Origin of the sequence: Novosphingobium sp. ERW19, assembly GCF_012641315.1 — a bacterium.
GTDB lineage: Bacteria > Pseudomonadota > Alphaproteobacteria > Sphingomonadales > Sphingomonadaceae > Novosphingobium.
Genome location: NZ_JABAIC010000003.1, coordinates 1 through 222,087, shown reverse-complemented (window position 1 = coordinate 222,087; position 222,087 = coordinate 1). Strand labels below are relative to the sequence as shown.

Here is a 222,087-nt window from a genome sequence, read left to right as displayed (position 1 = left end):
GCCCAGATAACGGTGCAGCGCCAGTCCGGCAAAGGCAAAGCGGGACGGCTCGAAATTGCTTGTCAGCAGCTTTTGCAATGCGCGCGCTTCGCCTTGCGAGACCTTGTTCTGGACAGTCACATGGAGACGGGGGCGATGGCTGTCCTGCAACGTCAGCATTCCATGAAAGTGCTCGGCAATCGCATCGCGCAAGGCGCTCATGGCAGGGCTTTCGATCAGGAACGCGGTGCCTGTGCCAAGATCCATGACCTGCCGCACCTGCGCATTGATTGGCGGCGTGGCGCTTGCCATCCGGGACAGCAGATCGCGCGCCTCCGCCTCAACCTGCGGGGGCAGGGAATGGAACAACGTGACGTGCGCTGCGATCCAGTTGCGCTCTGCGGGAAAGTGGGCGCGGCGCAGACGGTCGAACCGGGCCTGCAAGTCTGGCGGCAGGGTAGCTGTCACCACCAGCGGAGCTGTTCGGGAAGAAGGCGAGACCACGTCGTCTGCCTGAGCAACATTCACAGTTATTTCAAGTGGATTGGAGAAGTGGGAACATTCGGCAAAGTCGAAACGGCGGCATGCGTCCGCTGCCCGGCACAGCCGGAATGTTCCCTGGATACTGGAGAAGCAAGCTCCTCCCGTGCCTCCGGTGTGTACACCTAAGCGATGTCACTTAAGAATGGAAGAACCCATGACTAACGCAAATCCTGCCGGAATGGCGCGGTATCACAGGTCGCCGCGTGCCTTCCGCAGGGCGAACCATTTGGCAACATTGGCATTATGCTGTTGCAAGGTGTCCGCAAAGACGTGACCGCCGGTCCCATCGGCAACCATGAATAAAGCATCCGTTTCGGCAGGATCCAGCACCGCAGCGATCGAATCGCGTCCAGGATTGGTGATCGGTCCCTTTGGCAGGCCTACCATCGTGTAGGTGTTGTACCCGTTCACCGCCTGGATTTCGGATTGGCGAATACGCCGGCCGAGCGGCTTGCCCTTCGTGATCGGGTAGATGATCGTCGGATCGGCCTGCAGCAACATGCCCTTGCGCAAACGGTTGGAGTAGAGCCCGGCAACCATGCGACGCTCTTCAGGCTTGCCGGTTTCCTTCTCGACGATCGAGGCGAGGATCAGGGCTTCCTGCGGCGTCTTGGCGACAGTCCGTGCAGTGCGCTTGGCCCAAAGCTCGGCCAGCGTCTTGTCCATTGCTGCTTGCATCCGCTTGAGCACTGCGGCGCGTGGTTCGCCCTTTTGCCAATCGTAGCTGTCCGGCAGGACCGAGCCTTCCTCGGGAGCGGAAATCTCGCCGGTCAGGTCCTTGTTGGCTGACAGGCGCTCTGTCACGAGGATCGACGGCATGCCTTCTGGAATGGTGATCAGGCGGCGGATGACCTTGTCACCCTTGAGGATTTCGAGAACCGTCGCTTCGCTGGCCCGCTTGGGTATCAGAAAAGAACCCGCCTTGATCTCAGTGCCGCCGCCGAGCAGCTTTGCCCGCAGCTTGAACAGCGTGGCCGAACCGATCGCGCCTTGTGCCTGCAGATCATCGGCCAGCAGGCTCAGTCCCTCGCCTTCGCCGACATCGAATTCGAGCTGCTTCTCGAGCGGGCCGGACGCGTACCAGCCGCCGACCAGCCACGCCGCAGCGGCCAGAAGGACGAAGGCTGCCGCAAACAGCGGCAGCCTTGATCGACGACGGCGGGCCATCGCTTGCGTCCTTAGTCTTCGATCGCCTTGACGATCACGCTGGCATTGGTGCCGCCAAAGCCGAACGAGTTGTTCAACGCCGCGCGGACCTTGCGCTGGCGGGCCTTGAGCGGCACGAGGTCAACGCCCTCGGTGCCTTCGTCAGGATTGTGCAGGTTGAGCGTAGGCGGAACGATCTGGTCGCGAATCGCAAGGATGCAGAAGATCGTCTCGACCGCGCCGGCGCCACCGAGCAGGTGGCCGATGGCCGACTTGGTGCTGCTCATCGAAGCACCCGCGAGGTCGTCACCCAGCACACGCTTGACTGCGGCGAGTTCGATGGTGTCGGCCATTGTCGAGGTGCCGTGGGCGTTGACGTAGTCGATGTCGCCCGGCTCCATGCCCGCCTTGCGCATAGCCATGCGCATGGCGAGTTCGGCGCCCTTCCCTTCCGGGTGCGGCGCAGTGACGTGATAGGCATCGCCCGACAGACCGTAACCGACGACTTCGGCGTAGATCTTTGCACCGCGCGCCTTGGCGTGCTCATATTCTTCAAGCACGACAACGCCAGCACCCTCGCCCATCACGAAGCCATCGCGGTCCTTGTCATAAGGACGGCTCGCCTCTTCCGGACGGTCATTGTAGCTGCAGTTGAGGGCGCGAGCCTGCGCAAAACCTGCCACGCCCAGCGGGTTGATGGTGCTTTCCGCGCCGCCTGCCAGCATCACGTCGGCATCGCCGTCCTTGATCATGCGCGCGGCATCGCCGATCGAGTGGGCGCCAGTCGAGCAAGCCGTGACAACAGCATGGTTCGGCCCCATCAGGCCATACTTGATCGAGACCTGGCCGGAGATCAGGTTGATCAGGCGGCCGTGGACGAAGTGCGGAGAAACACGGCCCGGCCCCTTCTCGTGCAGGACAATCGATTCGCTCTCGATGCCGGGAAGACCGCCGATGCCAGAGCCGATCGAGCAACCGGTGCGCATCTTGAGATCGTCGTCCATGTCGGCGAGACCGGCGTCTTCCAGCGCCTGACCGGCCGCATCGATGCCGAAGACGATGAAGGGATCGACCTGGCGCTGGATCTTGTGATCGACGCGCTTGCCGGCATCGAAGCCGTACTCGTGGTCAGCCGGCTTCACTTCGCAGGCGATCTTGCACTTCTGGTCGCTGGTGTCGAACTTGGTGATGAGCCCTGCCCCGCTCTTGCCGGCAAGCAGGTTCTTCCACACGGTTTCCACGTCCGCGCCCAGTGGGGTGACGAGGCCAAGTCCGGTTACGACGACACGACGCATTGAATTCTCCGGAAAATAAGCAAACAGGCCCAGCCCCTGAATTAGGGCTGAGCCTGCCGAAGTCCTCCCCTGCCCGACATCGAGTGCCTTGGCAGCCCTTCGACACGCTCAGGGCAATAGGGGGATGTGGGCGATCAGCCCTTGTTTTCGTCGATGTACTTGATCGCGTCCGAAACGGTCGAGATCTTCTCGGCCGCATCGTCGGGGATCTCGACGCCGAATTCTTCTTCGAACGCCATCACCAGCTCAACAATGTCGAGCGAGTCAGCGCCCAGATCGTCGATGAAGCTGGCTTCTTCGGTGACCTTGTCAGCCTCGACGCCGAGGTGCTCGACAACGATCTTCTTAACGCGGTCGGCGGTATCGCTCATGAAATGCCCCTTCGAAGGAAAGCGGTTGGTTATCTGTTTCGGTCTTCGCCCTAATCAACGCAAAGGGCGCTGGCAAGAGGCGCGCTGTGGATCACCTCAGCGCACGCCCTGTCCGTCTCAGCCTTTTGTCTGCTCGACGACGCGGATGTTGAGCTCGCGCAGCTGCTTGAGTGCGGCCGGAGAGGGCGCGCCCATCAGCAGATCCTCGGCACGCTGGTTCATCGGGAACAGCGTGATTTCGCGCAGGTTCTGCGCTCCGCAGATCAGCATGACAATGCGATCGACGCCTGCGGCCATCCCACCGTGCGGCGGCGCGCCATACTGGAAGGCGCGGTAGAGGCCGCCAAAACGCTCCTCGACGTCCGCCTTCGAAAGCCCAACGATCTCGAATGCCTTGACCATCGTTTCGGGCGACTGGTTGCGGATCGAGCCTGAGGCGATCTCGAAGCCGTTGCAAACGAGGTCGTACTGGAAGGCGTTGATCGTCAGTGGATCCTGCGTGTTCAGCGCCTCGATTCCGCCCTGTGGCATCGAGAACGGGTTGTGGCTGAACTCGACCTTCTTGTTTTCCTCGTCCCACTCATAGAACGGGAAGTCCACGATCCAGCACAGCTCGAAGCGGTCCTTGTCGATCAGGCCAAGCTGGTCGGCGACGCGGGTGCGGGCAGCGCCTGCAAGCTTGGCGGCCTGGCTCTCCTTGCCAGCGGCGAAGAAGCAGCCGTCATCCGGGCCGAGACCGAGCCTATCGAACAGCGCGGCCATCTTGTCGGCCCCGTGGTTCTTGGCAATCGGGCCGCCGAATTCGCCGCCCTTGCGAGTGACGTAGCCAAGCCCTGCATGGCCTTCGCTGCGCGCCCAGTCATTCATGTCGTCGAAGAACTTGCGGCTCTTGTCCGCGGTGCCCGGCGCCGGGATCAGGCGCACGACGCCGCCGGTGCCGACGATCTTCTCGAACAGACCGAAGCCCGACTGGGTGAACTCCTCCGAGACATCCGAGATGATGACCGGGTTACGCAGGTCGGGCTTGTCCGAGCCATACTTGAGCATGGCTTCGGCATAGGGGATGCGCGGGAAGCTGCCAGTCGGGGTAACCTTGCGGCCTTCGGCGAAGGCTTCAAATACGCCGCCGATGACCGGCTCCATCGTCTCCCAGACTTCTTCCTGGGTGACGAAGCTCATCTCGAGGTCGAGCTGGTAAAATTCGCCGGGCAGACGGTCTGCACGCGGGTCCTCGTCGCGGAAGCAGGGCGCGATCTGGAAGTAGCGATCAAACCCCGCTACCATCAGCAGCTGCTTGTACTGCTGCGGCGCCTGCGGCAACGCGTAGAACTTGCCGGGGTGGATGCGGCTCGGCACGAGGAAGTCGCGCGCGCCTTCGGGCGAGGACGCGGTGAGGATCGGCGTCGAATATTCGGTGAACCCTGCGCCTTCCATCCGGCGACGCATGTCAGAAATGACCTTGGTGCGGGTTACGATGTTGGCGTGCAGCGTCTCGCGGCGCAGGTCGAGGAAGCGATAGCGCAGGCGGATATCTTCCGGATATTCCTGCTCACCTGCCACCGGCATCGGCAGTTCCTCGGCAGCCGACAGCACGGTTGCGCCGCGCGCGAAAACTTCGATCTCGCCGGTCGGGAGGTTGGCATTGATGGTGCCTTCCGAGCGCGCCTTGACTTCGCCGTCGATCGTTACGACCGATTCCACACGCAGCGCTTCCAAGATCGGCAGCGCCGGGCTGTCGGCGTCCGCGACGATCTGGGTCATACCGTAATGATCGCGCAGGTCGACGAACAACACGCCACCGTGATCGCGCTTGCGGTGTACCCAGCCCGAAAGGCGGACGGTCTGCCCGACATCACCGCGCTTAAGGGCGCCGCAGGTATGGGAACGGTAAAGGTGCATCGAAACTCTTTCCAATCGGTCTGCAATCGGGCAGGGGGAATGGGCGGCTAACAGGCGATGGCCGCGCTTTTGTCAAGCCACGCCCCTACCAACGCCGACTAGGCCGACGAAGGAGGGCGGGCCAGCCGAAGCCCCCGGCAGGGAGCACCACCTGGTCGCCCTTATCGGCGCGCCATACAGAAAAGACCGATGAAGATACATCCCCTGATCACGACGACCGACGCTCTGGCCGACTTGTGCGAGCGTCTGGCAAAGGCCGATTTCATCACGGTCGACACCGAGTTCATGCGCGAGAACACCTATTGGCCGGAACTGTGCCTGGTGCAGATCGCCGATGACAAGGAAGCGGCGGCGATCGATCCGCTGGCCCCAGGCATCGACCTGTCCCCCCTGCTCGACCTGATGTGCGAGAACGAGGACGTGCTCAAGGTCTTCCACGCTGGCGGGCAGGACGTGGAGATCATCTACAACCTCACCGGCAAGACCCCTCACCCGATCTTCGATACCCAGATCGCGATGATGGCGGTCAGCCAGTCCGAACAGATCGGCTACTCCAACCTCGTCGAATCGTGGCTCGGCTTCTCTATCGACAAGGGCGCGCGCTTTACCGATTGGTCGCGTCGCCCGCTGACCGAACGCCAGATCGAATACGCCATCGGCGACGTTACCCACCTGTCGAAGATCTTCCCCAAGCTGCTCAAGCGTCTGATCAAGACGGGCCGTGGCGAATGGCTCGACATCGAGATGGAGAAGCTCGCCGATCCGGAAAATTACCGGACCGACATGGACACCGTCTGGCAGAAGATCCGCGCGCCCAGCCGCAATCCCGGCGTGCTCGGCCGCCTCAAGGCGCTTGCTGCCTGGCGCGAGCGTGAGGCGATGGACAAGAACATCCCGCGTGGGCGGATCATGCGCGATGAAACGCTGGCCGATATCGCCAGCCACCCGCCCAAGGAGCAGCAGGACCTTGCCAAGGTGCGCGGGCTGTCGACGGGATGGAAGGATAACGACATCGGCCGCCGCCTGATGCAGACGCTGGCTGACGCCAGGCCGCTGACCGATGCCGAGATGCCGCCCAAGGCACCGCGCGGTGCGCCGCTCGGCAAGGAAGGCGCGCTGGTCGCCGATCTGCTCAAGCTCCTGCTCAAGATCCGCAGCCGCGAGATCGACATCGCGGCGCGCCTTCTCGCGCGGACGGACGATCTCGAACTGCTGGCAGCCGGTCAGCGCAAGAACCTCCCGATCCTCGAAGGCTGGCGCTTCGAACAGTTCGGCCGCGACGCGCTTGAACTTGTAGAAGGCAAGCTGGCATTCGCCGTGGTCAACGGCCGGCTCAAGATGGCGCATATCGACGACATCGGCGGCACATCGGAGCAGCCCGAAGTCGTCGTCCACGTGGATGAATAGGTCAAGATGAGCACATACCTGCCCACGCTCAAGCAGTTGCAATACCTAGTGGCCCTGCACGAGCATGGGCATTTCGGGCGTGCGGCGGATTCGTGCTTCGTATCGCAATCGACGCTGTCAGCCGGCCTGCGCGAACTGGAATCGCTGCTGGGCGTCGTGCTGGTCGAACGCACCCGCCGCGTCGTGCGCTTCACGCCGCTGGGCAATCAGGTGGTCGCCAAGGCACATCGACTGCTGCGCGAAGCCGAGGAGCTTTCCGAACTGGTGCAGAGCCACGGCGCCCCGCTGGCGGGTGAATTGCGCATGAGCGTAATCCCGACGATCGCGCCGTTCCTGCTGCCGCGCATCCTGCCGCGCCTGCGCAAGGAGCGCCCTCAGCTCAAGCTGTTCCTGCGCGAGGAGCCGAGTGCCGCAGCGATCGAATCGCTCCACCATGGCCGGGCCGACTGCGTGCTGCTTGCCCTCCCCTATGCCACCGGCGAAGTGGAAAGCGAGTTCCTGTTCAAGGACGAGCTGCTTGTCGCCTTCCCGAAGGACGATCCGCGCGATCCTCCGGCAACTATCACCGCAGACCTGATCGACGAAAACCGCCTGCTCCTGCTCGAAGACGGCCACTGCCTGAAAGAGCATGCCCTGGCCGCCTGCAACCGCCCCGAAATGCGCGCCAGCGCCACGATGATCGGCACATCGCTGCACACGCTGGTGCAGATGGTCGACAACGGCCTCGGCCTCACCATGCTGCCACAGATGGCAATCGACGCTGGCATCCTGCACGATACCCAGATCGTCGCTCGCCCGCTGAAGGCTGACCACGCCTGGCGCGATATCGCCCTCGTCTGGCGCCGCAACAGCCCGCGCGCGGAGGAGTTCAGGATGCTGGCGCAGGAACTCCGGACCGATTGATCTCCTAGACCCCCGCCAGCACGACCCCCGCCAGCACGAGCCCCGCCAGCGCACAGACGCCTAGCGTAGTGATGATGCCCATGCGCAGACGGAAGATCATCACCGCGCTTGCAACCGTGATCACCAGCGCTTTCCAGTCAAGGGAGGCGATGTCAGGCAAGTCCAGCGTGATAGGCCCTGCGCTGATCGGCGCAATGCGTGCAAACAGCACGTGCAGGACGAACCACAGCGTGAGGTTCGCAATCACGCCCACCACCGCCGCAGTGATCGCCGCCAGCCCGCCCTTCAGACGCGGCGCGTTCTCCAGCCGATCCAGCCATGGGCTGAAAGCGAAAATCCACATGAAGCAGGGCACGAATGTGACCCACGTAGTCAGCACGGCCCCCAGAAATCCGGCAAGGTAGGGGCCGAATGGCTCCGGCGAGCGGAACGCGGCAAGGTAGCCCACGAACTGAGTGACCATGATGAGGGGCCCGGGCGTTGTCTCGGCAAGGCCCAGCCCATCGGCCATTTCGCCGGGCCGCAGCCAGCCAAACCCGTCGACCGCCTGCTGCGCCATATAGGAAAGCACGGCATAGGCCCCGCCGAAGGTAACGACTGCCAGTTGGGAGAAGAACACGCCGATCTTCCACAGCACGTGGTCGGCACCCAAAGTTGTCAGCACCAGAGCCAAGGGCAGTGCCCAGATCATCCCGCCCACGGCAATAGTGCGCATCGTTGCGCCCCAAGGGCGCGGACCGCTGGGCTCGACCGGCGCGCTGGCCTTGACCCCGAGCAGATCCGGCCGGCGCTTTGCAAGCACCATCCCGAACACCCCTGCTCCCAGAACGACCATAGGGAACGGCACGGCGAATGCTGCCAACCCAATGAAGGCCGCCATCGCAATGATCTTCTTGGTCGGCGTGCCAAGCGCGCGCCCGGCAATGCGCAAAAGCGCCTGCACGACAATCGCCAGGACGGCGGCCTTGATGCCGAGAAACAGGGCGGAGAACCAGCCCAGACCCGCAGCGGCCGCATAGAGCATCGACAGCGCGAGAATCACTACGGCCCCCGGCAGGACGAAGAGCAGTCCCATGGCCAGCCCGCCGCGAGTGCCGTGCAGTTTCCAGCCGATCCACGTGGCCAGCTGCTGCGCTTCCGGGCCAGGCAGAAGATGGCAGAAATTCAGCGCGTGGAGGAACTGGTCCTCGCTCACCCAGCGGCGTTCGTCCACCAGTTCGTGATGCATCAGGGCGATCTGCCCGGCCGGACCACCGAAACTGAGGCAGCCGATCCGCGCGCCCACGCGCACCAGCTCGGAGAAATCGGGTGTATTCAACAGATCTGCACGTTCACTCATGAGCGGCCCATTCACCTGCGGCCCGCAAAGCGGGCCGTACAGGCAACGCTTGGGCTTCTGCCATGGCAGAACGCCTGACCGGGAGGTTGCATCGCCCCGGACATCCAGTAGCGCTTAGTTAACTGTCATCATCCGGAACCGCAAGCGGCTCAATCCATGTGCTTGAGACCGACGCGCAGGTAGTCCCACCCCGTGACTACGGTCAGCACTGCAGCGCCCCACAGCGTGGTGAGGCCGACGGTATGCGGCACGTTCACCGTCAGGCTTCCTGCCGTCATGAGCCATTCGGGCAGGGCCTGCCCGAGGATCAGCGCGCCAAGCGAGACCATCTGGAACGTCGTCTTCCATTTGGCGAGGCGGCTGACCGGCACCGAGACCCGCAGCCCCCCGAGAAACTCGCGCAAACCGGACACCGCAATCTCGCGCAGCAGGATCACCAGTCCGGCGATCACGTGCATGTCGCCAACGTAGGGCCCGCGCAGCACGCCTTGCGCAGTCAGCACAAGGATCACCGCCGCCACCATGATCTTGTCGGCAATCGGATCGAGGAATACGCCAAGCTTGCTTACGGCCCCTTGGGCGCGGGCAAGATAGCCGTCGAAATAGTCGGTGATCCCCATCAGGCAATAGACGCCGAATGCAAGACCATAGCCAAGGCGCCACTCGGGCCACCACAGCAAGGCCGCCAGCAAAGGCACGGTCACGATCCGGGACAGGGTGAGCAGGTTGGGCAACGTCAGCATCGACGACAGGCATAGCCTGCATTCGCGCCAAACGGAATCGCAACATTCACCGCTTAGGGCAGCCACCGCAAAACCTCTTGCCCGCAATCCTCACCGGGCTAAGGGTGCGCTCAAGAAGAGATGTCGGCAAAGGGTTCATGACAACATCGACGCATCTGGTGCGCACGCGCCGCTTCCTGCCGCTGTTCGTCACCCAGTTGCTGGGGGCCTTCAACGACAATCTCTACAAGAACGCGATGGTCCTGTACGTCGTGTACAGCGTCTACAACTCGGAAGCCGCCGAAGCGCGCTTCTCGGCCATTGCTTCGGGCCTGTTCATCCTGCCGTTCTTTTTGCTGTCAGCACTCGCGGGTCAACTTGCCGACATGCGCGACAAGGCGAAGATCATCCGCATCGTCAAGGCCTGCGAAATCGCCATCATGCTTGTTGGCGGAACCGGTCTGGTACTCGCGTGGATGGGTGTCGAAGTCGAACAGATCGCCATTCCCCTGATGCTTGCAGCCCTGCTGGCGATGGGCGTGCACTCCACCTTCTTCGGCCCGATCAAGTACGCCATCCTGCCGCAGCATCTGCACGACGGCGAAGTGCTGGCGGGCACCGGACTGGTCGAAGCCGGCACCTATATCGCGATCCTTGCCGGCACGATTCTGGCGGGCTGGATCCCCGTCGAAGTGGCGGCAGGCGGCGTGGTCGTCACTGCATTGATCGGTTACTTCTCCGGTCGGCAGGTTCCCCCTGCCCCGCCGATGATCGAGGCGCAGAAGATCGATTTCAATGTGTTCACGTCGTCATGGCGGCTGATTGCCAACACAACGCGGCACCGGCAGGTGTTCATGGCGATCGTGGCGATCAGCTTCTTCTGGACCGTCGGCACGGTATTGTTCATCCAGTTTCCGCCGCTTGCCAAGAACGTGCTTTCCGCCAGCAAGGAAGTCGCCAGCCTGTTCCTGGTGATGTTCTCGATCGGCATTGCCATCGGCTCGATGTCGATCAACGCGCTGCTCAAGGGCACCGTCTCGGCGCGTTATTCGCCCGCGTCGGTGATCGTGATGGGCCTGTTCATCGCCGCCTTCCATCAGGTTTGCGATTACTGGCCCGCGCATCCCGGCATGCCGCTGATGGACGTGTCCACCTTCATCGCCCAACCCCTCGCCATCCCTCTGCTGCTATGCCTGCTCGGCATCGCCGTGGCCGGCGGGATGTTCGTCGTGCCGCTCTACGCTTTCCTGACGACCGTGGTCGACAAGTCGGAAACAGCCCGCACGATCGCTGCCAACAACATCGTTAATTCCGGGGCCATGGTGGCAGGCTCGCTGCTCGCGGTGGGCCTCAGCGCAGCAGGGGTTGCCATTGTCGATCAGTTGCTGCTTGGCGCCGCGATGTGTGTCGTCTCGGCTTGGCTGGGCTACCTGCTCTACCGCGCGGAACGAGCCGCCAAGGCAGCCTGATCAGGCGATAAACACCATGACTGCCAGGAAGCAGGCACAGTAGGCGATCAGGAAGTCGCGCAAGTCCTGCATGGATATGTGCCGCAGATTGACCGGCTCCGACCGTATATCTGTTTCGCGCAGCAGAGCCTCCGCCCGCTTCATCGCCGCCAGCACTTCCGGTTCATGGCGTGGCAGTTCGCGCAAGGCATGGCGGGGCAGTTGGGCGCGGAACGGGTGGCGTGCGGTGCCGTAGGCGGTGCTGGGCGACATGGTCATGACCGAACCTTAACGCTTTATTCACCTTTCGGTATCCCGCCATATCGCGCTTTTTGCAGGCGTGCCTGTTCGGGACAGTCTGGCGCAAGAAGAAAGTGGCCGCCCCATCAGGGACGGCCTCCGGTGATCGGCCTGCCGATCAAAACTGTTCTGGCAACAGATCAGATGTCGTCGCCAAGCGCACCCTTGACCTTGCCGGCCACCTGCTGCGCCTCACCCTTGCGCTCTTGCGCGACGCCTTCGCCATGAAGGCGGGCATTGTCGGTCGCCTTGCCCGCTGCCTGCTTGGTGTTACCAATGGCTTCGTTGGCGAGGCCCTTGGCCCGATCGGTCAGTTCACCCATCTTGGATCTCCTTGAATCTTCAGCGACGTTTCATCGCTTCCACGGAGATCAATACGCGCCGAATCCCCCTCGGTTCCGGCTCAAACCGCTCCTGCCATGCGCAGGATAAGGTTCCATTCGTCCGGCCGCACCGAGCCCACGGACAGTCGCGAAAGGCGGATCAGATCCATCTCCTGGAGTTCCGGCGTCGCCTTGATCTGCTTGAGGGTGACCGTTTGCGGCAGCTTCTCGACAGGCTTCACCTTGACCGCCGCCCACTTGCCTTCAGGGTCGGTCGGATCGGTCAGCCCGCCTTCGCTGATCACGATCACGCCAACCACTTCAACGCCAATGTTGGAATGATAGAAGAACGCCAGATCACCCGCCTGCATCGTGCGCAGGTTGCGCGCAGCCAGGTGATTGCGCACGCCGTCCCATGTCCCCTCGCCCTCGGCGATAAGGTCATCCCAGCCGTAGACGTCCGGTTCGGACTTCATCAGCCACAAGTTGCGGCCAGCGGTGTCGGCAATGTTGATTTTGGTCATGAAACCCCACGCGAATCCCGTTACAGGCGGTTTCCATAGCGACAATTTTCCGAACTGGAACACCATGCCCCTGCAAACCCTGCCGGTGATCTCGCTCAAGAGCGAGCCCGCAACGCTTTCCCGTGACCTCGGCGAATCCTTTCAGAGCTTCGGCTTTGCCATGGTTCGTGACCACGGTATCGATGCCGACCTGATCGCACGCGCCTGGGCGCTCACTGCCGAATTCTTTGCCCTGCCCGAAGATGAAAAGCGCAGCTACCACATCGATGGACTCGGCGGCGCACGCGGCTACACACCGTTCGGCACCGAGATCGCCAAGGGCGCCAAGCGCCACGACCTCAAGGAATTCTGGCACGTCGGTCGCGATCTGCCGGCGGACCATCCACTCGCTGCGATGTCGATGTTCCCAAACATCTGGCCAACCCGCCCCGCAGGCTTCCGCGAGACTTTCGAAGCGCTCTATGCCGAATTCGACCGCGTCGGCGCGCGCATTCTCTCGCGCATCGCGGTGTGGCTGGGGCTCGATGAGCACTGGTTCGATCCGGCGATCGAGGATGGCAACTCGGTCATGCGCCTGCTGCACTATCCGCCGCTGCCTGCCGATGCGGAGCCCGGTGCAATTCGCGCCGGCGCGCACGAGGATATCAACCTGATCACGCTGCTGCTGGGCGCCGAGGAAGCGGGTCTCGAACTGCTGACCAAGCAGGGCGAATGGATCGGCGTCTCGCCACCCGAAGGCGCGCTGGTCGTCAACATCGGCGACATGCTGCAGCGCCTGACCAACCACGTCCTACCCTCGACCACGCACCGCGTGCGCAACCCCGAAGGCGAGCGCGCCCGCCACAGTCGCTATTCCATGCCCTTCTTCCTGCACCTGCGCAGCGACTTCCCCTTCAAGACGCTGGACCAGTGCATCACGCCGCAGAACCCCGACCGCTACCCGGTCTCGATCACCGCTGATGACTACCTGCAGGAACGCCTGCGCGAGATCGGGCTGAAGAAGTGAAGGTGAGCGACGCCGCGCTTCATCCCTAAGCGCGGTGTCGCACTCTCATCCCGCAGGCCGCTCCACCGGGACGACGTTGTACTTCCGCACCTCGTCCTGGCTCAGGCAATAGCGCGTCGAAGGGTTCTCCTTGGTCGCCACTGCCTGCTGCTTGTACATCACCTCGGTCAGCAGCTTGCGGCTGATACCCATGCGGATCAGGAAATCGTTGTCCTCGCTGGCGAGAAGCGCACTCGCCTGCTCGATCTCTCCGATCAGCCGCGTCGTCTCCTCGGTGCCTTCGTCGACCGATATCTCGATCACGTCGCGGTCGCCGGTGTGCGTAAACATGTGGACCATGAACATGCCGCCGGGCTCCACAAAGCGGCGATCGCCCCCCATGAACACGAAATTGCAGGCAGAAAAACAGGTCCACCCCGCAGGAATGCGGGTGACCATGCCGGGGTAGGACCGAATCACCTTCCCCGCACGATTTCCGGCCGCAGCATCCCCCCCGCGCGATTTCAGCCAGACCTCCTCGATCCGCTCGTCCGCATCGATTGCCGCCTTCAGCCGTTCAGGCAGGCGCGAATCGATGATGCCATCGGCGATCAGCACCCGCTTGCCGCCCTTGTCGACGGGGGTCAGCGTCATCGCCCTGGCAACGCCCCAATCCGGCTTTTCAGGGCACGTAGGGTTCCGTGGGTCCATTGCGACCGGTTTTGCGGCCCCGGTGCCCAGCAGCAAGGCAAGAAACGGGAGAACCAGCCGCATCAGGCCGCCAGCGAGTAACGTGCCGAGCCCGGCGCGCGACACATGCGCTTGTTCGCGGTGGTCTCCTCACCGTTGACGATGATGACGTCGGTCACGGTGATGCACTGGCGTCCAACCGCTCCGTTCGAAGCTACCTCGTCATTACGCGCGGTGATTGTCGAAGTGCCCGAGACGTTCTCGCGCGTGTTCGACGTCCATGACGAGCTGCTGCCCACCTCCTCGCCACGTGTCGCTTCCACCGTTGCCTCGGCAGCCTGCTTCTGCTCCTCGGGATCGAGGCGGCAGGCGATCGCATTGGTGAGGGTGTCCGCAAACTCGGCGGAGGGAAAATAGCTGCCAATGCCAGCCGAACTGGCTGCACGGCCAATGCCCTGCCCGAGCAATCCCCCAAGGACAGACGACCCGGCACTCTTGCTCTTGCCCTTGGGGCAGCCGTCCGTGCTTTTCTGAGATGACGACGAACTGCGCGGGATGGACGGGATGCTGAAACCCCCGAACTGCGCCGAAGCCTGGCTTGCCACCAGGGCAATGGCGGCGAAAGTTGCCGTGATGCGGCAGGAGGTGGCGAAAGGCGTGGGGGCGCGACGCATGACAAGTCTTTCCAACAATGTAGCTTGTGCGGCCCTTTAGTTGATTGAACGCTAGCAAGGCTGTGATCTTCGTCAATCGCGGCGCGACGGGCTGATCACATCGCCGGCCTCGAAAGCCTGGTGCACCAACGCAAAAGGCCGCCCGAAGGCGGCCTTTCGAAGGAGGGATGGTGGAGCCTAGCGGGATCGAACCGCTGACCTCCTGCATGCCATGCAGGCGCTCTCCCAGCTGAGCTAAGGCCCCATTTCCCATCAGGTTCACCCTGGGAGGCGAACCGTTCCGGCGGTGTATCTCGCCGGGAGCCGCGCCTCTAAGGGAGGTTGTCTTGGCTGGCAAGACGAAAAAACCGTCCCGGGAAATTTTTTGGGGCCGGCCCGAAAACCGACCCCAAAAACATCAAACTTCGTCGTCGTCGCCGTCGTGGCCGGCAACGCCCAGATCATCGTCACCGCCGAGGTCAACGTCGTTGTCCGGCGAATCGCCGTCCTCGTCGATGTCGAGATCCTCGTCGGCCAGATCGACGTCAGGCGCGACGTCGGCCTTTTCCTTCTGGATCTCTTCGTACGGAATCGGCTGCTTCGACTTGAGCACCGGCTCGGCGGTCCAGGTGTACTTGCACTCGACGCAGGTGATCGGGTCAGCATTGCCCAGATCGTAGAAGCGGGTGCCGCACTTCGGACAGCTGTGCTTGGCGCCCCATTCCGGCTTGACCATGAAACTTCCTCAAGACTGGCCCGGCAGGACAGAACATCGCCGGGCGGAGAAACTGCACGCTTGATGGGTCCGCGCTCCCGCGGAATCAAGAGAGCGCGCGCCTTGCCATAGCGGCGCGCTGCTGTCAAAAGCCGCGCGCTTTATCGGCCCTCCCCGCTTCGAAAGTAGAGATTCCGTGTCCTCTCACGATCCGGCGCAGATGCGCCCCCGCCGCTTCACTGCCAACGGTCCCCTGAAGGGCCGCATCCGCGTGCCCGGCGACAAGTCGATCAGCCACCGCTCGATCATGCTCGGCGCGCTGGCCGTTGGCGAAACGCGCGTGACTGGCCTGCTCGAAGGCGAGGACGTCCTCTCCACCGCCGCAGCGATGCGCGCCATGGGCGCGACCATCGAGCGAGATGCCGATGGCATGTGGCACGTCCACGGCGTTGGCGTCGGCGGACTGCTGCAGCCGCGGGCAGCGCTCGACATGGGCAATTCCGGCACGTCGACGCGCCTGCTCATGGGCCTCGTCGCCAGCCATCCGATCACCGCGACTTTCGTGGGCGACGCATCGCTGTCCAAGCGCCCAATGGGCCGCGTGATCGATCCGCTCTCGACCATGGGCGCGGAATTCACGGCCAGCCCCGGCGGCCGCCTCCCGCTCACACTGCGCGGCATCTCGCCCGCCGTGCCGATCGAATACCGCCTCCCGGTCGCCTCGGCGCAGGTGAAGAGCGCCATCCTCCTTGCAGGGCTCAACACCCCCGGCGTGACCACCGTCATCGAACCAATCCCCACCCGCGACCATTCCGAGCGTATGCTGCGCGGTTTCGGCGCGGAGTTGACGGTCGACGTGGCAGATGACGGCACGCGCGTGATCAAGGTCCGCGGCGAGGCCGAGTTCAAGCCGCAGGACATCGTCGTCCCCGGCGATCCCTCCTCCGCCGCCTTCTTCGTCGTCGCCGCACTGCTGGTCGAAGGCTCTGACCTGATTGTCGAGAACGTCGGCCTCAACCCCACCCGCGCCGCGCTGTTCGACGTGCTGCGCCTGATGGGCGGCAGCATCGAGGAACTCGACCGCCGCGACGTTGGCGGCGAACCCGTGGCTGACCTGCGCGTGCGCCATTCGCTGCTCAACGGCATCGAGGTCGATCCCGCCGTGGTCCCGAGCATGGTCGACGAATTCCCGATCCTGTTCGTCGCCGCCGCGCTCGCCAAGGGCCGCACCGTCACCACCGGGCTCGAGGAACTGCGCGTCAAGGAGAGCGACCGCATCAGTGCCATGCGCGCCGCGCTGGAACTCGCCGGAGCCAAGGTCACCGAAACCGAGGAAGGGTTGATCATCGACGGCACCGGCGGCGATCCGCTCCCCGGCACGGCGGAAGGCGCCAGCGTCGTCACCCACCTCGATCACCGCATCGCCATGTCGATGGCCATTGCCGGCATCGCCAGCAAGCGCGGCGTCGAGGTTGACGACACCCGCCCCATCGCCACCAGCTTCCCGGTCTTCGAAAGCCTGCTCGAGGGCGCAACGCGTTGACCAGCCATGATCTGGCCAACATCATCGGCTTCTGCGGCACCGCCTGCATCATCTTCGCCTACGGCTACGCCACCCGGCAGGACCAGCCCAACCCCTTCGTCCAGCACGGCGTGAACCTGCTCGGCGCCGCGCTGCTGACGATCTCGCTGCTGTTCAACATGAACCCCGCCTCGTTCGTGCTGGAGTTCTTCTGGGCCGCAATTGCGATATGGGGGCTGGTGAAGGCCTTCCGCAACCGGAGTTCGAACCCGTGATCATCGCCGTCGACGGCCCGACCGCCTCGGGCAAGGGCACCATCGCCAAGGCGCTCGCCGCGCATTACGGCCTGCCTCACCTCGACACCGGCCTGCTCTATCGCGCCGTGGGCCGGCAGGTGTTCCTGAGCGGCGGCAACCCGGACGATCCCGCAGCAGCCCTCGCCGCCTGCGCCTTTCCGGAAAGCCTGCTGGCTGACCCCGAACTGCGCAGCGAAGAGACCGGTGGCTATGCCAGCCGCGTCTCTATCCACCCCGCCGTCCGCGCCGCGCTGCTCGAACGCCAGCAGGCCTTTGCGGGCCAACCCGGCGGCGCCGTCCTCGACGGCCGCGACATCGCCACCGTCATCGCCCCCCACGCCGACGCCAAGCTCTTCGTCACGGCCAGCGTAAGCGCACGCGCGATGCGCCGCTGGGTGGAAATGAAGCAGCTCGGCAAGGACGTCGAACGGGCCGAAATCGAAGCAGACCTTGCGACCCGCGACGAACGCGACCGCAACCGCGCCGAAGCTCCGCTACGCCAAGCCGAAGGCGCAGCGCTGCTCGATACCTCGAACCTGACCAAGGAAATGGCCGTGGCGACGGCGATTGCTCTGGTCGAAAAGCAGATCGCGGCGAAGGGCTAGGCCGCAGCCTTGCCTTCGCCGGTGGCGTCCACCACCGCAGTCTGGAAAACACAGGTTTCGCCGACACCTTTCAGCGCGATCATGTTCGGCGGGCCGAACGACGACCGATCGGTTGCCCGCAACCAGGTGCTTTCGGAAATGGCGATGCCATTGGCGGCGGCAGTGCCTTCGAGGCGCGCGGCAATGTTCACGGTGTCGCCCCAATAGTCATAGGCCATGCGGGTCGCCCCGATCACGCCGCCGACGACCGGTCCGGAATGGATGCCTGCTCTCAGCCCGACTTCGTCAACGCCGGCAACCCTGCGCAGCTCGTCGACGCCGCAAAGCACGGCACGGGCAAAGGCAATGGCCGCATCTGCACTGTTGCCACTCGGTACGTTGCCGCCTGCAATGGCGAGGTAGGCGTCTCCGACCGTCTTGACCTTCTCGACTCCATGCTCGCGCGCGCAGGCGTCGGCGTGGTTGAAGAAGCTGTTCAGCAGCTCCACCAGATGCCCCGGCGACACCCGCTTCGCCAGCTTCGAGAAGCCGACCATGTCGATGAAGATGACGCTCGCATCGGCATAGGAATCGGCCACCATCTGCCCGGTGCGGATGCGCTCGACTGCCGTCGGCGGCAGCATGTTGAGCACCAGCTCCTCGTTCCGCGCTCGTTCTGCATCCAGTGAATCCGCCAGCATGAATGCGGCCCTGCTCGTCCGGCCGACGGCAAGATTGATCGCGGCCATGACCAGCGCGCCGCTCAGATAGCTGAGGAGCGCATAGGCCAGTGCGGCGTCTGCCGCCTGTCCGGGAAGGACTTGCCCGAGCCAGCCGATCAGGTCGCAACCCAGCCACGCCAGGAACAATCGCGGACGGCCGGCCAGCGTTACCGCAGCAAATGCCGTGATGGCGAGGCGGTTGACCACGCCCACCGCATGAAGATCGTCGTGAATGTGCAGGAGGTGATCGAACAGCACGAAGTTGATCCGGGCCACGATCAACGAAATCGCCAGCAAGGCAGCGAAATCGACCATTGGGTGGCGGACATAGTCCCGCCAGAAGGTGGCGCCGATGTAGATGCCGGTCGTCATCAAGGCCACGCCCAGCCAGAATGCCAGACGGGCGTTTTCGACCGGGTCCAGATAGAGCGGATTGACCACCGAATAGGCGAGCATGACAGACATGAACAGTACCGCGTAGAGCCGCACGAACGGCGTGCGCAGCGTTCGCGCAGTCTCGTTGTAGCGGGCTTCCGTGGCCCGGTCGCCAAACGTGCTGAACACCCCCGGTTGCTCCATGGCGGTTCTCCTCGCAATGTTCTGTATCAGCCGATACTTAACAGGTTCTCCCCGCCCCGAGCCAAAGCCGCAAAGCGCCCCATTTTCCTTGCTTTTCCCGGCCCATGCGCCTAAGCGCCGCCCGTCCGTGAAGGCTTTCGCCCGATCGGATGCCTTCGGCAGCATTCGGCTCCGGGGGCGGTTCGGCCCTTTTTGGCCCACGGCCCGCATGGGGCGGTTCGTGGAGGAAAGACCGGCGGAAACAACCGCCTGGCCGGGATACTCGTTACAGGAAGCTTTGAATATGGCTACCAACCCGTCGCGCGACGATTTCGCCGCGCTGCTTGACGAATCGCTTGGCGGAGCCGCCAACGGTGGCTTTGAAGGCCGCGTCGTCAAGGGCACCATCACCGCCATCGAAAACGACAAGGCCGTCATCGACGTAGGTCTGAAGAGCGAGGGCCGCGTTGCCCTGCGCGAATTCGCCTCGCCCGGCCAGCCGCACGGCCTCAAGGTCGGTGACGAAGTCGAAGTCTATGTCGACCGCGTCGAGAACGCTGACGGCGAAGCAATGCTGTCGCGCGATCGCGCCCGCCGCGAAGCTGCGTGGGACAAGCTCGAAAACGAATTCGGCGAAGGCAAGCGCGTTGAAGGCGTGATCTTCGGCCGCGTGAAGGGCGGCTTCACCGTCGACCTCGACGGCGCCGTTGCCTTCCTCCCCGGCTCGCAGGTAGACATCCGCCCGGTCCGCGACGTGACCCCGCTGATGGACATGCCGCAGCCGTTCCAGATCCTCAAGATGGACCGCCGCCGCGGCAACATCGTCGTCTCGCGCCGTGCGGTGCTGGAAGAAACCCGCGCCGAACAGCGCTCGGGCCTGATCCAGAACCTCAAGGAAGGCCAGATCATCGACGGCGTCGTCAAGAACATCACCGATTACGGTGCGTTCGTGGACCTCGGCGGCATCGACGGCCTGCTCCATGTCACCGACATGAGCTACAAGCGCGTCAACCACCCGTCGGAAGTCATCGCCATCGGCGATACCGTCAAGGTGCAGATCATCCGCATCAACCAGGATACGCAGCGCATCAGCCTCGGCATGAAGCAGCTTGAAAGCGATCCGTGGGATGGCGTTGCCGCCAAGTACCCGGTTGGCGCCAAGCTCTCGGGCACCGTCACCAACATCACCGAATACGGTGCGTTCGTGGAACTCGAAGCCGGCATCGAAGGCCTCGTCCACGTTTCGGAAATGTCCTGGACCAAGAAGAACGTCCACCCCGGCAAGATCGTCTCGACCTCGCAGGAAGTCGACGTGCTGGTTCTGGAAGTCGACAGCGACAAGCGCCGCATCAGCCTCGGCCTCAAGCAGGCCCAGCAGAACCCATGGGAAGCCTTTGCAGAAAAGCACCCGGTCGGTTCGACCGTGGAAGGCGAAGTCAAGAACGCGACCGAATTCGGTCTGTTCATCGGCCTCGATGGCGACGTGGACGGCATGGTCCACATGTCGGACATCGCTTGGGGCATCTCGGGCGAAGACGCGCTGGCTCTGCACCGCAAGGGCGAGCAGGTCTCGGCCGTGGTTCTCGACGTTGACGTCGAGAAGGAACGCATCAGCCTCGGCATGAAGCAGCTTGAAAAGGGCGCTCCGGCTGCTGGTGGCGTTTCGGCTGCCGGTGCTGGCTCGCTGCGTCGCGGCGAAGTCGTCACCGTCACCGTTCTCGAAGTCCGCGATGGCGGCCTCGAAGTGCAGGCTGGCGAAGACGGCGCAACCGGCTTCATCAAGCGCTCGGACCTCGGCCGCGACCGCGACGAACAGCGTCCGGACCGCTTCCAGGTCGGCCAGAAGCTCGACGCCATGGTCACCGGCTTCGATCGTTCGAAGAAGCCGAACTTCTCGGTCAAGGCCCGTCAGCTGGCCGAAGAGAAGGAAGCCGTGGAACAGTACGGCTCGTCGGATGCCGGCGCTTCGCTGGGCGACATCCTCGGCGCCGCTCTGAAGGCGAAGCAGTAAGCTTCACCGCCTTCTGGCAACGAAAAGCAAGGCCCGTCCGGAGAAATCCGGGCGGGCTTTTGCTTTGTCCGATGTGCGGCGCTAAGCTCCCGGCATGACGCTACAGATCCACCAGTTCCCCTGCCTGTCCGACAACTACGGCTTCCTTGTCCACGATCCCGCCAGCGGCGAGACCACGTGCATCGATACGCCCGATGCCGAAGTCTACCTGCGCGAGGCCGAGGCCAAGGGCTGGCGCATCACCCAAATCTGGAACACCCACTGGCACCCGGATCATGCCGGCGGGAACGAGGCGATCAAGGCGGCAACAGGTTGCACAATCATCGCACCAGAAGACGACGCCGGAAAGATCGCCGCCGTCGACCGCACCGTGGGCCAGGGCGATACAGTTCAGCTTGGTAGCTTCACCGCGACCATCATCGACGTCGGTGGCCACACCATGGGCCACTGCGCCTACCACCTGCCCGCAGCATCGGTAGCCTTCGTCGGCGACGCCCTCTTCCCGCTCGGCTGCGGCCGGATGTTCGAAGGCACCCCGCCGCAGTTCTGGGCGAGCCTCCTGCGCCTCAAGGCCCTACCCGCCGAAACGACGCTCTACAGCGCCCACGAATACACCCAGTCCAACGCCCGATTCGCTCTCTTCGCAGATCCGGACAACAAGGCCCTCTCCGCCTATGCCCGGGGCGTCGATGAAAAGCGCGAGCGTGGCGAATGGACCGTACCCACCACGCTCGCCGCCGAACTCGCCGCCAACCCCTTCCTGCGCGCCGACGATGCCGACATGGCCGCGCGCTGGGGCGGATCGTCGCCGGAAGAGACATTTGCCGCCCTGCGCAAGGCCAAGGACACTTTCCGCTGACGCCGATCCTGCTAAAGCGTGAGTTGACTTGGGGGAACGCATGGCCGGCGAGAGAAAGATCATCCGCGTAACGTCGTTCGACGTGGCCGAAGCCGCAGGCGTAAGCCAGTCGACGGTCAGCCGCGCCCTTGCCGGCGACACCTCGATCAGCGAGCCCACCCGCCAGCGCGTGATGGAAGCCGCCCGCCGCCTGAACTACCAGGTCGACGAGAACGCCGCCCGCCTGCGCCGTGGCCGCACCGGCACGCTCGCCGTCGTGATGATCTGTCGCGAGGCGCAGGACCGCAAGGACATCAACCCCTTCTACTTCTCGCTGCTCGGTTCCACCTGCGCCGCCGCTTCAGCCAAGGGCTACGAAACGCTGGTCTCGTTTCAGGATGCGCCCGAAAACTTCTGGGGTCACTTCCAGGAGCGCCGCAAGGCCGACGGCATGATCGTGATCGGCACGACCACCAATACCAAGGCCTGGGACTATTTCCGCGACATGCCGGAAGGCACGCACTGGACCTGTTGGGGCTCGCCCGACAACGACATGCCGTGGGTGCGCAGCGACAACCTCTCGGGCGCAACGCTGGCCACGCGCCACCTCTTGGTGCGCGGCTACCGCCAGATCGTCTGCATCGGCTCGGCCACCTCACCCCAGCGCCAGTTCCAGGAACGCTACGAGGGTTACGCCGAAGCGATGCGATCAGCGGGACTCGAACCCGTCCTGCAACAAGTCGAAAGCGGCCTCGCCCGCGAAGAGCAGGGCCGCCGCGCCGCAATAGCCCTGGCCGAGAGCGGCACCCCGTTTGACGCGATCTTCGCCGTCTGCGACGACATGGCCTTGGGCGCGCTCAAGGAACTGACGGCGCGCGGGCTATCGATCCCGGACCAGATTGGCATCATCGGCTTTGACGGCATCCGTGCAGGCGCATGGTCCACGCCGCCCCTCACCTCTATCGAACCGGACTTCCAGATGGCCGGCACCCTGCTGGTCGAACAGTTGCTGGCGAAGATCAACGGGACCGAAGGCTCCGGGCGGCGCGTGCCGGTGAGGCTGGTGATCAGGGGATCGACGCGGCCCTAGCGCCCGCTGATGACGAGCCGATATCCCGCATCGTACGTGTCGGATGCACACAGGTCGCCATAGCGTTTGTGCCACGCACCTGACGTCAGATCGTCCTCAAGCATCTGCAGCCCCGACGCCAACGATTCTCCCAGCGCCCAGAATGACGAACTCCCCTTGCGATACCGGGCATCAAGATAGACCTCGGGTCGCCGCCAAAACGCGTAAAGGAACCCGTCGACGCAGTCATGCGGCACCGCCACCGGCGCGATGCTGACTGGCCCGAGCTGCTCCTCATAAAATGACATCTGCGGCATCTGCGCATCGTCGAGAGCCGCCAACTGCGGCAAGTATTCCGTCAACCATGGACGTTGTGCCGGATCGTACGTCAGTATGACCACCGGCCCGCGAGCCACGCGACGCATCTCGCGCAAGCCCTTGGCCTTCTCGGCCCAATGATGCACCGTCAGAACTGCCATCGCCGCATCGAATGCGCCATCGCCAAAGGGCAATGCTTCGGCACTCGCCTGAACCACGGGCACGGCATTTGAGGACCGCTTGGCAATCATTTCCGACGATGGTTCGACGGCGGTGACCTTCCGGTCGCATGGCTCATACGAACCCGTTCCAGCGCCGACATTCAGGACTGTCTCAGCACCCCCAAGAGCAGCGTGTATCAATCGCGCAATGCGGGGGTCGGGTCGACGCAAACGATCATAATCCACACCAATGGTGTCGTAGAGCGCCATGCCTTCCTCGTGTCCGAATATTCCTGCGGTCCTAACGCAAGAAGTGGAGAAACAAAAACCCCTCCCGGCTCGCACCGGAAGGGGTCTTCGTGTTCTTCAAACCCTGAAGCGGCGTCAGCCGATCAGTTCACCAGACCGGCAATTGCGCCATCCACCAGCGCCTTGTCGGCACCTGCGGAGTGGTTCTTCGCAATCAGGTCGCGTGCGGCGGCAGTCGCAGCTTCGGCGGCCTTGGCGCGCAAGTCGTCAACCGCAGCGCGCTCGGCAGCGGCGATCTTGTCCGACGCCATCTTCTCGCGGCGGGCGATGACGGCGGCGGTGTCGGCCTCGGCCTTGGCGACAATGGCTGCCGCTTCGGTCTTGGCGTGCTCGACCATGGCCGCCGCGTCCTTCTCGGCGTTGGCGATCTTGGCGGCGTATTCGGCGCGCAGCTTTTCGGCTTCGGCGCGCAGCACCTTGGCTTCATCGAGCTGCTTGCGGATCGCATCGATCTGCTTGTCCAGACCACCGACGATCGCGCCGGGGACCTTCTTCGAGACGAGGATCGCAAGGAAGATTGCCATCGACAGGGCGACCCATGCGCCCGGCCCGAGGCCGAGTGCCGAAGGTTCGACGTGGTGTTCGCCGCCAGCAGCTTCGTGCTCGACGACAGCGGTCGTCTCTACAGCGTTAGCCATTTGCGAGAACTCCCTTCACGGCGGCCTGCGCCTCGGCAGCAGGGATCGACAGGCCGGCGAGGCGGCTTGCGATGTCCTGCGCGGCTTCGGCAGCAACGCCTTCCACTTCACCCAACGCGGCAGCGCGGGCAGCGGCAATGCGGGCTTCGGCAGCCGTGACGGTCTCGTCGATGCGAGCCGAGGCGGTAGCGAGCTTGGCGTCGGTGGCCTTGGCCGCGTCCGCCTTGGCAGCGGCAATCACGGCCTGGGCTTCGGCGCGCTGCTTGTTCGCCTGGACGCGCCATGCCTCTTCCTCGGCATCGGCGGCGGCCCGTGCGGCTTCGGCAGCGGCAAGGTCGTCGGCGATCTGCTTGTCGCGGCCGTCCATCGTGGAGACGACCTTGGGCAGCATGCCCCGGCCGATCACGAAGAAGACAATGCCGAAGAACACCAGCAGCCAGAAGACCTGGCTGGAATAGGTGGTGGCAAGCTGTTCAATCTGAGGCATCGCGGGTGTCCGGGCGTCAGGCGGCCGGGGCGGACCCCGGCCAGCATTTCAACAATCAGTGAGCTTCGTGTGCCTTAGGCAACGAAGATCAGGATCATCGCGACGACGAACGAGAGCAGGCCCAGAAGTTCGGCGGCGGCGAAGCCGATGAACAGGCGGCCCTGCTGGCCGTCAGCGGCGCCGGGGTTGCGCAGCGCGCCTTCGAGGAACTTGGCAAACACGTTGCCCACGCCCAGCGAGGCGAGACCGGCGCCAACAGCGGCGAGACCAGCACCGAGCAGCTTTGCGCTTTCTGCGTCCATGTCAAAAACTCCTTTTATCAATTCCGTATGGGAAAATGTTGCGGGTATCAGTGAAGGTTCTCGGCGTCGTTCAGGTAGACGCAGGTGAGCAGGGCAAAGACGTATGCCTGAATGCCTGCCACCAGAAGTTCCAGCGCGCAGATGCCGATCATCAGCACGAAGCTGGGAACGGCGGCGAGGAAGAAGGTCCCCACCCCGGCATTGGTGCCGGAGATGACGAAGCCCGAGAGCACTTCGAGCAGCACGTGCCCGGCCATCATCGCCACGAAGAGACGCAGGCCAAGGCTGAACGGACGCACCATGAACGAGATCAGCTCGATCGGGAAAATGATCGGGATCATCGGAACGGGGGTGCCGTGCGGCACGAACAGGGAGAAGAAGTGGAAGCCGTGCTTGGCAAAACCGACGCCGAGCACGATGGCAAAGCTCATGATTGCGAGCACGCCGGTGACGGTGAAGTGGCTGGTTGCCGTGAACGGGTGCACGCCGACGAGGGCCAGCGGCAGAAGGCCGAGCATGTTGGCGAACAGGATGAAGCCGAACAGCGAGAACACGTAAGGCAGGTACTTGCGGCCAGCCTTGCCGATGTTGGCCTGAAGCAGATTGTCGACGAAGCCGGTCAGGCCTTCGACAGCCATCTGCCAGCGGCCAGGAACCAGCTCGCGCTTGGCACCACCGGCAACGAACGCGACCAGCACCACCGTAGTGATCGCCATCCACAGCGACGAGTTGGTGAACGCGATGTTGTAACCACCAATAGACCAGTGATCGGTCCCGAAAAGGGTCTCGATCGTGAACTGGTGAACCGGATCGACCTTGCCTTCGGCCACGCGCTTAACCCCGTATCACTCGAATACAACAACAGCGCCCTATTCGGGGCGCCGGCTCGAAATTCGGATGATGTTCCGGAATGCCACGACGACCCCCATGAACAGCATCACCAACAGGCCCCAGGGGCTCGTTCCGGCAAACTGGTCAATGACCCAGCCGATGAACGCGCCGCCCACGAGGCCGCCGATCAGTTCCGCCAGCACGCGGTTGCCCATGCGGTAATTCGCATCGGTTTCCCCACCTGCCTTTGGCCGGTTGCGCTCCTCTTCCCGCTCGCGAAGGGCTTTCAGCCGCTTGTCGAGCGCGTCGATCCGCGCATCCTCGCCGATTGGCTCCGTCCCGCCGGTTTCGTCATTCATGCTTGTTCCCCTGATCAGTCGCCCGACCGAAAGTGCAGCACAAACGACGGATGACCGCCGAGAGCGCCGCCCCCTTAGGCGGGGGGTATTCTTGAGTCAACCGTCACGAACCGTGTCTGATCCCCTGTCTGACCCAAGGTATCATCGCAAATGCGAACGCCCTCCCCCGCAAGTGCGAGGAAGGGCGCGAAAGTGGCTGAAACCGGCCAGCGATTCGTATGCGGAAATTTGCGTCAGGGGCAGCGCGAATCACGCAACGGCGCGCCTGCACCACGGGTCTGCCAGGAACCGTCGGGCGCCTGGTACTTCTCGCCCGGCTTGGTCTGGGCGATCAGCAGGCAGCCCGAGGTGAGTGCATATTCCTCCACCGTTGCCTTGTTGGCCTGGGCCTTCTCGGCGTAGACTGCCTTGCGCTTGATGTTGATGTCCTCGACCACCGCGCGCAGCGCCGGAGCGGGCGGGGTGACGTAGCCGAGATAGCCGTCCATCTTCTCGCCGACCTGGCCCGCAGCGCGCGCTGCAGCATAGGCCGGATCGCGGCTCTGCGCGAAGGCGGGCACCGCGATCGTGCCGAGCACCAGCCCGGTTGCAGCGAGCGTTGCGAAGGTCTTGCGCATCGAAACCTTGGTCATCGTCTTCGTCCTCAGAACGCCTCGGCACATCAGAAGATGTCCGGGTTGCTTTCGATCGTGTTGTTCGCATCCTGCGCGAGCCGGTACACGACCTCCTGCTTGATGTTGATGTTGAGCTCAATCACGATCGGCTTGTCCGGTGCCTTGACCGAAATGCAGCCGCCCAGTGCCAGGGCCCCCATCATTGGCAGCACCAACAGGTGGCGCGGCCTGAACTGAAATCCGTTTTTCCCCATGCCCCTATTGGTCGCAGGGTTCGCGGATCGGGTCAATTCCACCTTCCTCATGGCATTTTTCCGCTTTCTGCAGGCTGAATATTGGTGGGGCTTCCGGGCAGTACGATCACCGGAGCGCCGCCGGGACGGACGCCGTTCGCCGAGCGATAGAGCGGCCGCCCTTGCGCATCGACCAGGCCCAAGGTTCTGGGATCCTTGACGAAAGCGGGATCGTACATCGCCTTGAACGAGGTTATGATCTGGTAGAACGGTGCGCGGATGTTGACGTTGAACTGGATCGGCAGGTTGGCGACCTGCTTGGTGATGAAGTTCTGCTTCGTGCCCGCGCCCTGCTTGACCCCGCCGAACCGCACATTGGTGACGATCTCGCCCTCGAGATCGCCGCGCATGGCGATGGTCATGGTCTTGTAATCCAAGGATTTCAGAGCATCGAAGGCAAAGTTGGCCATCGCTCCCATGTTCTCGTAGGTGAGCGCGCCGATATATGAGACGTTGCCTCCCGGTGCGCGCGAGACGAGCGTTCCTTCCTCGATCCGGCCGCCGTTGGCGTCGAAAATCAGCGGGAACTGTCCGTCGAAAGTGCCTGTCGCGGCGAGATTTCCCAGCTCCATCTTCTCGATGAACTTGGCCGCGTCGATGCCGATGACGCTCAGCGTATAACGGCGCGCTTCGGCGAGGCCGAGGCGCAGGTCGGTCGGTTCGAGGATGAGCGTGCCGCCGAGGAACGGCCAGCGCGCGTCGTGCAGTCTAAGCACTTGATCCGGCAGCAGACTTATGTCGACGACGCCTTCAGTCACCTCGATGCCGGGATTGATCGAGGCGACGGTCAGCTTCTGGTGCGGGGCGGTGACCATGCCGAGCAGGTCGGTGAACACGAGCTTGCCCTTCAGGCCCTTCACGGGGCCGAATGCTGCTGCAAGATCAAGGTTTTCGGTGCCGAACGTGCCGGAACTTGTCACCCCGCGCGCCGTCCAGTCGATCACGCCGTCGCCGGTCACCTTGCCGTTGACGTTGGCGACGACGCCGAGCGCCAGGCGCGTGAGTTGCGCGGGTTGGAAGCCCTTGTCGAAAACGAGGTTGTCGACATTGATATCGGCGTGGCCGCGGGCAGTGGTGAGGTCGTGGCGGATGCTGACAGCGCCGACTTCGCGCAAGGTCTTTGCTTCGCGCAGCAAGGCGTTGGCAGTTATGCGATTATCCGCCAGCGTCAGCGTTGCGCCGGTGGAATGCAGCTTTTCGAAGCGGGCAGGGTCGAGACGATCGGTGAGGTCAAATTCGGTGCCGGAAAGTACAAGCTTTCCATCGACATAGCGCCATTCACCCGAGGCATTGGAGATGTCGAGCGGAACGGCGGCGAGCTTGGCTCCAACTCCCCCATAACTCCCCCCCAACTCTCCCCCAACTCTCGCGTCCAGATCGGCAACTGTGAGGTGCGTTGCGGTAGCAGGCGGACCCAGCGTGACGTCGACGGCAGTGGCCTTCAAGACACCCGGCCAGGCAAATCCAACAGCGCCAGTGCGCAGCGCAAGTTGGGTTTCACCCAACTTGCCGGTGAGATCGAGTCCGGGCGTGCCGGCAGCGACCTGCAGCCCCCTCGCCCCGTTGCGGACGATGGCGCTGCCGCCCGGCGGACAGAACTGCAGCGCGTTTCCGTCCACCGCCATCTGGCCGAGTTCCAACCGGTCGAAGCGGGCGGTGACGCAGTGGCGCCAGAGCGCGAGTTCGCCGCGCGCGCCGTAGGCACCGTTGACGGGGAGGACGAGGTTCTGAACGGAACCGCCCGGAATTGTGCCGGACACCTGGGTAGTGCCGGAAAAACCCAGCGATCCGTCAGCGATCTGGGCGATCATCATCTCGGGGATGGCCAGCGACCCACCGGCCGCGCGCCACGGCGCCATGGTCAGGCGGAACAGGGCCTGCCCCGCACGACCGCGCTCCATCCGTCCGACGATTCGCGGAAAGCCTGCACCGCCGGTGGCGAAACTGCCCGCCAGCAGGGGTGGACCGCCCTTGGTGCCGCTGGCCATTTGGAAGCGCGACAACGTGAGCAGCGTCTGCCCGGAGCCCCCGGTCAGGCGCGCCTGCGGGATCACCACCGACATCGCATCGCCATTGCGGCGCAGCGCGATTTCGCCACCGAGGCGGCTGCCACGTTCCTCGCGCTTGAGGCTGGCGCGCAATTGGGCGAGCATCGGTGCAAGGAGCGTGCCCGAGGCACTGCGCTCACCCGAGGCCAGGGCATTGTCGAGAGCCGCGCCCTGCCGCAGGCCCTGCCCGTCGATCGTGCCGCGAAATTCGGCCTTGCGGAAAGCCTCGCGGGTGCGGACCGAGCCTTCGAGCCCGAGCAGGCCGAAGCGGACGCCGCCGCTGCCGACTCCGCCGGCGTTGGCAGCGATCCGCCCGGTCAGGGCACTGTCGCGGTAAGCAAGGCGCGTATCGAGTGCCAGCGTTTCGGCATGGAGGCCGGGCACAGCCAGCTTGTTTCCGCGCACCGTGGCGGCACCGGCAAGTCCTGCAAAACCCTTGTCCGCCCGCACATCGAGATCGGCCACGAGCGGACCGCTGCTCGCACCGCTATCGCAGGCAATGCGGTCCAGGCGCAGCGGCCCGGCAAGCGATGGCCGCTCCTCGCGCACTGCGATCTTGCCGACGAAGCGGGCGCCGTCCGCCTTGCAGCCGCCACCCGAAAGTGACGGCGCAACCGCCGCCAGCGTCCCGGCAAAACCGTTCTGCAAGCCGCCCCGGCCTTCGACCGAGAGGCCGAATTTCCCCCCATCGGTGACGATCAGGCCGCGACCATCCTGAACCTGCAGGTCAAGCTTGGGCAGCGAGAAGGGCTGGTTGTCGGTCTTGGGCGCATAGATGACCTTGTCGAGCGAGCCGAAACTGACCCTGCCATCACGATAATGCCCATAGATGCGCGGCGCGACCAGCTTGACCGAACCAAGATAGGGCGCACCAAGGCCGTAGCGGATACCGACCTCCACACGCTCGATCGTGAGATCCGGACGGCGCGGATCGCCGACGACCACGTTGCGCAGGATCTGCTGACCGGGGCCGATGCTCTCGATCTCGTAAGTCGCAGGCAGCCCATAGGATTTGAGCTGGCCGACGATGATGCGGTCAGCAATTGAATTGCGCGCAAGCCACAGGCCGCCCAGGCCCGCCACGGCCAGGACAAGCACGGACACGCCGACGCGCCGCAGCCCTTTGCGCGAGCGCACGGGCTCTGGCGGCGTATCCGGTTCCGCCAATTCGAAACTATCTGCCATCTGCCCCCTTCTTGCGCACTCCCCCCGCTTGGGCAATGCACGGCAAGTACATCTCACGTGTACGAACTGTTTGTACCGATTGGCGAACACTTGAGCGCCGAAGTGGTGCCCGGATAGGATCAATGACGGATCAAACCGGACTCTTTCCTGAACAGAACGGCAATAGCGGCAGCAGGATGAGCTTCGACGGCGGCGATGCCAGTGGCCATCGTGCCCGTCTGCGCAAGCGCCTGATGAGCGGGGGGGACGATGCCCTCGCCGACCATGAGGTGATCGAATACCTGCTGATGGTGGCGCGGCCGAGGATCGACACGAAGCCGATCGCGCGGTCGCTGATCCAGCGCTTCGGGAGTCTGGCGGGCGTGCTCAACGCCGATCCGCAGGCGCTCGCGCTGCATCCCAACATGGGCGAAACCAGCGCGGCGGCGTTGCGGATCGTCGCGCTTGCCGCGCGCAGGCTGGCCAAGACGGTCGTGCGTGAACAGCCGGTGCTTTCAAACTGGCAGGCCCTGCTAGATTATCTGCACATCGACATGGCGCATCTCAACGTAGAGCGCGTGCGGGTGCTTTATCTCAACACCCAGAACATGCTGATCCTCGATCATCTGGTCGGAGACGGCACGCTCGACGAAAGCCCGATCTATACCCGCGAAGTGGTGAAGAAGGGGCTGGACGTGGGCGCGGCGGCGATGATCCTTGTCCACAATCACCCTTCGGGCAGCCCCAAACCCAGCCGCGCCGACATCCAGGTGACGCAGAAGATCATGGAGGCCGCGCGCCTGATGGGAATGACCGTGCACGATCACATCGTCATCGGGCGTGAAGGCTACACCTCGCTCAAGGCGCAGGGGGTGATCTAGGGCCTGATCTAGGGCCTGATCTGACGGATCAGATCGCCTTCTCGCCCGCCTTGCCGACCGATTCGATGTCGCGGCCGATGCCCTGGACGGTGTTGCAGGCCGCCAGGGCCAGTGAACAGCCAAGAGCGACGAGGACCAGAACCTTGCGAGCCATGTGCATTCTCCGTGCAATATGCGCGGACGCGGATATAGCGCGCCCGCCTCAGATGCAATCTTGCGCAAAGGCCACGGCGCCGGGTTCGGCAATCTTAACCATGACAGGGACGACGTGACAGGAATTGCGTGATCGGCCCGGTGTGGCAATCGTGCTCCTGAGGACGGTTGGGCGGGCAGGCATTGCAATACAGGCGGGAAATCGAAGGGCTGAGAGCGCTCGCCGTAATCCCGGTGGTGCTGTTCCACGGGACAACGTCGCCTGCACCTGTGGTTTGCTGCGCTGGCGGGTATCTGCGGTGCCTCGCCTTCGTCAACGCGCTCTGCCCGCAGCACTTGGCACGCGACAAGGCGGAAGGCTTTGCAATCAACCCCCTGCTTGCCCGCTACGCAGCAACGCACCCCGGCGTCAGATTCTTCGATCCGCGAGAGGTGCTGTGCGGGCCGCAGGCTTGCGACATCGTGCAAGACGGCAAGGCGCTGTACTTTGACAATACCCACCTGAACCCTCTGGGCGCAGACCGGGTGATCGTGCGGATGCTGGAGCGGATCGGGCCGATTTAGAGCCTCGCCCCTTGCGTTCCGGCCCCCTTGCCCCTAGCGGCCCCGGCAAAGCCTGCAGCGCCAAGATTCACGGAGTCGAACATGGTCCCCCGTTACGCCCGCCCCGCCATGACCGCGATCTGGGAGCCGGAAGCCCGCTATCGCATCTGGTTCGAGATCGAAGCGCACGCCACCGAGAAGCTCGGCGAACTGGGCGTGGTGCCGCCTTCGGGCGCCAAGGCGCTGTGGGACTGGTGGGCGACGAACCCCACCATCGACGTTGCCGCCATCGACGCGATCGAAGCCGTGACCAAGCACGACGTGATCGCCTTCCTCGACTGGGTAGCGCAGCAGGTCGGTCCCGAGGCGCGCTTCATGCACCAGGGCATGACCAGCTCGGACGTGCTCGACACGACGTTGAGCGTCCAGCTTGCGCGCGCTTCGGACCTGCTGCTGGCCGACCTCGACGCCCTGCTCGAAGCAATCAAGCGCCGCGCGTTCGAACACAAGTACACCCCGACCATCGGCCGCAGCCACGGCATCCACGCCGAGCCGACGACCTTCGGCAAGAAGCTCGCCGAAGCCTACGCCGAGTTCACGCGCTGCCGGGCGCGCCTTGTTGCGGCGCGCGCGGAAGTTGCGACTTGCGCGATTTCGGGCGCAGTCGGCACGTTCGCCAACATCGATCCCTCGGTCGAGGAATATGTCGCTGACAAGCTGGGCCTTGCGGTAGAGCCGGTCTCGACCCAGGTCATCCCGCGCGATCGCCATGCCATGTTCTTTGCGACGCTGGGCGTGATCGCTTCGTCGATCGAGCGTCTGGCCGTGGAAATCCGCCACCTGCAGCGCACCGAAGTGCTCGAGGCAGAGGAATACTTCTCGCCCGGCCAGAAGGGCTCGTCGGCGATGCCGCACAAGCGCAACCCGGTGCTGACCGAGAACCTGACCGGCCTTGCCCGCATGGTCCGCTCGGCCGTTACCCCGGCGCTGGAGAACGTGGCGCTGTGGCACGAGCGCGACATCTCGCACTCCTCGGTCGAGCGCTTCATCGGCCCGGACGCGACGATCACGCTCGATTTCGCGCTCGCCCGCCTGACCTCGGTGGTCGACAAGCTGGTGATCTATCCCGAGCGGATGCAGAAGAACCTCGACAAGATGGGCGGCCTTGTCCACTCGCAGCGCGTGCTGCTGGCGTTGACGCAGGCCGGGCTCGAGCGCGACGCCTCGTACCGCCTGGTGCAGCGCAACGCGATGAAGGTGTGGGAATCCGACGGCCAGCTTTCACTGATGGAACTGCTCAAGGCCGATCCGGAAGTTGCTGCCGTGCTGAGCGCCGAACAGATCGAGGAGAAGTTCAACCTCGATTACCACTTCAAGGCGATCGACACGATCTTCGCGCGGGTGTTCGGGCAAGCCTGAGCCGCCTTCCGGCGGGACTCGCCAAGAGCCTCGACCTGTCCTAATCATCGGGGCAGGACGGGTGGCTCATGGAGCGAAAGGCATGCGAATGCTGCGCACGGTTTTCTGGGTTCTCGTCGTGGCGGTCCTCGCCGCATTCACCGCCGCGAACTGGCAGCCGGTCGAGGTGCGCATCTGGGAGGGTCTCCTGCTGGAGACGCGCCTGCCCGCGCTGGTGATCCTTGCCTTCCTGCTTGGCCTGGTGCCGACCTGGCTGCTGTACCGGACGACGCGCTGGCGGCTGACGCGGCGCATAGCCAACCTCGAGACATCGCTGGGCGCCAAGGCCGCGCCTTCGCTGTCCTCGACCAATCTCGAAGCCGCGCGTGACGCGGACACATTCAAGAGCGAGACCCCGTGAGCAACCCGATCTACCTTGCCCTCGACCTGCCCCGGCTCGACGCCGCCATTGCGCTTGCCCAGAAGGTCAAGGGCCACGTCGGCGGGCTGAAGCTGGGCCTCGAATTCTTCTGCGCGCACGGCCATCACGGCGTGCACGAAGTGGCCAAGGTGGGTCTGCCGATCTTTCTCGACCTCAAGCTGCACGACATCCCGAACACCGTCGCGGGCGCGATGCAGTCAATCCATGTGCTGGAGCCGGCGATCGTGACGATCCATGCTGGCGGCGGCCGGGCGATGATGGAAGATGCGAAGGCAGCGGCGGGCGAGCATACCAAGGTTGTCGCCGTGACCGTGCTGACCAGCCTCGACGATGGCGACATGACGGCGATGGGCGTGGGCGGATCGGCCTATGACCAGGCGCTGCGGCTTGCCGATCTGGCACAGGAAGCAGGGCTCGATGGCATCGTCTGTTCGGGCCACGAAGTCGGCGCAATCCACAAGCGCTGGAAGAAGGGCTTCTTCGTAGTGCCGGGCCTGCGCCCTGCCGATGGCACTCTGGGCGACCAGAAGCGCGCCGTCACGCCGCGCGCCGCGCGCGATGCTGGGGCCAGCGTGCTGGTGATCGGCCGTCCGATCAGCCGCGCCGAAGACCCGGTCGCCGCCGCACGCGCGATCGAGGCGACACTCTGATCCCATGATTCGCTTCCGCTTGGCCAAGGCTGGGGACGTGCCGGCGCTGCGGACGCTGGTCGAGAAGGCCTATCGCGGCGACACCGCCAAGCGCGGTTGGACGCACGAGGCCGACCTGCTCGACGACGAGCGCACGAGCGACGCGGAACTGGCCGAGACCATCGCAGCGGAGACCTCTCGCGTGCTTCTCGCCGAAGTCGACGGTGTGCTGGCAGGCACGGTTACGATCACCGATGTCGGCCAGGCCCGCGCCTATCTGGGGATGCTGTGCGTCGATCCGGACCTGCAGGCCGAGGGTTTGGGCCGGGCGCTGATCGCCGATGCCGAGGACATGGCCACCGAGGCGTTCGGCGCGCGCCTCATGGAAATGACGGTGATCGACGCGCGGCTCGAACTGATCGCGTGGTACGAACGCCGCGGCTATGCCCGCAGCGGCGAAACGCGACCGTTCCCCAATGGCGAGGCCGTGCCGTTCCGCATGGTGGTGCTGGAAAAAGACCTTAGCTGAGCGGTCTATTCCGGCAGTGGTTCGGAACCGGCGCCCGAATCGCCATAATCGCTCGGCACTTCGACCTGTGCTTCGTTTGCAGCCTGCTCGGCCTCGGCAATATCGCGGTGCATTTCGGCATCCTGCTTCAGCGCCTTGCCAGCAGCACCGGCAAAGCTGCCATCGACACCGTCACTTGGCCAGCGGGAGGCAGTTGCGCCACCGGCAAGCTCGGGGTTGAACGGACGGTCCTTCAGCGTGGCATCGACCAGTTCGATCACGCGGTTGCGGATCATGTTGTGGGCCATGCCTGCCGCTGCGCCTTCGCCGGCGCCACCGCCCTCGCAGGTCACCTTGACCTTGGTCAGCTGTGGCTCAAGCTCGGTCAGATGCATGTGGCAGATGCGGTGGGCCATATCGCCCAAGGCATCATAAGTGACTTCAGAACCGCCATTGCCGGTGATGGTCGTCCGCAACCGGAAGAATGGGCCGTCACCGGACGACGCGATGCGGGCGGAGAGCAGCTTGTCGTATGCCTGCTTGCGGCTGAGCGGATATTCGTCAGGCTCGGCGGCGCAGCCAGCAAGCAGACTGGCCAGCGCAGCTCCAAGGATCAGTCCCGCACGCTTCATGTATTCCCCCCTCGTCCAACATTAACGGGACATAACCGCGAAGGATTAATCCCATGTTTCGCGTTTAAGCGGGCACCAGTTCAGGTGTGCGACAGTTGGACTGGGCAAGTCTTGCCGCAATCCATCAGGAGACAAGCCCCGTGAAGTTCTTCAAATCCGCTACCGTTCTTGCCGCATTGCCGCTGGTCGCGCTTGCCGGCGCAGGCCTTGCGCAGAGTGCGCAAGCGCAGACCGTTTCCGCAGGCCCGGTCGTGGCCGCTGGCAACACCCTGCTCAGCATTTCGGCAGAGGGCAAATCGGCCCGCACGCCCGACCTCGCCGTGTTCAATGCCGGCGTCACCACACAGGGCAAGACCGCAGGCGAAGCGCTGACCGAGAATGCGCAGCGCATGACCGCCGTCATCGCCGCTCTGAAGAAGGCCGGCATCGCCGAGCGCGACATCCAGACAAGCAACCTTTCGGTCAATCCAGTCTACGGCCAGCCCAAGCGCCTGCCGGACGGCTCCTTCGAACAGCAGGACCCGGTCATCATCGGCTATCAGGCGACCAACCAGGTTTCGGTCCGCCAGCGCAAGCTCGACCAGTACGGCAAGGTCATCGACACTCTCGTTTCGGCCGGCGCCAACCAGGTCAATGGCCCGACCTTCCAGATCGACAGCCCCGATGGTGCGCTCGACGAGGCGCGGCTTGAGGCTATGAAGAAGGCGCGCGCGCGTGCCGATCTCTATGCCCGGGCCGCTGGTCTGCGTGTGGTGCGCGTGCTGTCGATCAGCGAGAACGGTGGTTGGGCGCCGCCACAGCCGCCGATCATGTTCGCCCGCGCAGAAAAAGCCATGGTGCAAAGCACTTCGCCGGTGGCAGCAGGCGAACTTGAAATGACCGTGACAGTCAACGTCAGCTACGAACTGGCGCCCTGAGGCCTGATTGACATGGGCGGCGCGCCTCTCCTAACGCGCCGCTCATGCCTGGACCTTCCATCAAGATCTGCGGGGTGACCACCCGCGACGCGCTTTCCGCAACGATCGAGGCGCGGGCAAGCCATGTCGGGTTCAACTTCTTCCCACCGTCACCGCGCTTTCTGACGCTGGGCGATGCTCCGGCACTGGCCATGCAGGCAGAGGGACGACTGACTCGAGTCGGCGTGTTCGTCGATGCCGATGATGCAGCGCTGGGCAATGCCGTGGCCGCAGCCCGGCTCGACGCAATCCAACTGCATGGCAAGGAAGATCCGGCGCGGGCCGCAGCGATCCGCGCCCGTTTCGGCAAACCGGTGTGGAAGGTGATCTCGGTGGCGGGGCCGGGCGATGTGGCCAAGGCCGATGCCTATGCCGGTGTTGCCGATTTCATCCTGTTCGATGCCAAGACGCCCAAGGGCGCGGCGCTGCCCGGCGGACTTGGCCTTGCGTTCGATTGGGACTTGCTGCGCGCTTACAAGGGGCCGCTGCGCTGGGGCCTTGCCGGCGGTCTTTCGCCCACGAACGTGGCAGAGGCCGTGCGCGGAACCGGTACAACGCTGGTCGACGTTTCGTCAGGCGTCGAAAGCGCGCCGGGCGTCAAGGATGCCGACCGCATACGCACCTTCTGCTTCAACGCGCGGACAGCCTGATCCCGCTTCGCGCTCGGCGTGCTGACGGGGACAGATCAGGAAAGTGCATCTCCCCATATGAAAACGGGCGACCTCATGGAGGCCGCCCGCTTCATTTCGCTTGTTGCGAAGTTCGATCAGAACTTCACGCCAAGGCCGACGGCAACTGCGTCGACGTCGATCGTGCTGTCCTTCACGAAGAAGTGACGGTACTCGACCTTGCCATAGAGCTTGCCGAACGAGTGCTGGTAGCCAGCGCCGGCAGTCCAGGTGCCATCGCACAGGTCGCAGAATTCGGTGTTGTAACCGCCAACAGCGTAGAGCTTGCCAGCTTCGGCGATCTTCGCACCAACGCGGCCGTTGAAGCCGAACGAAACCTTGGTGCCTTCGGTCAGCAGCTTGTCAGCCGAAACTTCAGCGCCGACAAACGCTGTCGAACCGAGGTCGTAGTCGTAGCCAGCGGCCACGCCAGCGATCGCTTCGCTTTCACCGTCGCTCCATGCAACGCCGCCGCGTGCTTCGACGCGGGTTTCGTTGGCGAGAGCCGGGGTAGCAGCAACAAGCGAGGCTGCGAGAGAGATAAGAACCAGACGCATAGATTTTACTCCTGACTTTTTGGCCCCTTCTGTGAAGGTGGCGAGGCGTCAGGTAGGTCCGGTCCGGTTTGGTAGCAATGACGAAAATCACATGAAAACAAAACAGAGCAGAGTTGTGACATAGCTGCAACATTTGGCAGACTAACAAAACTCGTTACTTTTGAGATTTACTTGGCCATTATTATAACGCCAAAAGGCGACCCCTTTCGGAGCCGCCTTCACGACGTTGCCAGAGCGCTCTAGTCTGACCGAGATTGCTCGCACATGAACAAACCGTGCAGGTTGCCGCAATGCAGCATGGAGAGTTCCCGCCGCCCCTGCCCCAAAGGTGCAGGCATTGCAATTCTGGACTTTCCGCAAAGGCTCTGCCAAGCGCTGCGCCATGAACGCGCAGACTCCCAACAGCTTCCGCAACCAGCCCGACGAACGCGGCCACTTCGGCCAGTTCGGTGGCCGCTATGTCGCCGAAACGCTGATGCCGCTGATCCTCGATCTCGAGCAGGAATACCGCAAGGCCAAGGCCGACCCGGCGTTCCAGGCAGAGTTCGATGACCTGCTCGAACACTATGTCGGCCGCCCGAGCCCGCTCTATTTCGCGCCCCGCCTCACGGAGGAATTGGGTGGCGCGCAAGTGTGGTTCAAGCGCGATGAGCTGAACCACACCGGCGCGCACAAGATCAACAACTGCATCGGCCAGATTCTGCTCGCCATGCGCATGGGCAAGACGCGGATCATCGCCGAGACCGGCGCGGGCCAGCACGGCGTCGCCACCGCCACGGTCTGCGCGCGCTTCGGCCTGCCTTGCGTGATCTTCATGGGCGCGACCGACGTGGAGCGGCAGAAGCCCAACGTGTTCCGCATGAAGCTGCTGGGCGCCGAAGTCGTGCCGGTGACGGCGGGCGCGGGCACGCTCAAGGATGCGATGAACGAGGCGCTGCGCGACTGGGTGGCGAACGTCCACAACACGTTCTACATCATCGGCACCGCCGCCGGCCCGCATCCTTACCCAGAACTGGTCCGCGATTTCCAGAGTGTGATCGGCAAGGAAGCGCGCGCGCAGATGCTGGCCCGCACCGGCCGCCTGCCCGACCTGCTCGTCGCCGCGATTGGTGGTGGCAGCAACGCGATCGGCCTGTTCCACCCGTTTCTCGATGATGCCAGCGTGAGAATGCTCGGCGTGGAAGCGGCGGGCCACGGGCTGGACAAGGAACATGCCGCCAGCCTTGCCGGTGGACGCCCCGGCATCCTCCACGGCAACAAGACCTATCTGCTGCAGGACGAGGACGGCCAGATCACTGAAGGCCACTCGATCTCGGCGGGCCTCGACTATCCCGGCATCGGCCCTGAGCACTCGTGGCTCAAGGAAATCGGACGCGTGGACTATACCTCGGTGACCGACAAGGAAGCATTGAACGCCTTCCAGCTGCTCTGCCGCACCGAAGGCATCATCCCGGCGCTCGAACCGGCCCACGCCATCGCGGCGGTCAAGAAGGTCGCGCCGACAATGGGCAAGGACCAGATCATCCTCGCCAACCTCTGCGGCCGCGGCGACAAGGACATCTTTTCGGTTGCGGAGCATCTGGGGGTTTCGTTGTGATTTAGCCCTCCCCCCTTCAGGGGAGAGGGTTGGGAGAGGGGAAATTGCGCGACGCCCGCCTCACGGAATTCGCCCGCGAAAACCGCAAGGCCATGTCAGAACCGGAAACGCGAATCTGGCTTGCCTTGCGCGCTGGACGGTTCGAAGGGGTGAAATTCCGGCGGCAGAAGGTTATCGGCCAATACATTGCCGATTTCGCTGCCAACGAACCTCGCATCGTGGTGGAGATCGACGGCCACACGCATGACGTCGACGACCCTCGCGATGCGGAAAGAACGAAATATCTGAACGAGCGCGGCTACCATGTGGTCCGCTTCACGAACGGCGATGTTATGACGAACCTTGAAGGTGTGCTGCAGATGCTTGCCATGACGCTGAGCGAAGCGCGGGAAGCCCCTCTCCCAACCCTCTCCCCTGAAGGGGAGAGGGCTTGATGTCGCGCCTCACCTCCGCCTTCGCCAAGGGCCGCCCCGCCCTCGTCACTTTCGTCACGGGTGGCGATCCGACGCCTGACGCCACTGCTGCCATCCTTGACGCGCTCGTCGAAGGCGGGGCCGATGTGATCGAACTGGGCATGCCGTTCACCGATCCGATGGCCGATGGTCCGGCGATCCAGCTGGCGAACCTGCGTTCGCTCGGCGCTGGCACCAAGACGGCTGATATCCTGCGCATCGCTACCGAATTCCGCGCGCGCCACCCGGACGTGCCGCTGGTGCTGATGGGCTATGCCAATCCGATGACCATTCGCGGGGCCGACTGGTTCGCCGCCGAATGCGTCAAGGCGGGCGTCGATGGCGTGATCTGCGTCGACATTCCGCCCGAGGAAGACGCCGAGCTTGGCCCCGCCCTGCGCGATGCCGGCGTGTCACTGATCCGCCTCGCCACGCCGACAACCGACCATGCGCGGCTGCCTGCCGTGCTCGAAGGGTCTTCGGGCTTTCTCTACTACGTCTCGGTCGCCGGGATCACCGGCATGCAGCAGGCAGCGCAGGCCTCGATTGACGAGGCGGTGGCGCGGATCAAGGCTTCGGCGACGATCCCGGTTGCCGTCGGCTTCGGCGTGCGCACGCCCGAACAGGCCGGCGCCATTGCCAAGGTTGCCGATGGCGTTGTCGTCGGATCGGCCTTCATCGATCTCGTCGCCAAGCATGGCGCGGATGCGGCAGGACCGGTGAAGGAACTCACCGCTGCGCTTGCCGCCGCCGTCCACTCTGCCCGCAAGGAACTCGTATGAGCTGGCTCAACAAGGTCCGTAACGCCCTCCCCTTCACGCCGAAGCGGGACACGCCGGACAACCTGTGGATCAAGTGCCCTTCGTGCAGCGAAATGCTGTTCACCAAGGAGTACGAGGAAAACCTCTCGGTCTGCCCGCATTGCGACCACCATGGCCGCATCGGCGCGGACGCACGGTTCGACCAACTGCTGGACGCTGGCTACGAACTGCTGCCCGCGCCCAAGGTCAAGGAAGACCCTCTCAAGTTCCGCGACAGCAAGAAGTACGTCGACCGCATCAAGGCGGCCCGCGCAGCAAACCCGCATGCTGACGCGCTGACCAACGCTTTCGGCAAGATCGAGGGCCAGAAGGCCGTCGTCGGCGTGCAGGAGTTCGCGTTCATGGGCGGCTCGATGGGCATGGCCGTGGGCAATGCGTTCATCGCCGGGACCGAGCGTGCGATCAGGGAGAAGTGCCCTTACATCGCCGTGACGGCCGCTGGCGGCGCGCGCATGCAGGAGGGCATCCTCTCGCTCATGCAAATGCCCCGCTCGACCGTGGCGATCTCGCGCCTCCACGCGGCGGGTCTGCCCTATATCGTGGTGCTGACCGATCCGACCACCGGCGGGGTGACCGCGTCCTACGCGATGCTGGGTGACGTGCAGATTGCCGAGCCCGGTGCCCTGATCGGCTTTGCCGGACAGCGCGTGATCCAGGACACGATCCGCGAGAAGCTGCCCGAAGGCTTCCAGCGCGCCGAATACCTCCACGCGCATGGCATGGTGGACATGGTGACGCACCGTCGCGACCTGAAGGTCACGCTGGCGCAGGTGATCGACTACCTGATGGCGGGCAAGGCGGCGGCGTGAGTCTTCTCCCCTCCCGCAAGCGGGAGGGGTCGGGGGTGGGCCGTTTCAAAGCCCGCGCCTGCCTCTGCCCACCCCAAACCCCTCCCGCCTTCGGGAGGGGCTTCGCGTGAAGGACTTCGCGATCTCCGAGAACCCGGCTGTTCAGGCGCAGCTTGATCGCCTCGGCGCGCTGTCGCTGCCATCGGGGCGGCTCGGGCTCGATACCGTGCGCGAACTTTGCGCGCGACTGGGCAATCCGCAGGACCGTCTGCCGCCCGTGTTCCATGTTGCCGGGACCAACGGCAAGGGTTCGACCTGCAGCTACCTGCGCCATATTCTCGAGGCCGAGGGGCTGACGGTCCACTCCGCCACCAAGCCGCATCTGGTGCGCTATAACGAGCGCATCCGCATCGCCGGAAAGCTGATCGAGGATGACCTGCTCGCGGCGCTGCTCAAGGAAGTGCTGGACGCGGGCGAAGGGCTGGAACCGAGCTTCTTCGAGGTGACGACGGTCGCCACCTTCCTCGCTTATGCGCGAACACCCGCCGATGCCTGCGTGATCGAAACCGGGCTGGGCGGCAGGCTCGATGCCACCAACGTCATGCCGACGGCTGCGGTATGCGGGATTGCGACGCTGGGCTTTGACCACGAAGCGTTCCTGCTTGCACCCGAAGACGGCGTGCCAACTGACCCGCTAGCCCGGATCGCGTTCGAGAAGGCGAGCATCGCCAAGCCTGGCGTGCCGCTGGTGACGATGGCCTATCCGCAGGTTGCCGCCGATTCGGTGGCCGAGACGGCGGCGCGGATCGGTGCGCCGCTGGTCATGCGCGGGCGGGATTGGGAGGCCGAGATTGCCGGCTCCATCCTCTATCGCGATGCGCACGGCCAGTTGCCGCTGCCCCTGCCCGCGCTGCCCGGCACGCATCAGGCAGAGAACGCAGCACTGGCCGTGGCGATGATCCGGCACCAGAACGCGGTACGTGTCAGCCTGGGCGCGCTTGGCAAGGGCATCGTCGATGCGCGTTGGCCGGCGAGGTTGCAGCGCCTCGGCGCGGGTCCGTTGACCGCGCTTGCGGGCGGACGCACCGTCTGGCTGGACGGTGGACACAATCCCGATGCCGGGCGTGCCATCGCGCGCCACCTCGAAGGCCAGCCGCCGGTGCACCTGATCATGGGCATGCTGGCCAACAAGGACCCGTCGGCGATCCTCAGTCCGCTGGCGGACCGCGCCTTGTCGATCTCGGTCGTCCCTGCTCCCGGGCACGATGCGCACAAGCCTGCGGACTTTGCGCCGTTTACCAGCCTGCCGGTCGGCAGCTTTGCCACCGTGCCCGAAGCGCTGGCGGCGCTCCCGGCAGAAGGCGACGTGCTGATCGTCGGCTCGCTCTATCTCGCGGGCGAAGTGCTGCGGTTGAACGAGGAAGTGCCGGACTAGCCCTCTTCCTCCCCCGCCGTGCCCATCGCCGCATCGACAAGGCCGCTGCGGCTCATCCACCAGAACAGCGCGATGCCCGGCAGCGCCAGCACGGTGGTGAGCAGGTAGAAGTTCACGTAGCCCATGCTCTCGATCAGCGCACCGGCTGTGGTGCCCGTGGCGAAGCGGCCAACGATGCTCGCAGCAGCCGAAATCAGGGCATATTGCGCCGCCGTGTAGCGCAAGTCGCACAGCGCCGAGAAGTAGGCGACGACCACGACACCGCCATAGCCCGAAGCGATGTTCTCAAACCCGATCGCGCCCGCCATGCCCAAGTTGGAATGTCCCGCCGCAGCCAGCGCCGCGAACGACAGGTTCGACACCGCCATCAGCACCAGCGCCAGCAGGACCGAGCGCTTCAGCCCCATCTTCGCATAGGCCACGCCACCGATGAACACGCCGATCAGGTAGGCCCAGAAGCCGACGCCAACGTCCCACAGTGCGATCTCGTCATTGGTGAAGCCAAGGTCATCGAACAGCAGGCGGAAAGTGAGGTTCGCCAGCGTATCGCCGACCTTGTGAACAAGGATGAACAGCAGCACGAGCCATGCGCCGTGGCGGCGGAAGAACTCGCCGAACGGGCCGATGATCGACGCGAACACCTCGCCCACGCCCTTGCGCGCGGTCGGCTCACGGTGGCGTTCAGGCTCGCCGAGGAAGAGTGCAGTCAGCATCGCCGGCAAGGCGAACAGTGCACAGGCGAGATAGGCCGCGCTCCAGCCGGAACGCGCGGCCATGAACAGCGCCAGCGCGCCCGCACCCGCCGAGCCGATGCGCCAGCCGTACTGGCTCATGCCCGAGCCGGTGCCGAGCTGGTAGGGTTTCAGCGTCTCGATGCGGTAGGCGTCGATCACGATGTCGAACGTCGCGCCCGCGACGCCGACCAGCACTGCCGCCAGCACCGTGGCGCCAAGGTCAGCGCTCGGATCGACCAGCGCGAGATTGGCGACCGCGGCCATGACCAGCGACCCCGCCAGCAGCATCCACGAAACGCGTTGCCCCAAGCGCCCCAGCAGCGGCAGGTGCACGCCATCGACCAACCAGGCCCAGAAGATCTTGAGGTTGTAGACAAGGAACGCCAGCGTGAAGGCCGTCACCGTCTTTTTGTCGATCCCGTCCTGCGCCAACCGGGTCGTCAGCGTTGCCCCGATCATCGCATAGGGAAAGCCCGAGGACATGCCGAGGAAGAACGCGGCCAGCGATTCCTTCTCGAGATAGGGGCGCACCGAGTCCCACAGGTTCCGGTCACTGGCCTCGGTGCTCATCTATGCAGTCGCTCCCTCAAATGTTGCTGGCAACCTAGCGGCCAAATCCAACCGCGCCAGAGGTAGATGACTCGGGGTGACGGATAGCGCGTTCTCGCGTAAGGGCTGCGCCATGACTTTTCCCCCAAGAAACGGTGGCGATCGGCCGAAGCGGTTCAGCCCTCGGCCCGGTACCACCGAAAAGAAGCCTTTTTCGATGCGCAGCGGTGCGCCGCGCACCTCGCAACCGGTCGTGCCCGCCAAGCGCGCGCCCAATGCCGACGGCTCCGAGCGCGAGGGCGATCGGATTGCCAAGCTGCTCGCCCGCGCCGGCATTGCCAGCCGCCGCGAGGTGGAACGCATGATCGAGGAAGGCCGCGTCAAGATCGGTGACGAGGTCGTCACCACGCCGGCCACGCTGCTGACCAGCCTCAAGGGCGTGAGCGTCGACGGCAAGATGGTTGGCCCGATTGCCGCCCCGCGCCTGTTCCGCTTCCACAAGCCCGCAGGCCTGATCACTGCCGAGCGTGACCCTACGGGCCGCCCGACGATCTACACCGCCCTGCGCAACGCCATGCCCAAGGACGCCCCACGCGTCATGCCGGTCGGCCGCCTCGACGTGAACACCGAGGGTCTGTTGCTGATGACCAACGATGGCGAATTGAAGCGCGCGCTGGAACTGCCCTCAACCGGCATTCCACGCACCTACCGCGCCCGCACCTTCGGCGACATCACGCAGGCGCGGCTCGAGGAACTGATGGAGGGCATCGAGATCGACGGCGTCCGCTATGGTCCGATCAACGCCAACCTCGAACGCAGCGCCAATCGCAACAAGTGGATCGAATTGACCCTGACCGAGGGCAAGAACCGCGAAGTGCGCCGCGTGCTGGAACATCTTGGCCTCGAAGTCTCGCGCCTGTTGCGCACCAGCTATGGCCCGTTCGAACTGGCCGACCTGCAGCGCGGCTCGGTCGAGGAGATCCCGCAGGTCATGGTCGAACGTTTCCGCAAGACGCTGAAAACGAAATGAGGATCCCAAAGTGAGGATCATTGCCGGAGAATGGCGCGGCAGGCCTTTGCGCGCGCCCGAGGGGGACACCACCCGACCCACCGCCGACCGCACGCGCGAGACGCTATTCTCGATGCTCGCCAGCCGCCTTGGCAGCTTCGAGGACCTGACCGTGGCCGACCTGTTCGCAGGATCGGGCGCGCTTGGCCTCGAAGCGCTGTCGCGCGGGGCCGCTTCGGCAATCTTTGTCGAGCAGGATGCCGGCGCCATTCGCACAATCCGCGCCAACATTGCAGCGCTGCGCTGCGCCCCGCAGTGCGACGTGCGCGCCTCGTCCGTGCTCAGCCTCGGCCCGGTAAAGCAGCCGCTCGACCTCGTCATGCTCGACCCGCCCTATGGCACCGGCGCGGGCGCCGTCGCGATCGACCGGTTGACCCGGCTTGGCTGGATCGGCGAGGCGACGTGGATTTGCCTTGAGACCGCAGCCAAGGAAGTGCCTGACGTGCGGGTGTGCGAGGTCGACGCCGAGCGGAAGGTCGGCAAGGCGCTGATCACGCTGATGCGGTTGAAGTCCTAGGCAGACTGCTTCGGCGAGAACTGCACCCCCGCCAGCGTCATGGCCCCTGCCAGCGTCAGGAACAGGCCGACATAGGCCGTGCCGCCGATCCCGGCGAGCCATGCAGCTGCGAACGGGGCGAGCGCACCGCCGATGATGCCGCCCATGTTGAACGCCACCGAAATGCCGGTGTAGCGGACTTCGACCGGGTAGAGCGTCGGCAGCCAGGCGCCGAGCGGGCCGTAGGCCAGCCCCATGACGAACAGCGCGCTGGCCAGTGTTGCAAACACCACCGGCAGCGAGGCCGAGCCAAGGCCGGTGCCGAACACCATGCCCACGATGATCGTGAGCGCCGCGCCAGTGCCAAGGACGAGCCGTGCCGAGGCCTTGTCGGCCCAGTACCCGGCAACCAGAATGCCGAGCGCAAGGAAGGTGTTGGCGCCAAGCTGGATGCCGAGAAACTCCTGCTTGGCGTAGCCGAGTTTGGTCGTGGCGAAGGACAGCGCGAAAGTCGTCGCCAGATAGAAGATCGCAAAGCACGCAACGACGCCCGCGATCCCGGCCAGCACGGCGCCGAGATGATTGCGGAACAGCAGGCCGACCGGTACCTTGGGTGGCTCGGCCTTCTCGAGCGCTTCCTTGAACGCGGGCGTTTCGCCGATCTTCAACCGCACCCACAGCCCGAGGCCGACCAGCAGCGCGCTTGCCAGGAACGGCACGCGCCAGCCCCAGGCGGCGAAGTCGGCATCGGAAAGCCCCTTGCCGAGCAGCAGAAACAGCCCATTGGCACAAAGGAAACCCAGCGGCGCACCCAGTTGCGGCGCACTGCCGAAGCGAGCTTCCCAACCCTTCGGCGCATTCTCCACGGCGAGCAGCGACGCTCCGCCCCACTCTCCGCCGAGGCCGAAGCCCTGTCCAAAGCGCAGCAGGCAAAGCAACGCGGGCGCGACCCAGCCGACCATGGCGTACGTCGGCAGGAAGGCGATCAGGAAGGTGGATCCGCCCATCAGCATCAGCGAGGCGACCAACGTCGACTTGCGCCCGATCCGGTCGCCGAAGTGACCGAACGCAATCGCGCCCACGGGCCGTGCAAAGAACGCAAGGCCGAAGGTCATGAAAGACAGCAACGTCTGCGCTGCCTCTGATTCTGTGGGGAAAAACAATGGCCCAATGACGAGCGCGGCCGCTGTTGCGTAGATGTAGAAGTCGTAGAACTCCACCGCCGTGCCAACGAGGCTGGCAGTCAGCACGCGACCCTGCTGTCGAATCGGATTCATCGGCGCGCTTCTCCCCTCGTTCGCGGCGCGCGTTGTTCCGTCTCAAGCCTGCCGGGTCAACACCACAAGCGAAAAGGGGCGCCGGCAACCCGGCACCCCTTTCACGCGACGATCGTGGGAAGCGTTCAGATACCGCCGCGATTGCGGCAGCTGTCGGTGACGGTCTTGCTGCAGACCGGATACTTCTTGTTCATGGCCGAGGCGGGCGGCGGGGTCATGTTGCCGGGCGTGCTGGCGCTCATCCCGCCTGAGGGAGGGGTTGCGGGCTCTGCCGGCGTAGCTGGCGTTGCCCCCGTACCCATGCCGGGATTGGGCTGGGCGGGCGTAGCACCGGATGATGGCACGGCGTTCCCTGAAACCTGCGCCACGATCGAGGGCCAGACTTGCGTGCGCTGCTCCGGCGTCATGGCGTATATCTGCGCCTTCTGCTCGTCGGTCAGAGCCCACCAGCCCTTCTGCTGATCAGTGTCGAGGCTCCAGAAGTATTCCTGATAGGTGGACGGCCATGCTGCGTACTTGGTCTTTTGCTCGGCGGCCCAGGCGTCGATCTGAAGCTGCTGGTCAGGCGTGGGCGAGAAGGTGCCGGTCACCGTGGTGGCAGCGGTGGTGTCCGATGTGGTTGCCGTGGCGGTCGTGGAAGTCGACTGGGCCGCCACGAACGTGGGACTCGAAGCGATGGCAAGAGCAAGCGCGCTTGCGGCAAAAAGATTTCGCATGGAATTCTCCTGATTTTGTCTTTGTACCCGAAGTCTTGAGGCCAAGCCCTGCCCCGCTGGCCCGGTTCCCGGCGCTGCGACGGCTGCGCCCGGATTCAAGACGAAGCGAACATGCGCAGAATGGGCGGTTAGCGATTGCCGCGACAGCGTTTGGTCCCTATCTGTTCGCCTATGTCTTCCCCCCAACCTGTGAATCCCGGCAATGCCGAAGCGTGGCTCGATGGCCTGAACCCGCCCCAGCGCGAGGCGGTGACAACGACCGAAGGGCCGGTGCTGATGCTGGCGGGCGCGGGCACGGGCAAGACCGCCGCGCTCACCGCGCGCCTCGCCAATCTGCTGCGCCAGCGGCTCGCCTGGCCGAGCGAGATCCTCTGCGTCACCTTCACCAACAAGGCCGCGCGCGAGATGCGCGAGCGCGTGGGCAACCTGATCGGCCCGGCGGTGGAAGGGATGCCGTGGCTCGGCACGTTCCATTCGATCGCCGCCAAGATGCTGCGCCGCCATGCCGAACTTGTCGGCCTGCAGAGCAACTTCACGATCATCGACACCGACGACCAGTTGCGCCTGCTCAAGCAGCTGATCGTGGCCGAAGGCGTTGACGACAAGCGCTGGCCGGCCAAGCAGCTCGCCGGGCTGATCGACAAGTGGAAGAACCGCGGCCTCAATCCCGGCGATCTCGATGCGCTGGAGAACGAGGCCTATGCCAACGGCAAGGGCCAGCGCTTCTACGCTCTCTACCAGAACCGCCTGCGCGAACTGAACGCCTGCGACTTCGGCGACCTGTTGATGCACATGCTCAATATCTTCCGGCGCGAACGGGACGTGCTGGAATCATGGCAGCAGCGCTTCAAGTACGTGATGGTGGACGAATATCAGGACACCAACGCCGTGCAGTACCTGTGGCTGCGCCTGCTTGCCCAGAACCGCAAGAACATCTGCGTGGTGGGGGACGACGACCAGTCGATCTATTCGTGGCGCGGCGCGGAAGTCGCCAATATCCTGCGGTTCGAAAAGGATTTTCCGGGCGCGAAGGTGATCCGCCTCGAACAGAACTACCGCTCCACCCCGCATATCCTCGGTGCGGCATCGGGGCTGATTGCAGAAAACTCCGAACGCCTCGGTAAGACGCTGTGGACCGAGGTTGATGGCGGCGACAAGGTGCGCGTGATCGGCGTGTGGGACGCGCCGGAAGAAGCGCGGCGGATCGGCGAGGACATCGAACGGCTTGAGCGCGAGGGCGCGCCGCTCGATCGCGTCGCCATCCTCGTGCGCGCGCAGTTCCAGACGCGCACCATCGAAGACCGCTTCATCCAGATCGGCCTCGGCTACCGCATCGTCGGCGGTTTCCGCTTCTACGAACGCGCCGAAATCCGTGACGCGCTGGCGTATCTGCGCCAGATTGCCAGCCCGCAGGACGACCTTGCGTTCGAACGGATCTACAACACCCCCAAGCGCGGCCTTGGCGACAAGACGCTGGAAAAGCTCCACCGCCATGCCCGCGCGCGCGGCATCCCCCTCTCGCTGGCGGCGGTGGAGATCCTCGATACCGACGAGCTGCCAGCCCGCGCGCGCAACACGCTCGCCGCCCTGATGCGCGATTTCGCGCGCTGGCGCGATGCGGCCAAGCAACTGGTGCCCGCCGAACTCGCTCGCACGATCCTCGACGAAAGCGGCTACACCGCCGCGCTGCAGGCCGAGAAGACGGCTGAAGCCGCCGGACGCCTCGAAAACCTCACCGAACTCGCCCGCGCGATGGAAGAGTACGAGACGCTGGGGGACTTCCTCGAGCACGTCAGCCTGGTGATGGACAACGAGAACACCGCCGACGAGGACAAGGTCACGATCATGACCATCCACGCCGCCAAGGGGCTGGAATTCGACAACGTGTTCCTGCCGGGCTGGGAAGAAGGCGTGTTCCCCTCGCAGCGCTCGCTCGATGAAGGCGGGCTTGCATCGCTGGAGGAGGAACGCCGCCTCGCCTACGTGGCGATCACTCGCGCCCGGCGGCGCTGCACCATCCTCCACGCCGCCAATCGCCAGATCTACGGCCAGTGGACCAGCTCGATCCCCTCGCGCTTCATCGGCGAACTGCCCGCCGAGCATATCGAGGAGGAAACCACCCTCTCGGGCGGCGCATCGATGTGGCGCGCCAACTGGAGCGAGCGCGAAGATCCCTTCGCCCACGTCGCACAGGCCAACGCCAACCGCGCCGCCTCACGCGGCCCCGGTTGGCAACGCGCCGCAGCCCAGACCTTCAACCCCGCCCCCCGCCGCATCGCCGAACCCACCCGCAGCGCTGCCAGCTTCGCCGCCAAACCCCGCGGCGACATCGCCGTGGGCGCGCGCGTCTTCCACGAGAAGTTCGGATATGGCACCGTGGCCGAGCAGGAAGGCAACAAGCTGGAGATTGATTTCGAGAGCGCAGGGCGGAAGCGGGTGATTGATAGCTTTGTTAAGGTGGCTTGAGGGCGTTGGCTTTGTCGTTCGCTGTTGCTGGGCGACCGGATTCGCTTAGAAGCTGACAAACGCCAATGCGCAGCCTATGGCTTTACGGATGGCGATCGACTTGTGCACCGTGTCAGTTGGGTTATGGCTGGGGCTTGCCGCGCTTTTCTCTCTGATCGGAGGATGCATAGGCTACGCCAGTTGGGTTGCCGTGCAAAGAAAGTTCAAAAGTCCCTCCGTTCCAGCGGGTTTGAATTTCTCTGCCGGTTGTTTAGTGCCGATAGTCTTCGCAATAGCTGCGTTCTTCACGGCGAACGCGCTACTTCCTGACAATCCTTGTTACGGGGCATTCACGGCCGATGCTATCTTCATACCGCCGCTCGGCTTTTTTATTGTGTTTTGCAGCGCGGTAACAACGTTCTGGATTGCCGCATGGCGCCGGTAAGCGGGCAACGCGCAGCGTGACACTCAATCACTACCATCCCGCAAACTTACACTGATCTCCCCGCCGTCACCCCGTGCTTGACAGGGGGTTGGGCTGTTCTTCCTGCGCAGCGCCCAAAGAGAAAAGCCAAGGCCCGGATCAAGTCCGGGCCGACGATGAAATGGGCTGTTATTTTGCGCCGAGTGCTCTTGCTCTCTCCCCTTCAGGGGAGAGATACGCAGGCTTGGCGGCTTGCCGCCTAGCCGGAGTTGAGCGGGGCTTGGGCAGAACAGCCCCTCTCCCAACCCTCTCCCCTGAAGGGGAGAGGGCTAAAGCGCCGAAACCGCCAGAAATTCCGGAATCGGTCCGTTCCACTCACCCGGCTTCGACGGCGGTTCGGAGTGGTCGCGGTAGCTGGGTTGTTCGCGGCGGGGGGCGCGGTCCTGGCGGGCCTCTGCGCGCGGTTCGCGTTCCGCACGCGGCTTGCGTTCCTCGCGGGCGGGACGTTCGCGGCGGCTTTCGCGCTTGGGCTCTTCATCGCGGCGCTCGGTTTCGCGGGGCTTGCGCTCTTCCTTCTCGGCGATCTCGAGCTTGAACTCGGGGATCTTGGTCCCCTGCAGCTTCTCGACGTTGTCGATCGCCTCGGCATCTTCCGACGCCACCAGCGTGAACGCCCGGCCCGTCGCCCCGCCGCGACCGGTGCGGCCGATGCGGTGGACATAGTCGTCGGGGTGCCAGGGCGTGTCGAAGTTGAAGACGTGGCTCACGCCCTTCACGTCAAGCCCGCGTGCGGCGACGTCCGAGGCGCAGAGGATCGAGATGTCGCCGTCCTTGAACTTCTGCAACTCGGCGTTGCGCGCGCTCTGGTCCATGTCGCCGTGGATTTCCCCGGCGGCAAAGCCGTGGCGCTGCAAGGACTTGGCCAGTTCGCGCACCGTCGTCTTGCGATTGGCGAAAACGATCGCGGTAGTGACGTTGTCGGTCCGCAGCAGCTGGCGCAGCACTTCGCGCTTCTGGCGCGTGGTGCAGCGGACCTTGAACTGGGCGATGTTGGTGTTCGTAGCGGCAGGGCGCGCCACTTCGATCGACTTGGGGTTCGACAGGAACTTGTCGGCCAGCTTCTTGATCGGCGGCGGCATCGTTGCCGAAAACAGCAGCGTCTGGCGCGTGGTCGGCAGGCGCGAGCAGATCGTCTCGATATCGGGAATGAAGCCCATGTCGAGCATGCGGTCCGCCTCGTCGATCACCAGCATCTCGCAGCCCGTCAGCAGGATCTTGCCGCGCTCGAACAGGTCCATCAGGCGACCGGGCGTGGCGATCAGCACGTCGACGCCGTCCTGCAGCGCCTTGACCTGATCACCCATCTGCACGCCACCAATCAGCAGCGCCATCTTGAGATCGTGATTCTTGCCGTACTTCTCGAAGTTCTCGGCCACCTGCGCGGCGAGTTCGCGCGTCGGTTCGAGAATCAGCGAGCGCGGCATCAGCGCGCGGCGGCGGCCGTGGGCGAGAATGTCGATCATCGGCAGCACGAACCCGGCCGTCTTGCCGGTGCCGGTCTGGGCAATGCCGATGATGTCCTTCATCATCAGGACAGCGGGAATTGCCTGCGCCTGGATCGGAGTGGGCTCATCATAGCCGGCGTCGAGCACCGACTGGAGCAATTCATCCGAGAGGCCGAGATCGGCAAACTTCATGCAGGCAATTTTCCGAGAACTAGAGACGGCACGAACGCAATTGTGCCCGCTGGACAGCCTGCATCGCAAAATGCCGCCAGCACTGACAGCGCGCTAAGACGATATGGCCCGAAAAGTCAAGAATTCCGCGACGAGACGGGACCGTCAGTCATCTTCCAGTACGAGTTCGCGCATCTTGGTAATCGCACAGTTCGCTCCGGCCCGCGAATGGATCGTATCCCGGCCAGCGCAGAGCTGCCCATCCTCGTTCCGTTCGACATAAAAGCCCGAATAGAAATCGCGGGCGCGGCAGGATTTGTCGAGACTGGCACCGATCAGCTTTCGCCCGCGCGTGACCAGCAGGAGGCGATCCTGCGATTCGATCTGCACGCCGGCAATGCTGGTGATCGGCAGGCACTTGCTGGTCTTGCGCTCATAGAAACGCGGCGGTTGTGGCGCGGCCGGCATGGGCGTGTACATCTGGCCGGGCAGGCGCGGCGCAATACGAATGATCATGCGCTGTTCGATGCGCACCTGATTCCACGACTGGTCGCCCAAGCCGTCGGCAATGAAGCTGTTCAATGCGCCTGATCTGAAATCATCGTCGATCAGGGGCGATCCTGCAGGAATGGTGGCAGTCGCCCATTGCGCATCGCTGTCATCGACCACCACAGGTGCACCAACCGGTACGGCCAGCAGCATGCCCAATGAGGCCAAGAGATTGAATACACTGGGCATTTCGATGTTAAAACTCTTGAAGTCCCCTCAACGGCCCAGCGGCCCTGACCCCGCCCGATCCGCTCCTCACACCCCTAGCCTGCGGGGTTGAACCGTTGCTTAACCTGCCAGCAATGAAAAATGAATTGCCCTTGCCGCAGGGTCGCAATAGCCGATGCGCCAATGAGCGATACGTTTCTGGCAGAAGCGGCCCGCCTGCTCGGGCCAAAGGGGTTGACCACCGACCCTGACGACATGGCACCCTGGCTGACCGATTGGCGCGGCCGCTATACCGGCGCGGCGCGGGCAATCGCCTCGCCAGCCAATACCGCCGAGGTCGCCGCCCTCGTCAAGCTCTGCGCCAGGCATGGCGTGCCGATTGTGCCGCAAGGCGGCAACAGCGGCATGTCGGGCGGCGCCACACCGTTCGAGAGTGGCGCCGAGATCATACTCTCCTTGCGCCGCATGAACCGGATCACCGCGCTCGATGCCGCGGCGCGTTCTGCCACGTGCGAGGCGGGCGTCATTCTCCAGGTCCTGCACGAAGCGGCGGAGAAAGAAGGCCTGCGCTTCCCGCTGACGCTTGGCGGCAAGGGCTCCGCCACGATCGGCGGCCTCGTCTCGACCAACGCCGGCGGCACGCAAGTCCTGCGCCATGGCTCGATGCGGGCGCTGGTGCTGGGGGTCGAAGCCGTCATGGCCGATGGCAGCGTGCTCGACCTGTTGACCCCGCTCAAGAAGGACAACCGGGGTTTCGATCTCAAGCAGGTGCTGATCGGTTCGGAAGGAACGCTGGGCATCGTCACGGCTGCGACCTTGCGGCTCGCTCCGGCAATTGCCGGCAGGACGGTGATGTGGGCAGGCACGGCCTCGCTGCACGACGCGCGCAGCCTCCTGCTTCTGGCCGAGGACATGGCGCCGGGGCTGCTGGAAGGCTTCGAGGTCCTGCCCCAGCACAGCCTGGAGGCGGTTCAGGCCTATACTCCCGGCACGCGCGCGCCACTGGCGGAACCTCATGCCTGGCACGCCCTGATCGAACTGGTCGCAGGCGACGAGGGCACTGCCGCAAGGTTGCCCGAACTGGCCGAGCGCATCCTCGCCACGGCATTCGAACGCGATCTCATCGCCGATGCCACGATCGCCGCCAGCGAAGACCAGGCCGAGCGCATGTGGCTGATCCGTGAGACCATCTCGCCCGCCGAACGGGCGCTTGGCCCGGCGATGCAGCACGACATTTCCGTGCCGGTCGAAAAGATGCCTGCCTTTGTCGAGGCCGCCGTCCCGCGGCTCGAAGCCGACTGGCCCGGCACTCGCGCGGTCTGCTTCGGGCATCTCGGCGACGGCAACGTCCACTTCCACGTGATCGCCCCGTCGGGCAGCGATCGGGCCTCGTGGGAAGCGGGCGACGGCAAGGCCATCAGCGCGCAAGTCCACGACATGGTGGCGGCGTGGGGCGGCTCGATCTCGGCAGAACACGGCATCGGCAGGCTGAAGCGCGACGAACTGGCGCGCCTCGCCGATCCAGCGATGCTGGGCACGATGCGCGCAATCAAGCAGGCGCTTGACCCGCATGGCCTGCTAAACCCCGGAAAGCTTGTCTGACGCGGCTTGCGCGGCCTTCTGGCAGCCCCTAAGAACCGGCGTTCCCGCTAAGCCGCGGCCAGAGTGAATTTTGCCCGCGCGAATGTTTTGATTCTTGGAGAGATGCAAAATGGCCAGCGCGCCGCAAGCGAACCTGCCGATGTTCTACAACGACCTGATGCCGCTCAACAGCCGGGACCATGCAACGTGGAAGGCCAAGAACGCGGATGCAGCGCCCTGGCTGATCGGACAGCATGCCATCCCCCTGACGGCTGAGGAGTTTCCGCAGGCTGCGCGCCATTATCCGATCATCTTTGCATCGGGTGACAATCCGGTTCCGCTGGCGCTGATGGGCCTCAACGAAGGCGTGAACGTCTTTGTCGACGAAGAAGGCAAGGTCACCCAGCCGATCTACATTCCGGCTTACGTCCGCCGCTATCCGTTCCTGCTGGCCAAGCTGAACCCGAACAGCGAAGAACTTTCGCTGTGCTTCGATCCTTCTGCCGGCCTGCTTGGCGATTCGGTGGAAGGGCAGGAGCTCTTCACCGACGGCCAGCCTTCGGAAGCGACGCAGGCCGCACTCGGCTTCTGCGAACAGTTCGAACAGGCAGGCCAGCGCACGCAGGCCTTCATCGACGAGCTGAAGAAGAATGACCTGCTCATGGAAGGCGAAGTGGCCATCCAGCAGCAGGGCAACGAACAGCCCTTCATCTATCGCGGCTTCCAGATGGTAAATCAGGAAAAGCTGCGTGACGTGCGCGGTGACGTGCTGCGGGGCTGGGCACAGAGCGGCCTGCTGCCCCTGCTCTATGCGCACCTGTTCTCGCTCGAACTGATCAGCCAGATCTTCGGCGCCCAGGTTCAGCTGGGCAAGGGACCGATCCCGGCGATCCAGGTTCCGGCCGAGTAAGCCAGACACGATTTGACATGAGGCTTGAGTAATCAAGCCACAGGTCAACAGAAAAGCGCGGTGAGCCACTCGGTTCATCGCGTTTTTTCTTGGGGTGTTGCAAAAATCCCTCGAAAGCCCTTGCAGGGTCAATGCCCCTCACCTATCTTGTGATTGTTGCGTTGCGGCTCCCCTCATGGCCCAGCGTAACTGGTGCACTCACGTGCACCTCCTCCCTGAACCTTGGCCACCTGGAGCTTGCTCCAGGTGGTTTTTTCTTGGGTTACATGAGCTTGGCCACTCTGGCCGACGCGCTTCGGCTAATTCGGGCGCAGTCTACTCGGCAGCAGTGCGCCAGCGGCCGCGGTCGGACGCACGACCAAGGTCGGCCACGTCGACTGCGAGTCGGCGCACCAGGCCCACCAGCAATTCGATCGTGGCATCGAAGCCGGGGCCGGGTTCGGCCATTCGTGCATCGAGATAACAGGTGCGGTCGATCTCGAGCTGCATGCAGTGAAGCCCTTCGGCGCGCCGTGCGTGCCGCTCCAGCACATAACCCCCGGCATATGGCCGGTTGTGCGATACCCGTCGTGCCGCTTCGGTGAAGAAGCCGAATGCAGACGCCACCACGCCGCCGTCGCACGATGCGCCGAAGCGATCGCCAACGACGAATTCCGGCGCGCGCTCTCCGGGCGAACGCGCCGCCAGCGGCGGCATCGAATGAAGATCGATCAGCAGGGCAGCGCCCCAACGGTCACGGATTGTCTCGAGCGTGGTGGCGAGCGCTGTGTGATAGGGCTGGTGCACCGCGGCAATCCGCTCTGCCAGCTCGCTATGATCAAGCCTGCGCTTCCACAGCTCTCCCAGGCCCGGCAGACGACGCGGCACCAGCCCAAGCCCGCTGCGGGCGCGCCTGCCGAAACCGCTGGGCGCTGCCGAAGCATCTGCCGGCGGACCGCCGACCATCTCCCAGTCGACATCGTCGCTGGCGCGGTTGAGGTCGAGCATGGCCCGGGGTGCATGGGCGACGAGCAGTGCCGCACCGGTCTGGCGGGAGACCGCCTGCCCGAGCAGATCCGCGTAGCGATCCTCAAGCCGAGGCGCCGCAAATGCGGGATGACGCATCCGGTCAAGCAGCGACTTGGCATAGGCCCTTCCTGCATGCGGCACGGCAATGACCACCGGGATCGGCGAAGGATCGATAGTCGTCAGGCTATAGGCCGGCACACCGGGATTGCCCGGCACCGACCCGCCATGGACCGAAGCCGAATCGCCCTGGTGCTCACCCTCATGCTGCATCACGCAAAGGTGCAACCGATTCGCACGCAAGTCAAAGCAAGGTCCAAGAACGATTGCTCCACTTCCAGGACGGTGGGGAAAAAGCGGTTTGCGCGAAGCTTCGGACGGGAGATTGTTAACTCCATCTGCGTTATAAGCCATCGAACTGAAGCCCCACTATAAACAACAGGTTCGCCATGATCCGGATCCTGCTCGCCGAAGACGAAGAGGCGATGCGCACTTACCTTACCCGCGCGCTCGAAAACGCAGGTTACGCCGTGACGGCCGTGGACCGTGGCACCGCTGCGATCCCCCTGCTCGAAAGCGAGCACTTCGACCTTCTCCTGTCGGATATCGTCATGCCGGAAATGGACGGAATCGAACTGGCGCAGCGGTGCAGCGAGATCAGCCCTGCTACCAAGGTCATGTTCATCACCGGCTTTGCCGCGGTGACGCTCAAGGCAAATCGCGAAGCACCTCAGGCCCGGGTCCTGTCTAAGCCGTTCCACCTCAAGGATCTGGTGCTCGAAGTCGAGCGCGTGTTCGAGGATGCGCAGTTCGCCGGGAGCCGCTGAAGCCCGGCTGCAAATTTCCCCCTTGCCATGAATCGGGACGGGGGCTAATGGCGCGCTTCCCGACGCGATCAGCGGTTCGCCGCCAGCCCAGGGACAAGCAGATGGTGCGGGCGTATAGCTCAGTGGTAGAGCACTATGTTGACATCGTAGGGGTCGCAAGTTCAATCCTTGCTACGCCCACCATCGCATAAGAAACCCCGCCAATGGCGGGGTTTTTTGTTGATCGCTGCGGACCAAAATGGCGGGAGCGACCAGCGCCCCCGCCCTGTCGGTCTTACTTGCCCTGCCAGTTCGGCTTGCGCTTTTCGGCAAATGCGGCGGCACCTTCGCGGGCATCGCTCGAAGTGAACACCGGCGCGATGTAGGCCTGCTGCTTCTGCCACATTTCCGCCTCCGTCCATTCGTGCGAATCGCGGATAATGCCTTTCGACGCGATCAGCGCCAGCGGTCCGTTCTCGGCGACCTTCGCGGCCAGGGCCTTTGCCGCATCCAGCGACGGACCTTCGACGATCTGGTTGATGAAGCCGAGTTCATAGGCGCGCTGGGCAGTGATGAAGTCCCCCGTCAGCGCCAGTTCCATCGCGATGCGCGGCGGGATCTGGCGCGGCAGCTTGATCAGGCCACCGGCAGCAGCGGCAAGGCCGCGCTTGGCTTCGGGAATGCCGAACTTGGACGAAGCGCTCGCCACGATCAGGTCGCACGACAACGCCAGTTCCATGCCGCCCGCCAAGGCGTAGCCATCAACCGCCGCGATGATCGGCTTCTTTGGCGTCCATTCCGACAGCCCGCCAAAGCCGCGCCCCGGTATCGAGGGCGATTCCCCGCGCAGGAAGCCTTTGAGGTCCATGCCCGAACAGAACGTGCCGCCCGCACCGGTGAGGATCGCGCAGCGCAGGTCGGCCTCTGCATCCAGCCGATCCATCGCTGCCGAGATGCCCTCGGCCGCAGCCTTGTTCATCGCGTTCTTCGCATCGGGCCGGTTGATCGTGACGATCAGCACGTTGCCATCGACTTCTGTAAGGACTTCCGCCTCGCTCATCGCATCTCTCCAAAAGGGCTTGCACCCGGATTTAACCGGTCACTTAAATATCTGCATTGTCCATGAGCGGATGTCCAGCGCAAAGCCTGCAAAAATTGCGCGAATCGCCTACCTGCCTTGCGCGCAGGGAAGCCTCTGCTAAGGGAAGGCGCAATTTCTCTCCCCAGCTTGAAAGACAGGACGGACATGGCGAAGATCAAGGTGAAAAACCCGGTCGTCGAACTCGACGGCGATGAAATGACCCGGATCATCTGGGAATGGATCCGTGAACGCCTGATCCTTCCCTACCTCGACATCGACCTCAAGTACTACGACCTCTCGGTCCAGAAGCGTGATGAGACCGACGACCAGATCACCATCGATTCTGCCAACGCGATCAAGCAGTACGGCGTCGGCGTGAAGTGCGCCACGATCACCCCCGACGAGCAGCGCGTCGAGGAATTCAACCTCAAGTCGATGTGGAAGTCGCCCAACGGCACGATCCGCAACATTCTCGGCGGCGTGGTGTTCCGCGAGCCGATCGTGATTCAGAACGTGCCGCGCCTGGTCCCGGGCTGGACCGATCCGATCGTCGTCGGCCGTCACGCTTTTGGTGACCAGTATCGCGCCACGGACTTCGTCGTCCCCGGCCCCGGCAAGCTGCGCCTCGTCTGGGAAGGCGACAACGGCGAGACGATCGACCGCGAAGTGTTCAACTACCCCTCGGGCGGCGTCGCCATGGCGATGTACAACCTCGACGATTCGATCCGCGACTTCGCGCGCGCCTCGTTCAACTACGGCCTGTCGCTTGGCTGGCCGGTCTACCTGTCTACCAAGAACACGATCATGAAGGCCTATGACGGCCGCTTCAAGGACCTGTTCCAGGAAGTGTTCGACAGCGAAGGCTTCAAGGAAAAGTTTGCCGCCGCCGGCATCAGCTACGAACACCGCCTGATCGACGACATGGTCGCCTCGGCGCTCAAGTGGTCCGGCAAGTTCGTCTGGGCCTGCAAGAACTACGACGGTGACGTGCAGTCCGACACGGTTGCACAGGGCTTCGGTTCGCTCGGCCTGATGACCTCGGTCCTCATGTCGCCCGATGGCAAGACCATCGAGGCCGAAGCCGCCCACGGCACCGTGACCCGTCACTACCGCCAGCACCAGCAGGGCAAGCAGACCTCGACCAACCCGATCGCCTCGATCTTCGCCTGGACCCGTGGCCTCATGTACCGCGGCAAGTTCGACGAGACCCCGGAAGTCGTGAAGTTCGCCGAAACGCTCGAGCGCGTCTGCATCGAAACCGTCGAAAGCGGCAAGATGACCAAGGACCTCGCCCTGCTGATCGGCCCCGATCAGGCGTGGATGACCACCGAGAAGTTCTTCGAAGCCATCGTCGAGAACCTCGAAACCGAAATGAAGAACTGGGCGTAAGCGCAGGTTCCTTCATGGTAACAGCAAAGGGCTCCGGTTCACGCCGGGGCCCTTTTGCTTTGGCAACAGTTCGACATGCGGAAACGGATGACACCGCTGCCCCCCTCCCCTAACCTTGCGGAATGGCAGGCAATCTCGAACCGACGACCGCACTTTCCGACGCCCTCGTAATTCTCGGTGCGGCCGGCATCGTCATCCCAGCCTTCGCGCGCTTTCGCATCACCCCGATCATCGGATTCATCCTCGTCGGACTGGTGGTCGGTCCGTTCGGCCTCGGTGCGCTCGTGCCGCAGTATCCGTGGCTTTACCACATCACGATATCCGATCCCGCAGCAATCGCGCCCTTTGCCGAATTCGGCATCATCCTGCTGCTGTTCGAGATCGGCCTGGAACTCTCGTTCAACCGCCTGTGGGACATGCGTCGACTGGTCTTCGGTCTCGGCGCGATGGAGCTCGGCATCTCAGCCCTGCTCCTGTCCGCCGCCCTGCTTGCCACCGGCCTGCAAGTCAGCGGCGCATTCGGCCTTGGCCTTGCCCTCGCCCTGTCCTCGACAGCGCTGGTCCTGCCCATTGCCGGGACGCAAGGCCCGGTCGGTCGTGCTGCGCTGTCCATGCTGCTGTTCGAGGACATCGCCCTCGTCCCGATCATCTTCATCCTCGGCGCGATGGGCCCGGTCGCCGCCCATTCCGATGGCCCAACGCTAGGGGAGACGCTGCTCTATGGCGGCATCGTCGTCGCTGTCCTGCTGGTTGGCGGCCGGCTGTTGCTACCGCGTCTCTTCGCACAGGCCGCGCAGACCAAAAGCCCTGAACTTTTTCTCGCCGCGACCATGCTGGTGGTCATCGCCGCCGCACTCTCCACCTCGCTCGTCGGCCTCTCGCCGATCATGGGCGCGCTGCTCGCCGGCCTGCTTATTGCCGAAACCGAGTACCACACAGAAGTCGAAGCCATCACCAAGCCGTTCAAGGGCCTCGCGCTGGGGGTCTTCCTGATCACCATCGGCATGGGCATCGACTTGCGCGTGGTCTGGGCGCAAGTCGGCCCGCTGACGCTCGCCGTGGTCGGCGTCGTCGTCCTCAAGGCGCTGGTCACGATGTTCGCCTTGCGCTTCATGGGCAAGGAACGCGCCACCGCGCTCGAAGCAGGCATCCTCATGGCCAGCCCATCGGAAACCACGCTGATCGTGCTGACCACCGCCGCCGAAGCCGCCCTGATCGACCGTGAGACCGCGCAATTCTGGCAGATCGTCACAGCCATCGGCCTGACGATCACGCCCTTGCTGGCCAAGCTGGGCGAGACCTGGGGGCAACGCGTGGCGCGCGGCACCGCCGACGTCGGCCAGAACACCTTTGTCGAAGAACCCGAAGGCGAACGTGTCGTGGTGATGGGCTTCGGCCGCGTCGGCCGGCTCATCGCCGAGATGCTGACCGTTCACAAGGCAGCATGGCTGGGCATCGATTCGGACCCGGGCATCGTCAGGACTGCGCGCAAGGACGGCCTGCCTGTCCTCTTCGGCAACGTCGACAGCGAAGCCGCCATCGCCCGCCTCGGGCTGGACGATGCCAAGGCGATGATCCTCACCATGGACGAGCCAGTCCTGATCCTGCGCATGGTCAAGCGCCTCCGCAGCGCCCACCCCGATCTGCCGATCATCGTCCGCGCCCGCGACGCGGCCCATGCCGCCGCGCTCTACAAGGCCGGCGCCAGCCACGCCGTGCCCGAAACCCTCGAAAGCTCGCTGCAACTGTCGGAAGCCGTGCTGGTCGATCTCGGCTTCCCGATGGGCCCGGTCATCGCTTCGATCCACGAAAAGCGCGACGAATTCCGCCAGAAGATCAAGGAGGAAGGCGAACTGAACTCGCTGCCCAAGCTCAAGTCGGCCTCGCTCAGGGAACGCCCTGCCTGACGAGCCGCAACCGATCTCCTGCCCCTGCGTTTTTCAAAGGCAAGGAGAGCAAAAATGACCCACCGCAGCAACAAGCCCGATCTCAACCCGGCAACGCAGGACGATCAGCCGAACAAGGGCCCAATCACGAAGCCTCAGCAAACCGACGCCACGATGCGCGAAAAGGACCTAGCCCGCGGCTCTGAACCGGAAACGCGCGGTGCGAGTGGGCGCAGGCCGTAAGCGTCAGGCGGCGAGGACCGCCTTTGCCGCCGAAATCGCGTCCGCGGCCTTCGTCCCATCAGGCCCGCCGCCCTGTGCCATGTCCGGACGGCCACCGCCGCCCTTGCCGCCAAGCGCTTCCACGCCCGCGCGTACCAGATCGACCGCGCTGACCTTGCCGACCAGATCCTCGGTCACGGCAGCCGCGATGGAAGCCTTGCCTTCGTTGACCGCGACGATCACCGCCACGCCCGAACCTAGCCGCTGCTTGGCCTGATCGAGCAGCCCGCGCAGTTCCTTGGGGTCGAGCCCGTCGAGCACTTGCCCAGAGAACTTCACGCCGCCCACTTCCTCGTCGGCGTTCTCGGCCTTGGCTGCACCGCCGCCGAGCGCCAGCGCCTTCTTCGCCTCGGCCAGTTCGCGTTCGAGCTTCTTGCGCTCTTCCATCAGCGCCGAAACGCGCGCTTCGACGTCTTCGGGCGTCGTGCGCAGGATCGCTGCGGTGTGCTTGAGCGCCTCTTCGCGCGCCACGAACCACTGCCGCGCGCCCTCGCCGGTCAGCGCCTCGATGCGGCGCACGCCTGATGACACTGCACTTTCGCTGACGATGCGGAACACGCCGATATCGCCGAGCGCCCGCACGTGCGTACCGCCGCACAGTTCGACCGAATAGTGCTTGTCCGTCGCGCGGCCCATCGAGAGCACGCGCACTTCCTCGCCGTACTTCTCGCCGAACAGCGCCATCGCGCCCGCCTCGATCGCGTCGTCGGGGCTCATCAAGCGCGTCGTCACCGCCTCGTTGGCGCGGATTTCAGCGTTCACTTCCGCCTCGATCGCGGCAATGTCCTCAGGGGTCAGTGCCGTCGGCTGCGAGAAGTCGAAGCGCAGGCGGTCCGCCGCAACCAGCGAGCCCTTCTGCGTGACGTGCCCGCCCAGGCGGTTGCGCAGTGCCGCATGCAGCAGGTGCGTGGCCGAATGGTTGGCGCGGATCGCATCGCGGCGTTCGACATCGATGTCGAGCTTCACAACGTCACCTACCTTGATCGAACCCGCTTCAACCTTCGCGTTGTGCGCGTGCAAGCGGCCCAAGGGCTTGGCAGTGTCGCTCACCGCCAGCTTCAGGCCATCGGCGCCGGTGATCGTGCCGGCATCGCCGGTCTGGCCACCGCTTTCGCCGTAGAACGGCGTCTGATTGACGATCACGGTCACGTCATCGCCAGCGGCTGCGCTGCCGACTTCCTTGCCGTCCTTCACCAGCGCTACGACTTGCGCCTCGCCGGTCGTGGCGGTGTAGCCGGTAAACTCGGTTGCGCCGACGCGTTCGGCAATGTCGAACCACACTTCGCTGTCGGCGGCTTGGCCCGATCCCTTCCACGCCGCGCGCGCCGCCGCCTTCTGCTGCGCCATCGCCGCATCGAAGCCCTCGCGGTCCACGGCAATGCCGCGCGCGCGCAGGGCGTCTTCGGTCAGGTCATAGGGGAAGCCATAGGTGTCATAGAGCTTGAACGCGGTCTCGCCCGGCAGCGCGTCGCCCTCAACCAGCGCGGCAGTCGCTTCATCAAGCAGCTTGATGCCGTTAGACAGCGTGCGGCGGAACTGCACTTCCTCGCGCAGCAGGGTTTCCTCGATCAGCGGCTGCGCACGGCCAAGTTCGGGATAGGCAGCGCCCATCTCGGCGACCAGCGCGGGCACCAGGCGGTGCATCAGCGGGTCCTTCGCACCAAGCAGGTGGGCATGACGCATCGCGCGGCGCATGATCCGGCGCAGCACATAGCCGCGCCCCTCGTTCGACGGCAGCACGCCATCGGCCAGCAGGAAGCTGGTCGAGCGCAGGTGATCGGCGATCACGCGATGGCTGGCGCGCTGTTCGCCCTCGGCCTTGACTGCAGTCAGGCTTTCGGAGGCAGCGATCAGCGCCTTGAACGTGTCGGTGTCGTAATTGTCGTGTTCGCCCTGCAGCACGGCGGCAATGCGCTCGAGCCCCATGCCGGTATCGATGCTCGGCTTGGGCAGGCTGCCGGTGATCTCGCCCGCCGCCTGCTCGAACTGCATGAACACGAGGTTCCAGATCTCGATGAAGCGGTCGCCATCTTCATCCGGCGATCCCGGAGGGCCGCCCCAGATGTGGTCGCCGTGGTCGAAGAAGATTTCCGAGCAGGGACCGCACGGGCCATCATCGCCCATCGCCCAGAAGTTGTCCTTCGTTGCGATGCGGATGATGCGGTCTTCCGGCAGGCCCGCAATCTTCTTCCACAGCTCGAACGCCTCGTCGTCGGTGTGGTAGACAGTGGCGAGCAGCTTGTCCTTGGGCAGGCCCCATTCGCGCGTCAGCAGCGTCCACGCATGGGTGATCGCCTGTTCCTTGAAATAATCGCCGAACGAGAAATTGCCGAGCATCTCGAAGAAGGTGTGGTGCCGCGCGGTGTACCCCACATTGTCGAGATCGTTGTGCTTGCCGCCAGCGCGCACGCACTTCTGCGACGACGTCGCACGAGGCACCGCGCGCGTCTCGAGGCCGGTGAACACGTTCTTGAACGGCACCATCCCGGCGTTCGTGAACATCAGCGTCGGGTCGTTGTAGGGCACCAGCGGCGCGGACTGCACCACATCGTGCCCCTGCGAGCCGAAGTATTCGAGGAAGGAGCGGCGGATTTCGTTCGTCGAAGTCATGAAAGGCCGATTAGGCGAGCGTTCGGCGCGCTACAAGCACGTTTCATCCATCATTGTGATCGGACGTGGCGCTTACCAGCCATGCCGCAGCATTGAATGCCACCTGACCGTCCCGATGATGGGCCTCCACAAGGTCGACGAGCCGCCTTTCTATCTTTGCGCGCTCGGCATCAGGCAAGGTTCGCAAGGCCGCTGCGGCGGGCCCGATGCGGCGGAACAGCGCCATCGCTTCGGCTACGGCGTCGGGGCCGGTTCCAGCGATGTACCGGAAGTCTACCGGCTCGAACTCCACGGCCTGCCACCCTGCCATGCAGCGCAGCACGTGCTCGGGCAGGGCAAAGGCGAAAGGCCCAGGCGCAGTCGGCGAAGCTTGCGGAGAATCACCCTTCGGCAGGAGCGCAGCAACGGCCGCCGCCCAATCGTTCTCCGCAGCCTTGCGAAAGCACGAGAACACCATGCGTGCACCCGGAGCCGCCTGCGCGGCCAGATGGGCGAAGGCAGCTTGGGGATCGGAGAAAAACATCACGCCGTGGCGGGAGATGTACAGGTCGGGCCTCGATGCGGGCTGCCACTGCGAGGCATCGGCAAGTTCGAACGCGAGATTGGCCTGAACAGCGCGGGAGCGTGCCGTCTCGACCAGATCGCCCGAGATATCCACGCCGGTCACCCGTGCCTGCGGCCTCGCCGCGGCCACTGCAATCGACAGCTCCCCGGCACCGCAGCCGATATCGACCACGGTGGCGCCGGGCTCTCGAGCGATCGCAGCCAGCAATTTCGGTGTCAGGTCGGAAAAGCTGACATCGGTGCGACGCCATTCGCTGGCCCAGCTCCTGCCGACCGTGCCCTGCCAGTCACTTGCGCTGGTCATGCCTCACATCCCGAAATAGTCGCCGCCCTTCTCGCGAGCGCGCTGCCAAGCCGGCCGCGCGTGGATCGCCGCGACGAATGCCGCCAGCTTGGGGAAATGCTCACCCGCCCCTTGCATCACTGCGATTTCCGCCGGGAAGCTCATCATCACATCGGCCCCGGTCCAATCATCGCCGATGAAGTGGCCGGACGGGCGCATCATCTGCTCCATGTAGCCGAAGTGCGCCGCCAGTTGCTCGTCAATGCGCGGCTTCAGCGGTGCAGCAGCCTCACCAAGCCGCGAGGTGTAAAGCTGCAGGAGGACGGGAGTCATGGCCGAGCCTTCCGCAAAATGCATCAGCTCCAGATGACGGAGGGCATCGTCACTTCCGTCTGCGGGCAACCAGGTGCCCTTGCCATAGCGTTCACACAGCACCTGCACGATCGCGCCCGATTCCTCGATCACCCGGCCATCGATTTCGAGCAGGGGCGATTTGCCCAGCGGGTGCACGGCCTTCAGTTCGGGCGGAGCCAGGTTGGTCACGGCATCGCGCTGATAATGCCGAATCTCGTAATCGACGCCCAGCTCTTCCAGCAGCCAGAGCACCCGCTGCGAGCGGCTGTTGTTAAGGTGGTGAACGATGATGCTCATGGCGATTCTCCGTGCGGTTTAAGTGGAAGGTTAACTCGCAACCGCCGACACGCAAACAAAAAGCCCGCGCGATCCTGCCGGGGAACGCGCGGGCTCTTTGTCTGGCTGGCGGGCCCGGCTTGCGCCGGTGGGTGGAGGCTGCCCGCCGCCTTGAAGATCAGACGTCGTCGTCCGCGTCCGGACCGACCATCAGACCTTCGGCAACCTTGTCGGTGCGGCCGCGGATCGCAGCTTCCAACCGGTCGCAAAGTTCGGAATTCTCACGCAGGAAGTTCTTGGCGTTCTCACGCCCCTGGCCGATGCGGATCGAGTCATAGCTGAACCACGCGCCCGACTTCTCGACCAGCCCGGCCTTGACGCCCAGGTCGAGGATTTCGCCGATCTTCGAGATGCCTTCGCCATACATGATGTCGAATTCGACCTGCTTGAACGGCGGGGCAACCTTGTTCTTGACCACCTTCACGCGCGTGGCGTTGCCGACGATCTCGTCACGATCCTTGATCTGGCCGGTGCGGCGGATGTCGAGGCGGACCGACGCGTAGAACTTGAGCGCATTGCCGCCCGTCGTCGTCTCGGGGTTGCCATACATCACGCCGATCTTCATGCGCAGCTGGTTGATGAAAATCACCATGCAGCGCGAACGGCTGATCGAACCGGTCAGCTTGCGCAGCGACTGGCTCATCAGACGAGCCTGCAGGCCGACGTGACTGTCGCCCATTTCGCCTTCGATTTCCGCGCGAGGCACGAGCGCGGCCACCGAGTCCACCACCAGCACGTCGATCGCATTGGAGCGCACCAGCGTATCGGTGATTTCGAGCGCCTGCTCACCGGTATCCGGCTGCGACACGATCAGGTTGTCGATATCGACACCCAGCTTCTTGGCATAGACCGGATCGAGCGCATGCTCGGCATCGATGAATGCCGCCGTGCCGCCGGTCTTCTGGGCCTGGGCGATGACATGCAACGCCAGCGTGGTCTTGCCGGAGCTTTCCGGCCCGTAGACTTCGATCACGCGCCCGCGCGGCAGGCCACCAACGCCGAGTGCGATATCAAGTCCCAGCGACCCGGTGGAGATCGCCTCCACCTGCATCGCTTCCTTCGAGCCCAGCTTCATTGCCGAACCCTTGCCGAACGCACGGTCAATCTGCGCAAGGGCTGCGTCGAGCGCCTTCTGACGATCCATGTCCTTGATCTTACCTTCCTCGATGAGCTTGAGCTGAGCCGCCATGGCTTCGTTTCCCTTGCTAGAGTTGGCTGACATGAGCCGTCAACAAGGGTTATGTACCTGTTGTGTTCTCATAGAACAAGAGGGGAACGACGCATTCGCGCAGATTTGGCAACGACTGGCCGCAAATGCTTACCCGATCAGGCTTTTCTCGCAATATGTGATGCCGGCAGAAGCAGGCTTGGACGACGTTATCCACGACGCAGGTCTATTTCGCGCCAAATCGGAGGCGCTTTCTTGAATCATCGGCCGTCATCGAATCGCCACGAACCGGCTTGCGTGGGGCGCGACACTGCCCAGCGTCATTGCAAGAACAGATAATATCTATAAAGTTATAGCTTAAGCCATATCGAAAGTTATTAAGGCATGTCTCAATCCCGTAAGCCGCAGCTTGCGGCCGATGGCGGCGGCGGGGGCAGTTCCATCCCGGGCAGCCCGCCTTCTGGCGCCAGGCCGAAAAGCCCGCGCTTGGAAGTCATCAGCGCACGGGCGCTGTATTTTGGCAATGGCGATCCTGGGCCGGAAACCGCGTTAGCCCGCGCCATCTCCGGCCGGGTCCAGTTCCACCGCATTACCGACGATTACGTCGGCCATGTCGACGACAGCCGGGAGTACTACAACACGCTGTTCGTTACGGGCAGCGACCCGGTACGGATTCGCAAGCTCATTCGCATTTATCGGCCTGTGCTAAAAACCAAGGCCAAGATCGTGATCATCCGCGAGGTTCGCCCCGGTGTAAGGGCGCAACTGCTCAACGCCGGTTTCGACGACGTCTTCGATGGCGATATGTCAGCTGCCGAAGGCGCCGCCCGCGTACGTGCCGTGCTCGGCCGTATCGCGCAAAGCCGGCAAGCGAAGGTGATCGAGGAAGTGAGGGACCTGCATCTTCAGCACTTCACCCGGGAGCCACTGCTCGGCCGCGAGGCGCGAGTCCTGTCCATGCTCGTGGCCGCACGCGGATCGCCGGTGCGCAGCAACCAGCTTGCCATCAGCGGTCGTTCGACGCATCGGCCGATCAGCACGAAGTCGCTGCAAGTCCTGATTTCCGGCTTGCGCGCCAAACTGCATCCGAACCTGCGGATCGTCAGTCAGGGTCCGGCAGGATACTCCCTGCAGGAAATCTCTCCGGCCCGATCGTTGCTCGACAGTGCCTTGAGAAGGACTTGAGCAAGCGGCAGCCTCACCCGGGGGGGCCGCGTTCGGCACCCCGGATGTCCGCTCTGGCTTTGCGGATCAGACGACGCCGAAGGCCAGCATCGCGTCGGCTACCTTCTTGAAGCCGGCGATATTGGCTCCCTTCACGTAGTCGATATAGCCGCCGCCCTGATCGCCATAGGCAAGGCACGACTTGTGGATGCCTGACATGATGTCCTTGAGCATCTGCTGCAGTTCCTCCTCCTTCCACGAGCGGCGTTCGGAGTTCTGGCTCATTTCGAGGCCAGAGACAGCCACGCCGCCAGCGTTGGAGGCCTTGCCCGGAGCGTAGAGGATCTTGGCTGCCTTGAAGACATGCACGCCGTCGAGGTCGGTCGGCATGTTTGCCCCCTCGGCCACCGCTTTGCAGCCGTTGGCTATGAGCATGCGCGCATCATCGCCGAGCAGTTCGTTCTGGGTCGCGCAAGGCAGCGCGACATCGCAAGGCACGCCCCACGGCGTCTTGCCTGCCACGAAAGTCGCCTTCGGGAACGCCGTGACATATTCCTCGATCCGGCCGCGACGGTGGGTCTTGTGCGTCTTGACCCAGTCGATCTTCTCCTGGTCGATGCCGTCCGGGTCGTGAATGTAGCCCCCCGAATCCGACAGCGTCAGCACCTTGCCGCCCAGTTGCACGATCTTCTCGGCAGCATGCGTCGCCACGTTGCCGGAGCCCGAGATCACCGCTGTCTTGCCCGTAAGGTCCTCGCTCTTGGTCGCCAGCATGTTGGCAAGGAAGTAGACCGCGCCATAACCGGTCGCCTCGGTGCGGATCAGCGAGCCCCCCCACTCGAGTCCCTTGCCGGTCAGCACGCCGGTAAAGTTGTTGGTGATGCGCTTGTACTGGCCGAACATGAAGCCGATCTCGCGCCCGCCGACGCCGATGTCACCGGCAGGGACGTCGATGTCGGCCCCGATGTGGCGGTAGAGTTCGGTCATGAAGCTCTGGCAGAAGCGCATGATCTCGCGCACGCTCTTGCCCTTGGGATTGAAGTTCGAACCACCCTTGCCGCCGCCCATCGGCAACCCGGTCAGCGCGTTCTTGAAGGTCTGCTCGAACGCGAGGAACTTCAGCACCGATTCGGTGACCGAAGGATGGAAGCGGATGCCGCCCTTGTAGGGGCCGATCGCATTGTTGTTTTGCACGCGCCAACCGCGTTGCACGCGAACGTTGCCGTTGTCGTCCTCCCAGCAAACGCGGAACGAGACCACGCGATCCGGCTCGGCGATGCGGCGCAGGATCTGCTGCGAGTGATACTCCTCCTTGTCCTGCATGAACTCGAAGATGTCTTCGGCAACTTCCTGAACTGCCTGGACGAACTCCGGCTGATAGGGGTTGCGCTTCTTCACACCCTCCATGAAGGTCGGCAGGTCAACATGATCGGATACGGCCACGGTACTCTCCCCCAGATCGGAACCAGTCGGTTCTCGATGTGCATGCCTGAAGCGGCGGGTGCGGCCCGTGCCGCGCGTCATCGGAGTGGACCGATTCGCGCTGTCGTTGCCTGAAAGATTAGCGCGTTTTGTGCGGGGTGAAAGCGCCGATAGCACCACTCAACGTCCGGCGGGCAGCTTGTCGTCCTTCTTCTTGAACAGCTGGTCCAACGCCGACTTCACGGACTCACCTGCTGCTGCATCGTCCTTTGTCGGATCGGGCGTGTAGGACGGTCCCTCGCCTTCCGGCGATTGATCCATCTCTGATGCGGACGAACCATCGCTTGCGTCAGGGCTGGAGCCCGCAATCGAAGCCTCCGGAATCACCGGTTCGGTCGGAAGAAGCTTTGCCTCGACAGGACTCGCCGGGCCGATCAGTTTGGTTAGCCCGCTGATCTGCTCTCCCAGAACCTTGTCGACGGCCGCGGAAATGGTTTCGGTCTTGTAGCGCATGAAGCCACCGACAACGTATTCCCAGAGAATGCGTGTCGACTTTCCGCCACTGCCCTCCACCGCCTTGAAGGTGACGGTCATGGTCCCGTTCACCGCCTCGGACTGCAGCGGGCCCAGCCCGCCCACCAGCCTGAGCGCACGGTAAGGTTCGGCGTAGACGACGCGCATGTGCATGACGGATCCCGGCTTCTGCGTTGCCGGAGCGCCTTTGGGAACGGGCAGCTTCTCGCAGAAGCAGCCGTTGGCACTCGCGTCCATGGAAAGGTTGGCCGCCTCGCCCGAAAAAGTATGCTGCGGATTCCACCACAACGACGGGGTCGTGAAGGCCTTCCATGCCTCTGCCGGGCTGGCGGCGACTTCGCCAGTCACGCGGATCACGAAACCGGTGTCGGTCCGCGCCGTCACTTCAGCCCGGGCAGGCGCGGATGCAACAACGGCGAGGCCGCCAAGCCCCGCCGTCAGGAGATACAACAACTTGCCCATCACGTGCCTCCGCCCGCACCGGGACGGGCGGGTCACGCTCGGGTGTTAGCGCTTGCCGAGGATGGCCTCAATGGCTGCCGTCACGTCGTCCATGTCGGCCATGCCATCAACTCGGCTGACAATGCCCTGCGCTTCGTAGATCGGCAGGATCGGCGCAGTTTTGGCACGATATTCCGCCATGCGCGTGCGCACGGTTTCCTCGTTGTCGTCAGGGCGGCGCTTGAACTCATGCCCACCGCACTTGTCGCAGGTGCCGTCGACTGCCGGCTTCTCGAAGGTGTCGTGATAACCCTTGCCGCAGGTGGCGCAGGTGTAACGGCCGGTGATGCGCTCGACCAGCGCGTCCTCGTTGACGTCGAGCTCGATCACATGGTCAAGCTTCTTGCCGCGCGAGGCCAGCAGTTCACCCAACGATTCGGCCTGGGGTGCAGTACGGGGATAACCGTCGAAGATCGCGCCCTGCCCTTCGGGCATTGCATCCAGCTCATCACCGATCAGTGCCGACACGATCTCGTCAGAGACCAGCTCACCCGCTTCCATCACGGCCTTGGCCTTGAGACCGACCGGCGTCTGGGCCTTGACCGCGGCGCGCAGCATGTCGCCCGTGGAGAGCTGCTTCATGCTGTGGCGTTCAACCAGACGCTGGGCCTGCGTGCCCTTGCCCGCGCCTGGAGGCCCCAAAAGGATGATGTTCAAGGTACCGTCCCCCTCATGCGGCTGCTGCAATCAGCGCAGCCTGCCTTTCAGTTTCGCCTTCTTGATCAGGTCGCCATACTGGTGTGCCAGCAGGTGCGACTGGATCTGCGTGATGGTGTCGACCGTGACGTTGACCACGATCAGCAGACTGGTGCCGCCGAAGAACAGCGTCCCCATGCCCGTCTCCGCCATGATGAATTCCGGCACGACGCAGACCACGGTGATATATGCCGCACCAAGCACGGTGATGCGAGTTAGCACATAGTCCAAGTAGTTCTGGGTGTTCTTGCCCGGACGGATGCCCGGAATGAACCCGCCGTTCTTTTTGAGATTCTCGGCAGTCTCTTCTGGGTTGAACACAACTGCGGTGTAGAAGAACGCGAAGAAGATGATGCCCAGCGCATAGAGCAGCATGTAGAGCGGCTTGCCGTGCCCGAGGTACTGGTTCAGCGTCACGATCGCCTGGCCCATCGTCGTGTCGGGCGAGATCGAGTTTCCGGCAAACTGCGTGATCGTCAGCGGCAGCAGCAGCAGCGAGCTGGCGAAGATCGGAGGGATCACGCCTGCGGTGTTGAGCTTGAGCGGCAGGTGGCTGCGATCGGCATTCATCATGCCGCGCTGCGTCGCGCGCTTCGGGTACTGGATCAGCAGTCGCCGCGTCGCCCGCTCGAAGAAGCAGATGCCAAGCACCAGCGCGACCAGCATGATGAAAATGCCGACAATCAGGAATGGCGAGATCGAGCCGGTGCGGCCACCCTCGAACAGGTTGCCGAAGAACTTCGGCAGCTGCGCCACGATGCCGGCCATGATGATCAGCGAAACGCCGTTGCCAATGCCGCGCGAAGTGATCTGCTCACCCAGCCACAGCAGGAACATCGTGCCGCCGATCAGCGAGATGACCGCCCCGACACGGAACAGCACGCCGGGGTTGACCACGGCCTGCAGCCCGCTCGACGCGCCGTATGCTTCAAGCCCGGAGGCGAGCACCCAGCCCTGGATTGCGGTCAGCAGCACCGCGCCATAACGCGTGTACTGATTGAGCTTCTTGCGCCCGCTTTCACCTTCCTTCTTCATCGCGGCGAGTGCTGGATGCAGCGAGGCGGCAAGCTGGACCACGATCGAGGCCGTGATGTAGGGCATCACGCCCAATGCAATCAGGCTCATGCGCTCGAGCGAACCGCCAGAAAATGCGTTGAAGATGTCGAGAACGCCACCACGCGTCTGGTCGTAAAGCGTCTCCAGGATCAGCGGATTGACGCCGGGCAGCGGCACGAAGCTGAGGAACCGGAAGACGATGAGCGCGCCCACCGTGAACCAGATGCGCTTCTTGAGCTCGGTTGCCTTGGAGAAGTTGGCCAGGCTGAGGTTGCTGGCGATGTTGTCGGCGCGTGATGCCATTTCGGGGTTCTAAGCCTTGCTGCGAAACCGGGCCCTGGGCCAACCTGTTTCGGACGTCTTGAGCCAGCCCATATAGTGCGAGGCCCGCGAAAGTCGAACCCCTGCAATGCCGAAATCCCCGCCCGACTGGCGGGCGGGGACCGGAATTGGCTTACTTGGCCTTGTTGGCCGCAGCGCGAGCTGCCTTCTTCTCGGCTTCGCTCGGACCGGTTTCGATGACCGAGACCGAACCGCCAGCCTTCTCGACAGCCGCCACAGCGCCCTTCGAGGCACCAGCGACCGAGAACGCGACCTTGGTGGTCAGTTCACCCTTGCCGAGCAGACGGACGCCATCCTTGCCACCACGGGCCAGACCAGCAGCCTTGAGCGCGGCGTGATCAACGGTGCCCGAGACGTCGAGCTTGCCGGCATCGATCATCTTCTGGATCATGCCGAGGTTCACTTCGGCGTAGTCCCTGGCGAAGATGTTGTTGAAGCCGCGCTTCGGGATGCGCATGTGAAGCGGCATCTGACCGCCTTCGAAGCCGTTGATGCTGACGCCCGAACGTGCCTTGGCACCCTTCTGGCCGCGACCGGCAGTCTTGCCCTTGCCCGAGCCGATACCACGGCCGACGCGCATGCGGCCCTTGCGGGCGCCGTAGTTGTCGTTGAGTTCGTTCAGTTTCATGTTCTGCACTCGCTTTCGCTTTGAGACGCGCTTTGGAAAGGGCGCCGCCTAGCCGATCAGGCCGGGCTTGTCACCCCCTCACGGGACTGGGAGGCACCGTGCCACCGAGCCCCAAAGGAAAACCCCGGCACTCGGCCGGGGCGTCCTTTTTCCCGTCGGGGAGCAATGGTCAGTCGACCACGGCCACCATGTGGGGAAGCTTGGCAATGGCGCCACGCACTTCGGCCGTGTCTTCCAACTCGACCACGCGGTGCATCTTGCCCAGGCCCAGGCCGATCAGAATCTTCTTCTGGCTTTCCGGGCGACGGATCGGCGAACCGATCTGCTTGATCTTGATCGTTGCCATGACCGATTACTCCGTGATGGCTTCGGCAGCGGCTTCGGCTTCGACCTGCGAAGCGCCACCACGGCCGAGGAGATCGGCGACCTTCTTGCCACGACGCTGCGCAACCGACTTCGGCGAAGTCTGGTCGGTCAGCGCGTCGAAGGTTGCGCGGATCATGTTGTAGGGGTTCGAGGTGCCGACCGACTTGGTCACCACGTCGGCAACGCCAAGGCTTTCGAACACGGCGCGCATCGGGCCACCGGCGATGATGCCGGTACCGGCCGGAGCCGAACGCACGTTGACCTTGCCAGCGCCGAAGCGGCCCTTGCCGTCATGGTGCAGGGTGCGGCCTTCCTTGAGCGGCACGCGGACCATCGCGCGCTTTGCAGCGGCAGTAGCCTTGGTGATCGCCTCAGGCACTTCGCGAGCTTTGCCCTTGCCGAAGCCGACGCGGCCCTTGCCATCGCCGACCACGACCAGTGCTGCAAAGCCGAAGCGCTTGCCGCCCTTCACGGTCTTGGAGACGCGGTTGATGTGGACGAGCTTTTCGATCAGCTCCTCGCCACCTTCCTCGTCGTTGTTGCCACGACCGCGACGGTCGTCGCGACGGCCACGGCCACCACGCTCGCCACCACGGTCATTGCCGCCACGGCCGCGGCCACGACCGCGACCTTCGCGCTGCTCACCGCCGGTCGATTCGACCGCGGCTGCGCCTTCCAGGTTGGTTTCGTCAGCCATTGTCAGAACTCCAGCCCGCCTTCACGGGCGGCATCGGCCAGCGCCTTGACGCGGCCATGGAACAGGAACCCGCCGCGATCGAACACGACAGTGGTGATGCCGGCGGCCTTGGCCTTCTCGGCGATCTCGGTGCCAACCTTGGCGGCGGCATCGACATTCGCGCCGATCGACTTCTGGCCCTTCACCAAGGTCGAAGCGGCAGCAAGGGTCTTGCCTTCCGCGTCGTCGATGATCTGGGCGTAGATGTGACGGCCGGAGCGATGCACCGACAGACGAGGACGACCACCCGAGCGCGCCTTGAGCGCAGTGCGGACGCGACGGCGGCGGCGTGCGAAGAGAGACAGCTTTGCCATTACTTCTTCTTCCCTTCCTTGCGGAAGATAAACTCGCCGCGGTACTTGATGCCCTTGCCCTTGTACGGCTCGGGCTTGCGCCAGCGACGGATCTCGGCGGCAACCTGGCCGACCTTCTGCTTGTCGATGCCCGAGATTTCCACCGTGGTGTTGTCAGGGGTCTTGATCTCGATGCCTTCCGGCACCGCGAAGTCGACGTCGTGGCTGTAGCCAAGCTGCAGCTTCAGGTTCTTGCCCTGGGCGTTGGCGCGGTAGCCGACACCGGTGATCTCGAGGACCTTGGTGTAGCCCTGCGTCACGCCAGTGACGAGGTTGTCGACGAGCGTGCGCTGCATGCCCCAGAACGCACGAGCGCCCTTGGTGTCGTTTGCAGGCTTCACGAGGATCGTGTCGCCATCAACGGTGTAGCTGATCTCGTCGCGCAGCGTGAGCGTCAGGGTGCCCTTGGGGCCCTTCACGGTCAGCACGCCGTCCGCGATGTTCGCGGTGACGCCACTCGGGATCGCCACCGGCTTCTTGCCGATGCGGCTCATCAGAACACCTCCGCCAGCACTTCGCCACCGACGTTGGCAGCACGTGCTTCGGCATCCGAAAGCACGCCCTTCGGCGTCGAGACGATGGTGATGCCAAGACCGTTGCGGATCACCGGGAGTTCCTTGGAACCCGAGTAGACGCGGCGGCCAGGCTTGGAGACACGGGCAACATGCTTGATCGCAGGCTGGCCTTCGAAATACTTGAGCTCGATGCGCAGCTGCGGGTGGGCGCCGGTGGCGTCCTCCGAGAAACCGCGGATGTAGCCTTCACGCTGAAGGACTTCGAGTACGTGCGCACGCAGCTTGGAAGCGGGCGAAAGGACCGAATCCTTCTTCGCCTGCTGGCCGTTGCGGATGCGGGTGAGCATATCACCCAGGGGGTCGGTCATAGCCATCGGATGATCCTTACCAGCTCGACTTCGTCAGGCCGGGGATAAGGCCCTTGTTGCCCTTGTCCCGCAGCTCGATGCGGCAAAGGCCGAACTTGCGATAGTAGCCACGCGGGCGGCCGGTGGTTGCACAGCGGTTGCGCACCCGGGTCGGGTTCGCGTTGCGCGGCAGCTCGGCCATCTTCAGGCGAGCGATCAGGCGCTCGGTTTCGTCGAGCGATTCATCGTCGGCCTGGGCCTTGAGCGCAGCGTACTTGGCCGCGTACTTCTGAACGAGCTTCTTGCGCTTCTCGTTCTTGTTGATGGAACTCAGTTTCGCCATGGACTTAAGCTCTCTTCTTCAATTCTGGATCACGCGGCCTGCTGCTCTTCAGCAGCTTCCTGCGGGAACGGGAAACCGAACAGGCGAAGCAGCTCGCGAGCTTCCTCGTCCGTCTTCGCGGTCGTGGTGACGATGATGTCCATGCCACGCACCTTCTCGATCTGGTCGTAGCTGATCTCTGGGAAGATGATCTGCTCCTTCAGACCCATCGCGTAGTTGCCGCGACCGTCGAACGACTTCGGGTTCAGACCACGGAAGTCGCGGATGCGGGGCATTGCGATGGTGATGAGACGGTCGAGGAATTCGTACATGCGTTCACGGCGCAGGGTGACCTTGCAACCGATCGGCATGCCTTCACGCAGCTTGAACTGCGCGATCGACTTCTTCGCCTTGGTGATGACGGGCTTCTGACCGGCGATCAGCTCCATTTCGGCAGCTGCGGTCGTGACCTTCTTCTTGTCCTGGCTCGCTTCGCCCACGCCCATGTTGAGCGTGATCTTCTCGATGCGCGGGATCTCGAGCGCGTTCTTGTAGCCGAACTTTTCCTGCATCGCCTTGGCGATGTCGGCGTCGTACTTGCCCTTAAGACGCGGAGTGTACTTGTCAGCCATCGATGGCCTCCCCGGACTTGACGGCCACACGGACCTTCTTGCCGTCCTTGGTCTCGAAACGGACGCGGGTGGGCTTGCCATCCTTGTCTGCGACCGAAACCTTGGAGATGTGCAGCGGAGCCTCGAAGCGGTCGATGCCGCCCTGGGGGTTCTGCTGGCTCGGCTTGCGGTGACGGGCAGCGATGTTCACGCCCTGCACGACGACCTTCTCATCCTTCGGAAGGACCTGGAGCACGGTGCCGGTACGGCCCTTGTCCTTGCCCGAACGAATGACGACAGTGTCGCCCTTCTTGATCTTGGCGGCGGCCATTACAGCACCTCCGGAGCGAGCGAGATGATCTTCATAAAGCCCTTGCCGCGGAGTTCGCGAACCACTGGGCCGAAGATACGCGTGCCGATCGGCTCTTCGTTCTTGCCGACCAGAACGGCGGCATTGCTGTCGAAGCGGATGACCGAACCGTCGGTGCGGCGGACGTCCTTCTTCGTGCGAACGATGACGGCGCGGTGCACGTCGCCCTTCTTAACGCGGGCGCGCGGCTGCGCTTCCTTGACCGACACCACGATGATGTCGCCGACGCTTGCGAACCGACGCTTCGAGCCACCCAGCACCTTGATGCACTGGACGCGCTTTGCGCCGCTGTTGTCCGCCACGTCGAGATTGGATTGCATCTGGATCATTGATCCGGTTCCTTCTCACTGGCTTGCCGGAACCAGTCCGGCAGTTCCAAAACAGTAGCCGGGGCCGCTACACGACTTTAGCCGTGAAGCAACCCCAAACTTTGGCTGACGACCTATCAGACGTCCGCTTCGATGGCCGTGCCCTTGCCGGCCTGGACGCGGTCGATGACCTTCCACGTCTTCAGCTTCGAGATCGGCGCGGTCTCTTCGATGCGCACGGTCTCGCCGGTCTTGAAGGCATTCGCCTCGTCGTGGGCGTGATACTTCTTCGAGCGACGGATGATCTTCCCGTAGAGCGGGTGCTTCACCTTGCGCTCGACCTTCACGACCACGGTCTTGTCGGTCTTGTCGGACACCACGGTGCCGATCAGAATACGCTTGGGCATATTGGCTTCCTTACGCCTGGGCCGACTGAGAACGCTCAGTCTGCAGCGTCTTGATGCGCGCGATGTCGCGACGGACTTCCTTGATGCGCGCGGGGCGCTCAAGCTGGTTCGTCGCGCCCTGGAAACGCAGGTTGAACTGCTCGCGCTTGAGCTCGGCGAGTTCAGCGTTCAGCTGGTCGTCGCTCTTGGCGCGAAGGTCTTCGATCTTGGCCATCATTCGACTCCCAATCACTCGCCGCCAAGGTGCGAAGTGTCACCCAGGCGGGCAACGACCTTCGTCTTGATCGGCAGCTTCATCGCGGCGCGGCTGAATGCTTCGGCCGCAAGCGGACCGGGGACGCCGTCCAGTTCGAACAGGATGCGACCCGGCTTCACACGGGCTGCCCAGTATTCGATCGAACCCTTGCCCTTGCCCTGGCGGACTTCGGCGGGCTTCTTCGAAACCGGCACGTCCGGGAACACGCGGATCCACAGACGGCCCTGACGGCGGATGTGGCGCGTGATCGCACGACGGGCCGCTTCGATCTGGCGAGCGGTGACGCGCTCCGGCTCAAGGGCCTTGAGGCCGTAGGAGCCGAAGTTCAGGTCCGTACCACCCTTGGCGACGCCGTGGATGCGGCCCTTGAAGGCCTTACGGAACTTGGTCTTCTTCGGTTGCAACATGGTGCTTCTCTACCCTCTGGGCTCAGCGTGCCGGACGGACGCCGGAAGTCTGGGCTTCCATCATCAGTCGGTCCTGCGCCATCGGATCGTGACCGAGGATCTCACCCTTGAAGATCCAGGTCTTGATGCCGATCACGCCATAGGCGGTGTGGGCTTCGGCTTCCGCGTAGTCGATGTTCGCGCGCAGCGTGTGCAGCGGAACGCGACCTTCGCGGTACCATTCGACGCGGGCGATTTCCGCACCGCCGAGACGACCGCCGCAGGTGATCTTGATGCCTTCGGCACCAAGACGCAGGGCAGACTGCACGGCACGCTTCATCGCACGACGGAAGGCAACGCGGCGGACCAGCTGGTCGGCAACGCCCTGGGCGACGAGCTTGCTGTCGATTTCCGGCTTGCGGATCTCGACGATGTTCAGCTTCACGTCGCTGCCGGTCATCGTGGCAAGCTTCGAGCGAAGCTTCTCGATATCGGCGCCCTTCTTGCCGATGATGACGCCCGGACGAGCGGCATAGATCGACACGCGGCACAGCTTGGCAGGACGCTCGATCACCACCTTCGAGATCGCTGCCTGCGGCAGGTTCGTGACGATGAACTTGCGGATCTCAAGGTCTTCCTTGAGCATCTGCGCATAGTTGCGACCTTCCGCGTACCAGCGGCTGTCCCAGGTACGGTTGATCTGCAGGCGCAGACCGATGGGGTTCGACTTGTGACCCATGATCAGGCCTCCTCAACTTCGCGGACCACGATCCGCAGCCGCGAGAACGGCTTGAGGATGCGGGTCGACTTGCCGCGACCACGGGTGTGGAAGCGCTTCATCGTGATCGACTTGCCGACCGAGGCTTCCGCCACGACCAGAGCGTCGACGTCGAGGTTGTGGTTGTTTTCCGCGTTGGCGATCGCCGAAGCGAGCACCTTGCGGGCGTCAACAGCCATGGCCTTCTTCGAGAACGCGAGAATGTTCATCGCGTCTTCGGCCTTGTGACCGCGGATCAGCGCAGCCACGAGGTTCAGCTTCTGGGCCGAACCGCGGATCTGCGTGCCGACCGACAGCGCTTCCTTGTCGCCAACGCGACGGGGTGCCTTAGGCTTGCTCATCAGCGCTTGCCCTTCTTGTCAGCGGCGTGACCCGGGAAAGTGCGCGTGGGTGCGAACTCGCCGAGCTTGTGGCCGACCATCTCTTCCGAGACGGAAACCGGGATGAACTTGTGCCCGTTGTAGACGTTGAACGTCAGGCCAACGAACTGCGGAATGATGGTCGAACGACGCGACCAGGTCTTGATGGCGCCAGCGCGCGATCCTGCATCGTGAGCGGCTTCCGCCTTCTTCAGCAGATGCAGGTCGACGAAGGGGCCCTTCCAGACGGAACGTGCCATGTGGTCTTACCTCTTCTTCTTCGCGTGGCGCGAACGGATGATCATCTTGTCCGTCGACTTGTTGTGACGGGTGCGGGCGCCCTTGGTCGGCTTGCCCCACGGAGTCACAGGATGACGGCCACCCGAAGTACGGCCTTCACCACCACCGTGCGGGTGGTCGACCGGGTTCTTGGCAACGCCGCGGGTCAGCGGACGCTTGCCCAGCCAGCGGTTGCGGCCGGCCTTGGCAAGGTTCGTGTTGGCGTTGTCGGGGTTCGACACGGCACCGACGGTGCCCATGCAGTCACCACGCAGGTAGCGCTGCTCGCCCGAGTTCAGGCGAACGATGACCATGCCGCGGTCACGACCGACGAGCTGGACATAGGTGCCTGCCGAACGTGCGATCTGCGCGCCCTTGCCCGGCTTCATCTCCACGTTGTGGATGATGGTGCCGACCGGCATCTGCGACAGCAGCATGGCATTGCCAGGCTTCACGTCGGTCTTCTCGCCGGCAACAACGGTATCGCCAACGGCGAGACGCTGCGGAGCGATGATGTAGGTCTGCTCGCCGTCCTCATACTTGATGAGAGCGATGAACGCCGTGCGGTTCGGGTCATATTCCAGACGCTCGACGGTAGCCGGCATGTCCCACTTGCGACGCTTGAAGTCGATGTAGCGGTACTTCTGCTTGTGACCACCGGCGATGCCACGCGAAGTGACATGGCCCTTGTTGTTGCGGCCGCCGGTCTTGTTCTTGCCTTCGGTCAGCGCCTTGACCGGCTTGCCCTTCCACAGCGACGACTTGTCGACGAGGATCAGGCCGCGCCGGGCGGGGCTGGTCGGATTGTAGCTCTTGAGTGCCATGGTCTAGCCTCAGATCCCGCTGGTGACGTCGATCGACTGGCCAGCAGCCAGGGTCACGACAGCCTTCTTGACGTCGGAGCGCTTGTAGGGCTTGCCCTTCCAGCGCTTGGTCTTGCCCTTCTGGGTCAGGGTGTTCACCTTGGTGACCTTGACGTTGAAGAGAGCTTCGACCGCGGCCTTGATCTCCGGCTTGGTCGCCTTGTCGGCAACCTTGAAGACCACGGCGTTGTTTTCGCTGAGCAGCGTCGCCTTTTCCGTGATGTGGGGAGCCACGATCACGTCATAGTGACGCGTGTCGATTGCGTTAGCCATTGAAACGCGCCTCCAGCTTTTCGACAGCAGAGCGCGTCAGCACCAGCGTGTCATGCTTCAGGATGTCGTAGACGTTGGCGCCGATGGCAGGCAGCACGTTCACGCCGACGATGTTGCGGGCGGCCTTGGCGAAGTTGTCGTTCACGGCGTCACCGTCGATCACGAGAACCTTCTTGCCCCAGTTGGCCTTCGAAAGCTGGCCAACCAGCGCCTTGGTCTTGGCGTCGATGTCGAGCGAGTCGACCACGACGAGACCGGCCTTGGCCTTGCTCGAGAGAGCCATCTTGAGCCCGAGTGCACGGACCTTCTTGTTCAGCGAGATGTTGAACTCGCGAACGCGCGGACCGTGAGCCTTGCCACCGCCGATGAAGATCGGTGCCTTGCGGTCACCGTGACGAGCCGTACCGCCGCCCTTCTGGCGACCGAACTTCTTGCCGGTGCGGGCAACGTCCGAACGCTCGCGCGCCTTGCGGGCAATGCCGCGACGGTTTTCGAGCTGCCAGGTGACGACGCGATGCAGGATGTCAGCGCGCGGTTCGAGACCGAACACGTCATCCGACAGTTCCACTTCGCCCTTGCCGGCGGTGCCGTCGAGATTGAGGACCTGAACCTTCACGACTTAGCCCTCCTGACCTTCGGTGGCTTCGACGCCTGCGACTTCCGCCGGGGTGTCGGCAGCTGCCGAGTCATTGCTGTTTGCGGCCTGCTTGAGGCCTGCGGGATAGGGCGCTTCAGCGTGGCGCGAGACCTTCACGGCGTCACGCACGAGGAGCCAGGCGTTCTTCGAACCGGGCACCGAGCCCTTCACGAAGATCAGGCCACGCTCGTCGTCGGTGCGGACGACTTCGAGGTTCTGCTGGGTGCGCTGACGGTCGCCCATGTGACCGGCCATCTTCTTGTTCTTGAAGACGCGGCCCGGATCCTGGCGGTTACCGGTCGAACCGTGTGCACGGTGCGAGATCGAGACACCGTGGGTGGCGCGCATACCGCCGAAGCCCCAGCGCTTCATAGCGCCCTGGAAGCCCTTGCCCTGGGTGTTGCCGGTGATGTCGACATACTGGCCAGGGACGAAGTGCGAAGCGGCGATGGTCGAGCCGACGTCGAGCAGCGCATCTTCAGCAACGCGGAACTCGGCGACTTCCATCTTCAGCGGAACCTCTGCCTTGGCAAAGTGCTCGCGCTGCGGCTTGGCAACGTTCTTCTGCTTGGCTTCGCCTGCACCGAGCTGAACCGCGACGTAACCGTCACGATCTTCAGTGCGAACCGAAACCACCTGGCAATTTTCTAGCGACAGGACAGTAACCGGCACGTGCCGACCATCTTCCTGGAAAAGGCGGGTCATCCCCACCTTCTTCGCGATCACGCCGGTGCGCATGATCCATACTCCATAACAGAGGCATGCCGGGCCCATCCCGACATGCGTGTTCAGCCCGTATGTGAAGCGCGCCCCCGACCGGGCTGAATGCCACCGCCTGGACGGTAGCAATCGGGGGACGCTTGCCCGGCAAGGTCCGAAAAGGACGGTGCCGGAGGTATCCCATTGTCAACGGGGCTTTTGTTACCCCGGAAACTCTGGCCTTTCACCGGACCTTGGCCTTGGTGAAAGTCTGGGCCGGAACAGGTCCGGCCAGAAACCCTGGGTCGATGCGGACGACCCGGCCGGAGCGGTCACTGCCTGGGCAGCTCGCTCGATCAGCGGCCTCAGGCCAGCTTGATCTCGACGTTGACGCCGGCCGCGAGGTCCAGCTTCATCAGCGCGTCGACAGTGGCCGCATTGGGCTGCACGATGTCGAGCAGGCGCTTGTAGGTGCGAACTTCGAACTGCTCACGCGACTTCTTGTCGATGTGAGGACCGCGGTTCACGGTGAATTTCTCGATGCGCGTCGGGAGCGGAATGGGGCCCCGGATCAGCGCGCCGGTGCGGCGGGCGGTATCTGCAATTTCTCCAGTGGCCTGGTCGAGCACACGATGATCAAAGGCCTTGAGGCGAATGCGGATATTCTGGGCGTCCATGTCCGTTTACCGATGCGAAAGAGCAAAACAAAAAAGCCAGTCGACCTGCCCTCTACCCCACCCCTTTCACGAAGCTCGGGGAGAGCGGGCCGACTGCCTGGAAGCGATCAGTCAGTAAAAAACCGACCGGCGAGGAGAGCGAATCTCCCCGCCGGTGCGCGGCCTATATTACTTCGTGATCTTGCTGACAACCCCCGAACCGACGGTGCGGCCGCCTTCGCGAATTGCGAAGCGGAGACCTTCGTCCATGGCGATCGGAGCGATCAGCTTGACCGACAGGGTGACGTTGTCGCCCGGCATGACCATCTCGGTGCCCTCGGGGAGGATCACTTCGCCGGTCACGTCGGTGGTGCGGAAGTAGAACTGCGGGCGGTAGTTGGCGAAGAACGGCGTGTGACGGCCGCCTTCGTCCTTCGACAGCACGTAGACCTCAGCCGAGAACTCGGTGTGCGGCTTGACCGAACCGGGCTTGCAGAGGACCTGGCCGCGCTCGACGTCTTCACGCTTCACGCCGCGAACCAGTGCACCGATGTTGTCGCCGGCTTCACCCTGGTCGAGCAGCTTGCGGAACATTTCGACGCCGGTGACGGTGGTCTTGGTGGTGTCCTTGAGGCCGACGATTTCGACTTCTTCACCAACCTTGACGATGCCGGTTTCGACGCGGCCGGTCACAACCGTACCACGACCCGAGATCGAGAACACGTCTTCGACCGGCATCAGGAACGGCTTGTCGGTCGGGCGCGGCGGCTGCGGGATGTAGCTGTCGACAGCTTCCATCAGCGCGTTGATCGAATCGCGACCGATGTTGTCGTCACGACCTTCGAGAGCGGCCAGAGCCGAACCCTTGACGATCGGAATATCGTCGCCCGGGAAGTCGTACGACGACAGCAGTTCGCGAACTTCGAGTTCGACGAGCTCGAGGATTTCCTCGTCGTCGACCTGATCGACCTTGTTCATGTACACGACCAGAGCCGGCACGCCGACCTGACGGGCAAGCAGGATGTGCTCGCGGGTCTGCGGCATCGGGCCGTCAGCAGCGTTCACGACCAGGATCGCGCCGTCCATCTGGGCGGCACCGGTGATCATGTTCTTCACGTAGTCGGCGTGACCCGGGCAGTCGACGTGCGCGTAGTGACGGTTGGCGGTCTCGTACTCGACGTGTGCGGTCGAGATGGTGATGCCGCGCTCGCGCTCTTCCGGAGCCTTGTCGATGTTCGCGTAGTCGGTGAACGTTGCGCCACCGGTCTCTGCGAGAACCTTGGTGATGGCAGCGGTCAGCGTGGTCTTGCCGTGGTCGACGTGACCGATGGTGCCGATATTGCAGTGCGGCTTGGTCCGCTCAAACTTAGCCTTGGCCATTGTTCAAACCTTCTTTTCGTATGTGTGCAGATACTGCGGGAAATGGACGGCACCCGCTGAATCGAGCGCCGCCCCTAATGCTATCCGTGCTCTTATGCAAGCTTCGCCTTGAGCTCGGTCGCGACGTTCGCCGGGACTTCGTCGTAGTGGTCGAAGAACATCGAGTAGTTTGCACGGCCCTGGGTGAACGAGCGGAGCTGGTTCACGTAGCCGAACATGTTTGCCAGCGGGACCATGGCGGTAACAGCCTGGGCATTGCCGCGGCTGTCGGTGCCCTGGATCTGGCCACGACGCGAGTTGATGTCGCCGATCACGTCACCGAGGTATTCCTCAGGCGTGATCACCTCGACCTTCATGATCGGCTCGAGCAGCTTGATGCCGGCCTTCTGGGCGGCTTCGCGCATGGCACCGCGGGCGCAGATTTCGAAGGCCAGGGCCGACGAGTCGACGTCGTGGTACGCACCGTCATAAAGCAGGACTTCGAAGTCGATGATCGGGAAGCCGATCAGCGAGCCCGTCAGAGCGGTTTCACGGAAGCCCTTTTCGATCGCGGGGATATATTCCTTCGGAATGTTACCGCCCTTGATCTCGTCCTTGAAGACGAAGCCCGAACCACGCTCGCCCGGCGTCACCTTGACCTTGACGCGGCCGAACTGGCCGGTGCCGCCCGACTGCTTCTTGTGGGTGTGGTCGAGATCGATCGGCTTGGCGAGGTATTCGCGGTAGGCCACCTGCGGCGCACCGACGTTCGCCTCGACCTTGAACTCGCGCTTCATGCGGTCGACAAGGATTTCGAGGTGAAGTTCGCCCATCCCCTTGATGATCGTCTGGCCCGATTCGTGATCGGTCGAAACGCGGAACGAGGGGTCCTCTGCCGAGAGACGGTTGAGCGCGATGCCCATCTTCTCCTGGTCGGCCTTGGTCTTGGGTTCCACCGAGAGCTCGATGACCGGCTCGGGGAATTCCATGCGCTCAAGGATGATCGGGTGCTTTTCCGAGCAGAGCGTATCGCCCGTGGTCGTCTCCTTCAGACCCGCGATGGCAACGATGTCGCCGGCGTAGGCCGCATCGATGTCTTCACGGTTGTTGGAGTGCATCAGCAGCATGCGGCCGACCTTCTCCTTCTTGTCCTTCACCGAATTCAGGTAGCTGCCCTTGGTCAGCGTGCCCGAATAGATGCGGGTGAAGGTCAGCGAGCCGACGAACGGGTCGTTCATGATCTTGAACGCCAGCGCCGAGAACGGCGCGTCGTCCGCCGTCGGGCGGCTGTCGGGCTCTTCGGTGTCGGGGTTGATGCCCTGCACGTCCTCGATGTCGAGCGGCGAAGGCAGGTAGTCCACCACCGCGTCGAGCAGGCACTGGACGCCCTTGTTCTTGAACGCCGAGCCACACAGCACGGGCACGAAGGCCTGGCCGAGCGTACCCTTGCGGATCAGCTTCTTGAGCGTCGCCACGTCGGGCTCGTTGCCCTCGAGGTAGGCTTCCATCGCCTCGTCGTCCTGTTCGACGGCGAGTTCGACGAGCTTCGAGCGATAGTCGGCAGCTTCGTCGGCCATGTCGGCCGGGATGTCTTCGTAGAAGAACTCGGCGCCGAGCGATTCATCCTTCCAGATGATCGCGCGCTGCTCGACGAGATCAACGAGGCCCTTGAAGTCGCTTTCCGCGCCGATCGGCAGATACAGCACCGCAGGCGTTGCACCGAGGCGGTCGATGATCGTCTGGACGCAGTACTTGAAGTTCGCGCCGGTGCGGTCGAGCTTGTTGATGAAGCACATGCGGGGGACGTTGTACTTGTCCGCCTGGCGCCAGACGGTTTCCGACTGGGGCTCGACGCCGGCGACGCCGTCGAAGGCGGCGACGGCACCGTCGAGCACGCGCAGCGAGCGTTCGACTTCGATGGTGAAGTCAACGTGGCCGGGGGTGTCGATGATGTTGAGGCGGTGGTCCTGCCAGAAGCAGGTGGTGGCGGCCGACGTGATCGTGATGCCGCGCTCCTGCTCCTGCTCCATCCAGTCCATGGTAGCGGCGCCGTCATGGACTTCGCCGATCTTGTAGGACTTGCCGGTGTAGTAGAGGATGCGCTCGGTCGTCGTCGTCTTGCCGGCGTCGATGTGCGCCATGATGCCGAAATTGCGATAGCGCTCGAGCGGATGGCTGCGTGCCATGGTGCTATTCCTTGGGTCTATGGGGGAGCCGGGGAGGCTCCGCCCATATGGTTACGGATGTGACCGTTTAAAGACTTACCAACGGTAGTGGCTGAACGCGCGGTTGGCGTCGGCCATGCGGTGGGTGTCTTCACGCTTCTTGACGGCGTTGCCACGGTTGTTGGCCGCATCAAGCAGCTCGGCCGAAAGGCGCGCGGCCATCGTGGTTTCCGAACGGTTGCGTGCAGCCGTGATCAGCCAGCGGATGGCGAGAGCCTGGGCGCGCTCGGGGCGAACCTCGACCGGGACCTGGTAGGTCGCACCACCGACGCGGCGCGAGCGCACTTCGATCTGCGGACGGACATTGTTCAGCGCATCGTGGAAGAGCTGGACCGGGTCCGCCTTCGCACGCGTCTGCATGGTTTCGAGCGCACCGTAGACGATGCTTTCGGCAACCGACTTCTTACCATCGAGCATGAGGTTGTTCATGAACTTCGACAGAACCTGATCACCGAACTTCGGATCGGGCAGGATGACCCGCTTTTCCGGACGACGACGACGTGACATATTGTGTACTCCTTCGGAGTGAGCCTCCCGCATCCGCGGCAGGCTCTCGGCTCCGGCCCGCTCCCCCTCCCGGCCACCCAAAGCTTACCCAAGTGTGGGTAGCCGGGAGGGGGAGCGGTCCAGAGCCGGACCTGGCCTGATTACTTCGGACGCTTGGCGCCGTACTTCGAGCGGGACTGCTTGCGGTCCTTGACGCCCTGCGTATCGAGCACGCCGCGCAGGACGTGGTAGCGAACGCCGGGAAGGTCGCGAACGCGGCCGCCGCGGATGAGCACGACCGAGTGCTCCTGCAGGTTGTGGCCTTCACCCGGGATGTACGAAATGACTTCGCGGCTGTTGGTCAGGCGGATCTTGGCGACCTTGCGGAGAGCCGAGTTCGGCTTCTTAGGGGTGGTCGTGTAGACGCGGGTGCAGACGCCGCGCTTCTGCGGGTTCTGCTCCATCGCAGGGACCTTGGACTTGGCCTTCTGCGGTTCGCGGCCCTTGCGGACCAGCTGATTGATTGTGGGCATGAAGTACTCTTCACCTGTGATTGTGGCGCTTCGGCCGAAGGTGAAGAGATGCGGGCACCGCAAATGCGCAGACCGGGAAGGTGGCGGACAAGCCCCTCCCCCAAACGCAATCACGAACCGAAACGCTCCACCCGCAACTTTCGTCACCGGGTTACTTTGACGGATTACCTGAGAGACCCAGACGCACCGGCAATGTTCAGCTCAAGCCATAGGCGCGGACGAGCCCCACCTGTGGAAGGACGCGCCCTTAGGCGGGTTTGAGGGTGGGGTCAAGGGGTGGGCTTTCAATGAAATCGGTATGCGCAAGCAAGCCAGATTACACCTAATGAGAAGAACTCTGGGGGATTCTGTCATCGTAAAGAAGCTTACAAGCGGCTTCAAATGTTTGAACGCGGAAATTACGCATCACAGTTAGGCCAGCGCATCGTCCAACGGAGATAACTCATGCAGAGGCCGGGAAGCCAACCATACGTGCCATACTCTCCGCCGCTCATCTCGCCTCCCCGTTGCCAATTCTTGAGCGACAGCCTCAGAGAATCCAGAATTTACGACAATCTTTGCGACCGCCATCCAAAGAACCATCTCGCCAATGTGCCCATGCGCATGCAAGTCAGCTTCGGTAGAGAACGGCGCAGTAGACCATCTATCAGTGTATCGTTGATTAAAATCACTGATGAAACCTACAGCGTTATGAGCACCACGGTTCACAAGTTTCTGATCAACAGCGGACGAAATGATTAGACGACCATTTGACCATGACACATCTGACAAGTCCAAGATATCCGTGCATCGTGAGATAAGCTGGCGCCTTCGAGCAACTTCAGAAAAGGCTGCTCCTGCTCTCAGGGACTCTGGGACTGCCAGCCGCACAGCGTTTACAACTTCCTCAGTTGCAACTGACTTTCCGAAATGCCTTAGATATTTCTCCACAAAATCCACTGAAAATCCATAATTCTCAATCGAATGCCCCGAAGTCTTTAACCTAATGTCGGTTTGCGTCGGGCTGCACCAAGGCAACGGATCGTGAGTATGGATATCAACCATCTCCTCCCATTCACGATCGACAAAGCCAACCACCTTTTCCCGAATTGGTGATCCATTGGGCAATGTGGAGAGAAAATGATCGACTCGGGCCTTTGCGCCTAATCCAAACAAGGCTGGATCATCGATTAACTCTTGTGTGTCGACGGTTAACGTAGGGACCGCAGGCATCGAGAGTCTAAGACAATCAACCAGCTCCTTATCGTCCTTTCCCTCAACTAGCAGCGTCTTTGAAGTGCGAGCAAGGATGGCGATCCTATAACCACCCAGAGAATATCTGTTGCTCAAACACCTACCCCCTCATCCGAATCAGAATCTTCGCAATCCGCTTCAACCGTACGAGGCGAGAAAAATTGCACTCGCCCCTCATGATCTGCGCCAACTTCTGGGGAATGCGTACATGCAATGATCTGCCTGCCTTGGTGCTGCTTCTCAATATGCTTGAGAATGATCCTCTGCCAATCTACATGCAATGACAACTCAGGTTCATCAATCAAACAACATCCAGCTTTGAACTGAGAACGACTTGTTGAGTAAAGCATCGTGACGATCTGCCGCTCACCAGACGAAAGCGCAGTCACTCCGTAAGGTTTTCCCGACCTTGGCTCAATGTATACATTGTCTTCTCTCAGGCGAGGAACCATCCCTGTCGACCTACCTCCAACTTTAAATTCCTTTTCAGACAAAAAAACATTAACGGAGTCTTGGAAATCTTTAATGGGACTTAAAACACGCTCTCTTCCATTTTTCCTATCCACTAATGTTTTTCTATAAATTTCCAAAATATTACCATAGTTCTGATTAGAATCAGCATTTTTCTCAGCAATATTTACCAGCTGGAGATATGCAGACATCCTTGTTGGCCCCTGAACCCGACTATCGTCTAGCGCAACGAGATCTTTGATTTCATCGAGTAGCTTTGCCTGATCTTGAGATCCAGTACTAACACTTCCCTCCGCAATAGCCGAGAAAATTTCAACAAATGCAGTTTCAAACTGCTTCTGATCAATATTTCCTATGACTACTTGAGCACTACCCCATTCATCACTAAGTCCAGATACGACGTCCATTATTGAAGGATAACGGACTACTGGGACAAACGAACCAAACCACTGCCGGCAACGCAATGTTTTCCTAACATTTGACTCGATGGATGCAGTATCTCGTCTGTATATTCTTTTGTCATTTCTAGCTAGACGAAACGCTTCCACTTCTGCGTGATGCAAGACCTCATACTCTGGTTTAGATCTTTCATCGTAGGGGTTATAGTTACTTTCACGCATCCGCTCTAAAACGGAACGAAATGCTGGAAGGTATGTCGCCCGCTCACCGACAACAGATCTTACACTTTCCTTTTCAACTTCTGACAGCGCCATTGTTTCATTGTCAAATGATGTTTTTTGGTCATTTATAAATACAGATAGCTCGCCGTTGACTTTTTCAAGCCTAACGGATTTTCCTTCACTATTCTTAATCTCTATTCTTCGAAAACTTAAGTGCCGAAAGCGCTCAATGTCAGCTTCTGACAAGTTTGCGATGATATGTAGAAGAGTAGTCTTTCCAATCCCGTTTTTTCCGTAAATTATATTCATTCCGGGATGAAGATTAATTTCAAAGCTAAGACGGTTATGCAATCCTTCGACAGAAAGAAACGCTATCCATGGATCGGTTTGCGAAACTTCGTCCTGCATCCAAAATTCCTTTTAAGACTATCGTCAAAAAATTACTTGTCTAAATTAAGCTTGTGCGAGCCACATTTTTGCAAGCTCTGCGACAAATTCCACCAATCCAGTGTTAGCTCTCGCGCAAATTTTCCAGAGCGATGGTTCGCATAGCTCTATAAGACGATGCAGCGATAGTTTTCAACTGGTCGCTACGTTTATCACTACATCGTTATCGCAATGGCGCGCCTTCACTCACCTCGTTCTTCCCCTGCCACCTCTGCCACCTCTGCCACCTCTGCCAAGGCCAGCAGCCTTCGATTTCGGTTTCCAGTGAAAAGCTGAGGAAGGTGCGGATCAGGACGATTATGGCGAGGATGTCTGGGCGCTTCGTCAGGTGGGCTTGAACCGATTGAGGCCCCCGCCTTCGCGGTGGGGCGGGGGTGTGGGTCTGGCGCGGGGGATGGGTCGGTGATGTTGGCGCTTTTGTCGTGGGCGGGTTTTGGGTGCCCAGCCCTGGCCTCTTCTGGGACCTTGGTGCTTATGCCCACCCCCAACCCCTCCCGCCTGCGGGAGGGGAGACTTGTTGGGATGGCCTTCCGGTGGCGGGGTGGGGCGGGGTGCTCGGTTGATAGTGCCCCTCCACCATCCTGCGGATGGTCCCCCTCTCCGGGGCGGGGAGGAACTTGGGGTGCGGCTTGCTCCGACTCATGGGAGCGCGAGGGTTATGACCCTCGCATTTTTCCTTCTCTCCTGACCCTTCCTAGTTTTCGCTTTCCTACATTTAACCGTATAGGTTAATTGTGGGGGATGTATGAGATCCTTCGACAGGCTCAGGATGAGCGGAGTTCCGCGCTTGATGGTGAGGTTTCGACCCCTCCACCACCGCTTCGCGGCGGTCCCCCTCCCCGTTCCGGGGAGGATCGGGAGCGGAAACGGCGGACTTCTCGGGTTCGGCGGGTGGATGTGGTGGATGACTCGGCGCTGGCGTTTGTGCCGTTTGTGCATGTGGCGCCGCGGCGCAATTCGATCACGCCGGACAAGCAGCGGCGGTTCATTGCTACGCTGGCGGCTACGGGGATCGTGAGTCAGGCGGCGCTGAGCATCGGGGCTTCGGTGGAGGCGCTGTACAAGTTGCGGCATCGGGTGGGCGCGGAGGACTTTGCGCGGGCGTGGGATGCGGCGGTGGAGCGGGGCTATTCGCGGCTGGAGGACTGTGCGCTGGAGCGGGCGATTGCCGGGGAGGAGCGGCCGGTAGTCTCGCGCGGGAAGGTTGTCGCCACTTGGACGCATCACAATACCGGGCTGCTGATGTTCCTGCTGCGCGCGCGGCGGCCGGAGAAGTATGGGGCAGTGCGCGTGGGCGACCTGCGCGAGGGGCATCCGGTCTATGAGGCGCTGAAGGTGCGCTGGGAGGCCGAGCGTGCGGCGGCGGATGCGGCGCGGGCCGATGGGGCGCGGGCTTCGCTGCGGGCCAAGTTGCTGGGGATGCGGGAAGCGGTGTTGCGGGAGGGGGCGTTGCGCGGGGAGGTGCCGGGCGGCGCTGGCTTCTCCCCTGCTGGCGACAGCCTTCCTCCCGCTGACGGGGAGGAATGAGCGTTCAGTCTTCGGCGGCGGTGGGCGCGAGGATCTTGTCGGCGATGTCGTCCATGCGCTGGCACATCAGGGCGAGCGTGGCGTCCATCGCGGCAAGGCCGGCGGGGCTGAGGTGGACGAAGGTGCGGCGGCCATCGCGGCCATCGTCCTCGCGCTCTACCAGGCCGCGCGCCTCGAGGATGCGCAGCCAGCGCAGCGCCGTGGTCGGCGGGACATGGGCGCCGATGCAGGCGCTGGTGGTGGGCACGCGGCGGTTCTCGCGCCCGGCGACGTAGAGATCGAGCAGGATGTCCCAGGTGGGCTCGCCGAAGAGATCGGCGGGCAGGTGCTTGTGGCGGCGGCGGCGGGCGTTGTAGAACTCCCGCGCGGCGACGGTGTGGCGGGCAATGGTCGCCTCGTCGAGCGCCGGGGCGGCGGGCGCGGCGAAGGCGGGCGCTGCCGGAGCGGACGGGGCGCCGACGATGGCGAGGCTGGCCCGGCGGCCGACGGAATCGCGCCGGGGCGGCGCACTGCGCATGGAACGTACGGTCATGTCTGTGGCTCCCGTGAAATGGGATGAATGGTAAGGCGGCGATGCTGTGCGGTGGCCGGCGGCGAGCCGGGGTGCCTAGGGCGTCAGGTGAGGCGCCAGGCGTGGTAGCGGCCGATGCGGTCGGTCCGCTGGAGATGGGCGGTGGTGCCGAGGAGGAGCGCGGCGCTCTGTATCGCGATGGGCAGCTGGCTCATCGCGAAGTAGCCGTAGCGGACGAGCGAGAGGTCGACCATCTTGGCGAGGTGGGCGAGGATCACGATGACCTGTCCCGAGCAGGCCCAGAGCGGCCAGCCGCGGTTGGCGCGCAAGGCCACCCACAGCAGCCCGGCCAGCGCCCAGCTGTCGATGATCAGGTGCCCCGGGTCGATCGCGAAGAAGGCGGGATTGCCGAACAGCGCGTGGTTGGCGAGATCGAGCAGGATGGTCGCGATCAGGATGGTCGCGACCATGCGCTCCGGCTCCTCGCCCTTGCGAAAGGCAAAGACGAGGATGCCGACAAAGGCGATGCGAGCGGCCCAGATCATGAGCATTGCTTCAACCCCTGCCCGCTGCCGTAACCACCAGCGCCCGATTCACCAGCACTCGGCGCTCAGGCCGCATCGACCAGCGCGACCGGGTGGGCGGCATCGCCGAGCGAGCCCGTGGGCGGGCAATCGTCGACCAGGCCGGAGCCCATCTCACGGCCGACGTCGAGCAGCTTGCCATGGACGCGGGCGAGTTCGCCGCTGGCATCGAGCACCGCCTTCTGGCTGGCGGCGAGACGGAGCAGCGCATCCTGGCCGGTGAACGGACCGACCGGCGTCTCGCGGCGGGCGCGGACCATTGTGGCGAGCAGGTTGGCCTGGCGGATCAGCGCTTCGTCCAGCGCCGCCTCGGCATCGTGGAGATCGCGGGTGATGCGCAGGCCGTGGACGGCCGTGGCATTGCCGGAAGCAGCGGCGGCGGCGGCGCGGCCATTGGCCTGTGCACCATTGGCTTTCCCGAAAGGCATCGCGATCGTGTTGTCAGTAGCTTTCATCTTCACACCCTGTCCCGCCCCGTTGCCAGAACGGACCCCTTCATGTGGACGCCGACGCCCCCGCGCCGGAAATCCGGTTCATGGAAGGAGATGGTCGGTGAAGGACCTTGCCCTACCGGTCGAGCATGGTGGACAGTTGCATGAACATGCTCAGCCCGCCCAGCACGATCAGGATCAGGAACACCGTTATGCCGCCAATATAGCCCAGCCGCAGAAGGGTGCCATTCGGCCCGTCGAACATCTCCGGGAGGACATGATGATAGACCATCCCGTCAGCCTCGGCCGGCGCCTGGCGCCTGCGTTCGACCGGAGCATCGGCCCGACCCTCGATCCCGGGTGCATCATGCACCGGAAGCCTGGCCTCTGCTCCTGACGGTCCGACATCGATGTCATCCCGAGAGCTGTTTTCGACGGGAAGTGGCGGAAAACCTATATGGGAATCTTCATATACGGGTTGTTCGTATGTCTCTACCAGACGGCGATAGGCTTGGGCGACCTCACCGCGGGTGGCCACGCCGAGCTTGGCCCGGGCCAGCATGATGCGCTGATCGACGGTGTGGGGCGATATCCCCAACTGTCGCGAGATCTCCTTGGAGGTCATATGCTGAATCAACAGATCGAGAACCTCTCTCTGCTTTGCCGTCAGCTCGACCAGCGGATTTTCGCAAAGTTCGCCCGTCACAATCATTGCAGTGATGAATCCCGACTGTTCCCGGTCATCCAAAAAGGTAAACGCCCGGTGCAATCAATTCTGCACGAACGCCCCGGATTTGCCAAATATTCTTTCATTAACCGCACTATAAACGTGATCGACCAGTTAAAACCCGCTTAACATCCGACCGTGCCGGACTGGCACAGCCAAATGACTGTTCAGAGCGCGCACGGCGTGCAAAAATGGCGTGGGGAGTCCGAATCAGGACAGGACGGGCAAGAAAAATGCGCAGGCGTAACACGGGGCGAGTCGTTGCGACCGGACGAGCCATCCTTGCGCTTGCGTTTCTGCTCGCCCTGGTGCTGGACCCGACCGTGCCGGTGCGCGGCGAGTTCTACGGCTACAGCCTGCTTTCCGTCTACACGCTGTGGACGGCGGCGCTCATGGTCCTGGCCTGGCGAAGCTGGTGGTTCGATTTCCGCCTGGCCCCGGCCGCACAGGCAATCGACGTGGCGATCTTCATCGCGGCGGTCTATTTCACCGAAAGCCGCTACACCGAGTTCCAGAGTCCGTTCCTGGCATTGGCCGCGTTCCTGCTGGTCGTCGCCATGGTCAGATGGAACTGGCGGGCCACGGTCGTCACCGCCATCGTCCTGCTGGTCACGAACCTGGCGTTCGGGATGATCCTGTATTACTGGGGCGTCGACATCGATCCCTACCGCTTCGTGCGGCGCACGATCTACATGATCCTGCTTTCCTCGATGCTGATCTGGCTGAGCATGTCCCGCTCCACTGGGCGCATGGCCGTGCTGCCCGAACCGGCGGGCATTCCCGGCGAGCGGCGTGACCTCGTGTTCGATGGCGCTCTCAATCTGGTCATACAGTCGTTCGGGGCGCGCAACGCGGCATTCGCCTTCGCCAGCAGCGAGGAACCGTGGATCGACCTGCGCCGGATAGACGACGGGCAACCGGACAGGCAGCGCCTTTCGCCCGAAACCTTCGCCGAGGAACTGCTTGCCCCCCTGCCCGCCTCGCTCATCGACATGAAGCGGGGCCGGCAACTGGTCGAGGCTTCCGCCGACGACACCATTGAAGTCCGCGCAGAACAGCTGGATTCGCGCCTGGCCACCCTCCTCGGCGTCGAGAACGGGATGATCGCTTCGGTGCGCAGCGTGATGGGGTCAGGCCATCTCGTGGTGTGGAACGCCCACGCCCTGAGCTTTGACGATATCGGCCTGATGTCGGCGATAGCCCGCGAGTTCGGGCAGGCGCTGGACCGGGAGGAAATGGCCTCACTTGCGCGCACAGCCGCAGAAACCGGCGTCCGGCACGCTGTTGCGCGCGATCTGCACGACAGCGTGGCCCAGTTCCTGGCGGGCACGCTGTTCCGTCTCGAAGCGCTGCGCCGCTGGATCCGCGAAGGCAACGATCCCGAAGGCGAAATCGATTCGATCAAGAATGCGCTGCGCCGCGAACAGGGACAGCTGCGCCTGCTGATCGAAAGACTGAGGCGGGGCCAGGAAAGCGACCGACGGACCGATATCGCCGAGGAGCTGCGCGATCTTCTGGCCGAGGCGGGTGCGCATTGGCACATCTCGACCGAACTTGCCCTGACAAGTGACCCTCAGCCGATTTCGGTGCAGCTTTCGCACGAAATCCGCCAGCTCGTGCGCGAAGCAATTGCCAATGCGGCGCGCCATGGCAAGTGCAGCAAGGTGCTGGTCACCCTGAGCGAATGTGACAGCGAGCTGCGCCTGAGCATCACCGACGATGGCGTCGGCTTCCCCACGTTCGGCAATGCCGCGCGGCCACGCTCCATTTCGGAACGTGTCGAGGCACTGGGCGGAAGCTTCAGACTTGATTCCAGCAGAGGCGGCGCTCGTCTCGAAATTGCCTTACGATCCGGAGAACTTGCATGATTCCAGTCCTAGTGGCCGATGACCACGGCTTCATCCGCGCCGGCGTGGAAGCGGTGTTGCGCGGCACCCGGTTTTCGGTGGTGGCTGCCACCGCAAGTGGCGAGGAGACGCTGGATGCGATCAAGACCCACGATCCGGCCATCGTCCTGCTGGATATCAACATGCCCGGCATGAACGGGGTTCAGACGCTGGAAGTGTTGCGCGATCGCGGCGACAAGCGCCCGGTTGTGCTGCTGACTGCCGAGATCAATGATCGTCAGCTGATTTCGGTGATGCGTGCGGGGGTAGAGGGCATCGTTTCCAAGGACGGGGCGGAAGACGGCCTGGTCGGCGTGCTGGAGAAGGTCCATGGCGGCCAGAAGGCCATCGAGCCGATCTTCCTGCAGCGGGCCATCGATCTGTCGCTGCGCCCCGATGCGCAAGGGCCGCTGGCCAAGCTCAACCCGCGCGAGCGCAAGATCGCCGGACTTGTCGCACGTGGCCTGCGCAACCGCGACATCGGTGCGGAACTGGGCATCGGCGAAGGCACGGTGAAGGTCTACCTGCACACGATGTACCAGAAGCTGGGCATCGACAATCGCACCGAGCTCGCGCTGCTAGCGGTGAACGAGCAGGACAACTGAGCGTTCCTGCGGCTTCGCAAGAACAGCGGGACCCCGGGTCAAGCCCGGGGTGACGGCAGGTTTTGGGGCTGCGGGTAGGTGGTTTGATTGGCAGGAATGGGGTGCGGAGCGGAGATCCCTTTCATATCAGCAGTATTCCCGTCGCCCCGGGTCGAGCCCGGGGTGACGGTAGGGAGAATGGGGCGATCGCCCTTGTCCGCAATGGCGTCGCGTCCTGACTGGCTGCTTTTGCTCCCTCGACAACGCCGCGAAAGTCAGTAGCTCCGCGGCAAACCCAGCACGTGTTCGGACAGGAACGACAGGATGAGGTTCGTGCTGATCGGTGCGACCTGATAGAGGCGCGTTTCGCGCAACTTGCGTTCCACGTCGTATTCCTCGGCAAAGCCGAAGCCGCCGTGGGTCTGGACGCAGGCGTTGCCTGCCTCCCATGAGGCATCGGCGGCGAGCATCTTGGCCATGTTGGCCTCCGCGCCCATCGGCAGGCCAGCCTCGTACATCCGTGCCGCCTCGCGCACCATCAATTCGGCCGCGCGCATGTTCGCATAGGCCTTGGCGATCGGGAACGCGACGCCCTGGTTGGCGCCGATGGCGCGGCCGAACACCTGCCGCTCCTTGGCGTACTCGACCGAGCGGCGCGTGAACCACTTGGCATCGCCGACGCATTCGGCCGCGATCAGCACGCGTTCGGCGTTCATGCCCGAGAGGATGTAGCGGAAGCCCTTGCCCTCCTCGCCCAGCAGGTTCGCGGCCGGGATGCGCATATTGTCGAAGAACACCTCGGTCGTCGCGTGGTTCATCATCGTGCGGATCGGGCGGATCGTCAGCGACTTGCCGATCACCTCGCGCATGTCGACGATGAACACCGAAAGCCCGTCGGTCTTGCTGGCCACCTCCTCGCGCGCGGTGGTGCGGGCGAGCAGCAGCATGAGGTCGGAATGTTCGGCGCGGCTGGTCCAGATCTTCTGGCCGTTGACCACGTATGCGTCGCCCTCGCGCCGGGCGAAGGTGCGCAAGGATGTGGTGTCGGTGCCGCTGGTCGGCTCGGTCACGCCGAAGGCCTGCAGGCGCAACTCGCCGCTGGCGATCTTCGGCAGATACTGGCGCTTCTGCTCTTCCGAGCCGTGGCGCAGGATCGTGCCCATGATGTACATCTGCGCATGGCAGGCCCCGCCATTGCCGCCCTCGGACTGGATCGTCTCGAGGATCGCGGCGGCGGCGGACAGGCCAAGGCCCGATCCGCCGTATTCCTCGGGTATCAACACGGAAAGCCAGCCCGCCTGGGTCAGCGCATTGACGAATTCGGTGGGGTACTCGCGCTTCTCGTCGAGCTTGCGCCAGTATTCGCCCGGAAACTGCGCGCAGAGCTTGCGCACGCCTTCGCGGATCTCGCCGTGGTCCTCCGCATCGTAGGGGGAAAGGATCATCGCGCGGCCTCGAACACCGCGGCGATGCCCTGACCGCCGCCGATGCACATCGTCTCCAACCCATAGCGCTGCCCACGCCGCTGCAACTCGCGCGTCAGGTTGGCGAGGATGCGGCCGCCGGTCGCGCCGATGGGATGGCCGAGGCTGATGCCCGAGCCGTTGACGTTGAGCATGTCGTGGCGGCTGTCATCGTCCGACCAGCCCCAGCCCTTGAGGCAGGCGAGGACTTGCGGCGCGAAGGCCTCGTTCAGCTCGATCAGGTCGATGTCGCTCCACGACAGGCCGTTGCGGGCAAACAGGCGCTCGGTGGCGGGCACCGGGCCATAGCCCATGCGCGAGGGATCGCAGCCGGCGGCCGCCCAGGAGTGGAACCAGGCGATCGGCTCCAGCCCGAGCTCGTCGAGCTTGTCCTCGGCCACGACGAGGCAGGCGGCCGCCGCGTCGTTCTGCTGGCTGGCGTTGCCTGCGGTGACGACGCCCTTTTCAAGCGGCTTGAGCTTGGCCAGCGACTCCATCGTCGCATCGGCGCGATAGCCCTCGTCGTGCGCGAAGGTCACCGGATCGCCCTTCTTCTGCGGGATGCTGACCGGCACGAGTTCGTCGTCGAACAGGCCCTTGGCCCAGGCTGCGGCGGCGCGCTGGTGGCTGCGTGCGGCGTAGGCGTCACAGGCTTCGCGGCTGATCGCGAAGTCGCGGGCGAGGTTTTCCGCGGTTTCGATCATGCCGGAGATCACGCCATAGCGCTCGATCGGCTGGCTCATCACGCGGCCGCGCGTCAGCCGGTCATGCAGGGTCAGTGACCCCGCGCGCACGCCCTTGCGCACGTCGGTGGTATAGTGCTCGACGTTGGACATGGATTCCACGCCGCCCGCCACGACGACGTCAGAGACGCCGGTCTGCACCATCATCGCGGCATTGACGATGGCCTGCAGGCCGGAACCACAGCGCCGGTCGAGCTGATAGCCGGGCACTTCCTCGGGCAATCCGGCCAGCAGCCAGGACCAGTGCGAGATGCACGGCGCCTCGCCGTTGCCGTAGCCTTGCGCGAAGATCACGTCGTCGACGCGCGTGGGGTCTATCTTCGTCCGCTCCATCAGCGCGGTGAGGATGGTCGCGCCGAGTTGCCCGGCGGTAAGCGAGGACAGCGAGCCGCCGAACTTGCCGACAGCGGTGCGGATCGGGGCGACGATGGCGGCGCGGCGGAGAGTCATGCGGATTCCTTGTCTGAAGTGGCGACGACGCCCTTGTCGATCAGTGCGGCGATCTCGCCCGAGGACAGGCCCAGCCGCTGGCTGAGCACTTCCTCGCTGTTCTGGCCGAGGTAGGGCGCGGGCTGCGGATCGCCGGCTTCGCGGCCGGGGATGTTGGCGAAGCTGCGCGGCGCGGGATAGGCGAAGCCGCTGGGATTGGCGGGCGATGGTCCGAACAGCGGGTTGTTGGTGACGAGGTCGGGATCGCGCGCCATTTCGTGCATCGTGCGATAGCGTTCGAAGGTCGCTCCGGCCTTGGTCAGACGCTCGGCAAGCGCGGCATAGGTGAATTGCTCGGCCGCTTCCTGGAACATCGAGAACAGGCGGTGGCGGTGGACGAAGCGGTGATGATCGCTCAGCCCAAAACTCACGCCCAGTTCCGCTTCGACCGCGGCCAGATCGTCGGTCAGCCCGAACGCCTCGACAGTGGCCTTCCATTGCTTCGGCGTCAGCGCCGCAACCATGAAGCGCTTGCCGTCAGCGCTTTGGAAATCGCGCCCGAACGCGCCCCAGATGGCATTGCCGATGCGTTCGCGATCGTCCCCGCGATAGAGCATTTCCGCTGCCGCACCGGCGTTGAACGCCGTGCCGATGGCAACGTCGCCCAATGGCACGCGCAGTTCGCTGCCCTCACCCGTGGCATCGCGATGCCTGAGGCCCGCCAGCAGCGCGAAGGCGCAATAGGCGCCGGTGATGAAGTCCCAGGCGGGCAGGATCTGGTTGACCGGCGGCGCGCTGGCCGCATCCCAGTCCTCCGGCCCGGTCATCAGCGGATAGCCAGAGGCGGCGTTGACGGTGAAGTCCATCGCCTGCCGCCCGTCATGCCAACCCATGATCCGCACCGAGACGAGATCGCGCCGACCTGCCGCGATCCGCTCATGCGCCATGAAGCTTTCCAGCGGCAGGTTGGTGATCACCTGCCCCACCTTGCGCGCCAGCTCGACGGCCAGTTCGCGCCCCTCAGGCGTCTGCAGATCGAGCGCCACGCTCTTCTTCGCGCGGTTGAGGTTCTCCCACGACAGCGAGCGGCCCTCGCGCGTCATCATGTAGCGCTTGTAGTCCAGCCCGCCGCGCCGGTCGTCGATGCGGATCACCTCCGCGCCCATCTGCGCGCAGTAGAGGCCTGCGGTCGGCGAGGCGACGAACGACGAGACCTCGACGATCGATAGCCCGGAGAGCAGCTGGTACATGGTCTACCAGACGGTCCCTTCGCTGGCGAATTCGCGCAGCAGGTGCTTGGCGATCTGCAACTGCATGATCTGGCTTGTGCCTTCATAGATGCGCAGGATGCGGGCATCGCGGAAGAAGCGCTCGGCCGGATACTCGGCGAGGTAGCCCGCCCCGCCGAACACCTGAACGCAACGGTCGACCACGCGCCCGCAGGCCTCGGACGAGAATAGCTTGGCCGCAGCCGCCTTGCGCTGGATGTTCTCGCCACGGTCGGCGCGGGCGCAGGCATCGGCGACCATGCATTCGGCGGCGTAGAGGTCGGCCTCGCTGTCAGCCAGCATCGCCTGGATCAGCTGGAAATTGGCGATCGGCTCGCCGAACGCCTTGCGCTCGTTGGCATAGCGGATCGCCGTGTCGAGCGCGCGGCGCCCCATGCCCACGCCCATGCCCGCCACCGAAAGCCGCCCGTTATCAAGGCTCTGCATCGCGATCTGGAAGCCCCGCCCTTCCTCGCCACCGACCAGCGCCGAACCCGGAATGTAGACATCCTCCATGATCACGTCGGCGATGTGCGCGCCCGATTGGCCCATCTTCTTGTCGGGCTTGCCCACGGTGATCCCCGGCGTCGACATGTCGACGATGAAGGCCGAGACGTGGGCGTTCTTGGGCAGGGCCTCCTTCGAGGTGCGTGCCATGATCAGGCCGATCTTCGCCGAAGGGCTGTTGGTGATGTAGCGCTTGGTGCCGTTGAGGCGGTAGCCATTGCCGTCACGCACCGCGGTGGTCTGCATCGCGGCGCTGTCCGATCCCGAACCCGGCTCGGTCAGCCCGAAGCAGGCAATCTCGCCGCTGGCGATGCGCGGCAGCCATTCGGCCTTCTGCTCTGGCGTGCCGTAATTCTTGATCGCGCTGCCGGTCATGCCGATGTTGATCGACACGGTGGAGCGGTAGGCGGGCGAGGCATAGGCCATGTGCATCACGGTGGTGATGTACTGGCTGATGTTCATGCCGGCCCCGCCGAACTCCTCGGGGATGGTGATGCCGAACAGGCCCATCTCGCGCATTTCGTCGAGGATGTCGTCGGGAATTCGGTCATTGGCGATGACATCGTCTTCTGCCGGGATCAGCCGCTCGCGCACATAGCGGCGCAGCTGTTCGAGGAACTGCTCGAAGATGTCCGGGTCCATTCCGGGATTAGCCATGTCGAAAATTCCTCAAACAGGATCGTAGGGGAAGACGTGCGCCGAAACTTCGTCGGCACGTGCGAACGAGGGGCGGAACGCCGGGATCAGTTCCTCGGCAATGGCTGTGGGCGTCCAGCCCTCGAGCTTGACCATGGAGCGCACCGGGCGCGGCTTGTCGAACAGCAGGATCTCGTTCTTGCGCACCGAGAAGATCTGGTTGGTGACGTCCCTGGAAAGGTCCGAAGCGAGGTAGGCGACGAGCGGAGCGATCTTGTCGGCGCTCATCGTCTGCATCCGCTCCACCCGCAGCTTCTGTTCAGGCGTTTCCGCCGGGATCGAGGCGGTCATGCGGCTCCACGCGAATGGTGCGATGCAGTTTGACCGCACGCCCCAGCGCGCCATGTCGAGCGCGATTGACTGCGACATCGCCACCAGCCCCAGCTTCGCCGCCGAATAGTTGGCCTGGCCGATGTTGCCGATCAGGCCCGAGGTGGAGGTGAAGTGGATGAAACTGCCCGAGGACTGTTCGCGGAAGTAGGGCGTTGCCGCCTTCGAGACATTGAACGCGCCCGTGAGGTTCACATCGATGACGCTGGTCCAGTCCTCGTAGGACATCTTGTGCCAGATCGTGTCGCGCAGGATGCCGGCGTTGTTGACCACCGCGTCGATCCGCCCGAACCGCTGCACCGCATCCTCGACGATGCTTGCCGCGCCCACCGGATCGGCGACGCTGGCGAGATTGGCCCAGGCCTTGCCGCCTGCTGCGACGATATCGTTGACCGTGGTCTGCGCCGGGCCTGCATCGCCGCCGTCGCCGCCCTGCGCCACGCCCGGATCGTTGACGATCACCGCCGCACCTTCGCGAGCGCAGAGCAGCGCGATTTCGCGCCCGATCCCGCGCCCGGCGCCGGTCACGGCAACGACCTTTCCATCCAGCACGCCGGCCATCCGAATCTCCCAAGAGTGTCTTGTTGACACTCTTGTTAAGCGACCGGTTAAACCATTTCAACCGCTACCATCACCGTCGTTGGCAGCACCTTTGGAACAGGTCTTCACAATTACCCGCAATTGTGGTGTGGGAGTTCAACCAATCACCTTGTGATTGAACCAAGGGTGGCTGCCGATGCGCTTCAAGGGCCTCGATCTCAACCTGCTCGTCGTGTTCGACGCGCTGATGGAAACCCGCAGCGTAACCCGCGCGGCAGAGCGGATCGGCCTGACCCAGCCTGCGACAAGCGCCGCGCTGCGCCGCTTGCGCGACTACTTCCATGACGAGATCGTCGTCGCCGTGGGCAAGCGCATGCACCCCACGCCGTTCGCCGAGGGGCTCCACCCGCAGATCCAGCTAGCCCTGCGCGGGGTAGAGCGTGCGATCACCACGCCCACCGCGTTCGATCCGACGACCTCGACCCGCCGCTTTCGCATCGTCAGTTCCGACTATATAATGGTTGCCGTGCTGGTCCCCCTGATCGAGCGCTTTGCCGTGACGGCGCCGGGCGTGCGGGTGGAGATCATCCAGCCGACCGAACAGGCCGTGTCCGAACTGGAATCGGGCAAGGCCGACCTCCTTGTCACCCCCGAACCGTTCCTTGCCGCCTGGCATCCTCATGAAGTCCTGTTCGAGGAGGAGCAGGTGGTAGTCGGCTGGGCGGAGAACCCGGTGCTGCAGCGGGGCCTGACCGAGGATGACTTTTATGCCGCCGGTCACGTCACCGTGGCCTTCGGGGCCAATCGCACCGCCGCCTTTGCCGATTCCACGCTATCGCGCATGGGGCGCGAACGGCTGGTCGAAGTTACCGTATCCAGCTTTGCCTCGGCGCCGTGGTTCATCGAGGGCACGGCGCGTCTTGCCGTTCTGCACGAACGCCTCGTGCGCCAGATCGCCCGGCGCTTCAACCTGGTCTGGGCGCCGATGCCTTTCGCCTTCCCCAAGATGCACGAGATGATGCAATTCCATGAATCGCGCGCCGACGACGCCGGGCTCAGCTGGTTGCGCCAGCAGATGCGCGAGGTTGCCGCAGAGGCGGCTTGAGCGAAATGACGCCGCCAACCTTCCCCCTTGATGGGGGAAGGATACCGTAGCTTGCGGGCTTGCCCGCTAGCGGAGGTTGGACGGGGGTGAAATTGCGCCGAGTTCGCGGGCAACGACAAGCGCAACTCCCGCGCGGTTGCCCAGTACTTCGTTGTTCCAGAACCGCAGGACCCGGTATCCCTCTCTTGCGATCATTGCATCGCGACGCGCATCGTCTTTTCCACCGTGCTGACCACCATCGATCTCGACTACCAAACGTGCTTGGTGGCTTGCGAAATCACAGATTGCGTAAGCGAGCGGGACCTGTCGGCGAAAACGCCAGCCGCCGAATTGCTCCTTTAGCAGGCGCCACATCACCGCCTCGGCTTCGGTGGGTTCTCGCCGCATCTTTCGTGCGCGCTGAATTGCCAGAGGAGGTGGAGACTTCTTCACGTGCGAATTTCACCCCCATCCAACTCCGGCTAGGCAGCAAGCTGCCAAGCCTTCGTATCCTTCCCCCATCAAGGGGGAAGGCACAGCGGGTTTGCTACCGATCTGGTGGGACTGCCGTTGGGATATCATACCCCAGACAGCGGTGACTCGACTTGGAGCGTGCCACTTCTAGTGTGAAATCCGCCGCGATCGCTTGATCGTGCCGGAAAAGCTCAGCACGGCTTCCTCCTGCCCGTCCGCGCCGGTGCGCAGGATCGTGCCGCGGGCAAAGACGAGGCTGCCTCCGGCGCGGACGCATTGCCCACGCGCCGTCAACATCTCGCCCGCCTGTGCGCCGCTGACGAATTCGCAGTTCATCGTCACGGTCACGCCGCTGACTTCATCGCCATTCGAGGCCGCGACCATGAACAGCGAGAAGTCGGCAAAGGTCATCAGCGACCCACCGTGGACGATGCCGTGGCCGTTCAGGTTCTTGGCCTCGGGAATGAAGCCCGTGACGATTCCGCGCGCGTCCCTTTTGACGAAGAACGGACCGGTGCCGTCCTCGAACGGGTCCTTGCCCGACCATTTCCACCAGCCGGCCCAGGGACCGTCGTTGACCTGTTCGAAGTTGCCCTTGATGGGAGAGGTTTCCGCCGCGTTCATGGCCGCCTTCTTAAGCGGACGTCCGAACTCCTGTCGATAGCGATCAGGCGACTTCCTCGCGTTCGCGCGCCATCATGCGGGTGGCCAGCGTCCTTCCCGAGATCCATGCATTTTCCACGCGCGGGCCGAGCAGCCAATCACCACACACGCCGATTTTCGACTGTGCACTCCACAGTGCGCCAAGGTTGCTGCCAGTGGACATCGCATAGCGCCAGCGATGGGCCGAGGCGGTGACCGGTTCCGGCAGGGTTTGCTCCAGCGCTTCGCCCAGGGCGGCAAGCAAGGCGGCCGAGACGTTCTCCACGCTGTCGTCGATATGCTGGGTCGACCAGTGCGGGCTGGCCTGCACCACCCAGGTTTCCGGGCCCTTGCGGCCGGGCTTGGCGCCATTGCGTGCGGCCCAGCTGATCAGCCCTGCCTCGCGCACGGTGTCGTGCCTGCTCGGCAGACGTTCGGCAAAGGCGAACATGCCGGTCCAGCACGGCTGCGACCGGGCCGCGAGCGCGGTTGCCGCCAGCGAAAGGTCATGCAGCGCAACGATGGCCGAGGCTTGCTCGGGCGGGATCGACACGACCACGGCATCGAACGGCCCGGCCTGCATACGCTCTCCCGCCCCGGTCTCCCCGGTCAGGAACCAGCGGTCCTCGCGGCGGACAAGGCCGCGCACGTGCCAGCCGAACGTCACGTCGTGCTGGTCGGACATCTCCTTGATGACGGCGTTCATCGTCGGCACGCCGACCCAGGCGCCGGTTCCGGCGGCAGGCCAGGGCGCAGCGACGCCGCTGGCCGACCAGCGCGCGACTTGCGCCATGAACGCCGGATCGCGCACGGTGAAGTACTGCGCGCCATGGTCGAAATGGGCATCGCCGAGCGGCGTCGTCATGCGGCGCGTCGACATGCGTCCGCCGGGGCCGCGCCCCTTGTCGTAGAGCGCGACGGTGTGGCCCGAGCGAACGAGCTGGGAAGCGCAGGAAAGACCGGACATTCCTGCGCCAACAATGGCAACATGCATCTTCATCGGTGTTTTCGCGGGCTCAACCACGTCCCATCAACGCCAGAACTTCCTTGCGGCTACTGGCATCGTCGAGGAAGCAGCCGAGCATCCGGCTCGTCACCATCCCCACGCCATGCGTCCTGACCCCCCGTCCGGTCATGCAGCCATGCTGCGCCTCGATCACCACCGCGACCCCTTGCGGCTGGAGATTGTCCCAGATGCACTTGGCGACTTCCGCGGTCAGCCGCTCCTGCACCTGCAGCCGGCTGGCATAGCCGTGCAGCACGCGCGCCAGCTTGGAGATGCCGACGACGCGGTCCTTGGGCAGGTAGGCAATCGACGCCGTGCCGATGATCGGCGCCATGTGGTGTTCGCAGTGGCTCTGGAACGGGATGTCGCGCAGCAGCACGACTTCATCGTAGCCGCCCACTTCCTCGAAGGTGCGCGAAAGGTGCAGGCCCGGGTCCTCGGCATAGCCGCGGCAGTATTCGCGCCAGGCCCGCGCCACGCGCTTGGGCGTATCGAGCAGGCCTTCGCGCTCGGGCTCGTCGCCCGACCAGCGGATCAGCGTGCGGATCGCCTCTTCGACATCGGCGGGGACGACGATCTTGCCGTCCTCGCCGATCACGTCTGCCATGCCCGAAGAGGCGGCGAGGGAGGGTGAGAGGACGTTCATCGGTAAAGGCTCCGATCCGGCGCAAAAAAGGTTGCGGAATGATGTCCGGATGCGCCGCAGCCCCATCGGGAACAACACGGACCAAAGGGCACGGGCTGGAAACCGGCGGGAAAGAGCGTATATGTGCACCCATGTCCATAGCCGAGATGATCGCCTCCAGCCCGACGGCCGCCGTCATCAGCAATCCGCGTTTGCCGGACAACCCGATCATTGCCTGCAATGACGCGTTCGTCGAACTGACCGGATACCCGCGAGAGGAGATCATCGGCCGCAACTGCCGGTTCCTGCGTGGCACAGGCACGGAGGATGACAAGGCCCGCGTGCTGCGCGACGGCATTCACCGCAAGCAGCCGGTGATGGTCGAGATCATCAACTACAAGAAGGACGGCACCCGTTTCCGCAACGCGGTGATGGTTGCGCCGATCTTCGATGCCGAAGGTGAAGTGGAATACTTCCTCGGCTCCCAGGTCGAACTGCCCGAGGAACAGGGCGCGGCCAACGACCTGCGCCGCAATGGCGCCGCCGAACGCGTCGAACGCCTCAGCCGCCGCCAGAAGGAAATCCTGGTGCTGATGGCGGCGGGCAAGCTCAACAAGCAGATCGCCTATGAACTGGGCCTCAGCGAGCGCACCGTGAAGATGCACCGCTCCGCCGTGCTCAAGGGGCTGGACGTGAAGACCAGCGCCGATGCCATCCGCGTGGCGATCGAAGCCGGCTTCTGATTTTCGCCAGTTTTTCAGCGATTTACGCGTTTAGCGGTTCAGGGGCCTGACACCCTCGATCCGCAGTTCGCACCACACGCCCGCCGGATCGAAGTTCAGTTCCAGTCCTTCGATCCCCGGTTGCGGGACCAGCAGCCGCGAGCCGATGCCCGGACGCGCGGGGCTGGTCACAGGCGGACCACCCTTTTCTGCCCACAGCATGTACAGCGTGGAACCGGAGGGGCCGATGAACCAGCTCAGCTCGACATGGCCGCGCTCGCCCGATAGCGCGCCATACTTGACCGCGTTGGTGCACAACTCGTGCAGGGCCATGATCAGGGGGATGCAGCTTCCTGCGGGCAGCACGCAGGGTTCGCCGGTCATGCGGATGCGGTCGTCGTGCTCGAACGGGGCGACCGTATCGCGCACGAGTTGCGGCAGCCGTCCTTCCGCATCTGCGCCGATCTGCAAGAGGTCGCTCGCTGCTGCCAGCCCTTCGATACGCAGGCTGAATTCCTTGTAGAAATCCATCGGCGATGCCGCCTTGGGCCCGCGCGAGGCGAGCGCCTGGATCAGCGTCAGCATGTTGCGCACGCGGTGGCGCAGCTCGCGATTGTAGCGCTCCTGCTCGGCATTGACGACGGCGATCCGCCGCATCGCCCCGCGCAGCATGCTGCCGATCAGGACCGTCAGCCCGCCCGAGAACACGAACAGCACGAAGATCAGGCTGCGCACGACACCGACCTGCGAGAACCACGGGTCCCCACCAAACAGCCGCTGCGCAAGAAGGGACGCGAGCACCATGTAGGCCAGCGCGTAGCGCAGTTCGAGTGCGAGCGATGCAATCAGCAAAGTGGGCCAATAGGTGACGAACGGCCGCCCGAGCGCCCCCATGTCGAGCGAGGCCCGCAGTATCGTGGGGATGACAAGCAGCACCGCCATCCACGCCAGCGATTCCGCAGGGGTGCGATCAGGATCCACCAAAGCGCGCACGACACGCGCCTGACGTGTCTCGCCAATTGCCAAGTTTGCACCCCCATGTTCAATTGGCCCGGCTCTTTTCAGGCAGTTTGGTCCAATCCGGACCTTAATAGCGCCGCAAAAACTATAACTGCAAGATTATTCGAGCTTTTTCTGTTCCGCCAATCACATCAATCGACGTCAGCCAGGACGGCAAAGTCCACCTTAGTGGGTGCTGAAAGCCGCAAGACGTCGGCCAATGCGATGACCTCTGCAATCGCGGTCGCCTCCTCCACCGTCAGGCCGGAGAAATCGGGCAGGAACGCCCGGCAGGTCTGCAGGAGATTGGCGGGCGAACGCTCCAGCTCGGAACGGTAGGCTTCGAGCGTCCGGCAGCCATCGATCTCGCTCCACGCAATGCCGCTGGGCGACGGGCGTTCGTGATAGGCCCAGAGCGCGTGGATTGCGCGCTCAACCGCCATTTGCGCCTGTTCGACCACCAGCGCACCCGAGGCGCGAGCCTTGAGCCTTTGGCGATAGCGGCGCTGACGTTCGGCGTTCGAAAGTGGCATGGGCTTGATTCTACACGTTAACTCGCGCTCATCAAACTCCGTTACGTTACTTATGGCGCTAACCCAAGTTTGACCTGCATCAAGGCCGAGATTGTATGTGTTGCATATGATCTTGGACAGGCGCCGCATCGAAGGCCTGTTCGATTCGGCCAGAAGATCGCTTGGGAGACCAGATGCATGGAACACCATCAGACCCCGTCCGCCGCCGCCCGCGAACAGGCCTTGCGCCGCGCCATTCCCCTGTTCGACGGCGCCCCGGCCTCGCGCGGCTACGAGCTCAACGCGATGTGCTTTTCGTTCAACGAGAAAGCCAACCGCGATGCTTTCCTTGCTGATGAGGAAGGCTATTGCGCCCGCTTCCACCTGACGCCCGAGCAGCGCAAGGCCGTGGCAGACCGCGATGTGCTGGCCATGCTCGAGGCTGGCGGCAACGTCTATTACCTCGCCAAGCTTGCCGGGATCTTCGGCCTTGGCGTGCAGGACCTCGGCGCCCTGCAGACCGGCATGTCGGTCGATGCCTTCAAGGCCATGCTCGTCGAATGGGCCAAAAAAATCCCCTCCAAGGAGTGTGCATGATGGCACAGATCATCGGCGGCTATTTCACCAGCCACGTCCCCGGCATCGGCGGCGCGATCATGCGCGGCGATCAGGACACCCCCTACTGGAAGCCGTTCTTCCAGGGCTTCCCTCCGATCCGCGAGTGGTTGGCGCATGCGAAGCCCGACGTTGCCGTGGTCTTCTCCAACGACCATGGCCTGAACTTCTTCCTCGACAAGATGCCGACCTTCGCGGTGGGCGCCGCGCCCTCGTATGACAATGCCGACGAAGGCTGGGGCCTGCCGGTCTACAAGAGCTTCGAGGGCCATCCCGCGCTGTCGTGGCACCTGATCGACAGCCTGGTGCGCGACGAGTTCGACATCACGACCTGCCAGAAGATGCTGGTCGACCACGCCGTGTCTATCCCGTTCGAACTGGCCTATCCCGGTGTCGAGACATGGCCGCTCAAGCTCATCCCCATATCGATCAACACCGTGCAGTACCCGCTGCCCAGCCCGAAGCGCTGCCTTGCGCTGGGCCGTGCGGTCCACCGCGCCCTGCAATCGTGGGGCGGGGACGAGCGCGTGCTGATCTGTGGCACCGGCGGGCTTTCACACCAGCTGGACGGTCCGCGCGCCGGGTTCATGAACCCGGACTACGACCTGTTCTGCCTGGATAACCTCGCCAGCAACCCGGATGCACTGACCGGCCACACTGCCGAGGAAGTGGCCGAGCTTGCCGGCACGCAAGGTGTCGAAATCCTCAACTGGATCGCCGCGCGCGGCGCCATGGGCGATCAGGGGATGACCGAAGTCAGCCGCAACTACCACATCCCGATCAGCAATACTGCTGCTGCCAGCCTGCTGCTGGAACCGGCTTAGCCCCTGCGGCGGGGCTTGCGCGTGGTCTTCGCCGGAGCCTTGCGCTTCGGCGGAGGCGCGACCTTTGGCTGAATGTCGGGCCAGGCATCGACGATCGCCGCCTTCACCACCGTGCGTCCCTGCAGCGTCTGCGCCTCGTCATGGCTGGCGAGATAGGCTGCCACCACATCGCGCACCTGCCCCGCACTGACGTCGTCCGGCACCTTGGGCGGGCGCTCCATGCTGCGGAACCCGTCGAGCACGCCGATCACGTAGGACAGGCACATGGCCCTGTCGACCGGCGCCTTGGCCGAGCACGCCTCGTGCAACTGCGCGCCGCTCATCCACTCGGCGCGGGCAGGTGTGGCGAGCAGGGCGACAGGGGCAAGGACGAGAAGGTAGCGGATCAAGGTCAGGCAACTCCACGGCGATCACCCCGCCAAAACCCATGCGATGGTGTTTTGATCCGGTGCGCCGGTGGACCTTTCTGAGGTGCGGCGCGCAGCGCTGAAGGAGGGGTAAGGAACACTACCCCTCCACCACCGCCTACGGCGGCGGTCCCCCTCCCCATTTGCACCTGCGGTGAAAACGGGGAGGATCTGGGGCCGCTATCGCCCCATCGCCTTCATAAGCTGCCGTTCCAGACACGACCCCATTGCGGACGTTGGTACTTGCGCGCATCATCCATACCGTCACCCCGGGCTCGACCCGGGGTCCCGCTTTTTCGTCGCTCAAACCAACCAACAATCACATTATGAAGATCCAGCCAGTCGGGATTGCCGCGCTCGATCAGGTCGAACTTGAACTCCCTGCGCCAGCGCTTCAGGCGCTTCTCATGCGTGATGCAGTCTTCAATCCGGTCACCGCGCTCGGCCCAGACCAGCCGTTTTAAACCATACCGAGCGCAGAAGTCCGATCCTCTGTCGTTGCGGTGCTGATGGATGCGCGCAGCAATGTGTGAGGTCACGCCAACATACATGGCGCCTCGGTAACGGTCGGCCATGATATAGACCCAGCCACCGATCCTCTCCTTGTCCATGAGGTGAGCAGGAAGAAAGCGGGACCCCGGGTCAAGCCCGGGGTGACGGGAATAGTGCTGTTATGGAAGCGATTTCCACAATCCCCCCATTCCGGCCACTTGAGTCCAAGGTCGATAGCACCAAAATCCGCCGTCAGCGGGTGGTCCCCTCCCCGGTTGTGCTTGGCAAAGACGGGGAGGATCTTGGGATCAGAACTTGTTATCGCGGGGGAAGCCGTTGGGGGGCAGGCGGCCTGCGGCGCCGCGGGCGACCTTCCACGGCAGGAGGTCCTTCTCGACGCGGGTGCGGCCGCTCTCGCCGCCCATCGTCCATGACAGGCCGTCCTCCAGCTTCAGCGTGATGACGTCGGACATCTCGCCGTCCTTGTAGCGCTGCAGGGTCACGCCCTGCCCCTTGGCGAGGAGCGGCACTTCGGACAGGGCGAAGATCACCAGCTTGCGGTTTTCGCCGATCACCGCGACATGATCGTGCTCGGGCGCGATCTCGCGCACCACGGCGAGCTTCACGCCGGGCTTGGTGGAGACGACGCCGCGCCCCTTTCGCGTTTCGGCGAGCAGTTCGTCCATCTCGGCGGCAAAGCCACGCCCGGTGTTGGCGGCGAGGAGGAGCTGGCCCTTGGGCTTGTAGACCGTGACGCTGACGATCTGCGCATCGGGATCGATATCGACCATCGTGCGGATCGGTTCGCCAAAGCCGCGCGCGCCGGGCAGCTTGTCGGCGCCGACGGTGTAGAAGCGGCCATTGTCGACCGCGACGAGCAACTTGTCGGTGGTCTGGCAGTGGAACGCGAAGGCCGGGCCATCGCCTTCCTTGAACTTGAAATCGCCATCAAGCGGCACATGGCCCTTAGCCGCGCGGATCCAGCCCCTGGCGGAAAGGATCACCGTCACCGGCTCCTTCTCGATCATCGCGTCCATGCTGAATTCGCGCGTGGGTGCGGCTTCGGCGATGGTGGTGCGGCGGCGGCCGAGCGGGGTGTCCTCGGCATAGTCCTTGCGCAGGGTATTCAGATCGCGCTTCAGCCGCGTGCGCTGGCGGGCCGGGCTGTCGAGCAGCTTCTGCAGTTCCTCCTGCTCGGCCAGCAGTTCGTCGCGCTCCTTGCGCAGTTCCATTTCCTCGAGCTTGCGCAGGGAGCGCAGGCGCATGTTGAGGATCGCTTCGGCCTGGCGGTCGGTCAGTTCGAACTCGGCCATCATCACCGGTTTGGGCTCGTCCTCGGTGCGGATGATCTCGATGATCCGGTCAAGGTTGAGGTAGGCGATGATGTAGCCGCCGAGCAGCTCAAGGCGGCCCGCGATCTTGTCGAGCCGGTGCTGCGAGCGGCGCAACAGGATGTCGATCTGGCTGATCACCCATTCCTGCAGCACCAGCTTGAGACCCAGAACCCCCGGCGTGCGGTGCGAATCCAGCACGTTGAGGTTGAGGCCGAAGCGGTTTTCGAGGTCGGTCAGCTTGTAGAGCGATTCCTTGAGCAGGTCTGGGTCGACGTTGCGGCTCTTGGGGATCAGGACGAGGCGGATCTGCTCGTCGGACTCGTCGCGGATGTCCTCGAGGATCGGCAGCTTCTTGTCGGCGATGAGCTGGGCGATCTGTTCGATCAGCTTGCTCTTGGGCACCATGTAGGGGATTTCGGAGACGACCAGCTGCCACTGCCCGCCGCCGAGCTTCTCGATGCCGGTCTCTTCCCAGTTGCCCGCCTCGTCGCGGCCGGTGGAGAAGCGCCCGCGCACGCGGATCGCGCCGCGCCCGGTCTCGTAGGCGTGGGAGATGACAGCGGGACTGTCGACGATGACCCCACCGGTGGGCAGGTCAGGCCCGTGGAACACTTCCATCAGCTGGCTGTGTTCGGCATGGGGGTTGTCGATCAGCAGCAGCGCGGCGTCGATGATCTCGGCGACGTTGTGGCTGGGGATGTTGGTCGCCATGCCGACGGCGATGCCGCTGGAACCGTTGGCGAGCAGGTTCGGGAACAGGCCGGGGAAGATTTCCGGCTCCTCGTCCTCGCCGTTGTAGGTGGGGACGAAGTTGACGGTGCCTTCGTCGAGCCCGGCCATCAGCTGCATCGCGGTGCGCGTCAGCCGCGCTTCGGTGTAGCGGTAGGCGGCGGCGTTATCGCCATCGACATTGCCGAAGTTGCCCTGCCCCTCGACCAGCGGGTAACGCAGCGACCAGTCCTGCGCGAGGCGCACCATCGCGTCATAGACCGAGGCATCGCCGTGCGGGTGATACTTGCCGATCACGTCACCCACCACGCGGGCGGATTTCTTGAAGGCATCGTTGGGGTTGAGCTTCAACTGGCGCATCGCCCAGAGCAGGCGGCGGTGCACCGGCTTCAGCCCGTCGCGCAGGTCGGGCAGCGAGCGCGCGGTGATCGTGCTCAGCGCATAGACGAGGTAGCGCTCCGACAGCGCGGAATCGAACGGGGCATCGACAATTGCGTCGAAGGGATCGGGCTCGGTCGTTTCTGTCGCCATGGTTGGAACGTCCTAGCAACACGTTCGGCAGAGCGAAAGTCACGGAACAACCACAGTCCCCGGCTATTCTTGGGGGGAGCGGGCGAATCCCGCCCCCGATATTCCCCAAAGGAGAACCATATGAGCAAGCGCGTGCTGATCGTCGCGACCGACGGATTCGAACAGTCGGAACTCGAAGGCCCCAAGAAGGCACTGGAAGACGCCGGAATCGAAACCGTGGTCGCCAGTCTGAAAGCCGGGTCCATCACCGGCTGGAAGGACAAGAACTGGGGCGATGCCGTGGCTGTCAACATCACGCTCGACGAGGTGGATGCCAAGGAATACGACGCGCTGCTCCTGCCGGGCGGGCAGATGAACCCGGACATCCTGCGCATGGACGATCGCGCCATCGACATCGTCAACGACTTCGACGATCTGGGCAAGCCGATCGCCGCAATCTGCCACGCGCCGTGGCTGCTGGCCGAAGCCGATATCCTCGATGGCCGAACCGTCACCGGCTGGCCTTCGATCCGCACCGACCTTGCCAATGCCGGCGCGGACGTGGTGGACGAGGAAGTTGCTGTGGATGACAACCTGATCACCAGCCGCAAGCCCGATGACATCCCGGCGTTCTCGAGGGCGCTGATCGAGATGCTTGCCGAGGGCTGATACGACCACGCGCGGTTTCCGGGGGTTCACCCAGCCCTCGGGAACCGCTAGGGTCGTAACAGATGAAACAGCTTAGCCTTACAGAACAAGCAATCGTCGAGGGGATCGAAGGCGCAGGCATGCTGGCGCAGGTGGAGGCGTGGTGCGCGCTCAACACCGGCACCGGCAACCTTCCCGGCCTCGATGCTCAGTGGTACCTTCTGGCCGACGCCTTCTCCGCCCTGCCCGGAGCCATCCGCAAGGTCGATGCGGCTCCAGTCACGGCGATGGCCGCCGACGGGCGCGAGGTCGAGACTGCCAACGGCGCGCACTTCGTGCTGTCGGTCAGGCCGGATGCACAGCGGCGTTACCTGCTCACCGGCCACATGGACACGGTGTTCCCGCCTGCCCATGCGTTCCAGACGCTGCGCTGGCTTGATGCCGAAACACTGAACGGCCCGGGCGTGGCCGACATGAAGGGCGGGATCGCGGTGATCCTCGCTGCGCTGACGGCGTTCGAGCAAAGCCCTGCTGCGGCCGGTGTCGGCTATGACGTGCTGATCAACTCCGACGAGGAGACCGGCAGCCTGTCGTCCGCCCCGCTGATCGCGCAGCTGGCGCAGGGCAAGGCGGCGGCGCTGACCTATGAACCGTCCGCCCTGCCCGATGGCACCCTGGCCGGTGAGCGGCCGGGGAGCGGGAACTACAGCGCCGTCATCAAGGGACGTTCGGCCCACGCCGGGCGCAATCCGCAGGATGGGCGCAACGCGATCATCGCGGCGGCGGACATGGCTCTGAAGCTGAAAGGTCTGGAGCGGCCGGGGCTGTCGATCAACCCGGCGAGGATCGATGGCGGGAGCGCCAACAACGTCGTGCCCGACCATGCGATTTTGCGCTTCAATGTCCGGCCTCGGCTGCCGGGAGTTGCCGTGGAGTTCACTGAGAGTCTTCGTGAGTTGGTGCAGAGTCTCGAAGCGTTGCACGAGGTTGGCATCCACCTCCACGGTGGCGTCTCGCGGCCGCCGAAGCCGATGACGCAAGAGGCCGAGGCACTGTTCGGGCTGGTTCGTGAGTGCGGAGAATTGCTCGGCCAATCAATCCGTTGGCAAGCCTCGGGCGGAGTCTGTGACGGCAACAACATCGCCGCCTGCGGGGTTCCCGTGGTCGATACCATGGGCGTACGCGGCGGGGCGATCCATTCCGATCAGGAATACCTGATCGTGCCGTCCCTGGCCGAGCGCGCCGCCTTGTCCGCGCTCGTCCTGCATCGCCTTTCCGGGGGAAATCCATGACATTCCGTATCCGCGCGGCCCGCGCGAACGATCTGCAACCGCTCTACGAAATGGCCAAGCTGACCGGCGGCGGTTTCACCAACCTGCCGCCCGATCGCAAGGCGCTGACGGCAAAACTGTCCCGCGCGGCAGAAGCATACGGCAACACCGAGGAAGGCGATCCGAAGAACCCCAGGGACGAACTTTTCGTTCTGGTTCTGGAGGATACCTCCACCGGCGAAGTGCGCGGCACGGCGCAGATCTTCACCTCGGTCGGCCGCCAGTGGCCGTTCTATTCCTACCGCATGGCGACGCTGACCCAGCATTCCAAGGAGCTGAACCGCACCTTCCGCGCCGAGATGCTCAACCTTGTCACCGACCTTGAAGGATCGAGCGAAGTGGGCGGGCTGTTCCTGCATCCCTCGGAACGCGCAGGTGGCCTTGGCATGCTGCTCGCGCGCAGCCGCTACCTGTTCATCGCGATGCACAGAAAGCGCTTTGGCGACAAGATTCTGGCGGAGCTGCGCGGGGTGATCGACGAGCGTGGCGGATCGCCGTTCTGGGACGGCGTGGCCGGTCGCTTCTTCGGCATGAGCTTTCAGGAAGCGGACTATTTCAACGCGATCAACGGCAACCAGTTCATTGCCGACCTGATGCCCAAGCACCCGGTCTATATCGCGATGCTGCCCGAAACCGCACGCTCGGCCATCGGCCTGCCCCACCCCTCGGGCCGCGCGGCGATGCGCATGCTGGAGGAAGAAGGCTTTGCCTACGAGGGTTATGTCGACATCTTCGACGGCGGCCCGACGATGACCGCGCGGACCGACCGCGTGCGTTCGATCTGCGAGGCGAAGGAAGTGGCCGTGGCCCACATTCGCGCGCCCGAAGGCGGCGGCAATGTGACCAAGGCGCTGGTGGCGACCGGCAAGCTGGCCGAATACCGCTGCACCTTCGCCGAGATCGCCGAGACCGACGATGGCCTGACGCTGGACCCGGTGGCCGCTGCCGCGCTGGGTGTGAGCGTGGGTGACCCGGTGTGGTTCGTCGGCCGGTAAGGAAGAGACATGCCTCTGATTGAAATCAACTTCGACGGCCTTGTCGGGCCGAGCCACAACTACGCGGGGCTGAGCCTTGGCAACCTTGCTTCGGCCAGTAACGCTGGCGAGGTGTCCCATCCGCGCGCCGCCGCGCTGCAGGGCTTAAGCAAGATGCGGCACAACATCGGGCTGGGGCTGGCGCAAGGGCTGTTTGCCCCCCTGCCCCGGCCCAACCCGGTGCTGCTCGGCGCGCTGGGGCTTGGAACCATTGACCAAAGCGATGCGGCGCAGCGGCGCTTGCGGGCGGCGGCATGGTCTGCATCCTCGATGTGGACGGCCAATGCGGCGACGGTCAGCCCCGCCCCGGACACGGCCGACGGGCGCTGCCACCTGACGGCGGCAAATCTGGTGACGATGCCGCACCGGTCGCAGGAGTGGCCCGATACGGTGCGCCAGCTGCGTGTGGCCTTTGCCAATAGCGCTGCCTTTGCCGTGCATGATGCCGTGCCGCCGTGCTTCGGCGACGAGGGTGCGGCCAACCACATGCGGATGTGCGCGCACCACGATGCGCCGGGGCTGGAAATCTTCGTCTACGGCACGACAGGCGGGGCCTTCCCCGCACGCCAGCACGAGCAGGCGAGCCGGGCGGTGGCGCGGCTGCACGGGCTCGATCCGGCGCGCTGCCTGTTCGTGGAACAATCGCCCGATGCCATCGCGGCCGGGGCCTTTCACAACGATGTGGTGGCAGTGGCCAACGAGCGGGTGCTGTTCACGCACGAGCAGGCCTTTGCCGATCCGGACGGCACTTATGCGGCGATCCGCGACAAGCTGCCCGAGGCCGAGATCGTGGTGGTTCCGGCGAGCGTCGTCAGCCTTGGCGATGCGATCAGGAGCTACCTGTTCAACGCGCAACTGCTGACGCTGCCATCGGGCGAGATGGGTCTGGTGATCCCGCTGGAGGCTTGGGAAACGCCTTCGGTGCGCGGCTGGCTGGAGGGCCATGTCGCTTCGAACGGGCCGATCCGCAAGGTGCTGCCGGTGGACGTGCGCCAGTCGATGGCCAATGGCGGAGGGCCGGCGTGCCTGCGGCTGCGGGTTGTCGCCGATCCTGCCACTGTCGATCCGCGCTTCCTGCTGGACGAGGCGAAGATCGCCCGGATTGAAAGCGTCGTCGCCGCGCATTGGCCCGAACAGATCGATCCTGCTGATCTTGGGCAGAAATCCCTGGCAGATACGGTAATTGCAGCGCGCATGGCCTTGCTTGACGCGCTGTCGCTGTCGGAACTTGCCTGAGGCTTCCGGCGTATCCTCTGAAAGGGTCGCTCCGCGGGTTGTCGCTTCGCTTTACAGTGAAGATTGGATTAACCAGTCTATTGCCAGCGTTTAATGATCTGGCACGATGCTTGCGGAAAGACTCAACGACGGGGGCGCCTCGTCAAAAGAGGATAGAGCTTCGGATGTTTCGCAAGATCGGTCGCCTGTTTGTCATCAAGACCCGCTTCGAAGCGTTCGCGGTGATCTACGCGCTGGCGCTCGGCGCGGTTGAGCGTGGGCACGCCTATCTTGGCCAGTATCCGGGCTTTGCCGGCAAGATGCTGTTCGTGGCGGCGACGGGCGCGGTGTTCATCGCCGGGGCGAAGATCCTCGATTCGCTGCGCATGGAGCAGCGGCTGCAGGAGCTTGAGGGTTCTGGCGAGGTGTAGTTGTGCGAGGTCATGGGCCCCGGCCTTCGCCGGGGTGACGACTTGAATTTGAGAGATTCTGAAGCGAGTAGGGCGATTCTGTTGCTAGGCTCGCCCCCAGCCCCCGGTTTCCGATTCTGTTACCCGGTTCGGTCCGAACCGTGCTTTCGCTTTATAACTTCAGGGCGTTAGCCCCTAGAATTATGCGGCGAGAGCAAGTGCTTCGTTGTCGTTGGCACTTGTGAGTTTTGAGCCTTGAACGGGTTACTCAGCCCGGGCAAAAACAGCGCTTTTCAACACACGTCGATCCTAGTTCGGCCCCATCAACACCCTTGCGACAACAAGGCCCGCATCCTGAAAGACACGGTAGTGATGGTGGAGCCGCCGGGTACCGCCCCCGGGTCCGCTGTGCCTATTGCACGCCGCAGTTTATCACCATAGCCGGCCGAAACCGGCAGGGACCCATATAGGGATGCGGGCGCAAATGAAAAGGGGCGGGATTGCGCCCGCCCCTTGAATTGTCCCGATGTGCCGGTTCAGCCCTTCGCCTTCAGCGCATCGCGGATTTCGGCGAGAAGTTCGACCTCGGTCGGCCCGGCGGGAGCGGCGGGGACTTCTTCGGCAGGCTTTTCGAAGGCCTTGTTGATCGCCTTGACCAGCAGGAAGATGATGAAGGCGACGATCACGAAGTTGACCGCCTGGGTGATGAAATCGCCATAGCCGATCATCGGCACGCCCGCGGCCTTGAGATCAGCATAGCTCGCCGGATCGCCCTTGTAGTCTGCCGGGACCGGGCCGAGGCGAACGAAATAGCGGGTAAAGTCGACCCCGCCCGTGATCCAGCCGACGACGGGCATGATCACGCTTTCGGTAAGCGAGGTGACGATCTTGCCGAATGCGCCACCGATGATCACGCCGACCGCAAGATCGAGCACATTGCCGCGCGCGATGAACTTCTTGAACTCTGCGAACATGCCGACCACTTCCCCCTTTACGTGCGTGTTTACCATGATCCCTTTTCCGTTGGTTGCCATCACGCGCGGAACGTCACAAGTGGCAATCGGTTGCAGCATGGGGGATACTTGAACCGTTTCGGCGGGCCGCTATCTCTGCTGTACAATCCAAGGGGAACTTACGTCGATGGCCGCTACCCGCTTTACGCAGATCGCTTTTGCCACCGTTGCCGCTGCCAGCCTTTCGGCCTGCGGGATCAACTCCGTCCCCGCGGCCGAGGAAGAGGCCAAGGCGCGCTGGGCCGATGTCGAAAGCTCGTACCAGCGCCGGGCCGATCTTGTTCCGAACCTTGTAGCCACTGTTAAAGGGGCAGCGGCATCGGAAACGCAGATACTGACCAACGTGACTGAAGCTCGTGCCCGCGCGACCTCGATCAACATCACCACCAACGACCTTTCGAACCCGGAAGAGTTCGCCAAGTTCGAGAACGCGCAGAACCAGCTGACCCAGGCGATGGGCCAGCTGCGCACGGTAGTGGAGAACTATCCGCAGCTGCAGAGCCAGGCAGGGTTTGGCGAACTAAGGAAGCAGCTTGAAGGCACCGAGAACCGCATCAACACCGCGCGCATTCGCTATAATGAGGCCGTGCAGGCCTACAACACCACGATCCGAACGTTCCCGGATGCGATCGGGGCGAAGCTGATACACGGTGCCAAGCCGATGGTGCCGTTCAAGGCTGCGGCCGGTTCGGAGATTGCACCGCCCGTGAACTTCGACGTCAACTCACCAGCTCCTACGGCATCGAGCAAGTAATATGGTCCGCCCCCACGGGGCCATAGAGCGAGCTTTCTGGCAGGCGCTTGCGCTAGTGCTCCTGTTGCTTGCAGGACCGGCGCAAGCCGCGATGCCCGCGCGACCAAATGGGCCAGTGCTCGATCAGGCGGGGATTATTCCCGATGTCGACGAGGCAGCGCTGGTACAGAAGCTGACGGCTTACAATCGTCAGTCTGGGCGTGCGCTTATGGTCGTAACGGTCAACTCGCTCGATGGCGACGACGTAAACTCATATGCGACGGAATTGGGGCATCGCTGGGGTGTCGGGGGCAAGCAATCCGACATGGGTGCAATCCTTCTGGTTGCACCGACCGAGCGAAAGCTGTCTATACAGGTGGGCTACGGGTTGGAAGAGTATCTCCCCGACGTTCTGGCTTACCGGATCATTAATTCTGCGGTAACTCCGCGCTTCAAGCAGGGTGATTACAGCGGCGGGATCAGCGCCGGCGTTGATGAAATGATCGCCCAGCTCAACCGCGATCCGGCCGATGCAAAGGCTATCGCCGAAGCAGCGAAGGCCGCATCGAGAAATGAAAGCTCGGGCGGTTCGGCAATCGGTGGTGCGATCTTCTGGGTCGTCCTCATCGTTGTCATGATAGGCATCTTCGGGCGGCGGCGGCGTGGCTACGTGCAACGACGAAGCGGGATTGATCCGGGCATCGTGCTTTGGGGCATCAGCGAGATCGCCCGCGCGGCATCGGATGATCGTCATTCCGGTGGCGGCTGGGGTGGCGGCTTTGGTAGCGGCGGTGGGAGTGACAGCGGTAGTTGGGGCGGCTTCGGCGGTGGTGACTTCGGTGGCGGCGGCGCTTCGGGGGATTGGTGATGAGCAGGCTCGTGCAGATGACCGAGGCCGATCACAAGATCGTGTCGGACGCGGTGGCAGCGGCCGAGGCGCAGAGCGCGGGCGAGATCGTGACGATCGTGACGCCGCGTTCCGACAGCTACCGCGACGTGGCGCTCGTCTGGAGCGCGCTGGCGGCCTTCGTGGCGCTGGCCGTGGTGGACATGTTTGCCGGGTTCTACTTGCCCATGGTCGAGCAGGTCCTGGGACTGTGGGCGTACGAATGGATTCCGCGTGCGGTGCTGGGCCTTGCACTGACGGTCATCACGCTGAAGTTCGGAGCGATGTACCTGCTCATGCGGTTCACCCCTCTGGGGCTGTGGCTGACTCCGCGCCGGGTGCGCAATGCGCGGGTGCGCGAGCGGGCGCTGACCTGCTTCCGCGTCGGTGCCGAGAGCCGCACCTCGGGCCATACCGGTGTGCTGATCTACCTCAGCCTTGCCGAGCATCGCGCCGAGATCATTGCCGATGCGGCGATTGCCTCGAAAGTCTCGCCCGAGACATGGGGCCATGCGATGAAGGCCATGCTCCACCCGCTGCGGCAGGGGCGCATGGCCGAGGGCATGGCAGCGGCGGTGGCCGAGGTGGGCAAGGTCCTGAGCGAGCATTTCCCGCGCGATGCCGATGACAAGAACGAATTGCCGGACAGGTTGATCGAAGTATGAGTCTTGAAGAAGAATACCGCGACCATCCCGAGCAGGTGCACTGGCAGGGCCGCTTCATCGTGGCGAAGACGCGCGGGCGGTGGGAATATGTCTCGCGCAATCGCAACATCAAGGCGGCGGTGATCCTTGCGATCGAAGACGGGCACGTGCTGCTGGTCGAGCAGTTCCGCGTGCCGCTGGGGCGCCCGTGCATCGAACTGCCCGCCGGGCTGATCGGTGATGAAGCGGGCGCCGAGAACGAGGACCCGGCTGCTGCGGCCGCGCGCGAGCTGGAGGAAGAGACCGGCTACCGCCCCGGCAAGATCGAATCGCTGGGCGAGTTCCATTCCTCGCCGGGCATGGTGACCGAGGCTTTCACCCTGTTTCGCGCGCGCGATCTGGAAAAAGTTTCCGAAGGCGGCGGCGTGGAGGGCGAAGGCATCACCGTGCACCGGGTTGCCCTTACGGAAATCGAGAGCTTCCTCGCTGAGAAGCGCGGCCTGGGCTATGCCATCGACGTGCGGATGCTGCTGCTGCTCGCACCCGGGATCATGGGCTGACATTTCCAGGACTTGCGCGGATCGGCGCGAGTTGCTTGTCTGATCGTCGAAGCTGGGAAAACCCACCCCCAACCCCTCCCGCCTGCGGGAGGGGAGAACTGTGCCCTCCCGCAGGCGGGAGGGCCGCGAGACTTGCTGAACGCAGTGAAGCTAGTCGCAGCGGGGTGGGCATCAGCGACAAGGAGAGGACAAAAGATGGGCAGGGTTCAGGGCAAGAAGGCACTCGTGACGGGCGCGGCCCAAGGGCTGGGTGCGGCGCATGCGTGGATGCTGGCGCGGGAGGGCGCGCGGGTCCTGCTGACCGACATCAACGGCGATGGCGCAACGGCTCAGGCCGAGGCGATCAACGCCGAGCTGGGTGCCGGGACGGCCTTTGCCATGCGCCATGACGTGACCAGCGAGGCAGACTGGGACGCGGCGGTTGCGCTGGCGGCGGAGAAGCTGGGCGGGCTATCGGTGCTGGTCAACAACGCGGGCGTCGGCGTGCGCGGCAATATCGAGACCTGCACGCTGGAAGAGTGGCATCGCGGCTTTGCGATCAACGTCGATTCCGTGTTCCTCGGTTGCCAGAGGGCCCTGCCCTTGCTGCGCGACAACCAGCCGGGGTCGATCATCAATATCAGCTCGATCGCCGGCCTGATCGCGTCAGACACCATGCCGGGCTACAACGCGAGCAAGGCGGCGGTGTGGATGCTGAGCAAATCTGTCGCGCTCTACTGCGCCAAGCGCGGCTGGGACGTGCGCTGCAATTCGGTGCACCCGACGTTCGTCGATACGCCGATCCTCGACGGCATCGCGACCAACGCCAATATCGACAAGGACGTGGTCATGGGCAAGCTGGCCCGCCAGATCCCGTTGGGCCGCGTCGGTGAGCCGAACGACATTGCCGCGGGCGTGCTCTACCTTGCGAGCGACGAAAGCCGATTCATGACCGGGGCAGAGCTCAAGCTGGACGGCGGCATTTCGGCAATGTGAATTGCCAATCGGCATGGGATATGCCAAGATATCCTTAGTGGAGCTTTTGCCATGACCAATGTCGTCGTCGGGAAATGGGGCAAGAGCCTCGCGGTGCGCGTGCCGGTGGACGTGGCAGCAGCGGCGGGGCTTGTCGATGGAGAAGCGGTCGAGATCAAGGCTGTGGACGGCACCGTCGTCATCCGCCGTGACCCCGCCAAGGCTGAGGCACGGCGCAAGGCGCAGGCGGCCGTGGCCAAGATCAAGAATCTGTCCAAGAGCATGACTTTGGGCGGAATTTCGATTCGAGAACTGATCGATGAAGGGCGGCGCTGATTGAGGGTTGTCCTCGACGCCTCCATGACTGCTGCCTGGCTGTTTTCCGACGAGCAGACCGAGGCATCAATGGCGCTGCTGGATCAAGTAGCCGCCGATGGGGCTGTCGTCCCTTCCCTGTGGCACCTGGAGGTAGCCAGCCTGCTGCGATCCGCGGAACGGCGCGGACGATGCGATCGGAGGATCGCTGATGCCATGATCGCAGAGCTCGAAGTGCTGCCGATCGAGGTCGATCAGCGGACTCATCTCACTGCCTGGCGTGAAACGCGCAGTCTGTCAGTGGAACACGGCCTGACGCCTTATGACGCTGCCTATCTCGAGCTGGCACTCCGCCTGAGCCTGCCACTAGCAACCGGCGACGGCGCGCTGATTGCGGCGGCCAGGCAACTGAACGTCGCGGTGTTGACGCCATAGCCAAGGGGGAGAGAGCGCCTGCCCCCTCCCCCTCGTCATTCGGTAGACTCTTTCTCTCAGAAAACGACGACCGAGCGGATCGACTTGCCGGCGTGCATCAGGTCGAACGCGGTGTTGATTTCCTCAAGGCCCATGACGTGGGTGATCATCGGGTCGATCTCGATCTTGCCGGTCATGTACATGTCGACGATCTTCGGAACGTCGGTGCGGCCCTTGGCGCCGCCGAAGGCGGTGCCGCGCCAGTTGCGACCGGTCACGAGCTGGAACGGGCGGGTTTCGATGGTCTTGCCGGCCTCGGCCACGCCGATGATGATGGAAGTGCCCCAGCCGCGATGGCAGGCTTCAAGCGCGGTGCGCATCACTTCGGTGTTGCCGGTGGCATCGAAGGTATAGTCCGCGCCGCCGTCGGTCATCTGGACGATCTTCGCCACGGTGTCTTCGCGGCTCATGCCTTTCGAGTTGAGGAAGTCGGTCATGCCGAACTTGCGGCCCCATTCCTCGCGATCAGGGTTGATGTCGACGCCGATGATCTTGTTGGCGCCGGCAAGGCGCGCGCCCTGGATCACGTTGAGGCCGATACCGCCGAGACCGAAGACGACGACATTGTCACCCACCTGGACCTTGGCGGTGTTGATCACCGCGCCGACGCCGGTGGTGACGCCACAGCCGATGTAGCACGAAGTCTTGAACGGCGCGTCTTCACGGATCTTGGCGACCGCGATCTCGGGCAAGACGGTGAAGTTCGAGAAGGTGCTGCAGCCCATGTAGTGGAACACGGTCTGGCCCTTGTAGGAGAAGCGGCTGGTGCCATCGGGCATGAGGCCCTGCCCCTGCGTGGCGCGGATCGCGGTGCACAGGTTGGTCTTGCCGGAAAGGCAGCTTTTGCACTGGCGGCATTCGGGCGTGTAGAGCGGGATCACGTGATCGCCGGGCTTGACCGAGGTCACACCGGGGCCGACTTCGCGCACAATGCCTGCGCCTTCATGGCCAAGCACGCTGGGGAAGATGCCTTCGCTGTCGAAGCCATCAAGCGTGTAGGCGTCGGTATGGCACACGCCGGTCGCCATGATCTCGACCAGAACCTCGCCCGCCTTCGGGCCTTCGAGATCAAGCTCGACGATTTCGAGCGGCTGCTTGGGCGCGAACGCTACGGCGGCGCGGGTCTTCATGGTGCGGGGTCTCCCTTTGGGTGTGGCGGCGCGTTAGCATAATTGCTAGGGCAGTGTTAAATTGCACAATATGCGAAACACTGTTGCAAGACGAGAATAATGAGCAATCGCTGGGACGGGATAGATGAGGTTGTCGCGGTTGCCGATACCGGCACCTTCGTGGCAGCGGCAAAGCGGCTGGGGACATCGACTTCGCATGTGAGCCGGGCCGTGGCGCGGCTTGAGCAGGGCCTTGGCGCGCAGTTCTTCCACCGCACGACGCGGGCTGTCAGCCTGACGGACACCGGGCGCACGCTGGTCGACCAGTTCCGCCGCCTGATCGCCGAGCGTGATGAAGCAATCGCGATGTTGGACCTTCAGGGTGAGCCGCAGGGGCACTTGCGCATCACCTGCCCGACCGCGCTGGGCGAGCGCTTCGTGGCGCCGATCGTGCGCGCCTATGTGCAGGACTATCCGAAGCTTTCGGTGGACCTCGACCTGTCAAACCGCGTGGTCGAACTGGTTTCGGAAGGGTACGATCTTGCCATCCGCACCGGCACCCTGCCCGACAGCCGCCTGATCCGCACGCAGATTGCGACGCGGGGAATCGTGACCTGCGCCTCGCCCGCCTATCTTGCCGCGCATGGCACGCCCGAGACCGTGGACGACCTCGAAACGCATGACTGCATCCCGGCCACGCTCGACATGTGGCGCTATCTGGTGGACGGCGAGGTGCGCACGGTGCGGCCGCGCGGGCGCTGGCGGTGCAGCAACGGGACGGCGGTGTTCGATGCGGCGATGGCCGGGATCGGGCTGTGCCAGTTGCCCGAATTCTACGTGAGCCGGGCGATTGCCGAAGGCGCGCTGGTCGAAGTGCTGCCGCAGTTCAGGCCCGAGGACGACCCGATCTGGGCAGTCTACCCGCAGCGTCGCCATCTGCTGCCCAAGGTCCAACGGCTCATCGAAAAGTTGCGGCGCGAACTGGCCCCGGCGATGGCGGCGGGTTGAAACGCCGAGCGTTTTGTGAGAACGTTCACAGGAATAGCTATGCAACAAGCATGACAAGGCTGTCAGCGGCGGCTAGAGAAACGATACGCCAAATATGGCAGGGTGAGGAGAGATACGTGGCGGGCAGCAATGCACATTCGGGATCGCAGAAGGCCGCGTTCATCGCGGTTACCGTGCTGTTCTTTGCCTGGGGCTTCATCACCTCGCTGATCGATCCGCTGGTCGCAGCGGTGAAGGGCATCTTCACACTGACGACGCTCGAGGCGCAGCTTTCCGCCTTTGCCTTCTTCATCGCCTATGGCGTGATGAGCTTCCCGGCAGCAGCGATCATCGGCAAGCTGCGGGCCGTCCCGGCGATCCTGCTGGCGCTGGCGACGATGGTGGTGGCCTGCCTCGTCATGCTTGCGGCGGCGAACATCGCGTCATACCCGCTGGTGCTGGCCGGGCTGTTCATGCTGGCGACGGGCATCACCGTGCTGCAGGTTGCCGCGAACCCGCTGGCCGCGGCACTGGGCAAGCCCGAAGGCAGCCACTTCCGCCTGACGCTTTCGCAGACGTTCAATTCGTTCGGCACGTTCCTTGGGCCGGCTTTGGGCGCGTCGCTGTTCCTGAAAGGCGTGGAGGTGTCGGAAGGCACCGCGCTGACGCCTGAAGTGCGCGAGGCGGCGCTGGCCGGGATCGACCGCGCCTACTTCTGGATCTGCGGACTGCTGATCGTGCTGCTGGCGTTCTTCTTCGTGAACCGCGCGCGCATTTCCGCCGCGGCCCCTCCGGCACAACCGACCGGCGGCATCGGGGCGCTGCTGCGCCAGGCGTTCTCGTCGCGCTGGGCGGTGCTGGGTGCAGCCGCGATCTTCATCTACGTGGGCGCGGAAGTTACCATCGGGACGCAGATGGCGTTCTACCTCAACAATCCGGGCATCTGGAATGTCAGCCTCGAGCAGGCGGGCAAGGCCGTTTCGTTCTATTGGGGTGGCGCAATGGTTGGCCGCGCGATCGGCACGGTGCTGCTGGCCCGTTTCCCGGCGGCGCGGCTGATGACACTGTTCGCCGCGATTGCCGCGGCGATGTGCGCCTACCTCTTCCTCGTCGGCGGGGTTTCGGCGGGCTATGTCGCACTGGCGATCGGCCTGTTCAATTCGATCATGTTCCCGGTGATCTTCACGCTGACGCTGGAGCGTTCCTCGGCCAGCGAAGAGGCGACCTCGGGCCTGTTGTGCACCGGCATCATCGGCGGCGCGCTGATCCCGGCGCTGGCCGGCGGAGTGACAGATGCGGCGGGCATCTTCGCGTCGTTCCTCGTGCCGCTGGTCTGCTACGTGCTGTTGGTGGTGTTCGCAGCGAGCGCGGCAAAAGCGCCGATCCTGCGCCGCGCAAGTGGCGAAAGCATGCACTGATCTGCATCCCCTGACGGCCCCATTACACGTCGGCCCCGGTCCTTGCGCCGGGGCCGAATTTTTTTCGCCACCCGAGGCCGTGCGTGCCGTAGCGTAAGGGGCTCGTTCCGGCCCGGACAGGGCGCGTCCCCTCTTTCCCTTTACGTAAACTTCCACTAGCTCTTGGGCCATAGAGTCGTTCCAGCGACAGCCGACCGGGAGAGAGCATTGGAAGCTGCAATCGGCATGGATGCGCAAGCGATCGGCACAATCGCACAAGGCATGGCGGGATCAGGCCCCGACTTTTCCGTGCGGGGCGTCGATGGCTGGCTGCAGGGCCGCACGATGTATGGCGGGGCGTCCTCGTTCCTCGCCTATGCCGCCGCGCGCAAGGCACGGCCCGACCTGCCGCCGTTGCGCGCTGGCCAGATCAGTTTCCTCGCCCCGGTTGGCTCCGACGTGGACATTACCGTTTCCAGCCTGCGCGAAGGCAAGAGCGTAGCCAATATCCAGACCGACATGGCGAGCGGCGGCACTCTGGCGCATCGCGCCGCGTGGGTGTTCGGCAGCGGGCGGCCATCGAACGGATCGGTGACGCCGCAGCGCGCGGAAAACTTCATACCCCATACCGAAATGCCGGAACTGGGTTCGCCCGAGGGGCTGCACTTCATCCAGAAATTCGAGCTGCGCCGTGGCGAGGCCAAGGAAGACCGCCGCCCCGGCGTGGTCCGGCGCTGGGTGCGCTTGCGGGATCGCAGCGGGCTGGATCCCATCGGGGAGCTGGTGCTGATCGGCGATACCCTGCCACCCGGATCGATGCGCGCGATGGAGCGGCGGGGACCGATCAGCTCGATCAACTGGGCGTTCACCCTGCTCGGCGATGCACCGGAAACACGCGACGGCTGGTGGCTGCTGGAAACCGCATCAAACCACATGAGCGATGGTTTCAGCAGCGAGACGTTGCGGATGTGGAACGCCGATGGCGTGCAGGTGATGCACGGCCTGCAGAGCGTGGCGATCTTTGGCTGAGGGGAAAGACATGGAACTGGCCGACGCACAATCGCTGGGGTTCGAGCCTGACCGGCTGGGCCGGATCGGCGCCTTCCTTGACGAGCACTACATCGCCAGTGGGCGCCTGCCGGGGCTCGACGTGCTGGTCGCGCGTGATGGCGACGCTGTCTATCGCCACACGGCCGGCCGAGCGCGCGAGGACGGCACGCCGATGGCCGCCGACACGATCTGCCGCATCGCCTCGATGACCAAGCCGCTGACCTCGGTGGCGTTCATGATGCTGGTCGAGGAAGGCAAGGTTGCGCTGGACGACCCGGTGAGCAAGGTCATTCCGGAATTTGCCAACCTCGGCGTCTATGCCGGCGGCGGGGGCGAGGTGGACTTCTTTCCGGCGCGCCCTGCCCCGGTGATGCGGATGATCGACCTGATCACGCACCAGTCGGGCCTGACCTATGGCATCCAGAACCGAACCAACGTGGACGCCGCCTATCGCAAGGCGCGGCTGGACGGGCACGCCAGCCTGCCCGGCAACGATCATTTCGTCGAGGAACTGGCCAAGCTGCCGCTGGAGTTCGAGCCGGGGCAAGCGTGGAACTATTCGGTGGGCACCGACGTGCTCGGCGTGGTCGTCGCGCGGCTTTCCGGCATGAGCCTGGGCGAGTTCCTGCGCACGCGCATCTTCGAGCCACTGGGCATGGTCGATACCGGCTTCCACTGTCCGGACGACAAGGCGCACCGGCTGGCCGACGCCTGGGCCTATCAGGCGGGACAGCCGCCGCAGCTGTTCGACCCCGCCGAGAAATCGGGCACGCGCCGGGTGCCGCGCTTTGAAAGCGGTGGCGGCGGGTTGCTTTCGACGACGGCGGACTATCACCGCTTCTGCCGGATGCTGGTCGGCGGCGGTGCTGCTGACGGCGCGCGCATCCTCAGCCCGAAGACGCTGCAGCTGATGACCGCCAACCACCTGCCCGGCGGCGCGGACCTGACGCAGGTTTCCAAGGCGCTGTTCAGCGAGGCCTACAACGCGGGCGCCGGGTTCGGCCTTGGCTTTGGCATGACCATCGATCCGGCGCGGGCGCTGGTGCCGGGCTCTGCCGGCGAGTTCTATTGGGGCGGCATTTTCTCGACCGCGTTCTTCGTGGACCCGGTGGAGAAGATCCATGCGGTCTTCATGACCCAGCTCTACCCCTCGTTCATCTACCCCATCCGGCGTCAGTTGAAGACGCTGATCTACAGCGCGCTGGCCACCAGCCGCGCCTGACATAACCTTGCAGGAGAGAGAAGCGATGTCCGACCCCATCCCCGGCGCCAAGGAACACATCGACGCGGCCCGCAAGCTTGCCGCAACGATCGACGATATTCCCGCAGACACGCAATTGCTGCCGATCAATCGCGTTGGCGTGATCGGCGCGGGCACGATGGGCGGCGGGATCACCATGAACTTCCTGACCGCGGGCATCCCGGTGACCATCGTCGAGATGACGCAGGAAGCGCTCGACCGTGGCGTTGCCACCATGCGCAGGAATTACGAGAACACCGTCAAGCGCGGCAAGATGGAAGCAGCGGACGCCGAAGCCGCAATGGGCCGCCTGACGCCCACGCTGGACTTCAATGCTCTGGCCGAGGCCGATCTGGTGATCGAGGCGGTCTACGAGAGCATGGACGTGAAGAAGGACGTGTTCGGCAGGCTCGACAAGGTCGCCAAGGCAGGCGCGATTCTGGCGTCCAACACCAGCTACCTCGACATCGACGAGATCGCCGCCGTCACCTCGCGGCCGGAATCCGTGCTGGGCATGCACTTCTTCTCGCCCGCCAACGTGATGAAGCTGCTGGAAGTCGTGCGCGGCAAGGCGACGGGCAAGGCGCAACTGGCAACGGTGATGGCGCTCTCGGTGAAGATCGGCAAGGTGCCGGTGGTTTCGGGCGTATGCCACGGCTTCATCGGCAACCGCATGCTCTCACCCCGTCAGGCGCAGGCCCATGCCCTGATCATGGAAGGCGCGAACTACTGGGACGTTGACGAGGCGCTGCTCGAGTTCGGCTTCCCGATGGGGCCGTGGCAGATGGCCGATCTGGCTGGCGTGGACATCGGCTGGCACCGCGATCCGAACCGCATCGAGACATTGCGCGACGCGTTGTGCGCGGTCGGCCGCTGGGGCCAGAAGACCAAGAAGGGCTTCTACGATTACGACGACAACCGCCAGCGCACGCCTTCGGACGAGGTCAAGGCGATCATCGCAGACTTCGCGGCCAAGGAAGGCAAGCCGCAGCGGGCAATCGACAGGCAAGAAATCCGCGAGCGGCTGCTCTATCCGATGATCAGCGAAGGCGCGCTGATCCTGGAGGAAGGCATTTCGCAGCGGGCGAGCGACATCGATACGGTCTGGCTCAACGGCTATGGCTGGCCGGCATGGACTGGCGGTCCGATGTTCTGGGCCGACCATATCGGGCTGGATACCGTTGTGGCGGGCCTGAAGAAGCACGGCTTGCCGGTGGCGCCGCTGCTCGAGCGCAAGGCTGCTGCGGGCGAGAAGTTCAACGGCTGACCGGAGAACTGCGATGCGGATCGAGGATATCATCGAGAGCGAGTTCACGCCGCTGAGCAACATCCTGCGCGCCCATGCCGCAAGGCGGGGCGACGCGGTGGCGCTGGCCGACGAGAACCGCACTGTCGGCTGGGCGGAGATGGACGCCCTGCTCGACCGCATCGCCACCGCTCTCCAGCGCGAGGGCGTGGAGAAGGACGAACCTGTCGCCATTGCGGCGATGAACGCTGTGACGACCGGGCTTGCCTTCCTTGGCGCGATCCGGGCGGGTGCAGTGGCGGCGCCGCTGACCTCCACGGCGACCCCGGAAACGATCGTTGCCATGCTGGAAGACAGCGGCAGCCGGGTGCTGCTGCTGGACAAGGAGATTTCCGACAGGCTTGCCGGGCTGGAACTGCCAGCCGGGGTCAAGCGCATCGCGCTGGACGACAGCGACGCAGGCGAGCCGTTCAGCCAGTGGATGGCCGAGGAAGGCGCTGTGCCGGAAGAGCGCACCGCCGCGCCCGGCGATCCATTCAATATCATCTACTCCTCGGGCACCACCGGCGCGCCCAAGGGCATCGTGCAAAGCCACAAGATGCGCCACGAATATGCGCGGCGCACGATCCCCGCAGGCTATGGCGACGATACGGCGGTGATCTGCTCGACCCCGCTCTATTCGAACACCACGCTGGTCAGCTTCCTCCCCGCTCTTACCGCAGGCGGAAAGGTGGTGCTGATGCGCAAGTTCGATGCGCGCACGTTCCTCGAACTGTCCGAGCGCGAGCGCGTGACGCACGCCATGCTGGTGCCGGTGCAATACCGGCGCATCATGGAAGTGCCGGACTTCGACAGCTTTGACCTGTCGTCCTACAAGCTCAAGTCCTGCACTTCCGCGCCCTTCCCCGCCTGGCTCAAGGCCGATGTGCTCAAGCGCTGGCCGGGCGGCCTGACCGATGGCTATGGCATGACCGAGGGCGGCGCGACGGCGATCCTGCTGGCGCACCTGCACCCGAACAAGTTGCACACCGTCGGCCAGCCTTCCCCCGGCCACGTGATCAAGATCATCGACGAGGACGGCAACGAGCTGCCGCAAGGCGAAGTGGGCGAGATCGTCGGCCATTCGCCGATCATGATGAACGGCTATCACAACAAGGCCGACAAGACCCGCGAGGTCGAGTGGTACGATGCCGAGGGACGCCGCTACATCCGCCATGGCGATGTCGGCAAGTTCGACGAGGACGGCTTCCTGATCCTGATGGACCGCGCCAAGGACATGATCATCTCCGGCGGGTTCAACATCTACCCGAGCGACCTTGAGGCCGAACTCACCCGGCAGAGCGCGGTCAAGGAAGCCGCCGTGGTCGGCGTGGCCTCGGATGCCTGGGGCGAAACCCCGCTGGCCGTCGTCGTGCTCGCCGATCCGACGGCAGATCCTCATGCCATCCTCGCCGAAGCCAACAGCCGCCTCGGCAAGACTCAGCGCATTTCCGCGATCGAGGTGGTGGACGAACTCCCCCGCAGCCCGATCGGCAAGGTGCTGAAGCGCGAACTTCGCGACAAGTTCGGCGGCAACCCCATCCTCGCCGCCACATCCCTCGAAAAGACATCCCCAGCAGGAGCATGAGACATGCGTGACGCCGTAATCGTATCGACCGCCCGCACGCCCATCGGGCGCGCTTACAAGGGTGCCTTCAACGCGACGCCGGGCGCAACGCTTGGCGCGCTTTCGCTTCAGGCCGCCGTTGCCCGCGCCGGGATCGACCCTGCCGAGGTCGACGATGTGCTGTGGGGCGCAGCGCTGCAGCAGGGCGCGCAGGCGGGCAACATCGCGCGCCAGGTCGCGCTGCGGGCAGGCCTGCCGATCACCACTTCGGGCATGAGCATGGACCGCCAGTGCTCGTCAGGCCTGATGACCATCGCCACCGCCGCCAAGCAGGTGATCATCGACCGCATGGACGTGGTTGCCGCAGGTGGCCAGGAATCGATCAGCCTTGTCCAGACCAAGGAGATGCGCGTCGCCCCGGACAAGAGCCTGATGGCCATGCACAAGGCGATCTACATGCCGATGCTGCAGACCGCCGAGATCGTCGGCCAGCGCTATGGCATCAGCCGCGAGGCCTGCGACGAATACGCCCTGCAATCGCAGCAGCGCACTGCCGCCGCGCAAGCCGCCGGCAAGTTCGATGACGAGATCGTCGCGGTCGACACCTCGATGGGCGTCCAGAACAAGGAAACCGGCGAGATCACCTTCCAGGACGTCCACCTTACCAAGGACGAAGGCAACCGCCCCTCGACCACCATCGAGAACCTGCAGGCGCTGAAGCCGGTGATCGAAGGCGGCATCGTGACCGCGGGCAACGCCAGCCAGCTTTCCGACGGTTCCTCGGCCGTAATCGTGATGGAGGCAGATCTTGCCGCCAAGCGCGGCCTCACCCCGCTTGGCCGCTATGTCGGCATGGCGGTCGCGGGCACCGAGCCTGACGAGATGGGCATCGGCCCGGTCTTCGCCATCCCCAAGCTGCTGCAGCGCTTCGGCCTGAAGATGGACGACATCGGCCTGTGGGAACTGAACGAAGCCTTCGCCGTGCAGGTCCTCTACTGCCGCGACAAGCTGGGCATTCCCAATGACCTGCTCAACGTCAACGGCGGCTCGATCTCGATCGGCCACCCCTATGGCATGACCGGCGCGCGCTGCACCGGCCACGCCCTGATCGAAGGCAAGCGCCGTGGCGCGAAGTATGTCGTGGTCACGATGTGCGTCGGCGGCGGCATGGGTGCTGCAGGACTGTTCGAGGTGCTTTGATCCGATAGCTTGGAAGGCCCACCCCCAGCCCCTCCCGCCTGCGGGAGGGGAGCAGAAAGGACTATTGCTCCCCTCCCGCAGGCGGGAGGGGTCGGGGGTGGGCATCGGCGCTTGCCGGAAAACACCACCCCGCCTACCCTGACCCCATGACCGATAACGACAACCGTCCCTATCCCCAGGCCGGGCGCGAGAGGCTGATTTATCCCTCGCCGGTGGGCTGGAAGGGCACCGACTTCGTCGACAACGAGGCGGAACTGCTCAAGCTGCTGAACCCGAAGACGGTGTTCATGATGGGCGACAATCCCGCCCTGCCGCGGATGCCCGAGCGGCCACGCCTGCTCGATTTCTTCCGCTGCCGCTTCGGCGACATCACCGTGCGGCACCTGCTGGTCAGCGCCAAGCGCGCGCTGGACGATGGCCTGCCGGAGAAGGTCGTGATGGCCTGCCTGCTGCACGACATTTCCAACGGCTGCCTTGTCCGCTGCGACCACGGCTACTGGAGCGCGCAGCTGATCGCACCCTATGTCGATCCGGAAGTGGCCTTTGCGGTGAAGTACCATCAGGCGCTGCGCTATGTGGCGGACGAAAGCGTCGGCTATGCCTATCCCGACAGCTACCACAAGTTCTTCGGGCCGGACTATCAGGTGCCCGAATACCTGCTGCGCGACGCCGAATACGCGCGAGGCCACGAATGGTACATGACCGCGCGGCAGGTCACGCTCTACGACACCTACTTCTTCGACGACTTCCCGGTGGTGGAGCCCGAGGAGCTGGAAGGCGTCATCGCAAGGAACTTCCGAGAGCCGGAGGAAGGTCTGGGGTTTGATGGCTCGCCAACGGCGCACATGTGGCGGACGATGATCTGGCCGAATAATTTTTTGTGAGGGGGTGGCTGGCGGTCACCAAGTTGGAAGCAGAAGATCTGGATACGAAGGAGATTGCGAATATTCCGCAGTTGCCCCATTCATTCTCAATGAGCTGTCAATCGAGAAATGGGTCTGAAGGTGCTTGGTGGCAGCCATGCAACCAAGTTGCAGGTTTTAGATTGGGTGTGCCGATCGAAGATTACGATGATTTTCGATCGCTCCACTGTCTCGTCGAATCGGCAGACGAGATTGGTTCGGAGATATTTGACAGTCGTGATGGGTCATACACTGTTTTTGTAAAAGATCGTTTCGTAACAGGATTTTCGTCGCACACACATTTTCTGATCGGTGATGAGAACATTATCGGCATGCATAGCGTTGATGCTGTCGCAGTGATTTTGAAGTATTTTGGCCTAGAGAAGTCTGCTGCTGTGCACGATCAATGCTGGGTTGAGGTGAGCAAGGGCGTACAGCAGCGGTTTATAAACTTTGACGACATCTGCCTGTTTCTGACTGAAGATGCGAGCCTGACTATTATCACCGCGGATGCTTACGGCGGTGATTGATCCTCCGTAGCCAAGCCCGCCTTTGACCCATTCTCGACATTTCACCAGCTCTGCCAGCGCCTAAAAACCGCCGTCACCCCGGACTTGATCCGGGGTCCCGCTTCTTCTGGCGGTGCGCTAACAGGGAAAAGCGGGACCCCGGGTCTTCGCCCGGGGTGACGTTGGACTTAGGTAGGCGACAAATGCGGTCCTCCCTGTTTTCCGAAGGACAAACGGGGAGGGGGACCGCCCGCAAAGTGGGTGGTGGAGGGGCTGCTACCCCTCCGTCAGCGCTGCGCGCCGACACCTCCCCCTTTGCACTTCGTGAAAACGGGGAGGATCAGGGTGATGCGCCAGCCTCAACCTTCCCCGCCCGCCCGGCAAAGCCGTGCATCCCCAGCCACCATTGCAGCGCGATCACGCCGCCCTTGGCGGGCTGGAGCAGGCCGACGAGAAGCGCCAACGCCATCACCGCGACGATCAGCATCATCGCCCAGCCCGGAAGGCCGGTGTGGAGGCCGAGTTCGATGATCACCGGGGCCATGATGTGCCCGGTCAGCAGGATCGAGATGTAGGGCGGGAAATCGTCAGCCGCGTGGAGCGTCCAGTTCTGGCCGCACAGGCGGCAGCGCTCGACCGGCTTGAGGAAGCGCGCGAACAGGTGGGTGCCGCCGCAGCGCGGGCACTTGCCCCGGATGCCCCGCCACAGCGCCCCACCCAGCCCTTGCGGGAGCGAGGTGCGGGCGAGAGGCAGGGCTTCGGTAGGCATGGCTACTTCGCGAATGGGTTCTTGGGGCTGCGCAAGGTCAGGCGGATCGGCACGGCGTCGAAGCCGAGTTCGCGGCGGATGCCGTTGACCAGATAGCGGCGATAGCTTTCCGGCAGCTGATCAAGCCGGGTGCCGAACAGGACGAAGCCGGGCGGGCGGGTCTTGGCCTGGGTGATGTAGCGCAGCTTGATGCGGCGGCCGCCGGGGGCCGGTGGCGGGTTGGCGGCGAGCGCATCGTCAAACCAGCGGTTCAATGCGGCGGTCGGCACGCGCTTGGACCAGGCGGCGCGGATCTCGAACGCGGCCTTGAGCAGATCGTCCAGCCCCTTGCCGGTGCGGCCCGAGATGGCGAGCAGCGGCACGCCGCGCACCTGTGCGAGACCTTCATCGAGCGCCTTGCGGATGCCCTGAAACAGGCCGGAGGGATCTTCGGCCACGTCCCACTTGTTGATAGCGATCATCAGTGCGCGGCCCTCTTCAAGCACCATCGAGGCGATCTTGAGGTCCTGATGCTCCAGCCCGCGCGTGGCATCCAGCGTGAGCACGACGACTTCGGCAAAGTCGATGGCATGGCGCGCATCGGCGACCGACATCTTCTCGAGCTTCTCGGTGACGTTGGCCTTCTTGCGCATGCCCGCCGTGTCGATCAGGCGGACCGGGCGATAGCCCTCACGCTCGGGATCGAACCACTGCCAGTCGATGGCGATGGAATCGCGGGTGATGCCCGCCTCCGGCCCGGTGAGCAGGCGGTTTTCGCCGAGCAGCTTGTTGATCAGCGTGGACTTGCCCGCATTGGGGCGGCCGACGATGGCCAGCTTGAGGACGGATTCGGGATCGAACTCCTCCTCGTCGCCTTCAGCTTCGGCTGCTTCTTCCTCTTCGACCTGCTTGGGTTCAAGATGCGGGCGCAGCGCTTCAAACAGGTCGGCAAGGCCCTGGCCGTGTTCGGCGGAGAAGGCGACGGGTTCGCCAAAGCCCAAGGCAAAGGCGTCGTAGATGCCGGGATCGCCCTGCCGGCCTTCGGCCTTGTTGGCCATGAGCACGATGGGAACGCGGCTCTGGCGCAGATAGCGAGCGATTTCCTCGTCGAGCGGGGTGACGCCGGCGCGCGCATCGATCACGAACAGCGCGACATCGGCGCCGACCAGCGAGGCTTCGGTCTGCTGGCGCATACGGCCGGGCAGCGTGTCGGGATCAAGATCTTCCCAGCCCGCCGTATCGACAATGGTGAAATCAAGCCCGAGCAGCGTCGCATCGCCGAAGCGACGGTCGCGCGTCACGCCGGGCTGATCGTCCACCAGCGCCAGCTTCTTGCCGACGAGGCGGTTGAACAGCGTCGATTTGCCGACGTTCGGGCGTCCGATAATGATGACCTGAGGGCGCATGGGCCTCCCGTGGCTGTTTGTGCGGCGAAAGGCAAGGGCGGCGCACAGGGCTAACTATTGTTTAGCTGACCATTAACCAATCTGCGCAACATTACATTGACCTAAACTTTCTACTCCGAGGCGTGATGAGAGGGTTCCGGATCTTTGTCGTGATCGCCGCCGCGCTGCCTTGCGGGAACGCCATGGCCGAAGCCGTGGACATGCCCGAAATGCGCGGGGAGCGGGGCTTTTCCGCCAGTTCTTCGGACTATCGCGGCGAGGACGCGCCCCTGCCCTACCTGCAGTGCGTGCCCTATGCGCGCTCGATCAGCGGCATCCAGATCTTCGGCGATGCGCTGACCTGGTGGGACCAGGCCGAGGGGCGCTATGCCCGCGGCCACCGCCCGAAAGTGGGCGCAGTGATGAGCTTTGCACCCTATGGCCGGATGGAACTGGGCCATGTGGCGGCCGTGAGCCGGGTGATCGATTCGCGCACCGTGCTGCTGCGCCATGCCAACTGGTCGCCCATCGACGGGCGGCGCGGGCAGATCGAGGACAACGTGCGCGCGGTGGACGTGTCCGAAGCGAACGACTGGTCGGAAGTGCGGGTGTGGTATGCGCCGATCGGCAACCTCGGCACCACAGCCTGGCCGGTCAACGGCTTCATCTATCCGGACAGACCGGGCCGGAAGGAGCGGGTCACGCTGCTGGCCTCGGCGGACAAGCCCAAGGCGGTGGCAGCGCCACGCAAGGCCATAGGGGCGGATTTCCTCAAGGGCATTCGGCCGGAGGTGACGATAAAGCCCGCGCCGGTGCGGCGCGAACTCGCCTATCGGTACGAGGCGCCCAAGGCTGCGGCGGTGAAGCCGGTGGCAAAGGCGACGGGCGGTCTGGCCAACGATCCGATCGGACGGATCATCGCAGCAAAGACGCGCTGACCAGCGCGACCGAGGCCCCCGCTTTCGCGGGGGGCACCAGCTTAGAGCGACTTGATGATGGCCGAGAAATCGAGGCCGGCGTTGCCCGCGTCGGCGAAAGCCGAATAGAGCTCTTCCGCGCGCTGGCCCATCGGCACATCGGCGCCGGCGTCCTTTGCAGCGGCCATGGCCAGCTTCAGGTCCTTGAGCATCAGCGCCGTGGCAAAGCCGCCCTGGTAGCCATTGTCGGCGGGGCTCTGTGGACCGACGCCGGGGACCGGACAGTACGAGGTCATCGACCAGCACTGGCCCGAAGCCTTTGACGAGATGTCGTAGAAGGTCTGCAGGTCAAGGCCGAGTTTCTCGGCCATGGCAAAAGTCTCGCAGGTGGCGACCATCGAGGCGCCAAGCAGCATGTTGTTGCAGATCTTGGCGGCCTGCCCTGCCCCGCTGGCCCCGGCATGGATCACCGCCTTGCCCATGGCGGCAAGGATCGGCTCGGCGCGCGCGAAGGCTTCGTCGGAGCCGCCGACCATGAAGGTCAGGGTCCCGCCATTGGCCGCGGCGATCCCGCCCGAGACAGGCGCGTCGACCATGACATAGCCGGCAGCATCAGCCGCCGAGGCAACTTCGCGCGCGGTGGCAACGTCGATGGTCGAGCAATCGAGCAGCAGGGCCGAGGTTGGCGCCTGGCCGATCACGTCCGCGCTGTAGACCGACTTCACGATGGCGCCGTTGGGCAGCATCGAGACGACCGCATCCGCCCCCTGCACCGCTTCCTTGACCGAGGTGTAGGTGGTGCAGCCGTTTTCCCTGGCCCGTTCGAGCGCCGCTTCGGCAAGATCGAAGGCGTGAACGTCGTGGCCAGCCTTGACGAGGTTCGCGGCCATGCCGCCGCCCATGTTGCCGAGGCCGATGAATGCGATTTTCATGAGAATCTCCCCTCCCGCAAGCGGGAGGGGCCGGGGGTGGGCCGTCTCCCGAAATGGTGGGTGAGACCAGCCCACCCCTAACCCCTCCCGCCTGCGGGAGGGGGACTTGTTGAACTTAACGCCCCTTCCACACGCCGGGGCGCTTTTCGATGAAGGCCTTCATGCCCTCGGCCTTGTCCTCGCTGGCGGTGAGGATCTGGAAGACGCGACGTTCGAACAGCAAGCCCTGGTCGAGCGTGGTCTCGAACGCGGCGTTGACCATTTCCTTGTTGGCGACAGCGGCCATCGGCGGCATCGCGGCAATGGTCTCGGCGGTCTTGAGCGCATCGGCGAGGAGGTCTGCCAGCGGCACGACGCGGGTGACGAGGCCCGAACGCTCGGCTTCAGCGGCATCCATCATGCGGCCGGTGAGGCACATGTCCATCGCCTTGGCCTTGCCCACGGCGCGGGTCAGGCGCTGCGAGCCGCCCATGCCGGGCGCCACGCCAAGCTTGATCTCGGGCTGGCCGAACTTCGCGTTTTCCGAAGCGATGATGAAATCGGCCATCATCGCGAGTTCGCAACCGCCGCCCAGCGCGAAGCCGTTGACCGCCGCAATCCACGGCTTGCGCGTGGTCTTGACGAGGTGGCTGGTCCACTTCGAGAAGAAGTCCTCGTTGTAGAAATCAGCGGCGGGCTTTTCCGACATTTCCTTGATGTCGGCGCCGGCGGCAAAGGCTTTCTCGCCCGAGCCGGTCAGCACCGCGCAACGCTGCGAGGCGTCGGCTTCATAGGCGGCAAAGGCCTCGATCAGTTCGGCCAGAACCTGCGAGTTGAGCGCATTCAATGCCTGCGGGCGGTTCAGCGTGATGAGGGTGACGGCACCCTTCTGTTCGACGAGGATGGTTTCGTAAGTCATAGCGGTTTCCATTCGTCAGCAGCGCCCAGCGGCGCGAAGATCTGGTCGAGCAGGTCGTCGGTGACGCCCTCTGCGGTGGCGGGCGACCACTTCGGCGCGTGGTCCTTGTCGACAATGACGGCGCGAACGCCTTCGGCAAAGTCCGGCAGGACCAGGACGCGGGCGCCGATGCGGTATTCCATCGCCATGTTGGCTGCGAAGTCCGGCAGCGTCAGGCTGGTGGCGAGCTGGCGAAGGGCGACCTTGCAGGTCTGCGGGCTCTTGGTGTGGAGCGTCTTTAGGGTTTCGGCGGCAAAGTCCGAGCCGTCGGCTTCGAGTGCGGCGAGAATGTCTTCGTAGCGGTCAGAGGCGAACAGGCGGGCAATGTCGGCGGCGTGGGCGGCGATCTTGGGCTCGGGCGGGACGGCTGACAGTTCGCGCAGGATCGCCGGGATGTTCTCGGGATCGGCGGCGATACAGGCCTTGGCTTCGGCCAGGTTGGACGATGGCAGGTAGTGCGTGGCAAGACCGGCCCAGACGCATTCCGCACCATCGAGCCGCGCACCCGTCAGCGCGAGGTACTGGCCGAGGCGGCCCTTGAGGCGCGAGAGGAACCAGCCGCCGCCAACGTCCGGGAACAGGCCGATGCCGGTTTCGGGCATGGCGAGCTTGGTGTTCTCGGTCGCCACGCGGTAGGTCGCGGGTCCGGCAATGCCGACGCCGCCGCCCATGGTGATGCCATCCATGAAGGCGACCACGGGCTTGCCGTAGGTCATCAGCAAGTGGTTGAGCTGGTATTCGTCGTGGAAGAACTTGCGGCCAGACGTGCCGCCATCGTTCAGCGCCGAATTGCGCAGGAAGGCGATATCCCCACCGGCACAGAAACCGCGCGACAGCTTGGGATCGCCATCGGCGGGCAGCTGATGGTCGATCATCACGACCGCGACGCCATCGTCACCCCGCCATTCGAGAAGCGATGCGGTCATGGCGTGGACCATGTCGAGCGTCAGCGCATGGATCGCGCGGGGGCGGTTGAGCGAGAGGATACCAGCTGCACCTTCACGCCGGCCAAGAACTTCGTCGGTCACTTCAGCAGGTCCCTTCCCACGATCATGCGCATGACTTCGTTGGTGCCTTCAAGGATGCGGTGGACGCGCAGGTCGCGCCAGAAGCGCTCGATCGGGTAATCGCGCAAGTAGCCGTAGCCGCCGAACATCTGCAGCGCGCGATCGACGATCGAGGAGCCGTTATCGGTCGCCAGCTTCTTGGCCATGGCCGAGAAGCGCGTCTTGTCGGGCGCGCCGGTGGTCACCTTGGCCGCTGCCATGTAGAGCAGCGCGCGGGCGGATTCGAGGTCGGTCGCCATGTCGGCGAGGACGAACTGGGTGTTCTGGAATTCGGCGATGGACTTGCCGAACTGCTTGCGATCCTTGACGTACCCGATCGCCTCATCAAGGCAGCGCTGCGCACCGCCCAGCGAACAGGCGCCGATATTGAGGCGACCGCCATCGAGGCCTGCCATGGCGAACTTGAAGCCGTCGCCCTCGGCCCCGACGCGATTGGCGACGGGCACGCGCACGTTGTCGAAGATGACCTGCGCGGTGGGCGAGGCATTCCAGCCAAGCTTGCGTTCGGGCGCGCCGAAGCTGACGCCGTCCATGTCCTTGTCGATGACGAGGCACGAGATGCCACGCGCACCTTCGTCGCCGGTGCGGACCATGGTGACGTAGATATCGTTGACGCCGCCGCCGGAGATGAACTGCTTGGTGCCATTCACCACGTAATGGTCACCATCGAGGCGGGCGGTGGTCTTGAGCGCGGCTGCGTCAGAGCCCGAACCGGGCTCGGTAAGGCAGTAGCTGGCGATCTTGTCCATGGTGACCAGATCGGGAAGATAGCGGCCCTTGATCTCGTCTCCACCGAAGGTGTCGATCATCCACGCCGCCATGTTGTGGATCGAGATGAACGCGCTGGTGGCCGGACAGCCATAGGCCATGGCTTCCATGATCAGCGCAGCTTCGAGACGCCCAAGGCCAATGCCGCCCGATTCCTCGCTGACGTAGATCGCGGCAAAACCCAGTTCGGCGGCCGCCTTGATCGTGTCACGCGGGAAGGTGTGGTCTTCGTCCCACTGCGCGGCAAAGGGGGTAATGGCATCGGCGGTGAAGCGGCGGGCCATGTCCTGGATGGCGATCTGGTCTTCGGTCAGCGCGAACTGGTCGGTCATCTGTCTTTTCCCGTCACACGGAATTAACCGTGCCCTTAAACTGAAGCATGGGCGGCGGATATGGTCCACCGCCCAAGCTGTCCAGACCTATCCGCAGGAAATGCGGACCAAGGTGTAGTCATCATCATAGGACACCGTGAGCCGGTCGGCGCGGTAGTCCATCGTTACGGCAGAGCGCGGCGGCACCCAGCGCAAGGTGCGTGCCCCGGTCAGCTTGAGCAGTTGCGTGCCCGCTTCGGCGGTGGCCCTGGTGCCGAGCAGCGACTGCGCCGGATCGGCATTGCAAGTGCCCTGCGGCATCGCCGGCAAGTCTTCGGGCGGGGTGGCTTGCGTGCAGGCCGAAAGGCCGGCGACAGCGGCGATGGCGATGATCGGCAGCTTCATCTTCATCCCCTCACTTGCAACGGCTGTGGCGACGCGGGCCCTGCGGTGCGTCATCGCCAAATTCGGTCAGCACCAGGGTCTTGCCGCCGTCCTCGAGCTTGTAGCTGGCATCGCGCTGCCACTTCATGCCCTCGCCCTCGTAATCGAACACGGCGCGCACTTCGGTGGGCGTGGCGACCTTGGCGTTGGTCAGGTCAGCCACGGATTCGTAGAACTTCACCGACTTCTCGCCAATGGTCAGCGCGCCCTTGTCGGCCCCGGTGGTGGGGTCGCAGTCCGCCGGGCTCATCGCCCACTTGCCGCGCATGGCTGCAGGGAAGGTGGCGGCGGTGATCGGCGCGGCTTCGCTGGCGCCGGGGGCGACCGGCGCGGCCATCGCCTCGCTCTCGCTGACCATGGGCGCGAGGCTGGGCGTCGCCGAAGCGCTGGGCTCGGGCGAAGGGTCTGAGCACGCGGCAAGCGCCAGCGGCAGGATCAGCAGGGGAAGAGCGAGATGCTTCATCGGGAGTGCTCCGGTGTGGTTGATGGCATAACCAACGCGCACCGGAGCGATCCTTTCCATGAGGCCTCAGGTCAGCCCATCGTCGGGATGACGAAGGCGTTTCCACCATCAGGCGAACCATCCGGCCAGCGCTGGGTGATCGTCTTGACCTTGGTCCAGAACTTCACGCCTTCCATGCCGTGCTGGTTGGTGTCACCGAAGGCAGACCGCTTCCAGCCGCCGAAGGTGTGGTAGGCAACCGGCACCGGGATCGGCACGTTGATGCCGACCATGCCGACATTGACGCGGGCAGCAAATTCACGCGCGGCGTGGCCGTTGCGGGTGAAGATGGCGACGCCGTTGCCGTACTGGTGCTTCGACGGCAGCGCGAGCGCTTCCTCGAAGTCCTTGGCGCGGACGATCTGCAGGACGGGGCCGAAGATCTCGTTGTGGTAGCTGTCCATGTCGGGCGTGACATGGTCGATCAGCGTCGGGCCGACGAAGAAGCCTTCCTCATGCCCCTGCAGCGTGAAGCCGCGCCCATCGACGACGAGTTCGCCGCCTTCCTCGATGCACTTGCCGATCCAGCCTTCGACCTTTTCCTTGTGCGCCTGGGTGACAACCGGACCGTAGTGCGCTTCGGGATCGGTCGAGACGCCGACGCGCAGGGCCTCGATTGCCGGGATCAGCTTGGCGCGGAGCTTGTTGGCGGTTTCCTCGCCCACGGGCACCACGACGGGCAGGGCCATGCAGCGCTCGCCAGCCGAACCGAAGGCCGCGCCGCACAGGTCGTTGACGACCTGATCGAGGTCGGCGTCGGGCATGACGATGCCGTGGTTCTTGGCACCGCCCATGGCCTGCACGCGCTTACCGGCGGCGACGCCACGGTTGTAGACGTAGTGGGCAATATCCGACGAGCCGACAAAGCTGACCGCGCCGATGGCCGGGTGATCGAGGATCGCGTCGACCATTTCCTTGTCGCCATGGACGACCTGGCAAATTCCTTCGGGCAGACCCGCTTCGATGAACAGTTCGGCCAGGCGCACCGGGACCGAGGGGTCACGCTCGGAAGGCTTGATGATGAAGGCGTTGCCGGTGGCGATGGCAATCGCGCTCATCCACAGCGGGATCATGCCCGGGAAGTTGAACGGCGTGATGCCCGCGCCGATGCCGATCGGCTGGCGCATCGAATAGACGTCAATGCCGGGGCCGGCGCCTTGGGTGTATTCACCCTTGAGCACGTGCGGGATGCCGCAGGCGAATTCGACAACCTCAAGGCCGCGCTGGATATCGCCCTTGGAATCGGCAATGACCTTGCCGTGCTCCGACGAGAGCATGTGGGCGAGGCTGTCCATGTTGGCTTCGACCAGTTCCTTGAAGCGGAACATGACGCGGGCGCGGCGCTGCGGGTTGGTGGCGGCCCAGGCGGGCTGCGCCTTGAGGGCGGCCTGCACGGCGCGCTCGAGCGTTTCGGCGGTGCCAAGCGCGACTTCGGCCTGCACGCCGCCGTTGTTGGGATCGAAGATCGGACTCTTGCGGGCGGGCGCGCCGCCGGGGCCGCCGACGATGAAGTGGTCTACGAGACGCATCAGAAATCCTCTTTCACCAAGACTTGCGCAGCGTGATGCGCCCGCCGGAGATTGCAGGCAACAAGCGAATGTGCGAGGTCTACCTGCAAATTTGCAGGTGACCGGATGCAGTCGAGCGACTGGAACGATTTTCAGGCCTTTCTCGCGGTGGCGCGCGCCGGACAACTCGCGCGGGCAGCGGCGAGCATGGGCGTCGATGCCACGACGATCGGACGGCGGTTGCGGCGGCTCGAGACTCGCACCGGCGCCACGCTGTTCGAACAGACGCGCGAAGGACAGGTCCTGACCGAAGCGGGCGAGGCGATGCTGGCCGAGGTCGAGGCGATGGACCAGGCCGCCAGTCGCATCGCCGAGAATGCCGCGAGTGTGGGGGGAGTTGCCGGTAACTTGCGGGTGAGTCTGTCCGAAGGCTTCGGGAGTTGGATTGTTGCCCCTGCCCTGCGCAGTTTTGTCGAGGCCAACCCGAGGCTGATGGTCGATCTCGTTGCTTCTTCAGGATTTCTCAGCCCGTCCAAGCGCGAAGCCGACCTTGCGGTCACGCTATCGCGCCCGCGCGCAGGGCCGGTGATCGCGGGGAAGCTCTCGGACTACACGCTGCGGCTTTACGCGACGCGCGGGTATCTGTCGCAAAAGGGGTTGCCGGAAAAGCCAGCCGAACTCGCGCGCGGACACCGGCTGGTGGGCTATATCCCCGATCTGCTCTATGCGCCGGAACTGCGCTATCTCGCTGAAATCGAACCGGACCTGACCGCGAACCTGCGCTCGTCCTCGATCATCGCGCAGCACCGCATGATCGCGGCGGGGGCGGGCATCGGCGTGCTGCCATGCTTCATCGGCGATTCGGACAAATGGCTGGTGCCGGTCCTGCCCGCCGCCCGCGTGACGCGATCGTTCTGGCTGGTGACGCACAAGGACACGCACAACCTGGCGCGCGTGCGGGCGTTCAAGGACTGGCTTACCGCGCTGGTTACGCGGGAGCGCGGGCGGCTATTGCCGCGGTAAGGGGCAAAGGCAAAGAGTGCCCCTCCACCACCAGCCTTGCTGGCGGTTCCCCTCCCCGTTTGCACTTCGTGAAAACAGGGAGGATCGGGAAGTCAGGCCTTGGCGACCGGCGCGTCTGGCCCAAGGTCTTCGTACCAGGCTTCGACCGGGCCATTGAGCTTGATCGTGAGCGGGTTACCCTTGCGATCCATGCTCTTGCCCGCCTGCACGCGCACCCAGCCTTCGGAGATCGAGTATTCCTCGACATTGTTGCGCACCACGCCCTTGAAGCGGATGCCGACGCCGCGGCGCAGCTTGTCCGCATCGAAATAGGGGCTGCGCGGGTTGATCGCGAGACGGTCCGGCGGGACGTCGGGACCAGAGGTTTCGGGCTGAATGGTTTCGTCGCTCATGGAGGGCGCAAATATCTTGATTGCCCCACTTGTCAATCGAAGCGGAGCGTCGTAGAGGCCCGCCCCTGTCAAGCGGTCGGAACGCCGACCTTGCTCTGACGGGCGCGTAGCTCAGCGGTAGAGCACACCCTTCACACGGGTGGGGTCACAGGTTCAATCCCTGTCGCGCCCACCAGAAACGGCCCGCGAGAGATCGCGGGCTTTTCTGTATCTGGCGGAACCGCGCGTTGCCCAGGTGGATTGGTCTTTCTCCCCCACGGAGAAATTTCCATGCAAAACAAGGATGAACGCACGCCACCGCTGGAGCCGAAGAGCGACAACGCAAGCCTCAACAGCGAAGTCCACGCGACCACCAAGATCAATTCAAGCGTGACGCCCGAGCAGTATCCGGAAGCGCAGCGGCGGATGCAGGCGATTTCCTCGCAGGAGCCCAGCGAAGGGGTTCGCAAGGACAGGACGCAGGATGCATCGCGCCTTTCCCATTCGAGCGAGGAGCCCAGCGAGGGTAAGAGAGAGAAGTGAGTGCGGTTTGCGCGAAATCAAGGAACTTCTAATATAACGTGGCATCATGGGCTGGTTAGCAAGGAGGACCAGACCCATGTTCAAGACCAATGTTGGCGGGATCGACCGCGCGGCTCGCATCGTGCTGGGCCTTGTGCTGATCGCGCTCGTTTTCGTCGGGCCGCAGACACCCTTCGGATGGATCGGCGTGGTGCCGCTGCTGACCGGCCTGATGCGCACCTGCCCGCTCTATTCGCTGCTGGGCATGAATACCTGCCCCCGCATGTAAGAGCGCCGAGGGCGGGTTGCGCCGGGAGACGCGAGGCGGCATAGCGCTGCGCCATGCACGATATCCGCCTGATCCGCGAAAACCCCGCCACGTTCGATGCCGCCCTCGCCCGCCGCGGGGTGGAGCCTGCTGCTGAAGCCATCCTCGCGCTCGACGCGCGCCGTCGCGAGATCGCGACGCGGATGCAGGAAGTGCAGGCCCGCCGCAATGAAGCATCCAAGGCCATTGGCGCGGCCATGAGCAAGGGCGACAAGGATACGGCCGAAGCGCTGAAGGCCGAAGTGGCGGCGCTGAAGGTGGAACTGCCCTCGCTGGAGGAGGAAGAGCGCCAGTTGACGGCGCAGCAGAACGCTGCACTGGCCGCCTATCCCAATGCGCCTGCCGCTGATGTGCCGGAGGGTGCGGACGAGAGCGAGAATGCCGAACTGCTGCGCTGGGGAAGCCCGCGCGAGTTCAGCTTCACGCCGAAGGAGCATGCCGATCTCGGCCCGGCGCTCGGGCTTGATTTCGAAACCGGCGCGCTGATTTCGGGCGCGCGATTCACGTTCCTCAAGGGCGGGATGGCGCGGCTGCACCGGGCGCTGGCGCAGTTCATGCTCGACCGGCAGACCGGCGAGAACGGCTATCTGGAATGCATTCCGCCGCTGCTGGTCAAGGACGAGGCGGTGTTTGGCACGGGGCAATTGCCCAAGTTCTCGGAAGACCTGTTCAAGACCACCGACGGGCGCTGGATGATCCCGACCGCCGAGGTCAGCCTGACCAATGCGGTGCAGGGCCAGATTCTGGGCGAGGCCCAGCTTCCCCTGCGCATGACGGCCCTGACGCCGTGTTTCCGCTCGGAGGCCGGTGCGGCGGGGCGCGATACGCGGGGGTTCATCCGCCAGCACCAGTTCGAGAAGGTTGAACTGGTTTCGATCACCAAGCCCGAGGATTCGGAAGCCGAGCATGAGCGCATGACCGCTTGCGCAGAAGGCGTGCTGCAGGCGCTGGGCCTGCCCTATCGCAAGGTGCTGCTGTGCACCGGCGACATGGGCTTCACGGCGCGCAAGACCTATGACCTCGAGGTCTGGCTGCCGGGCCAGGGCGCCTATCGCGAGATCTCGTCGTGTTCGAACTGTGGCGACTTCCAGGCGCGGCGGATGAATGCGCGCTATCGCCCGGAAGGGGCAAAAGGCACCGAGTTCGTTCATACTCTTAATGGTTCGGGCCTTGCCGTGGGCCGTACGCTGGTGGCAGTCTTGGAGAACTACCAGCGGGAGGACGGATCGGTGGACGTGCCGGAAGTGCTGCACCCCTACATGGGCGGGCTGACCCGCCTCGAACCGCTGGCGTGATCCGCGCGCTGGCGGCAGGCCTTGCGCTGCTGGCAGCGGCACCGGCTGTTGCGCAGGGCGCGCGCCCGCCGATCGTGGCATGGACCTATACCGTGCAGGCGGGCGATACCTTCTCGGACATCGCGCGGCGCTGGGGCGTGGACATGGCGACGCTGGGCGAGGCGAACGCGATCCCCAGCCCTTACGTCATCCGCATCGGGCAGGTGCTGAAGCGGCCAGAACCCAAAGGCGCGCCCAAGGGTGCGCCCAAAGCTCTGGCAAAGCCCTCTCCCTCGGCTGCTGCGGTCGAAACCCCGAAGGCGGTGCCCCGCCCGGCCCCGACGCTGCGACCCGCCCCGCCTGCGCGCGCGCCGCTTGCGCCGCGTGAATCCGACGCACCGAAGATCGGCTGGCCCACCGAAGGCGCGGTCGTCAGCCATTATCGCGACAAGGTGGCAGGCATTCCTTCGAACGGGATCGACCTGATTGCCCACCCCGGACAGAAAGTGCGGGCGGCGGCGGCGGGCACGGTGCTCTATGCCGGGAAGGAGCCCGAGCGCTTCGGGCAGTTGATCCTGATCGATCATGGCGGCGGCTTCGTCACGGCCTATGCCTATCTTGGCATGATGACGGTGAAGGAAGGGCAGGCCGTGACCAAAGGCGAGCGCATCGCGCTGGTCGGGCAAAGCGGTGAAGTGCAGCGGCCTACGGTTCATTTCGAGCTGCGCCGCAACAATGTGCCGCGCGATCCGGAACTATACCTGCCGCCGCGGTTGTAACGCTGATGGACCTTCACCTTCTCCGCCGTGGCGGGCGCAAGCCGACGAACGTGTTGCGGCGAACGCTGAAGGTCTCGGTCTGGGCCGACCTTGGCCTGCGGCTGGGTGCCGCGTTTGCGCTGGTGGCGATCGTGGTGGCCGTCCACTGGATCGACCGGGCCGGGCTGAAGGACAGCCATGACGGGACGATCAGTTTCCTCGACGTGGTCTACTTCACGATGATCTCGATCACGACCACCGGCTTTGGCGACATCGCCCCGGTGAGCGACCGTTCGCGGCTGATCGAGGCGGTGATCGTCACGCCGATCCGGGTGGCGGTGATCTTCATCTTCGTCGGCACGGCCTACAATTTCATCATCAAGCGCACCTGGGAGCGGTTTCGCATGGCGCAGATCCAGAAGAACCTGACCGATCATATCGTGGTGCTGGGCTTTGGCGTATCGGGGGCCGAAGCCGTGGCCGAACTGGTCGCGCGCGGCACCGATCCGGGCTGCATCGTGGTGATCGATCCTTCGGAAAGCGCGCTGGCGGCAGCGGCCAACATCGGCTGCAATGTCATGGCTGGCGATGCCACGCGCGATGCCACGCTGGTCGACGTGCGCATCGACCGGGCCTGCGCCATCCTGGTTTCGGCCGGCCGCGACGATACCTCGATCCTGATTACGCTGACCGCGCGGCACCTGGCGCCGGGCGTGCCGATCAGCACCGTGGTGCGCGCGGCGGACAACGAGGATCTGGCGCGCCAGGCCGGGGCCAGCACGGTCATCAACCCGGTGCGCTTTACCGGGCTGCTGATGGCCGGGTCCGCCCATGGCAAGCACGTCGCCGAATACCTGACCGATCTCGCCTCGGTCGAAGGCCGGGTGCAACTGGTGGAGCGCAAGGTGCGGCCCGAGGAAGTCGGCCGTCCGTTGGCGGCGCTGGCCAGCGGCGGGCGAGGCTTGAGGATCTATCGGCGCGGCACGGTCATCGGCTTCTGGGAAGCGGCTGCCGAACGGCTGGAGGATGGCGACGAGATCGTCGAGATCGCCCCGACCCCGGCTACTGGCCGAGAAGCATGAAGGCGAGACCCATCGAGAGGTAGGCGGCGAGCCAGAAGCCACCGTCAATCAAGGCGAGGCGCGTGCTGATGCGCTGCTGGCTGTAGCTGATCCACAGCGAGGGGATGATGAAGGCGATGGCAAGCCCGCCCGACATCATGAAGTAGAGCCACCACTTCACGTCGAGCGTGGCCGCCCCGACGCGGGCGAACATGTGGCCCATCATGCTGGCGGAAATGAACAGCAGCGCAGTAGTGATCGCAGCGGTTCGCGCAGGCGAGCGGCGAATGCCGAGCTTGCCGGGGCCGACTTCCTCCAGCCGGGCACGGCCGAACAGCGGGCCATACCAAAGGGCTGACGCACCGAGCGCAAAAAGCGTTGCAACAACGACGGCTATCCAGTTGACCGGGCCCATCTTTTCCTTCTTTGCCAAGCCCCCGCTGCAACCATCTGCTACGCCTGAGAAACGCGGAAGGCAACGCCAAGCGGGCCAATGGTGACGTGGCGTGCTTTTTAGCCTATGGGCCGCGCCACGATGGCAAGCCAGATTCCCCCTCTCGAAATTCCCGAAGCCCCCAAAGTCGGCATGGTCAGCCTCGGCTGTCCCAAGGCGCTGGTCGATTCCGAACGAATCCTGACCCGCCTGCGCGCCGACGGCTATGCGATGAGCGCCGATTATGCCGGTGCCGACGTGGTGCTGGTCAACACCTGCGGCTTCCTCGATTCCGCCAAGGAAGAGAGCCTTTCCGCAATCGGCGAGGCGATTGCCGAGAACGGGCGCGTGATCGTGACCGGGTGCATGGGCAACGAGGCGGACGTGATCCGCGCCAAGTTTCCGCAGGTCCTCGCCGTGACCGGCGCGCATCAGTATGAAGCGGTGGTCGAGGCCGTGCACGAAGCCGCACCGCCGAGCATGGGCCCCTATATCGACCTGATCCCGCAGGCCGAGCCGGGGGACATCAAGCTCACCCCGCGCCACTACAGCTACCTCAAGATTTCCGAGGGCTGCAACCACGCCTGCGCGTTCTGCATCATCCCAAGCCTGCGCGGGAAGCTGGCCAGCCGCCGGATCGACGCCGTGCTGCGCGAGGCCGAAAAGCTGGTGGCGGCAGGCACGAAGGAACTGCTGGTGATCAGCCAGGACACGTCGGCCTATGGTGTGGACGTGCGCCATGAAGAGCGCGTGTGGAAGGGCAACCCGGTCCGCACGCACATGACCGACCTCGCCCGTGAACTGGGCAAGTTGCGCACGCCGGAAGGCGAGACGCCGTGGGTGCGGCTGCACTACGTGTATCCCTATCCCCACGTCGACGCGGTGATCCCGCTCATGGCCGAGGGACTGGTGACGCCCTATCTCGACATCCCGTTCCAGCACGCCAGCCCGAACGTGCTGCGGGCGATGAAGCGCCCGGCGAATGAGGCCAAGGTGCTGGACCGCATCAAGGCCTGGCGCGAAATCTGCCCCGACATCGCTATCCGTTCGAGCTTCGTCGTCGGCTTCCCCGGCGAGACCGAGGCCGACTTCGAGTATCTGCTGGAGTGGCTGGAAGAGGCACAGCTTGATCGCGTCGGCGGCTTCCGGTTCGAGCCTGTGGCAGGTGCCGCTGCGAACGACCTTCCCAACCCCGTGCCTGAAGCGGTCAAGGAAGAGCGCTATGCCCGGCTGATGGAAACCACCGAGCGCATCAGCGCGGCCAAGCTGGCGGCCAAGATCGGCAGGACGATCAAGGTGATCGTCGACGAAGTGGGCGAGCCGGACGAGGACGGCGACATCGGTGCCACCGCGCGGTCACAGGCCGATGCGCCTGAGATCGATGGCGCAGTCTATCTGCGCAACGTGCCAGCCACGCTGAAGGCTGGCGATTTCGCGCAGGTGCTGATAGAGGACGCCGACGCGCACGACCTTTACGGCGTGATAGCAAACTAGGATCAGGCCGCTTCCTTGCAGGCGGCGGCCAGCAGGCTTTCGCGCAGCGCGCCGATATCCGGCAGATCGAGCCCTGCAATATCGGCGATGCCTTCGATGGCATCGTCGCCGTAGCAATGGGCAAGCGCGATCGTCTCGCCCTTGAGCCGTTTGGCGAGAGGCAGCGACCAGAAGGTGCGGACCACGGGGAGCGCGGTGTCGGCGGGGTCCTCGTCTACCACCATGGCCAGGCGGTCGGACCGCAGGCGGACGAAGGAACCGATCGGGTATACGCCGACGGTTTCGACGAAGCGTTCTAGGATGGCGGGATCGAACGATCCGGGCTGTTCGCGCAGGCGGCGGATGGCGTCGGCGGGGTCCAGCTGTTCGACACCGGAAATCAGCGTGTCATAGGTGTCGCAGATTGCGGCCATGCGGCTGAGGGCTTCGATTGCCGCGCCGCTCAACCCCTGTGGATAGCCGCTGCCGTCGAGCCTCTCGTGATGGTGCAGGATTACCCGCAGGACCGGCTCGGGAATGTCGCCAGCCGCCTTGAGGAAGGTGTAGCCAAGCACGACGTGCTGTTCGCGCAGGTCGGGGCGCAGCAGCGAATAGTCTCCCCCGACCGAGGCGAGATCGACCGGGAGCTGGCCCACGCCGACATCCATGAGCAGGCCTGCCATGCCCGCGTCGCGGATGTCTACCGGCGAGAACTTCATGTGGCGGGCCAGCGCGATCATCAGGGCGCTGACGGCGAGTGAGTGCCGATAGACCGGCTCGTTGTCGTTCTGGCAGCGCAGCAACCCGTTGAAGGCATAGAGATTGCGCTGGACCGAGGCATAGACCGCATCGAGCACAGGTTCGATTTCCTGCACCTTGATCGCCTTGCCGAGCCTGACCTGGATGAAGGCCTTGCTCACGACGCGCAGCGCATCGCCGGCGGCGCGCCTGGCCCGGCCGAATTCGCGGGCGATGGGCATCGCGGCTGGCGCGCGGCCGAAGCCGGGACCGGGCCGCTGCGGCACGGGTTCGATGGCGGCGCGCGTTGCCTGGGCGATCATCCCGGCGTTGCGCGGGCCTGAGACGATCTGCGGGGCCGCCGTCGGTTCGTCCGCCGTGGCCTTGCCCAGCGCCGTATCGATGATCACGCCGTCCACCTCGCTGTCGCGCAGGCGTTCGAGCATGTCGGGATCATCGAGCAGGAACTTCCGCTTCCAGAAGGGATGGCTGAACCAGCTCCCTTCGAGCTTGTGGATGAACATGCCGAGTTGGACTTCGTCCGTGGATATGCGCTTGAGCATGGCCCGCCTGCTTGAATGACGGGCACTAACCTAGGTTATAGCGGGTGTGGCATTTCCAGCCGGGGAACTCCGGGGAAATGCGTAAGGCCCCGCCCCTTCCCGTTAGCCATTACAGCCAAGGGACGAAGCGGGGCGGCACGTCTTACTGGTTGGGGTCCTGCACCTTGAACGGATCGGTGGCGTCAGGCTTGGTCGGCAGCGGCGAGCGCGGCAGTTCCTTGTCGCTCATCGCCGCCTGCAGCAGCATGCCGGCAAGGACCACCGAGGCCTGGCGCATGTCGTCGGCGCGCATGTGATCGAGCGTGTCGACACTCGAATGGTGGACACGGCTTTCGTAATCGAGCGGGTCCTGGATGAACTGGTAACCGGGCAGGCCGATCGCCTGAAGATAGACGTGATCGGTGCCACCGGTCTTGCTCATCACCACCTTGTCGGCGCCGAGCGAATTGAACGGGCCGAGCCATTCGCGCAGGATCGGCGCGGCCGCGACATTGCCCTCGGCATAGATGCCGCGGAACTTGCCCGAGCCGTTGTCCATGTTGAAATAGGCCTTGAGATCGGCATAGCCGGGCTTGGGCGTGATCGGGTAGGCATTGCGCCAGGCCGAGTAGCTGTCGATCCCCTTGAGCGCGGGATCGACCGGACGCGAGGCCAAGTGTCGTTCGATATAGGCCTTTGAGCCCAGCAGGCCCTGCTCTTCCCCGCTCCACAGGGCAAAGCGGATGGTCCGCTTCGGCCGGACGCCCGACTTGGCGAGCAGACGCGCGGCTTCGATTACCGCAACGCTGCCGGCGCCGTTGTCTGCTGCGCCATCGCCGGCAATCCAGCTGTCGAAGTGGGCGCCGGCCATGACGTAGCCGGCCTTGGGATCGGTGCCGGGGATTTCGGCGATGACGTTGTCGGCCATCAGGTCCTTGTCATCGAAGCTGGCATCGATCGACAGGGAAAGCTGGGGGGCGGCGCCGGTCTTGGCGAGGCGGACGAGGCGGCGATAATCCTCCTGCGCCATGTCCATCGCGGGTACGGCAAGCGTCTGGCCGGGCACAAAATCATAGCCCTCGCCGTGGACCAGCTTGCCGTCGCGGTAGGTCATCTTGACCATCGCCAGCGCGCCTTCGGCCTTGAGGAATTCCGAAAGCTTGCGGGCAAAGCCGCGGCGCGCCACCTGCATGGCGAGGCCTTCGGGATCGTGGCGCGGCAGGGTATACTTGTCGAGCTTGCCGATATCCTCGCCCGAGAGGCGTTCGAACATCGGGTCCTTGGACTCGCTGCTCTCGCCCGGGAGGCTGACGAGGACGATCTTGCCAGCGAGCTTGCCCTTCCATGCGTCAAAATTCTCGACCTTGCTCATCGGTGCGACCACGACCGGGGCGGTGATCGTGCCGTTCGTGGCGGGTGACCATGCCACCGGCAGGACGGTCAGCGGGAGGCTGCGCGGGCTCGTCATCGTGGCGGAATAGGACTTGAGGTTCCAGCCAAGCCCGAATTCGAAGGGTTCGCGGTGAATGTTCTTGAGGCCGTAGGACGCGAACTTTGCCGCTGCCCAGTCTTCGGCCTTGCGGTGGTTTTCCGAGTTGGTGAGACGCGGGCCGATGCGGTCCATCAGCTCGGACGCCGTTTCCATTGCATCGGAGCGGTTGAGGCCTTCATCGAGCAGCTGGGCGATCAGCCGGTCTTCGGCGGGGCCGGCAAGAACAGGGGCAGCAGTGGCGCAAAGCGCAATGGCGGCGACGCCGGTGGCGACGCGCGAGCGGACAGTCATGTCTGGAAGGCTCCCTGAGCAAGTTTCTATCGCAACCAGTCTTGCCGCTGGAGCCGCGCTTGCCAAGTGCCTTTTTTTACGCCGGCCTCAGCAGCCAGTGGCTGACGCCCCATTCCCTGCCGCCGCGATGGCCGAACAGGCCCGCCGTGGCGAGGTAGAACAAGCGCCAGCGGCGCATCCACAAGGGCGTATCCTTGCCATAGACCAGGCGCAGCACCGGCTCGATCTCGGCCGCCTTGGCGTCGAACAGCGCAAGCCAGTCGCGCGCGGTCTTCTCGTAGTGCGAGCCGTCCCACCACCATTCGCGCTCCAGCGCAAACAGATCGGCGAACTGGCCGATGAGGGCGTGGCTGGGCATGATGCCGCCGGTGAAGAAATACTGCGCGATCCAGCTCGACTTGTCGGCCGTGTCGAAGCGGTAGGGATATTGGCGGTGGCTGAAGACGTGGAGGAACAGGCGGCCATCGGGGCGGAGCCATGCCTTCACCCGGCCGAGCAGTTCGCGCCAGTTGGCCATGTGTTCGAACATCTCGACCGAGACGACGCGGTCGAACTGCCCATCGGGCGCAAATGCGTTCATGTCGGCGGTAAGCACGGTCAGGTTGGTGAGGCCGCGCGCTGCCGCCTTGGCACGAATGTGCTCGCCCTGCGGCCGTGAATTCGAGACGGCGGTGATGCGCGCATTGGGGAAGCGCGCGGCCATGAAGAGGCTGAGCGAACCCCAGCCGCAGCCGAGTTCGAGGATGTGCTGGCCGTCCTCCAGCGCGGCGTGTTCGACCGTCGCCGTAAGGGCGGCAAGTTCGGCCTGTTCAAGCGTCTCTTTGCCGGTGGGATAGAGGCAGCAGGAATACTTGGCGTTGGGCCCAAGGCTCAGTTCGAAGAAGCGCGGCGGCAGTTCATAGTGCTGTTCGTTGGCGGCATCGGTGTGTTCGGCAACGGGCCGCTGCGCCATCCACGCGGCAAACAGGGCATCGGCCGGCCGATCGCGATGGAGGGCGCGGCGGCGCTTCTCGCACATGAAGGACACGCCGGCGCGGGTCAGCGCATCGGGCAGCGGGGCGCGCTCAACGAGCGAGATCAGCGGGGCAAGGAGGCTCACGACAGGTAACTAGCCATTGGGGTGTGACTTGTGTCAACCTGTCACCACGGGAGCGGTCTATAACGGGAAACGGACAGGTAAGGTCACGGCGCTTCGTGTCGCGGTGCCTATGGGGGTCATGGTGTGATAACAGAGAGTGGTGCGCCGGGGGGCGCGCTCGATATTGCCGTGGTGGGGAGCGGAATCTCCGGCCTTTCGGCTGCGTGGCTGTTATCGCAACGGCACCGCGTGACGCTGTTCGAGGCGGCGGACCGGCTTGGCGGGCACAGCAACACGGTCGAGGCCGATGGCGTGCCGGTGGACACCGGGTTCATCGTCTACAACGAGCGGACCTACCCCAACCTGACGGCGCTGTTTGCGCATCTGGGCGTGCCCACGCGCGAGACGGTGATGAGCTTTGCCGTCACGCTGGACCAGGGGCGGTTGGAGTATTCGGGCGACTTGCGCGGATTATTCGCACAGCGGCGGAACCTTGTGTCCCCGCGCTTCTGGTCGATGCTGCGAGACCTGGTGCGCTTCTACAAGGCTGCACCCCGCGACCTGCCGGAGATGGGCGAACTCGGGCTTGGCGCCTATCTGGACGGGCTGGGCTGCGGGCCGGCGTTTCGCGACGATCATCTCTATCCGATGGCGGCGGCGATCTGGTCTACCCCGGTGCGCGATATTCCGCACCATCCGGCGGCAGCCTTCGTGCGCTTTTTCGAGAACCACGGACTGCTGCAGTTCCGCGAACGGCCGCGCTGGCGCACGGTCGATGGCGGGAGCCGCGAATACGTGAAGCGCATCAGCGCACCGTTCATCGAGCGCGTGCGGCTGTCTTCGCCGGTGCAACGGATACGGCGCCTGCCCGATGGTGTTCTGATAGATGGCGGGTGTGGCTGGGAGCGGTTCGACCAGGTCGTGCTCGCCACCCATGCCGACCAGTCACTGGCCATGCTGGGCGATGCCGACGACGACGAGCGGCGCCTGCTCGGGGCCTTTCCCTATCGCCATAACGAAGCCGTGCTCCATGCCGATGCGCGGCTCATGCCGCGGCGCCGCAAGGTGTGGTCGGCGTGGAACTATGCGGCGCAGCGGGGGGCGGAACAGCACCAACTATCGGTGACCTACTGGATGAACCGGCTGCAGCACCTGCCGACCGACAAGGACCTGTTCGTCACGCTCAATCCGCTGGACGAGCCTGATCCGGCACTGGTGATCCGGCGCGAGGCCTATGATCACCCGGTATTCGACGTGGCCGCCGGCCTTGCACAGAAGCAGTTGTGGTCGTTGCAGGGCCGGCGCCGCACATGGTTCTGCGGCGCGTGGTTCGGGGCGGGATTCCATGAGGACGGGCTGCAATCGGGCCTTGCCGTGGCCGAGCAGCTGGGCGGCGTGCGGCGGCCCTGGAACGTCGCGGACGAATCCGGGCGCATCCATGTGACGCATCAGGCGCGCGTGCCGGAAATGGCGTGATGGACGACGGGGCGCTGTATCTCGGGCATGTGCTGCACCGGCGATTGCGGCCCTGCATCCACGTGCTGCGCTATCGCGTGCTGCACATGGCGCTCGACATCGACCGGATCGACGACCTTGCGGCGCGGCTGCGGCTGTTCTCGCGCGGGCGGTTCAACCTGTTTTCCTTCCATGACCGCGATATCGGCGACGGCAGCGCGCTGCGCCCGCACGCCGAACGGCTGCTGCGCGAAGCCGGCATCGAACCGGACGGCGGCCGCATCGTGCTGCTGACGATGCCGCGCATGCTGGGATATGCCTTCAATCCGTTGAGCACATGGTTCTGCCACGGCGCCGACGGGACCTTGCGCGCCGTGATCTACGAGGTCTCCAACACCTTCGGCGAGCGGCACAACTATGTGATCGCGGCAAAGCATGGCGGCACACTGCACCAGTCGGTGGCGAAGCGGTTCCATGTATCGCCGTTCCTGCCGATGGATCTGGACTATGCCTTCCGCGTGCAGCCGCCGGGCGAGCGGCTCGGGATCGGGATCACTGTCTCCGACGCAAAAGGGCCGGTGCTTGCCGCAGTCCATACCGCGCGGCGTCGTGAACTGACCGACGCCGCTCTTCTGCGGGCGGCGCTGGGCTACCCTCTGGCAACTCTCAAGGTAACTTCAGGCATTCACTGGGAAGCGCTCAAGCTGTGGCTCAAGCGCGTGCCGCTGTTCTGCAAGCCGCCGCCGCCCGCGACGGCGGTGACGGTGGGGCAGTAAGATCAGAACAGGCGGGTGAGCAGGTAAAAGGCGGCGCTGACGGTGGCGCTGGCCGGGATCGTGATAAACCATGCCATGACCACGCGCTGCGCCACGCCCCAGCGGACGGCGCTGGCGCGGCGGGCAGCGCCGGTGCCGATGACGCTGCCGGTGATGGCGTGGGTCGTCGAAACCGGGATGCCCAGCGCGCTCGCCCCGAACACCACGATCGACCCCGCCGAAGAAGCGCAGAAACCGGTGTGGTGGTTGAGCCGGGTAATCTTGGTGCCCATCGTCTTGATGATCTTCCAGCCGCCCGACATCGTGCCCAGTGAGATGGCTGCATAGCACGACAGCACGACCCATTCGGGAATGTGGAATTCACCCTTCAGATAGCCCGTCGAGTAGAGCAGCACGGTGATGATGCCCATCGTCTTCTGCGCATCGTTGCCGCCATGGCTGATCGAATAAGCCGCCGACGACAGCAGGTGCAGCCCCTTGAACACGCCTTCGGCGCGGCGCGGCTGGAAGCTCTTGAACAGCCAGCTGGTGATCAGCACGAAGAACATGGCCAGCGCCATGCCGATCATCGGCGACATGAAGATGGCGACGAAGGTCTCGATCGTCTTCTTGGATTCGATTGCGTCGAAGCCGCCATGCATCACGCCCGCGCCGAGCAGGCCGCCGATCAGCGCGTGGCTCGATGACGACGGGATGCCCTTGATCCAGGTGACAATATTCCAGAACATCGCCCCGATCAGCGCACCGAACACGACCGCAGGCGTAACGATGTCCTTGTCGATGATGCCTTTGCCGATAGTGTCGGCGACATGGAGGCCGACCAGCCAGTAGGCACCGAAGTTTCCTGCCGCAGCAAAGATGACGGCGGCGACCGGCGACAGCAGGCGCGTCGAGACGACGGTGGCGATGGAATTCGCCGCATCGTGCAGGCCGTTCAGAAAATCGAAGGCCAGCGCCAGCGCAATCAGGCCGACCAGCAGCGGAAAGGCGAGCTCGTGCATCGGATCAGCTCCTGTCCCGCGCCGTCAGGCGTGGTCGATGACCAGCGCGTCGATCTCGTTCGCGACGTCTTCGAAGGCGTCAGCGATCTTTTCGAGGTGCTTGAAGATCTCGCGCGAGACGATGAAGGCGATGTGATCGCCATCGGCGCGGTGGCGCTGGAAATTGGCCTTGAGGCCTGCCTGGTGGATCAGGTCGACCTCGCCCTCCAGCTTGACGATGCGTTCGGTCAGTGCATGAAGGCGGCCGCCGTTGCGCTCGATATCGCGGAGCAGCGGCATGGCTTCGGCGATGAGGCCGACGGCTTCGACGATCTTGTCGGCCATCGCCTGCATCTCCGGCTCGAAGCCGACGATTTCGTAAAGCTCGATGGCCGATGCGGCAGCCTGCATCTCGTCGATGGTGTCATCCATCGCGCCGATCAGCGAAGTGATGGCCCCGCGATCGAATGGCGTGAGAAAGGTGCGGCGCACGGTGAACAGCACTTCGCGGATCACGTCATCGGCGGCATGCTCGCGGTCGCGGATCTTGCCGACCCACTGCGCGGAATCGCCTTGGGCGCGCGTCAGCCTGGCAAGGGCATCAGCCGCGTCGACGCAGGCTGCCGCATGGCGTTCGAACATGCCGAAGAAATCGCCCGACTTGGGCAGGAGACGCTGGAACCAGCCGAACATCGATAAGCTTCCCGAATTGCCGCACGCACCAGGGGAAACGACTCGTCTCCTCCTGTGCGCGCACTAGGCCAGTCATAGTGCGGTAACAATCGGAAAGCGCGTGCTTGTCCACACGATCAGAGCCAGCCGATCCGCCTGAAGCGCAACCACAGGCCGCCGCAGATGGTGATGATCACGCCCCACACCGCAAAGTAGCCATAACGCCACTTCAGCTCGGGCAGGTATTCGAAGTTCATGCCGTAGATGCCGGCAATGGCGGTGGGCACGGCGAGGATGGCGGCCCAGGCAGCCAGTTGGCGGGTCATCTCTCCCTGCCGGTGCTGTTCGAGCAGGCTGGCGGTTTCGACAATGGCCGCAAGCGTTTCCTTCAAGCCCCGCATCCGCGCCATGGCCCGACGGACATGATCGAGCACATCGCGAAACCAGATCCGCGCGGCGGGATCGATGCAGGGAAGATCAGCCACCACCAGGCGTTCGCAAACCTCCTCCATCGGCCCGATCACCCGCTCGAACCGGCGCAACTGGCGGCGCAGGCGGAAGATGCGGCGGATGACCGACTGCTCGGGAAACACGTCGATGGCGGCTTCTTCCATCTCCTGCGCGATCTCCTCGAGGCGTTCGAGCAAGGGCAGGTAGCCATCGACGATGAAGTCGAGCACGGCGTGGAGAATGTAGTCCGGCCCTTCGGAAAGCCTGTCGCCCTGCGCCTCGATTTCGGCGCGCAGAGTCACGTGCGGCCGGGTGCTGCCGAAGCGCACGGTGATGAGAAAATGAGGGCCGACGAAGAAGGCTGTCTGGCCATAGCCGATTTCCTCGCCTTCCTGCAGTTCGGCGGTGCGGGCGACCACGAACAGCGTCTTGCCGTAAACCTCGACCTTGGGCAGCTGGCGGGGATTGAGGGCGTCCTCGACGGCGAGAGGGTGCAGGCCATACTGACGGCGCACGAGATCCATCTCCGCCGCGTCCGGTTCGCACAGGCCGATCCAGTCAAAGCTGTGAGGCGCAAGCTCGGCCACGCAAGCGCCGGTCAGTTCAAGGGCTTCATCGTGAGCGATGCCATTGCTGTAGCGGCGGGCGGCGATAACGGTCATGCCGACATGAGTGGCAAAGTCGGGCGCCACTGGCAATCGCGCGCAAGTGTGCTAACATTTCTGTAAATAGAAACGATGGAGAGCGATCGTGGGTGCAGAGCAGTCCACCTTTACGGCCGGCAAGCCGGATACAGACGTGCTGATCGTCGGCGCCGGAATTTCCGGTATCGGCATGGCAGCGCACATGAAAATGCTCTGCCCCGACCGCTCGTTCACGATCGTGGAGCGCCGGTCGCAGATCGGCGGCACGTGGGATCTGTTCCGGTACCCCGGCGTGCGTTCCGATTCGGACATGCACACGCTGGGCTTCGTGTTCGAGCCATGGAAACACGAAAAGTCGATCGCTGACGGTCCGTCGATCCTCGACTATCTGAACCGGATTGCCGACGAGCGCGACATCCGCCGCCACATCCGCTTTGACAGCAAGGTGGTGAGCGCCGATTTCGACAGTGCCGCCGGGTACTGGGTGGTGACCCTGGAAGGCAAGGACGGGCAGCGCAGCCGGGTGACGGCGGGCTGGCTCTACCTGGGATCGGGCTACTACGATTACGACAAGCCTTACGAGGCGCATTTCGAGGGGCGCGAGGACTTCAAGGGCGAGATCGTCCACCCGCAGTTCTGGCCGGAGAACCTCGACTACGCGGGCAAGCGGGTCGTCGTCATCGGATCGGGCGCGACCGCGGTGACGATCGTGCCGTCAATGGCGGACAAGGCCGCGCACGTCACGATGCTGCAGCGCACGCCGACATGGTACGTCACCCGGCCAGCCAAGGACGCGATCGCCAATTTCCTGCGCAAGTTCCTGCCCGAGGAGACCGCGTACCGGATCACCCGGTTCAAGAACGTCAAGCTGCAGAACCTGTTCTTCAAGCGAGCACGCACCCGGCCGGACAAGGTTGCCGCTTTCCTGACCAAGCGGCTGAAGTCGTTGCTGGGCGACAAGTACGACGAAAAGGCCTTCACGCCGCCCTACAATCCGTGGGAGCAGCGGCTGTGCCTGGTGCCCGACGCCGACCTGTTCGAGGCGATCAAGGCGGGCAAGGCCAGCGTGGTGACCGACCGGATCGAGCGTTTCGATGCGACCGGCATCCAGCTGCAATCGGGCAAGCATCTCGATGCCGACGTGATCGTTACGGCAACCGGCCTCAAGATGGTCATGGCCGGCAAGATCGCGATCAGCGTGGACGGCATGCCGGTCGATTTCGCCGACCGCTATTACTACAAGGGCGCGATGTTCTCGAACGTGCCGAACCTTGCGGCGGTGTTTGGCTATCTCAACGCTTCGTGGACGCTGCGGGCCGATATCAACGCGCGCTATATCTGTGACGTGCTCAACGCGATGAAGGCGCGCGGGATGGAAGTTGCCGTACCGAAGCTGGCGCCCAACCACCATCTGGACGAGGACAACATCTACGATTTCTCCTCGGGCTATATCGAACGCGCGCGCCATCTCCTGCCCAAGTCGGCAAGCGACATGCGCTGGCGATTGAACCAGGATTACGTGCGCGACGTGGCGTGGATGCGCGATGACCCGATCGAGGACGGTGTGCTGCAATTCGGCCATCCACGCCCGGCAACCGCGCACAAAGCGCACATGGCGGCAGCGGAATAAGCGCTTTTGCGGGAGCGTCCCTTGCGATACCAATCGCGCGATGACTGACGAATCCCGCATCTGGACCGCCGCGCTGATTGTCGTGGGTGACGAAATCCTGTCCGGCCGCACGCAGGACAAGAACATCGCCCAGGTGGCGACCTGGCTCGGCGTCCAGGGCATCCGCCTGCGCGAGGTTCGCGTCGTGGCGGACGACATGGTGGCCATCATCGAGGCGGTCAACGCCCTGCGCACCCGCAACGACTACCTCTTCACCACTGGCGGCATCGGCCCGACGCACGACGATATCACGGTGGATGCAGTAGCGGCGGCGCTGGGCGTGGACGTGGTGATCCACCCCAAGGCCCGGGCGATCCTGGAAAACTACTACGCCACGCGCGGTGGCCTGAACGATGCGCGCCTGCGCATGGCCCGCGTCCCTGCCGGCGCGGACCTGATCGAGAACCGCGTTTCCGGCGCCCCCGGCATCCGCGTGGGCAACGTGTTCCTGATGGCGGGCGTGCCGGGCATAACCGCACAGATGCTCGATGGCCTGACCGGTCAGCTCGAAGGCGGTTTGCCGCTGCTCTCGACAACGGTCGGCTGCTGGGTCGCCGAAAGCGAGATCGCCGACCTTTTGCGCGAAACGGAAAAGGCGTTCGATGGCGTGCAGATCGGCAGCTACCCGTTCTTCCGGGAAGGCAAGACCGGGGCGAACTTCGTGATCCGTTCGGTCAGCGACGCGACGCTCAAGGCCTGCGCCCATGCGCTGGAAGAGGGGCTGGCCGCAATCGGCCGCTTCCCGGTTGCCGGGGGCATCTGAGATCGTGCTGACCCGTCGTCTTGCCCTGCTGGCGCCGATCGCCTTCGCTCTGGTTGCCGCCGCGCCGGTAAAGAAGCGCGCGCCCGCCCCGCGCCCGGCAGCGCCGGCCTATCCCGCACCGTCAACCGCTCCCCTGCCCGACACGGTCCGTGTGGCGCTGGAGACCGAGGCCGGGCGAATCGTCGTCGAAGTCGACGTGAAGCGCGCGCCCGCATCCGCGACGAACTTTGTCCGCTATGCCGAGACGAAGCGCTTCGATGGCACGGTGTTCTACCGCGCGATGCATCTCAACTGGGGAGAGCAGCCCAACGGCCTGATCCAGGCCGGAACGCGCGGCGACCCGAAGCGCAACCTGCCGGCAATCGCGCATGAGCCGACCAATGTGACCGGCATCCTGCACAAGGCCGGCACGCTTTCGATGGCCCGCTATGCACCGGGCACGGCAACCGGCGACTTTTCGATCATGGTATCGGACCAACCGGGACTGGATGCCCAGCCGGACTCGACAGATCCCGAGGCCAAGGCAGGATATGCCGCATTCGGCCAGGTTGTTGAAGGCATGGACGTGGTGAAGGCAATCTTCGCGGCACCGATCTCGGAGACCGAGGGCGAAGGGATCATGCGCGGCCAGATCCTGGCAAAGCCGGTGAAAATCCTGTCGGCCCGGCGCGTGACCGTTGTTGCGCCCGATGCGCCGCCCGCGCCTTGATCGCCTGCTGCTGGCCCTGCTGCCAGCGCTTACGGGATGCTCCCCGGCCCTGAATGACTTCGAACGCACGCTGGCCGCAAACGACAGCGCTACGGCGGCACTCGGCCAGTGGTGTGAACGGCGGCGGCTTGCCGAACCTCCCGTGATCCGTGCCTTGTCCGATCCTGCTGCTTCACCGGTCTCGGCCATAATCCGCCAAAACCTCGAGATTTCCCGCGACGAGCCAGTGGCCTACCGTCATGTGCGGCTGGTCTGCGGCGAGAGAACGCTGTCGGTAGCGCACAACTGGTATGTCCCGTCACGCCTGACGCCCGACATGAACCACACGCTGGTCACGACCGATACGCCGTTCGGAAAAGTCGTGGCGCCGCTCCGCTTCCAGCGTGAACGCCTGGCGCAGACGCGTGGGGCGATGGAACAGTGCCCACAAGGGACAATCCTCTCGCACCAGGCCCGGCTGCGCACGGCGCAGGGCGAACTGATCAGCCTGGTTATCGAGTGCTATACGAAGGAAAACATCCAGTAACTTTTCTTTACGCAAGACGGGAACGCAATGGCGGCCTGAGGATTTCCTGCGTCGACGGGAGTACAACCTTACGATGCCGACGACGCCGACCTACGCTTTCTCGCGCGATGCGGGGAACAACCGGCTTATCCTGCTGCTGCTCGCAATCGGCTTCGCCGCCGTGGTTGCGGCGGTTGCCGCCGTGGTCATCGTGCAGAGGCAGGCAGAGACCGATGCCTACTGGGTGGAGCACACGCTGGACGTGGAAGCCTCGCTCAATCGCTTTGTCCGCCACGCCGAGCGGACCGAGACGGCCCGGCGCGGGATCATCATTGCACCCACCGAGACAACTTTCACGACCATCGCCGAGAAGGCCATCGCCGACGCGAATGCCGAACTGACGCGGCTCGAGGCTCTGGTACTGGACAACTCGTCGCAAGTCCGGTCGGTCGAGGGCTTGCGCAAAGCTTTCGACAGTTATTCCAGACAGGCGCGCACCACCGAGGCGGAAGCCAAGCTGGGCATTCTCAAGGTGGAATCGCTCGACAGCGACGAGACCGTTGCCGCCATCCGCTACATCCGCGCTTACGTCGACGAGATGCTGGCTCGCGAGGACAAGCTACTGCGCGAGCGGAACCAGGCGCAGGACAAAACCCGCACCCTGCTTTCGGCAATGCTGTCGCTTTGCGCCGCGCTGGTGATCGGTGTCGCCATTGCGGCGGTTCAGATCATCCGTCGCAACATTGCCGAGATCGACGGCAACCGGCGTGAACTCCACCTGCTCAATCAGGAGCTCGAATCGCTGGTCGACGAGCGTACGGCCGAATTGCAGCGCGCCAACGCCGAAATCCAGCGCTTCGCCTACATCGTCAGCCATGACCTGCGCTCGCCGCTGGTCAACGTCATGGGCTTTACCGCGGAGCTTGATGCGGCGCGCAAGGTCATCGGCGAACACGTGCTGAAGGACGGCGAGGAAGTGCCGCAACAGGTGCGTCTGGCGGTGGAGGAAGACCTGCCCGAATCCATCGGCTTCATCCGCTCGTCGACGCAGAAGATGGACCGGCTGATCAACGCGATCCTGCGCCTCTCGCGCGAGGGCCGCCGTACCCTTGCCCCGGCGCGCGTGGCCATTGCCGATGTGGTTCAATCCATCGTCGAGTCCCTGCAGCACCGCATCGACGAGACCGAAACGCGCGTGGAACTGGGCGAACTGCCCGTGGTCGAAACGGACCGGCTGGCGATCGAACAGATCCTGTCGAACCTGATCGAGAATGCGCTGAAGTACCTGCAACCGGGCCGCCCCGGCGAGATCCGCATTGCCGGCAGCACTGCGCACGGCCGCGCCATCATCACGGTGACCGACAACGGCCGTGGCATATCCGCCCGTGATCACGAGCGCATCTTCGATCTGTTCCGTCGATCGGGCATGCAGGACCAGCCGGGCGAAGGCATCGGTCTCGCCCATGTACGCGCGCTGGCCTATCGCTTGGGCGGGCTGGTCGAAGTATCATCAGAAGAAGGACAAGGTTCGACCTTCACGGTCAGCCTGCCGATCAAGTTTCAATCCGGAGTAGCCGATGCCTGATCAACTCGCCGTCAACATCGTCATGGTCGAGGATGACGAAGGTCATGCCCGGCTGATCGAAAAGAACATCCGCCGCGCCGGTATCTCGAACATGATCCATCATTTCACCGATGGCACCAGCGCGCTCGACTACCTGTGGAACGATCCGCACGGCCCGGCACACAATGGCCCCGCCCTTGTCCTGCTCGACCTCAACCTGCCGGACATGAGCGGGATCGACATCCTGTCCAAGATCAAGAGCGATCCGCATCTGCGGCGCACGCCGGTGGTGGTGCTGACCACGACAGACGACAAGGTGGAGATCCAGCGTTGCTACGACATGGGCTGCAACGTCTATATCACCAAGCCGGTCAACTACGAGAACTTCGCCGAGGCGATCCGCCAGCTCGGCCTGTTCCTCTCGGTCATCCAGGTGCCGGACGCCGAGGAGGCCCATTGAGCGCGGAACCCGTCCGCCTCCTTTATATCGATGACGATCCGGCGCTGCGCCGTCTGGTGCAACGTCGCCTCGGCACGCTGGGCTTCGAGATCACGCTGGCACCCGACGGGCACGAGGGCCTTGCGGCGGCGCAGGGCGAAGATTTCGACGTGATCGCGGTGGATCACCACATGCCGGGCATGGACGGGTTGCAGACGCTTGAGCGGCTGCTCGAGCTGCCCTCGTGCCCGCCCGTCGTCTACGTTACCGGGGCCGATGATGGCCGCCTTGCCGCAGCGGCCTTGCGCGCTGGTGCTGACGACTATATGGTCAAGTCGATCGGCGAGGACTTTATCGAGCTGCTGCGCTCGGCCTTCGCGCAGTCACTCGACAGAGTGCGGTTGCGCCGCGCCAAGGAACAGGCCGAGCGTGACCTGATCGCCAGCAACGAGCGGCTCGGCGCCCTGCTGCGCGAGGTCAACCATCGCGTCGCCAACAACCTGCAGATGACGATGAGCTTCATCAACATGCAGGCCTCGGTCCTGCCCGAAGGCGAGGCGCGCAACGCGCTGCTGGCCTCGCAACAGCGCATCGGCGCCATCGCGCACGTCAACCGCCACCTCTATGCCACCGGCAATGTCGAGAGCGTGGCGCTGGACGAATATCTCGCCAATCTCGCCCGCGATCTGACCGAGACCTGGACGTCGCCACACGCGCCGCGCACCGTCGTGGCCCGGGCCGAACCGATGGAATTGCAGACGGACAAGGCGGTCACGCTTGGCATCATCATTTGCGAACTCGTGGCAAATGCGTGCAAGTACGCCTACGGCGCGGACTGCGCGGGCGAAGTGCGGATCATCCTGTCGACCAGCGCGGATGGCCGCGTTCGCCTGACCGTGGAAGACGATGGTGCGGGGTTTGGCGAGAACGCCGAGACCAAGGGCACCGGCCTTGGGCAGCGACTGGTCAAGGCCATGGCGCGTGGCCTTGGCGCCTCGATCTGCGCGCAGAGTGCCAACCCCGGCTTTCGGGTCAGCCTCGAGTTCGATCCGGGCTGACCGTCCAGTCGCCAATCGCGCCTTCCATGGCGGCGTCGGCATAGGCTTCGAGTTCACGCCAGTGGCGATCCCAGCCGGGCCCGCGCTTTTCGGGCGGAATGATCGCTTCCACTTGCAGGCGGGCAACGGTGACCGGGTTCTTGGCGAGTTCGGGATCGGGCATCCGCCGCTCCTAGACGAGTGGCGCTGGCAGAAAAAGGGCCGGAGAGGTTTCCCTCCCCGGCCTTCTTTTTTATTGGCTTCGATCGTTGAAGATCAGCCGCCGTGAACCTGGGCAACGTCGATCTTGAGGCCAGGGCCCATCGACGAGGACAGGCCGACCTTGCGGACGTACTTGCCCTTGGCGCCAGCGGGCTTGGCCTTGACGACCGCATCGACGAAAGCGTCGAAGTTGGCGCGCAGCGCTTCGTCCGAGAACGAGAGCTTGCCGATGCCACCGTGAATGATGCCGGCCTTTTCGACGCGGAATTCGATCTGACCGCTCTTGGCAGCCTTGACCGCATCGGCGACGTTCGGCGTGACGGTGCCAAGCTTCGGGTTCGGCATCAGGCCCTTGGGGCCCAGCACCTTTCCGAGGCGGCCGACGATGCCCATCATGTCGGGCGTCGCGATCACGCGGCCATAGTCGAGGTTGCCGTTCTGCATGTCCTCGAGCAGGTCTTCGGCGCCAACCTTGTCGGCACCAGCGGCGAGAGCGGCTTCAGCCTTGTCGCCACGGGCGAAAACGGCGACCTTGACGTCCTTGCCGGTGCCCGAGGGCAGCGTGACCATGCCGCGGACCATCTGGTCGGCGTGGCGCGGATCGACGCCGAGGTTCAGCGAAACTTCAAGGCTCTCGTCGAACTTGGCGCTCTTGAGGTCCTTGAGCAGCGCGATGGCTTCATCGATTGCGTAAAGCTTCTGGTTGTCGCCCAGCTTGGTGGTCAGGGCCTTCTGCTTCTTGGTCTGCTTGGCCATGGAATCAGCCCTCCACCACGGTGAGGCCCATCGCGCGCGCGGAGCCTTCAATGATCTTCGTTGCGGCGTCGATGTCGTTCGCGTTCAGGTCCTTCATCTTGGCCTGGGCGATTTCCGCCAGCTGCGAGCGCTTGATCGAACCGGCCGAAGCCTTGCCCGGGGTCTTCGAACCCGACTTGATGCCAGCGGCCTTCTTGATGAAGAAGGTGGCGGGCGGGGTCTTGGTCACGAAGGTGAACGAGCGGTCCGCATAGACCGTGATCACGGTCGGCAACGGGGTGCCCTTTTCCACTTCCTGCGTCGCAGCGTTGAACTGCTTGCAGAATTCCATGATGTTGACGCCGCGCTGACCCAGCGCCGGACCGATCGGCGGAGCAGGCTTTGCTTCACCGGCTGCAACCTGCAGCTTGATATAGCCTTCAATCTTCTTGGCCACGATGGCCTCCTTTCTTCCTGTCGGCCCGCCTGTTGGAGCAAAGCCTCAGAGTGAGCGGTCAAACGCTCCGGAAACCGGAACTCCCGCACGGAATCACTACCCTTTCAGGCAGCGAAGCGCGGGCCGATAAGACTATCGGCCCGCAAAAGCAAGTGTTGCCTGTAACCCTTGGCGGATCAGCCGCGAACCAGTTCGACTTCCTCGAAGCCCAGCTCCACCGGGGTGGCGCGGCCGAAGATCGAAACCGAGACCTTCACGCGGCTCTTGTCGAAGTCCAGTTCCTCGACCACGCCGTTGAACGAGGCAAACGGGCCTGCATTGACCTTGACCTGATCGCCGATCTCGTAATCGACCGAGACGTTCTTGCGCGGTTCGGCAGCGGCCTGCTCGCGCGCGCCGAAGTAGCGGGCGGCTTCCTTGTCGGAAATCGGCTGCGGCTTGTTGTTGGTGCCGAGGAAGCCGGTCACCTTCGGGGTGTTCTTGACGAGGTGGTAGATGTCGTCATTCATCGCCAGCTTGGCGAGGACGTAGCCCGGCATGAACTTGCGTTCGACCTGGACCTTCTTGCCGCGCTTGACTTCAGTGACGGTCTCGGTCGGCACTTCGACCGCTTCGACCAGCTGCGAAAGGCCGATACGCTCGGCTTCGGAGATGATCGCTTCCTTCACCTTGTTCTCGAAACCGGAATAGGCGTGAATGATGTACCAGCGGGCCATATCGTTTCTCTTGGTTCTTTAGGTGGTCAGGCAAGCGAGAGCAGGAAGCGGACGGCTGCGCTGAACAGCGAGTCGATGCCGAGGAAGAACACCGCGAGGATCAGCATCATGATGCCGACGAAGATCGCCGTGGTGGTGGTTTCCTGGCGGGTCGGCCAGACGACCTTGCGTGCTTCGGCCTTCACCTGATTGAAGAACTCGCCGGGGCTGGTCTTGGCCATTGCTCTGGTGCCTTGCTTGCTGCGGCAGGAGCCGCGTGGAATTTCGTTTCTTCCGGCTAGGGGTCATCGCCGCCCCGGACAAGTCCGGGAGGGGCTGGCGATTTTCCGATGTCGGAAGTTCCGTTCATTTAGTCCGCAAGGGCCCCGTTGGCAAGTGCAGCGATGGGGTGCGGTAATGGGATGGCCTGCTCCCAGCCCCGGGCGACCCGAGCCACGGGCAGGAACGCAGCCACCTGCGCCCCGTTGAACGCCTGCACGAAAACGGGGCGCAAGATGGGGCGAAAGGAACGAGAACCATGAAAAAGATCATTCTCCCGCTGGTGGCTCTTGCCATGGCCGGCACTGCGCAGGCCCAGAGTGGGCAGGCCCAGAGTGGGCAGGCCCAGAGCGGCCAGACCAAGGCCGAAGGCTCGGCCAACGCCGGTGCGCAGGTTTCGACCGGCAACGGCGCGGTCAATGCCAATACCGGTGCCGGCGCAGACGTGAGCACGACAGCCACCACGCAGCGCGATGCGACAACGAAAGGCATCGGTGGAGATGTTTCAACCACCGTCCAGACCCGCAACGAGGTTCGCGCAGACACGCGGGCAGCAGATCGCGCAGAACGCAAGGCCGCAACAACCGCTGAGCGCACCAAGCGCAAGGCCGAAGCTACCGCAGAGCAAACCCGTCGCGCGGCCGAGCGGACGACTGGTCGCGTGAAAGACCGCGCCACCGGCACGATCGACGACGTGGCGACGTCGGGCGCAGTCGATGCGGCCGTATCGGGCCGGGGTTCGCTGGGCGGCAGCCTGGGACAGACCGGTGCTGGCGCTGCCGGGTCGCTGCAGGGCGGCGTGGCCGGCGGTGCGTTGGGCGGCCTGCATCGCAAATAACCCCCAGCATCAAAACGGGATGGAAAGGGCGGGCCAGAGACGGCTCGCCCTTTTTCGTGCCGGTTTCGTCGGCTCATCGGACATTGCTACTGGCGTTGCGCAGTCGCGGTGCTAGCATCCTGCCACTCTCAAGCGAACCAGACGCGTGAGACGACTGGGGGCGGGCGCTTAGGCGTTCCGCCTCTTTTTTCGATTGCGGCAAACGGCCTGACGCATCCTGTATGGCTGCTCAGTGGCGGCCAGTACTTCGCGCTGTCTTCAAGGTGATTCGCGGCGCCGAACCTCGCCTTGGTGGCGAGTGGCAGGAGTGGAGGGACTCGAACCCACGGCCCTCGGTTTTGGAGACCGATGCTCTACCAACTGAGCTACACTCCTGTGCTCTGAGCGGCCCCTTAAAGACTTGACGGCGGGAGCGCAACCGACCGAAACACATTATTGAAGATTATGGCCCGCAACGATCCCCATGCCATCCCGCCCGAGCTTCTGCTCAAGGCCTATCGTGCCGGGATTTTCCCGATGGCGGACAGTCGTGACGATCCCGAAGTCTTCTGGGTGGAGCCGCGAATGCGGGCGATTCTGCCGCTTGAGGGGTTCCACCTTTCGAAATCCCTGGCCCGCACGTTGCGGCGCGGCAAGTTCACCGTGACCTGCAATGCCGCGTTCGAAGCGGTGATCGACGCCTGCGCCGCGCCCCGCCCCGGTGCCGAGGAAAGCTGGATCAGCGCGCGGATTCGCGAAAGCTACATCGGGCTTCACGAGCATGGCCACGCTCATTCGATCGAATGCTGGAGCGAAGGACGGCTGGTCGGCGGGCTCTATGGTGTCGGATTCGCGCGCGTGTTCTGTGGCGAATCGATGTTCAGCCGCCAGACCGATGCCTCGAAGGTCGCACTGGCCTGGCTGGTTGCGTCGCTGCGGGCGGTTGGCGCGGAATTGCTCGACTGCCAGTTCACCACGACTCACCTGGCGTCACTGGGTGCAATCGAGATCCCGCAAAGCCAGTATCTGCAACTGCTGTCGCAGGCTCAGCGGCCTTATTCCCCGGCCGAAGTTGCTGCGGGTCGCGCGCTTGTCGCAGCAGTTGGCGAAGGACTGGGGGCAGGCTTTCGAGCGGGACCGGGCGCAGGATCGGGCGAAGCCGCCGCGCTGGCATTGCCGCTGGGCTTTGCCGCACTGCGCGCCGAAGCGACCGGCTCTTCCTCGCCGGGGAAGGTCATCGCGCAGTCCTTGACCCATACGTCATAGACGGGGTGCTCGACCACGCTCAACGACGGGGCGTTCCGGAACAACCAGCCCGAAAACACCTTGCGCCAGGCCAGTGGCTGATCGGTGCTCGCCCGCTCTTCGACGAACAGCTGGACGAAAGCGCCGGTCTCGGGCGGATCTTCCCACGGCGCGGTCTTCTCGCACGTGGCGAGCTTGACGATGGCATTGCCGATCCGCCGCGATTCGCCGCTCTTGAGGACAACGTCCTGCGTGATGTTGTTGCGCTTGTTAAGAAAGCCGAGCGTTGCCACGCGATCCTTGATCGGTGTGCCGAATTCGCTTTCGATCGCCGCTCCCGAAGCCGTGGCAATCGCCGCACCGCTCTCGGTCGCCTCGGGTGGCGGCGGAGGAGCCTTCTCGCCGCATCCGGCCAGCATGAGCACGCCCGCAAGGACGAGCGCCCGGGTTGCCGGCGATGCGTCCGATGGCATCAGGCTTCCGGAACCCAGGCTTCGTAGTCGCCGGTTGCGGCGGCACGCTTGCCGCCACGCTCCAGCGCGCCCTGCGGACGGTAGGCCTGGACAGTGCCGGTGGCGTTCGGAGTGTACTCCGCCTCCCAGATGCGGGCAGGCGGCAGGTTGCTTTCAGGCACACCGTCAAACGAGCCGTGCAGCCAGCCATGCCATTCGGCAGGCACGCGGCTGGCATCGTTGGCGCCGTTATAGATCACCCACCGACGTTCACGCCCGGCAAAGGGGTGGCCCTTGGGAAAGGGCTTCTTCGCGCGGAAATATGCGTTTCCTTGCGCGTCGGTGCCCACCTGCTCACCATTCAGTGCGCTGAACAGCATGGTGGTGACGGTGGCGCCATTCCACCATGTGAAGATCTTGCCGAGGATGCTCATGCTACCTGCCTTGGATATTACGGCGCGCTTAGCCGCTGATGGGGGGAGTCGGCAAGCGCGTTGATGCCGCTGCGCTTATCTTACCAGTCAACCCTGTTCACCATTCAACCCTGTTCACCATTCAACCCTGTTCACCATTCAACCTTGTCGCCCGGCTTGATGCCGAGCCTTGCCGCCAGCCCGCCGTTGATTTCCAGCACGGCCAGCGTCGGCCCGTCCGCAGGGAGCGGGGTTTCGTCATAAGGCCTGGCATTGGCCGCGATGTTGAGGATGCGGCGATCGAGGCCGACGAAGATGATGTCGAGCGGAATCACCGTGTTGCGCATCCAGAACGACGCAATATCCGGCGGATTGCGCAGAAAGATCATGCCTTCGTCATCGCCGATCTCGGTACGGAACATCAGCCCCTTGGCCTGTTCGGCAGACGTGCGCGCGACTTCCGACCTGAATACGTGCGCCCCGTTGCCGCTGGTCACCGTCACCGGCGTGATCTGGAGGCCCGAGACCGGATGAACCGCCGCCGTTGCGGCCTGGGGCTGGGCCTTCGCCCCGGCGTCGGCCGCACCCGGCGAGCATCCTGCTATCAACGCAAGGGCAGAAAGGACGGCTAGTCTAGTCAGCTGCTTCATCGATCCACTCTTCCAGAGCTTCGGGGCTGGATGCATTCACCACCTCGCGCGCATAGGCAAGGGGGTGTCCTGCCCTTAGCATGGCTGCGACCTGCTTCTCGCGCTGTGCCGGGTCAAGCCCGCCGCCCCCGCCAAACGGGCCGAAGCGCCGCTTCCGCGCCATGACGAGTGCCGCCCGGCGCCGCTCGGCATCGCTGCCCCGCGCCTCCTCACGCAGGGTTTCGGCAATTCCCGCCGCGCCCAGCGCCTGGTCGATCCGCCGCGCCCCATAGCCCCGCCGCAGCAGGCTTTGCGCCTTGCCGCGGGCAAATCCGGCATCGTCGACGTAACCGAGTGCGACGAATCGGCTGACGATCGCGTGAATATCCGCCTCGCCTTCCCCCTCCCATCCCCGTTCGCGCAGCTTTCGCCTAAGGTAGTCGGAAAGCTTGCCCGCGCTGGTGGCAAAGCGCGCGACATAGGCCAGCGCCAGCTCGTCAAGCCGCGCGGCGTCGAGCGGCCTCGGCGGTTTCCTTTCGCGGCGGTTGCCACGGCCATCAGGGGAATTGCAGTCCATCCGCCACATTCGTGCCACAGTCCCTGCTAAATGAGAACGTCCGTACCGTGGTGGCGTTGTTTTCGCGTCACGGACCAGTAATGGGCCGTTCGAGCTAATGGACCGTTCATCGGCGGGTCTGCACAGGCCCGCAGGACGAATGAAGAGAACATCGGGGTATCGCATGACTGTTTCGAACGCTGTCGCTGACAAGGCGATTCTCGTTCCCACGCCCAATATCGACGTGCAGCCACGTCGGTATGCGGACTTCGATACCTTCTGCGATGCGTTGGACTATGCCGCAAAGGGCAAGCTAGGATTCAACTTCCACGATCCGCGCGGCACGCTCTCGCGCGTCTATCCCTATTCCGAACTGCGCGAGGACGCGCTGGTGGCTGCACGCCGCCTGTTGGCGCTGGGCGTAGCTCCCGGCGATCGCGTTGCCCTGGTGGCCGAAACCGGCCCCGATTTCGCGGCGATCTTCTGCGGCGCGATGTATGCCGGCGCCTGGCCGGTGCCGCTGCCTCTGCCGACCAGCTTTGGCGGCAAGGAAAGCTATATCGACCAGCTCGCCGTCCAGCTGGCCAGCTCGGACCCGAAGATGCTGGTCTATCCCGGCGAGATTGCCGAGATGGCTGGCGCTGCGGCCGCACGTCAGGGCTGCGCCGGTCTTTCGTGGGACGAATTCCATGCGGGCGACCAGTCCGACGCCGCCCTGCCCACGCCCGATCCTGACGCAATCAGCTACCTGCAGTATTCCAGCGGGTCGACGCGCTTTCCGCATGGCGTCGCCGTCACGCACCGCGCGCTGCTGGCGAACCTCGCCGGCCATTCGCACGGCATGAAGATCGCCGATCCCGACCGCGCGATTTCGTGGCTGCCGTGGTATCACGACATGGGCCTGGTCGGCTGCTTCCTTTCGCCGATCGCCAATAGCGTCTCGGTCGACTATCTCAAGACCGAGGACTTCGCCCGCCGTCCGCTGGCGTGGCTTGACCTGATCAGCCGCAACAAGGGCACCACGCTCTCCTATTCGCCCACCTTCGGCTACGACATCTGCGCCCGCCGCATCTCCAGCCAGACCCACGTCGCTGACCGTTTCGACCTGTCGCGCTGGCGCGTTGCCGGCAACGGCGCCGATATGATCCGCCCCGACGTGATGCAGAACTTCGTCAACGCCTTTGCCGAAGCCGGCTTCAAGGCCGAAGCCTTCCTGCCGAGCTACGGCCTTGCCGAGGCGACGCTGGCCGTGACCATCATGCCGCCGGGCGAAGGCATCCGCGTCGAACTGGTCGAGGAAGAGCGCCTTTCCGGCACGCCGCGCGATCTTTCGCGCCCCGCCCGCTACCGCGCCATGGTCAACTGCGGCGTGCCCGTGCTCGGCATGGAAGTGGCAATCCGGGGCGAGAGCGGCAACGAGCTTTCGCACCACCACATCGGCAAGGTGTGGTGCCGCGGCTCCTCGGTCATGCACTCCTACTTCCGCGACCCGGAAGCGACCGACGCCTGCATGGTCGATGGCTGGCTCGATACCGGCGACATGGGCTACGTCGATGAAAAGGGCTACCTGTTCATCGTCGGCCGCGCCAAGGACATGATCATCATCAACGGCAAGAACCACTGGCCGCAGGACATCGAGTGGGCCGTGGAACAGCTTCCCGGCTTCCACCAGGGCGACATTGCCGCATTCTCGGTCGAGACCGAAAATGGCGAGGAAGCGCCTGCCGTGCTGGTGCATTGCCGCGTTTCCGACCCGGTCGAGCGGGTGAAGCTGCGCGACCAGATCCGCGACAAGGTGCGTTCGATCACCGGCATGAACTGCGTGGTCGAACTCGTGCCGCCGCGCACACTGCCCCGCACCAGCTCGGGCAAGCTCAGCCGCGCGAAGGCCAAGAAGCTCTACCTTGCCGGAGAGATCGCGCCTTACCAGCTCGCCGCCTGATTGTTCCGATCCGAAACGATTGCCCGACTCAAAGGCTTGACGAAATTGTCATCTTCCGATTCCCTGTGCTGCGGGGAATTTGGGAGAGGGTTTATGGCAACGGCAAACACGCCGGTCGATGACACACCGCACGAACTTTCTGGGGTTGTCGTCGGCTGGAAACATCGCGCGTTCGCACGCAACATCCATCTGACCGTGCAGTCGAGCAAGAATCCCCGGCCCATACCGGGAGCGATCGACACGCACCACCTGCTGATGACGCGCAACCAGGCCTTGCTGCTCGCCAATTACCTGATGCGCCTAAGCGGCCAGGAGATCCCGCCAAGGCGGCCGCGCACGCTGTGGGAGAAGTTGTTCGGCTGAACCCTCTTTTTGCCGCTTCCCTAAGCGCGCGATTAAAGTCACTCTGCGCCCGGAACTCCACATAGAACGGAGCCGGGAGAGGACATGCGTTTCACCAACTTTCGCCGCGCCCTGGCCGCCAGTGCGTCAGTGCTGCTCGTTGCAGGCCCAGCCTGGGCCGACGCACCGACCGAAGCCACCCGAAAGGCCAACGTCGCGGCGCTGGCAGATCTGCCGATGGCCGACCGACAGGACTTCGATTTCGCCAGCCGCGGATTCGTGGCGACGCTCAAGGACCCGGTGATCCGCGATGCCGCGGGCAAGCCGGTGTGGGACACCGCCGCCTTCGCCTTTGCCAGAGGCCCTGCGCCTGCCACCGTGAACCCCAGTTTGTGGCGCCATGCCCAGGTTCTCGGCAAGGCTGGCCTGTTCAAGGTCACCGACCGCATCTGGCAGGTGCGCGGGTTCGATGTCGCCAACGTGACTTTCGTGCGTGGAGACAAGGGCTGGATCGTCATCGATCCGCTGACCGCCACAGAGACAGCGGCCGCTGCCTATGCGCTGATTTCCGAGAAGGTGGCGAGACTCCCCGTCACTGCAATGATCTACACCCACAGCCACGTCGATCATTTCGGCGGCGCAGGCGCGTTCACCTCGGTAATGGCCAAGGACGCGCCGATCATTGCCCCGCAGGGTTTCACCCGCGCCGCCGTCAGCGAGAACGTGATCGCCGGGCCCGCCATGGGGCGCCGCGCGTCCTACCAGTTCGGCCTTGGCCTACCCAAGGGCCCGGAAGGTTCGATGGGCTCAGGGATCGGCATGGGCGTGGCGGCGGGCGGTCGCAGCCTGATCCCGCCGACCCGCGAGATTGGCGAAACCGGCACCGAACTCATGCTCGATGGCGTGCGGGTACGCTTCCAGATCACGCCCGGAACCGAGGCACCTGCCGAGATGAATTTCGGCTTCCCCGACTGGAAGGTTGCCGACCTTGCCGAGAACGCCAACGTCACCCAGCACAACATCCTGACGCCGCGCGGCGCTGTGATCCGAGATGCCAAGGCCTGGGCGCAAGGGCTGACCGAGGCGATCGACTTTTTCGCCGGCTCCGAAGTGCTGATCACCAGCCATGGCTGGCCGCGTTTCGGCGCGAGCGAGATCACCGAATATCTCGCCAAGCACCGCGACGCCTATGCCTACCTTCATGACCAGACGGTGCGGCTGATGAACAAGGGCCTGACCGGCCCCGAAATCGCTGCCCAGTTGACGCTGCCCCCGGCGCTGGCGGCAAAGTGGTACGACCGGCCTTATTACGGCTCCTACAGCTTCAATGCCCGCGCCGTGTATCAGTTCTATATGGGCTGGTACGATGGCAACCCCGTCCACCTCGCTCCCCTGCCCCCGGAACAGGGCGGCAGGCGCTATGTCGAGGCACTGGGCGGCGCAGAGCGGGTGCGGGCCCTGGCCGAGGAAGCGTTTGCCAGGGGCGATTATGCTTGGACGGCAGAATTGCTCGACAAGGTCATCTTCGCCGATGGCAATGATGCTGCGGCAAAGAGCCTGCTGGCCCGCACCTATCGCCAGCTCGCTTACCAGAGCGAGAACGCCTTGTGGCGCAACATGTATCTCACCGGTGCGATCGAACTGGAAAAGGGCGTCACCGCCACCGATCCTACCGGCGGTGCGGCCCTGATCAGCCAGCTTCCGCCCTCAGACCTGTTCGAGGTCCTCGCGGTGCGGCTCGATCCGGCCAAGGCCGGTGACGGGTCTGCGTCACTTGGGTTCGTTTTTCCTGACAAGGACCAGGACTGGACGGTGACGATCGCCAATGGCGTCCTCGTCCACCGCAAGGGCCTGCGCGATGGTCGGCAGACGACTCTGACCGTCCGCTACGCAGACCTGCTGTCAGCCTTGTTTGCAGGCCAGCCGCTGGCTGCAAAAGTTGCCTCGGGCGAGGCGAAGATCGAAGGGGACCCGGCTGCCTTTGCTCGCCTGATCGGCTGGCTCGACAAGCCGGATCCTGCCTTCGCTATCGTGACGCCCTGAGAGGCAAACTCAGTTCGGCTTCTTGAGGTAGGCGATCACGTTGGCGCGGTCTGCCGCGTTGGGCAGGCCGGCGAACGCCATCGATGTGCCGGGAACCAGCGCCGATGGGCGCGTCAGCCACTTGTCGAGCGTGGCATCATCCCACTTGAGCTTGGCCTTCTGCATCGCCGCGGAATACTTGAAGCCCGGAGCCGCCGCTGCCTTGCGCCCGACAACGCCCGCAAGGTTGGGGCCCATCTTGGCGCCAGCGCCCGGCTGCACAGCATGGCAGGCCACACAACGCATGAAAATCTTCTTGCCCGCAACCGGATCGCCCTTGGCCTGTGCAAAGGCGGTTCCGCCCGCCAGCGCCGAGGCGGCCAGTCCTGCCACGATCATCGCACCCATCATCTTCTTCATCGATACACCCTGTTCAGTTCCAGAAGCCGCCAGAGCCGCAAGGCTCGAACGCACGAAGAGAATTCCGCAACCGCGCTTTATCGCGGCTGAACGCGAACGCGCTATATCAATAAGGGCAGCGCTGCAAAAAGGGTGGCGATGGGCTAGAGTCTATCAATGGAACCCCTGTCTCTCCCGCACGCGCGCCCCTTGCCCCAAGGCTTCGTTGACCGTCTTTCGGCCCGCTTTGGCCCGCAATGCCAGACGAGCGAAGCGATCCGCGCGCAGCATGGCGCCAGCGAATCGCAGTATCCTACCGTTCTTCCCGATGCCGTGGTCTTTGCCCGGTCAACGCAGGACGTGGTCGATTGCGTGAACCTGTGCCGCGAAGCCGGCGTGGCGATCGTGCCCTATGGCGCCGGCACATCGTTGGAAGGCCACACCCTGCCCCTTGCAGGCGGGATCAGTCTCGACCTGACGCCGATGGACGCCGTCCTTGCCGTGAACCATGCCGATTTCGATTGCACGGTGCAGCCGGGAATCCGGCGCGAAGCGCTCAATGCGCACCTGCGCGACAGCGGACTGTTCTTCCCGATCGATCCGGGCGCCAACGCCACGATCGGCGGCATGGCCTCGACCCGCGCGTCTGGCACCAACGCGGTGCGCTATGGCACGATGCGCGAGGCTGTTCTGGGGCTGGAGGTGGTGACGCCGCAGGGCAAGGTCATCCGTACCGGCAAGCGCGCCAAGAAGTCCGCCGCCGGGTACGACCTCACCCGGCTGTATATCGGTGCGGAAGGTACGCTCGGCGTCGTCACCGGCATCACCCTGCGGCTCCACCCGGTGCCAGAAGCGATCATGGCCGCGACCTGCCCGTTCGAGACGCTGTCCGGCGCGATCGAAACCGTGGTGCAGGCCTTCCATTGCAGCGTGCCCATGGCGCGGATCGAATTGCTCGATGCGATGCAGGTCCGCGCGGTCAACTTGCGCAGCAAGCTGGGACTGCCCGAGGCGCCGACGCTGTTCTTCGAATTTCACGGCACGCCTGCCGGCGTTGCCGAGCAGGTCGAGACGGTCAAGGCACTGGCTTCGGCCAACGGCGGTGGCGCATTCCAGTGGGCGACGCTGGCCGAAGACCGCAACCGCCTGTGGCGTGCGCGGCACGAATCCTATTACGCCGCCGTCAACCTGCGGCCCGGTGCGATCGGCCTGACGACCGACGTCTGCGTGCCGATGAGCCGGCTGGCCGAATGCATCCTTGCCACCCGCGCCGATCTCGACGCCTGCAGCGTGCCGGCCACGATCCTGGGTCACGTCGGGGACGGCAACTTCCACCTCGTCTTCTCGATCGACCCGAATGCACCGCATGAGATGGCAGAGGTGGAAAAGGTCAACCACCGCATGGTCGCCCGGGCGCTCGCCATGGACGGCACCTGCACTGGCGAGCACGGCGTCGGGATCGGCAAGCAGCAGTGCCTTGTCGATGAACTGGGCGAGGACGCCGTCGACATCATGCGCACGCTCAAGCAGGCGCTGGACCCGGGCAATATCTTCAACCCGGGGAAGATTTTCCGGAGTTGAATCTCAGGCCAGAATACGGGCCTCTTATACCAAGCTGCACAGACTCTGACCCATGAGGACGGCGTTTTGGCGGTTCTCGGCAAGGAACGTCCGAAGGGGTGATGCGGGGTCATCATACCGAGGACGCGACGCTGTCCGAGGGCCGCCAAAACTCCGCCCGCAGGGGTGCCCAGCCCCGCTCGCTGGACATCGTCGCAGCCTCGCGACGATGAACCACATCGCCGCTTCGGCTGCTTCTCACCAGCAAACGGGGCTGGGCATCCTCATGGGTCAGAGTCTGTGCAGCTTGGTATTACACCAACTCGCGTCATCCCGGCGCAGGCCGGGATCCATCTCGCTGCCCTCCCGACGAGCGGTAGTGGGCCCCGGCCTTCGCCGGGGCGACGTTCACTCGGTGTGCCGTAGCAAAGTACCCCGACTCACTCCATTTCGAGGATGATGGCGTCCACGGCCAGGCTGTCGCCGGCCTTGGCGTTGACCGTCTTGACCTTGCCCGCCTTCTCGGCGCGCAGGATGTTCTCCATCTTCATCGCTTCGACCACGGCCAGCGGCTGACCTGCCTCGACCGTATCGCCCTCGCCGACGTTGAGTGACACAAGCAGACCCGGCATCGGGCAGATCAGGAACTTCGAAAGATCTGGCGGGATCTTTTCGATCATGTGCTTGGTCAAGTGCGCGATGCGCGCAGGGAGCACCTGCACATCGTGGATCGCGCCGCGCGTGGTCAGCTTAAAGCCCGCTCGCGTGGTCTCGACTTTCACCGACAGCGGCTTGTCGTCGACCTCACAGTGCACCATCCGGTCGCCCGGCGTATATTCGAGCGCAATGTCGATGGCCTTGCCGTCAACGCTGATCTCGTCCTCGGTCAGCTCCACCGCATAAGTCGATCCGGCGATCTTCACCGCCCATTCCGATGGCGGATCGAGATCGTGGCCAAGCTGGTTGTCGACCTGCCGCGCCCGGTCCGACCGGGCCGTTGCCAGGAACGCCGCCAGCGCCGCCAGCGATTGCTTCAGCTCGTCAGACGTTGCCGCGCCGTGGAAACCCTCGGGATATTCCTCGGCGATGAAGCCGGTGGTCAACTCGCCCGAACGGAAGCGCGGGTGCTGCATGATGGCGTTGACGAAATCGATGTTGTGGCCAAGCCCCTCGATCTCGAAAGCGTCCAATGCCTCGATCTGCTTGTCCGCCGCCTCATCGCGGGTCCGCCCCCAAGTGATCAACTTGGCGATCATCGGGTCATAGAACATCGAAACTTCGCCGCCTTCGTAGACGCCGTCATCCACGCGCACGCCATCCACGCCGCGACGCCCGTTGGCCTGACCGTCATCGGTCCACCCGGCGAGCGGCGGGTTGTAGCGGATCAGCCGCCCGGTCGAGGGCAGGAAGCCGCGATAGGGATCTTCGGCATAGACGCGGTTCTCGATCGCCCAGCCGTCGATCTTGATGTCGTCCTGCGTCATCGCCAGCTTCTCGCCATAGGCCACGCGGATCATCTGCTCGACCAGGTCGATACCGGTAATCGCCTCGGTGACGGGGTGTTCCACCTGCAGGCGGGTGTTCATTTCGAGGAAGTAGAAGCTTTCACCGCTCGGGTCCGCGCCCGAAACGATCAGTTCCACCGTACCTGCCGAGTAATAGCCCACCGCGCGGGCCAGCGCGACGCACTGCTCGCCCATGGCCTTGCGCATCTTCGGGGTCACGAACGGCGAAGGCGCTTCTTCCACCACCTTCTGGTGGCGGCGCTGGATCGAGCATTCACGCTCGTTCAGGTAAAGAATGTTGCCGTGCTTGTCGCCCAGTATCTGGATTTCGATGTGGCGCGGGTTGAGGATGAATTTCTCGATGAACACGCGGTCATCGCCGAACGAGTTCAGGCCCTCGCGCTTCACGGCCTCGAAGCCCTCGCGCACGTCCTTCTCGTTATAGGCGAGGCGCATGCCCTTGCCGCCGCCGCCAGCCGAGGCCTTCATCATCACCGGATAGCCGATCTCGTCCGAAATGCGCACCGCATGCTCGGTGTCCTCGATCTCGCCGACGAAGCCGGGGACGACGTTAACGCCCGCTTCCTTGGCGAGCTTCTTGGACTCGATCTTGTCACCCATCGCGGCAATCGCGCCGACCGGCGGCCCGATGAACGCGATGTTCTCTGCCGCCAGCGCCTCGGCAAACGAGGTGCGCTCGGACAGGAAGCCGTAACCCGGATGCACGGCTTCGGCGCCGGTCTGCTTGCACGCGGCGATGATCTTGTCGGCAATCAGATACGACTGTGCGGCAGGGGCCGGCCCGATGTGCACCGCTTCATCCGCCATCTGCACGAACGGCGCCCGCGCATCGGCATCGGAATAGACCGCCACCGTCTGAATACCCATCCGACGCGCCGTCTTGATCACACGGCAGGCAATTTCACCACGGTTGGCGATGAGGATTTTCTTGAACATTCAGATATCCTTGGCGAGTTCGGCGAGCGTATCGGTGCGCTCTATTGTAAGTTTTGTCAGGCAATTGATGTGAAGCATCTTATCTAGCGAAATGCCCAGATCGAACGGCCAGCGAGCTGCACAGTCGGCATCGCGAAATGTCAGCCAAGCGCGCTGTGCCACACGAAGCCGAGCCTCGTCTTCACGTGACCGCTCCCTGAAAATACGGACCGTAGTCTTCCACTGTGCATTCAAGGCTCGATCCGCCTCCGCGAATTCGGTCTGTGCGCATTCGTTGAGTTCGGATTGAATGGTCGTGTTCTTGCAGTCCGGCGAATTGCTAACTGCTGCCGCCAGCATCAGCATTACCGACATGCCGAGGTCTCCACTTCATTCGTCACCCCGGGCCTGACCCGGGGTCCCGCTTCTCCCGCAACCTCGAAAAAGGCAGCGGGGCCCCGGGTCAGGCCCGGGGCGACGGGAGAGAGGCGAGGCGAAGCTGCCAAGATCACACCAGCTCCAGTGCCTGCGCGAGGTCGGCCACGATATCGTCGATGTGTTCGATGCCCACTGACACGCGCACCGTGTCCGGCCCGGCGCCTGCGGCCACCAGCTCTTCCTCGCCCAACTGGCTGTGCGTGGTCGAGGCGGGGTGGATGATCAGCGAGCGGGTGTCACCGATGTTGGCGAGGTGGCTGAACAGCTTGACCGACTGGACCAGCCTCACGCCCGCCTCGTACCCGCCCTTCACGCCGAAGGTGAACACCGCGCCACCTTTGCCGCCGAGGTACTGCTTGGCCAACTGGTGATAAGGGTCTTCCGGCAGGCCGGCGTACGATACCCACGCCACCTTCGGGTGGTTCTGCAACCACTGCGCCAGGTGCAGCGCATTGCTGCAATGCCGCTCCATGCGCAGCGCGAGCGTTTCCATGCCGGTCAGCGTCAGGAACGCGTTCATCGGCGCCATGGCTGGCCCCAAGTCGCGCAGGCCAAGCACGCGGCAGCCGATGATGAAGGCAATCGGGCCAACCGGCTTCAACGCCTCGGTCAGCACCGCGCCATGGTAGCTCGGGTTGGGCTGGGTGAGTGAGGGGAACTTGTCACTCGCCGCCCAATCGAACTTGCCCGAATCCACGATCAGCCCGCCGATGGAATTGCCGTGGCCGTTGAGGAACTTCGTGCACGAATGGACGACGATGTCCGCGCCATGTTCGATCGGGCGGCACAGTGCGGGGCTGGCCATCGTGTTGTCCACGATCAGCGGCACACCTGCGGCATGGGCGACCTCGGCAATCGCCGCGATGTCCTGCACCACGCCACCGGGATTGGCGAGGCTTTCGATGAACACGCCGCGCGTCTTGTCGGTGATCGCGGCGGCAACGGCTGCGGGATCGTCGGCATCGACGAACACGGCCTTCCAGCCGAACTTGGCAAAGCTGTGCGCGAACTGGTTGAGCGTGCCGCCATAGAGCTTCTTGGCCGCGACGATCTCGCAGCCCGGCTCCATCAGGGTGTGGAACACGATGAACTGCGCGGCATGGCCCGACGCCACGCCCAGCGCGCCAACGCCGCCTTCCAGCGCCGCGATCTTGGCTTCGAGCGCGGCGTTGGTCGGGTTCATGATGCGCGTGTAGATGTTGCCGAACTCAGCGAGCGCGAACAGGTTCGCGGCATGCTCGGCACTGTCGAACACGTAGCTGGCCGTCTGGTAGATCGGCGTGATCCGCGCCTTGGTCGTCGGATCGGGCTCGCACCCGGCGTGGACCGACAGCGTCTCAAGCTTCTGTGTCATCGCATCTCTCCCGTTATACGGCGCGGATACTATCAGGCGGCGTCGATCTCGCTACCCAGCGGCGGCATGTTGTGGCCAAGCAGGCGCAGCATGTCGGCGGCGCATTCGACCACGTTCGAGCCGGGACCATAGATGCCCTGCACGCCTGCCTCGCGCAGGTAATCGTAGTCCTGCGGCGGGATCACGCCGCCCGCCACGACCTTGATGTCTGCACGGCCAGCGGCCTTGAGGTGGCCGATCAGTTCGGGGATCAGGGTCTTGTGCCCGGCGGCAAGCGACGATGCACCAACCGCGTCGACGTCCTTCTCCAGCGCCAGCGCCGCGGCTTCCTCGGGCGTCTGGAACAGCGGGCCGGACGTCACTTCAAAGCCCATGTCACCAAATGCCGAGGCGATGACATTGGCACCGCGATCGTGCCCGTCCTGGCCCATCTTGGCGACGAGCATGCGGGGCTTGCGGCCGAGGCGACGCGTCACGGCTTCGACGCCATCGAGCACCTGCTGGTACCGGCTGTCACCGGCATAGGCCGAGCCATAGACGCCCTTGACCGGCGTCGGGAACGTGCCGTGGCGGCCGAACACGACTTCCATCGCATCCGAAATCTCGCCCAGCGTCGCGCGGTGGCGCGCGGCTTCCACGGCGAGTTCGAGGAGGTTGCCGCCGGTCTTTGCACCTTCGGTCAGCGCATTCAGCGCCGCGCGGCACTTGGTCTCGTCGCGGGTCTCGCGCACGCGCTTGAGGCGGGCGATCTGCGCCTCGCGCACCGCGTGGTTGTCGACTTCAAGCGTCTCGATCTGGTCTTCGTTCGCCAGGCGATACTTGTTGACGCCGACGATCACGTCTTCGCCCCGGTCGACGCGGGCCTGACGGCCGGCGGCGGCTTCCTCGATCATTGCCTTGGGCCAGCCGGCTGCCACGGCCTTGGCCATGCCGCCATCGGCCTCGACGCGCTCGATGATCTCCCACGCCTTGTCGACCAGTTCCTGCGTCAGCGCCTCGATGTAGTACGACCCGCCGAGCGGATCGACCACGTTGCACATGCCGGTTTCTTCCTGGATCACGATCTGCGTGTTGCGCGCGATGCGGGCGGAAAAGTCGGTCGGCAGCGCGATGGCTTCATCGAGCGCGTTGGTGTGAAGCGACTGCGTGCCGCCCAGCATCGCGGCCATCGCCTCGATCGTGGTGCGGATGACGTTGTTGTAGGGGTCCTGCTCCTGCAAGCTGACGCCCGAGGTCTGGCAGTGGGTGCGCAGCATCTTCGAACGTTCGTCCTGCGCGCCGAGCTTGGTCATCACCCGGTGCCAAAGGACGCGCGCCGCGCGCAGCTTGGCCACTTCCATGAAGAAGTTCATGCCGATGGCGAAGAAGAACGACAGGCGACCGGCGAACTTGTCGATGTCCAGTCCCGATGCCACGCCGTACTTCACGTATTCCATGCCGTCGGCAATGGTGAACGCCAGTTCCTGCACCTGCGTCGCCCCGGCTTCCTGCATGTGGTAGCCGGAAATCGAGATCGAGTTGAACTTCGGCATCTCGCGGCTGGTATAGCCGAAGATGTCCGAGATGATCCGCATCGAGGGCTCGGGCGGGTAGATGTAGGTGTTGCGGACCATGAACTCCTTGAGGATGTCGTTCTGGATGGTCCCGTCGAGCAGCTTGCGATCGACGCCCTGCTCTTCACCGGCCACGATGAAGAAGGCGAGGATCGGGATCACCGCGCCGTTCATCGTCATCGATACCGACATCTGATCGAGCGGAATGCCGTCGAACAGGATCTTCATGTCCTCGACGCTGTCGATGGCCACGCCGGCCTTGCCGACATCGCCCACCACGCGCGGATGGTCCGAGTCATAGCCACGGTGCGTCGCAAGGTCGAAGGCGACCGACAGGCCCTTCTGCCCTGCGGCCAGATTGCGGCGATAGAAGGCGTTGGATTCCTCGGCGGTCGAGAAGCCGGCGTACTGGCGGATCGTCCAGGGGCGGCCGGCATACATCGAGGCCCGCACGCCGCGCGTGAAGGGCGCGAAACCGGGGAGGCCGGGATCGGCGGTGACGTCCTCGGCAGTGTAGAGCGGCTTTACGGCGATGCCTTCCGGCGTCTGCCAGGTAAGATCCTTGCCCTTCACTTCCTTGGCGGCGGCGGCCTGCCAGTCGGCCAGTGTCTTGTCGGTCATATCCTGTTCCTCATGCCCTCTCCCCGCTCGGGGAGAGGATACGCAGGCTTGGCAGCTTGCTGCCTAGCCGAAGTTGGAGAGGGGCCTTGCGTGGTCGCCCCCTCTCCCAACCCTCTCCCCTGAAGGGGAGAGGGCTTTAAGCTCAATGCCCGCCCTTGGGCGTCTCCATGATCTCGGTCAGCTGCCCGCCCATGTCCTTGGGGTGCACGAAGAAGATCAGCGTCCCGTGCGCGCCGATGCGCGGCTCGCCCAGCACGCGCTTACCCTGCCCCTCGAACCAGGCCTTGGCTTCGTGAATGTCGGGCACCTCGTAGCAAAGGTGGTGCTGGCCACCCAAGGGATTGGCCGCGAGCCACTTGCCCACCGCGCTGTCCGGGCTGGTCGGCTGGATCAGCTCAATCTGCGTGCCGGCGGTACCGTTCTCGCCCGGCGTGTTGACGAAGCACACCCGGACCTGCTGGCTTTCCAGCACGAACGGCTCGGTTATGTCCGAGGCGCCCATCACGTCGCGATAGAACGCGATGGAAGCGTCGATGTCGGGCGTCGCAACGCCGACGTGGTTGAGGCGGCCCAACTTCATCGTTCAGACCTTCTCGATGACCATGGCGATGCCCTGCCCGCCACCGATGCACATGGTGATCAGGCCATAGCGTCCGCCGGTCCGGTGCAGCTCGTACATCGCCTTGATCGTTAGGATCGCGCCGGTCGCGCCGATCGGGTGGCCGAGCGAGATGCCCGAGCCGTTGACGTTGGTCTTGGCCGGATCGAAGCCCAGTTCCTTGGCCACGCCGCAAGCCTGCGCCGCAAACGCCTCGTTGCTCTCGATCACGTCGATCTGGTCAAGCGTCAGCCCTGCCCGCTGCAGCGCCACCGGCACGGCCTTGACCGGCCCCAGACCCATCACGTTCGGCTCGACGCCCGCATGGCCCCAGCCGAGAATCTTCGCCATCGGCTTCAGCCCATGCTCTTCAACGGCCTTGCCGCTGGCCAGCACGACCGCAGCCGCGCCATCGTTGATGCCCGAGGCATTGCCGGCGGTGACGGTGCCGTCCTTCTTGAACACCGGCTTGAGGCCAGCGAGGCTCTCGACCGTCGTCTCGCCACGCACATGCTCGTCGGTGTCAAACACCACCGTGCCCTTGCGCGTCTTGATTTCGACCGGGACGATCTGCTCCTTGAAGTAGCCAGCCGCGATTGCCGCGGCCGCGCGCTTCTGGCTCTCTGCCGCCAGCGCGTCCTGCTCTTCGCGCGAAATGCTGCAGCGCTCGGCCACGTTCTCCGCCGTCACGCCCATGTGGATGTTCTCGAACGGATCGTGCAGCGCGCCGAGCATGGCGTCCATCAGCACCTGATCGCCCATCTTCTGGCCGTTGCGCGCGGTCAGCACCATGTGCGGCGCGTTCGACATGCTTTCAGCGCCGCCGCCGATGGCAATGTCCTGCTCGCCCAGCGCAATGCCCTGCGCTGCCGAGACGATGGCCTGCAGGCCCGAACCGCATAGACGGTTCACGTTCATCGCCGGAGCCTCGATCGGCACGCCCGCGTTCACCGCAGCCACGCGGCTGACATAGGCGTCCTTGGGCTGGGTCGGCACGACCGTGCCGATCACCACGTTCTGCACCTTGTCCGCCGTGATCCCGGCGCGGGCAATGGCTTCCTTGATGACGATCGCGCCGGTCTCGGCCGGACGCAGCGAGGCAAGGCCGCCGCCGAACGAGCCGATGGCGGTACGCGCGCCCGAGACGATGTAGATGTCGGTCATTTTCAGTCTTTCCAAAGTCTTGGGTCAGGTCACAGCGGAATGTTGTCGTGCTTCTTCCACGGGTTCTCGAGGCTCTTGTTCTTGAGCTTCCTGAGGCCCAGCGCCACGCGGCGGCGCGTCGAGTGAGGGTGGATCACCTCGTCGATGAAGCCCTTGCTTGCCGCCACGAACGGGTTGGCGAAGCGGTCCTCGTATTCCTTCGTCTTGACCGCCTGCTCTTCGGCAGAGAGGCCGCGGAAGATGATCTCGACCGCGCCCTTGGCGCCCATCACCGCGATTTCGGCGGTCGGCCAGGCGTAGTTCAAGTCACCGCGCAGATGCTTCGAGGCCATCACGTCATAGGCGCCGCCATAGGCCTTGCGGGTGATCACGGTGATCTTGGGCACGGTTGCCTCGGCATAGGCGAACAGCAGCTTGGCGCCGTGCTTGATGATGCCGTTGTGCTCCTGCGCGGTGCCGGGGAGGAAGCCCGGAACGTCGACGAAGGTCACGATCGGAATGTTGAACGCATCGCAGAAGCGCACGAACCGCGCCGCCTTCTTCGACGAGTTGATGTCGAGCACGCCGGCCAGCACCATCGGCTGGTTGGCGACCACGCCCACGGTGCGGCCTTCGACGCGCCCGAAGCCGCAGATGATGTTGGCCGCATGCTTGGGCTGGATTTCGAAGAACTCGCCCTCGTCCACCGTCTTGCGAATGACTTCGTGCATGTCATAGGGCTGCGTCGCCGAAGCCGGGACGATCGTGTCGAGGCTCGGCTCGAGACGGTCATAGGGGTCGGATGTCGGCCGCTCGGGCACATCCTGGCGGTTAGACAACGGCAGGTAATCGAAGAAGTCGCGCGCGGCGAGCAGCGCCTCGATATCGTTCTCCAGCGCAAGGTCGGCAACCGAAGTCTTGGTCGTATGCGTCACCGCGCCGCCCAGCTCTTCCTGCGTCACAACCTCGTTGGTCACCGTCTTCACCACGTCCGGGCCGGTGACAAACATGTAGGAGCTGTCCTTCACCATGAAGATGAAGTCGGTCATCGCCGGCGAGTAGACCGCGCCGCCCGCGCAAGGCCCCATGATCAGCGAAAGCTGCGGCACCACGCCCGATGCCAGCACGTTGCGCTGGAACACTTCGGCATAGCCGCCAAGCGACGCCACGCCTTCCTGAATGCGTGCGCCGCCCGAATCGTTGAGGCCGATCACCGGCGCGCCAACCTTCAGCGCCATGTCCATGATTTTGCAGATCTTCTGCGCGTGACGTTCCGACAGCGATCCGCCGAACACGGTGAAGTCCTGGCTGAACACATAGACCAGACGGCCGTTGATCGTGCCCGAACCGGTGACGACGCCATCGCCGGGGATGACCGTATCGGGCATGCCGAAGTCGACGCAGTTGTGCTCGACGTACATGTCCACTTCCTCGAAGCTGCCTTCGTCGAGCAGCACTTCAAGGCGTTCACGCGCGGTCAGCTTGCCCTTGGCGTGCTGCGCATCGATGCGCTTCTGCCCGCCACCCAGCCGCGCGGCTTCCCGGCGCTTTTCCATTTCGGCGATATTGGCGGACATGCGTGGCATCCCTTCTTCTGACTGGCGGACCGTTTTCTGCTGCGACTCCGGCCAGCTCCTCCTCCCCGAGGTGCCACGCCAGAGCCGCGCCCGCGCCCTGCCAGAACGACACTGGGCGCGGATCGGCGTTCCAACTGCGCCACGCCGCTTGCCAAGTCCAATGTTATTCTGCAAACTTGCGAAGGGCCACTTTGCAAAACTGGCCGGAGTTGGGGGACGGTATAAATGGCGCGACGCCGCTTGTTTGCAGGCGAACAGCTCAAGGCCTTGCGCATCACGCGCAAGCTGCGTCAGGGCGAGATGGCATCGCTTCTGGGCATCAGCGCCTCGTATCTCTCGCAGATCGAGAATGACGAGCGCCCACTCACCCCTGCGCTGACCGACCGGTTGCAGCAAAGCTTCCCGGTCGAATGGCAGGACTTCGCCGCGGACCGGGTCGAACCCGTGCTTTCCGCGCTGCGCGATGCCACGGCCGATCCGATGCTCGGTCAGATGCTTCCCGGCGATCAGGTCGAGCGCGTGGCCGAGCAATATCCCGCATTTGCTCACGCCTTTGCGCAGTTGTGGGACCAGCATCGCCGCTCGGTCCAGCGCCTCGAAGCCATCGACGAAGCCTTGGGTTCGGACAGCATTTCCGGCGGCCGCCTGCCGTGGGAGGAAGTGCGCGACTGGTTCCACCACGCCAACAACTACGTCGACAGCATCGACCGCGCCGCCGAACGACTCGCCGTGCGCCTGTCCGGCACCGGCATGACGCCAACCTCGGCGCAGATGGCGATCTGGCTTGAAAGCCGTGGCATCGCGGTCGAGCAGGTCAGCGGCGGGGCCATGCGCCGCTTCGATCCAGAGGCACGGCGGCTGACGATCGACCCCAACCAACCCATTGAATCCGCTCGCTTCCAGATCGCCTACCAGCTTGCCGCCGAAGCCCTGCGCGAGGAGATCAGCGCGATTGTCGGTGAGGCAACGCTGCAGTCCGACGCCGCGCGCCAGCTGCTGACGGTGGGCCTCGGCAACTATGCGGCGGGCGCGCTGATCATGCCCTACGAGTGGTTCCGCACCCGCGCCCGTGCGCTGCGCCACGATATCGACCAGTTGCGTCTGACCTTCGGCGCCAGCTTCGAACAGGTCTGCCACCGCCTCTCGACGCTGCAACGCCCGCAGGCACGCGGCATTCCGATGTTCTTCTGCCGCGTCGACATGGCCGGCAACATCACCAAGCGCCACTCCGCCACGCGCCTGCAGTTCGCCCGCTTCGGCGGCGCCTGTCCGCTATGGGTGGTGCACGAAGCCGTGGCGATCCCCGACCGCATCCACGTCCAGGCCGCCGAAATGCCCGATGGCGTGCGCTATGTCTCGATTGCCAAGGGGCTGGTGAAGCCTTCGGGCAGCTACTACCGCACACCCCGCCGCTATGCCGTGGCGCTGGGTTGCGAAGCCGCTTTGGCTGACGAATTCATCTATGCCGACGGCATCAACCTCGCCCGGCCCGAGGCGGTCACCCGGATCGGCATCTCCTGCCGCATCTGCCCGCGCGACAAGTGCGATCAGCGCGCCTTCCCGCCCAGCGACCGCGCCATCGTCGTCGATCCGCACGAACGCGATCTGGTGCCCTATGGGATCACAGACTTCACGCCATGATGGTCAGTTCACCACGCGCACAGTCGCCGTGCCGGTAGCCCAGACCGGCAGGTAAAGCCCCTGCCCCGCCGCCTGCAATTGTCCGGATCGCGTGCGCAGCAGGTCCGCCTCGACAATGAAATCGCCCTCGCGCTTGACCTCTATCGCGCGGTCGACCTTGCCGAGCAACTTGGCATAGTCGCGCTCGAAATCCTGGGTCAGCGACGAGGCCACGTACTGCGCCACGCCCGGCGCATTGATCAGGTCGATGATCAGATCGCCGCCGGTCATGTCGGTCGTGCCGCTGACGCTCAGGTCCTCGAAGCCGACACGGCGGGAGTTCTTCGCATTCACCGGCTTTCCGGTGAGCCACACCGTGCCGCTGGCAGTCTCCCCACCCGCCTGAGGACGGGCGGAAAAGTTGATACCGACCGCGATCTTGCCACCCTTGGTGCCATAGATCTCCACCGCCTTGAACTGCGCCATGACCGGGCCCACGCCAGGCACGTCGAACGGCTGTGCCGACCGCTTCGTCAGCGCCTTCATCAGCACCGGCTCCAGTTCGCGATAGTCGGCAAAGACCGGGAGGAAGAATTCGAGCTTGCCCGCGCTCTGCTCCAGCCGCTTCATGTTCGGCAAGGGAGCGGACTTGGGATCAGCCGGTCGTTGGCCGACGAAGGTCTCGGTCAAGGCTTGGAGGCCCAGCCGCAACCGCAGCTTGCCACCAACCACCTGATAGCCGCCATAGCGCAATTCACGCGGAGTAATGCGCATCCACACCGGCGGGTTTTCACGGTTCAGCGAAACCGTGGTGAAAGCATCGGCCCAGGCCTTGGCCACCGCTTCGCGCAAGTGCAGCTTGCCCAGTTCTCCCGGCAGATCGCGTTCGAGCTTGGCAATGACCGGCCGCAGTTTCTCATCCGCCTTGTCGGCAATGTCGATGCGCTGCCCCATGAAATCGACGTGGGGTGCGTCGGTCCAGTCATAGCTGATGTCCACCCTGCCGCGCGGAGTCCAGTCAGGCGCGATGTCGAGCCGCACAACGGCATGGGCCATGGCATCGGCAGTTGCGGATTCGTCGATCAGCCCGGCGACGTTTTCGGCGCGGATCTTGGCATGGAGCGGCATCGCGATGCGGATGTCGCGGCCTGATCCTTCCAGCCGCAGGCTCCCGCGTGTGACCGCGCCGATGATGCGGCACTTCAGCTTTGGCGTCTTGATCGTGGCGATGCCGATGTCCAGGCCCTTGCTCTTGACGCAGGTCTGGCCCGGCTTGTCGATCGTCCACAACTGCTGGGGAATCCCGCGTTCCAGCACGCGAGACAGGTCGGCCAGATCGGCCTCTACCGGGACCGTGATCAGCGACGGCGCAGGCTCGACCTCGATCGCGTCGGACGTGCGGACGGGCTTGCCGCCCCCGCCTGCGCCATTGCAGCCGGACAAGGCGAGGAGGATTGCGAGGGGAGCGAGGAGGCGGTGCATGTCGCCCTCAACGCTGGATGCGGCCAAATGGTGCCCCGGCGCGGCGAGCCGACAGCCCAAGAAAACAGGACAGGAGCGCCAAGCCCCTGCCCTGCCACAATTTTAATCGTCGGATCGAACGGAATCAGGCGTTCGGATTGGGCGCGAAAGCGCAGATCTTGTTGCCATCGGGATCGCGCAGGTAAGCTCCGTACTGCTTGCCCGGCGAATTTTCGCGCACGCCCGGCTGCCCTTCGCAGGTGCCGCCGTTGGCAAGTCCGGCGGCGTGCCAGGCATCGACCACCGAGGAGTCAGCCGCCTTGAAGCCGAGGGTGTAGCCGTTCGAGACGGTGTGCGCTTCGCCGTTGCCGGGCTTGGCCACGATCAGCGAGCCGTTGGGCGAAGGGAACAGCGTGCCGTGCGGCAGTTCCACCGCATTGTGGCCGAGCGTCTGCATCACCGCGCTGTAGAATTTGCGCGATTTTTCAATGTCGTTGGTGCCGAGGAAAGTGTGGGTGAACAAGGTGGTCTCTCCGTCCAGATTGTTATTGAACCAAACTATCTTGCCGTGATCCTGTCACTGCGTCGAGAGCGAAAATGAAACGTCAGAACGTTGTCGGGCTTTCGAGCGGCGGGTCGGCGCGGTGCGCGGCGGCATAGATTTCAGCCGCCTTCATCACGCGCAACATGTTGCCGCTGCTCAGTTTTGCAAGGTTCGCCTGCGACCATCCGCGCTGCTTCAACTCGGCGAAGAGCGCGGGATAGGTCGAGACGTCCTCCAAGCCCTGGACCGTGGCTTCGACACCATCGAGGTCTCCGCCGAGGCCGACGTGGTCGGCGCCGATCAGTTTCGCAATGTGATCAATGTGATCGGCGACATCTTTGATGCTGCCGCGCGGCATCGGGTTGGCCTTGTCCCATGCTTCGATCGCGGCCTTCTCGGCATCGGGATCGCCGCGGTTAAGTGCCTTGGCGCGAGCCACTTCGGCATCGCGCGACGCGCTCCATTGTCGTGCCGCTTCAACGACATAGGGCGGGTAGAAGTTGACCATGACAATCCCGCCCGCTGCGCCGATGGCCTTCAGCGTCTCGTCCGATATATTGCGGGCGTGTTGGTTGATCGCGCGGGCGTTGGAGTGGCTTACGATCGGCGGCGGACCACCCAGCGCGAGCACGTCGCGCATCGTCGCCTCGCTCACGTGGGCGAGATCGACCAGCATGCCAAGCCGTTGCATTTCCTTGACAACTTTGACACCGAACGGCGTCAGACCATCGTGCGCCGGGGCGTCGGTGGCGCTGTCGGCCCAGGCGTTGTTCCTGAAGTGGGTCAGCGTCATGTAGCGCGCGCCGAGGGCATACATCTGGCGCAGCACGCCCAAGGAACCACCGATGGAATGGCCCCCTTCCATGCCGAGAAGCGAGGCTATCTTCCTTGATTTCCACGCTTTTTCGACGCAAGCGGTGTCGGTGCAGAACTGCATTTCGGCCGGATGCCGCGCGATCAGGCGCTTCATCACGTCGATCTGTTCGAGTGTTGCCTGCACTGCCTGCGGTTCAGACAGATCGGCCGAGACATAGACTGACCAGAACTGCGCGCCGACGTTTCCGGCGCGCATTCCGGGCAGGTCGGTCATCATGCCCGACGCACGGGAGTCATTGAAATCAAAGCCTTCCAGCACGTCCTTGCGGCGTTCGCGGAGCTGTTCGGGTACGTCGTTGTGGCCGTCCCAGACCAGCGGAGAGGCAGTTTCCAACTCTCGCGAACTCTGGGGGGACTCTGCGGCAACTCCCCCGCAACTCCCCCCTAACAGGGCCAGACAAACAAGGGGCAAAACGAGGCTTCTGGTCACGCGCATTTCACCCTTCCCGATAACGGCGTATGATGAAGCGATCCTACTCGGCCACCACGTCGTCGCCATCACGCTCGGGCAGCATCAGGAACAGCACAAGGCTGACAATCGAGCCCATCGCCATGATGACAGACACCGTCAACAGCTGGTCATCCCCCAGCCAGCCGAACAGGGTGCCCGCCAGCAGCGGACTTCCCGCAGCGCCCAGCCGCCCCACGCCCAGCGCGAAACCTGTGCCGGTGGCCCGCGCATAAGCCGGGAAGCCGCGCGCGAAGGCGGCATAATAGCCGCTGATCGCCGCATTGGTGAAGAAGCCGGCGATCATCGTCGCCATTTGCCAAGCGCTCAACGTATCACGACCGGTGCCGAACCAAGCCACCAGCATCGCGCCGATCAGCAGCATCAGCGCGGTTGGCCACCTGACTCCCAGCCGTGCCATCACGAAGCCGAAGAGCGCGCTGCCGAGGAACCCGCCGATGTTGGCATATGTCAGCACCGTGGCCGCCTGCGCCGGCGGATAGCCCGGCGGATAATCGGACACGATCTGCACGCCGAACTTCAGGATGTAATAGAAGGTGATGCAGTGGAATGTGTAGCCGAACGCCAGCAGCAGGGTGACCGGGCGCAGTCTGGGGTTTGACAGGATATCGGTGACGCGCGGCTTGGCGGCGCCCGGCACGATCACTGGCAGATCGCTGACGGCAGGCTTGCCGAAAGCGGCGAGCGTGCGGTTCACGCCCGCGAGATTGCGCTTCGTCACCAGATAGGCCGCCGTTTCCGGCACCAGCACCAGAATGATGGGGATCAGAACTGCGGTTACCACCGCACCAAACACGAAGACCGCGTGCCAGCTGTAAGTGGGCAGCAGCCATTCCGACGCCGCAATTCCGCCGATGATCGCGCCCAGCGGATAGCCCGCCACGTAGACCGCGATGGCGATGGAGCGCCAGCGGCTGTTGGTGCTTTCGGCAACCACCGCGTTGGTGGTCGTGAGCATCCCGCCGATGCCGATGCCAGTGAGGAACCGGTAAGCGACCATCGGCTGAACCGACGCCGCAATGCTTGCCAGGTACATGCCGATCGCCATCAGCACGAGGCAGACCAGCATGGTGGATTTGCGGCCATAGCGGTCTGCCGCGCCGCCCAGCAGCACCGAACCGAAGCCCATGCCGAGCAGTTCGGCCGAAAGCACCACGCCCAGCGCCGGGCGGGCAATGCCCCACTCGGCGGTGATCCCCGGCGCGGCAAAGGCGCTCGACAATACGTCAAACCCGTCGAGCGCGTTCAACAGCACCATCAGGACCACCACGATCCACTGGCGAACGCCCATCGGCGTCTGCTCGATCACCTCGCGCGGGGTTTGTGACATGCGGCCCGATTCCTCTCCAAAAACACTTATTGCTATCTGTTATAACTTATTCGTGGATTCTGGAAAGCAGTTCGATGAGCTGCCGCACTTCCTTGTCGGAAAAGCGGCTTTTCACCCAGGCCTCGTGCTCGCCAATGGCCTGCTTGGCACGGCCCAGCATCTCGATGCCATCGGGTTCGAGGAACAGCGCCTGCTTGCGCCCGTCCTTGGGTGAGCGGTCGCGCCGCAGGAAGTGCTTGGCCTGAAGGCGGTTGATGATGGCCATGGTGGTGGCACGGTCCATGCGCAGGCGCTGCGCCAGATCGGTCTGCGCGATGCCGGGGTGATCATCGACCAGCCAGAGCACCGAGACCTGCTTCTGCGTGAGATCGAGATCAGTGAAGGTTTCTGTGAAATGCCTGAGGCACGCGCCGTGGGCGAGACGGATGTGGAAGCCGAGAATATCGTTGATCGCGCCGACGTCGTCCTCGTCGGTGTGGCCGACGGGTGCGATGGCGTCGGCGAATTTGTCCTTGATCAATGCCCTTCCCCCAACAAACGCGGCCCCAACGAATGCGCTTGTCTAATTGTTAGCATTACATACAATATCGCTAGGAGGATGCCATGGCTCAATTTCCGAACACCCCCAGCTTCACGGGATTCAACACGCCATCGCGGATCGAGGCGGATATCGCCGATCTGGCCCACGAAGGCACGATTCCGCAAGGGTTAAACGGCGCATTCTATCGCGTCCAGCCCGACCCGCAGTTTCCCCCACGCCTTGCCGATGACATCGCCTTCAACGGCGATGGCATGATCACCCGCTTCCATATCCATGATGGCCAGGTGGACTTCCGCCAGCGCTGGGCGAAAACCGACAAGTGGAAGCTGGAAAATGCGGCCGGAAAGGCCTTGTTCGGCGCCTATCGCAATCCGCTGACCGACGACGAGGCGGTGAAGGGCGAGATCCGTTCGACCGCCAACACCAACGCCTTCATCTTCGGCGGCAAGCTGTGGGCGATGAAGGAGGACTCCCCTGCCCTCGTCATGGACCCGGCGACGATGGAGACGTTCGGGTTCGAGAAGTTCGGCGGGAAGATGACCGGCCAGACTTTCACTGCCCATCCCAAGGTGGACCCCGTGACCGGCAACATGGTTGCTATCGGCTATGCGGCATCCGGCCTGTGCACCGACGATGTGACCTACATGGAAGTGAGCCCCACCGGCGAGCTGATCCGCGAGGTGTGGTTCAAGGTGCCCTACTACTGCATGATGCACGATTTCGGCATCACCGAGGATTACCTGGTGCTGCACATCGTGCCCTCGATCGGCAGCTGGGAGCGGCTGGAAAAGGGCATGCCGCACTTCGGCTTCGACACGACCAAGCCGGTGCACCTTGGTATCATTCCCCGCCGCGACGACGTGCGGCAGGAAGACATCCGCTGGTTCACCCGCGACAACTGCTTTGCCAGCCACGTGCTCAACGCCTGGCAGGAAGGGACGAAAGTTCATTTCGTGACCTGCGAGGCGAAGAACAACATGTTCCCGTTCTTCCCGGACGTCCACGGCGCGCCGTTCAACGGCATGGAAGCGATGAGCTACCCGACCGACTGGGTTGTCGACATGGCGAGCAACGGCGACGACTTTGCCGAGATCGTGAAACTTTCGGACACGGCTGCCGAGTTTCCGCGCATCGACGACCGTTTCGCCGGGCGCAAGACGCGCCACGGCTGGTTCCTCGAGATGGACATGAAGAGGCCGGTCGAGCTTCGGGGCGGCAGTGCCGGCGGGTTGCTGATGAACTGCCTGTTCCACAAGGACTTCGAGACCGGGCGCGAACAGCACTGGTGGTGCGGGCCGGTCTCCAGCCTGCAGGAGCCATGTTTCGTGCCGCGTTCGAAGGATGCGCCCGAAGGCGACGGCTGGATCGTGCAGGTGTGTAACCGTCTGGAGGACCAGCGCAGCGACCTGCTGATCTTCGACGCGCTGGAGATCGAGAAAGGTCCGGTGGCCACGGTACACATCCCGATCCGCCTGCGTTTTGGCCTGCATGGCAACTGGGCGAATGCGGACGAGATCGGGCTGGTCGAGAAGGAGATGGCGGCGTGATTCAGCCCAGAATCCAACCAGGCCTGGAGTTCGTCTACGAGGCGACCGGCGATCTCGAGCCGCCAGTGCCCATCGGCGAAACCTATGACGGGACGCGACGGATCATTCCGATTGTTGGCGGCGGGCGCGTGGAAGGCCCGCTGATCAAGGGTAAGCTGATCGGCAATGCGGCCGACTGGCAGGTGACGCGGCCGGACGGGGTGACCGTGGCCGATGCGATCTATGCGCTTGAAACCGATGACGGGGTGGTGATCCAGATCCGCAATCGCGGGCTGCGGCATGGCCCCCCAGAGGTGATGCAGCGACTGGCCTCGGGGCAGGACGTGGACCCGGCGGAGTATTACTTCCGCACCGTGCCCGAGTTCATCGCGCCCAAGGGGAAGTACGACTGGATGAACCGGTCGATCTTTGTCTGTTCGGGCGCGCGGTATCCCTTGGGGATCAAGCTTTGGGTGTGGCGGGTGACCTGATCGGTCACCCTTCCGCTCTCTCCAAAAGCGCCCCTTCATCCCGCTGTGCGCGGCGAGCGATGAACAGCATCAGGACCGCGATCGGGATCGCGACCGCATTGATCGAGAGCATCGCGGTGCGCAAGGAGCCGGTGGCGTCGGACAGGAGGCCGACGACGTAGGGGCCGATGCCCATGCCGAGGATCGTCATGACCAGCAGGTAGAGGCTGGAGGTGAGTCCCCGCATGCGCGGCAGGACCTGATCGTACATGATCGCGTAGAGCGGCGGCATCCAGCCGGTGAGGATGAAGCTGTAGATCAGGAAGCGGGCGTAGAAGCTGCCGGGATCGGCGGCGTAGTAGACCCAGAATGACATGACCGGCGAGACGGCCATCGCGAAGAGTGCGACCCAGGCGCGGCCGGCGCCGGGGAAGCGCTGGTTCAGCCAGTCTGACAGGGGTCCCCATGCCAGCGGGCCGATGATGCCCATGGCCGCCGACAGCAGTCCGAACTGCAGCGCGGTTTCCTGCATGGTCAGGCCATAAGTGCGGATCAGGAAGCTGGGGTTGAACGCCATCATCCCGTAGTTGATCACCGACTGCAGCGTGCCGACGGCAATGCACATCATCACCGTGGGTGAGCGCGAGATGACGCGGAAGGCCTGGGCATCGCCCAGCTTCATGCCCTGCATCAGGTTGACGATGACGAAGACACCGAGGCCGATCACGCTCCACTGCAGGGCATGCGGGTTGATGGCGATGCTGCCCAGCAGCATCGGCGGCTTGGGACTGATCGCGTTGCTGAGCAGGGTTAGCGCAAAGGCGGCAACGGCGATCAGCGCCAGGGCCAGAAGATTGCCGCGTATCATCGCCGGGCTGGCGCCCCTGCCCTTCATGCCGATCCAGTGGAAGCCCGGCGTGACCGAGCCGAGCAATGCGATGCTTCGCGCGAAGGGGTGGGCCTCGGGCGCGGTCTCGATGCCGTCCATCTGGCCGCGCGTGGGCTCCTTCAGCGTCCACAGGAAGGCGGCGAGCACGAAGCCGGGCGCGGCGGCGACGAGGAAGGCGAATTGCCAGCCCTTGAGGCCGCCGGCCGCGTGGTTCGCGTCCCACCAGTGCGCGGCGACGCCGCCAAGGATCAGCGAACCACCAAGGCCGAGAGCAATGGCGGAGGCCATGACCGACATGACGAAGCCGCGGCGGTGCTTGGGCCAGAAGTCATAGACCAGCGAGGTCCCGGCAGGCTGCGTCGCGGCCTCGCCGATGCCGACGCCGAGGCGCGAGAGGGCGAGCATTGCGAAGCTCGACGCGAATCCGGCAAGCCCGGTGGCGGCAGACCAGAACAGCAGGCTGATCGCCAGCAGGCGAGTGCGGATCCAGCCATCGGCCAGACGCCCGACAGGCAGCGAGAACAACGCATAGAACAGCGCGAAGACGGTACCGTAAAGCAGGCCCATCTCGGCATCGCCGATGGCGAGGTCCTTCTTGATCGCAGGTGCGAGGATGGCGAGGATCTGCCGGTCGAGCAGGCTCATCGCGTTGGTCAGCGCGACGAGGACAAGCGCGTACCATGCGCCTGGGGCCAGAGTGCGGCGCGGTTCCATGGTCATCGGCTCTCCCTCCCGGCGCGGGTCAAAGCTTGAACCACTTCTCCGCATTCGTCTGGAAGAACTTCTTCTTGGTTTCAGCGCTCATGTCCATGGCGTCCATGTCGCGAACTTCCTGCGCGACGTACTGGTAGGGGTAGTCCATCGCGTACATCACGCGGTCCTCGCCCATGACCTGCTGGCAGAACTTGATCGCCGGCTCCCACGCCACGCCCGAATTGGTGACGAGGACGTTGGACTGGAGATAGCCCGCGATGGTCTTCTTGAGCGGCTTCATGCGCTCGTAACGCTGCGAGCGGACGCCGGCCTGATGCATGTAGTCGAGGCGGTAGAGCCAGTAGGGCAGCGCCTCGCCCATGTGGCCGACCATGATCTGCAAGCTCGGGTACTTGTCGAAGATGCCGATGGTGATGAGGCGCAGCAGGTGCATGCCGGTCTCGACGCCGAAGCCGAAGATCGCGCCGTCCAGCCCGGCATCGAGCATCGGGCCGATCATCGAATCCGGCGAAGTGGCGGGGTGGATGTAGAGCGGCTGGTCAACCTCGACGAGGGCGCGGAAGATCGGGTCGAATAACGCCTCGTCGAGATAGCGCCCTTGCGTGTGGCTGTTGATCTGGATGCCCTTGAAGCCGAGTTCCTTGGCGCCGCGATGAATCTCGCGCGCCGACCATTCCGGGTCCTGCGGGGCGACGGTGCCCATGCCGATGTAGCGGGTGGGGTGCTTTTCGCAGGCATCGGCGAGCGTGTCGTTGGCGCGGGTGGCGAGCGTCTTGGCCTCTTCGATATCCAGCAGCGGCTGTACGCCTGGCGAGGTCAGGGCGAGAATCGCCTTGTCGATGCCGGTGGCGTCCATGTCGGCGATGCGGCGGTCGCCGAGATCGAGCAAGCGCTCGAGAATCTGCGTGGCGCGCTCCGACGGGGACTGCGCGTAGAAGCCCCAGAGCGAGACCATGCCGCGGTCCGCCGTGCCGTCGCGGATCATGCGCAAGTAGACGTCGATGATCTCGCGCGTGGCGAAGGCTTCCTCGGTGGCGATGCGCAGGTAGCCCTGTTCGCCACCGGTCTTGAGTTCTGTCGTCATGCAGGCTTCCTTCCCGGGGAAGACAGCCTGCGGTCCATCACTTGCGGATGGTGAGCGACAGGCTGCCGATGTGGTTCATGCGATCGGGCACGTTGAAACGGTTGACGTACTGGCCCGAATATCCCGCCTCGATGGCAATGCCCTTGGCGATAGGCACGCCCACCCCGGCAAAGCCGCGCAGCTGGTCGAACCCGGCGCGCTGGCCCCATGAGGTCGTGTCGAAATTGACGAAGGGTTCGGCCCAGACAATGGCGTTGAGGCCCTTGGTCACCGGCGTTTCGACGCGCACCTGCTGACGCAGGCGCCAGCCCATGCCGGAGCGCCCTTCCAGCCAGCGCTGTTCGAGACGGGTGCGAGAGGTAACCGTCGTCTTGCCGGGGCCGCCGACCACGCGAACAAGCGCCTGCTGGAACATGCGGTGCTCGTCGGTCGGCGTGCCGTTCAAGGGTTCGGTGCGGACATAGGCGTAGCCGAGGAACAGCGTATCGCTGGGCGTGATGCGATAGCCGACGGCGGGACGCAGCAGGACCTGCCCCAGCCGGTCCGCTCCATCGGTGAAGCGCAGTTGCACATCGGTGAAGAGCAGAACCTTCTGCCCGACCTCGATCGTCGAGAACTGGGCCAGCCAGACCTGTTCGTCTTCCTGCGCGGCCATGGCCGTGGCGGGGAAGCAGAGGCCGGCGGCGGCCAGCAGGAGACGCGTGCGCCGCATGGGAAACTCCGGGCAAGTGGGGATGACCCTTGCGCGTTAGTGTCGGCACATTGCCCTGATGTTTCCCGATCACGTCAAAGCCCGCCGATCAACCTTCGTGCACGGCCTTGGTGACCATGCAGGCGAGGACGCCTTCGGGGCCGTCTTCGGCGCCGTGGCCCGACCACTTCACGCCGCCGAAGGGAGAGTCCGCGCCGCCGATCATGGTCGAGTTGAGGCCGATCATGCCGCTTTCGATCTCGCGGGTGAGGCGCTTCTGGCGCGAGGCGCTTTCGGTCCAGGCGTAGGCGGCGAGACCGTAGGGCAGGCGGTTGGCTTCGGCGATCATCGCCTCTTCGCCGCTGAACGGGTTGATCAGCGCGACGGGGCCGAACGGCTCCTCGTTCATGATCGCGGCGTCGAGCGGTACTTCGGAGAGGACCGTGGGCGCGTAGAAGTACCCGGCATTGCCGATGCGTTCGCCGCCGGTGTGGAGGCGTGCGCCGCGCGTGATGGCATCGCCGATGAGGCGGTCCATCGCCTCGGGGCGGCGGGCGTTGGCCATCGGGCCCATCTGCGAACCGTCCTCAAGGCCATTGCCGACCTTGATGCGTCCGACGCGCTCGGCAAAGCCATCGCGGAAGCGCTCGAAGACGTTTTCCTCGACGATGAAGCGGGTGGGGCTGACGCAGACCTGGCCTGCGTTGCGGTACTTGGACGCGGCCATCGTATCGAGGGCCTTGTCCACGTCGGCATCGCCGAAGATCAGGACCGGGCCGTGGCCACCAAGTTCCATCGTGGTGCGCAGCATGTTGTCGGCGGCAAGGCGCATGAGGTGCTTGCCGACGACGGTCGAGCCGGTGAACGACAGCTTGCGGATCACCGGCGAGCCGAGCAGGTGGCGGCTGACTTCATCGGGCACACCGAACACGGCCTGCGCCACTTCCTTGGGCAGGCCAGCGTCGAGCAGGCACTGGAGGACGCCGAGCGCGGAAGCGGGCGTTTCTTCCGCTGCCTTGAGGATGACCGAGCAGCCAGCGGCAATGGGCGCGCCGAGCTTGCGCCCGGGATTGCCGAGCGGGAAGTTCCAGGGAGCGAACGCAGCGACCGGGCCGACCGGTTCGTGGGTGATCGTGCTGCGCTGCCCGGCGGGGCGGACGAGCGTGCGGCCATAGAGGCGGAAGACTTCGCCCGCATAGAAATTGAACAGGCCGACGTTCATCAGGACTTCGATGCGCGCCTCGGGCAGGGTCTTGCCCTCTTCCATAGTGGCGATGCGGGCGAGGTCTTCCTGCCGCTCCAGCATCAGGCGGGCCGCGCCCTGCAGAACGGCGGCGCGCTGCTGCGGCGTGCTGTCACGCCAGATGCGGAAACCCTTGGCGGCGACTTCCAGCGCGCGATCGAGATCGGCGGCTTCGGCCAGCGGCAGTTCGCCGATGGTTTCGCCAGTGGCGGGGTTGACGACGGTGTGGGTGCGGCGGCCTTCGCCCTGCACGCGCTGGCCATCGATGATCATGTGGAGCGAAGGATACTGGGTCATGTCTGTTCCATGGTTTGCGGGCAGGAGCCGGGAGGAAGGGGCCCCTGCCCGCAAGCTTTTACGCCCGCGCGTTCTCGCGGTCGATGTCGCCCTGCCAACGCTGTGCGACCATTTCCTCACCCGTGACAGGGTGCTTCATGTGGAAGGCGTTGAGCTTGTGCGTGGGCCACAGCCAGTGGTCCTCGATCAGCTCGTCCGGGCCGGTCGGGTCTTCGGGGTAGGTCACCTTGGGGAACGGCACGTATTCGTGCGGGGTGTTGGCCCAGCCATGTTCGAAATCGGCGTGCCAGATCGGCATGTAATTGAGGATATGCATCCGCCACACGCCGTCCACCTTCTTGTAGGTGTTCTCGTAGATGCCGCCTTCCCACCACTGGCGCGACTTGAGATGCGGGGCATCGCCTTCGTAGTCCTTGTGGCGACCGGCCTGCATCATCGAGCGGGCGCGGCCCAGTGCGGTGACGCCATCGGGCTGGATGTTGATGATGTCCTGCAACTGCGGGTGATCAAGCAGGAAGCCGTCAATCGGGCCGTTGTTGCCATAGGTGAAGCGCTTCTGGAAGCGTTCGACATAGAGGCGGCGGACGCCCTCCTTGCCCTTCCACACGCCGCCGAAGAAGCGCACCTCGCCATCGTCGGTGAACAGGTCCACCGTCTCGTTATACATGCACTTGTCGATCAGGTAGCCGTAGAGGTGCTGCAGCTTGCGGATGTCCAGTTCGTCCTCGCGCACCGTCAGGCGCTTTTCGAGATCGGCAAGGCGGCTTTCGAGCGCGGCAATCTGGCTATTATCGGACACGTCCAACTCCCTTATGTTTTGGCATCTATTTTGTAAGTCTTACTAACAATCTGACGGGCTGTGCGAGTCCTGTCAACGCCCCATTGCCTCAAGCCTTTCAACTTCTTCGCGATAGGGACGGATGGCCTTGAACATCAGGAACGTGGCAAGCGGCATGAGCACGCTGGCGGTGATCAGTAGGGCCTTCCACAGCTGGGCGGGATCGCCGATCAGACCGTCCTGCACCTTGCCGACGACGTAGCTGCCCATCGCGCCGAAGAAGGTGAACATGAACAGGTAGAAGGCGGTGACCTGCCCGCGCATGTCGTTGGGGGCGACGCGCTGCACGGCAGCGTTCTGCGGCACGGCGCCCGCAATGCCGAACATGCCCGAAAGGCCGAACATGATCAGCGATCCCCAGGCCGTGGGCATCAGGATGGCGGTGATCGTGCAGACGGTAACCCCGGCAGCGCAGCAGGTGGCGGCGCGGACGTTGGCGTCCTTGTAGCGCTTGGCCAGCCATTCGACGAACAGCCCCCCGAGCAGCAGGCCGGAGAGCGAGGCGATCAGTACGGTGACGCCAAGCGCGGCACCGATCTGCCCTTCGTTCCATCCGAAGGTGCGGATCATGAAAGGCACGCGCCAGAACTGCAGGCCGAAGGTCTCGACCGCGCTGAGGGCCAAAGCGCCGAACAGCGGGTAGTAGACGCGGGGCTTGGCGTTGATCGCGCGGAAGGCATCCAGCCCCATGAAGGTCAGGATCTTGCGGCCGAAGGTGGAATTGGCAGGAACGGTCGGCGCATCAGCTGCCGGGGCCATGCGCGGCGGTTCCTTGATCGTGAGGAACAGCAGGCCGACCAGCAGCGAGGGGATACCCATGAAGATCAGGATCCACTGCCAGCCGAGGATCGTCAGCGGGCCGAGGTGGGTTGCCCCCCAGGGCGCGGTCATCATCACCAGCATGCCGCCGATCAGCGGGCCGAGGGTGGTGCCGCCGATGAAGCCGAACTGCAGCAGGGCGAAGGCGCGCGTCAGCTTCTTGGGCGGGAAAGCGTCTGCCAGCAGCGAATAGGATGCAGGCGCGTGGGCGGAGCCGCCAGCGGCGAGGAACACGCGGCTGCCGACGAACTGGCCGAAGCTCTGGGCAAGACCGCCTGCCGAGATGATCACGCCGACCAGCGCGGCCCCTGCCCCCAGCACGTACTTGCGCGGGTAGATGTCAGCGAGGCGCGCCAACGGGATGCCAACGAAGAGGTAGCAGATGATGCTGGCCGGACCCGCAAGGAAGCCCAGTTGCGAATCGGTGAGGCCGAAATCGCGCTTGATCCGCTCGGCCAGCATGCCGAAAGTGATCGCATCGAAGAACGTCAGGAATGTTGCCAGCACGATCACGAACAGCGCCCAGTAAGCCGCGCCTGCCGGATGTTCGGCGCGCTCCTGCCGGACCTCGGCCTCGGGAACTGCCGTGACTGCGACACCTGCCATGTGCTCTCCTCTCTCGCCGCAGCAGCCCTTTCGTGGACCTTTTCGAAGCGGTGATATTGTTAGTCTTGCATACAATTCCGCTCTGGTGAATACACAAGGTGAAAAATGATTCCCCGCCCTCTGCCGAGGGTCGGGGGCGCCAATGGATGGAGAGGATCTGATGCAGAATCTGCCGGGCAAGACAGCATTCGTGACGGGCGGCGCCAGCGGCATCGGCCTCGGCATCGCCAAGGCGCTGCTGGGCGCGGGCATGAACGTGACCATCGCCGACATCCGCCAGGACCATCTCGATTCGGCAGTCGCCGAACTCGATGGCGGTGAGCGCGTGCTGGCGCTGAAGCTGGACGTGACCAATCGCGAGCAGTTCGCAGAGGTGGCCGATGCGGTCGAGGCGAAGTTCGGCAAGATCCACATCCTGGTGAACAATGCAGGCGTTGCCGTGGTCGGGCCGACGGAGCTGGCGACCTTTGCCGACTGGGACTGGGTCATGGGCGTGAACGTCGGTGGCACGATCAACGGCATTGTCACGATGCTGCCGCGTATTCTCGCCCATGGCGAAGGCGGCCACATCGTCTGCACCGCATCGATGAGCGCGCTGGTGCCGGTGGGCATGACCACGATCTATTCGTCGGGCAAGGCGGCAGTCACTTCGATGATGGAGTGCATGCGGCCCGAACTGGAACCGCGCGGCGTGATCTGCAGCGCATTTTGCCCCGGCGCGGTGCAATCGAACATCGCCGATGCCGCCAAGACCCGACCTGCCGATCTGGCCGACACCGGCTATGCCGAGGCGGACAAGCGCCGCGCATCCGGTGGCAATTTCATGCATCTCTACCAGACCAAGGAGCAGGTCGGGCAGCGGGTGCTGGAGGGCATCCTCAATGACGAGCTCTACATCCTCACCCACTCCGAATTCCTGACCGGCGTGGAAGAGCGCGGCCTTGCCACCACTGCCGCCGTGCAGACCCACCTGCCCGAGAACCCGGAATACAAGCAGACCTTCGCCATGCTGTTCCGCAACCCCGCGATCACCGAGGAGATTGCGCGGCAGAACAAGCTGAAGGAGGCTCGCGGCGCATGAAGGATTTTGCAGGACGCACCGCCTTTGTCACCGGGGGCGCGAACGGCGTGGGCATCGGGCTGGTGCGGCAGTTGCTCAATGAAGGCTGCAAGGTCGCCATCGCCGACATCCGGCAGGATTCGATCGACAAGGCGCTGGCCTCGCTCGACAATCGGGAAGTGATGGGTGTCCAGCTCGACGTGGCCAGCCGCGACGGGTTCAAGGCAGCAGCGGACGAGGTCGAGGCGAAGTTCGGCCCGGTATCGATCCTGTGCAACAACGCGGGTGTGAACCTGTTCCAGCCGATCGAGGAAAGCTCCTACGACGACTGGGACTGGGTCATGGGCGTAAACCTCCACGGGGTGATCAACGGCGTGATGACTTTCGTTCCGCGCATGGTGGAACGCGTAAAGGCGGGCGAGCAGAAGGGCGGGCACGTGGTCAACACCGCTTCAATGGCGGCCTTCCTCGCCGCGGGCAGCCCCGGCATCTACAACACCACCAAGTTTGCCGTGCGCGGGCTCTCGGAATCACTGCACTATTCGCTGCTGAAGTACGAGATTGGCGTCTCCGTGCTCTGTCCCGGCCTGGTGAATAGCTACATCTATGCAAGCGATGACGTGCGGCCCGATGCGCTGAAAGGCGCGATGAAGCCGGTCGATCCGAGTGCGGTGGAGCGGCTACAGGGGCTGCACGAATTCGGCATGGGGCCCGACGTGATCGGCGCGCGCGTGATCGAGGCGATGAGGGCCAACCGCCTGCACATCTTCTCGCACCCTGACCACAAGGAAGAAATGCGCGAGATCTTCGACGAGATCATCGCCGAGTATCAGGACTACCCGAAAGACCCCGGCTATGACCGGCGCGTGGCCTTCGAGAAGTTCCGCGCCGACAGCTTTGCCGAAGCGCGGCGGCAATCACGGGCCGCGGATTTCTGAACGCAAACGAAAAGGGCGGAGCCGTCAGGTCCCGCCCTTTCTCGTTGGTTTCGCGCCGTCTTCAGGCGACGTCGCGCAGGGCCTCGACGAACTTGTCGATGTTGCCCGTGGTGAGGCCGGCAATGTTGATGCGGCCCGAACCCGCCATGTAGACGCCGTGCTTCTCGCGGATGGCGAGGATCTGTTCGCTGCCCAGCGGCAGCATCGAGAACAGGCCGTTCTGCACGCCCAATGGCGCCATGCTGATCGGGCCGACCTGCTGCGCGGCAGCAAGGCGATCACGGACCCAGCGCATGCGGTCGCGCATCTCGTCAAGCTCGGCCAGCCACATCGCGGTGAGGCTTTCATCGGCGAGGATCAGGCGGACGGCAGCCGCGCCGTGATCGGGCGGCATCGACCACGAAGCGCGGGCGATCGTCGCGCCATTGGCCATGGCATTGGCGAGTGCGGTGGCATCGGAGGTCACGGCGTAGAATGCGCCGACGCGGTCACGATAGAGGCCGAAATTCTTGTCGCACGAGTAGGCGACGAGTGCTTCGGGGACGACCGAGAGAACCTTGCGCAGGCCATAGGCATCGGCTTCCATGCCAGCGCCAAGGCCCTGGTAGGCAAGGTCGAGGATCGGCAGGACCTTGCGCTCGACCAGCAGCGGCGCGATCTCGTCCCACTGGGCTTCGGTGTAGTCGACGCCGGTCGGGTTGTGGCAGCAGCCGTGCAAAAGGACGGCATCGCCGGGCTCGGCCTGTGCAAGGGCAGCCTTGAGCGCGTCAAGATCGGCAAAGCCGTCGGCCGTCATGTGGCTGAAGGTCTTCAGTTCGACACCCACGGCTGCGATGATCTGGGCGTGGTTGGGCCACGACGGCGTGCCCATCCATACGCGCTTGACGCCCGAACGCTTCGCCACCTCGATGGCGAGACGCACGGCACCAGTGCCGCCAGGAGCCTGCATGCCCTCGACCTTCGAACGGTCGAAGTCCTTGCCGAAGACGTAGGGGATCAGCGCGTGGACGAAGCCCATGTCGCCTTCGGGGCCGAGGTAGGCCTTGGAATCCTGCGTCTCCAGCAGCTTGGCTTCGGCGGCCTTGATCGCCTTGAACACCGGCGTGTCGCCCTCGGACGTGCGGTAGACGCCCACGCCGAGGTCAATCTTGTCAGCGCGCGGATCGGCATTGTGGAGCTTGATCAGCGCCAGAAGTGCGTCGGCGGGCTGGGTGGCAAGATTTTCGAGCATGAGGCCTTCCTTTGCGGGGAGCAAATTGCGGCGGCTCCATGCCGCCGGAAGGCCTCGGGGGCAACCCTACATTTCAATTATAAGGTATGCGGGGGGCAATTTGCAGCGATATTGCGCGAAACCGTCAGAACGGGAACCAGTTCTGCTTGCGCGAGAACTTCATGTAACCGCCGTTGATGCCAAGGCGCAGCCCTGCTCCCGAACGGACGGGAATCAGCACGGTATCGCCCTTGCGCAAATAGCTGACGTGGAAACCGCCGACGAGATAGGCCTGCCCCTCGCCCGCCGGGAAACGCTTGTAGAGCTCCTCGCTGTCGAACAGGTTGTAGACCAGCACGAAGGTGCTGGCGGCGTTGGCGCCGGCATCGAAGCCGATCGACGGGCCGGTCCAGTAGACCGGGCGTTCGCCCTCGACCTTGTGGTGGAGCGTGCCGGAGCCATAGCGCAGGCCGACGACCAGCGCGCCGCCGGCTTCGCGGCCTTTGATGTAGGCGTTGGGCTCACCCTGCTTCTTGAGGAGGTCCTTGATCAGATCGGCAAGGCCTGCAGCGCCCTTGCCGAACACGCCCTCGGCGGCACCGATCAGATCATCGTCCTTGTAGGTGTTGCTGGTTGCCGATTGAGGCGTTGCCGCTGCGGGCGCAGGCGGCAGTGTGGCCGGTGCCGGGGTTTGATAGGGTGCCGAGGCGGGCGGCGGGGCATCGGCCGGGAGCGCAGGGAGCGACCCGGCCTCGGCACCGGCGGGCGTTGCCGCAGGGCCTTGCGCCGGGACAGGCGGATTGGACTGTGGCGCCAGGTCACCGTCGATCACGGCGTTGGGATCGACGGTCTGGACCTGCGCGAAAGCGGCGCTGGTGGTGAGCGCAAGGCAAGCGGCAAGGCCGGTTACCAAGGTGCGCGCTTTCGACAATGTGATCATGATTCCCGTCCGTCCCGATCTTCGCGCGCAATCGCGCACCCCTGCCCTTCATGCAGAATCCAAGGCTGACGCCACGACAATGAACCGGCGATGAGCCGAGTCCAAAACGCGGCGAACCGCCTTCCCGGGATGATTTTCGATTTGGCCGGATTTTTGCCCGACAGCCCCTTGCCGCCCCCCACAACCCTCGTTATAGCGCGCCCTCGCCGCTGCGATCCGGAGACGTGGGTGAGTGGCTGAAACCAACGGTTTGCTAAACCGTCGTACTGGTAAATCCGGTACCGAGGGTTCGAATCCCTCCGTCTCCGCCACCTTATGATCTGCAAGGCTCCCCTAAAGTCCTATTTTCCTTGCGTTTTGGGCGTTTTGCGGTCAGTATTGTTCCTGATTTGTTTCGATCAATCCCGATGCATCCGCACCCATCCGGGGGCGTTTGTGGGGGCACTGAATCGCACATCCGGGGGCATCCATGCTCACAGAACTCGCCATCAAGAATGCCAAGGCCAGGGACAAGGATTACAAGCTCGCCGATTCCGAGGGCCTCTACCTCTATGTGACCAAGTCCGGCCATCGCAGCTGGCGCTTGAAGTACCGGTTTGCCGGCAAGGAACGGCGGCTCGTTCTGGGCAGCTACCCCGATCTGCCCCTGAAGGCGGCGCGTGACCGGAAGATCGAAGCACGCAAGATGCTGGCCGAAGGCCGCGATCCCGGGCTTGAGGCGCAAAAGGCCAAGGTCGAGCGCGCGGTGGCGGCCGGCAACACCTTCGAGGCGCTGGCGCGGGGCTGGTATGATCTACAGGAGAGCCGCTGGACGCGGGTCCATGCGGGCGATGTCATTGGCAGCCTCGAGAAGGAGGTGTTCCCCTGGATCGGCAAGCTACCCATCCGCGAGATCGATGAGCCGCTGGTGCTGTCGGTCTTGCGCAAGATCGAGCAGCGCGGCGCGATCGAGACCGCGCACCGGGTGCGCCAGCGGATCTCGGCGGTGTTTGTCCATGCGATCGCCGAGGGCGCAGCAGCCCGCGATCCGGCGGGCGTGGTGACCAAGGCGCTGAGGCCCGTGCCGCGCGCCCGCAAGCGCCCGGCGCTGGTCTCGCTCGAGGCCCTGCATGATATGATCCGCAAGACCGAGGCCGAGCCGGCCTCACCGCTGACCAAGCTTGCCTCGCGCTTCCTGGCGCTGACCGCCCAGCGCCCCGGGATGATTCGCGCGCTGCCCTGGACCGAGATCGAGCACGTGGACTGGACCAGCGAGGCGCCCTGCTCCGATGCGCTATGGCGGGTGCCTGCCACCCGGATGAAGCTGATGCTTGAGCTCAAGCACGACGAAGGCTTCGAGCACCTGGTGCCGCTGTCGGCCGAGGCCGTGGCCGTACTCCGCGCGGTGCGTGCGCTGACCGGACGCGGGCCGCTCGTGTTCCCCAGCAACCGCAATGCGCGGGTGCCGATGAGCGAGAACACACTGAGCTACTTCTACAACCGCTGCGGCTATCAGGGCCGCCACGTGCCGCATGGCTGGCGGGCCTCGTTCTCGACCATCATGAACGAATGGGCCGAGCGCGGCGGTACGCCGGGGGATCGCCATGTCATCGACCTGATGCTGGCGCATATCCCGGAGGGCATCTCGGGCTCGGAAGGCGCCTACAACCGCGCTGCCTACCTCACGCGGCGCCGGGAGATCGCGGAAGCGTGGGGCGCGATGCTGCTGGGGATCTTTCCGGCGCCAGCGAAGATGCTCGGCTGGCCCAGCCGTTAGGACGGACCTTGCGTCACAGTCCGATCTCGAAAGGCTTCACGCGCTCGATCGTGCGTTCCAACTCGGTATGCCGCTCTGGCTCCGCCGCCTTGCCGGCAGCCTGGCCCTTGGCAGCCGCCGCACCCAGCCGCTGGGTTACCTCCAGCGCCGAGGTCTTGTCCCCGGGATTGCGACCGATGCCGACCTCGACCTGGTCGCGGTTGTCCACGATCAGGGTGAGCTCGTCACGCAGGCGGGTGATGGTCACGAGGAAGTTGCGGGCGGAGAGCAGCTTCCTGGCTCGGCTGTCCATCACCGCGATGCCTTTGTCGCTGGTCAGTCCCTGCGCCATGTGGGCATTGAGCGCATAGGCAAGGTCAATCCGTTGCAGCATCGGATCATCGGACTTGAGTGCATGCTCCAAGCCGCTCGATGTTCGCACGGTCACCCCCTCCTGCGTGATGGCCGCGATGGTCGCCCGGTCGGCATTGATCAGCCCGCGCTGGTGATCGTTGGCGGTCCAGCGGATGGTGTCGCCGGTGTAGAGCGTGAGGGGCTTGCGTTCGTGCAGCTGGATGGCCTGATTGTCTCCGGTGGTGCCAAGACGTGAGGGCGTGAAGGTATGGCTGCGGCCATGGGCGTCCCGCAGCGTTACCTGCCCCTTGCCCGCGTCCACCTGGACAATGTCATACCGCCCTTTGCCAAGGTGCTGGCGCGTCTGCCGGGTAGTCAGCTCCAGCACCATGCCCGGCTCGTAGGTTGCGGTTTGGCGCAGCTCCTCGCGCGTGCCATTGACCCGCGAGAGGACCGTGAGATTGCGGCTCTCCGGACCGATCTCGCCGTTGGTGGCAAGGCCGGTCTGCACCGCCCGGTTCACCTCATCGCGCAGCTGCCGGCCCGAGACGTAGATCCCGGTCCGCTCGCGCTCGGCCGGCGACAGCGAGAGCCAGCGCTCGGCGGCAACCACCGCGCCGTTCTCGCTGACCTCGACGATGTGGTCCTTGAGATGCTCTATGGCCTCGCCCGTGCGGCCCTGCTGCGCCGCCGCCTGGGCCCGCCGCAAGGTCTCCGAGCGCGCCCTGAGGTTGGTCTCCATCCGGGCGGTCTCGGTGCCGGCCGCGAGCGCCAGGGCAAAGGGCTTGCCCGCCTCGACCGCGCCCAGTTGCTTCGGGTCACCCATCAGCACCAGCCGATCGACCTCAAGCAGGTTGGCGAGCCGGACCAGCCGGTCAGAATCGCGAGTCGAGACCATCGAGGCCTCGTCGAGGACCAGCACGGTATCGCGATAGGCTGACCGCGCTGCCGCCAGCTCGGCCTTGCTCGCGGCCCCCTCAAGGAGCCCCCGATGCTGTCCCAGGAAGCGGTGCAAGGTCATCGAGGGAATGCCGGTCTCGCGTTCCAGCATGCGCACCAAGGTGTTCTGCACGCCGAGCCCCACGACCTGCTTGCCGTGCTCGCCGAGGATCTGCGCGACGGGGCGCAGCAGACTCGATTTGCCGGCGCCGGCCACGCCCTGCACGGCGACCACGCGGTTGGCCGAGGAGAGGATCATGCGCCCGGCGGCTTCCTGCCCGGGGTTGAGCGTCATGCCGAAGTTGAGGTTGGCCGACGCCTGCAATTGCGCCCCTGCCGCTTCACTCGACTGGATCGGGGGAACTGCGCCTTTGCCCCGCTCGATCTCGGCCAGCAGGCGGGCCTCCAGTGCTGCAGCTTCGGTCGTGGTGAGCCAGCCCTGCATAGCCCCACGCCCTTTGCTGAGCGCTCCCTGATCGGCCAGCTGCGCGATGCGTTTCTCGATCAGCGGCATGGTCGTGGGCAGGCCGAAGTCGAGCGCCGCTTTGGCGAGGTCAGTCGCCTTGAACGCGGCCTCCCGCTCCGACAGGTGCCGCACGGCGGAGGCCACGGCATGGGCCGCGGCGATCTCCTGCGCGGGCCGCAGATGGATGCGTGCAGGGACCAGGGGATCGCCCGCCTTGATCCCCAGACGCTCGGCCAGTTCGAGGACCATGACCCTGCCGCGCTGGGCGATCGTGGGGCGGTCCTGTTCCTGCCGCTGCGCGGCAATCGCCATGACGGCCGACCGCTCGCGGGCATCGCGCACCATGCCGACAAGATCCATGCCCATGCCCCAGCACTGCTCCTCCCAGCGGGACAGCAAGGCGCCGCGATCGACATCGTGCGGCTTGGCCGAGCGCGTCGCCAAGGTCGCGATCAGCCCCGCCTCGAGCCCGCTGCCGCGCCGCGCTTCGAGCACCTCCTGCCGCCGCGTCGAGAAGGCCATGACCGCCTCGCGGCTGATCCCGGCGGCTTCGAAGTTGCCATGCTTGCCGACCGCCCCAATGCGGTAGCCGAGCTTCTCCACCTCGACCCGGAAGCGCGCCATGGTCATGGCGTTGAGCAGGGTATTGAGCTGCCACAGCCGGTCATTGCGCAGCGCCTTCCAGGTCCCGTCAGGAGCCTGGGTCATGTTGGCGACCACGGCGTGGAAGTGGAGATTGGGCTCCTGGTTGCGGTTGGTGTCGTGCTGGAACAGGGCCACGGTCAGGTTGTCGGTTTGGACCTGGCGTTCCTTGCCGGCTCGCTCGACGCGCAAGAACGCCGCGTTCTTCTCTGCCCACTTCAGCGTCTCGATCACCGCTTCCCGGTACGCCGAGATGATGCGCTCGTCCTTGCCGACGAGAGCCAGCAGCGACCAGCTTTTGGGGAGCGAGAAGGTGAGATCGGTGCCCGCACGGTGGTCCGCTCCTTCGCGCCCGATCCGCCCGCCACCGGGCAGCTCACCGCGCAGGATCGCCTCGAAGGCCCGGGCTTCGACCGTCCCTGACAGGCCCAGCCGTTCGGCCCCCTTGCCAACCCATAACCCGGACCGATCGGCGTCGGCGCGGGCGTAGTAATTGTCCTTGGCAAAGTAGCTGGCGGCCCCGCCCGCCGAGCGCACATTGGCGAGCGACAGCATGGCTCATGCTCCCCGCTTGGGCTGAGCAATGCGCTCCCGGTACTCGCGCAGCCGCTTGCCGTGCGCGACATGGATCCGGGCGCGCAGGTCCTTGTCTGGCTGGGCGGTCAGCAGCCCGTCGAGCGCGGTTGACGTGAACAACAGGTGGGACATGATCCGGTCCCGGAACGCCGCCTCATCCTGCCCTTCGACCACCCCGTTCACGGCCAGCTTCAGCCATTGGCTGACGCTCATCTGAGCCGCATCGGCGGCGGCCTTCACCGCCCTGTAGAGCGGCTCATCGACATAGCATTGCAGCGCAAAACGCATGGGTTCCAACTCAGGTCGGCCGCCCCCATCGGCCAGAAACCCCTCCGGACGAGACATCAGGCTAAGGTCACGGCCGGTCTGTAGGAAAGTTCTTTTTATCGGCGCATTATCAAAGTGTTGGCGTAATCCAAGTCAGATCTGACTTACGCTAGCAAGCCTGACATCAAATGACATCACGCGGGCACATAGCGCCTTGCGCCACGGTAAGGGGCCGATTTGCGCCATTTCCCAGCACCGGGCTCCCGGGTACGGTGTGCCTGAATCTGTTCCCAACTTGGACACGTATTGTTCTAGAAATTGCTGCTCGTGTATTAGGGAAAAATGAGCCTCAATCCCGCAGGATACCTAGCCTATCTGGCGTCTGAGAGAAACCCCGGGCAGTTGCAATAGTTGAGCGATGTTCCGCACTATGGAAGCAAATAGCCATTTTGAACGCGCGAACTCCACCCTGCGGAGGTCGCTCATTTCCGCGCTTGTGAGCGGCGGATCCCTGGGCCGGTTAGCATGCAAAAGGCCCGGATCGGCAACCGCCGATCCGGGCCTTTTGAAGCAAGCTGTCCGGTGACTGCGGCGCTACTTCGAGCGCCGCTTCTTCGGTTCTTCGCTGCTGGATTCCTTGGCACTGGCGAGGAAGTCGACCTGTTCGGCGATGATCTCGCAGCCATAACGGGTCTGGCCTTCGCTGTCGGTCCAGCGCGAGTAGTGGATGCGGCCAGTGACCATGACCATCGCGCCCTTGGTGACGTGCTCGGCGACGCATTTGCCGACGCCGTTGAAGCAGGTGATCCGGTGCCATTCGGTCTCGGTCTGGCGGTTGCCTTCGCTATCCTTGAAGCTGCGTGTGGTGGCGAGTGAGAGGTTGGTTATGGCGGCGCCCGACTGGGCGGTGCGGACTTCCGGAGTGTTGCCGACGAAGCCGACGAGAGTGACGGTGTTCTTCATGATGCTGACCTTTCGAAGCTGCTCTTCCGTCCAAGGGACCAACCTTTGACTGAGCCCCGAAAAGGCCGGGCGCGGTCAGGTCTGCACCGAACGCAGAGAGGGAAGCGTCGCTCGAAGGAGTGGTGCGGGCAGGCATGCGCAGCATGACAACACGGTCCGCATGAGCGCACGTTGCAGTGCCTGGCCGGGTTCGGTCAGGGGCACGGATTAGTCATGAAAGGGGATGGAGCTTTGGGCGGGGATTGCTGCGATTGGTTGACCAGTGACGGAGCGCACTACGACTGGATCGCCAACATTGCTGTCATTCCCGGCGACAGATGTTGTCGTTGAAAGCTGCCGTTCGATTGCGGGCTAATATTTGGCGGAAAGTGTGCCGCCAGCGGACATTCGCCTTTTAATCAGCAACTGAGATATTCTGCCTTTACACCCTTACGGTCAAATCCTGTAGACACGAGAGAGCACACGCCAAAGACCCGCTACCCGGTTGCCATGGCGCAAATCCTTGGCGAGGCGCATCAGGACCTCCGGGAAGCCCAATACGGGGATTGCCTCCTCTATGGCGGCCACCTGTTTACGGGGAACGCCATGCCGGACCATACCCATGCTTGCGTCGATCCAGTCCGCCTTGCGCGCGGCGTTCACGATCTCGGCGTCTGGCCCTGCGAACGATAGCAGCTTGTGATGCCAGTGAATGATGTTGGCGACGAGCGTGGGATCGAGATGTGGCGCGTGCTGGGCTCGCACGCGCTCGGCCGCTGCTTCCGACGGCTCAAGATAAGCCAATTCGTGGTCGGTCCACATGCCCACGTCATGGAACACCAGTGCGAAGGCGATGTGTTTGCGTCCCCTCGGATCGTCGCCGAGGAAGTGTGCTGCGTAGCTCAACACCCGGTATATGTGGTTGCGGTATGCGGCAAAGTCTGCGCCGAGCGCCTCGGCGATGAACGGCAGAAACCGCTCAACCGTCGGGTCAGAGACAATGGGCTCAGCCATAGAAGGTCTCCATTGGGAACGCCGGGCAGGCGCGATGTCGAGCCTACCCGGCCTGATGGGATCATTGTGAGCGCAAGAGGATGGGCCCGGCGCCCACCCGGATGCGGAGCAGCTCGTAAGGCTTGCGGCGCAAATCCCGCCCGCCATGGAAGCCGGGCTGGCGGTGGAGCTGGTTGGCGGTGAAGTAGAGGTAGCCGTCCGTGCCGATCGACAGCGTGTCGGGCCAGCTGATGCGCGGGTCGCTGATCAGTGTCGACCAGCGGCCCTGGTCGAGCACGCGGATCGCGTTGTTCTCGTAATCGCCGGCGAACACGCGGCCCTTGTCGTCCTCGGCTATCCCGTCCGAGGCGCCTTTGCGCCCCAGGCTGCGGACCGCGCGGCCCAGTTCTTCCTCCGACACCGCGGGATCGCGCAGCAGGTCGGTGGGCACCGCATGCAGCGTGCGGCCCGACAGCGGCCCGTAGTAGAGCAGGCTGCCGTCGGGGCTGAGCGCAATCGCGTCGCTGGCGATCGCGACTGGCGTCGCGGGGCCGACGGCCGGGCGGTTCATCAGCGCCGCGCCGTCGACGACCGGGCTGAAGCCGGGCTCGGGGTTGGTCGTCGCATGGTTCGACAGGCGCCGGATCGCACGCCCGCTGGCGATATCGACGACGATGATGCCGCCGACACCGGCATTGCTGCTGTCGGTGATGTAGGCGACGCCTTCGGCGCCCTGACGCAGATCGAAGCGCACGTCATTGAGGTAGGTCGTGGGCAGCACCACGCTGGCCGGCAGGACGATCGTCTTCACCACGCGGTTGGTCGCGAGATCGATCGCCACCAGCTTTGCCCCGCCGGCCTGCGGCTGAGAGAATTTGGGGGCCGCCGTGTCGAGCACCCAGAGGCGGTTGGCGCCATCGGCCACCACGCTCTGCACCGAGATAAAGTGCCCCGCCGGGTCGGCCGGATCGCGCCGGTTGGTCGCGGCGTCGGGATAGGGCACCGCCTTGCCGTCGACCAGCTCGGCAACCGTGAACGGCGCGTTGTCGCCCCATTGCGGGAAGTTTACGAAGATACGCCCGTTGGGGGCGACGGTCACGCCAGTCGGCATCGCGCCATCGAAGGTCGCGACCTGTTCGATCTGGGGCGCGGATGCACCCTCGCGGGTCGCCGCGCAGGCGGCGAGCGAGAGGGCAGCGCCGGCGGCAAGAAGCAGTTTGGCGGAGGTCTTCATAGAGTCATTTCCTTGAGAACGCGGCCCGCCTCGTGGGGTTCGGACCGGAGATATTGCGGGGGCGCGTGGACCGAAGCGCCGAGCGCGGCGGCGGCGTGCCAGGGCCAGCGCGGATCCCACAACGCAGCGCGGGCTATCGCTATGGCGTCGGCATGGCCGTTTTCGAGGATGCGCTCCGCCTGATGCGGATCGGTAATCAGGCCGACCGCTACGACAGGCATCGCGACCGCTTCCTTGACCGTCCGGGCCAGCGGCACCTGATAGCCGGGGCCGACCGGGATCTGCTGGCGCGGGTCGAGGCCGCCGCTGGAGACGTGGATCGCCGAACAACAGCGCCGCTCCAGCTCCTGCGCAAAGCGCGCAGTTTCCTCCGCCGTCCAGCCGCCTTCGACCCAATCGGTCCCCGAAACGCGAACGGTAACCGGGCGGTCGGCGGGAAACGCCTCGCGCACGGCATCGAACACTTCGAGCGGGAACCGCATCCGGTTGTCGAGGCTGCCGCCGTATGCATCGCCGCGCCGGTTGGAGATCGGAGAAAGAAACTCGTGGAGCAGGTAGCCATGCGCCGCGTGGATCTGGACGGCATCGATGCCCAGCCTGCTGGCGCGGCGGGCGGCATCGGCGAAGGCTTCGCGGATGCGGGCAAGCCCTGCCGTGTCCAGTTCGACAGGGGGATGGTCGTCCGGCGCGAAGGGAACGGCGCTCGGTGACACGGTCTGCCAGCCGTTCTGCGCATCGGGGGCGATCTGCGCTCCGCCGTGCCACGGCTTGGCGCAGCTCGCCTTGCGGCCGGCATGAGCCAGCTGGATGACGAGCGGCATGTCCGACCACCGGCGCACACCTTCGAGAACGCTTCGCATCGCCGCTTCGGTTCGGTCATCGTACAGGCCGACGTCACCGTAGGTGATGCGCCCTTCCGGGCTGACCGCGGTCGCCTCGATCGTCAGCGCGCCCGCGCCCGACAGCGCCAACTGGCCGAGATGCATCCGGTGCCAGTCGGTCATCGCGCCATCCTCGGCCGAATACTGGCACATCGGCGCGATGACGATGCGGTTGGCGAGCCGCAGCCCGCCAACCTCGATCGGTTCAAACAATTTCGGCATCACCATTCGCCCGTGTTGGGCATGGAGGCCCAGGGTTCGGCCGGGGCCTTGTGTTCGCCCTTCTGGAGCAGTTCGATGGAGATCCCGTCCGGCGAGCGGACGAACGCCATGTGGCCGTCGCGCGGGGGGCGATTGATCGTCACGCCGCCCGCCTGCAACCGCGCGCAGGTTTCGTAAATGTCTTCGACCCGGTAGGCGAGATGGCCGAAGTTTCGGCCCCCGGTGTAAGTCTCGGCAGGGCTGCCGTCCTCGGGCGGCCAGTTATACGTCAGCTCGACCTCGGCATCGGCGCGCTGGCCTTCACCGGCGAAATCCTCGTCGGCTGCAAGGAAGATCAGCGTGTAACGCCCGGCCTGGTTCTCCATGCGCCGGGTCTCCTTGAGACCCAGCAGCGTGAAGAACCGGACCGCCGCCTCGGGATCGGCGACGCGCAGCATGGTGTGGAGATAGCGCATGATCAGGCGACCTTGTCCTTGAGGGCTTCCATCACGAGCTCCGCGGTGCGGGTAGCGCTGGCGGGGTTCTGGCCGGTCACCAGATTGCCGTCCCGCAGGGCGAAGGGGGCAAAATCCGGTCCGCCCTCGTGCTTGCCGCCAAGTTCCTTGAGACGCGTTTCGAGCAGGAACGGCACGGCCTTGTCGAGACCGACCGCGCGTTCCTCGCTGTCCGTGAAGCCCGCGACACGGCGGCCGGCCACGAAGGGCGTGCCATCGGCCTTCTTCGCCGAAACGAGCCCGGCGGGCCCATGGCAGACGGCGGCGACGATCTTGCCTTCGCGGTCGAAGCGCTCGACCAGGCGCGCCAGCTCGTCGCTACCGGGGTAATCGAACATGGTGCCATGACCGCCCGGCAGGAACAACGCGTCGTAGCCGGCGGGATCGATACTGGTGAATACCGGGGTGCTGGCAACCTCGGCCTTCAGCGCCTCGTCCTTGAGATAGCGTTCTACCGAAGCGTCGTTTTCGCCGTCGGCGTTAACGCTGCGCTGGTCGACGGGGATGGCGCCGCCCTTGATCGAGGCCAGCGTAACCTCGGCGCCGGCATCGCGGAAGGCGTAATACGGGGTGGTAAGTTCCTCGAGCCAGACGCCCGTCGGTTCGGTGCCGGGAATCATGCGGTCGGCGGAGGTGGCTACCATGAGAATGCGGGTCATCGTCAATTGTCCTTTTCCATTGATGTTGGGAAACGAGCAAACGCACCCGACGCAGCCGCACCCGCCACAAAGACAGCGGTGAGGGCTTTCAGCAGTTGGCGGCGATTTTGCATTCGATCGTTCCTTTCGGCGGCTTAGATACGCAGGGAACGGCATCATGAAATCCAGCGGGAATGGCGGACGGCCATAAATCCGCTTATGGAACCGGAATGTCCCTTCTGCAGTTGCGCACCTTCGTCGAAGTCTACCGCCGCCGTTCATTGAGCGAGGCGGCCAGGGCAATCGGCATCACCCAGCCGGCGGCCTCGCAGCACATCGCCTCGCTCGAAGCGCAATTGGGCCGTCCCTTGTTCGATCGCCATTCGCGCGGCGTTCGACCAACAGCCATTGCCGACGATCTCGCTGCTTCGATCGGAAGCAGCCTCGACACGGCGGAATCGGCACTGGCCAGCGCGCGGGCCCGTTCGTCTCGCATTTCGGGCACGGTCCACATCGCCGCGCCGTCGGACCTGCTGGGAGAGATGATCACGCCCCGACTGGCGCCGCTGCTGGATGCGGGGCTGGACCTGCGCCTGCATATCGGCGGACGCGAGGCGCTCTATGCCATGCTGCTCGAAGACAAGGTGCACCTGGCCGTCACCGCCTCGCAACCCGAAGATTCGCGGCTGGCCTTTCATGCGCTGGGCGAAGAGCACCTGCGCGCCGTCGCCTCGCCCGCCGTGGCGGGGCGGATTGCCGAATTGCCGCTTGCCGACGGGCTCAACCGGACGGCGCACCTCGCCTACGATCTCGACCGGCCGCTGCTGCGGTCCTGGCTCGAGGCAAACCAGATCGAGCTTACGAACCAGCCCGCCCTGACCGCGCCCGATTTGAGAGTGTTGCGATCGGGATTGTGCGCGGGTCTCGGCTGGACGGTGCTGCCCGGCTATCTCACCCGCAGCGAACGCGCTACCTGCACGCTGATCGAGATACCCGCCCCGGTCACGGTGCCGCGCAACGCTTTCTACCTCGTCTGGGCACGCTCATCGCTGCGCCACCCGCGCGTGGCCATGGCTCGGGACGCCCTGATCGCTGCACTCCGAATATGATTGTGGCGACGCCTATTAAGCCGGGAGCGCAATGTCGGGTCTGAACCAGTTGAGCGCTAGCTGAACGAATGGCGGCTTTCGGGATCGTCGGCGACAAGGCCGAACGGCCGGATGTGGGGCGCGAAGCAGACGTACCGATTCATCGTCCGGAATGACCGCTATCCGCGAATCACGCCCTAGGCTCAGGACCCATTGATTGGCTGAGGGGGATGTGATTCAGGCTCCGCGAGGAGACTGAGCATGAGCGACCTGTACTGGCTGACGGACGAGCAGATGGCTCGCCTTTC

235 protein-coding genes, 5 tRNA genes, 1 other RNA gene and 3 pseudogenes (1 of these 244 only partly in view) are annotated in these 222,087 nt (G+C 64.2%); 96 read left to right on the top strand and 148 right to left on the bottom strand.

The window, feature by feature from the left end; genetic code table 11:
* The 5 genes from HGI46_RS07140 to aspS all read right to left on the bottom strand — a co-directional run.
* A protein-coding gene (locus tag HGI46_RS07140) for a 2'-5' RNA ligase family protein (protein ID WP_168903835.1) crosses the window boundary here: on the bottom strand, positions 1–483 show its 5' portion. Its footprint begins 81 nt before the window's first position; only the first 483 of its 564 coding nucleotides appear in the window; its start codon is at positions 481–483; the stop codon falls past the left edge of the window.
* Positions 484–711: 228 nt separating this feature from the next.
* The gene (gene mltG, locus HGI46_RS07135; RefSeq protein WP_168903629.1) at positions 712–1,689 is read right to left on the bottom strand and encodes an endolytic transglycosylase MltG; all 978 of its coding nucleotides are present in this window, start codon (positions 1,687–1,689) and stop codon (positions 712–714) included.
* A gap of 11 nt (positions 1,690–1,700) precedes the next feature.
* A complete protein-coding gene (fabF, locus tag HGI46_RS07130; RefSeq protein ID WP_118073327.1) occupies positions 1,701–2,963 on the bottom strand; it encodes a beta-ketoacyl-ACP synthase II in 1,263 nt (420 codons plus the stop codon).
* 134 nt (positions 2,964–3,097) lie between these two features.
* Positions 3,098–3,334 (bottom strand): acyl carrier protein, encoded by a 237-nt coding sequence (locus tag HGI46_RS07125; protein WP_011444997.1) that lies wholly within the window; start codon positions 3,332–3,334, stop codon positions 3,098–3,100.
* 117 nt (positions 3,335–3,451) lie between these two features.
* A complete protein-coding gene (gene aspS, locus HGI46_RS07120; RefSeq protein ID WP_168903628.1) occupies positions 3,452–5,233 on the bottom strand; it encodes an aspartate--tRNA ligase in 1,782 nt (593 codons plus the stop codon).
* Positions 5,234–5,422: 189 nt separating this feature from the next.
* On the opposite strand from aspS, the gene rnd reads away from it, so the two are divergent.
* Both rnd and HGI46_RS07110 read left to right on the top strand, forming a co-directional pair.
* Entirely contained in the window at positions 5,423–6,640 is a 1,218-nt protein-coding gene (gene rnd / locus HGI46_RS07115) for a ribonuclease D (RefSeq protein WP_168903627.1), read from the top strand.
* A gap of 6 nt (positions 6,641–6,646) precedes the next feature.
* Positions 6,647–7,543 carry a hydrogen peroxide-inducible genes activator gene (locus tag HGI46_RS07110; protein WP_118073325.1) on the top strand — a complete coding sequence of 299 codons (897 nt, stop codon included), beginning with the start codon at positions 6,647–6,649 and terminating at the stop codon, positions 7,541–7,543.
* 4 nt (positions 7,544–7,547) lie between these two features.
* On the opposite strand, the gene chrA is transcribed toward HGI46_RS07110, so the two are convergent.
* Together chrA and pgsA are read right to left on the bottom strand one after the other, a co-directional pair.
* A complete protein-coding gene (gene chrA, locus HGI46_RS07105) occupies positions 7,548–8,882 on the bottom strand; it encodes a chromate efflux transporter (protein WP_168903626.1) in 1,335 nt (444 codons plus the stop codon).
* A 149-nt stretch (positions 8,883–9,031) separates the two neighbouring features.
* The gene (pgsA, locus tag HGI46_RS07100) at positions 9,032–9,625 is read right to left on the bottom strand and encodes a CDP-diacylglycerol--glycerol-3-phosphate 3-phosphatidyltransferase (RefSeq protein ID WP_118073323.1); all 594 of its coding nucleotides are present in this window, start codon (positions 9,623–9,625) and stop codon (positions 9,032–9,034) included.
* A gap of 137 nt (positions 9,626–9,762) precedes the next feature.
* On the opposite strand from pgsA, the gene HGI46_RS07095 reads away from it, so the two are divergent.
* Positions 9,763–11,073 (top strand): MFS transporter, encoded by a 1,311-nt coding sequence (locus HGI46_RS07095; RefSeq protein WP_168903625.1) that lies wholly within the window; start codon positions 9,763–9,765, stop codon positions 11,071–11,073.
* Here HGI46_RS07095 and HGI46_RS07090 read toward each other — a convergent pair whose 3' ends face one another.
* The 3 genes from HGI46_RS07090 to HGI46_RS07080 form a co-directional block, all read right to left on the bottom strand.
* Complete coding sequence (locus tag HGI46_RS07090; RefSeq protein ID WP_168903624.1) at positions 11,074–11,331, bottom strand: hypothetical protein; 258 nt, start codon at positions 11,329–11,331, stop codon at positions 11,074–11,076. It abuts the gene before it with no gap.
* A gap of 161 nt (positions 11,332–11,492) precedes the next feature.
* Positions 11,493–11,675, bottom strand: coding sequence for a CsbD family protein (locus HGI46_RS07085; RefSeq protein ID WP_168903623.1), 183 nt, complete (start codon positions 11,673–11,675; stop codon positions 11,493–11,495).
* An 80-nt stretch (positions 11,676–11,755) separates the two neighbouring features.
* The gene (locus HGI46_RS07080; protein WP_118073320.1) at positions 11,756–12,199 is read right to left on the bottom strand and encodes an EVE domain-containing protein; all 444 of its coding nucleotides are present in this window, start codon (positions 12,197–12,199) and stop codon (positions 11,756–11,758) included.
* Between the two features lie 64 nt (positions 12,200–12,263).
* Here HGI46_RS07080 and HGI46_RS07075 point away from each other — a divergent pair, with 64 nt between their 5' ends.
* Positions 12,264–13,205 (top strand): 2-oxoglutarate and iron-dependent oxygenase domain-containing protein, encoded by a 942-nt coding sequence (locus HGI46_RS07075; protein WP_118073319.1) that lies wholly within the window; start codon positions 12,264–12,266, stop codon positions 13,203–13,205.
* Positions 13,206–13,250: 45 nt separating this feature from the next.
* Here the strand turns inward: HGI46_RS07075 and HGI46_RS07070 are convergent, their stop codons facing one another.
* The 4 genes from HGI46_RS07070 to HGI46_RS07055 all read right to left on the bottom strand — a co-directional run bounded on the left by HGI46_RS07070 (position 13,251) and on the right by HGI46_RS07055 (position 15,263).
* A complete protein-coding gene (locus tag HGI46_RS07070; protein ID WP_240946628.1) occupies positions 13,251–13,838 on the bottom strand; it encodes a hypothetical protein in 588 nt (195 codons plus the stop codon).
* A 119-nt stretch (positions 13,839–13,957) separates the two neighbouring features.
* Positions 13,958–14,548, bottom strand: a complete 591-nt coding sequence (locus HGI46_RS07065; protein WP_118073318.1) for a hypothetical protein — start codon at positions 14,546–14,548, stop codon at positions 13,958–13,960.
* Positions 14,549–14,716: 168 nt separating this feature from the next.
* Positions 14,717–14,792 (bottom strand) — tRNA-Ala (locus tag HGI46_RS07060).
* A 153-nt stretch (positions 14,793–14,945) separates the two neighbouring features.
* Entirely contained in the window at positions 14,946–15,263 is a 318-nt protein-coding gene (locus HGI46_RS07055; protein ID WP_118073317.1) for a TIGR02300 family protein, read from the bottom strand.
* Between the two features lie 199 nt (positions 15,264–15,462).
* On the opposite strand from HGI46_RS07055, the gene aroA reads away from it, so the two are divergent.
* The 3 genes from aroA to HGI46_RS07040 are packed head-to-tail and all read left to right on the top strand — an operon-like array spanning position 15,463 to position 17,665.
* On the top strand, positions 15,463–16,785 hold the full coding sequence (gene aroA, locus HGI46_RS07050; RefSeq protein ID WP_168903834.1) for a 3-phosphoshikimate 1-carboxyvinyltransferase: 1,323 nt from the start codon (positions 15,463–15,465) through the stop codon (positions 16,783–16,785).
* Positions 16,782–17,039, top strand: a complete 258-nt coding sequence (locus tag HGI46_RS07045; RefSeq protein WP_118073315.1) for a permease — start codon at positions 16,782–16,784, stop codon at positions 17,037–17,039. Before aroA ends, HGI46_RS07045 begins: the two co-directional genes overlap by 4 nt.
* On the top strand, positions 17,036–17,665 hold the full coding sequence (locus tag HGI46_RS07040) for a cytidylate kinase (RefSeq protein ID WP_168903621.1): 630 nt from the start codon (positions 17,036–17,038) through the stop codon (positions 17,663–17,665). Before HGI46_RS07045 ends, HGI46_RS07040 begins: the two co-directional genes overlap by 4 nt.
* On the opposite strand, the gene HGI46_RS07035 is transcribed toward HGI46_RS07040, so the two are convergent.
* Positions 17,662–18,945 carry an adenylate/guanylate cyclase domain-containing protein gene (locus HGI46_RS07035; RefSeq protein ID WP_168903620.1) on the bottom strand — a complete coding sequence of 428 codons (1,284 nt, stop codon included), beginning with the start codon at positions 18,943–18,945 and terminating at the stop codon, positions 17,662–17,664. The two genes, HGI46_RS07040 and HGI46_RS07035, sit on opposite strands and share 4 nt — an antisense overlap.
* A gap of 283 nt (positions 18,946–19,228) precedes the next feature.
* On the opposite strand from HGI46_RS07035, the gene rpsA reads away from it, so the two are divergent.
* The 3 genes from rpsA (at position 19,229) to HGI46_RS07020 (ending at position 22,863) form a co-directional block, all read left to right on the top strand.
* Entirely contained in the window at positions 19,229–20,935 is a 1,707-nt protein-coding gene (gene rpsA, locus HGI46_RS07030; RefSeq protein ID WP_168903619.1) for a 30S ribosomal protein S1, read from the top strand.
* A 94-nt stretch (positions 20,936–21,029) separates the two neighbouring features.
* Positions 21,030–21,794, top strand: a complete 765-nt coding sequence (gene gloB / locus HGI46_RS07025; RefSeq protein WP_168903618.1) for a hydroxyacylglutathione hydrolase — start codon at positions 21,030–21,032, stop codon at positions 21,792–21,794.
* A 40-nt stretch (positions 21,795–21,834) separates the two neighbouring features.
* Entirely contained in the window at positions 21,835–22,863 is a 1,029-nt protein-coding gene (locus tag HGI46_RS07020; protein ID WP_206065589.1) for a LacI family DNA-binding transcriptional regulator, read from the top strand.
* On the opposite strand, the gene HGI46_RS07015 is transcribed toward HGI46_RS07020, so the two are convergent.
* The 9 genes from HGI46_RS07015 to HGI46_RS06975 all read right to left on the bottom strand — a co-directional run bounded on the left by HGI46_RS07015 (position 22,860) and on the right by HGI46_RS06975 (position 30,387).
* The gene (locus HGI46_RS07015) at positions 22,860–23,591 is read right to left on the bottom strand and encodes a class I SAM-dependent methyltransferase (RefSeq protein ID WP_168903617.1); all 732 of its coding nucleotides are present in this window, start codon (positions 23,589–23,591) and stop codon (positions 22,860–22,862) included. The two genes, HGI46_RS07020 and HGI46_RS07015, sit on opposite strands and share 4 nt — an antisense overlap.
* 122 nt (positions 23,592–23,713) lie before the next feature.
* On the bottom strand, positions 23,714–24,268 hold the full coding sequence (locus HGI46_RS07010; RefSeq protein ID WP_118073310.1) for a hypothetical protein: 555 nt from the start codon (positions 24,266–24,268) through the stop codon (positions 23,714–23,716).
* On the bottom strand, positions 24,261–24,755 hold the full coding sequence (locus HGI46_RS07005) for an ATPase (RefSeq protein WP_168903616.1): 495 nt from the start codon (positions 24,753–24,755) through the stop codon (positions 24,261–24,263). Before HGI46_RS07005 ends, HGI46_RS07010 begins: the two co-directional genes overlap by 8 nt.
* Before the next feature lie 74 nt (positions 24,756–24,829).
* Entirely contained in the window at positions 24,830–25,057 is a 228-nt protein-coding gene (locus tag HGI46_RS07000; protein ID WP_011444975.1) for a F0F1 ATP synthase subunit C, read from the bottom strand.
* A 47-nt stretch (positions 25,058–25,104) separates the two neighbouring features.
* Entirely contained in the window at positions 25,105–25,887 is a 783-nt protein-coding gene (locus tag HGI46_RS06995) for a F0F1 ATP synthase subunit A (RefSeq protein WP_118073308.1), read from the bottom strand.
* Positions 25,888–25,926: 39 nt separating this feature from the next.
* The gene (locus tag HGI46_RS06990; RefSeq protein ID WP_118073307.1) at positions 25,927–26,247 is read right to left on the bottom strand and encodes an AtpZ/AtpI family protein; all 321 of its coding nucleotides are present in this window, start codon (positions 26,245–26,247) and stop codon (positions 25,927–25,929) included.
* Positions 26,248–26,480: 233 nt separating this feature from the next.
* Positions 26,481–26,879 carry a YdbL family protein gene (locus HGI46_RS06985; RefSeq protein ID WP_168903615.1) on the bottom strand — a complete coding sequence of 133 codons (399 nt, stop codon included), beginning with the start codon at positions 26,877–26,879 and terminating at the stop codon, positions 26,481–26,483.
* A gap of 29 nt (positions 26,880–26,908) precedes the next feature.
* Positions 26,909–27,166, bottom strand: coding sequence for a YnbE family lipoprotein (locus HGI46_RS22085; RefSeq protein WP_240946627.1), 258 nt, complete (start codon positions 27,164–27,166; stop codon positions 26,909–26,911).
* Positions 27,163–30,387, bottom strand: a complete 3,225-nt coding sequence (locus HGI46_RS06975) for a YdbH domain-containing protein (protein ID WP_168903614.1) — start codon at positions 30,385–30,387, stop codon at positions 27,163–27,165. Before HGI46_RS06975 ends, HGI46_RS22085 begins: the two co-directional genes overlap by 4 nt.
* Positions 30,388–30,509: 122 nt before the next feature.
* Between HGI46_RS06975 and radC the strand changes: the two genes are divergently transcribed.
* Entirely contained in the window at positions 30,510–31,247 is a 738-nt protein-coding gene (radC, locus tag HGI46_RS06970) for a DNA repair protein RadC (protein WP_168903613.1), read from the top strand.
* Between the two features lie 28 nt (positions 31,248–31,275).
* Here the strand turns inward: radC and HGI46_RS06965 are convergent, their stop codons facing one another.
* Entirely contained in the window at positions 31,276–31,401 is a 126-nt protein-coding gene (locus HGI46_RS06965) for an entericidin A/B family lipoprotein (protein ID WP_082013356.1), read from the bottom strand.
* 167 nt (positions 31,402–31,568) lie between these two features.
* Here HGI46_RS06965 and HGI46_RS06960 point away from each other — a divergent pair, with 167 nt between their 5' ends.
* The 5 genes from HGI46_RS06960 to HGI46_RS06940 all read left to right on the top strand — a co-directional run bounded on the left by HGI46_RS06960 (position 31,569) and on the right by HGI46_RS06940 (position 34,941).
* On the top strand, positions 31,569–31,964 hold the full coding sequence (locus HGI46_RS06960; RefSeq protein WP_168903612.1) for an SGNH hydrolase domain-containing protein: 396 nt from the start codon (positions 31,569–31,571) through the stop codon (positions 31,962–31,964).
* 81 nt (positions 31,965–32,045) lie between these two features.
* Entirely contained in the window at positions 32,046–33,362 is a 1,317-nt protein-coding gene (purB, locus tag HGI46_RS06955) for an adenylosuccinate lyase (protein WP_168903611.1), read from the top strand.
* Between the two features lie 88 nt (positions 33,363–33,450).
* The gene (locus HGI46_RS06950; protein ID WP_240344505.1) at positions 33,451–33,762 is read left to right on the top strand and encodes a DUF1049 domain-containing protein; all 312 of its coding nucleotides are present in this window, start codon (positions 33,451–33,453) and stop codon (positions 33,760–33,762) included.
* The gene (pyrF, locus tag HGI46_RS06945; protein ID WP_118073299.1) at positions 33,759–34,433 is read left to right on the top strand and encodes an orotidine-5'-phosphate decarboxylase; all 675 of its coding nucleotides are present in this window, start codon (positions 33,759–33,761) and stop codon (positions 34,431–34,433) included. Before HGI46_RS06950 ends, pyrF begins: the two co-directional genes overlap by 4 nt.
* Before the next feature lie 4 nt (positions 34,434–34,437).
* Complete coding sequence (locus tag HGI46_RS06940) at positions 34,438–34,941, top strand: GNAT family N-acetyltransferase (RefSeq protein ID WP_168903610.1); 504 nt, start codon at positions 34,438–34,440, stop codon at positions 34,939–34,941.
* A gap of 5 nt (positions 34,942–34,946) precedes the next feature.
* On the opposite strand, the gene HGI46_RS06935 is transcribed toward HGI46_RS06940, so the two are convergent.
* Positions 34,947–35,552, bottom strand: a complete 606-nt coding sequence (locus HGI46_RS06935; RefSeq protein ID WP_168903609.1) for a hypothetical protein — start codon at positions 35,550–35,552, stop codon at positions 34,947–34,949.
* 140 nt (positions 35,553–35,692) lie between these two features.
* On the opposite strand from HGI46_RS06935, the gene HGI46_RS06930 reads away from it, so the two are divergent.
* Together HGI46_RS06930 and HGI46_RS06925 are read left to right on the top strand one after the other, a co-directional pair.
* On the top strand, positions 35,693–36,469 hold the full coding sequence (locus HGI46_RS06930) for an SIMPL domain-containing protein (protein WP_346766685.1): 777 nt from the start codon (positions 35,693–35,695) through the stop codon (positions 36,467–36,469).
* A 44-nt stretch (positions 36,470–36,513) separates the two neighbouring features.
* A complete protein-coding gene (locus HGI46_RS06925) occupies positions 36,514–37,158 on the top strand; it encodes a phosphoribosylanthranilate isomerase (protein WP_168903608.1) in 645 nt (214 codons plus the stop codon).
* A 116-nt stretch (positions 37,159–37,274) separates the two neighbouring features.
* Here HGI46_RS06925 and HGI46_RS06920 read toward each other — a convergent pair whose 3' ends face one another.
* A complete protein-coding gene (locus tag HGI46_RS06920) occupies positions 37,275–37,733 on the bottom strand; it encodes a hypothetical protein (RefSeq protein ID WP_118073294.1) in 459 nt (152 codons plus the stop codon).
* A gap of 382 nt (positions 37,734–38,115) precedes the next feature.
* Between HGI46_RS06920 and trpB the strand changes: the two genes are divergently transcribed.
* The 5 genes from trpB to HGI46_RS06895 all read left to right on the top strand — a co-directional run bounded on the left by trpB (position 38,116) and on the right by HGI46_RS06895 (position 42,826).
* The gene (gene trpB, locus HGI46_RS06915) at positions 38,116–39,330 is read left to right on the top strand and encodes a tryptophan synthase subunit beta (RefSeq protein ID WP_168903607.1); all 1,215 of its coding nucleotides are present in this window, start codon (positions 38,116–38,118) and stop codon (positions 39,328–39,330) included.
* A 44-nt stretch (positions 39,331–39,374) separates the two neighbouring features.
* Entirely contained in the window at positions 39,375–39,764 is a 390-nt protein-coding gene (locus tag HGI46_RS06910; RefSeq protein WP_118073292.1) for an endonuclease domain-containing protein, read from the top strand.
* Positions 39,764–40,564: a tryptophan synthase subunit alpha gene (gene trpA / locus HGI46_RS06905; protein ID WP_168903606.1), complete on the top strand. Its 801-nt coding sequence runs from the start codon at positions 39,764–39,766 to the stop codon at positions 40,562–40,564. The genes HGI46_RS06910 and trpA overlap by 1 nt, the downstream gene beginning before the upstream one ends.
* Positions 40,561–41,412, top strand: a complete 852-nt coding sequence (gene accD / locus HGI46_RS06900) for an acetyl-CoA carboxylase, carboxyltransferase subunit beta (RefSeq protein ID WP_168903605.1) — start codon at positions 40,561–40,563, stop codon at positions 41,410–41,412. The genes trpA and accD overlap by 4 nt, the downstream gene beginning before the upstream one ends.
* A gap of 106 nt (positions 41,413–41,518) precedes the next feature.
* Positions 41,519–42,826: a folylpolyglutamate synthase/dihydrofolate synthase family protein gene (locus HGI46_RS06895; protein WP_168903604.1), complete on the top strand. Its 1,308-nt coding sequence runs from the start codon at positions 41,519–41,521 to the stop codon at positions 42,824–42,826.
* Here the strand turns inward: HGI46_RS06895 and HGI46_RS06890 are convergent.
* On the bottom strand, positions 42,823–44,130 hold the full coding sequence (locus HGI46_RS06890; protein WP_168903603.1) for an MFS transporter: 1,308 nt from the start codon (positions 44,128–44,130) through the stop codon (positions 42,823–42,825). The two genes, HGI46_RS06895 and HGI46_RS06890, sit on opposite strands and share 4 nt — an antisense overlap.
* Positions 44,131–44,242: 112 nt before the next feature.
* On the opposite strand from HGI46_RS06890, the gene HGI46_RS06885 reads away from it, so the two are divergent.
* Positions 44,243–45,139: a pseudouridine synthase gene (locus HGI46_RS06885; RefSeq protein WP_168903602.1), complete on the top strand. Its 897-nt coding sequence runs from the start codon at positions 44,243–44,245 to the stop codon at positions 45,137–45,139.
* Between the two features lie 10 nt (positions 45,140–45,149).
* Entirely contained in the window at positions 45,150–45,695 is a 546-nt protein-coding gene (rsmD, locus tag HGI46_RS06880) for a 16S rRNA (guanine(966)-N(2))-methyltransferase RsmD (protein ID WP_039334304.1), read from the top strand.
* Here rsmD and HGI46_RS06875 read toward each other — a convergent pair.
* Complete coding sequence (locus HGI46_RS06875; protein ID WP_168903601.1) at positions 45,692–46,951, bottom strand: MFS transporter; 1,260 nt, start codon at positions 46,949–46,951, stop codon at positions 45,692–45,694. The two genes, rsmD and HGI46_RS06875, sit on opposite strands and share 4 nt — an antisense overlap.
* A gap of 125 nt (positions 46,952–47,076) precedes the next feature.
* Positions 47,077–47,667, bottom strand: a complete 591-nt coding sequence (locus HGI46_RS06870; RefSeq protein WP_168903503.1) for a hypothetical protein — start codon at positions 47,665–47,667, stop codon at positions 47,077–47,079.
* Between the two features lie 171 nt (positions 47,668–47,838).
* Between HGI46_RS06870 and HGI46_RS06865 the strand changes: the two genes are divergently transcribed.
* Entirely contained in the window at positions 47,839–50,133 is a 2,295-nt protein-coding gene (locus tag HGI46_RS06865) for a UvrD-helicase domain-containing protein (RefSeq protein ID WP_168903600.1), read from the top strand.
* Positions 50,134–50,221: 88 nt separating this feature from the next.
* On the top strand, positions 50,222–50,557 hold the full coding sequence (locus HGI46_RS06860; protein ID WP_168903599.1) for a hypothetical protein: 336 nt from the start codon (positions 50,222–50,224) through the stop codon (positions 50,555–50,557).
* 308 nt (positions 50,558–50,865) lie between these two features.
* On the opposite strand, the gene HGI46_RS06855 is transcribed toward HGI46_RS06860, so the two are convergent.
* On the bottom strand, positions 50,866–52,233 hold the full coding sequence (locus tag HGI46_RS06855; RefSeq protein WP_168903598.1) for a DEAD/DEAH box helicase: 1,368 nt from the start codon (positions 52,231–52,233) through the stop codon (positions 50,866–50,868).
* Positions 52,234–52,377: 144 nt separating this feature from the next.
* The gene (locus HGI46_RS06850) at positions 52,378–52,914 is read right to left on the bottom strand and encodes a hypothetical protein (RefSeq protein ID WP_118073282.1); all 537 of its coding nucleotides are present in this window, start codon (positions 52,912–52,914) and stop codon (positions 52,378–52,380) included.
* A 198-nt stretch (positions 52,915–53,112) separates the two neighbouring features.
* Here HGI46_RS06850 and HGI46_RS06845 point away from each other — a divergent pair, with 198 nt between their 5' ends.
* The gene (locus HGI46_RS06845) at positions 53,113–54,531 is read left to right on the top strand and encodes an FAD-binding oxidoreductase (RefSeq protein WP_168903596.1); all 1,419 of its coding nucleotides are present in this window, start codon (positions 53,113–53,115) and stop codon (positions 54,529–54,531) included.
* 109 nt (positions 54,532–54,640) lie between these two features.
* Entirely contained in the window at positions 54,641–55,420 is a 780-nt protein-coding gene (locus tag HGI46_RS06840; RefSeq protein WP_168903595.1) for a SapC family protein, read from the top strand.
* A gap of 315 nt (positions 55,421–55,735) precedes the next feature.
* Here HGI46_RS06840 and HGI46_RS06835 read toward each other — a convergent pair whose 3' ends face one another.
* Positions 55,736–56,698 carry an N-formylglutamate amidohydrolase gene (locus HGI46_RS06835; RefSeq protein ID WP_168903830.1) on the bottom strand — a complete coding sequence of 321 codons (963 nt, stop codon included), beginning with the start codon at positions 56,696–56,698 and terminating at the stop codon, positions 55,736–55,738.
* A 176-nt stretch (positions 56,699–56,874) separates the two neighbouring features.
* Between HGI46_RS06835 and HGI46_RS06830 the strand changes: the two genes are divergently transcribed.
* Positions 56,875–57,252, top strand: a complete 378-nt coding sequence (locus HGI46_RS06830; protein ID WP_118073279.1) for a response regulator — start codon at positions 56,875–56,877, stop codon at positions 57,250–57,252.
* Between the two features lie 108 nt (positions 57,253–57,360).
* Positions 57,361–57,435, top strand: a tRNA-Val gene (locus HGI46_RS06825).
* Positions 57,436–57,526: 91 nt separating this feature from the next.
* Here the strand turns inward: HGI46_RS06825 and HGI46_RS06820 are convergent.
* The gene (locus HGI46_RS06820; RefSeq protein WP_118073278.1) at positions 57,527–58,291 is read right to left on the bottom strand and encodes a crotonase/enoyl-CoA hydratase family protein; all 765 of its coding nucleotides are present in this window, start codon (positions 58,289–58,291) and stop codon (positions 57,527–57,529) included.
* Between the two features lie 186 nt (positions 58,292–58,477).
* Here HGI46_RS06820 and HGI46_RS06815 point away from each other — a divergent pair, with 186 nt between their 5' ends.
* The 3 genes from HGI46_RS06815 to HGI46_RS06805 all read left to right on the top strand — a co-directional run bounded on the left by HGI46_RS06815 (position 58,478) and on the right by HGI46_RS06805 (position 61,830).
* Positions 58,478–59,701 (top strand): NADP-dependent isocitrate dehydrogenase, encoded by a 1,224-nt coding sequence (locus HGI46_RS06815; RefSeq protein WP_118073277.1) that lies wholly within the window; start codon positions 58,478–58,480, stop codon positions 59,699–59,701.
* A 122-nt stretch (positions 59,702–59,823) separates the two neighbouring features.
* Positions 59,824–61,608 (top strand): cation:proton antiporter, encoded by a 1,785-nt coding sequence (locus tag HGI46_RS06810; RefSeq protein WP_168903594.1) that lies wholly within the window; start codon positions 59,824–59,826, stop codon positions 61,606–61,608.
* 54 nt (positions 61,609–61,662) lie between these two features.
* The gene (locus HGI46_RS06805) at positions 61,663–61,830 is read left to right on the top strand and encodes a hypothetical protein (RefSeq protein WP_168903593.1); all 168 of its coding nucleotides are present in this window, start codon (positions 61,663–61,665) and stop codon (positions 61,828–61,830) included.
* A gap of 3 nt (positions 61,831–61,833) precedes the next feature.
* Here the strand turns inward: HGI46_RS06805 and alaS are convergent, their stop codons facing one another.
* The 4 genes from alaS to recA form a co-directional block, all read right to left on the bottom strand.
* Complete coding sequence (gene alaS / locus HGI46_RS06800) at positions 61,834–64,479, bottom strand: alanine--tRNA ligase (protein WP_168903592.1); 2,646 nt, start codon at positions 64,477–64,479, stop codon at positions 61,834–61,836.
* 43 nt (positions 64,480–64,522) lie between these two features.
* Positions 64,523–65,347 (bottom strand): class I SAM-dependent methyltransferase, encoded by an 825-nt coding sequence (locus HGI46_RS06795; RefSeq protein WP_168903591.1) that lies wholly within the window; start codon positions 65,345–65,347, stop codon positions 64,523–64,525.
* 3 nt (positions 65,348–65,350) lie between these two features.
* Positions 65,351–65,977: a glutathione S-transferase gene (locus HGI46_RS06790; protein ID WP_168903590.1), complete on the bottom strand. Its 627-nt coding sequence runs from the start codon at positions 65,975–65,977 to the stop codon at positions 65,351–65,353.
* Between the two features lie 157 nt (positions 65,978–66,134).
* A complete protein-coding gene (gene recA, locus HGI46_RS06785) occupies positions 66,135–67,205 on the bottom strand; it encodes a recombinase RecA (RefSeq protein ID WP_039334323.1) in 1,071 nt (356 codons plus the stop codon).
* On the opposite strand from recA, the gene HGI46_RS06780 reads away from it, so the two are divergent.
* Positions 67,204–67,443 (top strand): hypothetical protein, encoded by a 240-nt coding sequence (locus tag HGI46_RS06780; RefSeq protein WP_168903589.1) that lies wholly within the window; start codon positions 67,204–67,206, stop codon positions 67,441–67,443. The genes recA and HGI46_RS06780 overlap by 2 nt on opposite strands.
* 125 nt (positions 67,444–67,568) lie before the next feature.
* Positions 67,569–68,369 (top strand): helix-turn-helix domain-containing protein, encoded by an 801-nt coding sequence (locus tag HGI46_RS06775; RefSeq protein WP_168903588.1) that lies wholly within the window; start codon positions 67,569–67,571, stop codon positions 68,367–68,369.
* A gap of 66 nt (positions 68,370–68,435) precedes the next feature.
* Here the strand turns inward: HGI46_RS06775 and gdhA are convergent, their stop codons facing one another.
* The 32 genes from gdhA to HGI46_RS06615 form a co-directional block, all read right to left on the bottom strand.
* Positions 68,436–69,791 carry an NADP-specific glutamate dehydrogenase gene (gdhA, locus tag HGI46_RS06770; RefSeq protein WP_168903587.1) on the bottom strand — a complete coding sequence of 452 codons (1,356 nt, stop codon included), beginning with the start codon at positions 69,789–69,791 and terminating at the stop codon, positions 68,436–68,438.
* A gap of 159 nt (positions 69,792–69,950) precedes the next feature.
* Positions 69,951–70,766, bottom strand: a complete 816-nt coding sequence (locus HGI46_RS06765) for an SRPBCC family protein (RefSeq protein ID WP_168903586.1) — start codon at positions 70,764–70,766, stop codon at positions 69,951–69,953.
* Positions 70,767–70,811: 45 nt separating this feature from the next.
* Complete coding sequence (locus tag HGI46_RS06760) at positions 70,812–71,462, bottom strand: adenylate kinase (protein ID WP_118073269.1); 651 nt, start codon at positions 71,460–71,462, stop codon at positions 70,812–70,814.
* A gap of 30 nt (positions 71,463–71,492) precedes the next feature.
* Complete coding sequence (gene secY, locus HGI46_RS06755) at positions 71,493–72,860, bottom strand: preprotein translocase subunit SecY (RefSeq protein ID WP_168903585.1); 1,368 nt, start codon at positions 72,858–72,860, stop codon at positions 71,493–71,495.
* 151 nt (positions 72,861–73,011) lie between these two features.
* Positions 73,012–73,527, bottom strand: a complete 516-nt coding sequence (gene rplO / locus HGI46_RS06750; protein WP_168903584.1) for a 50S ribosomal protein L15 — start codon at positions 73,525–73,527, stop codon at positions 73,012–73,014.
* Positions 73,528–73,696: 169 nt separating this feature from the next.
* Entirely contained in the window at positions 73,697–73,873 is a 177-nt protein-coding gene (rpmD, locus tag HGI46_RS06745; protein WP_039334338.1) for a 50S ribosomal protein L30, read from the bottom strand.
* Between the two features lie 6 nt (positions 73,874–73,879).
* Positions 73,880–74,590 carry a 30S ribosomal protein S5 gene (rpsE, locus tag HGI46_RS06740; RefSeq protein WP_039334340.1) on the bottom strand — a complete coding sequence of 237 codons (711 nt, stop codon included), beginning with the start codon at positions 74,588–74,590 and terminating at the stop codon, positions 73,880–73,882.
* A gap of 2 nt (positions 74,591–74,592) precedes the next feature.
* Positions 74,593–74,943, bottom strand: a complete 351-nt coding sequence (rplR, locus tag HGI46_RS06735; RefSeq protein ID WP_168903583.1) for a 50S ribosomal protein L18 — start codon at positions 74,941–74,943, stop codon at positions 74,593–74,595.
* Positions 74,943–75,476 carry a 50S ribosomal protein L6 gene (gene rplF, locus HGI46_RS06730; protein WP_039334344.1) on the bottom strand — a complete coding sequence of 178 codons (534 nt, stop codon included), beginning with the start codon at positions 75,474–75,476 and terminating at the stop codon, positions 74,943–74,945. Before rplF ends, rplR begins: the two co-directional genes overlap by 1 nt.
* On the bottom strand, positions 75,476–75,871 hold the full coding sequence (gene rpsH, locus HGI46_RS06725; protein ID WP_039334346.1) for a 30S ribosomal protein S8: 396 nt from the start codon (positions 75,869–75,871) through the stop codon (positions 75,476–75,478). Before rpsH ends, rplF begins: the two co-directional genes overlap by 1 nt.
* A gap of 10 nt (positions 75,872–75,881) precedes the next feature.
* Positions 75,882–76,187 (bottom strand): 30S ribosomal protein S14, encoded by a 306-nt coding sequence (gene rpsN / locus HGI46_RS06720; RefSeq protein WP_039334348.1) that lies wholly within the window; start codon positions 76,185–76,187, stop codon positions 75,882–75,884.
* A 29-nt stretch (positions 76,188–76,216) separates the two neighbouring features.
* Positions 76,217–76,798 carry a 50S ribosomal protein L5 gene (rplE, locus tag HGI46_RS06715; protein WP_118073266.1) on the bottom strand — a complete coding sequence of 194 codons (582 nt, stop codon included), beginning with the start codon at positions 76,796–76,798 and terminating at the stop codon, positions 76,217–76,219.
* The gene (gene rplX, locus HGI46_RS06710) at positions 76,791–77,108 is read right to left on the bottom strand and encodes a 50S ribosomal protein L24 (protein ID WP_118073265.1); all 318 of its coding nucleotides are present in this window, start codon (positions 77,106–77,108) and stop codon (positions 76,791–76,793) included. The genes rplE and rplX overlap by 8 nt, the downstream gene beginning before the upstream one ends.
* Positions 77,108–77,476: a 50S ribosomal protein L14 gene (rplN, locus tag HGI46_RS06705; protein WP_039334354.1), complete on the bottom strand. Its 369-nt coding sequence runs from the start codon at positions 77,474–77,476 to the stop codon at positions 77,108–77,110. The genes rplX and rplN overlap by 1 nt, the downstream gene beginning before the upstream one ends.
* Positions 77,477–77,592: 116 nt before the next feature.
* Positions 77,593–77,862 (bottom strand): 30S ribosomal protein S17, encoded by a 270-nt coding sequence (gene rpsQ, locus HGI46_RS06700; protein ID WP_039334356.1) that lies wholly within the window; start codon positions 77,860–77,862, stop codon positions 77,593–77,595.
* Between the two features lie 10 nt (positions 77,863–77,872).
* The gene (gene rpmC / locus HGI46_RS06695) at positions 77,873–78,079 is read right to left on the bottom strand and encodes a 50S ribosomal protein L29 (protein WP_039334358.1); all 207 of its coding nucleotides are present in this window, start codon (positions 78,077–78,079) and stop codon (positions 77,873–77,875) included.
* Positions 78,080–78,090: 11 nt separating this feature from the next.
* Positions 78,091–78,525, bottom strand: a complete 435-nt coding sequence (rplP, locus tag HGI46_RS06690) for a 50S ribosomal protein L16 (RefSeq protein ID WP_039334360.1) — start codon at positions 78,523–78,525, stop codon at positions 78,091–78,093.
* Between the two features lie 22 nt (positions 78,526–78,547).
* Complete coding sequence (gene rpsC / locus HGI46_RS06685) at positions 78,548–79,243, bottom strand: 30S ribosomal protein S3 (protein ID WP_039334362.1); 696 nt, start codon at positions 79,241–79,243, stop codon at positions 78,548–78,550.
* Positions 79,244–79,245: 2 nt separating this feature from the next.
* Positions 79,246–79,623, bottom strand: a complete 378-nt coding sequence (gene rplV, locus HGI46_RS06680; protein ID WP_039334363.1) for a 50S ribosomal protein L22 — start codon at positions 79,621–79,623, stop codon at positions 79,246–79,248.
* Positions 79,623–79,901: a 30S ribosomal protein S19 gene (gene rpsS / locus HGI46_RS06675; RefSeq protein WP_039334365.1), complete on the bottom strand. Its 279-nt coding sequence runs from the start codon at positions 79,899–79,901 to the stop codon at positions 79,623–79,625. The genes rplV and rpsS overlap by 1 nt, the downstream gene beginning before the upstream one ends.
* A 6-nt stretch (positions 79,902–79,907) precedes the next feature.
* Entirely contained in the window at positions 79,908–80,744 is an 837-nt protein-coding gene (gene rplB / locus HGI46_RS06670; protein ID WP_084278978.1) for a 50S ribosomal protein L2, read from the bottom strand.
* 9 nt (positions 80,745–80,753) lie between these two features.
* Positions 80,754–81,056, bottom strand: a complete 303-nt coding sequence (locus tag HGI46_RS06665; protein ID WP_118073264.1) for a 50S ribosomal protein L23 — start codon at positions 81,054–81,056, stop codon at positions 80,754–80,756.
* Positions 81,049–81,672: a 50S ribosomal protein L4 gene (gene rplD, locus HGI46_RS06660; RefSeq protein WP_039334370.1), complete on the bottom strand. Its 624-nt coding sequence runs from the start codon at positions 81,670–81,672 to the stop codon at positions 81,049–81,051. The genes HGI46_RS06665 and rplD overlap by 8 nt, the downstream gene beginning before the upstream one ends.
* 3 nt (positions 81,673–81,675) lie before the next feature.
* Positions 81,676–82,431, bottom strand: coding sequence for a 50S ribosomal protein L3 (rplC, locus tag HGI46_RS06655; RefSeq protein WP_118073263.1), 756 nt, complete (start codon positions 82,429–82,431; stop codon positions 81,676–81,678).
* 326 nt (positions 82,432–82,757) lie between these two features.
* The gene (gene rpsJ / locus HGI46_RS06650; protein ID WP_039334374.1) at positions 82,758–83,069 is read right to left on the bottom strand and encodes a 30S ribosomal protein S10; all 312 of its coding nucleotides are present in this window, start codon (positions 83,067–83,069) and stop codon (positions 82,758–82,760) included.
* A gap of 168 nt (positions 83,070–83,237) precedes the next feature.
* Positions 83,238–84,428, bottom strand: a complete 1,191-nt coding sequence (gene tuf / locus HGI46_RS06645) for an elongation factor Tu (protein WP_039334376.1) — start codon at positions 84,426–84,428, stop codon at positions 83,238–83,240.
* A gap of 92 nt (positions 84,429–84,520) precedes the next feature.
* Complete coding sequence (gene fusA / locus HGI46_RS06640) at positions 84,521–86,593, bottom strand: elongation factor G (RefSeq protein ID WP_118073262.1); 2,073 nt, start codon at positions 86,591–86,593, stop codon at positions 84,521–84,523.
* Between the two features lie 75 nt (positions 86,594–86,668).
* The gene (gene rpsG, locus HGI46_RS06635) at positions 86,669–87,139 is read right to left on the bottom strand and encodes a 30S ribosomal protein S7 (RefSeq protein ID WP_039334380.1); all 471 of its coding nucleotides are present in this window, start codon (positions 87,137–87,139) and stop codon (positions 86,669–86,671) included.
* Positions 87,140–87,279: 140 nt separating this feature from the next.
* Positions 87,280–87,651, bottom strand: a complete 372-nt coding sequence (gene rpsL / locus HGI46_RS06630) for a 30S ribosomal protein S12 (RefSeq protein WP_011444902.1) — start codon at positions 87,649–87,651, stop codon at positions 87,280–87,282.
* Between the two features lie 411 nt (positions 87,652–88,062).
* Positions 88,063–88,980, bottom strand: a complete 918-nt coding sequence (locus tag HGI46_RS06625; protein ID WP_168903582.1) for a hypothetical protein — start codon at positions 88,978–88,980, stop codon at positions 88,063–88,065.
* Positions 88,977–90,383 carry an AAA family ATPase gene (locus tag HGI46_RS06620; protein ID WP_168903581.1) on the bottom strand — a complete coding sequence of 469 codons (1,407 nt, stop codon included), beginning with the start codon at positions 90,381–90,383 and terminating at the stop codon, positions 88,977–88,979. Before HGI46_RS06620 ends, HGI46_RS06625 begins: the two co-directional genes overlap by 4 nt.
* 202 nt (positions 90,384–90,585) lie before the next feature.
* Complete coding sequence (locus tag HGI46_RS06615; protein ID WP_346766695.1) at positions 90,586–90,732, bottom strand: DUF1622 domain-containing protein; 147 nt, start codon at positions 90,730–90,732, stop codon at positions 90,586–90,588.
* Between the two features lie 629 nt (positions 90,733–91,361).
* Here HGI46_RS06615 and HGI46_RS06610 point away from each other — a divergent pair.
* Positions 91,362–91,949, top strand: a complete 588-nt coding sequence (locus HGI46_RS06610; RefSeq protein WP_206065588.1) for a hypothetical protein — start codon at positions 91,362–91,364, stop codon at positions 91,947–91,949.
* Positions 91,950–91,953: 4 nt separating this feature from the next.
* Here HGI46_RS06610 and HGI46_RS06605 read toward each other — a convergent pair whose 3' ends face one another.
* From HGI46_RS06605 to HGI46_RS06590, 4 genes are all read right to left on the bottom strand, one after another.
* A complete protein-coding gene (locus HGI46_RS06605; protein WP_240946626.1) occupies positions 91,954–92,481 on the bottom strand; it encodes a winged helix DNA-binding protein in 528 nt (175 codons plus the stop codon).
* 83 nt (positions 92,482–92,564) lie between these two features.
* Complete coding sequence (locus HGI46_RS06600) at positions 92,565–93,011, bottom strand: hypothetical protein (protein ID WP_168903579.1); 447 nt, start codon at positions 93,009–93,011, stop codon at positions 92,565–92,567.
* Positions 93,012–93,070: 59 nt separating this feature from the next.
* The gene (locus HGI46_RS22080; protein ID WP_240946625.1) at positions 93,071–93,499 is read right to left on the bottom strand and encodes a hypothetical protein; all 429 of its coding nucleotides are present in this window, start codon (positions 93,497–93,499) and stop codon (positions 93,071–93,073) included.
* Between the two features lie 112 nt (positions 93,500–93,611).
* A complete protein-coding gene (locus HGI46_RS06590) occupies positions 93,612–94,223 on the bottom strand; it encodes a helix-turn-helix transcriptional regulator (protein WP_240946624.1) in 612 nt (203 codons plus the stop codon).
* A 212-nt stretch (positions 94,224–94,435) separates the two neighbouring features.
* Between HGI46_RS06590 and HGI46_RS06585 the strand changes: the two genes are divergently transcribed.
* Together HGI46_RS06585 and HGI46_RS06580 are read left to right on the top strand one after the other, a co-directional pair.
* Complete coding sequence (locus HGI46_RS06585; protein ID WP_168903578.1) at positions 94,436–96,070, top strand: histidine kinase; 1,635 nt, start codon at positions 94,436–94,438, stop codon at positions 96,068–96,070.
* Positions 96,067–96,693 (top strand): response regulator transcription factor, encoded by a 627-nt coding sequence (locus HGI46_RS06580; protein ID WP_168903577.1) that lies wholly within the window; start codon positions 96,067–96,069, stop codon positions 96,691–96,693. Before HGI46_RS06585 ends, HGI46_RS06580 begins: the two co-directional genes overlap by 4 nt.
* 254 nt (positions 96,694–96,947) lie before the next feature.
* On the opposite strand, the gene HGI46_RS06575 is transcribed toward HGI46_RS06580, so the two are convergent.
* From HGI46_RS06575 to HGI46_RS06555, 5 genes are read right to left on the bottom strand one after another with little or no spacing between them, the layout of a single operon-like run.
* Entirely contained in the window at positions 96,948–98,117 is a 1,170-nt protein-coding gene (locus HGI46_RS06575) for an acyl-CoA dehydrogenase family protein (protein WP_168903576.1), read from the bottom strand.
* Entirely contained in the window at positions 98,114–99,328 is a 1,215-nt protein-coding gene (locus tag HGI46_RS06570; RefSeq protein ID WP_168903575.1) for an acetyl-CoA C-acetyltransferase, read from the bottom strand. Before HGI46_RS06570 ends, HGI46_RS06575 begins: the two co-directional genes overlap by 4 nt.
* Positions 99,325–100,557 carry a CoA transferase gene (locus HGI46_RS06565; RefSeq protein ID WP_168903574.1) on the bottom strand — a complete coding sequence of 411 codons (1,233 nt, stop codon included), beginning with the start codon at positions 100,555–100,557 and terminating at the stop codon, positions 99,325–99,327. Before HGI46_RS06565 ends, HGI46_RS06570 begins: the two co-directional genes overlap by 4 nt.
* 3 nt (positions 100,558–100,560) lie before the next feature.
* Positions 100,561–101,739, bottom strand: a complete 1,179-nt coding sequence (locus HGI46_RS06560) for an acyl-CoA dehydrogenase family protein (RefSeq protein WP_118073253.1) — start codon at positions 101,737–101,739, stop codon at positions 100,561–100,563.
* A gap of 12 nt (positions 101,740–101,751) precedes the next feature.
* Positions 101,752–102,669, bottom strand: coding sequence for an SDR family NAD(P)-dependent oxidoreductase (locus HGI46_RS06555; protein WP_118073252.1), 918 nt, complete (start codon positions 102,667–102,669; stop codon positions 101,752–101,754).
* 175 nt (positions 102,670–102,844) lie between these two features.
* Here HGI46_RS06555 and HGI46_RS06550 point away from each other — a divergent pair, with 175 nt between their 5' ends.
* The gene (locus HGI46_RS06550) at positions 102,845–103,753 is read left to right on the top strand and encodes a LysR family transcriptional regulator (RefSeq protein WP_168903573.1); all 909 of its coding nucleotides are present in this window, start codon (positions 102,845–102,847) and stop codon (positions 103,751–103,753) included.
* A gap of 66 nt (positions 103,754–103,819) precedes the next feature.
* Here HGI46_RS06550 and HGI46_RS06545 read toward each other — a convergent pair whose 3' ends face one another.
* From HGI46_RS06545 to folE, 4 genes are all read right to left on the bottom strand, one after another.
* On the bottom strand, positions 103,820–104,185 hold the full coding sequence (locus HGI46_RS06545; protein ID WP_346766684.1) for a DUF559 domain-containing protein: 366 nt from the start codon (positions 104,183–104,185) through the stop codon (positions 103,820–103,822).
* A gap of 168 nt (positions 104,186–104,353) precedes the next feature.
* Positions 104,354–104,830, bottom strand: coding sequence for a PaaI family thioesterase (locus tag HGI46_RS06540; protein ID WP_118073249.1), 477 nt, complete (start codon positions 104,828–104,830; stop codon positions 104,354–104,356).
* 43 nt (positions 104,831–104,873) lie between these two features.
* Positions 104,874–105,842, bottom strand: a complete 969-nt coding sequence (locus HGI46_RS06535) for an FAD-dependent oxidoreductase (protein ID WP_168903826.1) — start codon at positions 105,840–105,842, stop codon at positions 104,874–104,876.
* 22 nt (positions 105,843–105,864) lie between these two features.
* Positions 105,865–106,461: a GTP cyclohydrolase I FolE gene (gene folE / locus HGI46_RS06530; protein WP_118074675.1), complete on the bottom strand. Its 597-nt coding sequence runs from the start codon at positions 106,459–106,461 to the stop codon at positions 105,865–105,867.
* Between the two features lie 170 nt (positions 106,462–106,631).
* Here folE and HGI46_RS06525 point away from each other — a divergent pair, with 170 nt between their 5' ends.
* Entirely contained in the window at positions 106,632–107,222 is a 591-nt protein-coding gene (locus HGI46_RS06525) for a PAS domain-containing protein (RefSeq protein WP_240344498.1), read from the top strand.
* A 30-nt stretch (positions 107,223–107,252) separates the two neighbouring features.
* On the opposite strand, the gene HGI46_RS06520 is transcribed toward HGI46_RS06525, so the two are convergent.
* Positions 107,253–108,194, bottom strand: a complete 942-nt coding sequence (locus HGI46_RS06520) for a sensor histidine kinase (RefSeq protein WP_168903572.1) — start codon at positions 108,192–108,194, stop codon at positions 107,253–107,255.
* A 158-nt stretch (positions 108,195–108,352) separates the two neighbouring features.
* Positions 108,353–108,733 carry a hypothetical protein gene (locus HGI46_RS06515; RefSeq protein ID WP_168903571.1) on the bottom strand — a complete coding sequence of 127 codons (381 nt, stop codon included), beginning with the start codon at positions 108,731–108,733 and terminating at the stop codon, positions 108,353–108,355.
* Positions 108,734–108,910: 177 nt separating this feature from the next.
* On the opposite strand from HGI46_RS06515, the gene HGI46_RS06510 reads away from it, so the two are divergent.
* Both HGI46_RS06510 and HGI46_RS06505 read left to right on the top strand, forming a co-directional pair.
* On the top strand, positions 108,911–109,309 hold the full coding sequence (locus HGI46_RS06510; RefSeq protein ID WP_168903570.1) for a protocatechuate 4,5-dioxygenase subunit alpha: 399 nt from the start codon (positions 108,911–108,913) through the stop codon (positions 109,307–109,309).
* Entirely contained in the window at positions 109,309–110,151 is an 843-nt protein-coding gene (locus HGI46_RS06505; protein ID WP_168903569.1) for a class III extradiol dioxygenase family protein, read from the top strand. The genes HGI46_RS06510 and HGI46_RS06505 overlap by 1 nt, the downstream gene beginning before the upstream one ends.
* Here HGI46_RS06505 and HGI46_RS06500 read toward each other — a convergent pair.
* The 3 genes and pseudogenes from HGI46_RS06500 to parC form a co-directional block, all read right to left on the bottom strand.
* Complete coding sequence (locus tag HGI46_RS06500; protein ID WP_168903568.1) at positions 110,148–110,540, bottom strand: Rap1a/Tai family immunity protein; 393 nt, start codon at positions 110,538–110,540, stop codon at positions 110,148–110,150. The two genes, HGI46_RS06505 and HGI46_RS06500, sit on opposite strands and share 4 nt — an antisense overlap.
* A gap of 335 nt (positions 110,541–110,875) precedes the next feature.
* Positions 110,876–111,169, bottom strand: a pseudogene (locus tag HGI46_RS06495) (GIY-YIG nuclease family protein); the annotation flags it as partial.
* Positions 111,170–111,358: 189 nt separating this feature from the next.
* Positions 111,359–113,644, bottom strand: a complete 2,286-nt coding sequence (gene parC, locus HGI46_RS06490; protein WP_168903566.1) for a DNA topoisomerase IV subunit A — start codon at positions 113,642–113,644, stop codon at positions 111,359–111,361.
* 120 nt (positions 113,645–113,764) lie between these two features.
* On the opposite strand from parC, the gene HGI46_RS06485 reads away from it, so the two are divergent.
* The 5 genes from HGI46_RS06485 to HGI46_RS06465 all read left to right on the top strand — a co-directional run bounded on the left by HGI46_RS06485 (position 113,765) and on the right by HGI46_RS06465 (position 118,282).
* Positions 113,765–114,292: a type 1 glutamine amidotransferase domain-containing protein gene (locus HGI46_RS06485; RefSeq protein ID WP_168903565.1), complete on the top strand. Its 528-nt coding sequence runs from the start codon at positions 113,765–113,767 to the stop codon at positions 114,290–114,292.
* A gap of 62 nt (positions 114,293–114,354) precedes the next feature.
* Entirely contained in the window at positions 114,355–115,563 is a 1,209-nt protein-coding gene (locus tag HGI46_RS06480) for a hydrolase (protein WP_168903564.1), read from the top strand.
* Positions 115,560–116,597: an arginine N-succinyltransferase gene (locus HGI46_RS06475; RefSeq protein ID WP_168903563.1), complete on the top strand. Its 1,038-nt coding sequence runs from the start codon at positions 115,560–115,562 to the stop codon at positions 116,595–116,597. The genes HGI46_RS06480 and HGI46_RS06475 overlap by 4 nt, the downstream gene beginning before the upstream one ends.
* A gap of 9 nt (positions 116,598–116,606) precedes the next feature.
* Complete coding sequence (locus HGI46_RS06470; protein WP_168903562.1) at positions 116,607–117,872, top strand: N-succinylarginine dihydrolase; 1,266 nt, start codon at positions 116,607–116,609, stop codon at positions 117,870–117,872.
* 164 nt (positions 117,873–118,036) lie between these two features.
* On the top strand, positions 118,037–118,282 hold the full coding sequence (locus HGI46_RS06465; protein ID WP_168903561.1) for a hypothetical protein: 246 nt from the start codon (positions 118,037–118,039) through the stop codon (positions 118,280–118,282).
* 66 nt (positions 118,283–118,348) lie between these two features.
* Here HGI46_RS06465 and ssrA read toward each other — a convergent pair.
* Positions 118,349–118,756: a transfer-messenger RNA gene (ssrA, locus tag HGI46_RS06460) on the bottom strand.
* A 41-nt stretch (positions 118,757–118,797) separates the two neighbouring features.
* Entirely contained in the window at positions 118,798–119,295 is a 498-nt protein-coding gene (gene mscL, locus HGI46_RS06455) for a large conductance mechanosensitive channel protein MscL (RefSeq protein ID WP_277346263.1), read from the bottom strand.
* Positions 119,296–119,401: 106 nt separating this feature from the next.
* On the opposite strand from mscL, the gene HGI46_RS06450 reads away from it, so the two are divergent.
* The 7 genes from HGI46_RS06450 to HGI46_RS06420 all read left to right on the top strand — a co-directional run bounded on the left by HGI46_RS06450 (position 119,402) and on the right by HGI46_RS06420 (position 123,801).
* On the top strand, positions 119,402–120,028 hold the full coding sequence (locus tag HGI46_RS06450) for a LemA family protein (protein ID WP_168903560.1): 627 nt from the start codon (positions 119,402–119,404) through the stop codon (positions 120,026–120,028).
* A gap of 91 nt (positions 120,029–120,119) precedes the next feature.
* Complete coding sequence (locus HGI46_RS06445; protein ID WP_240946622.1) at positions 120,120–120,875, top strand: TPM domain-containing protein; 756 nt, start codon at positions 120,120–120,122, stop codon at positions 120,873–120,875.
* Positions 120,875–121,558: a hypothetical protein gene (locus tag HGI46_RS06440; protein ID WP_168903558.1), complete on the top strand. Its 684-nt coding sequence runs from the start codon at positions 120,875–120,877 to the stop codon at positions 121,556–121,558. The genes HGI46_RS06445 and HGI46_RS06440 overlap by 1 nt, the downstream gene beginning before the upstream one ends.
* Entirely contained in the window at positions 121,555–122,097 is a 543-nt protein-coding gene (locus HGI46_RS06435) for an NUDIX hydrolase (RefSeq protein ID WP_168903557.1), read from the top strand. The genes HGI46_RS06440 and HGI46_RS06435 overlap by 4 nt, the downstream gene beginning before the upstream one ends.
* A 195-nt stretch (positions 122,098–122,292) precedes the next feature.
* Positions 122,293–123,072 (top strand): SDR family oxidoreductase, encoded by a 780-nt coding sequence (locus HGI46_RS06430; RefSeq protein ID WP_168903556.1) that lies wholly within the window; start codon positions 122,293–122,295, stop codon positions 123,070–123,072.
* Positions 123,073–123,123: 51 nt separating this feature from the next.
* Entirely contained in the window at positions 123,124–123,387 is a 264-nt protein-coding gene (locus HGI46_RS06425) for an AbrB/MazE/SpoVT family DNA-binding domain-containing protein (protein ID WP_118073235.1), read from the top strand.
* Positions 123,388–123,801 (top strand): type II toxin-antitoxin system VapC family toxin, encoded by a 414-nt coding sequence (locus HGI46_RS06420; protein WP_118073234.1) that lies wholly within the window; start codon positions 123,388–123,390, stop codon positions 123,799–123,801.
* A gap of 56 nt (positions 123,802–123,857) precedes the next feature.
* Here the strand turns inward: HGI46_RS06420 and HGI46_RS06415 are convergent, their stop codons facing one another.
* Positions 123,858–124,970 (bottom strand): S-(hydroxymethyl)glutathione dehydrogenase/class III alcohol dehydrogenase, encoded by a 1,113-nt coding sequence (locus HGI46_RS06415; RefSeq protein ID WP_118073233.1) that lies wholly within the window; start codon positions 124,968–124,970, stop codon positions 123,858–123,860.
* Between the two features lie 99 nt (positions 124,971–125,069).
* On the opposite strand from HGI46_RS06415, the gene HGI46_RS06410 reads away from it, so the two are divergent.
* From HGI46_RS06410 to HGI46_RS06370, 9 genes and pseudogenes are all read left to right on the top strand, one after another.
* Positions 125,070–125,957, top strand: coding sequence for a LysR family transcriptional regulator (locus tag HGI46_RS06410; RefSeq protein ID WP_118073232.1), 888 nt, complete (start codon positions 125,070–125,072; stop codon positions 125,955–125,957).
* Positions 125,958–126,073: 116 nt separating this feature from the next.
* Positions 126,074–127,354 carry an MFS transporter gene (locus tag HGI46_RS06405; RefSeq protein ID WP_346766683.1) on the top strand — a complete coding sequence of 427 codons (1,281 nt, stop codon included), beginning with the start codon at positions 126,074–126,076 and terminating at the stop codon, positions 127,352–127,354.
* A gap of 207 nt (positions 127,355–127,561) precedes the next feature.
* The gene (locus HGI46_RS06400) at positions 127,562–128,362 is read left to right on the top strand and encodes a thioesterase family protein (RefSeq protein WP_240946621.1); all 801 of its coding nucleotides are present in this window, start codon (positions 127,562–127,564) and stop codon (positions 128,360–128,362) included.
* Positions 128,363–128,372: 10 nt separating this feature from the next.
* Positions 128,373–129,605, top strand: coding sequence for a serine hydrolase domain-containing protein (locus HGI46_RS06395; RefSeq protein ID WP_168903554.1), 1,233 nt, complete (start codon positions 128,373–128,375; stop codon positions 129,603–129,605).
* Between the two features lie 46 nt (positions 129,606–129,651).
* Positions 129,652–130,890, top strand: a pseudogene (locus HGI46_RS06390) (3-hydroxyacyl-CoA dehydrogenase NAD-binding domain-containing protein); the annotation flags it as partial.
* 13 nt (positions 130,891–130,903) lie between these two features.
* Complete coding sequence (locus HGI46_RS06385) at positions 130,904–132,496, top strand: class I adenylate-forming enzyme family protein (RefSeq protein ID WP_168903552.1); 1,593 nt, start codon at positions 130,904–130,906, stop codon at positions 132,494–132,496.
* Between the two features lie 3 nt (positions 132,497–132,499).
* The gene (locus HGI46_RS06380; protein ID WP_168903551.1) at positions 132,500–133,675 is read left to right on the top strand and encodes an acetyl-CoA C-acyltransferase; all 1,176 of its coding nucleotides are present in this window, start codon (positions 132,500–132,502) and stop codon (positions 133,673–133,675) included.
* Between the two features lie 146 nt (positions 133,676–133,821).
* The gene (locus tag HGI46_RS06375; protein WP_168903550.1) at positions 133,822–134,559 is read left to right on the top strand and encodes a hypothetical protein; all 738 of its coding nucleotides are present in this window, start codon (positions 133,822–133,824) and stop codon (positions 134,557–134,559) included.
* Positions 134,556–135,107, top strand: coding sequence for a hypothetical protein (locus HGI46_RS06370; protein WP_206065587.1), 552 nt, complete (start codon positions 134,556–134,558; stop codon positions 135,105–135,107). The genes HGI46_RS06375 and HGI46_RS06370 overlap by 4 nt, the downstream gene beginning before the upstream one ends.
* A gap of 319 nt (positions 135,108–135,426) precedes the next feature.
* Here the strand turns inward: HGI46_RS06370 and HGI46_RS06365 are convergent, their stop codons facing one another.
* Together HGI46_RS06365 and der are read right to left on the bottom strand one after the other, a co-directional pair.
* Entirely contained in the window at positions 135,427–135,855 is a 429-nt protein-coding gene (locus HGI46_RS06365) for a DUF983 domain-containing protein (RefSeq protein ID WP_168903548.1), read from the bottom strand.
* Positions 135,856–135,857: 2 nt separating this feature from the next.
* Positions 135,858–137,240 (bottom strand): ribosome biogenesis GTPase Der, encoded by a 1,383-nt coding sequence (der, locus tag HGI46_RS06360; protein WP_168903547.1) that lies wholly within the window; start codon positions 137,238–137,240, stop codon positions 135,858–135,860.
* Positions 137,241–137,449: 209 nt separating this feature from the next.
* Between der and HGI46_RS06355 the strand changes: the two genes are divergently transcribed.
* On the top strand, positions 137,450–138,157 hold the full coding sequence (locus HGI46_RS06355; protein ID WP_168903823.1) for a CHAP domain-containing protein: 708 nt from the start codon (positions 137,450–137,452) through the stop codon (positions 138,155–138,157).
* 41 nt (positions 138,158–138,198) lie between these two features.
* Here the strand turns inward: HGI46_RS06355 and mmsB are convergent, their stop codons facing one another.
* The 7 genes from mmsB to HGI46_RS06320 form a co-directional block, all read right to left on the bottom strand.
* Complete coding sequence (gene mmsB / locus HGI46_RS06350) at positions 138,199–139,068, bottom strand: 3-hydroxyisobutyrate dehydrogenase (RefSeq protein WP_168903546.1); 870 nt, start codon at positions 139,066–139,068, stop codon at positions 138,199–138,201.
* Positions 139,069–139,183: 115 nt separating this feature from the next.
* Complete coding sequence (locus tag HGI46_RS06345; RefSeq protein WP_168903545.1) at positions 139,184–139,966, bottom strand: enoyl-CoA hydratase-related protein; 783 nt, start codon at positions 139,964–139,966, stop codon at positions 139,184–139,186.
* The gene (locus HGI46_RS06340; protein ID WP_168903544.1) at positions 139,963–141,033 is read right to left on the bottom strand and encodes an enoyl-CoA hydratase/isomerase family protein; all 1,071 of its coding nucleotides are present in this window, start codon (positions 141,031–141,033) and stop codon (positions 139,963–139,965) included. The genes HGI46_RS06345 and HGI46_RS06340 overlap by 4 nt, the downstream gene beginning before the upstream one ends.
* Positions 141,030–142,172, bottom strand: a complete 1,143-nt coding sequence (locus tag HGI46_RS06335) for an acyl-CoA dehydrogenase family protein (RefSeq protein WP_168903543.1) — start codon at positions 142,170–142,172, stop codon at positions 141,030–141,032. The genes HGI46_RS06340 and HGI46_RS06335 overlap by 4 nt, the downstream gene beginning before the upstream one ends.
* Before the next feature lie 87 nt (positions 142,173–142,259).
* The gene (locus tag HGI46_RS06330; protein WP_240946620.1) at positions 142,260–142,562 is read right to left on the bottom strand and encodes an I78 family peptidase inhibitor; all 303 of its coding nucleotides are present in this window, start codon (positions 142,560–142,562) and stop codon (positions 142,260–142,262) included.
* Between the two features lie 4 nt (positions 142,563–142,566).
* Positions 142,567–143,118, bottom strand: coding sequence for a hypothetical protein (locus tag HGI46_RS06325; protein WP_118073219.1), 552 nt, complete (start codon positions 143,116–143,118; stop codon positions 142,567–142,569).
* Positions 143,119–143,129: 11 nt separating this feature from the next.
* Positions 143,130–144,626 (bottom strand): CoA-acylating methylmalonate-semialdehyde dehydrogenase, encoded by a 1,497-nt coding sequence (locus HGI46_RS06320; RefSeq protein ID WP_039337732.1) that lies wholly within the window; start codon positions 144,624–144,626, stop codon positions 143,130–143,132.
* 105 nt (positions 144,627–144,731) lie between these two features.
* Here HGI46_RS06320 and HGI46_RS06315 point away from each other — a divergent pair, with 105 nt between their 5' ends.
* Positions 144,732–145,628 (top strand): LysR family transcriptional regulator, encoded by an 897-nt coding sequence (locus HGI46_RS06315; RefSeq protein WP_118073217.1) that lies wholly within the window; start codon positions 144,732–144,734, stop codon positions 145,626–145,628.
* A gap of 92 nt (positions 145,629–145,720) precedes the next feature.
* On the opposite strand, the gene HGI46_RS06310 is transcribed toward HGI46_RS06315, so the two are convergent.
* On the bottom strand, positions 145,721–146,020 hold the full coding sequence (locus tag HGI46_RS06310; RefSeq protein ID WP_118073216.1) for a DUF3297 family protein: 300 nt from the start codon (positions 146,018–146,020) through the stop codon (positions 145,721–145,723).
* A gap of 100 nt (positions 146,021–146,120) precedes the next feature.
* Between HGI46_RS06310 and HGI46_RS06305 the strand changes: the two genes are divergently transcribed.
* The 6 genes from HGI46_RS06305 (at position 146,121) to HGI46_RS06280 (ending at position 149,963) form a co-directional block, all read left to right on the top strand.
* Positions 146,121–146,195: transfer RNA gene (locus HGI46_RS06305), tRNA-Val, on the top strand.
* Between the two features lie 95 nt (positions 146,196–146,290).
* The gene (locus HGI46_RS06300) at positions 146,291–146,542 is read left to right on the top strand and encodes a hypothetical protein (RefSeq protein WP_168903541.1); all 252 of its coding nucleotides are present in this window, start codon (positions 146,291–146,293) and stop codon (positions 146,540–146,542) included.
* Between the two features lie 76 nt (positions 146,543–146,618).
* Positions 146,619–146,810 (top strand): DUF2892 domain-containing protein, encoded by a 192-nt coding sequence (locus HGI46_RS06295; RefSeq protein ID WP_118073214.1) that lies wholly within the window; start codon positions 146,619–146,621, stop codon positions 146,808–146,810.
* Positions 146,811–146,863: 53 nt separating this feature from the next.
* Complete coding sequence (gene serS, locus HGI46_RS06290; protein ID WP_168903540.1) at positions 146,864–148,144, top strand: serine--tRNA ligase; 1,281 nt, start codon at positions 146,864–146,866, stop codon at positions 148,142–148,144.
* The gene (locus tag HGI46_RS06285; protein ID WP_168903539.1) at positions 148,141–148,902 is read left to right on the top strand and encodes a M23 family metallopeptidase; all 762 of its coding nucleotides are present in this window, start codon (positions 148,141–148,143) and stop codon (positions 148,900–148,902) included. The genes serS and HGI46_RS06285 overlap by 4 nt, the downstream gene beginning before the upstream one ends.
* Positions 148,903–148,907: 5 nt before the next feature.
* Positions 148,908–149,963, top strand: coding sequence for a potassium channel family protein (locus HGI46_RS06280; RefSeq protein WP_118073212.1), 1,056 nt, complete (start codon positions 148,908–148,910; stop codon positions 149,961–149,963).
* Here the strand turns inward: HGI46_RS06280 and HGI46_RS06275 are convergent.
* A complete protein-coding gene (locus HGI46_RS06275; protein ID WP_240946619.1) occupies positions 149,944–150,375 on the bottom strand; it encodes a DUF1761 domain-containing protein in 432 nt (143 codons plus the stop codon). The two genes, HGI46_RS06280 and HGI46_RS06275, sit on opposite strands and share 20 nt — an antisense overlap.
* 87 nt (positions 150,376–150,462) lie before the next feature.
* Here HGI46_RS06275 and rimO point away from each other — a divergent pair, with 87 nt between their 5' ends.
* Positions 150,463–151,869 carry a 30S ribosomal protein S12 methylthiotransferase RimO gene (rimO, locus tag HGI46_RS06270; protein WP_168903538.1) on the top strand — a complete coding sequence of 469 codons (1,407 nt, stop codon included), beginning with the start codon at positions 150,463–150,465 and terminating at the stop codon, positions 151,867–151,869.
* 2 nt (positions 151,870–151,871) lie between these two features.
* Here rimO and HGI46_RS06265 read toward each other — a convergent pair whose 3' ends face one another.
* The 3 genes from HGI46_RS06265 to HGI46_RS06255 form a co-directional block, all read right to left on the bottom strand.
* Positions 151,872–153,149: an HD-GYP domain-containing protein gene (locus HGI46_RS06265; RefSeq protein WP_168903537.1), complete on the bottom strand. Its 1,278-nt coding sequence runs from the start codon at positions 153,147–153,149 to the stop codon at positions 151,872–151,874.
* Positions 153,150–153,291: 142 nt separating this feature from the next.
* Positions 153,292–154,911: a M20/M25/M40 family metallo-hydrolase gene (locus HGI46_RS06260; protein WP_168903536.1), complete on the bottom strand. Its 1,620-nt coding sequence runs from the start codon at positions 154,909–154,911 to the stop codon at positions 153,292–153,294.
* 76 nt (positions 154,912–154,987) lie between these two features.
* A complete protein-coding gene (locus HGI46_RS06255; protein WP_346766682.1) occupies positions 154,988–156,010 on the bottom strand; it encodes a cyclopropane-fatty-acyl-phospholipid synthase family protein in 1,023 nt (340 codons plus the stop codon).
* A 123-nt stretch (positions 156,011–156,133) separates the two neighbouring features.
* Between HGI46_RS06255 and HGI46_RS06250 the strand changes: the two genes are divergently transcribed.
* Together HGI46_RS06250 and HGI46_RS06245 are read left to right on the top strand one after the other, a co-directional pair.
* Positions 156,134–157,465, top strand: a complete 1,332-nt coding sequence (locus HGI46_RS06250) for an NAD(P)/FAD-dependent oxidoreductase (RefSeq protein ID WP_168903535.1) — start codon at positions 156,134–156,136, stop codon at positions 157,463–157,465.
* Positions 157,465–158,220: a DUF1365 family protein gene (locus HGI46_RS06245; protein WP_168903534.1), complete on the top strand. Its 756-nt coding sequence runs from the start codon at positions 157,465–157,467 to the stop codon at positions 158,218–158,220. Before HGI46_RS06250 ends, HGI46_RS06245 begins: the two co-directional genes overlap by 1 nt.
* A gap of 2 nt (positions 158,221–158,222) precedes the next feature.
* Here HGI46_RS06245 and HGI46_RS06240 read toward each other — a convergent pair whose 3' ends face one another.
* The 3 genes from HGI46_RS06240 to HGI46_RS06230 all read right to left on the bottom strand — a co-directional run bounded on the left by HGI46_RS06240 (position 158,223) and on the right by HGI46_RS06230 (position 160,984).
* The gene (locus HGI46_RS06240; RefSeq protein ID WP_118073208.1) at positions 158,223–159,221 is read right to left on the bottom strand and encodes an inorganic phosphate transporter; all 999 of its coding nucleotides are present in this window, start codon (positions 159,219–159,221) and stop codon (positions 158,223–158,225) included.
* Positions 159,222–159,245: 24 nt separating this feature from the next.
* Positions 159,246–159,893, bottom strand: a complete 648-nt coding sequence (locus HGI46_RS06235; RefSeq protein WP_118073207.1) for a DUF47 family protein — start codon at positions 159,891–159,893, stop codon at positions 159,246–159,248.
* A 116-nt stretch (positions 159,894–160,009) separates the two neighbouring features.
* Positions 160,010–160,984, bottom strand: coding sequence for a magnesium and cobalt transport protein CorA (locus HGI46_RS06230; RefSeq protein WP_168903820.1), 975 nt, complete (start codon positions 160,982–160,984; stop codon positions 160,010–160,012).
* 88 nt (positions 160,985–161,072) lie between these two features.
* Between HGI46_RS06230 and HGI46_RS06225 the strand changes: the two genes are divergently transcribed.
* The 7 genes from HGI46_RS06225 (at position 161,073) to HGI46_RS06195 (ending at position 167,673) form a co-directional block, all read left to right on the top strand.
* The gene (locus HGI46_RS06225) at positions 161,073–162,596 is read left to right on the top strand and encodes an NAD(P)/FAD-dependent oxidoreductase (RefSeq protein ID WP_118073206.1); all 1,524 of its coding nucleotides are present in this window, start codon (positions 161,073–161,075) and stop codon (positions 162,594–162,596) included.
* Between the two features lie 40 nt (positions 162,597–162,636).
* Positions 162,637–163,398, top strand: a complete 762-nt coding sequence (locus HGI46_RS06220) for a molybdopterin-binding protein (RefSeq protein ID WP_168903533.1) — start codon at positions 162,637–162,639, stop codon at positions 163,396–163,398.
* On the top strand, positions 163,382–164,107 hold the full coding sequence (locus tag HGI46_RS06215) for a peptidylprolyl isomerase (RefSeq protein ID WP_240946618.1): 726 nt from the start codon (positions 163,382–163,384) through the stop codon (positions 164,105–164,107). The genes HGI46_RS06220 and HGI46_RS06215 overlap by 17 nt, the downstream gene beginning before the upstream one ends.
* A complete protein-coding gene (locus HGI46_RS06210; protein WP_168903531.1) occupies positions 164,088–164,633 on the top strand; it encodes a hypothetical protein in 546 nt (181 codons plus the stop codon). Before HGI46_RS06215 ends, HGI46_RS06210 begins: the two co-directional genes overlap by 20 nt.
* 73 nt (positions 164,634–164,706) lie before the next feature.
* Positions 164,707–166,197 carry an ATP-binding protein gene (locus tag HGI46_RS06205; protein ID WP_168903530.1) on the top strand — a complete coding sequence of 497 codons (1,491 nt, stop codon included), beginning with the start codon at positions 164,707–164,709 and terminating at the stop codon, positions 166,195–166,197.
* Positions 166,190–166,636, top strand: coding sequence for a response regulator (locus HGI46_RS06200; protein ID WP_118073201.1), 447 nt, complete (start codon positions 166,190–166,192; stop codon positions 166,634–166,636). The genes HGI46_RS06205 and HGI46_RS06200 overlap by 8 nt, the downstream gene beginning before the upstream one ends.
* Positions 166,633–167,673 (top strand): response regulator, encoded by a 1,041-nt coding sequence (locus HGI46_RS06195; RefSeq protein ID WP_168903529.1) that lies wholly within the window; start codon positions 166,633–166,635, stop codon positions 167,671–167,673. The genes HGI46_RS06200 and HGI46_RS06195 overlap by 4 nt, the downstream gene beginning before the upstream one ends.
* Here HGI46_RS06195 and HGI46_RS06190 read toward each other — a convergent pair.
* From HGI46_RS06190 to secE, 5 genes are all read right to left on the bottom strand, one after another.
* Positions 167,648–167,836 carry a hypothetical protein gene (locus HGI46_RS06190; RefSeq protein WP_118073199.1) on the bottom strand — a complete coding sequence of 63 codons (189 nt, stop codon included), beginning with the start codon at positions 167,834–167,836 and terminating at the stop codon, positions 167,648–167,650. The genes HGI46_RS06195 and HGI46_RS06190 overlap by 26 nt on opposite strands.
* Before the next feature lie 92 nt (positions 167,837–167,928).
* Positions 167,929–168,630 (bottom strand): 50S ribosomal protein L1, encoded by a 702-nt coding sequence (gene rplA, locus HGI46_RS06185; protein WP_118073198.1) that lies wholly within the window; start codon positions 168,628–168,630, stop codon positions 167,929–167,931.
* Between the two features lie 4 nt (positions 168,631–168,634).
* Positions 168,635–169,066 carry a 50S ribosomal protein L11 gene (rplK, locus tag HGI46_RS06180; protein WP_039331852.1) on the bottom strand — a complete coding sequence of 144 codons (432 nt, stop codon included), beginning with the start codon at positions 169,064–169,066 and terminating at the stop codon, positions 168,635–168,637.
* Between the two features lie 176 nt (positions 169,067–169,242).
* Positions 169,243–169,782, bottom strand: coding sequence for a transcription termination/antitermination protein NusG (gene nusG, locus HGI46_RS06175; protein ID WP_039331850.1), 540 nt, complete (start codon positions 169,780–169,782; stop codon positions 169,243–169,245).
* Between the two features lie 26 nt (positions 169,783–169,808).
* Complete coding sequence (gene secE, locus HGI46_RS06170) at positions 169,809–170,003, bottom strand: preprotein translocase subunit SecE (RefSeq protein ID WP_118073197.1); 195 nt, start codon at positions 170,001–170,003, stop codon at positions 169,809–169,811.
* A gap of 296 nt (positions 170,004–170,299) precedes the next feature.
* On the opposite strand from secE, the gene HGI46_RS22075 reads away from it, so the two are divergent.
* Positions 170,300–170,878, top strand: a complete 579-nt coding sequence (locus HGI46_RS22075) for a hypothetical protein (RefSeq protein WP_240946617.1) — start codon at positions 170,300–170,302, stop codon at positions 170,876–170,878.
* 299 nt (positions 170,879–171,177) lie between these two features.
* On the opposite strand, the gene HGI46_RS06160 is transcribed toward HGI46_RS22075, so the two are convergent.
* A tRNA-Trp gene (locus HGI46_RS06160) sits at positions 171,178–171,253 on the bottom strand.
* Positions 171,254–171,322: 69 nt separating this feature from the next.
* Here HGI46_RS06160 and aat point away from each other — a divergent pair.
* Positions 171,323–172,123, top strand: coding sequence for a leucyl/phenylalanyl-tRNA--protein transferase (gene aat / locus HGI46_RS06155; RefSeq protein ID WP_118073195.1), 801 nt, complete (start codon positions 171,323–171,325; stop codon positions 172,121–172,123).
* A gap of 35 nt (positions 172,124–172,158) precedes the next feature.
* On the opposite strand, the pseudogene HGI46_RS06150 reads toward aat, so the two are convergent.
* From HGI46_RS06150 to HGI46_RS06135, 4 genes and pseudogenes are all read right to left on the bottom strand, one after another.
* A pseudogene (locus HGI46_RS06150) lies at positions 172,159–172,521 on the bottom strand (DUF2155 domain-containing protein); the annotation flags it as partial.
* Between the two features lie 53 nt (positions 172,522–172,574).
* Complete coding sequence (locus HGI46_RS06145) at positions 172,575–172,988, bottom strand: NADH:ubiquinone oxidoreductase subunit NDUFA12 (RefSeq protein WP_118073194.1); 414 nt, start codon at positions 172,986–172,988, stop codon at positions 172,575–172,577.
* A 131-nt stretch (positions 172,989–173,119) separates the two neighbouring features.
* Positions 173,120–173,617, bottom strand: coding sequence for a DUF192 domain-containing protein (locus HGI46_RS06140; protein WP_118073193.1), 498 nt, complete (start codon positions 173,615–173,617; stop codon positions 173,120–173,122).
* Positions 173,601–174,173 carry a RecX family transcriptional regulator gene (locus tag HGI46_RS06135; RefSeq protein WP_168903528.1) on the bottom strand — a complete coding sequence of 191 codons (573 nt, stop codon included), beginning with the start codon at positions 174,171–174,173 and terminating at the stop codon, positions 173,601–173,603. Before HGI46_RS06135 ends, HGI46_RS06140 begins: the two co-directional genes overlap by 17 nt.
* Positions 174,174–174,336: 163 nt before the next feature.
* Here HGI46_RS06135 and HGI46_RS06130 point away from each other — a divergent pair, with 163 nt between their 5' ends.
* The 3 genes from HGI46_RS06130 (at position 174,337) to HGI46_RS06120 (ending at position 178,479) form a co-directional block, all read left to right on the top strand.
* Positions 174,337–176,094 carry a fatty acyl-AMP ligase gene (locus HGI46_RS06130; protein WP_168903527.1) on the top strand — a complete coding sequence of 586 codons (1,758 nt, stop codon included), beginning with the start codon at positions 174,337–174,339 and terminating at the stop codon, positions 176,092–176,094.
* Between the two features lie 93 nt (positions 176,095–176,187).
* A complete protein-coding gene (locus HGI46_RS06125) occupies positions 176,188–176,457 on the top strand; it encodes a hypothetical protein (RefSeq protein ID WP_168903526.1) in 270 nt (89 codons plus the stop codon).
* An 84-nt stretch (positions 176,458–176,541) separates the two neighbouring features.
* The gene (locus HGI46_RS06120) at positions 176,542–178,479 is read left to right on the top strand and encodes an alkyl sulfatase dimerization domain-containing protein (protein WP_168903525.1); all 1,938 of its coding nucleotides are present in this window, start codon (positions 176,542–176,544) and stop codon (positions 178,477–178,479) included.
* 9 nt (positions 178,480–178,488) lie between these two features.
* Here HGI46_RS06120 and HGI46_RS06115 read toward each other — a convergent pair whose 3' ends face one another.
* Positions 178,489–178,869 carry a cytochrome c family protein gene (locus HGI46_RS06115; RefSeq protein WP_240946645.1) on the bottom strand — a complete coding sequence of 127 codons (381 nt, stop codon included), beginning with the start codon at positions 178,867–178,869 and terminating at the stop codon, positions 178,489–178,491.
* Positions 178,870–179,034: 165 nt separating this feature from the next.
* Here HGI46_RS06115 and HGI46_RS06110 point away from each other — a divergent pair, with 165 nt between their 5' ends.
* A complete protein-coding gene (locus HGI46_RS06110) occupies positions 179,035–180,438 on the top strand; it encodes an FAD-linked oxidase C-terminal domain-containing protein (RefSeq protein WP_168903524.1) in 1,404 nt (467 codons plus the stop codon).
* Between the two features lie 419 nt (positions 180,439–180,857).
* Here HGI46_RS06110 and HGI46_RS06105 read toward each other — a convergent pair whose 3' ends face one another.
* The 7 genes from HGI46_RS06105 to HGI46_RS06075 all read right to left on the bottom strand — a co-directional run bounded on the left by HGI46_RS06105 (position 180,858) and on the right by HGI46_RS06075 (position 190,142).
* Entirely contained in the window at positions 180,858–182,879 is a 2,022-nt protein-coding gene (locus HGI46_RS06105) for an acetyl/propionyl/methylcrotonyl-CoA carboxylase subunit alpha (RefSeq protein ID WP_168903523.1), read from the bottom strand.
* On the bottom strand, positions 182,880–183,233 hold the full coding sequence (locus tag HGI46_RS06100) for a lysozyme inhibitor LprI family protein (RefSeq protein WP_168903522.1): 354 nt from the start codon (positions 183,231–183,233) through the stop codon (positions 182,880–182,882).
* Positions 183,234–183,366: 133 nt separating this feature from the next.
* Complete coding sequence (locus tag HGI46_RS06095) at positions 183,367–184,650, bottom strand: O-acetylhomoserine aminocarboxypropyltransferase (protein ID WP_168903521.1); 1,284 nt, start codon at positions 184,648–184,650, stop codon at positions 183,367–183,369.
* Positions 184,651–184,682: 32 nt separating this feature from the next.
* Positions 184,683–186,824: a methylmalonyl-CoA mutase gene (scpA, locus tag HGI46_RS06090; RefSeq protein WP_168903520.1), complete on the bottom strand. Its 2,142-nt coding sequence runs from the start codon at positions 186,822–186,824 to the stop codon at positions 184,683–184,685.
* Positions 186,825–186,966: 142 nt separating this feature from the next.
* Entirely contained in the window at positions 186,967–187,404 is a 438-nt protein-coding gene (gene mce / locus HGI46_RS06085) for a methylmalonyl-CoA epimerase (protein ID WP_118073185.1), read from the bottom strand.
* 3 nt (positions 187,405–187,407) lie between these two features.
* Entirely contained in the window at positions 187,408–188,586 is a 1,179-nt protein-coding gene (locus HGI46_RS06080; protein WP_205525278.1) for an acetyl-CoA C-acyltransferase family protein, read from the bottom strand.
* A gap of 29 nt (positions 188,587–188,615) precedes the next feature.
* Positions 188,616–190,142, bottom strand: coding sequence for an acyl-CoA carboxylase subunit beta (locus tag HGI46_RS06075; RefSeq protein WP_168903519.1), 1,527 nt, complete (start codon positions 190,140–190,142; stop codon positions 188,616–188,618).
* Between the two features lie 225 nt (positions 190,143–190,367).
* On the opposite strand from HGI46_RS06075, the gene HGI46_RS06070 reads away from it, so the two are divergent.
* The gene (locus HGI46_RS06070) at positions 190,368–191,783 is read left to right on the top strand and encodes a helix-turn-helix transcriptional regulator (protein WP_118073183.1); all 1,416 of its coding nucleotides are present in this window, start codon (positions 190,368–190,370) and stop codon (positions 191,781–191,783) included.
* 3 nt (positions 191,784–191,786) lie between these two features.
* Here the strand turns inward: HGI46_RS06070 and HGI46_RS06065 are convergent, their stop codons facing one another.
* From HGI46_RS06065 to HGI46_RS06045, 5 genes are all read right to left on the bottom strand, one after another.
* Positions 191,787–193,244 carry a DUF4403 family protein gene (locus HGI46_RS06065; protein WP_168903518.1) on the bottom strand — a complete coding sequence of 486 codons (1,458 nt, stop codon included), beginning with the start codon at positions 193,242–193,244 and terminating at the stop codon, positions 191,787–191,789.
* Between the two features lie 124 nt (positions 193,245–193,368).
* A complete protein-coding gene (locus HGI46_RS06060) occupies positions 193,369–193,746 on the bottom strand; it encodes a VOC family protein (protein WP_118073182.1) in 378 nt (125 codons plus the stop codon).
* Positions 193,747–193,828: 82 nt separating this feature from the next.
* Entirely contained in the window at positions 193,829–194,977 is a 1,149-nt protein-coding gene (locus HGI46_RS06055) for a dipeptidase (RefSeq protein ID WP_240946616.1), read from the bottom strand.
* Positions 194,978–195,116: 139 nt separating this feature from the next.
* Positions 195,117–196,442, bottom strand: a complete 1,326-nt coding sequence (locus tag HGI46_RS06050) for an MFS transporter (protein WP_168903516.1) — start codon at positions 196,440–196,442, stop codon at positions 195,117–195,119.
* Between the two features lie 46 nt (positions 196,443–196,488).
* Positions 196,489–196,962, bottom strand: a complete 474-nt coding sequence (locus HGI46_RS06045) for a MarR family transcriptional regulator (RefSeq protein ID WP_168903515.1) — start codon at positions 196,960–196,962, stop codon at positions 196,489–196,491.
* Positions 196,963–197,045: 83 nt separating this feature from the next.
* On the opposite strand from HGI46_RS06045, the gene HGI46_RS06040 reads away from it, so the two are divergent.
* Both HGI46_RS06040 and HGI46_RS06035 read left to right on the top strand, forming a co-directional pair.
* Positions 197,046–198,530, top strand: a complete 1,485-nt coding sequence (locus HGI46_RS06040; RefSeq protein ID WP_168903514.1) for a carotenoid oxygenase family protein — start codon at positions 197,046–197,048, stop codon at positions 198,528–198,530.
* Positions 198,527–199,000 (top strand): DUF3237 domain-containing protein, encoded by a 474-nt coding sequence (locus HGI46_RS06035; RefSeq protein WP_168903513.1) that lies wholly within the window; start codon positions 198,527–198,529, stop codon positions 198,998–199,000. Before HGI46_RS06040 ends, HGI46_RS06035 begins: the two co-directional genes overlap by 4 nt.
* A gap of 4 nt (positions 199,001–199,004) precedes the next feature.
* Here the strand turns inward: HGI46_RS06035 and HGI46_RS06030 are convergent, their stop codons facing one another.
* The 6 genes from HGI46_RS06030 to HGI46_RS06005 all read right to left on the bottom strand — a co-directional run bounded on the left by HGI46_RS06030 (position 199,005) and on the right by HGI46_RS06005 (position 206,160).
* Positions 199,005–200,588 (bottom strand): MFS transporter, encoded by a 1,584-nt coding sequence (locus HGI46_RS06030; RefSeq protein ID WP_168903512.1) that lies wholly within the window; start codon positions 200,586–200,588, stop codon positions 199,005–199,007.
* A gap of 22 nt (positions 200,589–200,610) precedes the next feature.
* Positions 200,611–201,666, bottom strand: coding sequence for an amidohydrolase family protein (locus HGI46_RS06025; RefSeq protein ID WP_168903511.1), 1,056 nt, complete (start codon positions 201,664–201,666; stop codon positions 200,611–200,613).
* A gap of 37 nt (positions 201,667–201,703) precedes the next feature.
* Positions 201,704–202,378, bottom strand: coding sequence for a DUF2490 domain-containing protein (locus HGI46_RS06020; protein ID WP_168903510.1), 675 nt, complete (start codon positions 202,376–202,378; stop codon positions 201,704–201,706).
* Positions 202,379–202,466: 88 nt separating this feature from the next.
* Positions 202,467–203,897 carry an NAD-dependent succinate-semialdehyde dehydrogenase gene (locus HGI46_RS06015; RefSeq protein WP_168903509.1) on the bottom strand — a complete coding sequence of 477 codons (1,431 nt, stop codon included), beginning with the start codon at positions 203,895–203,897 and terminating at the stop codon, positions 202,467–202,469.
* Between the two features lie 58 nt (positions 203,898–203,955).
* Positions 203,956–204,696, bottom strand: coding sequence for a nuclear transport factor 2 family protein (locus HGI46_RS06010; protein ID WP_168903508.1), 741 nt, complete (start codon positions 204,694–204,696; stop codon positions 203,956–203,958).
* Between the two features lie 72 nt (positions 204,697–204,768).
* Positions 204,769–206,160 carry an MFS transporter gene (locus tag HGI46_RS06005; protein ID WP_168903507.1) on the bottom strand — a complete coding sequence of 464 codons (1,392 nt, stop codon included), beginning with the start codon at positions 206,158–206,160 and terminating at the stop codon, positions 204,769–204,771.
* 160 nt (positions 206,161–206,320) lie between these two features.
* On the opposite strand from HGI46_RS06005, the gene HGI46_RS06000 reads away from it, so the two are divergent.
* Both HGI46_RS06000 and HGI46_RS05995 read left to right on the top strand, forming a co-directional pair.
* Complete coding sequence (locus HGI46_RS06000) at positions 206,321–207,241, top strand: SDR family NAD(P)-dependent oxidoreductase (protein WP_168903506.1); 921 nt, start codon at positions 206,321–206,323, stop codon at positions 207,239–207,241.
* Complete coding sequence (locus tag HGI46_RS05995) at positions 207,238–208,158, top strand: SDR family NAD(P)-dependent oxidoreductase (protein WP_168903505.1); 921 nt, start codon at positions 207,238–207,240, stop codon at positions 208,156–208,158. Before HGI46_RS06000 ends, HGI46_RS05995 begins: the two co-directional genes overlap by 4 nt.
* A 61-nt stretch (positions 208,159–208,219) precedes the next feature.
* Here the strand turns inward: HGI46_RS05995 and HGI46_RS05990 are convergent, their stop codons facing one another.
* Both HGI46_RS05990 and HGI46_RS05985 read right to left on the bottom strand, forming a co-directional pair.
* Positions 208,220–209,389 (bottom strand): amino acid aminotransferase, encoded by a 1,170-nt coding sequence (locus HGI46_RS05990; protein ID WP_168903504.1) that lies wholly within the window; start codon positions 209,387–209,389, stop codon positions 208,220–208,222.
* 124 nt (positions 209,390–209,513) lie between these two features.
* Positions 209,514–210,308, bottom strand: coding sequence for a DUF1134 domain-containing protein (locus HGI46_RS05985; RefSeq protein WP_118073172.1), 795 nt, complete (start codon positions 210,306–210,308; stop codon positions 209,514–209,516).
* A 218-nt stretch (positions 210,309–210,526) separates the two neighbouring features.
* On the opposite strand from HGI46_RS05985, the gene HGI46_RS05980 reads away from it, so the two are divergent.
* Both HGI46_RS05980 and HGI46_RS05975 read left to right on the top strand, forming a co-directional pair.
* Positions 210,527–210,619 (top strand) — tRNA-Ser (locus HGI46_RS05980).
* Between the two features lie 158 nt (positions 210,620–210,777).
* Entirely contained in the window at positions 210,778–212,064 is a 1,287-nt protein-coding gene (locus tag HGI46_RS05975; RefSeq protein ID WP_125956706.1) for an integrase arm-type DNA-binding domain-containing protein, read from the top strand.
* A gap of 13 nt (positions 212,065–212,077) precedes the next feature.
* Here HGI46_RS05975 and mobF read toward each other — a convergent pair whose 3' ends face one another.
* The 9 genes from mobF to HGI46_RS05930 form a co-directional block, all read right to left on the bottom strand.
* Positions 212,078–214,999 carry a MobF family relaxase gene (gene mobF / locus HGI46_RS05970; protein ID WP_168854045.1) on the bottom strand — a complete coding sequence of 974 codons (2,922 nt, stop codon included), beginning with the start codon at positions 214,997–214,999 and terminating at the stop codon, positions 212,078–212,080.
* Positions 215,000–215,002: 3 nt separating this feature from the next.
* Positions 215,003–215,308 (bottom strand): hypothetical protein, encoded by a 306-nt coding sequence (locus HGI46_RS05965; protein WP_125956710.1) that lies wholly within the window; start codon positions 215,306–215,308, stop codon positions 215,003–215,005.
* Between the two features lie 573 nt (positions 215,309–215,881).
* Complete coding sequence (gene ssb / locus HGI46_RS05960; RefSeq protein WP_125956713.1) at positions 215,882–216,250, bottom strand: single-stranded DNA-binding protein; 369 nt, start codon at positions 216,248–216,250, stop codon at positions 215,882–215,884.
* 435 nt (positions 216,251–216,685) lie between these two features.
* Positions 216,686–217,243, bottom strand: coding sequence for a phosphohydrolase (locus tag HGI46_RS05955; RefSeq protein ID WP_125956715.1), 558 nt, complete (start codon positions 217,241–217,243; stop codon positions 216,686–216,688).
* 61 nt (positions 217,244–217,304) lie between these two features.
* Positions 217,305–218,456, bottom strand: coding sequence for an L-dopachrome tautomerase-related protein (locus HGI46_RS05950; protein ID WP_168854044.1), 1,152 nt, complete (start codon positions 218,454–218,456; stop codon positions 217,305–217,307).
* Positions 218,453–219,559, bottom strand: coding sequence for an NADH:flavin oxidoreductase/NADH oxidase (locus HGI46_RS05945; RefSeq protein WP_199558168.1), 1,107 nt, complete (start codon positions 219,557–219,559; stop codon positions 218,453–218,455). Before HGI46_RS05945 ends, HGI46_RS05950 begins: the two co-directional genes overlap by 4 nt.
* Positions 219,559–220,014, bottom strand: a complete 456-nt coding sequence (locus HGI46_RS05940) for a VOC family protein (protein ID WP_206065586.1) — start codon at positions 220,012–220,014, stop codon at positions 219,559–219,561. Before HGI46_RS05940 ends, HGI46_RS05945 begins: the two co-directional genes overlap by 1 nt.
* Positions 220,015–220,016: 2 nt before the next feature.
* On the bottom strand, positions 220,017–220,712 hold the full coding sequence (locus HGI46_RS05935) for a type 1 glutamine amidotransferase domain-containing protein (RefSeq protein WP_125956725.1): 696 nt from the start codon (positions 220,710–220,712) through the stop codon (positions 220,017–220,019).
* 2 nt (positions 220,713–220,714) lie between these two features.
* The gene (locus HGI46_RS05930) at positions 220,715–220,825 is read right to left on the bottom strand and encodes a twin-arginine translocation signal domain-containing protein (RefSeq protein ID WP_125956727.1); all 111 of its coding nucleotides are present in this window, start codon (positions 220,823–220,825) and stop codon (positions 220,715–220,717) included.
* A gap of 96 nt (positions 220,826–220,921) precedes the next feature.
* On the opposite strand from HGI46_RS05930, the gene HGI46_RS05925 reads away from it, so the two are divergent.
* Positions 220,922–221,800 (top strand): LysR family transcriptional regulator, encoded by an 879-nt coding sequence (locus HGI46_RS05925; RefSeq protein WP_125956729.1) that lies wholly within the window; start codon positions 220,922–220,924, stop codon positions 221,798–221,800.
* Positions 221,801–222,087 lie beyond the last annotated feature (287 nt).

Bases quoted from the DNA above. Each gene is read 5' to 3' on its own strand.
- mltG (WP_168903629.1), bottom strand. From the start codon at position 1,689: ATGGCCCGCCGTCGTCGATCAAGGCTGCCGCTGTTTGCGGCAGCCTTC.
- fabF (WP_118073327.1), bottom strand. From the start codon at position 2,963: ATGCGTCGTGTCGTCGTAACCGGACTTGGCCTCGTCACCCCACTGGGC.
- HGI46_RS07125 (WP_011444997.1), bottom strand. From the start codon at position 3,334: ATGAGCGATACCGCCGACCGCGTTAAGAAGATCGTTGTCGAGCACCTC.
- aspS (WP_168903628.1), bottom strand. From the start codon at position 5,233: ATGCACCTTTACCGTTCCCATACCTGCGGCGCCCTTAAGCGCGGTGAT.
- rnd (WP_168903627.1), top strand. From the start codon at position 5,423: ATGAAGATACATCCCCTGATCACGACGACCGACGCTCTGGCCGACTTG.
- HGI46_RS07110 (WP_118073325.1), top strand. From the start codon at position 6,647: ATGAGCACATACCTGCCCACGCTCAAGCAGTTGCAATACCTAGTGGCC.
- chrA (WP_168903626.1), bottom strand. From the start codon at position 8,882: ATGAGTGAACGTGCAGATCTGTTGAATACACCCGATTTCTCCGAGCTG.
- pgsA (WP_118073323.1), bottom strand. From the start codon at position 9,625: ATGCTGACGTTGCCCAACCTGCTCACCCTGTCCCGGATCGTGACCGTG.
- HGI46_RS07095 (WP_168903625.1), top strand. From the start codon at position 9,763: ATGACAACATCGACGCATCTGGTGCGCACGCGCCGCTTCCTGCCGCTG.
- HGI46_RS07090 (WP_168903624.1), bottom strand. From the start codon at position 11,331: ATGACCATGTCGCCCAGCACCGCCTACGGCACCGCACGCCACCCGTTC.
- HGI46_RS07085 (WP_168903623.1), bottom strand. From the start codon at position 11,675: ATGGGTGAACTGACCGATCGGGCCAAGGGCCTCGCCAACGAAGCCATT.
- HGI46_RS07080 (WP_118073320.1), bottom strand. From the start codon at position 12,199: ATGACCAAAATCAACATTGCCGACACCGCTGGCCGCAACTTGTGGCTG.
- HGI46_RS07075 (WP_118073319.1), top strand. From the start codon at position 12,264: ATGCCCCTGCAAACCCTGCCGGTGATCTCGCTCAAGAGCGAGCCCGCA.
- HGI46_RS07070 (WP_240946628.1), bottom strand. From the start codon at position 13,838: ATGACGCTGACCCCCGTCGACAAGGGCGGCAAGCGGGTGCTGATCGCC.
- HGI46_RS07065 (WP_118073318.1), bottom strand. From the start codon at position 14,548: ATGCGTCGCGCCCCCACGCCTTTCGCCACCTCCTGCCGCATCACGGCA.
- HGI46_RS07055 (WP_118073317.1), bottom strand. From the start codon at position 15,263: ATGGTCAAGCCGGAATGGGGCGCCAAGCACAGCTGTCCGAAGTGCGGC.
- aroA (WP_168903834.1), top strand. From the start codon at position 15,463: ATGCGCCCCCGCCGCTTCACTGCCAACGGTCCCCTGAAGGGCCGCATC.
- HGI46_RS07035 (WP_168903620.1), bottom strand. From the start codon at position 18,945: ATGGAGCAACCGGGGGTGTTCAGCACGTTTGGCGACCGGGCCACGGAA.
- rpsA (WP_168903619.1), top strand. From the start codon at position 19,229: ATGGCTACCAACCCGTCGCGCGACGATTTCGCCGCGCTGCTTGACGAA.
- gloB (WP_168903618.1), top strand. From the start codon at position 21,030: ATGACGCTACAGATCCACCAGTTCCCCTGCCTGTCCGACAACTACGGC.
- HGI46_RS07020 (WP_206065589.1), top strand. From the start codon at position 21,835: ATGGCCGGCGAGAGAAAGATCATCCGCGTAACGTCGTTCGACGTGGCC.
- HGI46_RS07015 (WP_168903617.1), bottom strand. From the start codon at position 23,591: ATGGCGCTCTACGACACCATTGGTGTGGATTATGATCGTTTGCGTCGA.
- HGI46_RS07010 (WP_118073310.1), bottom strand. From the start codon at position 24,268: ATGGCTAACGCTGTAGAGACGACCGCTGTCGTCGAGCACGAAGCTGCT.
- HGI46_RS07005 (WP_168903616.1), bottom strand. From the start codon at position 24,755: ATGCCTCAGATTGAACAGCTTGCCACCACCTATTCCAGCCAGGTCTTC.
- HGI46_RS07000 (WP_011444975.1), bottom strand. From the start codon at position 25,057: ATGGACGCAGAAAGCGCAAAGCTGCTCGGTGCTGGTCTCGCCGCTGTT.
- HGI46_RS06990 (WP_118073307.1), bottom strand. From the start codon at position 26,247: ATGAATGACGAAACCGGCGGGACGGAGCCAATCGGCGAGGATGCGCGG.
- HGI46_RS06985 (WP_168903615.1), bottom strand. From the start codon at position 26,879: ATGACCAAGGTTTCGATGCGCAAGACCTTCGCAACGCTCGCTGCAACC.
- HGI46_RS22085 (WP_240946627.1), bottom strand. From the start codon at position 27,166: ATGAGGAAGGTGGAATTGACCCGATCCGCGAACCCTGCGACCAATAGG.
- HGI46_RS06975 (WP_168903614.1), bottom strand. From the start codon at position 30,387: ATGGCAGATAGTTTCGAATTGGCGGAACCGGATACGCCGCCAGAGCCC.
- radC (WP_168903613.1), top strand. From the start codon at position 30,510: ATGACGGATCAAACCGGACTCTTTCCTGAACAGAACGGCAATAGCGGC.
- HGI46_RS06965 (WP_082013356.1), bottom strand. From the start codon at position 31,401: ATGGCTCGCAAGGTTCTGGTCCTCGTCGCTCTTGGCTGTTCACTGGCC.
- purB (WP_168903611.1), top strand. From the start codon at position 32,046: ATGGTCCCCCGTTACGCCCGCCCCGCCATGACCGCGATCTGGGAGCCG.
- HGI46_RS06950 (WP_240344505.1), top strand. From the start codon at position 33,451: ATGCTGCGCACGGTTTTCTGGGTTCTCGTCGTGGCGGTCCTCGCCGCA.
- HGI46_RS06940 (WP_168903610.1), top strand. From the start codon at position 34,438: ATGATTCGCTTCCGCTTGGCCAAGGCTGGGGACGTGCCGGCGCTGCGG.
- HGI46_RS06935 (WP_168903609.1), bottom strand. From the start codon at position 35,552: ATGAAGCGTGCGGGACTGATCCTTGGAGCTGCGCTGGCCAGTCTGCTT.
- HGI46_RS06925 (WP_168903608.1), top strand. From the start codon at position 36,514: ATGCCTGGACCTTCCATCAAGATCTGCGGGGTGACCACCCGCGACGCG.
- HGI46_RS06920 (WP_118073294.1), bottom strand. From the start codon at position 37,733: ATGCGTCTGGTTCTTATCTCTCTCGCAGCCTCGCTTGTTGCTGCTACC.
- trpB (WP_168903607.1), top strand. From the start codon at position 38,116: ATGAACGCGCAGACTCCCAACAGCTTCCGCAACCAGCCCGACGAACGC.
- trpA (WP_168903606.1), top strand. From the start codon at position 39,764: ATGTCGCGCCTCACCTCCGCCTTCGCCAAGGGCCGCCCCGCCCTCGTC.
- accD (WP_168903605.1), top strand. From the start codon at position 40,561: ATGAGCTGGCTCAACAAGGTCCGTAACGCCCTCCCCTTCACGCCGAAG.
- HGI46_RS06890 (WP_168903603.1), bottom strand. From the start codon at position 44,130: ATGAGCACCGAGGCCAGTGACCGGAACCTGTGGGACTCGGTGCGCCCC.
- HGI46_RS06885 (WP_168903602.1), top strand. From the start codon at position 44,243: ATGACTTTTCCCCCAAGAAACGGTGGCGATCGGCCGAAGCGGTTCAGC.
- HGI46_RS06875 (WP_168903601.1), bottom strand. From the start codon at position 46,951: ATGAATCCGATTCGACAGCAGGGTCGCGTGCTGACTGCCAGCCTCGTT.
- HGI46_RS06870 (WP_168903503.1), bottom strand. From the start codon at position 47,667: ATGCGAAATCTTTTTGCCGCAAGCGCGCTTGCTCTTGCCATCGCTTCG.
- HGI46_RS06865 (WP_168903600.1), top strand. From the start codon at position 47,839: ATGTCTTCCCCCCAACCTGTGAATCCCGGCAATGCCGAAGCGTGGCTC.
- HGI46_RS06860 (WP_168903599.1), top strand. From the start codon at position 50,222: ATGGCGATCGACTTGTGCACCGTGTCAGTTGGGTTATGGCTGGGGCTT.
- HGI46_RS06855 (WP_168903598.1), bottom strand. From the start codon at position 52,233: ATGAAGTTTGCCGATCTCGGCCTCTCGGATGAATTGCTCCAGTCGGTG.
- HGI46_RS06850 (WP_118073282.1), bottom strand. From the start codon at position 52,914: ATGCTGCTGGCCGTACCGGTTGGTGCACCTGTGGTGGTCGATGACAGC.
- HGI46_RS06845 (WP_168903596.1), top strand. From the start codon at position 53,113: ATGAGCGATACGTTTCTGGCAGAAGCGGCCCGCCTGCTCGGGCCAAAG.
- HGI46_RS06840 (WP_168903595.1), top strand. From the start codon at position 54,641: ATGGCCAGCGCGCCGCAAGCGAACCTGCCGATGTTCTACAACGACCTG.
- HGI46_RS06835 (WP_168903830.1), bottom strand. From the start codon at position 56,698: ATGCAGCATGAGGGTGAGCACCAGGGCGATTCGGCTTCGGTCCATGGC.
- HGI46_RS06830 (WP_118073279.1), top strand. From the start codon at position 56,875: ATGATCCGGATCCTGCTCGCCGAAGACGAAGAGGCGATGCGCACTTAC.
- HGI46_RS06820 (WP_118073278.1), bottom strand. From the start codon at position 58,291: ATGAGCGAGGCGGAAGTCCTTACAGAAGTCGATGGCAACGTGCTGATC.
- HGI46_RS06815 (WP_118073277.1), top strand. From the start codon at position 58,478: ATGGCGAAGATCAAGGTGAAAAACCCGGTCGTCGAACTCGACGGCGAT.
- HGI46_RS06810 (WP_168903594.1), top strand. From the start codon at position 59,824: ATGGCAGGCAATCTCGAACCGACGACCGCACTTTCCGACGCCCTCGTA.
- HGI46_RS06805 (WP_168903593.1), top strand. From the start codon at position 61,663: ATGACCCACCGCAGCAACAAGCCCGATCTCAACCCGGCAACGCAGGAC.
- alaS (WP_168903592.1), bottom strand. From the start codon at position 64,479: ATGACTTCGACGAACGAAATCCGCCGCTCCTTCCTCGAATACTTCGGC.
- HGI46_RS06795 (WP_168903591.1), bottom strand. From the start codon at position 65,347: ATGACCAGCGCAAGTGACTGGCAGGGCACGGTCGGCAGGAGCTGGGCC.
- HGI46_RS06790 (WP_168903590.1), bottom strand. From the start codon at position 65,977: ATGAGCATCATCGTTCACCACCTTAACAACAGCCGCTCGCAGCGGGTG.
- HGI46_RS06780 (WP_168903589.1), top strand. From the start codon at position 67,204: ATGGCTTCGTTTCCCTTGCTAGAGTTGGCTGACATGAGCCGTCAACAA.
- recA (WP_039334323.1), bottom strand. From the start codon at position 67,205: ATGGCGGCTCAGCTCAAGCTCATCGAGGAAGGTAAGATCAAGGACATG.
- HGI46_RS06775 (WP_168903588.1), top strand. From the start codon at position 67,569: ATGTCTCAATCCCGTAAGCCGCAGCTTGCGGCCGATGGCGGCGGCGGG.
- HGI46_RS06765 (WP_168903586.1), bottom strand. From the start codon at position 70,766: ATGGGCAAGTTGTTGTATCTCCTGACGGCGGGGCTTGGCGGCCTCGCC.
- secY (WP_168903585.1), bottom strand. From the start codon at position 72,860: ATGGCATCACGCGCCGACAACATCGCCAGCAACCTCAGCCTGGCCAAC.
- rplO (WP_168903584.1), bottom strand. From the start codon at position 73,527: ATGAAACTGAACGAACTCAACGACAACTACGGCGCCCGCAAGGGCCGC.
- rpmD (WP_039334338.1), bottom strand. From the start codon at position 73,873: ATGGCAACGATCAAGATCAAGCAGATCGGTTCGCCGATCCGTCGCCCG.
- rpsE (WP_039334340.1), bottom strand. From the start codon at position 74,590: ATGGCTGACGAAACCAACCTGGAAGGCGCAGCCGCGGTCGAATCGACC.
- rplR (WP_168903583.1), bottom strand. From the start codon at position 74,943: ATGGCAAAGCTGTCTCTCTTCGCACGCCGCCGCCGTCGCGTCCGCACT.
- rplF (WP_039334344.1), bottom strand. From the start codon at position 75,476: ATGAGCCGCATCGGCAAGAAGCCGGTGGCGATCCCGAGTGGCGTCACC.
- rpsH (WP_039334346.1), bottom strand. From the start codon at position 75,871: ATGGCTATGACCGACCCCCTGGGTGATATGCTCACCCGCATCCGCAAC.
- rpsN (WP_039334348.1), bottom strand. From the start codon at position 76,187: ATGGCGAAACTGAGTTCCATCAACAAGAACGAGAAGCGCAAGAAGCTC.
- rplE (WP_118073266.1), bottom strand. From the start codon at position 76,798: ATGGCTGACAAGTACACTCCGCGTCTTAAGGGCAAGTACGACGCCGAC.
- rplX (WP_118073265.1), bottom strand. From the start codon at position 77,108: ATGGCCGCCGCCAAGATCAAGAAGGGCGACACTGTCGTCATTCGTTCG.
- rplN (WP_039334354.1), bottom strand. From the start codon at position 77,476: ATGATCCAGATGCAATCCAATCTCGACGTGGCGGACAACAGCGGCGCA.
- rpsQ (WP_039334356.1), bottom strand. From the start codon at position 77,862: ATGCCCAAGCGTATTCTGATCGGCACCGTGGTGTCCGACAAGACCGAC.
- rpmC (WP_039334358.1), bottom strand. From the start codon at position 78,079: ATGATGGCCAAGATCGAAGACCTTCGCGCCAAGAGCGACGACCAGCTG.
- rplP (WP_039334360.1), bottom strand. From the start codon at position 78,525: ATGTTGCAACCGAAGAAGACCAAGTTCCGTAAGGCCTTCAAGGGCCGC.
- rpsC (WP_039334362.1), bottom strand. From the start codon at position 79,243: ATGGGTCACAAGTCGAACCCCATCGGTCTGCGCCTGCAGATCAACCGT.
- rplV (WP_039334363.1), bottom strand. From the start codon at position 79,623: ATGAGCAAGCCTAAGGCACCCCGTCGCGTTGGCGACAAGGAAGCGCTG.
- rpsS (WP_039334365.1), bottom strand. From the start codon at position 79,901: ATGGCACGTTCCGTCTGGAAGGGCCCCTTCGTCGACCTGCATCTGCTG.
- rplB (WP_084278978.1), bottom strand. From the start codon at position 80,744: ATGGCACTCAAGAGCTACAATCCGACCAGCCCCGCCCGGCGCGGCCTG.
- HGI46_RS06665 (WP_118073264.1), bottom strand. From the start codon at position 81,056: ATGGCTAACGCAATCGACACGCGTCACTATGACGTGATCGTGGCTCCC.
- rplC (WP_118073263.1), bottom strand. From the start codon at position 82,431: ATGCGCACCGGCGTGATCGCGAAGAAGGTGGGGATGACCCGCCTTTTC.
- rpsJ (WP_039334374.1), bottom strand. From the start codon at position 83,069: ATGGACGCCCAGAATATCCGCATTCGCCTCAAGGCCTTTGATCATCGT.
- tuf (WP_039334376.1), bottom strand. From the start codon at position 84,428: ATGGCCAAGGCTAAGTTTGAGCGGACCAAGCCGCACTGCAATATCGGC.
- fusA (WP_118073262.1), bottom strand. From the start codon at position 86,593: ATGGCACGCAGCCATCCGCTCGAGCGCTATCGCAATTTCGGCATCATG.
- rpsG (WP_039334380.1), bottom strand. From the start codon at position 87,139: ATGTCACGTCGTCGTCGTCCGGAAAAGCGGGTCATCCTGCCCGATCCG.
- rpsL (WP_011444902.1), bottom strand. From the start codon at position 87,651: ATGCCCACAATCAATCAGCTGGTCCGCAAGGGCCGCGAACCGCAGAAG.
- HGI46_RS06620 (WP_168903581.1), bottom strand. From the start codon at position 90,383: ATGCAGGACGAAGTTTCGCAAACCGATCCATGGATAGCGTTTCTTTCT.
- HGI46_RS06605 (WP_240946626.1), bottom strand. From the start codon at position 92,481: ATGACCGTACGTTCCATGCGCAGTGCGCCGCCCCGGCGCGATTCCGTC.
- HGI46_RS06600 (WP_168903579.1), bottom strand. From the start codon at position 93,011: ATGCTCATGATCTGGGCCGCTCGCATCGCCTTTGTCGGCATCCTCGTC.
- HGI46_RS22080 (WP_240946625.1), bottom strand. From the start codon at position 93,499: ATGAAAGCTACTGACAACACGATCGCGATGCCTTTCGGGAAAGCCAAT.
- HGI46_RS06585 (WP_168903578.1), top strand. From the start codon at position 94,436: ATGCGCAGGCGTAACACGGGGCGAGTCGTTGCGACCGGACGAGCCATC.
- HGI46_RS06580 (WP_168903577.1), top strand. From the start codon at position 96,067: ATGATTCCAGTCCTAGTGGCCGATGACCACGGCTTCATCCGCGCCGGC.
- HGI46_RS06575 (WP_168903576.1), bottom strand. From the start codon at position 98,117: ATGATCCTTTCCCCCTACGATGCGGAGGACCACGGCGAGATCCGCGAA.
- HGI46_RS06570 (WP_168903575.1), bottom strand. From the start codon at position 99,328: ATGACTCTCCGCCGCGCCGCCATCGTCGCCCCGATCCGCACCGCTGTC.
- HGI46_RS06565 (WP_168903574.1), bottom strand. From the start codon at position 100,557: ATGTACCAGCTGCTCTCCGGGCTATCGATCGTCGAGGTCTCGTCGTTC.
- HGI46_RS06560 (WP_118073253.1), bottom strand. From the start codon at position 101,739: ATGGCTAATCCCGGAATGGACCCGGACATCTTCGAGCAGTTCCTCGAA.
- HGI46_RS06555 (WP_118073252.1), bottom strand. From the start codon at position 102,669: ATGGCCGGCGTGCTGGATGGAAAGGTCGTTGCCGTGACCGGCGCCGGG.
- HGI46_RS06550 (WP_168903573.1), top strand. From the start codon at position 102,845: ATGCGCTTCAAGGGCCTCGATCTCAACCTGCTCGTCGTGTTCGACGCG.
- HGI46_RS06540 (WP_118073249.1), bottom strand. From the start codon at position 104,830: ATGAACGCGGCGGAAACCTCTCCCATCAAGGGCAACTTCGAACAGGTC.
- HGI46_RS06535 (WP_168903826.1), bottom strand. From the start codon at position 105,842: ATGCATGTTGCCATTGTTGGCGCAGGAATGTCCGGTCTTTCCTGCGCT.
- folE (WP_118074675.1), bottom strand. From the start codon at position 106,461: ATGGCAGACGTGATCGGCGAGGACGGCAAGATCGTCGTCCCCGCCGAT.
- HGI46_RS06525 (WP_240344498.1), top strand. From the start codon at position 106,632: ATGTCCATAGCCGAGATGATCGCCTCCAGCCCGACGGCCGCCGTCATC.
- HGI46_RS06515 (WP_168903571.1), bottom strand. From the start codon at position 108,733: ATGCCACTTTCGAACGCCGAACGTCAGCGCCGCTATCGCCAAAGGCTC.
- HGI46_RS06510 (WP_168903570.1), top strand. From the start codon at position 108,911: ATGGAACACCATCAGACCCCGTCCGCCGCCGCCCGCGAACAGGCCTTG.
- HGI46_RS06505 (WP_168903569.1), top strand. From the start codon at position 109,309: ATGGCACAGATCATCGGCGGCTATTTCACCAGCCACGTCCCCGGCATC.
- parC (WP_168903566.1), bottom strand. From the start codon at position 113,644: ATGGCGACAGAAACGACCGAGCCCGATCCCTTCGACGCAATTGTCGAT.
- HGI46_RS06485 (WP_168903565.1), top strand. From the start codon at position 113,765: ATGAGCAAGCGCGTGCTGATCGTCGCGACCGACGGATTCGAACAGTCG.
- HGI46_RS06480 (WP_168903564.1), top strand. From the start codon at position 114,355: ATGAAACAGCTTAGCCTTACAGAACAAGCAATCGTCGAGGGGATCGAA.
- HGI46_RS06475 (WP_168903563.1), top strand. From the start codon at position 115,560: ATGACATTCCGTATCCGCGCGGCCCGCGCGAACGATCTGCAACCGCTC.
- HGI46_RS06470 (WP_168903562.1), top strand. From the start codon at position 116,607: ATGCCTCTGATTGAAATCAACTTCGACGGCCTTGTCGGGCCGAGCCAC.
- HGI46_RS06465 (WP_168903561.1), top strand. From the start codon at position 118,037: ATGTTTCGCAAGATCGGTCGCCTGTTTGTCATCAAGACCCGCTTCGAA.
- mscL (WP_277346263.1), bottom strand. From the start codon at position 119,295: ATGGCAACCAACGGAAAAGGGATCATGGTAAACACGCACGTAAAGGGG.
- HGI46_RS06450 (WP_168903560.1), top strand. From the start codon at position 119,402: ATGGCCGCTACCCGCTTTACGCAGATCGCTTTTGCCACCGTTGCCGCT.
- HGI46_RS06445 (WP_240946622.1), top strand. From the start codon at position 120,120: ATGCCCGCGCGACCAAATGGGCCAGTGCTCGATCAGGCGGGGATTATT.
- HGI46_RS06440 (WP_168903558.1), top strand. From the start codon at position 120,875: ATGAGCAGGCTCGTGCAGATGACCGAGGCCGATCACAAGATCGTGTCG.
- HGI46_RS06435 (WP_168903557.1), top strand. From the start codon at position 121,555: ATGAGTCTTGAAGAAGAATACCGCGACCATCCCGAGCAGGTGCACTGG.
- HGI46_RS06430 (WP_168903556.1), top strand. From the start codon at position 122,293: ATGGGCAGGGTTCAGGGCAAGAAGGCACTCGTGACGGGCGCGGCCCAA.
- HGI46_RS06425 (WP_118073235.1), top strand. From the start codon at position 123,124: ATGACCAATGTCGTCGTCGGGAAATGGGGCAAGAGCCTCGCGGTGCGC.
- HGI46_RS06415 (WP_118073233.1), bottom strand. From the start codon at position 124,970: ATGAAGACCCGCGCCGCCGTAGCGTTCGCGCCCAAGCAGCCGCTCGAA.
- HGI46_RS06410 (WP_118073232.1), top strand. From the start codon at position 125,070: ATGAGCAATCGCTGGGACGGGATAGATGAGGTTGTCGCGGTTGCCGAT.
- HGI46_RS06395 (WP_168903554.1), top strand. From the start codon at position 128,373: ATGGAACTGGCCGACGCACAATCGCTGGGGTTCGAGCCTGACCGGCTG.
- HGI46_RS06385 (WP_168903552.1), top strand. From the start codon at position 130,904: ATGCGGATCGAGGATATCATCGAGAGCGAGTTCACGCCGCTGAGCAAC.
- HGI46_RS06380 (WP_168903551.1), top strand. From the start codon at position 132,500: ATGCGTGACGCCGTAATCGTATCGACCGCCCGCACGCCCATCGGGCGC.
- HGI46_RS06375 (WP_168903550.1), top strand. From the start codon at position 133,822: ATGACCGATAACGACAACCGTCCCTATCCCCAGGCCGGGCGCGAGAGG.
- HGI46_RS06365 (WP_168903548.1), bottom strand. From the start codon at position 135,855: ATGCCTACCGAAGCCCTGCCTCTCGCCCGCACCTCGCTCCCGCAAGGG.
- der (WP_168903547.1), bottom strand. From the start codon at position 137,240: ATGCGCCCTCAGGTCATCATTATCGGACGCCCGAACGTCGGCAAATCG.
- HGI46_RS06355 (WP_168903823.1), top strand. From the start codon at position 137,450: ATGCGCGGGGAGCGGGGCTTTTCCGCCAGTTCTTCGGACTATCGCGGC.
- mmsB (WP_168903546.1), bottom strand. From the start codon at position 139,068: ATGAAAATCGCATTCATCGGCCTCGGCAACATGGGCGGCGGCATGGCC.
- HGI46_RS06345 (WP_168903545.1), bottom strand. From the start codon at position 139,966: ATGACTTACGAAACCATCCTCGTCGAACAGAAGGGTGCCGTCACCCTC.
- HGI46_RS06335 (WP_168903543.1), bottom strand. From the start codon at position 142,172: ATGACCGACCAGTTCGCGCTGACCGAAGACCAGATCGCCATCCAGGAC.
- HGI46_RS06330 (WP_240946620.1), bottom strand. From the start codon at position 142,562: ATGAAGATGAAGCTGCCGATCATCGCCATCGCCGCTGTCGCCGGCCTT.
- HGI46_RS06325 (WP_118073219.1), bottom strand. From the start codon at position 143,118: ATGGAAAGGATCGCTCCGGTGCGCGTTGGTTATGCCATCAACCACACC.
- HGI46_RS06320 (WP_039337732.1), bottom strand. From the start codon at position 144,626: ATGCGTCTCGTAGACCACTTCATCGTCGGCGGCCCCGGCGGCGCGCCC.
- HGI46_RS06315 (WP_118073217.1), top strand. From the start codon at position 144,732: ATGCAGTCGAGCGACTGGAACGATTTTCAGGCCTTTCTCGCGGTGGCG.
- HGI46_RS06310 (WP_118073216.1), bottom strand. From the start codon at position 146,020: ATGAGCGACGAAACCATTCAGCCCGAAACCTCTGGTCCCGACGTCCCG.
- HGI46_RS06300 (WP_168903541.1), top strand. From the start codon at position 146,291: ATGCAAAACAAGGATGAACGCACGCCACCGCTGGAGCCGAAGAGCGAC.
- HGI46_RS06295 (WP_118073214.1), top strand. From the start codon at position 146,619: ATGTTCAAGACCAATGTTGGCGGGATCGACCGCGCGGCTCGCATCGTG.
- serS (WP_168903540.1), top strand. From the start codon at position 146,864: ATGCACGATATCCGCCTGATCCGCGAAAACCCCGCCACGTTCGATGCC.
- HGI46_RS06280 (WP_118073212.1), top strand. From the start codon at position 148,908: ATGGACCTTCACCTTCTCCGCCGTGGCGGGCGCAAGCCGACGAACGTG.
- rimO (WP_168903538.1), top strand. From the start codon at position 150,463: ATGGGCCGCGCCACGATGGCAAGCCAGATTCCCCCTCTCGAAATTCCC.
- HGI46_RS06265 (WP_168903537.1), bottom strand. From the start codon at position 153,149: ATGCTCAAGCGCATATCCACGGACGAAGTCCAACTCGGCATGTTCATC.
- HGI46_RS06260 (WP_168903536.1), bottom strand. From the start codon at position 154,911: ATGACTGTCCGCTCGCGCGTCGCCACCGGCGTCGCCGCCATTGCGCTT.
- HGI46_RS06245 (WP_168903534.1), top strand. From the start codon at position 157,465: ATGGACGACGGGGCGCTGTATCTCGGGCATGTGCTGCACCGGCGATTG.
- HGI46_RS06240 (WP_118073208.1), bottom strand. From the start codon at position 159,221: ATGCACGAGCTCGCCTTTCCGCTGCTGGTCGGCCTGATTGCGCTGGCG.
- HGI46_RS06235 (WP_118073207.1), bottom strand. From the start codon at position 159,893: ATGTTCGGCTGGTTCCAGCGTCTCCTGCCCAAGTCGGGCGATTTCTTC.
- HGI46_RS06230 (WP_168903820.1), bottom strand. From the start codon at position 160,984: ATGACCGTTATCGCCGCCCGCCGCTACAGCAATGGCATCGCTCACGAT.
- HGI46_RS06220 (WP_168903533.1), top strand. From the start codon at position 162,637: ATGACTGACGAATCCCGCATCTGGACCGCCGCGCTGATTGTCGTGGGT.
- HGI46_RS06210 (WP_168903531.1), top strand. From the start codon at position 164,088: ATGCGCCGCCCGCGCCTTGATCGCCTGCTGCTGGCCCTGCTGCCAGCG.
- HGI46_RS06205 (WP_168903530.1), top strand. From the start codon at position 164,707: ATGCCGACGACGCCGACCTACGCTTTCTCGCGCGATGCGGGGAACAAC.
- HGI46_RS06200 (WP_118073201.1), top strand. From the start codon at position 166,190: ATGCCTGATCAACTCGCCGTCAACATCGTCATGGTCGAGGATGACGAA.
- HGI46_RS06190 (WP_118073199.1), bottom strand. From the start codon at position 167,836: ATGCCCGATCCCGAACTCGCCAAGAACCCGGTCACCGTTGCCCGCCTG.
- rplA (WP_118073198.1), bottom strand. From the start codon at position 168,630: ATGGCCAAGCAGACCAAGAAGCAGAAGGCCCTGACCACCAAGCTGGGC.
- nusG (WP_039331850.1), bottom strand. From the start codon at position 169,782: ATGGCCCGCTGGTACATCATTCACGCCTATTCCGGTTTCGAGAACAAG.
- secE (WP_118073197.1), bottom strand. From the start codon at position 170,003: ATGGCCAAGACCAGCCCCGGCGAGTTCTTCAATCAGGTGAAGGCCGAA.
- HGI46_RS22075 (WP_240946617.1), top strand. From the start codon at position 170,300: ATGAAAAAGATCATTCTCCCGCTGGTGGCTCTTGCCATGGCCGGCACT.
- aat (WP_118073195.1), top strand. From the start codon at position 171,323: ATGGCCCGCAACGATCCCCATGCCATCCCGCCCGAGCTTCTGCTCAAG.
- HGI46_RS06145 (WP_118073194.1), bottom strand. From the start codon at position 172,988: ATGAGCATCCTCGGCAAGATCTTCACATGGTGGAATGGCGCCACCGTC.
- HGI46_RS06140 (WP_118073193.1), bottom strand. From the start codon at position 173,617: ATGAAGCAGCTGACTAGACTAGCCGTCCTTTCTGCCCTTGCGTTGATA.
- HGI46_RS06135 (WP_168903528.1), bottom strand. From the start codon at position 174,173: ATGGACTGCAATTCCCCTGATGGCCGTGGCAACCGCCGCGAAAGGAAA.
- HGI46_RS06130 (WP_168903527.1), top strand. From the start codon at position 174,337: ATGACTGTTTCGAACGCTGTCGCTGACAAGGCGATTCTCGTTCCCACG.
- HGI46_RS06125 (WP_168903526.1), top strand. From the start codon at position 176,188: ATGGCAACGGCAAACACGCCGGTCGATGACACACCGCACGAACTTTCT.
- HGI46_RS06120 (WP_168903525.1), top strand. From the start codon at position 176,542: ATGCGTTTCACCAACTTTCGCCGCGCCCTGGCCGCCAGTGCGTCAGTG.
- HGI46_RS06115 (WP_240946645.1), bottom strand. From the start codon at position 178,869: ATGATGGGTGCGATGATCGTGGCAGGACTGGCCGCCTCGGCGCTGGCG.
- HGI46_RS06110 (WP_168903524.1), top strand. From the start codon at position 179,035: ATGGAACCCCTGTCTCTCCCGCACGCGCGCCCCTTGCCCCAAGGCTTC.
- HGI46_RS06105 (WP_168903523.1), bottom strand. From the start codon at position 182,879: ATGTTCAAGAAAATCCTCATCGCCAACCGTGGTGAAATTGCCTGCCGT.
- HGI46_RS06100 (WP_168903522.1), bottom strand. From the start codon at position 183,233: ATGTCGGTAATGCTGATGCTGGCGGCAGCAGTTAGCAATTCGCCGGAC.
- HGI46_RS06095 (WP_168903521.1), bottom strand. From the start codon at position 184,650: ATGACACAGAAGCTTGAGACGCTGTCGGTCCACGCCGGGTGCGAGCCC.
- scpA (WP_168903520.1), bottom strand. From the start codon at position 186,824: ATGACCGACAAGACACTGGCCGACTGGCAGGCCGCCGCCGCCAAGGAA.
- mce (WP_118073185.1), bottom strand. From the start codon at position 187,404: ATGAAGTTGGGCCGCCTCAACCACGTCGGCGTTGCGACGCCCGACATC.
- HGI46_RS06080 (WP_205525278.1), bottom strand. From the start codon at position 188,586: ATGACCGACATCTACATCGTCTCGGGCGCGCGTACCGCCATCGGCTCG.
- HGI46_RS06075 (WP_168903519.1), bottom strand. From the start codon at position 190,142: ATGTCCGCCAATATCGCCGAAATGGAAAAGCGCCGGGAAGCCGCGCGG.
- HGI46_RS06070 (WP_118073183.1), top strand. From the start codon at position 190,368: ATGGCGCGACGCCGCTTGTTTGCAGGCGAACAGCTCAAGGCCTTGCGC.
- HGI46_RS06065 (WP_168903518.1), bottom strand. From the start codon at position 193,244: ATGCACCGCCTCCTCGCTCCCCTCGCAATCCTCCTCGCCTTGTCCGGC.
- HGI46_RS06050 (WP_168903516.1), bottom strand. From the start codon at position 196,442: ATGTCACAAACCCCGCGCGAGGTGATCGAGCAGACGCCGATGGGCGTT.
- HGI46_RS06040 (WP_168903514.1), top strand. From the start codon at position 197,046: ATGGCTCAATTTCCGAACACCCCCAGCTTCACGGGATTCAACACGCCA.
- HGI46_RS06030 (WP_168903512.1), bottom strand. From the start codon at position 200,588: ATGACCATGGAACCGCGCCGCACTCTGGCCCCAGGCGCATGGTACGCG.
- HGI46_RS06025 (WP_168903511.1), bottom strand. From the start codon at position 201,666: ATGACGACAGAACTCAAGACCGGTGGCGAACAGGGCTACCTGCGCATC.
- HGI46_RS06020 (WP_168903510.1), bottom strand. From the start codon at position 202,378: ATGCGGCGCACGCGTCTCCTGCTGGCCGCCGCCGGCCTCTGCTTCCCC.
- HGI46_RS06015 (WP_168903509.1), bottom strand. From the start codon at position 203,897: ATGACCCAGTATCCTTCGCTCCACATGATCATCGATGGCCAGCGCGTG.
- HGI46_RS06005 (WP_168903507.1), bottom strand. From the start codon at position 206,160: ATGGCAGGTGTCGCAGTCACGGCAGTTCCCGAGGCCGAGGTCCGGCAG.
- HGI46_RS06000 (WP_168903506.1), top strand. From the start codon at position 206,321: ATGCAGAATCTGCCGGGCAAGACAGCATTCGTGACGGGCGGCGCCAGC.
- HGI46_RS05995 (WP_168903505.1), top strand. From the start codon at position 207,238: ATGAAGGATTTTGCAGGACGCACCGCCTTTGTCACCGGGGGCGCGAAC.
- HGI46_RS05990 (WP_168903504.1), bottom strand. From the start codon at position 209,389: ATGCTCGAAAATCTTGCCACCCAGCCCGCCGACGCACTTCTGGCGCTG.
- HGI46_RS05985 (WP_118073172.1), bottom strand. From the start codon at position 210,308: ATGATCACATTGTCGAAAGCGCGCACCTTGGTAACCGGCCTTGCCGCT.
- HGI46_RS05975 (WP_125956706.1), top strand. From the start codon at position 210,778: ATGCTCACAGAACTCGCCATCAAGAATGCCAAGGCCAGGGACAAGGAT.
- mobF (WP_168854045.1), bottom strand. From the start codon at position 214,999: ATGCTGTCGCTCGCCAATGTGCGCTCGGCGGGCGGGGCCGCCAGCTAC.
- HGI46_RS05965 (WP_125956710.1), bottom strand. From the start codon at position 215,308: ATGCGTTTTGCGCTGCAATGCTATGTCGATGAGCCGCTCTACAGGGCG.
- ssb (WP_125956713.1), bottom strand. From the start codon at position 216,250: ATGAAGAACACCGTCACTCTCGTCGGCTTCGTCGGCAACACTCCGGAA.
- HGI46_RS05955 (WP_125956715.1), bottom strand. From the start codon at position 217,243: ATGGCTGAGCCCATTGTCTCTGACCCGACGGTTGAGCGGTTTCTGCCG.
- HGI46_RS05950 (WP_168854044.1), bottom strand. From the start codon at position 218,456: ATGAAGACCTCCGCCAAACTGCTTCTTGCCGCCGGCGCTGCCCTCTCG.
- HGI46_RS05945 (WP_199558168.1), bottom strand. From the start codon at position 219,559: ATGCCGAAATTGTTTGAACCGATCGAGGTTGGCGGGCTGCGGCTCGCC.
- HGI46_RS05940 (WP_206065586.1), bottom strand. From the start codon at position 220,014: ATGCGCTATCTCCACACCATGCTGCGCGTCGCCGATCCCGAGGCGGCG.
- HGI46_RS05935 (WP_125956725.1), bottom strand. From the start codon at position 220,712: ATGACCCGCATTCTCATGGTAGCCACCTCCGCCGACCGCATGATTCCC.
- HGI46_RS05930 (WP_125956727.1), bottom strand. From the start codon at position 220,825: ATGCAAAATCGCCGCCAACTGCTGAAAGCCCTCACCGCTGTCTTTGTG.
- HGI46_RS05925 (WP_125956729.1), top strand. From the start codon at position 220,922: ATGTCCCTTCTGCAGTTGCGCACCTTCGTCGAAGTCTACCGCCGCCGT.